Here is a 230,686-nt window from a genome sequence, read left to right on the forward strand (position 1 = left end):
TCCGTCTCGCGAATTCACCGTCGTCCACATGCTGTGACTCTTCCTGGATTTTCTCGCAATCCTGCAGCTCTGCCGGAACGACACTCCACTCGGATTCCCTGGTATGGCCGGCCTCATTGCCGCACCAGCGGACGTCCGGACCGCATACGGAGATCACCGCGCCCGGCTGCAGCTCCCGGATCACCTCATAATATCCGTCCCAGTCATAGACCTGCTTCAAGCCATTCGGACCTTCACCGCATGCACCGTCGAACCAGACGCAGAAGATGTCCCCGTACCCGGTTAACAGCTCACGTAATTGATCCTTGAGATATTCGTTATACTCCGAAGTCCCGTACCGGCTGTCATGGCGGTCCCACGGAGACAAGTACACCCCGAATTTCAGTCCTCCCTCACGGCAGGCATCCGCTACCTCCTGTACCATATCGCCTTGGCCATCACGCCATGGACTGTGCTTCACGGAATGCCCGGAATGGCTGCTGGGCCAGAGACAGAACCCGTCATGATGCTTGCAGGTCAGGATCAGGCCTCTCATTCCCGCCGATTTACACACCTCCACCCACTGTTTGGCATCAAATTCTTCGGGATTGAAGATTGCCGGTGCTTCGTCGCCGAGCCCCCATTCCTTATCGGTGAACGTATTGATTCCAAAATGTATAAATGAATAGAATTCCAGCTCCTGCCAGGCCAGCTGCCGTGGAGAAGGTACTACTTGCGCTGCGTTCCTGATATTATCATTCATCCCTATGCTCCCCTTTGATAGTAGTTTAGTACGTTACCAGCTCTACCTCATAAGCGCCCAAAGTCAGCGAATCCGCGAAGCGGCTGCCGGACAGCAGCCCGGATGCCTCCCTCTCCAGCTGTATGGTCTGCTCTATACCGGTGGTGTTCACACAGAGTAAAGAGCCGTCTTCCAGGCGGCGTGCGACAACGCCAGAAGGGGTAACCGGGCCTTTCTCAATACCGAGTGCCGGGTACAGCATATCCAGCAGTGGACCAAGAAAATCAGCATCCGCCGGTATCGCGACATAGATCGCCTCTCCCTTGCCATAACGGTTCCGCGTGACTGCGGGCGACTTCTCGAGTGTATTCGTGAACGAAGCCACAGTCTCGGCCGTGCGGGCTTCCAGTATTTCGTAATAGTCAATAGCAGGCTGATTTTCCTGCTCCCCAAGCAGAATAGCCGGTTTTTCCCGTTCCAGATGAAGCTCTGTCTTCTCAAGACCTCCGGCATTCTCCGCAGGCGTATGGCTTCTGGTTCTCATGAAGGCTCCGCTGCGGATGCCGAAGACATCGCTTAGCCCGCCGGGCATCGGGGTGTCGAACACGCGGTTATGCTCATTGACCTTCGCAGAATACGCCGTCATCACAGCGGTGCCACCTGCCTCAACGAAGGTGCGAATGGCGGCCGCTGAGGCTGCATCCATGACGGCATGTCCCGGCACGATCAGGATGCTGTAATCCTTCTGCATATTGCGCAGATTCACAATATTGCAGTCCAGATTGGCCCGCTCAATAGCCTCATAGGCCTCCAGGACTTGCCGGGTATAATCGGTCTTGTAGAAACTCCGGTTGCCGTCCATCACCTTCAAGCTTTCGTAGGAGTAAGCGATGGCGATCTGCGGAGAGGTCTGTCTGGGAAGCCCGCGTTCCTGCAGCAGCTTGAATTCCTCCGCGATTTGTTTGAACTCCTCATACTTCCAGCCCGGCGTCCCGTCATGATCCACCAGACCGAATACATACTGCTCCTCGCCGCCCAGCATCGTCCGCCAGGTCCATGCACAGACAGCCTGAGCCCTGTGAACAAGCGAGAGATAGGCATACATTCTCATGGCCAGGCGCGGGGATGCGTAGCCTCCGAAGTCGCCAGTCTGGAATTCAAGGCACCAGATGGGCTGGTCAAGCTCGCCAATGCGGTGATCCATGAAGAAGCAGGCGGCGGTCAAGGCCCGTCTGTCCTCAGGATTGGTGCCGGGGTAGAACCCGATACCGGGGAGATCAATGATCTCCTCATATTGCTTCAGATAATCGAACCCGTAGCCGGGATTCTCTGACCAGTGATTCGTAGATTCTCTGGCTTCAGGCGCGAACTGCCTGACAATCCGGCTCAGACCCTGCATATAGGCCAGAACTTCATCGGAATAAAAACGCCACATATCCAGCACCCGTTCCGGCGCACCTTGAATCTGGCCGGAGACCGGAAGCACGACATCGTGGAAGCTGCTCAATTTACGGGACCAGCGCTGGGTAGTCCACGCCTGGTTCAGCTGTTCTACCGTCTCATACTTGCCTTTCAGCCAAGCTTCAAAGCGGTCCCTGGCTTCTCTGGAATAAGAAGGCGCTCCTGAGCCCAGCTCGTTGCACAGCCCGAAGGCATACAGGGCCGGATGGTCCCGGTACTTGCATACCAGTACCTCGGCGAACTTATACGCGTATTCCTGAAAAGCCGGATGGCCGATATCCTCCATATAGCGTGTTTGCGCTTCCATGCGGATGCCGTTCGTATCGGTCCGGTCAATCGCCGGATACTTCTTGTGGAGCCATGTCGGAGCCGGGCGGGTTGCGATATCCAGCACGACCTGTATACCCGCCTCGTGAAACAGATCCATGACTTCATCGAACCATTCAAACGTAAAGTTTCCTTCAGAGGGCTCAAAGCTGTCCCAGCACAAATGCCCCAGCCGGACAACGTTAAAGGATGCTGCCCGCATCCATTCAATATCTTGTGCCCATCTCTCCCGGGGCCAGTCATGCGGATGGTAATTCGCTCCTGCATACAACAATCCAATCACCGCCATATAAAAATAGTAAAATACACAAACTATATTAAATGCTTCATTGATAATATGAAATATAATAAATTAATCAATACATATAATAAAATGAAAGTAAATTCGAACGGCCAATATATTTGCATGAATCTCGCAATATTGTTATTTATGCCTCGGTCCCCTGAGCGATATACTAAACAGCATCACATACAGGGAGGTCAATACATGAAGAGAAGGTTTGCGAAGCAGGCGTCTATCGCCCTTGTGGCCGGAGTCATGCTGACAGCTGTTGCCGGCTGCAGTGCGGTCTCTGATCCGGGTCAGGCTGCACAGGGGGATCAGGGAAATACCGGGCAACAAGAGGCTACGATTACCTTAGGCCGTGTGGTCGGCTCCGACAACAAATTCAAGAACGGGGAAACCATCGAGAACAATGTCCACACCAAATGGGCTAAGGAGAAATTCGGCATTGACTTCAAGGTGGATTGGACCGTGGGAACAGGAGATGCCTACACCACCAAGCTCCGTCTACTCCTCAATTCAAACGAGAAGCTGCCGGATGTCTTCACCCTGAACGATCCGACGCTTGAGAATCAGGTCGTTGATTCCGGCAAGGTGATGGATATCGACGAGGCCTTTGACAAGTACGCTTCGCAGCGGCTTAAGGATCTGTATGCCCAGTACCCTGAAATATGGAATACGGTTACTTATGACGGCAAGCATTACGGCCTGCCCACCTTCAATGCCAACAGCTCTTTCAGCGTGCTCTGGATTCGCCAGGATTGGCTGGATACGTTAGGTCTGCAAGCGCCCAAGACTATCGCGGATATGGAAGCTGTAATGGATGCGTTCGTCAACCGCGACCCTGACGGCAATGGCATCAAGGACACCCTCGGATTATCCCTGTCGCTCAAAAAAGGCGTTACCGCCGTGAAGGACACCTTCATGGTATCCAGCGATTTCCTGTTCGGACAAGCCGCTATCCCTACGTATTGGACAGAGGGTGCGGACGGCAAGCTTCAGTACGGATCTGTTCAGCCTACAGTCAAGGAAGGACTGATTAAGCTTAGCGAATGGATGAATAAAGGCTATCTGGATAAAGACGCCGGGATTATGGATGAAGCCAAGGCGGCGGAGAGCTTTGTTCAGGGCAAATCCGGCATGGTCTTCGGCCCGACCTGGATGGCTTCCTATCCGTTCAGTGCGGATATGACCTTTGATTATGTTCCGGTTCCCATTCCTGCAGGCATTGACGGCAAAATGGGCTTTGGCAGTGAACCGCAATCCTCCGTCCGCTTCTATTTCAACAAGGATTTCAAATATATGGAGGCCTTCTTCAACTATCTGGACGCCATCATGGGACCCGGCTTCTACGATCCTTCCTCTGAGCTAGCCAACGGCTGGGCTGAGGGCTACGACTATGTCATCGTGGACGGCAAACCGGTCTATGACCAGGACAAAATCCCGGGCGGATGGATTGATGTGAAGAAATACACCATCTACGGCAACGACATTCAGACTCCCAAAAAGGAGCTGGAGGTCATGGCCAAGCTCGGCCAGGGAAAAACACCTGAGACCCCTTACGAAATGTATTTCTCAGCCAGACCGAAGAAATGGGCAGAGGCTGCCGCCGTACTGCAGACTTACATTGACGAAGCCTCCGTTTTCGATAAATACACCGGACCTCCAACAGCAACCATGGCCCAAAAGGGGGAGCTGCTCCGCAAAATGGAAAGCGAAGCCTTCCTGAAAATTATTTACGGGCAAGAATCGCCGGATTCGTTCGACAGCTTCGTGGAGAAATGGAAGTCCTCCGGCGGAGATGATATTACCAAAGAGGTGAACGAGTGGTATCAGGCGCTTAACCAATAGAAGACTTTTGCCAAATGAACCTATAGAGGAGTTGTCCGGATGATGGAATGGAAGAAGAGCAAGACGCGATTTACTCGCCAGCTACCTCTTCATTTGCTCATACTGCCATCTGTAATCTGTTTGCTGATCTTCAATTATGCGCCTATGGCGGGGCTGTTGATGGCTTTTCAGGACTTCAAGCCCCGGCTTGGGTTCCTGCATTCACCATGGGTTGGCTTCGAGCATTTTCAATATATGTTTACTTATCCTGACAGTGTACAGGTCATTTATAACACCCTGCTCATCGCTTCGCTTAAGATTACGGCCAACATTATAGTCCCGATCCTCTTTGCCTTGCTGCTGAATGAGGTTCGCGCCCTGCTATTCAAACGGTTCGTGCAGACCCTCGTGTATCTCCCGCATTTCCTGTCCTGGGTGATTCTGGGCGGGATTCTGACGGATATCCTCGGCAATAAAGGCATCGTCAATCACCTGCTGACGCTCCTTGGCGCCGATACTGTATTTTTCCTTGGAGACGGAACCTGGTTTCGGATCACCGTAGTGGTCAGTGATGTCTGGAAGGAGTTCGGCTTCGCCGCAATTATCTATCTCGCCGCCATGAGCGGCATCAATATGTCGCTGTATGAAGCCGCCGAGATCGACGGCGCAACCCGGTTCAAGCAGACGCTCCATGTCACCTTGCCGGCGCTGGTTCCCGTTATCCTGGTTGTGGGCACGCTCGCGCTGGGCAATATCCTGAATGCGGGCTTCGACCAGATCTTCAACCTGTACAACCCGCTGGTCTACCGTGAAGGGGATATTATAGATACCTTTGTATATAGGGTAGGTCTCATGAACGGCTCCTTCAGCTTCGCGACCGCCGTCGGCTTATTCAAATCGGTCATCAGCTTCATCCTGATCGTTACGGCTTACCGGCTGGCCTACCGGTTCGGAAATTATCGCATCTTTTGAGTAAAGGCAGGCGGAATCTATGTATCGGAAAACAATCTCTTACCGCTGGTTTACAGTGCTCAACACTGTGCTTCTTGCAGTCCTGGCTATATTATGTATTCTTCCCCTTGTGCACGTAGCGGCCGTATCCTTCAGTTCCAGCGCGGCGGCTACGGCTAATCAGGTGTTTTTCTGGCCGGTCGGCTTCACGGCTGAAGCCTACTCCAGAACGCTTACGAATCCCTTGTTTCTGCGTTCCCTAATTCTATCTGTGGAAAGAACGCTCGCCGGAACCCTGCTGTCTATGGCATTGACCGTTACCGCCGCTTATACCCTTTCGCGCTCATTTTACGGCAGAAGCTTCTACTCCTGGTTTTTTGTCTTTACCATGCTGTTCAACGGCGGCCTGATTCCAACCTATCTGCTGATCACGCAGCTTCATTTAACCAACACGCTGTGGGTCCTGATTCTGCCGTCTGCGGTGAACGTGTTCAATACCATTCTGATGATGCAATTCTTCCGCGCCATTCCCAAAGAGCTGGAGGAGGCGGCAAGCATTGACGGGGCAGGCTATCTGAGGTCTCTGATCACGATCTATCTTCCCTTGTCGCTTCCCTCCCTGGCCACCTTATCCTTGTTCTCGATGGTCTGGCATTGGAACTCATGGTTTGACGGGCTGATCTATATGACTGATTACCGGCAGTATCCGCTGGCGACATTTCTGCAGACGATCATTCAGAGCGGCGACATGCGCAACACGAACATTGACCCCAGTCAGCTGAAAATTCTGTCGGAACGCACGGTGCGTTCTGCGCAAATCCTGATAGGAGCATTGCCGATCCTGCTCGTCTATCCGTTCCTGCAGAGGTTCTTCGTACAAGGGTTGACGATGGGCGCGGTTAAAGAATAAGATAAGCACAAAACTTAGGAGTCAGAAGCAGATGGGCAACAAGGAACGCAGTCTCTTCTCCAAGCTGGTCGGCTCGCTGGTTATATTGTTACTGCCGGTTCTGATCTTGTCGGTCTATTCGAACAGAGTCAATGAGAACGTGATTACCAGCCAAATCAAACAATCAGGCATCAGCCGGTTATCTACCTTAGCCACACAGATGGACAATATTATTACTCAGCTGGAGACCTTCACCTACCTCCTGATCCGTGATCCGAACGTCATTGAATTTCAGGACCTGTCCTTGCTGAATTCCAGCTACTACGAACAAATTAGCCGCAAAAAGCTCATTCAGGATAAGCTGTATCTGCAAAGCGCCTCGACGGAATGGATCAATGAAATCACGGTCTATTCGCCGCGTTCAGGGCAGACCATATCTACGGTCAACGGAACCTCCTATGATCTGGAACGTCTTCAGCGGCTGAGCAAGGACAACTGGACTTTCATTATGGATGACGATCATGGAAATAAACAGGGCACGGTCATCCACTTGACCTTTGAGCCCTACCAGTCCAGCAGCGGCATCGCCAGAGCCAATTCGATCATTGAAATCAGCTTTCACATGAACAACGTAATCCGGATGCTGGAGCAGTTTCAATCGCAGGGAATTGGGGAAGCGCTTTTTTATAAACCTGATGACATCTTCTTATCCACGCCCTCTTGCCCGCCTGAGCTTCTCCAGGAGGCTGTATCCGTCTTGAAGCGGACGCAGCTGGCGCATGAGGGCAATATTACTCTGGATGTCAGCGGAACTTCCTATCTTCTGTCTTATTCCGATGTGCAGGTGCTGGACGGGTATGTGGTTAACCTTGTGCCTTTATCCGAGATTCTGACGCCACTTAGGGTGACCAACCGGTTCGCCTATCTGGTCCTCGGACTGATCCTCATCGTAGGCATTGCCTTATCGTGGCTGCTGTACCGCAATGTTCAGGTCCCGCTGCGCGCTCTGGTCAGAGGGGTGCAGCTCATCAAGATGGGACAATACAAGACCAGAATTCCGCTTCAGGCGAACAACGAGTTCCGGCTCATTGTATCGAGATTCAATGACATGTCGGCGCAAATCCAGCAGCTGATCGAGAATGTGCTGGAGCAGCAGCTGCTCACGCATGAAGCTGAGCTGAAGCAGCTGCAATCACAGATTAATCCCCATTTTCTGTATAACAGCCTGTCCTACGTGATCAGCATGACCAAGCTGGAACGTAAGGATGCCGTGCTGCAAATGGCTTATCACCTGTCCGATTATTACCGTTATACGACCCGGGTGGAGAATCAGGCGGTGAGGCTGGCGGATGAACTGAAGAATGCTGCCGATTACCTCAGCATCCACCGGATGCGGATGAGCCGCATCCGCTACAGCATCGAGGTGGCGGACCTCATGCGGGACCTTGAAGTTCCCCGGCTGATTCTCCAGCCGATTGTCGAGAACGCGCTGATTCACGGGATTGAAGCCCTGGAGGGCGTTGGAGTAGTAACGATTACCGGGAGCCTGGACAGCAACGGGTATTCATTGATTGTAGACGACAACGGTGGCTCCATGACCACCGTCCGGCTTCAGGAGCTACAGAAGCTGCTCACGAACCGGTATGGCGAACGGTCGGAAGCCTGCGGCCTGCTGAATGTGCACCGGCGGCTCCAGCTCCGGTACGGAGCGGATTCAGGGGTGAGGCTGTCGGTCAATGCGGCATCTGGACTGCGGGTAGAGCTGTACTGGACAGAGAAGGCGGTGGAGGATGAAGCTGTTAATCGTGGATGATGAAGAGCACTTAGTGGAGAGCATGACCGCAAGCATTGCCTGGGAGACGGCTGGCATTACCAGCGTATTCTCAGCCTATTCCGGCAAGCAGGCTTTGGAGCTGATGGGGAAGCATGCCGCGGACATCGTGGTGACCGATGTCCGTATGCCCGGCATGAACGGCATTGAGCTGATCCGGGCGGTCAAGCAGAATTGGCCTCAGACGGTCTGTATTCTGCTTACCGGCCATGCAGAATTTGAATATGCGCAGCAGGGGCTGAAAGCTAGGGCGGCTCATTATTTCCTCAAGCCTGTGAAGGATGAGGAGCTGCTCGCTGCCGTCTTTGAAGCGGCCTGTGGGCTGCAGGCCGAGCGGGAGCAGATGAACGCCTATGTGCAGTCCCAGGCGATGGTTCACCGCAATCTGCCTATCCTGCGCTCCAACCTGCTGAACCATCTGATCCAGGGACGCATGTGGACTGAACGCAAATTGACAGAGCAGCTCCAGTTATACGGCCTTCCAATCGGATTAGGTGATACGATCTCCCTGATTCTGATCCGCATCGAGGACCCGCAGAAGCGCTACGATCCGTCCGATATGTCACTCCCGGGCTTCGCCGTTACCAATATTGTGGAGGAGCTGGTGTCCCAGCACTTCAAAAGCTGGAGCTGCGAGGATGTATACGGCCATCTTCTGTTCATTGTGAATGGCGGCGGGGATGCAAGGGGACGTCAACTGGAGCAGACCGCGGATGAGATGAGGCAGATTGTCAGCCGGTTGCTGCATCTGACGATCTCGGTCATTCTCTCCCCTTCCGGGACCTTTCCTGCCAGTGTGGAGGAGCTGTATCAGCGCTGCGTCGCCACGGTCCGCTCGCAGATCGGCTACGACAACGACTTCGTCGTCCAGCTCGGCGGTCATCATGTCAAACCGGCCTCCCTGGTGGTCGCTTCCCTCTACTCGCCTCCCTTGTTCCCGCATCTGCTTGAGGCCGGGAACTGGGAGGCGGCAAGAGAGAAGCTGCATGTGGTGTTGCAGGAATGGGGCACGAAGTATAGCGGCTCGTATGAGCATTTATCGGAGATTGTTTACGCCTTGAAGTCCGCGTTCTCCTACTTTGTGCATAAGAACGGCGGTCTGCTGACAGACTACCGCCTGCATACGCCGCTTGATATCAGGAGCATCGGAGAACTGGAATATTGGGCAACGGGCTTGCTGGACAGGCTGCAGCATGAGATGAACACCGAGCTGTCCGCCTCCCGTCACTCCGTTGTCGCGCAGATTCATCAATTCGTGCAGGAGCATCTGTCGGAGGATGTCTCCCTTCAGGCTATCGCCGAATATGTGTATATGCATCCAACCCATGTATCCAAGGTCTTCAAGCGGGAGACGGGAGAGAACCTGTCCGATTACCTGCTGCGGCTGCGGATGGAGAAGGCTGTATTCTTGCTGAAGGACAGTAAATACAGAGTTTATGAAGTAGCGAACCGCCTGGGATACAAGAACCCCACGTATTTCATCAAAGTCTTCAAGGAGCATTTTGGCGTCACCCCCCAGGAATTCAGGGAGAGCACGCTTCTCTAATTACGCTCCTGGTAATTCCGGGCCAAAAAGCCCACCAAAGAGGCAATCGCCTTGACGGTGAGCTTTTTGTCGTTCTATATATGCGAAAAACCCCCTACCGGCAAGCACGCGGTCCGCAGCAGTCTGTCCGCTGCTGTCTTCTGGTGTCTGCCAATAGAGGGTAATGCAAGGGTATAACTAACGGAACAGCACGCATTTCCCCGATTCCCTGAAATACTTGATCAGCCGCTCTATCGGCTCGCGCCCGCATTTGAGCTGCTCGCCAAGACAGTCAATACACAGGAAATCCTGGGCATTGCGCGTGACCAGCTTCAGGTAAATCGCCACATCATCCGTCATCAGAGGGACCCCGCATTGTCTGCAGGTTCTGTTCATGCTCATACGCTTCTCTTCTTTCTTATCTCTAGACCAATCAGACCAATTTCGCCCGCACGATCAGACAGTCATGGGCTGGAACGACCGGAGCGAACCGTTCTCTGAACACCCCAAGCTCCTTGTGCTCCCAGCAGTCATACAGGGACAGCGATTTGCCGGAGGCATACGGAAGCCCGAAATCCCAGAATTGCAGCGACATCTCTCTTTGACCATCACTCAGATTGAAGAATCCGATCGCGAGGTCACCGTCTGCTAATACTTTTACCAGCATGAATACTTCATTGGTATGGAACCACTGCGGCTCAGGCTTAATGCGGTAAGCTCCGCGGCCCTCGATATCCTGGTTGATGGCAATCAGATCCGGGTTCAGCAGAATGTTCTTGGTCGCTTCGTTGGCCTTGCGGATGTCACTGCCGACCATCAGCGGAGAGCCCAGCAGGCTCCACAGCGAGAAGTGCGTCTTGTACTCCACATCCGTGCAGCCGCCGATCTGGCTGCCGATGAAGTCGCTGTTGCTGCCCCCGTACATGCCGACTACCAGCATATCCAGATCGTTATGGCAGTAGGCCCCGGTGTAGGCGGCTTTATCAAGCTGTGACAGCGACAGCGTCTTGATCGATTCCCAGCTGTCCTGGATATCGCCGGTGGAACGGTACATATGCGCGCCGGATTCACGAATCCACTGGTAGACGTTATCTTCACCCCAGTTACATGCGGAGAAAAGAATGTCTCTTCCGCAGTTCTTAAGTGCGAGACTCATCCGCTTGTACAGCAGCTCCCCCGACATATGTCTGGGTTTGAAGCAGTAGTCATACTTCAGGAAATCTACACCCCATTCCGCCAGCGATGCGGCATCCTGGAATTCATGCTCGAAGCTGCCCGGATACCCGGCGCAGGTATGCGTTCCCACACAAGAGTACATGCCGAACTTCAGTCCCTTGGAGTGAATATAATCTGCAACCGCCTTCATTCCGTTCGGGAATTTGTCCGGGTCAGCCACCAGCTTGCCATCCTTGTCCCGTTCCTTCAGGCTCCAGCAGTCGTCAATGACAATGTATTCGTACCCTGCATCCTTATAACCGTCCGCCACCAGCGTATCGGCCGCTTCCCGGATCAATTGCTCGTTGATATCCCAAGTAAACGTGTTCCATGAATTCCATCCCATCGGCGGCGTTAAGCCAAGCTGTTGCTGTTTGTCCATGATTCGTATTCATCCTTTCGCATTATGACAGGAATTGATCCCTGGGCAAATGCTGTATTATTTATGTATTTAATCACACCTAATCCTTGTAATCTATAGCTTGACGTTGCTTTCATATGGATGGATGTTGCTTTTCTTATATAAGGAGTGAGAGAGTCGAAGGTGTAAAGAGCTTGGTTTGTTTTATGCGGATTGTGATGCTTGTGGGCGCATATGCATCAACTTCGACGGGAGTGGGCGGGTAGGCTGGTTGAAAAATCACACCTTCTCTGGCCCTGCCGCAAGCAAAACTACTTGTGTCATCTTCTCTCTCGGAAATAGGTGGACAAAGGTATCTTAATTTGCTGGATTCTCAGGATTAGGCGGGAGCAAGTGGATAAAGAGCATCTAATGGGTTTGATTTCGTCACTTTAGTGGAAATGCGCAAAATTAAGTGTTGTTTATCCAACCATTGCCGTAGGAGGGATGGCGTAAAGTAAGTTGTGTACCAAGATTTGGAGCCTAGTCAGGCACCAAAAAAGTAGGGTATCCTCGGGATTGCGAAACCACCAAGGAGGAACCCTACCAATGAATATTTTACCCGAAAGTTCTCTGAATAATCTATTTGAAAAACTTGTTAAAGATTTTGTGAAAGACAACATGGAACGCCTGTTGCGCGCCGAAATCCAGGGGTTTATGGAGAGTGAAGAAGCCGGCGCCAGCAATAGTCGCAATGGCTACTATACGCGAGACTTACACACGAAATATGGCCATATCGAGGATCTTCAGGTGCCCCGGGACCGCCAAAGCCTTTTCCAGACGCAGATGTTTGAGCCGTACCAGCGGCGGGACGGATGGTTAGAAGAGGCCGTCATCCAAATGTATAAATCGGGCATGGGTACGCGGGATGTGGCCCGGTTCATTGAAAGTATGTTTGGCAGCCACTACTCCCCCACCACGGTCAGCAATATTACGGCTACAGTGCTGGACGATATCCACCAGTGGCAAAAGCGGCCACTGAGCAAACGGTACTCTGTGATCTATTTAGATGGGCTGTACGTGAAGCTGAAACGGGGCACGGTTCGTGGTGAAGTGGTCTACTTTGCGATGGGAATTGACGAGGAGGGACAGCGTCAAATTCTCGGGTTCTACGTGGGTGGCCAAGAGAGTTCGAATGGCTGGCGGGAGGTACTCAAAGACCTGTACGACCGCGGAGCGCAGGAAGTCCTGCTGGGTGTGTTTGACGGACTGCCGGGGCTGGATGCGGCGTTTAAAGAGACCTATCCTCAGGCGGATGTACAGCATTGCGTAGTGCACAAAGTGCGGGCCACGTTCCATAAAATCCGGTTGGAGCACAAAACCGATGTCATGGAGGCGTTGAAAACCATATATACGGCACCGGATGAAGTGGTAGCCCGGGCTAACTTTGATACGGTCAAAGCGAAGTGGAACAAGCTGTATCCGAAGGAAATGAGGTCCTGGGAGGAACAGTTATCCACACTCCTGACGTTCTACAACTATCCGCTGTCGATCCGTAAAGCGATCTACACGTCGAACCCCATCGAGCGGATGAACAAGGAAATCCGCAAGCGTCTGAAACCGATGAACAGTCTGACAAACATGGATGCCGCAGAGAAAATCGTGTACCTGGAGATGCTGGAATACAATGAACGTCATGCAGGGCGGGTCGCCCAAGGCTTTGGAGTGGATGCCGTTAAAAAGAAGCTAAAAGTGCTATTCGAAACACGCTACCCCTCTTTGCCCACACCGGAAGAGGCGTAACAGAGAAATCCAGTTTCTGGGGGTCGGGGTTCCCCCTTCCCCCAGAAACACTACATCCCAACCCGTAACCCGGGGGAGGCACTTCTACTCTTTTACACAAACTTCTTGACGCTACCGTAGGAGGAGCCTTTTGTTCACCAGTAAGTGTATAAAAGGCAACTGTTTCCCTCCACACCTTTGCGCCCGAACCTCCAGCCTTCGCACCCGTCCTCCACACCTCCTCGCCCGCCCCCTTTCCCCTGCTTCATCACGCAAAAAGCCCCCTTCCCCCCGCGCGGCAATCCGGTACTGTCCCGGACCGCCCTGCAGATGGAGAAGGGGGCTCTTACCATAAAGCTCTAGTTCACCTGGACCAGCTTCCACTGCTGATGCAGATCGCCGCGGTAGAGGTTCTGCTGGAGCTTCGCGCCGTCTGCGGTGGAGGCTCCTGTGACTTCCACTGCCTTGTTACTGTTCACATTTAGAATGCTCCAGTAGCCGTTGCTCAGCTTGATGAGCCGGAACTGCTGGGCGGTGTTGTTCAAATCCTGCATCAGCTGGATGGCTTCGCCGTTATTCTTCGTGCCGTTACGCACATCCATCACCTTATTGTCGGAAGAATTCACGCTGCGCAGCCGGTAAATATTATTGTACGTGCCCATATCCGTAACCGTCCATTGCTGAGCCAGCGCGGTGTTCTCCGGCCACTGCTGGAGCTGAAGAGAGTTCGTATTCTGCCCGTTCGGAACGTCAATCGCTTTGCCTGACGCCCGGTTGATCAGCTTATATTTCGCATTGTTGGTGACCCCGTTCCACACCCCGTTCCAGGGGTTGAACTGTGCCCGCTCGTAGTACCATTCGAAGATAAAGCGCGCCATGCCGTCCCGGGTGGCGTTGCCGTCATAGAGCAGCCCGCCGTCCGGATCGGCGAAGGAGCTTTTGGGACCGGGATCGAGCAGGAAGCCGTTCATATGGACGGCAATGCTGACATTGCCGGCGGCGGTGAAAATCGCTTTGGTATTCTTGCCGAAGCCTGCATTCGTACCGTTGAACAGATCCCAATATGCGGAGTCGCCCGGCTGGTTCTTGAACCAGGTCGTTTCAGTAATATTGATCGGGTAAGCATCGGCAGCAGGCTTGATGCTGCTATCCCAGATCTGCTGAAGCGAGTTGAAATTGTCATAAGCGCCGTAGCCCGGATACCAGTGAACGGCATAGCCGTAATTATTCAGCGGGTCGGTCAGCGGACTCGATGCCGTCAGCTGATAATGCTGATCCCAGCCGAGTCCAGAAGCCCAGATTACATTGTCCGCGCCCTTGCTGCGGATCGTGGAGATCATGGAGTTCTGGAAGTTCTTCAGCGAATTCCAGAACGCTGCGAAGTTAGGCTGGGAGGGATTGCCGCCCCATTGTCCGTTCACATCGCTCAGCACCGGCTCGTTGACCAGCTCGAACATGACATTATCCGCGCTCTTGAGTCCCGGCTGGGAGGCCAGGTAACCCCAGATCTGATTGAACTTGTCCAGATTGGCCTGGGTGGTCGCCTTATTGTCCAGCAGGGTGAAGTCCAGCCCCAGCGTGACATACAGCCCCTTGGTCTTCGCATACTCCACATAGGGAATGATCAGATTCTGGGTAGCTGCCTGAAGGCCCGCGAAGTTATACGTTCCTGCCGCGACATCACCCATATCCTCCCGGTCGATGAACAGGCGGACCTGATTCGAGTACCAGCCGTGGTTGTTGCCGTATTTGCCGGAGGTGCTGGTGAAGGTATCCGTGATCTCCTTCAGGTACTCCAGAGTGGCCTTATGCCGGTTCCCGCCGTTGCGGTTCAGATAATAATTGCTGTTCTGATACGTCCAGTAAGCCCCGGTAGGCTGATGCCAGCCGCTTAGCAGCACAGGCTGCCCGCTGCTGTTCACCAGCTGATTGCCGCTTACATGCAGCTTGGGAACAGGCGAACCCTCCCAAGCGTTTGCAGTGCCGCCGCCGGACTGCATCGGCGTCAGCAGCAGGGCCAGCATCACCAGCAGCTTCATGGATAAGCTTAACTTCCTTTTTCTCACAGATACCCATCTCCTTCTCATTTCGTAAAATCGGCTGATGCCGTCTTAATGAAAGCGAATACATCTGAATTGTACTCTGCGGGGAGACGGGCTGAAACCTGTGTGATTATAGTTGATAGACTTACAAATTATAGTTGATAGACTCAGATTATAAATTTACATGCAGAGACTCCCTGTATTCCTGGGGGGTCATTCCCGTCATTTTTTTGAAGAACCGGGTGAAGGAATGGTGGGCCTCATAACCGACATACAGCGCCACATCGCGGATTTTGAGCGTTTCATTTCCCAGCAGCTCCTTCGCCTTGACAGCCCGGCATTGATCAATGTACTCAGACAGGTTAATACCCTGCTCCTGCTTGAAGAAGCGGGACAGGTACGACGGATTGAAATAATGCAGCTCGGCCAGCCGCACCAGAGACAGGTCTTCGCCCAAATGGCTGTGGATATAATCGCAGATCCGTTCAATAACCTCCGAGGAGCGTTCCTTCTCGGCTGTGCTTCTCTGCTCGAAGAGATCGGAGGCCAGCCTCTCCAGATAATAGATGCCCTCCCCCAGGGAAGAATGCTCGTCCAGCCGCATCAGCTTGCCATATTCATTGACAAGGCTGTAGAGCTCCGAGCGGTTCAGATGGGACAGCAGCACAAGGGCAACTGTATAATACAGCTCGGCGGCTTCTTCCACGGAGACGCCCGAATGAATGCCTTCCCGGATCTCCTCCAGCGTCTCAGCGAACCGCTCCCGCCGTCCGGCATCCAGATGGGCCGCAAGATTCTCCACCCGCTGTTGGAGCCGGACCCCGGTCTCACGGACTGCGTCAGACTCCGGCGGACCGCTGCGGTCAATCTGCACCATGGAGATGCCGTCCCCGATCTTCATCTGCTGCAGCCGGTGAAGCCGCTCGTAATGGCGGCCGGTCTCTGTCCAGGCACAGGCCGAGCCACTGACCGTAAAAGCAACCGGCAGGCCCAGCGTCTGCCGGCAGGACTCCTGGATCATCTCCAGCGTCCCCTCCAGATACCGCGCGAAATTCACGCCGAAGGCAGCCCCGGCATTGTGCAGAGGCTGCAGCAGCCACAGGAGATCCCCGTGCCTGTCAAGCACCCAGGCATGCCGGGTCATCTCCGCCAGATGGGAATTCCAGATCAGCCGGGAAGAGGTCAGAAGCTCACGCCGGTCCATGTAAGAGATGCCCTCCGGGTATGTAAGCCGTCCAAGAACGAGCATGACCGGGGTATCAGCATTAAGGCTGATACCCAGCTTGCTGAAGTCTGAACGTAACGCATCCGTATCCTTACACAAGGCCTGGCTGTCCTGAAGCAGATGGCGGAGATAATCGCCCTGCGCCGCCGTCTCCATGGAATCGCGCTGCTCCCTGGACTGCTCCAGCAGCTCGCTTAGCATATTGCCCTGCTCAATCTCTTGCAGCACCTCCTGGACCGTCTCAATAATCTTGTCGAAGCCCTCGGTCTTCAGCAGATAACGGGCCCCGGGAAGCTGCAGCGCACTATAGGCATAATCGAATTCACTGTAGCCGGTCAGAAAAACAATCCGCGACCGCGGCCAAAACTCCCGGATTTGCTCAGACATCTCCAGCCCGCTCATGCCGGGCATGCGGATATCGGTCAGCACAATATCGATCCGGGTGCGCGAGAGCCACTCCAGGGCCGCTTTGGCCGAATAGACCTTGTAGACATCAAGCTTGTCCGGAAGCAGCTGGTTGAACGCCTCGTATAAGCCGTCTGTTATTATCTCTTCATCATCAACGATCAATAGTCTGTACAAGACCTTCACCTCCCGTCAGCCTAATCCGGATCTCGACCCGGAGGCCGCTTAACATACTTCTGTCCAGGAACAGGCCGCTGCCTTCCCCGTAGATTAATTGGATACGCCGGTGGATATTGCTCATGCCGGTGACTTCATGCGTTCCGCCGTTCTGATTCAGCCGCCTTCTCAGGGTCTCGATCCGTTCATCGGTCAGCCCGCTTCCGTTATCCTCAACAATAATGCGAATCTCCCGTTCCTCCTGTTCAAAAGAAACCCGCAGCTCCCCATCCTCCGCCTGCTTCTCCAGACAATGCTCATAGGCATTCTCGATAATCGGCTGGAGAATCAGACGCGGAACCCGCAGCTCCTCCATGTCTTCCGGCAGCTCATCGAATTGAACCTGAATGCGCCTGGAGAAGCGCATCTTCTGGATCTCCGTATACATCCGGGAATGGCGCGTCTCCTCCGCAAGCCGGACATTATCCTCTCCGTTACGGGTGATGAACCGGAAATATTCGCCCAGCATGCCGGAGAATTCCTCAATCCGGGAGCTGTCCCCCTGCTTCGCCAGGGCGCTGAGAATGAAGAAGCTGTTATAGAGGAAATGCGGATTGATCTGTGACTGGAGCTGCTTCAGCTCCGCCCGCTGCATCATCAGCTTCTGGGTGTAATCCTGGTCAATCAGCATCCGCAGCCGGCTGAGCATCTGGTTGAACCGGAGATACAGATAGCCGAATTCATCCTTGCGGCCATGGTCAATCTGAATATCCAGCGAGCCGCTCTCCATCCGTTTGAAGCTGCGGATCAGCACAAGCAGCGGCTTCTGGACGAACTTATAGGTCGCGTAGGAATAGATCAGCACCGCCAGGAAGGACGCCGCCGCGAACAGCCAGGCCCAGACCACGAACTTGGTCAGCGGCCGCTTGACCGCCTTCTCCGGCAAATAGGTGGCCACAGCCATCCCCAGCTTGTCCGAGGTGAAGCTGTCAATATGATACCGTATTCCGTCCAGCTCCCAGTTGTACAGATTCCCCTCATCGATCGCCTGGTGATAGCTCTCAATCAGCTCCGGCGAGCTGTTCTCCGTACCGAGCGCATAATCCGTCAGCCGCGAGACCAGCAGCGAGCCGCTCTCTTCGTACGCGTTAATCGCCCGGAGCGAATCCTTCAGCTTCTCGTTGTCCAGCTCAATCTGCACGATGAAGAGCGGAGGCTCATTCCTCCTGCCGCTGGATTGGGTAACGCTTAGCTCCAGGAAGTTGTTCCAGTTGATCAGCCGGCCTTCTTTTCTGAGATCGACGGACCGGAAGAAATTGAACTTGCTGCTGTCAAAATCATCGATGCCGTTCATCGCGGACAGCGTTTTATTAATGGTACGGATATGAACGAACACATCGCCGATGTAGGCGCTGCTGTTCTTCAGGGAGGTGAGCCGCTGCGTGATGTAGTTCAGGCTCTCCCGCTTTTGAACATCGTCCATGTAATTCCAGGTCACGGCAATCTTGTTCAGCTCGGTATCCTGGGCAAGATCATACTGCTGGATCTCCATCCACTCCACCTCGCGGTTCAGGTCCTCCAGATAATAGGTTAACTGCGACAGGGTCGCTCTGGACAGGTCCTGACTTGCATTCCTGTAGCTCCAGTTGTAGAGGTAGAGTCCAAGCAGCAGAATCGGCAGAATAATAGCGAGATAAGTGACAACCATCCGGATAAAAATAGTGTGGCGCATCGACACCGCAGGAAACTTAAGCACGTGCACCGCCTCCACTCGTCTGCTCAGGTCCGATCATTTTCCGCTCCCGCCCTTCTCATCATACCAGTCGTTGACCTCAGCTGTAATCTGCTCGCCGCCCAGCTTGTTCCACTGTGCCACGAAATCATCGAACTGGCTGATCGGTCTGCCCTGAATGATATCAAGAAAGGCATCAATCTGAAGATTATTTAGAATATTCTGCTTCTCGATCATTGTCTCCGTAGGTGCACCGACGAAGCTCTCATAGAGCAGTTGAGATTTGCGCTCATACCCGTCCAGGATGGAAAAAGCACCCGAAGGCCCGTACGTCCGCTCCCAGCCCCAGCCTGTCTCGCTGTCTGCACCCCCGGCCTCGTAAGCGGCAATCCGCTTCTGGATCGTCTTCGCTTCATCACGAAGCACGGAGGCATCGCCGGTGCGCCGGAAGGTCTCCAGCTCCCGGAAGGCCTCCAGGTTCTTCTGCACCGGAAACGGCGTCACCGGCGACAGCTTCCACACCGCCTGCGGAGCGTTATAGTACCGCTCCACCTCACTCGTAGCCCCCCAATTCTTCTCCAGATGCAGGTTAATCAGCTTAATCAGCGCCTCCGGATGCTCGACGCCTTGCTTGACCGCCAGGAACTGGTTGGTGCTGAACGGAAGCGGCACCTTCGGCGCGGCACCCGACTCCGAGACCAGCGGGAAGGCTTGCCACTCAGCCTGCGGATTATGCTCACGGCTGGACTGCACGAGGAAGGAGCCCCACTGCTCCCCATACATCATTCCAACCTGCTCATGCTCAATCCAGTCGCTGGCCTTGACCCCGTCCTTGAAGGCGAATTCCCTGTCAATCTGTCCTGTCCGGTACAATTCCTGAAGCACCTGCAGGGCATGCTTGACCTCCGGCTGGATCCCTCCATAGACCAGCTTGCCGGTCTTGTCCTTAATCCAGATTCCGGGATACGCACCATAACCGGCCATGAACCCGGTAAGTCCCATGACCGGGTCCCACAGATATTTGGTGGCCGCAAGGCCATAGGTATCATGCTTGCCGTTACCGTCAGGATCTTGCTGCGTAAACGCTTTCGAAATAGCCAGCACCTCTGCCATCGTCTGCGGGGGCTGCAGGCCGAGACGCTCCAGCCAGTCCGTGCGAATCCACAGGAACATCGCACCCTCAATGGACGAATTGGTCTCCGGGATCGCCATAAGCTTGCCGTCAAGGGTAACCGTCTCGAACGGGCCCGTTCCTTCCTCGCTCAGCACCTTGCGGGTTAACGGGGTTGCATACTGGTCATAGACTTCGCTCAGGTCCTGGATCAGCCCTGCATTGCTCAGCACCCTGAGCTGCGAAGCATTCACCCGCACAATATCAGGGATATCCCCGGAGGCCAGAGATACCCCCAGCTTGCGGGAGTAGATGGAGCTCCACTCCGTCCAATCATAGGTGACCCTAATGCCGAGCACCTCTTCATACAGCTCGGTCCAGCGGTTATGCTCCAGCGACTCTCCCGGCAATTCCTTCAGTATTTCTTCCAGCGCATCGTTGTTCTCACGTACGAACGACAGCTGGATGGGCGGATCATATTTGCTTAGACCCGGCTCTTCATATAACGAAGCGCTCCCCGGCTGTCCCTCAGGAACCGGAGAACGCTCCGCAAGGCTATTGCTTCTCTCACAAGCGGTTAACAGTTGTACGGCCATGCATGCAGCGACAGTCCAGGCCATTGTATTCTTGATTGTTTTGGGCACCAGTTGCAACCTCACTTTGCAAGATTATTTATTACCGGAATATTATATTATCCCGGCAAAAATAATGAAATTGTAAGGTGCATTTCTTGTTTGGCTTACCCGTTCTTTACCATTTAAAAATCTGTGACCGCCTGGAAGGCCGGTTTGGGCTGATGCTGCCTGTCGAACAGCATCGGGGCCTCGGTCCGCTCGGCCGGGAACGTGCTCAGCCAGGTATGATCATCCGCAATGCCCCAGAACATGACCCCGCTTAGCAGCTCCTTCCGGTCTCTTAACGCAGCGAATAGCTCGCCGTACCGCGCGGCCTGCCGCTGCAGGATGTCTTCGGGAACCACAGGTCCGACATCACTGAGATCGTTATAGACATACAGGCTCATATCCAGCTCGGTGATCTGATTATCAAGGCCGAGGGAATGGAACTTCTCCATGGACTCGATAATGCTCTCCACCGAAGGATAGTCCAGATTAATATGGGTCTGGTGGCCAACCCCGTCAATCGGCACCCCCTTCGCCAGCATGTCCTTCACCAGCTCGTAGAGCCGGTCCCGCTTCTCGGGATTATCTGTGCCGTAATCATTAATATACAGCTTAAGCTCCGGCCCTCCAGCCTTGCGGGCCGCCCGGAAGGCTGTCTCGATGAATTCGGTGCCGGTAATCTTATACCAGTCGCTGGCCCGCATGCCATCCGGGTCTCCAGGCTCAATCACCTCATTCACTACATCCCAGGAGGAGATGTCGTCCTTGTAACGGCTGACAACAGCGGTGATGTAGCTGTCGAGCCGCTTCAGCAGCAGCTTCTTGTTCGCTTCCCGTCTTGCTGCATCGGTCTCATCCGCCATCGCCTGACCGGCTTCATCCTGGAAGAACCACTCCGGTGTCTGGCTGTGCCACACCAGGGTGTGGAAGCGCAGCCCCATGCCGTTCGCCTTCGCGAAGGCGACGATCCGGTCGGCCCGTTCCCAGGTGAAGGTGCCCTCAGCCGGTGCAATTGCATCCGGCTTCATGGCATTCTCGGCCACGAGCCAGTTCACATGCCGCTTCAGCAGCTCGGCTGCGGGACCCTCCAATTGGTCCGGTTCCACCGCAGCTCCTATAGGAAAGTAATCCGCATAGGCTGCCGCCAGCGGCGGAGCCTCCTGCTGCACCGGAGCTTCTGCCGCAGCTTCAGGCGAAGCTGCAAGGGCAGCGGCCGGAGTCCCGGCGGGCGAGGCCGCCGGGGATGACGCTACATTCCCTGGCGGGGATGCAGCAGGAGCCGCATCTCCGCCAGGAGCGGAGCAGCCGGATAACCATAGAAGCGCGGCTGCGAAGACTATACTCCGGGCCAGTCTGGCCGGAGTGCTTGTTCTGTTATTTTGGCGCACAGTCATCCTCCTTCTACGGTTATCCCACAATCCCGGTACGCTCAATACTCTCCACGAAATACCGCTGCACGAACAGGTAGATAATGATCAGCGGCAGAATCGCCAGCAGAATCCCTGTATCCTGGACCATGCTGAGGTAGAACGGATCAGCCTTGGAATTGGCGCCGTCCTCCAGCAGAATCGCCAGATTATACGGCAACGAGCCGAGCTGGGTCGCCATCACCTTGCTGGATGTCAGATAAGTCGTGGTGAAGAAGCTGTCGTTCCATTGCCACACAAACGAGAAGAGCAGTACCGTAACAATGGACGGTATCGCGTTAGGCAGCATAATCCGGTAGAAGGTCTTGCCTACCCCGGCCCCGTCGATATAAGCCGCTTCCTCCACCTCTTTGGGAATCCCCCGGAAGAACTGCCGGAAGATGAAAATGTACAGCCCCGCCTTCAGCGAATTCGCCGTAGCAGAGGTTAGAATAAACGGCCAGTAGGTGTTGAGCAGATTCACCGATTTGCCGGTCAACAGTGGAATCAGCCCCATCAGGCTGAAATCCTTCAAATTCAGGTAGACCGGAATCAGAATCGTGATCGGCGGAACCAGGATCGTCAATATGACCCCGGCGAACAGTAGCTGGCTCCCTTTGAACTTCAGCCGGGCGAAGCCATACCCTGCAAGCGCGCAGGAGATGGCGGTTAAGATTGTAGTCAGCGCCGACAGGGTGAAGGTATTCAGCAAGGCCTGCCAGTAATCCATAATTCCAATCGCTTTGACGAAATTGTCGAGCGTGTAATTCTCGGGAAGCCAGACGACAATCGGTGAATACAGATCGCTCTTGGCCTTGAAGGCCGTGGATATCTTCTGGAGTACCGGATAGAGGATCACGAACGACAGGCCTGCAATGAGCGTCAGCCGCACGAAGGACCATATCCATTTCTTCCAGCGTTCGAGCGACAGTAAGCGGGTCGCATGCATTAGTCCCATCCTCCCTTTAATCATAGTAGAAGACCTTCTTCGAGATCAGATAGCTGCTGACGGCCAGAATTAAGGCCACTGCGGCGAAATACAGCCAGGCCATCGCAGAGCTTAGACCGAAGTTGAACTGGGTGAAGCCGGTCTCCCGGATCAGGTCCGTCATGGCGTTATTCGAGAAGGAATCGATAATCGTATAGATGGAATTCACCAGAATGAGCGGGCTGACCATGGGAAAAGTGATTTTCCAGAAGGCCTCATAGCCGGTTGCCCCTTCCATCTTGGACGCCTCATACAGCTGCGGCGAGATGGTCTGGATACCTGCCAGGAAAATCAGAATCTGTACGCCGGACTGGCTTACAATACTATAGATGCGGCTCACGGCGCTGGTCAGATAGTTCACTACCCATTCGCTTAAGCCCGCATCCAGCATCAGCCCCTCCAGCTCGAAGGTGCCCAGTCCCTGAATCGCTCCCGCTCCGGCATTCTGATCGTTGACCGCCTGAATCAGGCTGGTGCTCTCCAGGCTCAGAATGACCCCGGAGGCCAGAATAACGGGCAGGAAGAAAATCGAACGGGCCAGCGATCTGCCGATGAACTTCTGATTCAGCAGCACCGCCAGGAACAGGCTGAAGATGACGATCAGCGGCACATTGATGACCATATTCATAATGGCATCGGCCAGCGAGCGGTTGAATTCGGTATTCACCGTCAGCGCTTCGACATAATTCTGGAAGCCGCTGAAATGAACAATCAGTCCGTCGGAATTAGCCTGCACCGAGCTTAAGCTGTAGCGCAGCGAAGACAACAACGGAATCAGGAAGAAGAAGATGAACCCCAGCAGCCAGGGCAGCACATAGAAGAAGCCCATTAATGCCTTTTGCTCTTTGTAGGATCTGCGGTCCAGTCTAAGTATGGATTTCAAGATTGCTCACCACCCGTAATATAGCTTTCGGCTTCAACCGTCCGGCCTTCGGCAAGGACTGCTGTCTTATTGTAGTTGACGATGACAGACATCCCGTTACCGTAAGTGCTTTTATAGACACCGTCTGCCAGCTTCTCATGACCCGTCAGCCGCTGATTCTGAACGTTCTTCATCACTCCGTTCACTTCAGTGTACATATCGGCTGCCTGGTTGATCCACTGCTCGTAATTGACCGCATACAGGTTATCGAAGTCGGTATCCTTCACCTTGTAATTAGGCGCATACATCCATTCATAATAGATACCGGAGCCGTACTCCAGACTCTTCAGGATATACTGCCTTGGATTCGTGAACGTGGACAGGTTAAAAGGCTTGCCGGTGTAATTCACATATCCCCGCACCACCATCGGATAGAACGGAATCTCCTCATCCTCCAGCTTGAACCGGCTGCTGGACACCGGAGCATCCGTAATGTCAGAGAGATACGGGAGGGCGTAGGCATTCCCGCCGTCCGCGAGAATGCGCAGGGACTGTCCGGTGATCTTCTCCAGTGATTGGACCGATATCTGCTCGGACGCAGACCGGTCAATTTCTTGATTTTTACGGAAATCGCTGTTCAATTGATCGGCCATATCCCTGAGTGAGATGCCCCCGGTCTGAAACGGCGCAATCTCCTTCAGCGTGGCATCGACATATCCGCCGACCCTGCTTGGCGAAATAATGTAGGCAGGCGTGAAGGAACGGTCCCGCCGGTTCAAGGCCATATTGTACGGATAGACAGCTGCCGGAATCTCACTGAGCATCCGGGAAGCCTTCTGATTAATACGGAAGCCGGAGGTCTGGTTCGCCCGAAGCAGAGCCACGTCAGGGAAGAGCTGAATATCTTGCTCCTTAGCGTATGCTGCCAGCCGGTTCAGTCCCTTGCTGCCGCCGATCGCCTGATCCACAGACAGCCGGTCCGGCACCTTGTGATCGAGGCCCCGGTTGAACCAGCCGGCATATTTCAGCTTGATATGATCAATGCCGCGCTGCTTCATCTGCTCCAAAATGCTCTGGGCCTCTTCGAAGGTGGTCAATGCCTCCAGCGATTGATACGGAATGCCGAGGACATGCTTGGTCTTCGTGATTCCGCCCACCAGCTCCAGATAGAACGGCGTATTCACAGGAGCTTCTGCGGAAGCGGCCGGCTGTGCCTCAGGCAGTCCGCCATGCTCCGCCAGATAGCTCTGGTAATAACGCGCCATGCCCGGATAGGAAGCTTCCTCTCCGCTCAGGAACGCATAACGGACAACGTAATCTGTCTTGGGCGGCTCCTGCTGGAATTTCGGCAGGGTGCGGTTCTGATCGCTTGACGTCAGGGTAAGATCTCCCTTGGCAATCAGGGTGAAGCTCGGATACACATAGTTGTATCCATTCAATCTGCCGCTGGTATCCGCGTTGATGGTAGCCAAGGACGCGCCTTGTTCAATAATGCCCAGCATGGCGCCTTCCTCCCGGATCAAGCCGAACACCGGCAGCTTGACCTCCTGCTGCTGTGCATAGGCATCTGTGGTCTCCATCGTCCCATCCACACCATATACCGCCTGCTTATATGCGGGATAACGGATCTTGCCGTTATTGAAATGAATCAGCGCTCCTGAGCCGTCCGGCACCAGGATGGAACCCGAATCCTTGCTCCCTCCGGCACCCAGGAAGCTCAGCAGGGAGATGTCATTCACCGGATAATCCGCAGGATAGCGGATATCCGCTGCCGGAACCTTGACGACCAGCTGATCCCCGTCCAGGGCGTATTCAATGGCGAGCTGAAAAATACGCGGAGCAGGCTTGGTCTGGCTGAGTTTGTTCTCGGCGATGTCCTGCTGCAGATCTTCCTCTGTGTACCCCGCCTTCTCGAAGCCCTTCAGGGTCCGCTCCAGCTGAAGCCCCTTCAGCGCTTCATCGTTTCGCGTATATACACCATTCTCCTCATCGAAGGTGTAGGCAATTTTCATCGTCCGCTGTCCGGTCTTATCCATCTTGCTCATGATCTTCTCCTCGAACCGCTCCTTGCCCATCTTCATCGGCAGATCCTCCGCTGTTGCAGCGGTCGTTCCGAACTGGTAGAAGACCTTGACGCCTTCCGGCGTCAGTTCCATCTTCATTTGCTTATGGGCCACGCTGTCCGTATATGAATTGACAGAGCTGACTTGACCCAGGTTGTTATAGAAATCCAGCTTGAGCTGCGCGGACAGCAGGTCTTTATTATCCCCGCTGGCCTTGGCATCCGCTTCACGGTCCAGCGGGTTGCTGTACCAGACCGTCCCGTCCGACAGATTCTTGACGGCAATCCCTCCGGTAGCTTCATCCATGAACAGCCGGAGCTGCGCGTTCTCGAGCACCCCTGTCATGCCGCTCACCCCACTATCGGTGAAGGCAGATTTCAGCGCGCTCCCTTCCGTAAAGGACACTTCAAGATTCGGTTCATGCCCGCTGGCCTGGCTGCCTGAGCTTGACGCCGAACAGCCGGCCAGCACACTCATACTGAAGAGAATCGAGAGCAGCATGATTAACGGCTTCCTCATTCCCGGTCCTCCTCCTATCTCCTCAAGACAATTTCTTGGTATATGGTCGAGACGAATGCAATCATCTGCTGAACCAGACTGAAGAACAGCAGGGTCAGGAAAGCCATGAAGGCCATAGCGAGCAGCGTCAGCAGAATCGTCCCGATCGTTTTGGACGGAGAGAACTGATGAACGGTCATAATGCCCACATACAGCAGCAGTCCCGACCAGAGAATGGCAAAGTTTTTGAAAAAGTAATAAAAAGAGCTCTCCTGGGCCGAGATGAAATTGCTGATCCAGATCCATGGGAAATTAATCAGGACAATCGGAACTAGGGCGAAGCAGGTGGTAATAAAAATCTCCGTGAACTTCCCCTCCCCGTCCATCAGCGTAGTCAGCGACCAGTTTGCCACACACCAGAACAGAACAGGAACCAGCACATAGACCGCTTCCAGCAGGCTGTTCAGATACCGGGGATTATTCATATTGACCAGGAACCCGCTGTATTGATTGCCCAGAACATTCGTCAGAATCAGCATAAACAGAATACCGAAGGAGATGATCAGACTGGTTTTTTGACTGCGTTCATATTTGAGGTCCCAGTATCCGTTGAACGGATGAACCATCACATACAGCGGATGTTGCAGCGCTTCTCTGTTCAATGGAGCTCCACCTTCTTTCTGGCCTTCATTTTCCGGTACATTCTCAGGCCCAGCCATAGGGCCACCAGCGCGATCAGAGCCGTCATAATGGTGGAGAAATGTCCGCGAAGCACTTCCTTACGGTAGAGCAGGAACGCTTTGGAATAGTTGGTCCGGTCCATGCTGCGCTCGAAATACTCCGCCGACTCCTTGTACTCGCCCTGCCGCAGATAAGCCTTGCCTATGCCCGCATAGGCATACTCCATATTCGCATTCAGGTTGACGACCTTGCTGAACTCCTGGGAAGCCATCTCCTCATCACCGTTATAGTAGCTGCGCACAGCACTGTTCAGCGTTCTTCCATACTCTGTGGTCTGGAATACCGTGATTTCACCCAGCGCCTGATCCAGCACCAGAATATCGTCACCGCTGTGCTCAATGGCAACCGGGGTGTTGAATTCGCCCAGACGGTTACCAATTCCGCCGAAAATGTACAGCAGATAGCCGTCCCCGTTGTACGTGAACACCCGGCCCCGGCTGGCATCCAGCACCGCATATATTTCACTGTCGCTCACATCAATATCCACGAGCCGCGGGGCACCCCCTGAGCGCGTGGAGTAGAGCAGATCACCGCTGGGCTTGTAATAGCCCTCTCTCCGCAGAATATCTGCCCCCTGCGCGTTCAGCTTTTTGATCGGGTCCCCATAATCGTCACCGTTGGTAGCGTACAGAAAGCCTTCATCATTAATATCCAGATTGGTGAATTCGGTAGGCGTATACATCACCATCTGCTCACGCTGCGCCTTGGTGGAGATCGATTTCCAGAAATACTCCACCGCATCGACATGCACCCGGTTCGCACCAATGAACGATTTGAACACACCATCCGCCCCGAATTCCATGAATCCGTCGAAGACGCCGGCCGACATCACATAGATGCGGTCCGCCTTGTCTACAGCAACACGGACAGGCTGAAATTCAAAGTTCGCCTGCAATAGCTCGGACTTCGGGGCTTCAATGATCCCCACAGCCTTGAAGTCGCTGTCGAGATGGACGATACGCTTATTGCCCGTATCCGCGACATACACTTCCTTCTGCTGCGTCACATAGATGCCCTGCGGATTGTTGAACTTCTCCGCCTTCCCCTTGAACTGGAACGCGTCTACCGTCTTGACGGATTTGTAATCCTGATCCAGAATCACAAACCGGTTATTGCCGCTATCCAGAACATAGATCTGCTTATCCTCTGTAACCTGAATATCCTGCGGATTGTTGAATGGGCCCGCACCGGAGCTGGCACCCGTGATGAGCGTAGTAGCCTCGTAGGCGGATGGAGCCGCCACCGCATTCCCCCAGTATGAATAATTGTAGGAAGGGGCTGCGCTCTCTGCCAGGGCCAGCTCTCCGCCAAGCCCCAGACTGACCAGGCAGCACAAGGCCAGCAGACCGGTTCTCAGTTTCTTTATCCTTGCGACCATTGTCACCGTTCCTCCTCTCTACTCTTTCATACCGGATGTGGCCATCGTCTGGATGACACTGCTCTGTGAAATAATGAACAACAGAATCGGCACGGTCATCAGCAGCAGAGCGACGGCCGCTCCGACCCCGGCACGCGCAATCCCGCCCTGGATGACCTGGCTGAGCGCGTAGTGAAGCGTCTTCAGGTTCTCACTGTAGATGAAGCTTCCTCCATCTGTGCCCCACAGCGCCGGAAATTGCAGGATCATCAGCGTTAGCCATGCCGGCTTCACATTCGGCATTACGATTTGCCAGAACACGCGGTACTCGTTCGCACCGTCGATTTTGGCCGCCTCAATCAGCGCATCCGGGATTTGCTCCATGAACTGCTTCATCAGGAACAAACCTAGTGAAAAGGCCAGTGACGGCACGATAATCGCCGCCTGGGTATTGATCCACCCCAGCTGCGACATGACCAGATAGTTGGGGATCGCCGTAACATGCGGCGAGAACATCAGGGACAGCACTACAATCTTGAACAGAATGCTGGAGCCCGGGAATTTGAACTTGGCCAGCGGATACGCCGCTGCCGACGCCAGCAGGATATGTCCTGCGGTCCCTACCAGTGTGATCAGCAGAGTATTCGCAATGTATCTGGTGAACGGCACCCAGGAATTGCCCATGATCACCATCAGATCGGTGAAGTTCTCCAGCGTCGGGTTCCGTACCAGGAATCTCGGCGGGAAGATGAACAGCTCATCCAGCGGCTTGAAGGCATTGTTCACCGTATAGATCAGCGGAAGAACCATGAACGCGCCGAAGCCCAGCAGCAGGCCGAAGAGCATAAAGCTGACAGCAAAGGAACGGTTCAGTCTTTTTTGAGGGCGAAGGGCCCCTATCACTCTTGAATACAGGGTCATTCACCCACCTTTCGAAGCAGCTTCTGGGTCATCATGTTGGTTCCGAGCATAATTGCGAAGAGAATGGTAGCAATGGCAGAGGCATAGCCCATCTCAAAGCGCAGTGTCCCGTAATCCATCAGATGCGTGACCACCGTATGTCCCGCATAGTTGACACTCGGGAAGCCCGCCAGCGCAATAGAGACTTCGGCAACCGCGAAGGAGGCGGTAATCTGCATGACCGCGCCGAACATCAGCTGCGGACGCATGGACGGCAGGGTAATGAACCACAGCTCCTGCCAGCGGTTCCTGATTCCGTCCATCGCTCCGGCCTCGAACAGCGTCTGGTCCACGGTCTGAAGTCCGGCGATGAAGGCCAGGAAGCTTGTGCCGAGACTCAGCCAGAGCTGCACAATAATGATAATGGGAAGAATGTACTTCTCATTCTGCAGCCAGATAATCGGCTCCAGCAGCACCCCGATTTTCATCAGGAAGCCGTTAAGATAACCATAGCTGTCCCCCGAGAAGACAATCAGCCAGATGAAGAACACATTGCCCGAGATCGAAGGCGCATAGAAGACCAGCGTCATCAGCGACCGGACAAAGGGCGACAGCTCATTAATCAGCCAGGCGAACAGGAAGCATGCGATATAGCTTAACGGGCCTGTGATCACAGCGAACAGAAAGGTGTTCTTCAGCGCGATCATGAACACATCATCGCCCAGCAGCAGCCTTGAATAGTTCTCCCAGCCTATGAATCTCGGCGTCTCCAGCATATTGAAGTAGAAGAAGCTCAGCCCGAAGGAGACGACCACCGGGATTACTGTGAACAGGAAGAAGATGATCATATAGGGACTCATCATGAAATAATAATGCTTGCTCTTCTTGATATCTCTCCATAATTGCGCCAGGCGGGATTCCTTGACCGGACCGCCAGCCAGCCCTGGCAAGGCTGGTTCAGTGGTATTCTGTATTTGTACCATCAGCTTACAGCCTCCAACCTAATACGGAAGTTTGAATTCCTTCCGTTTGATCTGAATTTCATCGTTAATGTAGATCAGATAATCCGACAGGGCTTCACGCGGATTTACATTCCCGTTGACCACCTTGCGGAACGCATTGTCCAGATGCCGGCCTGTGAAGTACCCGCCGGGAACCTGAGGGTTACCCTTCACCCATTGCCACTGGCTCTCCAGCTCCTTGTAATCCTTCACCGGCCACGGCAGCTCCTCCAGCGCTTCAATGTTCGCGGTCGGATAACGTGCCGCCGCTCCCATCAGCCCTTCCATTTCCCGGCCGTACTGGACCTGGGTGTCCTTGTCTGTCCACCACTTCATGAATTCCCAGGACGAATCCTTGTCCTTGGCATTCTCCAGCAGCATGACACCGGTTGTATGGCTGGCTACGCTATGGTCCACCGTGCCGTCCGCCTGCTTCGTTCCCGGCACCACCGTGAATTCCCACAAATTGCGGATTTCCGGCGCCATTACCGTCAGGCTGTTATAGATGGTATAATCGGCAATCCCGATCGGGATCTCGCCTGTACGGAAACGGTTCGGAAAGTCCACCTTCACCGGGAACTTGTAATTGGTATAGAACTGGGTCCACTTGTTAAATTCACTCATGGAGGTCTCCGAGTTCAGCGCGCTTCGCTTCTGATCGTCCGTGTAGAGCTGCCCGCCGTTCTGGTAGAGCAGCATGGTGAAGGCCGCATTGGGCACCAGCGTCGCGTTGTTCAGTGTATCCTCCAGGGGAAGATAGAACTCCAGATTATGTCTCTGCAGCACAGAGACGACATTGTAGACTTCCTCCCACGTAGTAGGGGGCTCCAGGCCAAGCTCCTGCAGAATATCCTTCCGGTAAAAGAGCATCGGGAAGATCTGCTGCTCAGGCAGCCCGTAGACGCTTCCATTGTATTTATAAGGCGTAAGGGCGCTGTCGCGGAAGCGGTCAGCCACTTCTTTGAAATCGGCGAACTGGGACAGATCGGCCGATGCTTTGCGCATCGCATAGTTCACTGGAAGATCCTCGCCGATCTGCATGGCTACGTCCGGCCCTTCGCCCGCCAGGGTTGCCGGCAGCAGAATGTTCGGAGGCACCAGCCGCAGTGCCACGGAGATGCCCGAATCCGGCGTGAAGGTATCGTCAATCATGCTCTTCATCACTTGAGCCTGATCCCGGCCGGTCGAAATCCAGACCGTAATCGCCTTCTGGTTCTTCGTCACGTTACCGATACTGTCATAGTCTTCGGTATACGAGGCGCCATACGCTCTCAGCTCATGCTTCAGCTTCTGGAAGAAGGTCGCCTGCGCAGACGGAAGCGGCTTATCCGGCGCCGAGACCACCAGTGAATCCAGTGTCAGCGGCTGTTCCCGCACGCTAAGAATCCAGGTCCCCAGTCCGCCGACATTCGTCTTGAAGGAGACCAGCCGTTTGGCTACCGTGTCCGGATGCTTAGCCATATCCTCCAGCTGGGTAACCATCGAGTACAGCACGGATACCTTGTCGCTGCGTTCCCCGGTGGCCTGCTCCAGGTATTCGCCGACACCGCGGATAATCTCCGCCTGCTCCCGGAATACCTTGGTCATCTCCGGTATCCGCTTCTCCAGCTGATAGTCGCGGAACTTATCCGGGTTGTTGGAGGTAATCGCCAGAATATTGCGGTACATTTCATTCAAGGTCAGGACACTGGACTGGACGGTACGGACCAGCGGCGCGATATCGCCCAGGGTCACGGTCAGTCTCAGCTTGTGCGTCCCTTGTGTAAGATGGAACAGATAAGGCTCTTCCCCGCCGAGCACATTCATCTGCCAGCCGGGAGAGTAATTGAAGCGGATCTGCTTCATCTCGGTGAACGGATATTCACCATCAATGGTCAGGCTGCGGTTGGCATAGACGCCCCGGAGCTGATTCTGCTTCTCCTTGAGCGCTATCCGGTACAGACCTTCTTCAGGGACATCAATCTCCCATTCGATCCATTGCCCCGGAAGCTTCCAGTTCACCCCGCCGATGGTGTTGATCCTTAAATTGGAGACGGCATAAGGAACCACTGCCGGGCTGGAGCGGTCGGATAACGGGTATAAGGTAGGCGAGGATTTGGCGGATGCCGCTTCGGCCTGGACCTCGATATAAGGCTCTTGTACCGGCTGAAGGCCCTTAGTCTCATACTCCTGCTTAGCCTCTGCATAGGTGCGCACTGTCCGGTCCTGGAACAGCTCAATATAATCAATGGCCATCGGCTCACGGAGTGCGGTCAGCGACAGGGTCTGGTTCCCCTGCTCCAGATAGAAGGCATACGGCTCCTCATAGAAGCCTTCACTGTCCGCAATGACCGTGGACTGCCACACCGGCTGCTCCACCTGTCTGGGACGCAGATCGTTGCCGCGGTCATCCTGCTTAATGACCTCCTCACGGTTCCCCCAGACCCGGTCGAAGAGCAAGGTATCCGCTCCCTTGAACGGCACCTCCCGGTTGATGGATAAGGAACGTTCAATGGACGAGCTTTTGCCTTCCACCGGATAATAATGAACCCGGATGTTATACAGCCCGGATTCCGGAACCGGCACCTCCCAGGAGATGGTTCCCGATTCCTGGGTAATGACTGCTGCTCCGTCAAGCCCCTCGAATTGCTGCTTCACCTCAAAGACATCTCCGCTGCCGGGGGAATAGCTCTCCCCTTCGATGCGGATCTCCCGGTCAGGGCGCGGGGCATCCCCGTGTTGCTTCAGATAGGCTTCATAGCTGCCTTCTTCAGCATCCTGCGCGGCTGCCGTGAACTTGCCTACTGCGGGAGAGTCGGAATGCACAGGCTGCCCTGAGGAATTAAATATCCAGATCGTCCCGGCCAGCAGGACAACAACCAATATAATCGCTATGTTCCTGATTCGAATATTCAACGTACTCCTCCCCTTAAGCGATGGATCATAAAATTTCAGCAAGAATGGGAACAACAGTCCGCGGGGGACTGTTGTTCCATGCGGATATCCGTTTATTTTTTGTAGACTGCGTCTACAGAAGCCTGAACCTTCGCCTTGTACTTCTGAATAACAGTAGATGCCGAGGTTCCCTTCTTCAGTTCGTCAATCATCTCGTAGTAAGGCATGGTTGAGAAGGTATTATGGTTCGTGAGCAGCATGCCGCCTTCGACCAGCTTGGCGTTGTTGATATCATCCTCGTTGTCATACGTGCTCTCCAGGGAAGCCTGCTTCGGATAATCGTAGATGGACTCGATATCGTTGATCTTCTCCCAGATATACAGCAGCTGATCCGGATTCTCGGCCTTCTTCGGGATGGTCAGGAACTGGACATTGGATTCCACACTGTGGTATTCGGTAGCATTAGGTCCTTTTGGAAAAGGAACAAAGCCGATATCATAATCCTTCATATCCGTCTTGAAGCCGTTCGCCTCATAATCTGCTCCTGCATACATCAGCGTGTTCCCCTGACGGAAGAACTGCGCCGGTTCCTGCCAGTCCCCGCCTTCTGTCGGCCGCGCTACCTTCTCGGCACCCAGCTTGGCGATGAACTTGAAGACCTCCAGCAGCTTGGGATCATCGAGATTCTGTTTATCGTCAACGGTCAGATCGGTCTCGTTGGAGGCCAGCGCCATTTCCAGGAACCCGCCGGAGGCCAAGCCCCAAACATCAAGTTTCCCGTTGTTATCTGTATCCTTGTTCGCTTCTTTGGCGACTTGTGTGAAGGTCTCCCAGTTCCAGTTATCCTCGTTCACATATTCCTGGAGCGGCTTCATGCCCAGCTTCTTCATCAGGGTGCGGTTATAGAATACTCCGCTGATCAGGTTGCCCGCATTCTCCGAGAAGCCATAGCCCCGGCCCTCATATTGCGAGAATTCTGTAGTCATACGCTGATTGAAGGCATTCTCATTCTTGGTGTAATCGTCAACCGGCCAGAACATATCCTGCTTCGTCAGCACCGGAATCATATAGCCCTTGCCCATTCTGACAATATCGCCAAGCGGTTCACCGGCGACCAGTGAAGCCACAACCTTCTTCTGGTATTCACCGAAGTCCAGCGCGACATATTCAACCTTGAAATTATGCTTGGCCATCAATTCCTTCAGATTCTTCGAGCGCTGGATATTATCAGGATTGTCCTCGGGAATCGTCATATCCCACCAGGACACGATCTTGATCGTTCTGCCGCCCATATCGAAATCCTTGTCCGGTGTAGCATTGCTCGGCTCTGCAGTCGGTGTAGCTTCTGCAGTGGCTTCAGCTGCCGGAGCCTCCGTAGCCGCCGCCGGCTGGGCTGACGCTCCCCCGCCGGCGTTTCCGCCGTTCCCTGCTCCGCCACCGCAAGCCGTCGTTGCAGCTAATAACAACATACTAATGAATACTGACATTACTTTTTTTGCCCGCATGATCTGTCCCCCCAAGTATGAATGACTTACCTCGAAAGTTTAGCGCTTACATTTTCAGGCAGCAACCCGTCTAATTTCAGGTGTTCACCTGTCAAATTATAGGTCCGGCCCGCAAGTCCTTATCCACCGGGCAACCGGATTTCGATCAGGTAAACAAATGGAGCCTGGTGCAAGAATTGCACATTGTAGCGCCCGGCTCTGTTGCACATAATGAATGAAGGAAGCTTAACTTCTCTCTGAAAGCGGGGTCTTCATGTTGTACAGAATCTTATGTGTAGAGCGAAACGCCCAAGTGCGGGAGATCGCTTCTTATATGGCAGGGAGCAGACTTAAGAATTTCATCATTCATGCGCATGCTGATTATTCATCCGATATTCTGCGGCTGATCCGCAGCGAGGGGATATCACTGGTTCTTCTAAATATCAGGGATGCCCATACGCCGGGCATGAGAGTCTGTGAGCAGATCAGGCAGGGAAGCTCCGTTCCGATTATTCTGCTCGGGGGCAGCGGAGATTTCGGGCTGGCGCGCCAAGCCTTACTCTATAATGTAAGCGATTACTTAACAGACCCGGTGGACCCGGCTGAGCTGGGCGGAAGTCTGGAGGCGGTTAGTCGGGTGCTGGCTCAGGCTGGCAGACCCGCTGCTGTAGAGCGGGATTATGCTCAGTTCACCATTCAAAATGAGCCGTCCTCCCCGTGTCCGATCGTCAGTACGATCAAGCAATGCGTGGATGAGCAGCTCCATCATAATATTACACTCAAGCAGATCTCCGACACCCTGAACTTCAATTGCGCCTATCTCGGACAGAAATTCAAGCAGCAGGAGAAGATGTCCTTCAACGAATACCTTCTGCGTCAGCGGATGGAGAAGGCCAAGCTGCTGCTGGAAACGACCGACATGAAGATCTATGAGATTGCAGATGCTGTCGGATATTCGGAAATCGACTGGTTCTACAAGAAATTCAGAGAATACACGGGAACCAGCGCCAATGAATACCGCAAGCAATGCTTCGTCATTGCCTGAGACAGAGGGGGGTGGAGGGAGCGGCCTGTGCGTTATGTATAATGTTGCGTTCCAGTTCGCACCTGCCCGCTCATCTGCCCACTTCTTCCGAAATCAGGTGCACTAATGCCCCTCATTCAGCTCATCTGCCCACATTTGATGAATTCAGGTGCACTAATGCCCCTGATTCAGCTCATCTGCCCACTTTTGATAAATTCAGGTGCACTAATGCCCCTCATTCGGCTCATCTGCCCACGTTTGAAGAAATCAGGTGCACTAATGCCCCTCATTCAGCTCATCTGCCCACATTTGAAGAATTCAGGTGCACTAATGCCCCTCATTCGGCTCATCCGCCCGCTTTTTCCGAATTATGGTGCACTAATACCCCTCATCACTCTCTGGGTTTCCGTTTAGCCTCCCGTATTCCTTTCTTCCCGCTCCTATAAACTCCCGTTTCATCCGTGTCCCTTGCTTCTCTCGCTCCCCCTCCCATGCACTTTCCCTTCTCGTCCGCGTTTCCTTCACCTGACAATAGATCAATAATTGGTGAGGATCGGTCATTGTAAGGAAGATAGACGATAACTTATTATAGTTTCATACATGAAAGCGTTATCAATTGCTCCGAAATTGCTTTTCACTGCTTTTATTATGAAGGGGGATGACAGCCAGACAAGTTACTCGGGATTGCTTGCCCCGGCTTAGCTTCAGGAAGCAATCATACAAAGAGAATATGATGAGGAGTGAAACAATGCGCAGCCAGAGCATGAGAAGCAATTCGTTCCGGAAATTCCTGTACATCTCTCCCTTTATGCTTTTACTCGCTGTCTTTGCCTACTATCCGCTCTATGGATGGGTATATGCATTTTTTGACTACACCCCGCCTATCCCGTTATCCCAATCTGAGTTCGTCGGCTTCAAATGGTTCCATTCCCTGGTCGAGAATCAGGTCAAGATTGACCAGTTAATGCAGGTCATCTGGAATACCTTCGGCATCAGCGGACTGGGCATCCTCTTCTCCTGGCTCCCGATGATCTTCGCCATCTTCCTGACCGAGATCAAGGCGGTACGTTTCCGCAAATTCATCCAGACGGTCACCACGCTGCCGAACTTTATCAGTTGGGTGCTTGTGTACTCCCTCGCCTTCTCCATGTTCTCCAGTGAGGGGATGGTCAACGGCTTCCTGCATATGACCGGGCTGACCGATTCACCTACAATGTTCCTGCAGAGTTCAGAGCATGTCTGGTGGACAATGTGGGCCTGGGCTACCTGGAAGACACTCGGCTGGTCCGCCATTCTGTACATCGCAGCCATCATGGGCATCGACGAATCGCTGTATGAAGCGGCTTATGTGGACGGGGCTACCCGGATGCAGGTGATCCGCCATGTCGTACTGCCAAGCATGATGCCAACCTACTTCGTCCTGCTGATGCTCCAGATTGCCAGCTTCCTGAACAACGGATTGGAGCAATATTTCGTCTTCCAGAATGCGTTTAACAAGGACACTATTCAGGTTCTTGATCTATATGTGTATAACCTCGCCATGGGCGGCGGCAGCTATTCCGTCTCCGTTGCAATCAGTATGCTGAAGAGTGTGATCAGCGTGGTGCTTCTCTTTTCGGTGAACGGGCTGTCCAAAATGCTGAGAGGAGAGGGCATTGTATGAGTGACAACCAGACCAGTCTTACGCCAAACACCCGGGAGATCGACATCACCAAAAAAACGGTCAAAATGCAGGTCAGCGCTACCGATAAAATCATCTCTACTATTATTTATATCCTGTTCTCACTGTTCGCCTTCATCTGCGTTTATCCGTTCTACTCGATCATTATCAATACGATCAGCGCGAACGACCTAAGCGCCAAGGGCGAAATTATTTTCTGGCCCAAGGGGATTCATTTCCAGAACTATGTCGATGTATTCAAAATCCCGGGTCTGGGCAATGCGTTCATGATCTCCCTCGGCAGAACTGTGATCGGTACACTGCTAACAGTCGGCGCTTCGGCCTTCCTCGGATTCATGTTTGCCCAGGAGGACATGTGGGGCAAGAAATTCTGGTACCGCTTCACCATCATCACAATGTTCTTCAACGCCGGGATCATCCCTTGGTATCTGACTATGAGATCGCTGCATCTGACGGACAACTTCCTGGCTTATATTCTTCCGTCCGTTGTTGCTCCTTTCTTCATTATCCTGGTCAAAACCTTCGTGGAGGCAACACCGAAGGAGCTTCAGCAGGCGGCCAGCATTGACGGTGCAGGAATCTTCACGATTTTCTACAAAATCATTCTGCCGATCAGCAAGCCGATTCTTGCAACCGTTGCCATTTTCTCGGCGGTCAACCAGTGGAACTCCTTCCAGGATACGCTCCTGCTGGTGACGGACAGCAAGCTCTACAGCCTGCAGTTCATTCTGTATAACTACATCAATCAGGCGAGCTCCTTGTCCACCATGGTCAACCTGCAGAATGCCGGATCCACGGCGATGGCTACTCTGGCCACCAAGCAGACCTCTACCTCCATCCGCATGACTGTAACCATTATCGTTGTCGCACCGATTCTGCTGGTATATCCGATCTTCCAGAGATTTTTTGTCAAAGGAATTATAATTGGCGCCGTGAAAGGCTAACGGACCTGCGCCATTATGATACATTAATCATTCGGGGGGCTACACATGAAAACACACATTAAGCTGGGCAGAAAGTCCGCGCTGTTACTAGGAACGACCATCCTGCTGGTAACAACGGCGTTAAGTGGTTGCAGCGGTAATTCCAACAATGGAGGAACTGCTGCGGGGACGGCCGAACCCGGAACACCTACTGAGTCATCCGATCCGGGCACAAGCACAGGCATCGATCACAGCAAACCTCTAACCATTACGGTATTCGACAACGCAGCTAACTATCAAGGCGAGCAGACGGGATGGTACGGCAAGCTGCTGAAAGACAAATTCAATATCACACTGAACATTCTGGCTCCGCAGGTAGCGGGCGACCAGCTGTACAAGACCCGCTCGGCATCCGGCGACCTCGGCGACCTCCTGATTATTGAGAACAGCCAGCTCGAGGAACTGATTCCGGCAGGCATGATTATGGATCTAACCGACATGATTAAGAACACGGAGCATCTGTCCCAATATGTAGACAATCACTTTAAGCCGTTCAATGTGGCCTTCGAGAAGCAGAATCCGGACGGTAAAATCTATGCTCTCCCGGCCTTCACCGCCGATACTTCGCCAACGACTTTCTCAGAAGAGCTGCCTTACTCCAGCCCGATTATGCCTTGGGATTATTACAAGGGAATCGGCGCGCCGAAGCTGAATAATCTGAACGACCTGATGACCGCCCTGAAGGACATGCAGGCTAAATATCCGAAGACTCCGGACGGCAAGCCGATTGTTCCGATCACCCTCTGGAAGGACTGGGATGGCGGAAGCATGGAGAATGTCCGCTGGCTCAGCAACTGGTATGGCTATGAGCAGCCAAACGGCACTACAACGATTCAATTGAATGCCAAAGGTGACATCGTGCCAATCGTGGACGACAACAGCATGTACAAGAAGATTCTGCAGTTCTATTATGACGCTAACAAAATGGGTCTCGTTGACCCCGACTCTCCTTCCCAGGACTGGAACAAGGTATCTGAGAAGCTGACCAACAAGCAAGTTCTGCTTCTGTGGTACTCCTGGCAGAGAGGGTTCTACAATACGATTGAACGCGGCAACCAGGGCGACGGCAACGTAGCCGTTCCGATTGCAGATACCCACCTGATCCAGAACAGTGATGCTTACTTCGGGAACGGCAGAGTGTTCGCCATCGGCTCCAAAGCGAAAGAGCCGGAAAGAATTATGGAACTGATGGACTGGATGTCTTCACCGGAAGGTCTTCGTTACTACACCAACGGCTTCGAAGGCTTCAACTATGAGAAGACACCGGACGGCAAATTCAAGCTGACCGAAGTCGGCCAGACGGCATTCCAGGAAAACACCCCGGTCCCTGCTGAATACGGCGGCGGCGGTTACCAGGACGGCCAGAGCAAGGTCAACTCGATGATTATGAGTGATTTCGTGACCGACCCGGAAACCAAAGAATTCTACAATAGCACCTACTGGGCATCCACCATTGAAGCCAACAAGACTGCGCTGACTACAGATTGGCAGAAAACCTATGACGCCACAACTCCAACCGAGTACTATACGAAGAACAACATGATCGACATCGTGCCGAACATCAACACCAGTCTTGGCTCCGATTCTTCTGACGTCAAGAACAAACGCAGCCAGATTTCGGATTATGTCAAGAACACCTCCTGGAAAATGATCTTCGCCAAGGACCAGGCCGAATTCGACCAGCTCTGGACCAAGCTGAAGAGCGATGTCGAAGGACTCGGCTGGAATGATGTCTTCGCGGTAGACAAAGAACGAGCAGACAAAATCGTTAAAATGCGTGCCGATGCGATTGCTAATAAGTAAGCAAATGAGCGTTACTGCGTAAGCTGTAAAAGTAAAAGAAAAGGCAGCCTCGAAGCCATGGAGATGGCTTGGGGCTGCCTTTTTTGTTACCGGTAACTGTTCTTCCTGCTCCCTTAAAAAATAAGCTGAGCGAACTGGTACAAGCCGTTCTTCCAGACCGGCCAGTCATGGTCGCCCTGCTCTTCTACCCAGATGTGCGGCACGTTATGCGCTGAGAAATAAGCATGGGTGCGGTCGCTGACATACTTAAGGCTGTCAAGATCTCCGCAGGATAACCAGAGCAGGTTAAGCGCGTCCGCTACCTTCTGCGGGTCAGGTACCAGCAGATCAGGCTCCTTCGTGTTAGGTGCCGCAGAGAAGGCTCCCACCCAGGCGAACCGATCCAGGTTATTCAAGCCGATGTTGAGCGATTGCCCTCCGCCCATGGATAATCCGGCCAGCGCACGATGCTCCCGGTCCGTCATAACGGAATAATTCGCTTCAATATAAGGGATCAGATCGTTCAGCAGATCAGACTCAAAGGTTGCAAAGGCTTCCAACTTGTCAGGCGCGAAGATGTCGCCCTCCGCCCGGTCATTCAGCATCGCCCGCCCGTTCGGCAGAACTACAATCATTGGCTTCAGCAATTGATCAGCATACAGGTTGTCCAGAATAACCTGCGGTGTGCCGTGAGTGTACCATTCGTCCTCATCTCCACCGATACCGTGCAGCAGATACAGCACACTATATTTCTGTGCGCTGGAGTAGCCAGGCGGTGTGTATACTCTAGCCTTCCGGGTGTTGCCAACTGTTGCAGAGGGATATTCGATCATCGTGATCTTACCACGCTCGATCCCTGCTCTCTCCTGATCATATCCCGCTGCTTGTGTTGTATACTTCTGATGGTTCATGTCCAATGCTGCTCATTCCTCTCTTAGATTATATGTATATCCCCACACTTAGTTTATTCAATAAACTAAGTGTGGAATCCTGCTGAGGAACCTGTTGCAGAAAAATATATATTAAGGATAGACGTCTTCTACATTGGACAGTCCCGCTTGTATTTAATCTTCGTATACATACGAATGCATCGGAGTAATCTCCACCGGCTGCAGGGATTGATATAGAGCATTAGCCTCAGCAGAGAACCCTGTAATATATGCCGTTGTCACACCTTGCTCCTTCAGCCGCAAGAAGCAGGCTGTAACAACCGCCTTGCCGAAGCCGCGTTGCCGGTAATCCGGGTGGGTCCCAATCGTCTCTATAACCGCGATCCCGTTATCCTGATCCACGAACCCGAAACAGAAGGCAATATGCCGGCCCTTATCATCAACTACAGAGAAATCAAGCTCCGCAAGATAGGACGGCAGAGTTTTTCTCCAATACTCTACCTTGACTGGGCCGGAATCAGACGGAGAGAAGATCTGTTCAATCAACTCGCCCTTCGATTCCTCGTCTGCCCCTTCCGCCATGCACCGGATGTAGAAGCCTTCTTCCAGGTTAAAAGTGTACTCAGTATGCGCAAGATCGTATCTTCGGGTATTCCCAATATGGGAATCTTTCACAAAACCTTGATCCAATAATGCCTGAACCTCCTGACCATAGGGATAGCAATCCGTGTTAAGCTTCTTTTTCCCCTTGCCCCATACATTCCGGGTCCATGCGACCATCTCGTCCGCCAGATGCGGGTAATCCGGATGAACGATTAAACTGAAGAAGCCGCCCCCGGATTCGGAAATGAACAGGCCTGTGATCTCACCGGCTTCATTCTTCCATAGGTGTGCATTATGCTCCATGAAATTAGGGTCTGCACTTTTGGGCGCTTCGTACCGGTTCCAGAACTCGAATCTGACATATTCCCAGGTTTGAAGCTGCCCTGTCAAGGTTACCATTTTTTTTAAAAAGGTACGGACATTGTTGAAATTTTCCACGTTGCCAATATACTTTTCATTCATTCCTTCTTCTCCGTTCAACACTCATAATTTTACTACTCTTCTATTATATGTGATAGCGTTTCCTTTTTATAGGTATAGATTTGTTATAATAATTTGTTCTCTTGCACTCTGCATAGGACACAGTAGGGTAAGACGAGGTATTACTCCCTCGGACTCCGGGTAGAAGGGCCACCCAACTGGTGACCCGAACCCCCACAGAACCCGGCGTGCGAATTTCCCGCACCGGGCTCTTCAGAACTGGTTTTACAGCATCGCGTATGTCTTCAACCGTTGATACGGGATGAAGATTTTCGGTCGCATCAGTGGAAACAATGATCGTAATCGCTGGTATTCCTCCCAGGTAACATAGCTCTTTCGGCTTCGTCTGCTGAGTACTTTCCGCCAATAGGTGACGGTGGTAGCATAGACTTTGCTCAGACACTTCAGGTTGCCTGCCATTCCATAATAGGCATAATGCCCTTGCAACATTTGGTTAATCTTCTTTGCTTGTACCTCCAGCGGTTCATGCTGCATTCTTCCCATGGTTTCCTGCACGTTTCCCATACTTCGCTTCAGCCGCTTCTTCTCCGTCTTTCTCCCCACCATGAAATTCCCTTGCCGGTTCCGCGTACAATAATGCGTAAACCCTAGAAAATAGAGCGTATCCAGCTTATTCATCCCTTTTCTTTGGCTATGTTTGCTTGCAAATCTCCCAAACTCGATTAATCTGGTTTTACTCGATTCCAGCTCCAGTTTGAACTTATGAAGCCGATTTACCAGTCCTTCCTGAAATCGGATGGCATCGCTTCGGTATTGAAAACAAACGATGAAGTCGTCGATACACCGGATGAGATAGGCTTCGCCTCTAAGCCGTGGTTTACGGCCTTCTAAAACCATAAGTCCAGCACATAATGCAGGTACACATTACTTAAGAGCACACTAATGGAGCCGCCCTGCGGCGTACCTTCTTCACTGAGATGGACGCTCCCATCTTCCAATACGCCAACGTTGAGCCAGCGCTGGATCATTCGGAGAATTCGCGGATCACCAATCCGATGTTCCACAAATTTCATCATCCACTCATGATCCAGGCTGCCAAAGAAATTCTTCAGGTCGGCTTCGAATACCCAACCCACCTTTTATCCGGCTATGATCTCATTTTAAATTCATGAGAAAGCTGAGGCCGTGAAAGCTTCACTCGAAAAGAGTGTAGCTAAAAAAGGGGGGCCGCTCTCCTGAAAAAGGTTCTTCTTTTGCTTGCTCCTGCAACGGTCATGGAGGACCAACGTAGTGAAACGGTACGTTTTAGGATGCAATGTTTGTTGTCCTGGATGCAAAAAACGTATACCCGAAAAGAAGATGTCGTATTCGTATCCAACTTCCAAAGCTATACCAGTGGCTTTTGGAAAGGACTCTTTACCTGCTACGATTCGCCGTGGGCACCACGTACAAATACTTTGTTAGTGAATTAGTCAACCGTAGAAAAAAAACTCCCGTGTGGGGGAGGGTCTCCCCAGTTCACTGCACTATCTTTCATGCCGTTCCCTATACGCCGGAGGATTCTTCACTGCTGCTCCAAGTTCTGTGCAGTTTCCTTGGCCTTCGTCCATTATGGCGGGACTCGGCTCCCTCTGTTCCCCTTCGCAGGGCCTTTTTGACGACGCGGCAGGATTCACTTGATGTTGCGGCCTGGATTGTTGCTCGCCCGATCTCTGACCGGTACTTTTCTCGATGCGCTTTTACACACAGATTTCGCCATGTGCAAGCATCCTAGCTACAAAGGTGGCTTGGTCCCTCCTTTGGTTGGACTTTCACCAACTAGATAATGCGTGCCTCTGGGCACGCCCATTAAAAAAGGGACTGTCAAATGACAGGCCCGATACTTTCCGTAAGCTTCATATCCATGATCAAGTCTGGGAGGAACACCTTCTCCAATTCTCTTATATCCTCAGTCAGCTGAATAATCGAAGCCAGCAGTTCCGGTTTGCAGTTAACGCAATATTTAAGAAAATTGTTCTTCAATATCAATGCCTGTCCTTCCAGAAACACGGCTTGCTCTACCAGGTGCGGCTTTCGGATAATCTCCCTGTCAAACATATACTCAGTACGGAGCTTCATGCAATGCTTGTGCTCCCACAGAATATGAACATGCCTCACATCGGCAGCAGCCTCCCCTTCAGAAAGATTGTTGAAATACTTCAGGAGAACATCATAAATCTCCATACCATATGCACGTTCCCATGGACTTTCCACCATGCTGAAGCGCTCAGAGGTATTGCGGGAATATAAATAATCCTCGAGAGATTCACAGACCAGTTTTTGATTGAAATCATATTTCCCGTCCTCTTTATATTGATAAAGAACGATCTGATTACATTCGTTACCCATCTGATCAAGATAACGGAATGAAGCTTCGAACGCTTGAAATGTTATCTGTGATGAAACATACATGCCCTTGCCGTTAAAACCAAGGATATGGAAGGATCTGGTAGACGAATCGTATCCATATACCAGTGAATCATGCGAAAAATGCTCTTTGCCGTAAGTAAATCTCTCTGGAACAAAGTATTCATCTAAATTCAGATAGACATAATACTCCTTGTCCAGGGCCGCCTTAACAAAATCGACAATGGGCTTGTCAGTCAAGGCATATACTTCCCTGGACAAACGGTATGTAGTCAGCCAGGGAACAATGGCATAGTCATACATATAGAAGCAGAAAGGCACAGGAGCATTCATATCTCTATTAAAGGCTAACTGTATATAGTTGCTGTAAAACCATGGATAGCTCGACTCATAATTCAGGATAATTGCCAAGGGATACGAGTAGAAGTGATAGCCGAAAACTGGCGGCTTTTGGACTGGTAAAACTTTGGTCACTATTGATCACCTCTTTAGGTTGAGTGGTTCGCCGTTAGAATCAGTTTCAGCCACACTGCCGTCCGGCATTCTCTCATCAATATAGGCTATAAGAGAGTCGGTCAACTGGGCAAAATGCGCCGAAGGTAACGCTGCCGAGATCCGAAACCAGAAGGGGTGTTCAAGATCGGACACGATGTTATTGTTAAAACAAGATTCCGGCATTAAAATAATCCTGGTCTTGTGCAAAAGGTCGTGGCAGATGTCCAGTTGATCCTTCGCGGCCCACCCGCGGATTCTTACGCAAAAGTTAAACCCGCCTCCCAGCTCCGTCCGGCTCTCCAGCCTGACTCCCATTGCTTCCGAGAAATAAATAGAATTGAGCTGAACCTGATCATGGTTCTCCCTGATTTCTTGAGCAAACCGCATAACATCCTGTATAACGTCCCTGTTTTTCAGAATAGGTTTTAGGTGGCGTATATACATCTCTCTTCCTCCGCAGTACAGCAGCTGTTCTCTGAATTTCCTTAGAATTTGCTGTATTTCGTTTTCGCATCCGGTTTTTTTCCAGTGCAGAAAAAGCACACGGTACACCATATCTATAATGAACGGCGTGACATAGAAGGTTGGTGGGGAAAATAAAAACAGCTCATTCCAATAGGACACACATTCCCTGAATTCCTCATTGCAAAGAATATATCCTATCCGTGCTCCCGGGATACTTCTTGTTTTGGACAAGCTATTGATCACATAAGTATGTTCGCTATAGTTGGTGCGTTCAATGACTCTATTAATATTAATGAACTCAAATTGATCAGCTAACTCATTCAATTGGCACTTGTCAATCAGCAGTGTGATCCCTTTACGCTGTAACAGCCCGATGATCTCCTCCAGTTCCGTTTCACTGTAAATCTCACCGGAAGGATTGAACGGGAGTGTCAGTATCAGCAGCTCTGGATTGTATGTATCCAGTGCTGCTTCGATTTCTGCGAGAACAGGCGCAATGCGGCCCGCCTCTTGAGACATGATAGTTACAGCCTGAAGCTGCTGGCGCTCACAGCATTCATAAAACAAATAATAACTTAAACCCAGCAGCATCACGGTAGACCCGGGATGTTGACAGGAGTAATACTCCATAAATAAAGCGATAGCCTGAGTAGCCCCGACGGTTATACATACATGTTGCGGAAACTCAGGCTGCCGCTCTACATCTCCTGAAGTCAAGTAACGCTCGTAGAATAAAATCGCTTCCCGGATATCCGCATTGCCTTCGATTTCTGAATATTTCTTGACAAAGTCACCTGATAGGGAATCTTTAAGCAAATATTCCCGGTAAAGCTCCGGTGGAGGAAATTGATTGATCCCCGCAGAGAGATTCATCTGCAAGGAATTCGCTGACAATAAGCCGCCAATGGACTGGTTGACATTGGCTTTTCTATCTCTTTTCCTTCTTACCTGATCCAATATATTATTCAATGGTCCTCCCCCTGCCGCCAAATCGCATTTCCCATAACCCCCATATTAGTTCCCAACAATGACCACCTCCCTGTTAATACTATAGGGATGGGTGTCTACCTTTCCCATGGTGAGCTTATAAACTTTGTCAGCTGCATCATAATAATGATCGTCATGAGTAATGGCGATAACACATTTATTCCTGGCCCGTAACTCAGGAAGCAAGGTCCGGTAAAAGTATTGTTTGAATTCAGGGTCCTGGTCAGCAGCCCATTCATCGAACAAAAAGATATCTTTGTCTTCAAGATAGCTGATCATTAGTGCCACACGCTTCTTCTGACCCGTTGATAAATTGAGATGGTCGAATTTCCCTTGGTCCACCCGGATTTTCTCGGAAAGTCTTAACTGCTGCAGATATTTCTGAATATCTTCTTCGCAATGGTCGTAATTAATGCCGTACATTGTCCTGAACAGATGAAAATCACTAAAAACAGTTGAATAAAGCTCCTTTAACTCCGAAGGGGATACCTTTCTTCCATTCAAAGTGATGTTCCCTCCAAGTGGCTCATATAAGCCTGTAAGCAGCTTAGCCAATGTCGTCTTCCCGCTGCCGTTCCCGCCAGTGATAAACGTGATCTCCCCCGAACGGAACGATAAGGACAGCGGCCCCACGCGGAAGACACGCATTCCGTTGTTCCCCTCATAGGCGTAGGTCACTTCCTCCAGGCTGATTTCAAACTCCCCATGCGAATTATGCCCGGCATGAGGCGGTTCTTCGTCTACGGGTATCGCAGCAGTTTCTCCTGACGGTATCTCTTCAATTAAAGACTGAATCCGTCTCCAGCTGACCCGAATACGGAACAGCTCTGGTATATTATCCAGCACGGAATGGAGTGGATTGGTCATGTACAAAAAGACAAAGATATAAGCGCGCAGCTCTCCGACCTCAACATTGTTGAAGATAACCGGAAATACAAATGCCACAGTACCGATGACGAAAGTGAATAGCAGCTCTCCGACTACAAAGGCGTTTGTAAACTTGATGGATGCCAGAATGCTTTTGGACCGGTATTCATCGCAACATTCATCCATATCCCGCTGAAAATCTGCTCTCCGCTGCTTCTTCATGCTAAGTTCCTTAAAGCCCAGAATTAAATGATCGATCATCGAGAAGAACGTATTCTGAATATCACGCGTCCGCTCCCAGATCCTGTTTGCCGATTTGCCTACGGCCACATATAGTCCTGCTGCCAGCACAATAATGGCTATGGAAACCAGCAATCCATAAAAGTTGATGGTTCCGAGGTAAACAAGGCAGCATAAAAGCGTCGCTGTTCCGGTAAACGCGCTGATGATGACTCCGGGAAGCCGGCCGATCGTTTCCGAGTCATTATTTAGCCCGACATGAATATTCCCTTCCTCCATCTGTTCAAATTTGGCGTAAGGCGCATTCAGCACCTTCTGAATCAACTCAGTCCGCTTGGCATAGACTAAACCGCCGGTCAGCTTAACCATCTCCGTCTGAATCAGCTTTTGCCCAAGCACATAAAGCGCAAGGCCGAGCAGGAAATAGACAATTAGACCGCTGAACAAGGCGTCCTTACGGTCAAGTGCAGCATTGATGGTGAAGATGACAAAAGCATTACCAAAGCCGCTTACGAAACTGAGTACAATGAGCGGAAACATCAGTTTGTCATTCTCTCTAGGAAACCAGCGGATTAGCTGAAAATATAGCAGAAAGAGTGCCAATGCTCCAAACAGCGTAACCATGGCTGGTACAAGACTATACGGCGCCCAAACATGTACAAAGCTCCATGGCACACGATCAAAGAGTACGTCGGGCAGCAGATACAGACAATAGCCAAGCCCACCCAAAAAAACAAGTGTGACCCCTAGCCGTGCCAAGTTGCCATTGCTCCAGTCGGCAGCCTTTCTCTTATGTTGTATACACTCGTACACGAACATAATCAGATACCCCAGGGACAGCACAGACAGAATTCCTGAAAGGACAATTAGTGCCGAGGAAATCCGGTCCAGCGACAGCATCATGTCTCCGGAAGAGTCCTTCAGATTCTTGTCTTCCAGTATCGACATGATGTCATTAACTATAGCCCCGGTATAATCCGAATTACTGTTGGCTAGAACCGCCAGGCCCAGATGTTCTCCGGGCTTGATTACAATATTGGAAGAGAAGTTGGGATTGGAACCGGCATGAGACAGTTGACCGCTGCCTTTCTGAAAGACCTGCCATCCGGCAGCATATGAGGAACCGTCTCCGCCGGGGGCAACGGTGCGATCTGCTTCATGCGACTTTTCTATGAGCTTCCGGTACGGTGATTCCAGCTTGACAGCTCCGCTTTGAATTTTCAGCCAATTTGCCATATCCTCAGCGTTCATCACGATATACCCGGCCGGTGTATTGCCTTGATATGCCGGAGCATCATAAGTACGCTGTGACAGGAAAGAGAGCTTATGCCCCTCCGACATCGCAGGCAGAGCGTAGGCCTCATCCCGGGAACTATAGGTAGACTTCAGACCCAAAGGAAATAAAATCCGGGCTGTTATAAAGTCTTCATATGATTGTCCGCTGACTTGTTCAATGACATACCCCAGTACATCATAGTTCACCGTGGCATACTGGAAGCGCTCTCCAGGTTTGTAATCCAGCTCTCCACCCGACAACCGGCGTACGGTTCGTTCAAGCGCATCCGGGCCTGAATAGGCCTCGATATCGCCAATGGTACGGTACGGAATTCCTGATGTCTGGTGAAGAAGCTGAGCAATGGTTATTTGGACCGGCAGTTTCTTATAGTTCATGTGGAACCAAGGGATATACTTGTCCACCGGATCAGTCAGGCTCAGCAGGCCCTCCTCTTCCAGATAAAGAACACCTAAACCTGTAAAGGCCTTACTGGTAGACCCAAGCTCAAACAAGGTTTGACTGGTGACCGGCAAGCCCGTCTCTTTGCTGGCAACACCAAAGCTTTTTTGATAAACGGTACGATCTCCTTCCACCAGGACGACAGATAGACCGGGAATTTTCCCCGCCTTCATCTGCTTCACAATCCGCTGTTCAATGGCCTGCATCTTCTCCCCGCTTATCCTGTCCAGTGCTTCCTCCGCACTTGAATATCCCGGATAACCAAACATCAGCGGGATCAGCAGCAGAAGTAAGATCCTGTATACAAATTTCAAGTCTGTCAGCTCCTTAGATAAAAAGGGAATTCAGCTCATCTGCACTCAAACTGATAGTATCGAAGTCAGCCGGCGAGAACTTCGCGGCTTTCTGTTCGGCGCAATGCCGGATTATGCCTGTCAGAGACGCCACAAAGCTCTGCATGAAAGCCGACAGAGTGCTGCCCTCAACCTCCAGTTCATTGTAGGAGACCCGAATTCTCAATCTTCCGCCAGCCACCCAGATATTTGCATCCCACAAGCAGCCTTGAAGCGCAAGCTCTTCGTCTGATTCTTCTCCTGCAGTGTCTGCTGATAAGGTGAACCAGGGATTCGGAGCCATATCAAATCCGCCCATGTAATTAAAACGGATCAGACGTTTCTGCGGCACGATACTGTCTGATTGCCCGCAGCAGAGGCCGTAACCGATACCTCCTCTCGGTATTGTCCGAAACTGTTCTTTTACCGAAATGACAGTCTCCTCAATCGCTGCATTGCGGTCAAGCATAAATCGGGCCGGATAATGGCAGGTGAACCAACCTACTGTACGTGAGACATTAGGAGCCTCTGCCCCGCCTTCCCGCCCATGAGATTCCAGCTCCACCAACAGATGCTCCTGGCCGGAGCTCTCGCATAAGCCTTTCAAAAACGAAGTCAACACCAGTTCCTGGGTTTCAGTGCGATAAGCCTCATTCGCCCGGGTCATCAACAAGCAGGTCTCCTCCTCGGACAACGCTGCTTCTATCGTCTCCATACAGACTGCCGCAGTCTGCTCTTCTCCCCGCTGCTTCAAGGGCCAGGCATAATCCGGCTCCAATATCTTATTCCAATAAACCGCTTCCTTCTGTGCCTTCAACCTTACAGCTTCATCGTGCATAAATTCGGTCCATTCTTTAAAAGAAGTCGTTGTTCCCGGGAGGTTCTGTGTATTGTTTGCCCGCTGAAAATCGAGCAGCAAGCGCAAATCATCCAGCAGCAGACGCCACGACACCCCGTCAACCACGAGATGATGCGCTGTGATCAGCAATTGCCTGCCACGCCCGCCAAGCTCGAAGATGCACGCACTCAGCAACAAATCGCTTCCGATATCAAAACCGGATTTAAGCCGCTGTGCCAGAAGGTTGCGCTGTCTTCCCTGTTCATCTACAGGAAGCGAACGCAAGTCATAAGTCTCCACCTTGATGTCCGCCATAAGATGCTCCGGATTATAAAACAGCATATCTGCCACATCATCATAGTTAAGACGTAGCGAATCATGATGCCGGACCAGCCCCTCAAGCCCTGCCACAATCCGGGATACCGGTAATTCCTCATTAATATCCAGCAAGATAGACTGGTTATAATAATTACTCTGTTCATATCTCCCGCTTAACAACTTCCTCATAACAGGTGTGAGAGGCAAGCTGCCTTCTGCCGGAAAAGGCCGGCTGACCCCGCGGATTTGCGTCCGGGTGATGCGGGTGTACATTTCCCCGAGTACAGGATACTTTAAAATATCCATTACCTGCAGCTCAAGCCCGCAATCATGCAGCTTGGAAGAAATCAGTATTGCCTTGATGGAATCGCCGCCCATAAAAAAGAAATTGTGCTCCGGACGAAGCTCTTCTGCCTTTAATCCAAGCACTTGACTAATTATCTCGTGAACAGTTCCCAGCATCGTGTCATGCAGCTGCCATTCTGTAACCCCGCCTTCTTCAGCCGCCGGGGCGGGTAATGCTGCAGTATCAATCTTCCCGTTGATCGTCAGAGGCAGGTGATCCAGCATTTCATAAATGGGCGGGACCATATAATGTGGCAGCCTGGAGGCAAGATAACTCCTTACCTCGCCCAGACTTCCCCTCTGGTTCATAACCAGATATGCACATAGATGCTTCACGGAGAAGCTATCCTCATATACCGTAACTGCCGCCATCTTCACAGCCGGATGATCAGCCAGCACCTGCTCAATCTCGTTGAGTTCAATCCGGTAGCCCTTGAGATTGATCTGCCTGTCAGTTCTTCCAATGTATTCAATGCATGAATCTGTGATGAATCTGGCCTTGTCCCCGGTTCTGTACAGTCTTTCGCCTTCAGTGAACGGGTTGAGCGGAAACCGTTCTGCAGTCAGCTGTCCCCTTCTGTGATACCCCCGCCCTACACCGTCACCGCCTATGTACAATTCTCCTGTAGCGCCAACAGGTACCGGGCGCATCAGCTCATCCAGGATGTAAATGGATGTATTGGCGATCGGCCCGCCGATAGGCACTGTTTTGGCTGTATCTCTAGCCGGATTATAGCGATAGAACATGCAGCCGACGACAGTTTCCGTAGGTCCATATTCATTGTAAATCTCAATTTCACCGCCGAATTCGGCCACAATGCGGGATGCTAAGGCCCCTTTGAGTTCTTCGCCTCCGACGATCATCCGCTTAATACTTGAATCCCGGTATTCCCCATCCTGCAGCAATGCCAGATGCGCGGGTGTTAGCTTTAGCACGGTGGTCAAATTGTCGTTCACAATATCGTGAAGCACACTGCGATTTGGATTCTTGGGATAAATTACAATTTGCCCGCCTGAGATCAGCGGCACGAATATAGCGGTTACCGTTAAATCAAAAGCAAGCGATGAATATAGGGCGAATGTTTCTGTTTCGCCTTGTGTGTAAATGCTTCTGGCCCAGCAGCAGTAATTGACCAGACCTTTATGAGTGATCATTGTTCCTTTGGGTGTGCCGGTCGTTCCGGAAGTATAAATGATATAAGCAAGATCATTGGGCTCCGGAGATGGGGCGGGCACATACAACGAATGCAGCCCCGGTTCTTCCTGCTGCTGGCTGACAACAGGTCCCTGCCACATAATTTCAGGATCTATTACCGTATTGACGATCAACAGATCCGGTTCAGCATCATGAAGCAGATAGGAAATCCGTTCTGCCGGATAGTCCGGGTCTATAGGCAGATAGGTTGCTCCAGCTTTGAGTACTCCTAATAGAGCGATGACACTTTCAGGAGAAGGTTCGGCTATAATGGCTGCAAGCTTCCGCACACCCAATCCGTGATTGCTAAGACGCATAGCCAAGTGATCAGATCTTCGGTCCAGTTCCCGGTATGTCATGGTGTCCTGCCCATGAAGCAGCGCTGGCTGTTCTGGCGTTCGTTTGGCCTGTTCGCGGAACAACTCGATAATTGTCCGGTCAGCAGGATAGGACATCCGCGTATTATTGAATTCAATAATCTGGTGGTGATATTCAGCCTCGCTCAGCATTTTCAATCCGGCCAGCCTGGACTGCGGGGATCTAACAGCTTGTCGGATCAGTCCTGTAAGCTGTCTATACATTCGTTGCACCTGTTCTTCGGAGTAATCTGCTATCCTGTAATCGAAATCCAGACCGATCCGCTGTTCCTCTGTCCATTCCTTAATAACCAGCTGCAGCGCATATGCCTGATAGCCGTTGTAGAACTCGGTATTCTCAACCGCTGCGCCATTCAGCCTGGAAGGCAACCGGGTGTTGTAATAGTTCACACAGATGTTAAATAGATCAGCATATCCTTTTTTCCGCAGTTCCAGTTCCTGAGCAAGAAGATTGTAGGGATACCGTTGGTTGTAATAGCAGGCCTGTAATTCACGGTCCACTCTTTGCAGCAGCCCGGCTGTATTATCTTCTTCATCAATACGTATTCTGAGCACCATCGGGCTGGTGAACATTCCGAAGGTTTGGCGTTGCTCCCGGCTCGACCTGTTATAGGTAGGTGTTCCGAGAACAAGGTCAACCATATGCTCGCTGCGCTTCAGCCAAAGGAGGAAAACGGTAACAAAAAACGTGTTGATGGAGCAATTGCACGCCTGAACAAATGCCTTAATTTCTCCGGACAGCTCCTTGTCCAGCAGAAAGGACAGACGGCGTCCCTCAAACTGGTTTGACCCGGCTTTTAGACAGTATTCGGGCAGCTCGCGAAACTTTTCCATCCAAAACCTCTTGTTCTTCTCTGCCCGGGCGGAGACCAGGTAACGCTCCTCTGAAGCGATATACTCAAGATAGGATGGCGCCTTACTCCCCTTTTCCCGCTCCACAGTCCCTTTCAACATTTGCTCATAACTGTCTGTTATCTGTTCAGTCATAATATGGGTAGACCAGCCGTCAGCGATAATATGATGTAATTTCACAAAATATCCGCAGTCCTGATCGCCAAGAGAGAATAGTGCAAAATAAAATAGAGGTTCGCCAGTCAATTGAAACGGCTTACGCGCCTCTGCCTCCACCCACCGCCTGAAGGCATATTCGGGATGTTCCTCAGATGAGAAGTCCATCCGGTCCAGCAGAGTGGCCGGGGCATCCGATATATACTGGGCCGGCTCGGTACCATGAACAGTAATCCGCAGCCGGATTCCGTCATTCATGGAGATAAACCGGTGTATCGCAGCTTCCAGCAGGTTGAAATCCACAGCACCCCGGACCCTGATGGTTCCTCCGATCGAAAACAGCGGGGTCCCTGAATGCATTTGCTCCAGGTACCAGATTCGTTTCTGGGCATGGGTTAACGGCCATTTCGAGGGTTGATCTTCATCCAATTCATTCACCTCCATAATTCAAGCTTTCAGCATATGTACCATTCTCCCAAAAACGCTTATAGTACACCAACTCCAGTTCATAGACCCGTTCTAAAGAAGAAACTGCGCCAAGAATGGAAGCCTGGCGATAGCGGCCTGAGAACTGGTATCTTGCGATTATTGCACGGATAGTTTTCCACAAGTCCAAAATATCCTGTTGCAGCCTCTGCACGCTATCTTCCGGCTCAAACAGCACTCCGTGCAAATAGCTCTGAGCCCGCTTAGCTTCTATAATGTCATTCAAGCCCGGGAGCATGATCCCGGATGTATCATAAAGCCTCTTCTCGTCCCGGCAATTCGCCGTATAGCTGTCAATGAACCCGCGCAGACCGGAGAGACCTTCTGAAATCTCTGGCCTTGCAACCTGAAGACTTCGCACATATTGCACTCTGGCTGCTGCGATATCCTTAAGCGGCCGGGACGAAGCCGTCGCCCCAAAACTATGGAACGACAGCTTGTCCGGCTTATGGAGATGCTGAAGATACCCCTCATACATACAGCTCAAATCCTCCAGAGCGATTGATGTTTCCCGGTAATCCAATACATCGGATCTGCTTTGCTCAAGAATCTGTACCATTCCGGTCTCAGAATTCAAGCCGTAGGCCAGCAGCGAATGATGCCAATGCATCGTTTGGTAGCAATCCTGCCGGATAGGCTCGTAGAAGCAATCGACATTTACAATAACTGCCCTGCCGCGGCATAGCGCTTTTGTCAGATCATATGTGAATCGGTTAGTTATCCCATACGCTTCCACATCGATCCCTTCATTCAGCAGAACTGCCTCTAATTCCTGCACATGGCAGCAGTCGGCAGACAGGAAGCGATGCTCTGTGCATCCTTCCCAGCTATAGATCAGCGGACTATTGACCAGAAGGTTAATCACATTACTTCCCCGCGCAATCATTACCGGAAATAATGCACTGTAGAAGCAGTTCAAAAAATAAAACTCATTAAATGGCTTAATACCAGAAATGGTCTGGTCGCCGTTTCCAGGTATATACTGCATAGCTCCTCCTGTCCGCTCTATGCCGGCACTGTTCACTTGGATGTTACAGATTCAGGTCTAGTCTCATTGTCCTCATGCGGCAGTCCACTTGGGTAATAGCAAAGATAGCTGCAGCGGTACCCTAATTCTTGCCGTATCTCGGCTTCCTGGCGCTCAGGCTGCTCTGTGTTCATTTGGAGCGCAGATTTAGCTATACGGATATCCTCTGCCAGATTCTCCAGCGCTCCGCCGCGGCCCACAACCTTCAGATGAGTGACCCCAATGGATTCCAGCTCCTTGATCCGGCACATACCGCAGCCCCAGTTTCCCACCTCATGCCCGGCTGAAGCGGGCTTGCTTTGCTCTGCCTCCCTGCTGTGAAGCTTGTTTTGAATCCCCGTCATTTTATGCAGATAGCTTTCTGCACGTTTGAACCGGCCATTGTCTTCAAACCGGCCCGGCACCATCGGTATTTCACATACCGGCGACATTTCATCACAATGTGTTCCGTTGCAAAAAGCTCCGGAATAAAGACAAAATGCATTTAGGAAGAAAGCCTCGTACTCCATGTCTGCAATCCCGCTGCCTTCAATGACACTGCGGATATTGCCCAAATTAATTTTCCGCGGGAATACAATCCGGGACACCTTAGCTTGATTTACGAACTGCACAGTCTCCCTGTTATAAGTTTCAACTTCTCCACTGATATGAATCTGGCAGTCAACTCCCTGTTCCCGCAAATAGAGCACAAAACTAAGATCGGCCAGAATGAAGGTATTGAACCCGATATCCATCAGCCGCCGGATGTGTTCAACCACCTCATCATACTGTCTGGCTAAATAATAATGGGAATTCATCGTAATCTTGACTGGAATTCCGTAATACTCAACTTTTCTTCCGAGAATCTTCATGGAGCTGAGGTTAGTAATATTATGATTGCCGAGCAGATATTCTCTGCGGTTAAAGGGAAGCAGGCTTGAGTACTTTTTAAGCCATTCCCCTGGTACATACCCGCAGTAAAATTCATCTGCTCCCGCTTCCGCAAGTGTCTCATATGACTCAGCATTCGTTAATGGCGTTACAATGTTCATCTTATTTCCCCCGCATTCATAGATTGTTGTGAAACCGTCAAACTGCAGAATAGACAAGGCGGTCAACCTTGTCCTTAAGCGCAGGAGCCCAGCTCTCTGCATCGCTGATCAGCGAAAGATCGAGGCCAAATACTGTATTGCCATTGCCGATCATATTCAAATGTTTGGGGAACTGGAATAATAGTTCGGAACAATATTGGGGACATGCTCCCACATAATCGAGTTTGCCCAGCTTGCAGTAAGCATTTAAGTGGCAAAAGGTTGCAGTATTGATCTGGAAGAACGGAAAATGCAGGCTGTGCCCTCCTTCTGGAATGCTTACATCCGTCTGGTTGCATTCGTATTCATATCTGGACATTCCCCATTGGGCCAAATACTCACGAAAAAAGTCGCTGTTCAGTGCATTCTCTCCCAGTTCCTTACGGAATTCTTCGAATCCCCACCACCATTTAGTTCTCGTATCCTTCTTCCGCTTGTTCAAAAGCCGCCCAAGCACAGGGACAAGTAACGGATATTCGCGGAGAATCATCAATTCCCCCCAGTCATTGATGATCACCTCAAGCTGAGTCTTATTCTGTTCGCACCAGCCGGACAAGGCATCGAACATCCTTATCATGCGCTCCCTCTGATCGTCGTACATATAAGAGATTACCACCGTAACCTTGAATCCTTCTTCACTGGCACGGTCCATCAAGGCTATCATTTTATCCAATTCAGGAATACGATTCGGACAGAATTCGTTGCCGATATACACCCTCTTAAAGTCCATGTGCGAGATGCCGGCAGTGCTCAGTTCAAACTTGTCCATGTTCTCTTGTATCACTTCAAGAATGGAAGTCTCGAGGCATTTACCAAAAATTTTATCGTCGTTAATATTAAAAGCGAGCTCGGCTGAAGAAAGCAGGCTCCTCCATGAAGCTGAATTCTCTCCAGTCTGCAGATTCTGCACCTTCTCTTTCCAGTCTGCAGCTTGATCCACATAGGAAGCCCAGAATTCTCTGTCTTGCTCCAAGGGATAGAGCGGGAGGTTCTCTTCTTCAAAGAAACCGGAGCTTCTGATTTTGGCGATGTCGCCATGTACTTCCCTCAGCTGCAGGAAATGATTAAGCCGTTCTACCCGCGAAACAAAGATAGCTTGGTTCCCGGAGATTAACGGAGGTAGCTCAATCCGGCATACATACGAAAAAGTAAGCTCCTCTATGACGGTAACTGGACAGTCTGAAAACTCGAATGTCGTATACTTCCGGGTAGAAAAATCAATAATGTCGATTACACAGCTTGCCGGCCCGTCGATAGGTTCTGCACATTCCAATGTGACGGATTCTTCCGTAAGTTCAAGTATTCGGACTTCCTGGCCTCCGGCAGTAGCGAATGCCAGTGAAGTTGAAATCATTCCATTCATTTTCTGTTCCCCTTTAGATGGATTCATAATTCCTTTATGATCGGTCCAATTGCACTACGACATAAATCCGCTCTCTCAATTCCCGTAAGGTTGAATATTTCTGGTAGCTCAGATCTTCATCCTCAAACTCGATATCAAAGGCTTTTTCCAGACTGACCAGAAGCTTGATATAAGTTAATGAATTAAAAAGGCTATCGGTTTGCCAATCAAAATTGATTTCGTTATAATCACCGCTCAGCGTTCCATCAGAAATAAGGTCATTTATGATTTGGGTTAATTCCACATCTATGTCCTGCTTTGTCATTATCATTTGATCTTCTCCTTTTTCAAACAATGGATAGTATGATCACACTTCCTTGCGGATTAATGAAACAATGTCCTTCACACTGCCGAACAGTTCATAATTCATCTGATTATCTTCAAACACAACATCAAACTCTTCTTCAATAGCTACCACTACTCTGATGAAGTTCAGTGAATTGATCCCTAATTCCCTGAAATTTTTATGCAGCACTTCAGCGTCATCCATGGCTTGATTTCCGGTATTTTCTTTGAGAATGCGTACGACTTTGATTTCTGTTTCATTCATGCTCTCTTCCTCCTTGGGGCGGGTATACCAGTTGTTTAACAATATCTGCATAACGGCTCAGCCACTGTTCAGCCTGCGGCTTCTTAAAGTAATAGCCATCATATCTTAAAATCAGTTTGTGATTATTAATCGGATGCACGTACATTCTAAATGGGGCACTTACATATCCTGCTTCTGAAAGCGGTATGAACGATAGATCCTCCCCCATACTCTCTGTAATATCCATCGGAAAGTTAAGATAGACGAATGCCCCGGTGTATACAGCCTGCTGCAGACTCTCAACGGGCAGTTTGCACCACTCGGCAATTTGCTGGAGCGTCTGATACTCATAAGGCTTTTGCCGGGTCACTTTTTCCTGAATCATGCTCAGCCAGGACAGTCTTTCGTCAATATCCCCCAGCGTGCCATTTGCAACACGTAGCAGCACTGTATTTGAAAAAAGACCCACAATGCTATCCGCATCATCCAATGATTCTGGTCGTCCAGAAACGATCATCGATATCAGAACATCACTGTTCTCCGCCATCTCAGCCTGCAGCATAGCCCAGGCTCCAAGAAGGATGGTATGGGCGGTAATGCGGTTCCTTTCTTTAAAAGATTGAATATGCTGCAGCACTTCGGCACTTAAATCCGCTATTATTTCTTCCGGTTCATAATGGCTGCGCATTTGAACGGGAGGCCGGGATATAGGCGGGACCCAGCTGCTTAACTCCTTGACCCAATAAGATCTGGCTGCTTCGACATCCTGAGCCTCGAGCCACTTCGCATAACAGATGAATGGCTCCGCCGGATTCAGCCTGGTTTCCTCCCCATGCACAAATGCCGAATAAATACGGATAACATCGTTAAAAATCAGGTTGGAGCTCCAGCCATCAAACAACGAGCTTTGACATACCAGCGCAAATATCCATTCCTGCGGAGCAGATGCAAACAATAGTGCACGAAGAAGCGGAGGTTCAGCAATGTTGAACCCCGTTGTCCGTACTTCTGCCAGTCTGCTCCGGTATCGTTCCTCCCGGAACTCCGGGGCGAGCTCCAGCAAATTCTCCTGCTCCAGCTTAAATTCGGGATCTTGATATACAACTTGGAGGGGATGGCTCAGCCGCCTCCACAAAAATCCCGAGCGCAAGACGGGATGTCTCCTTATCGTTTCCTTTAGAGCGGCTTCAAAAAATACCGGTTGTAAGCGTCCGTTCAGCCGATATTCCATAATAACAACATCAAGCCCCGTATTCCGGTAGTTCAGGTTCTGAGCGAGAATCACCTGCTGCATCGGTGTTAGCGGATAAATCGCTTCAATTCCGGGACCGGAATCCAGCATATCTTTGCCATATTTGCGGTCTTTCTCGCTTCGAATTAATGCGAGACTCTCTTCCACGTATCTTTCCTTGAGGACAACATGTTTGTCCTCAAAAATCTCATCCAGTCCTTTCCGGCTAAGTGCCAGTGACAATGACCTGACCGTAGGTGCAGTGAAAATGCATCTGATGTCCGCCTGAAATCCTTCCTTGCGCAGCCGTACAGCCAGCCGCATCGCCGAAATTGAATCAAGTCCCATATCAAAAAAATTATCATCAAAGTCCAAATTCGTTCTATTAAGCACCTCCATGACCGACCTGCCAATGGCTTCATAGCGCATGGAACTGTCCGCCTTATCCGTAGGCAGCCACCATTTTTCAGCAAGCGCATGTCCCATCTGTGCCTCTCCGGTATTCCGGCCGGCATTTGCCCCATCGCCGGGGGCGATAAGATTAATCGTCCCGGGCTGCAGCTGTAACGGCAGCTCATCCTTGATTTTTTTTCTTACAGTTGTTTCATCGCAACCAGCCGAAGGTTCGGCAATCGCCAGACAAACCAGCGTTCCTCCGCCAATCTCCATACGCACCTCCCGCAGTTCCGGCAGAAAGCTGAGTATTTCTTCAAGTAAGCCCGGGTCTGCTTTTTGAAGATCAGCCGAAGCGCTGCGAATATACAGGCTCCCCTCAGGATCGTAGAAACCTTGACAATCTGTTATGGAATAGGAATGATTCCAGTGAGTATACAGTGTTCCCACGGCACCGGCCCAAGGGCGGTGTTGCCTTTCATTCAAGAGGATGCAGTTCCCGGGGGGCAGCGGTTTACCTGCCGGTACAAGCTCATATTGCCCGTCAAAGGGCAAAACTTCCTCATAGCTATTTTGGTAAGCCAAAATAAACGGTTCGCCCCGGGCAGATAGAAAAAATCCGCAGAGACCATTCACAAAATTTTCTCTATACAGGTCCAGGGTTCGATTGAGCATGGAATGCGCTCCTATAGCAAACACACGTAAATTACTTTTATCCTGCTCCACCCCGGTTCTCAGCATAGTCCGCCAGATCCGCTCATGAGCCACTATCGTCGTATTTGCGCTGATTCCTTCAAGGTCAAGAGTGGGCTGAATAGAGAGAGCCGCCTGTCTCCCCGCTCGGATGAAAGCGATAACTAGGTCGCATACCGTTTCAGGGTTGAGCCCTTTGACCGCCACAACCATATTCTCGCCCACCCGCAATTGCAATGCTGCCGATAATGCACTGTAATAAAGCTCCTGCTCCCGCCCGTTCATCCGCCATTCCGTGCCTTTGCCGGTTAAGCGGACAGCCGCTCCAGGAATTGCACTTTGCTGAGACTGGTAACCCGCTTGCGCATCTCTCCCGTCTTTCTCAGGATTGAAACAACGCACTCCTTCAAGATCGTTACGGTCCGTAAACATAATGGAGATCGAATAACTAGTTACTATTGCCTTTACATCCTCAGAGGACAAGCAAGGGCGGCAATAAACATAACTCCACCCCGACTTAACCGCAGCTTCCATGCAACAGGCGGCAAACAGGGGAGAAGCGGTACAAATTCCTAGAACTGCCCTTTCAGGGAGGTCCTCCTGCAGCAGGAACGTCCGTAGCCTGGATACTTCTTGCTCAAGGCAGTTTAGCTGAAACTCATGGACTGTACTCTCATCCCGGCTAACCAATGGATGCAGCATAACTATTCTCACCCCGCTCATCAATGAAATCAGCAACATTCCGTTCCATGGCACCAGGCAGTTCTTGCAGTAGTTCCATATAGTACTCCAACCAACGCTGCGCAAAAATATGCGGTATCCGTGAGGCATTATAAGATAATGCCAGCATGATATTCTCCCCTCTGTCCGAAGCGTCCAGGAACAATTCATATTTCCCTGAAGGCCCTGAAAAAGCAATCGGCCGCTCTGTTTCTTCCGTATCCGGCCCTGCGGCTGTGCTGCTGCGCTCCAGGTTGAACGCTGCTGTTATTCCAGGCAGCAAATATTCGGACTGCGTAGCGCTCACTTCTTCCATCAGCCGGTGATGGGAGAAGACCTGATGGCGCGAGACAAGCATGATCTGCTTCTTAATCCCGTTCAAGAATTCACCTATTGTCGAACCTGGATTCACCTGGACTACTACAGGTAAAGTTGAGACACAATGACCGACAAGTTGCTCTACTTCCATGTTCAACTGCCCGGAAAAGGGGACTCCAATAACGAAACAGGACTGCCCCGTCACACCGTACAAAAGCAGTGCGTAGGCCTCGAAAAGTATTGTAAACAGCGTTGTATTGCATTGTTTGGATAGCTGTCCCAGTCTTTCTTTCAGTGCCCCGTCCACCAGGCAGCAGACCTCTCCGAACACAGTGAGGGAAGTTCTCGATTCCCCAAAAGGATTAACCGACAAGTCTAGCGCTTCAGCCGGTCTCCGGGCTTCTGCACTCCAGAATTCAATGGCTTCGTCTGCCTCCTTGCTTTCGTTGTATGCCGCAAGAAGCTGAACATAATCGCTGAATCTGCCAGCTACGGGGAGCGACAGTGGAATGCCCTGTGATAAATGGGCATAGATGGCCGAAAAATCATTTATAAAGATATCCATAGACCATCCGTCCATGATCAGAGGGGAGGCCATGACCGCCAGTATGTGCCGTTCCTCCGATTCACGGATCAGCAGGGCACGAATCAGCGGTCCTCCTGCGTCATAATCAAAATCCTTTTCCATCGCCTCTATTAATATGGACTCTGACTTGGCGGCATGTTGTCCAGCCTCGCCGGAGATATCCCTGAACTCAAGAACAGTGTCCACATGTTCTGAGATGAACATCGTTTCGTTCTCAATTCGTACAGTCCGCAGAATTTCATGGCGGTTAACAGCCTGCCGAAACGCCGATTCCACCCATCGCTGATTAAAATCACCGTGTAAAGGCACGATTGTTCTTTCCATAAAAGCTTGCGCTCTCCGTTTATTACCTATATAGGTCAGCCAAAAACGAATCTGGTTCTCTGTCATCGCTACCTTGGCTGGCTGGGAATGAAAAAATGCTTCTGAAATTCCCCCGACGGTTAAATTCTGCTCCGGCAGAGTGAAATTAAAGCAACCCCGTTCGCTCAATTCGCGGCAGCTTTCCATAACGGCATGGGCGAAGCCAGCGACCTCTTCACTCGTATGCGCAGTAGACAGAAAACAAGTTCCTCCCTCCCATAAATAGAACCCTTTCTCGATCAGCATGTAGTAAAGAAATCGCAGCACTGAGGTTTCCTGCTCCACCTGAAATATAAAAAGGGAGCCAAATTGCGCGATCCGCAGCGGAATCCCGCCTGCTGTGAAGAAGGCGTTCAACCCTTCGGCCAGTTGTCGCGTCCTGCGGTTAAGCTCCGGATAGATGCGGTCTGCATCGGACTTGATTATCGTCAGAACTTCCTTTGCCGCTGCCATTGAGACCGGATGATGACAGAATGTCCCCCCGGTATGTGCCAGAAAGTTGCTGGGAGCAGAATCGTCGCCATATTGCCATTTTCCGCCGTCTACCCGATCCATATAAGCAGCTTTACCCGCGAATACTCCGATCGGCATTCCGCCGCCGATAATTTTACCGTACGTGACCAGATCTGCCTCAACATCGAAGTATGCCTGTGCTCCGCCAGGATGAATACGGAATCCTGTAATAATCTCATCAAAAATCAGGGCGATTCCCAGTTCTGATGTCAGAGCACGCAGCTGCTGTAAGAAGACCCCCGGGTCTACGCCAGGATTGCGGCTTTGTACAGGTTCAACCAGGACTGCTGCCAGCTCCGAAGCGTGTTCTCTGATTGCGTTCAAAGCTGAATTATCCAGATACTCCAGAACCAGTACATCCTGAACCATAGCTTCAGGCGTTCCTAAGCTGAGTGGAGCTGCCTGTCCTGCTTCACCGGATATGTCTCGCCTGACATAAATACCGTCAAATGTCCCATGAAAGGAATCTGCAAAAAGCGCAACTTTGTTCTTACCGGTCGTTGCCCTAGCTACCCGCAGCGCATTCATAACAGCTTCAGTGCCAGAATTGCAGAAAGCGACCCTTTCCACACCGGTAATTTCATGCAGCAGCTCAGCAACCTCTCCGGGAGAAGAGACCAGAGAACCGAGAACAACCCCGTCCTCCAAACAAGCGCCTAGCGCCCGGGAGATACGCGGGTCATTATACCCAAATAGATTGGCACCGAAGCCCATGGCAAAATCAATGTATTCGTTATGATCCACATCCGTCATCCGTGATCCCTTCGCTGCAGAAGCAAAAATCGGATAGATCAGTTCCTTCCATGGTTTGCTAAAGCCCTGTATCATTCTTCCATTGGCCCATACTCCGCGATACTGCTGTACCAGCCGTTTTGAACCCGCTGTCCGCTTTTCATACCGGCCAATAAGCTCAGCGAGCTCAGTTTCCTGCCGGGGCTGCAGCGGTGTACTGAATTTGACCATAAACTTCTGCTGCAGCCGATCCGGTGCCGGTGCCGGTGATGCATAATTGGTTCGGACTACTGGCTCAGAGGCTGCAGTCGTCTTATCCAAGAGCGCTACCGGGGACACAGGAAGGACGGCTCCAGTTGTGCGCGCTCCCATAAGCCAGAGCTGCTGTGTCATAACCTCCAGCTGTCCTTGTATAAGTCTTTCAAGAACACTTCCAGACTGGTCTTGCATTGGCACCTTGTTCGAATCAGGCCTTTCCCCAGACTGTGGCTTTACCTGCGAAGGAGTGTCCACGGTCTGGGCCGGGTGGCTGTCCTCCGCTGCGGCAGCAGCAGGTAGCTGAAATTCCGGAACGGACTGCTGAATATGCCTACTAATCTTGGCTAAGGTGTCCAGTTCTCCAAACAAAATTTCAGGTGCGATATCCAAGCTGTAGCTGTTTTTAATTTTCTGTTTAAGCTGGACAATGGAAATAGAATCAATGCCAAGTTCGAACAATCCCGCATTCTCGTTGATATCCGCAGGATCAGCATCGAATAGCGAAGCAATAAAGTGCTGTAAATCTTTCAATACCACTGAATGTAAGTTACTGGCAGCCGGAGCTGCTTGTTCCACCATAACCTTCACCTCTATGGAAGAAGACTCCGTATCTTCTCCTAAGTCTGACCGCAGCCAACAGCGTTTCCGGTCAAATGGATAAGCCGGCAGACTGGCCGTAACGCCTGACCATGTATTACCAGCTGCCGTCCAATCGACTTCCACACCCGTCATATACGCTTTCGCGGTATGCAACGGCTGTGCATAATCCGCAATAAGGGAGAGCGGAGAGTGTTCCCTTATTGCACTTCCCTCCAGCAATATAACATCTAACTTTCGCACCATTTCTGCTGCCGTTTTCCCGCATACGGCCACTCGTTTGGCGTAGTGTGCCCTGTGTTTTTGAGCTGTGCAGCAGATTTGGGCCAATGGCAGATCAGGACCTTCTCTCAGAAACGCCGCATATCGCGCAACCAGCGCTTCCAGTGCCGGTTGTGTTTTTGCGGACAGGGGCAGGATTTCTACTTTCTCTGCTCCAATCCATGCGCCCTCTGATCCGGCATACTCTTCAAGAATGACATGACAGTTCGTACCGCTCAGGCCAAATGCACTTACCCCGCAGCGTCTGGGCCTCCCTGTATCAATGTCCCAATTCTGTTCTTCACCCACGACAAAGACCGGGCTGCCCACAAAATCAATTTGTGAATTCGCTTCATGAAAATGCAAATTCGGATACAGCTTCCGGTTCTTTAGAGAGACAATCGCCTTGGCCAGCCCAAGTAAACCCGCCGCCGAATCTAAATGGCCATAATTCGTTTTAATTGAACCAATCCCACAAAATTGTTTGCGCTTGGTGTGCCTGCCGAATGCCTCTGTGACCGCCTGGACCTCAATTGGATCTCCAAGCTTCGTACCCGTACCGTGCGCTTCTATATAGGAAATTGAATCAGCATTCACTCCTGCATCCTTCAACGCACTGACAATCACCTCTTCCTGCGCTTTCGGGCTGGGAGCAGTGATTCCGATGGAAGAACCATCATTGTTACAAGCACTTCCTTTAATCAAGGCATGGATATGGTCCTTGTCCCGCAGTGCGTCGCGAAGCGGCTTAATGATGGTAATAATGCAGCCTTCTCCTTGTCCTGTCCCATCTGCAGTATCGCTGAAGGTCTTGGCTCTGTAATCGCCGGATGCGATATCCGGAAGCGCCTCCTGTTTCAGCCGGACTGGCTGGGTCAGCAGATTAATTCCGCCAACCAGCGCCATCGTACATTCCCCGCTGCGCAGGGAGCGGCATGCTTCGTGCAGAGCAACCAGGGACGATGAGCAGGCCGTATCAATACTCAGGCAAGGTCCCGACAGATCGTAAAAATAAGATACACGGCTCGCAAGCACCGATGCGATGTTGCCTGGGCCTGCGAGTACACTCATCTCAGGCTCCAGCTTGCGTACCCTCTCGTAGTAGCCTGTGGAAGCAGGGTAACCGACAAATACGCCAGTATGGCTATTTTTGAGCATTTTTTGTGTATAGCCAGCTTCTTCGAACGCATGGCAGGCTGCTTGAAGAAACAACCGCTGGGCCGGGTCCATCAGTTCGGCTTCCTTCGCCGTAATTCTAAAGAACGGATAATCGAAGGCAGCAATGTCCTCCAGATATGCTGCCTCATTTATAGTGTAGTCTTCGGGCTTCACCCCATTAATTCCGAGGAATTCTACGGTATCCAGCATTCGCTGCCCGCTCAATGTTCCAATGCAGTCCCTTCGTTCATGGAGAACTTTGGCCAGCTCCTGCAGACTGGAAGCGAAAGGCAGTTGGACTGATATACCAATAATGGCCAAATCACGGTCAGTCTTAACTGTTTTATGGTCCATGGCCAGAGGTGTTGTCTCTCTTCCCGATTTCAACGATTTTAACAGGTCATGCACTCCTTCTCCCACTGGATCTCCACCTTTTGTCGAGTCAATCTTAAGTCTGTGAGATGGCGCTTAACATCCCCGAATACAAATGAAATATTTCATCCGCTGCCTGCGAATCAAGTATTGCCTGGTTATAGCGGCAGCGGAACAAACAGCCTTCCCCTATGCTCCGTTCCATTTCCACCAGAACATCATAGCTATCTGCAGGACAGTCGCAGATGTCAATATCGTCCTTCCAGTAAATAAGCGGAACAATTAGTAATTCCTTCTCCGGGCCCTCCACTTCAACTCCCAGCGCTTCAGAGCTTATTTCCTGTAATCTGCACGCCTGCTCCAGCATGGCCGGCAGAGCCGGATTGCCGGAGAAGTCAAATTTCATTCGCACTACCCCGGAATATTCATCTGGAATGAGCGTGTCAGCGCTAACCATTGCTCTACCCGCGGCATCCCCCCAGAGGCATGCAAAAACTGCAGCTGCGGCCTCACGCAAGGTTGCACGGGAAGCTTGGCATAACGCCTCCAGCGTTGAAGTTACAGCTTCCGGCAGCCGGAAGCATGATTCCGTAAATTGTACCAAATCTATTGATTTACAATGATCCTGATTCACATTATCCTCAACGTCCTCCTCTTGCTGCGCTTCCTTGTCCATTAAGGCGATATAACTGCATAATGAACTAATGGTTGGATATTTGAAGAAATCCGTCACTTTCAGACCCGGGTAGATCTTGACCAGTTCACTGTGTACAGCTAGAACCGTAAGGGAATTCCCGCCGATATCAAAGAAATTATCTTCTGTACCAAATTCTGTGACTGCCAGCTGTTTCGCCCATAAATCATAAACAAGCTTTTCCCCATCAGACTTCGTTCTCTCCTTGCTTCCTGCTGCTTCCCATACCGGCAGGGGAAGCAGCGACCGGTTGACTTTCCCGTTCTCCATCATGGGCAGGTCTTTAAGTGTAACGTAGTAATCGGGTACCATATAATCAGGCAGTTGTGCAGCCAGGTTTTTTTTCCATGCACTGTGGTTTTTTATTGTCTCTGTCACGAGATAAGCGCATAAATGCAAGTATCCGGCGGGGCTCTGTACCGCGGTCACTATAGCATTCTCCACCTCCGGCTGCTGCAATAACCAGTGCTCGACCTCTTCCGTCTCAACCCGGTAACCTCTGATCTTCACTTGAGTATCCCGTCTTCCACGGTATTCGATCCAGCCCTCCTCGGCATACAATGCAATATCTCCCGTCTTGTACATCCGGCCATATGGCCCCCGCCAAGGATGGGCAATGAATTTCTCTTCCCTTAAGTCAGTCCTGTTCAGATATCCCGGTGAAACTCCTACACCGGAGACGTGTAGTTCTCCTGGTACACCCACCGGGCACATATTCCCGGATTCATCCAGAATGCACACCTCCATATTCTGAATGGGTTTGCCGATGGGAACTGAATGCTTAACATTTGTATGCGGATCAAATTCGTAAACCATGCAGCCAACCACAGTCTCGGTAGGTCCATATTCATTTATAATCCGTACATTACCTTTGAAGTTCTTTCGGGTTCTAGAAGCAAGCTCCGTAGTAAGTGCTTCCCCTCCGACTATGAACGTATGCAGTGGCGATTCAGAGCAATCCAGCTGATTCAAAAGCCGTAAGTGGGATGGTGTGAGCTTTATCAGATTCACCTTTTTGTCAGTTACTATGGATTGTAGAACCTCAATTCCGCGTGGATAGATTTCCAGCGCATGACCGGATAGCAAAGGTCCAAAAATTGAAGTAACAGTCAAATCGCAGGCTGGAGATGTATATAAAGGAACCACAATCCCAGGATGGTTAAAATAAGTACGAATTGCCCAATCCAGATAATTTATGACCCCTTCCTGCCGGATAAGGCAACCCTTCGGTGTTCCCGTTGAGCCGGAAGTATAAATAATATAAATCAAATCCTCTGCGCTTCCTGCAGCACACAGCAGCTCGCCTTGAGTTTCTCGGAGCTCCAGCTCACCGGCTATCCACAAGCTTTCCACTTGCCATGTCCTTCCTGCCAAATCTTGCTCTGTCAGCAGAAGACGGCTACCACTGTCAGCCAATAGGCCATTAATCCGCTCCGTTGGAAACTCGGGATCAAGAGGTACATATACACCCCCGGCTTTCAGCACACCGAGCATACCTGCAACAAGCCAGACCGAATTGTGCAGTAACAAAGCGACTTTATCGCCTTTGCGGATTCCACACCGGATTAATCTGTCGGCCACCAAATCCGTTAAGAGACGCAGCTCCCGGTAAGTCCAGTGTTGTCCGGCATCGGATACGGCAATATTGTCCGGATAACTATATGCACACTCATCAAATCGTTCCTGCACAGTAACCGATCCTGAAAGGGCAACCCGCTCACCACAATAGGCATCAAGCAGTTGTTCCTCTGATTCCTTCCCTGTTAGAGAAATCCTAGCTATAGGTTCCTCAGGATACTCCGCTGCTAATTTCGCCAGATGAATAAACCAGCGGATATAATTGTCAATCGTGCTGCGCTTAAACAACCGGCTGCAATATTCAAGTTCAAAATGAAGGTTGCCTGTTACCGCATCCTCTTCAGCAAACAAAGTTAAATCGAATTTTGAAGTCTGTTTTTTAATGGGATAAATCTGCACACTCATATCCGGTATACCTGGGACAGGAGCCGGTTTGGGTGACATTGTGAACATGACATCGAATAGGGGATTATGTGCAGGGTTCCTGTGAACCTGCAGTTCATCTATCATATCCTCGAATTGATATTCATCATGTTCAAGGGCACCAATAACTTTCAATTTCAGCTGCGAGAGCAAGTTCAAGAAATTGTTCTCCGGCTGCACACCAAGCCGGATAGGCAACGTATTAGCGAACATGCCAACCATTTCCTCCAGATCCGGATGAGACCGGCCGGCGGTTACAGTGCCGACAACTAAATCCTTCTGATGAGTAAGCTTGTGCAGCAACAGGAACCATATCCCGAACAGAATAACAAATAACGTCGTATCGGCGGTTGCCGACAGAGCGCTAAGCTGTCTTACTGTTGTGTTCGGTAAAGTGAACGCTACAGCGTTACCCTCATGGCTGAGAAGATCCGGTCTGGTAAAGTCTGTGGCCAGATCCAGAACCGGTATACCACCGGCAAATTCTCTCATCCAGTACTTGCGTTGTGATTCAAGCGCCGTTGATCGGCTTCTTCCGGTTTGCCATATCACAAAGTCCTTATAGGTTTTGTCCGGGTCCGGGAGCACTCCTCCTGACCAAAATACGGCCAGATCATTCATCAGCAGCTGGCAGGACAGTCCATCAGCAGCGATATGATGCAAATCAACCACTAAAAGGGCCTGATTATCCCCGTGTTCAATAAGCCGCGCCCTTATCAAGGGAGCCTGTTCCAGATCAAAAGGACAAATTGCCGCTTTGATTGCATCTTCTATTTCAGCTTCATTGCACCTCATTTGCACCAGCGCAAAGGGTGACTCCGGCATGATATAGGAGCGGATCTCATCTCCTTTTCGGATGAAACAGGTCCGAAGAATAGCGTGCCTGTTCACCAATGCTTTAAAACCCGCTTCGAGCACGTCACGATCAATCCGGCCTTCCAGTTTGTAGACTGCAGTCATATGATATGCTGTTTCCAACGGATGAAGCGCCTGCAGGAAGTACAGCCTTTTTTGTGCCGATGAAAGCACATTACCCTCCTCTAAAGGAACGGCAGCCGGAATAGGATCATGTATGGCAGTCTTTTGCTCTCTAATGAAATCCGCCAGCGTCCGGATGGTCGGATTCTGCAGAATTTCCGCCAGTGGCAGTTGTATGTGAAAGTGTCTGGAAAGCAACGATACAAGTGAAATCGCTCTCAAGGAATGCCCGCCCGCATCGAAAAACCGGGTATCAATCCCGATCAGGCCTGTCTGATTCGGCAGTATGTGTTCCCAGATTTCAATAAGCTTACGATCTATGTCATCTCTCGGCTGACCGATGGCCACTATTTCTTTGCTGCGAATTTCGCGTAAAGCCTTATAATCGGCCTTTCCGTTAGGTGTCAGCGGAACAGCTTCAATTTCGATAAACTGCGAGGGAACCATAAACGCTGGAAGCTCAGCAGCAGCCCATGTCCGCAACGCTTCCCGGCGCACTGAAGAATCCGCCACGTAGTAGGCAGCCAATTCCTTATCCGATATGGGATCTGAATGCTCCTCTCTTACCTGAACCACAACCTCCAATATGCCTGGAAAGTGGGCCAGCCTGCTCTCCACCTCTGTGAGTTCCACACGCGCTCCCCTAATCTTGACCTGCTGGTCGTTTCGGCCCAGAAACTGCGCAGTCCCGTCCGTCATCCAGCGTCCCAGGTCACCGGTCCGGTATAAACGTTCGCCTCCGGTAAAAGGATTCGGCACAAAACGTTCGCGTGTCAACTCCGGTTGATTAAGGTATCCTCTGGCTATACCGGCCCCCCCCACATAAATCTCTCCTGGAGTACCTATGGGACATAATTGTCCTGCTTCATCCAGGATATACATCACAGAGTTACTCACTGGTCTACCAACGGGAATTGGGCCATCATACTCCTGATGAACGGGCATCCAAGAGGAGAATGTGGTATTCTCAGTAGGGCCGTACATATGGCAGATATTTAACTTGGGGTATTTCCGTCTGATCCGGTTCAATAGATAAGGACGCACCGTATCTCCACCAATCAGAAAATAGCGCAGATTCTTAAAAATCGAATCATGGTCGAGTGCGAAACGATTAAACAGCTGGGGCACCAGATGGAGAACAGAAATTCTGTTGTGGCGTATATTCTCTACCAGGGCATCAGGATCGAGCAGCGTGTCTCCGTCAATCACATGTAATGTAATTCCGTTAAGCAAGGAAGCCCAAATCTCAAACGTAGTAATATCAAATACAGCTGAACCCGTCATTGCCAGCCGGTCCTCACCCGGTCGCAGGGAAATAAAATTCATATCAGTTACCAGACCAGTTACATTGCGGTGTTCAATCATTACCCCTTTGGGCCTGCCTGTGGAGCCTGAGGTATACAGCACGTAGGCCAAATCGCTGGGCTTTATTTCCTGGTACTGTGGCTGCTGTTCCGGAAGTTCCTCTGACTCCAGGAGGCTGTACGAAATAACCTTTCCCTTAAAACCGAGCCCGGCCGCCCTCTCTTCATATCCATTGACCAGGAGTACCTCCGCTGATGAATCTTCAAGCATGTAGCGTGTCCGACTCTCCGGATACTTGGGATCAAGCGGAACATAAGCACAGCCTGTCTTCAAAATACCAAGCAAAGCAACAATAAGCTCCAGAGAAGGGGAGGCCATTACCGCAACTAGCGCCCCATGTGAAACACCGTTTGCCCGCAGATTGATTGCTACCTGGTCTGAACGCTCCTCCAGCTCCCGGTAAGTCAGCATTTTCTCCTTGAACACGACTGCCTGACAGTCTGGAGTTCTCTTAGCAGTGAGCTGGAAAAGCCCCGTCACCGTTTGCTCAGGGGATGTGGTGCCGGCATTGCCGCTTAGCTGTGTCAGCAGCCGTGACTCCTCATCCTCACTTAGAACGCTGAAGCCGCCTATTTCAAATTGCGGATGCACAAGCGTCTGCTCCAGTACGAGCAGAAATCTCTCAGCCAACAGCTGCATCGAATCGTGCAGAAAAAGGGCTTCGTCATAACTGATTTTCAGTGTAAAGCTGTCATTGATTTTCTGAAAAGATAACGATATTTCATTCCCCGGGAGAATGTCTTCTTCCGCTGCTCCATGAATTGCGTCATAACGGCACTGGTAGCGGAAGGGCCAGTTCTCTCCGGTATTGAGGAGCTGTTTAACTTTTTTCTGGGCTTCAATGGTGTGAGAGTAGCTGTTACGCAGAACCTCCTGTTTCATCTGAATCAAGTAGTCCCGGAATACCATGCCACCATCTACAATGCTATTTATCAGAACACCACTGTGGCCATGCGTTCTCTCACCCTGCATAAGGGGGGCGAAAATAAGCATACGCCCCATTCCCGATGATCCTCGCATAACAATACCCAATACGGATATTATCCATATATAAACAGATAAATCGTTGTTTTTGCATATCCGAAGTAGCGCTTGTCCTTGTTCACTGCCAATCTGCTTTTGATAAGACTGCCAATTTTGAGCTCTCCCGTACGGATAATCATGAAGCATAAAAGCATACTGGCTCCGTTCGCTTTCAAGGTCATTCCATTCCCCATTCAGATCCGCCGTTTCACTGTTCGTTTGAAGTTGCACTATTCCACCGCCCTTTTAACAATTGAAGCTTTAATCAGAAATCAAAATCCGCTACCGGCGCACAAGCCTCGGCTGGGGCACCATATAACAGATGCTCAACGGGAGCATGAATCATGGAAGCTGCGGCATACAATATACAGCAGAATTCCTGGTCCAGAACCTTCACCTGATTGTTGGAATAATACTTGCCGTCATAGACAAAGCGAATCTCGAATCCGTTAATCATCAGAATTTCGACCGTCAAAGGGAACCGGGTACCATTAAGACGGTGACGGTACGATTCAAGCCTCAGCTTGTCCGTGCCGGTAAGTCCGCTCCAATTCACCGGGTAATTTTCAACGGCCAGAAATGTATCGAACAGCGGCTCATTGGTCTTATCAACCGCCTGTTTAATGGCATGGAGTGGAAGGTGATGTGACGGGACGCATTCTCTGTTACTCTGATCCAACCGCTCCCAAGCCGATGCAAGCCTCTCACCGGGATGTGTTCTGACCCTTATCGGAATTGTATTCATAAACAATCCGACCATCTCCCCGATCCCCTGCACAGGAACATTTCGCCCCGAGACAACGGTACCGAATACCACATCATCAGAACCGCAGAACTTCTGGAGAGTTAACCCCCAGGCCAGCTGAAAAAGCGAAGACATCGTGGTTCCCCGCTCGGCACATAGCCTTGCTGCCTCCTCAAGCCTGCTGTCCAGTACGCTTGCATATACTTCAAGTGAAGAATCTTGGGTGGTTCCTGCTGACTGTGAGACTTTACATGGAGGTTGGACAAATCCCTTTAAATAGGACTTCCATACCTCCTCCTGTTCAACCGTTTGGACAGACTGCAAGTAATTAATAAATTGCTTGTAAGGTGTTTTGACTGGCCGGGCTTGTGTCCGGTCCCCCAGCGCCTCTGTATATGCCGCCACAAATTCGGAAGCCAGCAGCGCATTACTCCAGCCGTCAAACAGTATATGATGGTGCGTAATTACCAGACGGAAGCGGCCGGCTTCAGGGATAAAGGTTAGCCTGATTGGACAGAGCCCAAGGTCCAGCTTGCCTGCTGCTTCCTCCATGAGCTTCTTACTGCGCCTTTCCCGATCTTCTGCAGGCAGACTAGTCATGCTGTAATACTCTGCTGGCACTGTCCGCTCTTTGAAGACGATTTGTACCGGTTCGCTCAAACCTTCCCAGCGAAAGACTGTCCGAAGGGAGTCATTGACGGCTGAGAGATGTTTCCAGGACCTCTCCGCAGCCTGCTGTGACCATGGCCCCTGAAAGATCAGCTCTGTCTGTTCGATATAAAGACCCTCCATCGGATTAAGCAGGCATTCCAACAAAATTGACTGTTGCATAGGAGACAATGCTACTATATCTTGAACATCCCGCGGATCTATCCTCATATACGGTTCCTGATAAAAGCACCCAGCCGTTCGGCTCCGGTCTCTATTGTCTCCGGGTCGAGGTTGCTGAACGCAAGGCGGAATCCGTGCGATCTGCCCGTTTCATTAAGCCGGAACATATACATAGGACAAATTATTACACCGTAGTCTCGAACACATTCCATGAGCAGCGGACGAGTCCATTCAAAGGAGCACTCGGCCGCCATAAAAAACCCTCCCGCTGGCTTGGATACAGTACATCGCCCCTCCAAATGCCTGTCGAGAGCGGAAAGCAGCAGGTTCCTGCTATGTAGACAACTGCTCACTTTAGGTTTAACAAATGACTTTAGAGAGAAATCCTCACGTTCAAGCAGTTCCCCCGCCATGGCTTGAAGCAATGCCGATGTATTGACAGTCAGGAAACTTTTCACCTTCTTACACAGCTCCGATAATCGCACCTTTCTGGAGTCAATGGAAAGATCCAGGTCAGCAACCAGATATCCCAGCCGCAATGAGGGGAATATGGTTTTGGAAAAACTGCCTATATAGATCACTCTTCGGTGGATATCCAGTGCTTTTAACGTGGGAATCTTCTCTCCTTCGTATAGATAGTAGCCGTATGGGTTGTCCTCCACTATATAAAAATCGTACTTTTCTGCCAGATCAAGCAGACGCCTGCGGCTGTTCAAGGGCATATATTCCGCTGTAGGATTGTGGAAATCAGGAACTTCGTAAACGGCTCTGAGGCGCTTTCCCTGGTTGTGCAAGGCAAGCACCTTCTCTTCCAGTTCATCAAGATCCATTCCTCCTTCTTTTCGGCCAATGGGACAAAGGGGGATGCCGCAAATTTTCGCGTAACCGACGAAGCCCACGTAGGAAGGCTCGCTAATCATCAGCACATCCTCAGGCGAACCGAAGAGAGCATGGATTACGATCGCCATTCCTTCCTGTGCTCCGTCGGTAAGCAGAATATCCTCAGGATCCGCTGTGATTCCCTCATCGTTAAGCAGCAGTCTGGAAATGGACTCATTAATGATTCCTTTGGTCATATTGTATTGACCAAGCCTGTTCAGATTATCACTACCAACCAATGCGGGCTTATGACGGGCTGCGTAATCCTTTATGCCTGAGACCACAGATTCTACTTCAAACAACTCCTCCTTCGGTCTTCCCGAGCCAAAGGAGACTGCTCCGGGATACAAAAGGCTTAATTCGTTCAGCAGGTTCATTGAATCCAGATAAGGGTCAGTCAACCGACTATTCACTGGATCACCTCCAACTATTCAAAGTCAAAAATCTTCACACTCTATTTTGAGTAGCCGCAGCAGCGCTTTGATTTGCTCCGCATTACTCCCTATGCATGGCATGATTTCACCATATATCTGGATCTCGTCAATTATCGCTTCCATCCTGTCAATATGTTCAGTGATTTTCTCCAGAACCGGCAGTTCCGCAGCTGGGTTCATGGACCAATCCCCCTTTCTGCCGCAAGTCTGTGAATCTGTTCGCCTTCAGCTCACTTTTCGGCAGTGATCCGTATGGCTGGATGGAGACTTCAAAATCCAGACAGGTGCGGTTGCGAATATGCTTGCGGATTCTGGCGGCAATTTCCGCAATCTCTTCCGAGGCTGTTTCGGGCACACATTCGGCAATCAGCTCCGGCCGCTTATCCCCAGGATGTATAAGGACCTTATATTCATGAGCAAGACTCTCGGAACTATTTACAATCTCCTCTACAACAGCAGGGGTTACAAACGTGCCTTTGACCTTCAGCAAATGATCTATTCTTCCCTCCACGCCGCCTTTCAGCATCCGGTAAGTTCGTCCGCAGGAACAGGGCGTCTCCTGCCAGCAAGCCCAATCGTTTGTATTAAATCGGATGCACGGCTGCCCTTTCCGGTGAAAAGCCGTGATGACCAGTTTTCCGTACCGGTCCGGCTCCTCTATGACTTCATGGGTGTGAATATCAACTATTTCTACCAGAAACATCGATTCATTGACATGCAGCCCTCCGCCTTTATGCGCACACTCAAACCCCCAGGCCCCTACTTCCGTCGCGCCTACATGATTATATACATCGCAATTCCAGGCCTTTTCTATAGCCTTTTTGGTAGACGGAATCTGTGCTCCGGGCTCCCCAGCGCATATGATGTGTTTAACCGGGCTTTGGGATAGGTCTATCCCCAGCCCGGCTGCCGTCTTGGCAAGGCGGAGGATATAAGTCGGCGTCGAAATCAATGTTGAAATGCCCGCATCGAAGATATGATGCAGCTTTTGCTCAGACGAAAGTCCTCCGGCAGAAATAATTTCAGCACCGATTTTCTCACAACCATAATGCGCACCCCAAAAGCCTATAAAAAGGTTATAGTTAAAGGCAATCATGACTTTATCCGTTTTCCTGACATTTTGTGCCCATAGCACTGCTGCCCAGCATTCTGCCCACCAATACCAGTCTTCCAGCGTATCCGGCTGTCTCATAGGACGGCTTGTTGTACCGCTGGTCTGATGGTAGAAGACGACATCTGACGCCGGAACGGCAAGCCCGTTGCCATAAAAAGAACCGGTAGCAGACTCCTGAAAAAAGTGCTTATCAACGATAGGCACCAGTCTGATATCCTGTATAGTGTTAATATCCTCAGGCTGAATGCCTGCGGAGGCATATAAGCTCTGGTATGCGGGAGAATGCTGCCCTGCAAACTGCATGGCCTCCCGGAACCTGCGCAGCTGAAGCTTCTGCAAACGCTGAAGTTCTGCTGTCTCTGTAACCGGATTCCAATAGGGCGATACTAATCTGGTACTCTTCATATTTCCAGCCCGCCTGCGTTATAAATAATTGCCTCATGCAGGGGCAAGGGCTTGTCTTCAACGATGGAACCTGCCCGATACAGAAGATGCCCGCTGCTAATCAATCTTACATGTTTGCTACGGTCAGCGAGAATCTGCGATCCTGAGGCACAGCGACGGGGATCGCAGGTCGCGGAGCGCCCGTCTTTTTGAATTAGGCACTGTCTCGACAAGGAGAACATTCTTTTCTCCCCTTCTCTGATCCATAGCGGGAAATGGGTACTCACCGAAAGGTCCTCCAATAAGGAGGTATCTTCCGCAAAACACTCTACTGCTGTTATATTGCAATTCTTAAGAAGATCAAATAAATAAGCATTGGTCCGCTTTCGCTTTCGGATACTGAAGCGGCCCAGCACAAACTCCAGATGGTCCGTCCCCTGAAAAGCATTCAGGATCCCAGGGCCGTTCACCACAATCCCGTCAATTAATTTATACCTGCCCATTTTCCCGACAAATTCTATGAACTGAGACTCTTGTCCAAACAGATAATACGGCTGCTGAACATATATTTTAGCCGTAGGCGAAGCCTCTTTGATCTTTTGGCATGACTTTATCAGCCGCTCTTCGTTCAAATCTGCCCGTTCCTTATCGCACAATACACTTCCCAAAATCCAAATTTTAGGCTGTCTTTCAAAATCCATAGAGCAGTCACACAAAGAGTGGCAGTGGACTCCGTTTACAACTATTTGTTCTGTCATGGAAGCATTCCCCCATATGGTATATCGGCAAGCGATCTTAGTGTCCTTGTGCCCTGAGCGATATGGCTGTAACCCCTTGCCCTACCTTCAATCTTCCAGTGGTTCACGCCGATATCCCGTAAATGCTGCGCTTCTTCCCCTCTGGAGAATTGGTTTCCAAAAGGTAAATACATAACCTCATCATCCATACAGCCACCGCTAAAACCCAATGGATGGCTGCATATAAATTGAGTGCTTTTCTCCCCGACAGGCAATCCGCACTGGCAATGTCCGGCTTCATTTATGCATTTCATCCCGTAAGTGATAGCTTCCCATTCAAAATGATAGCGGGATGTAATTGCATTCATCTCTTTCAATGTCATGGCCGGCGGTAAGACAATCCGTTGTACCCCCAGCTCCTCGGCCAATTTAAAGTCCCAATCATGCATACATCCCGCATTTGCGCTTAGATGAATCGGAAAACTCCCGGACCGCTGGCGGATAGCGTGGATACAGCCCCAATCTGAGAGAATGAGTCCGTCAAGCATTCCATTTTCCAGGACGGGCAACCGCTCCAGGAGTTCATCCACCTCTTCAGTGGTCAAATCACGATTGATGGCGACATACAGTTTCTTTTCCTGGCCGTGGATGATTTTACTGGCTGCGTATATCTCATCCCAGCTTAATTCAATGCTGGTATTATGCCACGAGCTGCGAACCAGACCACAGTAAAGGGCATCTGCTCCAGCTTCCAGGATCGGCTCGACTTGGCTGACCCCGGCAAAGCAGGATACCACTTCAACCTTACGCCGCCTACTCCCCTGAGCCTTAGTCCTTGTCCTCATGTTGGACCCGCTCCTTCATGAACTCGGAGGAAACTTTGCTGAATCTCTTTTGCAGGCTGAAATAAGCCTCCGCTGAAGCATGTTTTATCTTGCTCCGACTGACAGTTTTCTCTCCGTGTTCTATTTCGTAAAGCTCCCACATCCCACTTTCAACCGCCTTTCGTGCCACTTCGACTGTTAAGCGGGACTCAAACCCCCAGCCGGTAGGACAAGGGGTATGGATATGAATATAGCTGGGCCCCATTACCTTTTTCGCCTTGGAGATTTTCCGCTTGAGATCAGGCATATATCCGACAGATGCAGAAGCTATATAAGGAATGCCGTGTGCCCTAGCAATGCTAAGCATATCTTTTTTCATTACCGCTTTGCCTCCCGGCGTTGTGCTGGTCCAGGCACCTTGGGGACTGGAGCTGCTCCGCTGCATACCGGTATTCATGTATGCTTCGTTGTCATAACAGACATAAATAATTCGCTCCTGCCGTTCAAAGACACCGGAAAGAGACTGCAATCCTATATCTGCTGTCGCACCATCTCCCGCAAAAGCCAGTACATGCACTTCGCTGCGGTTCTGGCGGTCAAGCCCAGCCCTTATTCCAGCCGCATATGCCGCTGTGTTCTCCAGATTCCCCTGAAATCCGGGAATCCGCAACGCGGTTACGTTTCCGTCTCCTGAGAATAAGGCAGCGCAACCAGGAGGAATGACAATCATTGTATCAGGACCCAATACATCCAGAATATTTCTCAGAACTATTTCCATGCCGCAGCCTGTGCAGGTGCTGACACCATTGGCAACCAAAGGTATTTTCATCGTCTCCCGTTCCTTTATCAAAAGATCAAAATGTAATAATGCTGGATTCATAGCCTTTTCGCATTAAGTATTGATACAGCTTCAAACGCAGCCGTTCAAAGTCTGCAAGTGTGTCGGCAAATAACTGCGGTGTAATCCTGCTGAGAGTCCAATCCCTCATCCCATTCAGCCTGACCTCATCCTGTGCAAGCTTAAGCAGCATACTTGTCCATTGATAAAACGACTGGTTAAAAAGTTGCTTAACAGCGCCGTACTCCTCAATATACTGTGCAAAAAAATCCAATCCGGCTGCATCCTGACGAATTTCAAACAGGCGCCGGTAGTACCCCAGGATCAGGTGGAAATAATCCAGGTAAAAATCCAGGTTACTCATAATTCTGCCATTGATCCGATTCACTTCTCCGGCGAAATACTGCATAAATTCCGAGAATCGGCCGACCGATGGGTCTACAAAACGGTATTGGTTATTAGACTTATCTCCAGGTGTTAGCAGCCCCTCGGCGCTCAGCTGATTATAAATAACCGTGCCGCTGAAAATGGCCAGTTTAGAGAAGAATTTAATGTCATAGCCATACTGGTGAAGGAATTCCAGGTTATTGTGCAAGCCTTCAATGGTGGTTTTTGGATTGAAATTGATAAATCCCGGAGAAATCCAAATTCCGTAGCCATTAAATAAATCCATAATTTTCCTATTGTCATCCGCTCTGGCGATTTTATTGTAGAAGACAAGATCTTGATCGTTGGCCGATTCAATACCAATGCAAGCGCCAGTCAATCCTGATTCCTTCAGCAAATCCATTACCTCAGGAGAAGTCTTTCGTTGGAATTCGGCCCGGAAGTCTGCGAAATAAGCAATCGACAATTTCCTTCTGACGATCTCTTCTGCCAGCGCTGTCAGCCGTTTCAGGCTGTTATAGGGATCTTCAAAGCTGCTGTCGATAAAGTTGAAGGCTCTTACCTGATACCGGTTAACAATCATTTCAAGCTCGTCGACGACATTACCTACAGAACGTCCTCTCCATTTCGACCAAAAGAGCTGGGTAGCACAATAATTACATCTGGCCAGACAACCTCTTGAACCGGATATTGTAGCAATTTTCATTTTTTTCTCAACGAGAATGTCACGGGCTGCGAAAGGGATCTGGTCCAGATCCTGAATTAGCGGTCTGGGTTCATTCTCCACAACGATGTCACCGTCTCTGTAGATGACACCTTGTATGCCGGCAGCTGATTCGCCCCGCTCTAAGCGCTGAACCAGCTCCTTCAGAGTCTCTTCTCCTTCACCAGAGATAGCATAGCAAATCGCGTCATTCTCCTTCAGCATCTGCTTTCCGTCTGAGGTCGCAAGCACCCCTCCGACACAAATGACTGCCGAAGGCCAGATTTCCCGTGCCTTGGCAATACTACGGTACACCGAATCCTTGGAAACTTCATATACCGTAAAACCAATCAAGTCAGGTGTTTCTTGAATTTTACCCATATCCAGTTCCCGCTCATGATTCATCATCAGTCTGACCTCATGGCCATCTTGTCTTAAGACAGCGGCCAACAGGGATAACCCGATCTCCTCCATCGTCCCGCTCATTTCATCGTTGTATATGAACATCATTAATACCTTCATTGCCTGTCCCCTTTGCTTCTGATTTCCATTGCATGCTCCTTTACATCAATCCATACTTTGCGTGACTGGCTGCCGTTTTTTTTCATTTCATCCAATATGTTCAGAACTGTTCCGGTTGTAATATCACGCCCGCCTAACCCGCAGACAAAGTTTGTAACCGGTATTGCATTACGCTTGACCGTAGCCTTCACCTCGAGGCATAAGGGCCCAACAGCCGCACCAAGACCAGCGCTCCTGTCTATAACAGCGATACCAGCCAAATTCGGCGAGTCCAGCAGCTCAGATAATTGTTCATGGGGGAAAGGTCGGAAGGAAATGACCTTCACTACCCCGATCCGTTCGCCCGCTGCTGTCTTTTCATTAACCACATGCTTGATAGTTCCGGCCATGGAACCCAGACATACGATGATATATTCTGCGTTTTCACATTTATAGGCTTCCAGCAATCCATAGCTTCGTCCGAATTTGTGAAGATACAAGTCTGCTACCTGACCAATGACCTGCTCAGCCCGGGCAAACCCCTGCTCCTGCTGAAAACGCATTTCAGTAAATTCTTCAGGAGGTGTCAAATTGTTGATAAAATACGGACGATTGAAATTCAAATGCATATTATGAGGGATGTATTCTCCTATAAATTCATCGATCTGGGTCTGATCAGGAACAACGACCGGCTGGAGTGAATGGGACACAAAAAATCCGTCCATACATACCATGACCGGTAGAAGCACTTCATTATGCTCGGCAATCCTGTAGGCCAAAATCATTAAATCCAGCACTTCTTGAGCATTTTCCGCATATAATTGAATCCAGCCTGTATCCCTCTCAGCCATGGTATCCTGATGGTCGCACCAAAGGCTCCATGGAGAGACCAGTGCCCTGTTAACAACAGGCATTACTATCGGCACTCTGCAGCCTGCGGCCACACCAAGCACTTCATGCATTAATGCCAGACCAACAGAGGAGGTTGCAGTGCCCGCTCTGACACCGGTCAATTGCGAGCCGATGCAATAGGAGATGGCAGAATGCTCGGACTCCATACAAACATATGTGCAGTCTGCTTCACCTGTATCAGCCATTTGCGACAATCTTTCCACCAGCGGGCTTTGCGGCGTTATAGGGTATGATGCAACAACCTCCACCCGTGCCAGCTTGATAGCTTCCGCTGCTGCGGCATTGCCGTCCAGCATCCTTATATCAATTCTCTTCATCACAGTTTACCATTGCGATACATTTGCGCTGACACACCTCAGAGCAAATGCTGCAGCCTTTACAGTATTCATAATTAAAAGTAATTAAATCAGTTGCACTGTTCCTGTTCATAAGTACAACGCCGGTCGGGCAGTACATTTCACATTGCCCACATCCCGTACACCCGACAGCATTGTACACGGGCTTCGTGCTTTTCCAGCTCCCCACGGGCTGGCTTCTCCAACTTGTTGCTACAGGTCCCAGCAAAAACTCAGTTAACTTCTGCGTAGTCATATGAACGCCTCACCAACTCCCTGTATTTTATTGAAGATTCCGTATGAAAATAATCCTCGATACAGCTGCACACATGGTCAATGCCATAAAGTCCAGTTCTGGCCAGCACCCCCAGCATCGACAGGTTTGGAATGTCACTGCCGATCATTTCTTTGGACAAACGGTAGGCATCCGCATGATAGATCCTCTCAAAGCCGTATTCCGAAAACCTGGCGCAGTCGGAAGTGTTTACGGCTAGCAGACAGTCCGGTCCAATTCCCTTATTAATCATCCTCCCCCTCTGCTCCAGACTAGGGTCCAGCAGAAGTACTATATCCGGTTGGGCAACAAAGCAATTTAAGAGCACCGGCTGACTATCCACAAAGACATCAGCGTAAATCGGCGCTCCTCTTCGTTCATGCCCATAAGCCGGAAACATTTTAGCGAATCCACCTTCATATTGACAGATTGTACTGCACAGCAGTTTGGCAGCCGTTACGACACCTTGGCCGCCTACGCCGTATATTTTAATCTGCTTCATAATTTCCTCCCGCCCTATTCCTCGCAAGTTATTAATCAATTCTAATTCACAAAAAAAGATCCCCTTTATAAGGAGGACCTGGAATCTATCATAATATTTTTTCAGCGCGGGCCACCCGCTTCCGCTCATCCTCCAAATTGGAGGAGTCAGAGACAGGGATACCGCCTTCAGAATACAGCTTCGCCACTTGCATGCACCAAATTTGATGTAAGCCGATTATAAGTATGTAACATTCAGCCTAATTAATGTGCCTAAGCTTCATCAAAGGGCATCAATGTGTTGTGAGTAACAACCGCCTTAGAGCATACCGTCGAGTTTAAAGCCCAAATCAATCATTTTAGTTTCTCCAAGCAACTCCAGCCGAATCTTTGCGCGGCGAGTATGCTTGTTTATTTTGCAAATTAAATGTTCGCGTCCCTTTAAGGGGCCGGAGATGAACTCCGTTGTGGCTGCGTTCATTTTAGCCGCAGAATCACCAATGATTCCGTTTGTATCCAGCAAATCCAGTATCGGATTCATTTCATCTGCATCGACATGGATGAAATCAAGGCCATTGCAAAGAATTTTGCGGACCTTAGGCAAGTCGTTGATTAAATGATAAGAATAATTATCCATATTGAACTGTATAAATACATATCCAGGGAACATTTTCCTAATAACGCTTACATACTTTCCGTCTCTTTTCTCAAAAAGCATTCTTTTGGGAGTCAATGTTGTATATTCACCTTGGTACTTATATTTTATATACCGCTGAACTATTTCTTCATAACCAGTTTGCACATATATTACATACCAATTCATGGTATACATCCTCCTATATACCAATTTTATATCCTATAAAATATTATTGATGTTAATTTTTTCACAATAAGCATTTTTCTAATTCTCATTTGAAGGATTAAGTTTTCCGCTTAGAATATAAATAAATGTCTCTATTAAATCTATATCCATTCCTCTAGCCGTTAATAATTTCTCTTTAATGTACTGCTCAGGAATATCGTTTTTCATAATAAAATGTTTCAACAAAAGGTTTCGGATCGATAAAACGACTTTTTCCAGCTGTTTAGCCTTTTCCAGTAAGCCGTCATCTTCAATATAAGCGTTATCAATCATATATTTGATTCGCTCAACCATGATTCTTTTATGCTCCCATAATATATGAAAAGGCCTGATGTCAAGCGAAGATTGCCCTCTTTTGACAGATTCAAGGTATTCCATCAGGGAAGCATATACGGATATACCATAACATAGATCTCCAGTCTCACTATTCAGACCATAGGAGTATATTAACGGCTTATATCTAAGAGATGAATCAAAGGACCGCAAATAATCATTAAGCCAAATGTTAAGCAATGATAGATCTACACTGGAGTCGTCAAATTGATCATTTCTTTCAATTACGAATATCTTTATATCCCAATAATCTAAAGTGTCCTCTAAACTATGCAGTTGTTCAAATGGAATGAGATGTGAAGAAAACTGCATATCCGTTCCAAAACCTAATGTATAAAAGCAATTATTCTCAAGATCATATCCGTAAATGAAGACATCATGAAATACATGGTTTTTCTGGTATGAAATTTTACTGGAAATATCATACTCATCAGCCCAAGTGTAGATATATCTTCCCAAATCAATACAATCTATGATAAATTGCTTAACTCCGCCAGTATAATTTTTGGATAATAATCCCCGCTTAATCATTTGGTTTTTAAGCGGCTGTATGCCCTGTGGGTATCCAAAGAAAAAGTACTTATTATAAAAATCAAATTGGGAATTGCGGTTGGTGGCTATATCTTTGGGGCTGATGAGTTGAACAAAATTCGAGTAAAACCAGGGAACATACGCTTCAGTTACAGACAAAATAGATAAAGGGTATGCATGATGGAGATAACCAATAATTGGCGGATTTTCATTAACAGGCAAAATAGTTTTTCGCATTTGCTAGCATCCTTCCATAGATAATTTTTTTATATATATGATAAATTTTGGATTCCTTCAACCTAGTAGATCTTCCTATAGTTATTGTTTTTTTTCAATACAAATAGAAACATTATATCTAAATTATGTATTTTATTCCGCTTTGGAAACAAAAAAGCAACTTCCTGTTGGCAAGCTGCTTCTTAAAATTCTCTATTATCATAGTTATACCATCCAGATTATTGCGCTTTCTTAAATTACTGCTTAGAAGATTAAATGTGGAACGGATCTAAATAGTCCTTGAACATACCTCCGGTGCCCGTCGATTTCAAAATAATCGCAATACGTCTTTTTTGTTCCTCTAACGGTACTTTCTTAGTCGTAAATACCCGGATCAGCATGTCCAGGGAGTCTCTCATCTGCTCCACGTCGGGCTGCTTTCCTGACTGTTTCAGCTTATTATGAAGTTTACGGATTTTTTCATAGGGTTCTATTACGCCCTGTTGATATTCTTCCTGAGCCCAGTTCTGATTTTTTGTAGAAACTGCCGCAGCCAGACACTTGGTTACAACAGTCGGCAACAGTTGCAATTGTCTAAAAATCGAAGCCTGATCCTCCTCCTTATTGAAGGAGAAGGCATGTATCTCCGGGTAAAACGGACGCACTAAGTTTCGTAGAACAGCCTTTGGACCAATTTCTACTGCCATTACGACACCTTGCTGTTGTAGATAATCCATATTTTCGGTCCAACGTACAGGGCTCGTCATTTGTGCGGTCAGAAGCTGCGGGATCTTTGACTTACTCTCATATGGACGAACAGTGACGTTAGAGAGAACTGGCCATGCAGGTTCTTCATAACGAAATCCTTTAAGAACCTGGAACAGCCGTTCACCAGCCTCTCTCATCAGCGGAGTATGAAATGCCGTGCTGACCTCCAGCCGGATCACATCGGCATTCTTTTGCTTAGCCGCCTCCTCGACTGAGATCACCGAGTTCCGGTGTCCTGCGACAACCAATTGACCGGGCGAATTGTAATTGGAAACCACAACCCACTCCCGTGGTGTGGATACCGACGCACATAAATCCTCTACTTCTTCCGGCTTCATTCCCCGTACCGCGGACATCAGAGTCGGAACTTCCCGTCCTGCTTCTGCCATTAACTCACCACGAATACGTACAATTTGCAGTGCATCCCGGAATGAAATAGCGCCCGCGCAGGTAAGCGCAGTGATCTCTCCAAGACTGTGTCCAGCTGAATAATGAGGCTCAATTCCGCCTTGCTGCCGGTAATACAGATAATCCGCATAACATGCTGTCAGTATTGCAGGCTGTGTATTCTCCGTCTGCTTCAGTGCCTCTAAACTTCCTTCAAAGCAAAGCCTGCGGATGTCCATCCCAAGGGTGTCATTCGCCTCTTCAAATGCTTCTTTGGCAGCTTCAGAAGACTCATAAGAACGCTTCCCCATCCCCACATACTGGGAGCCTTGACCTGGAAATAACAATGCCAGCTTATTCAAAGCTACTCCTCCTTTTCAGTGTCTATTTGCCTGATAAAGAATTTATCCGGAATAAGTTTGGTCATTGTAACAGGTTTCTAACAATAAAAATAGTAAATACATCATTCTTCATTTTCGGACCATAAGGTCTATTATAAAACTTGATACACCCTCGCCTTATCTACTCTATATATTTCACACTAGTTCACCATTCACCCTATATTGCTAAAAATATATTAAATTCATATTTTTCATTGACTGAATCGAATAACAATATTACATTTTCTAACACAATTAAAAAACATACATAAAGGAAAAGGATATTGCCCATATGACTAAGTTAAAACATCTACGTAAAACTAAAAAGCAAGTACTGGCTACTTCCATTGCGTTATCTGTTATTGCTTCGGGAGTGATTCCGTTTCAAACCGATGTTGTAAATAAATCCATTGCACAGATGCAGCAGGATATGATCAGCGGCACAACGACTTCTGTCCAAATTACGCAAGCGTATCTGGATCGAATCAAGGCGTACGATTGGGGGCAACTTGGCTTCCATGCCTACCTCCATGTATCCGAAACTGCGCTGGCCCAGGCCTAAGCGGCTGACAATGCCCGTGCACAAGGCGCCAAGGGTGACAGGTGCCAGCTTAAAGAGCTTCCGCGGAACAGACGGCATGGCGAGTACGACAGGTGTGCTGCCGCTCACTTGGGGACAGGATTATGCCGGGCCTATTGCCAAAACCGTAACGGACCGGCCATTTCCTTTATGTCACCCTCTGGGTGCAGTTCGTAGGTTCAAATCCGGTATTATTGACAAGAGATTTACCAATCTGTACTTGGAGTAAAGGATGCATTCCGGCAGTCTTTTCCACCCGCATTGCGCCAGCGCTTGAATCGGTGACTCCATATCCGCCTTATAATCCAGCATTGAAGTCGGTTGAACAGCTTTCTGACGTGGGATTTGCGGAAATAATTTCCCCAACCTCGGATGACGGGGTTTATGGAGTCGATGAGCTCAAAAACGGTTAGCGGGATGCGTCTGTGGGTTCGGGCTCGAATAGTGTCCATGAATGATTGAATGGACTTGTCTTTGGGATAGGCATGAATATTCATCTTCGAAGGCTTCTTCACCTTTTCCCGTGGCAACGCTAGACCCTTTCCCTGTTTGAGCTTATAGCCCAGAAACTCGAATCCCCATTTGATGTGGGTGATCTTGGTTTTGTCCGAGTGAAGCGTCAGTCCAAAAGACTCCAAAATCGTTCTAGAATCCCGAAGCGCCCGTGCGGCTTGCAGAGGACGACCCAATCGTCAGCGAAACGCGTCAGTCGGTACCCTCTACCCGTCATTTCGTGGTCGAACCGATTCAGGTAGACATTGCTGAACAACGGACTCACAACGCTTCCTTGCGGTGTTCCGCTTGGAGTAGCGTATTTCGTACCGCTCTCCCTATACCCGGCTTCGAGCATTTGCCTGACCAGTTTGAGGATTCTGCCGTCGCTGACTTGCTCCGCAATCCTGTCGATTAGGGGTTCGTGATGGACCGTTCCGAAGAAGTCCCGCAGGTCTGCATCCACGATCCATTCGCATCCGTCCATAAGTTCGCGATAAATCTTCCGCATCGCTTGATGCGTTGATTTGCCCGGTCGGTATCCGAAGCTGCACTCGCTGAATAGGGGCTCGAAGATAAGTTCCAGCCTGTTTTTCAATGCTTGCTGACAAACTCTGTCCCGTATCGCCGGAATGCCCAACGGACGCTTCTCGTTTGGCTTTTCTTTCTTGGGAATGTGAATTCGTCTGACCGGCATCGGTTGGTATATGCCCTGCCTCCGTTTGTTCTCACAGCTTCCCATGCCATTTCCAAATTAGTTCGGTGATACACCTTGTCGATTAATGAATGAACCTTTCGTCCTGTGCCTTCTGCTTTCATGCGTATCCGGACGTTTCTGTTGTTCGTCCGTTCGTAAGTAATGCGCAGCTCTCCGACTTCTCGCCATGCATCCGGTATGCATTTCGGGGTTTCCTTATAGCATCCGTTACTGAAACTGCCGCGCATTCTGGGAAGCGGCGGGTGCGGCGCGACCGCTTCGACTTTGTTTAATCACTCGCCCTGCAAGTGCATCTGTTTCAGACATGACGAGATCTCCGTGGGTCACATCGTCATCTTCCGTACCATGCCGCCCGCACACACCTTGGTGCGATGGGTGGACTAGAACGCCTTCGTCTCCATAGTGCAGACTCGACCTTGCCCCATCTTTGGCCGACCGGTTTGCGAGTTCGGGTAGCCCCGTTTCACTACATTACCCCCGGGTTTGGATATGAGCCCCCTAGTCCGGGGCTCAGCGGGACTTTAACCCGCCCGATGATCGTGCTGCCACGCACGCACTATGAGCCCCTCGGACTCCCTCCCACAGACGATTCATTTCGTCTTTTGGACTTATAGAGCGCCTCTTTACGGGTTCCTAATAAAAATTCCGTGTGGGGGAGGGTCTCCCCAGTTACCAACTAGATAATGCGTGCCTCTGGGCACGCCCACAATAAAAAGCTGTCCCAAGCAGCCATTTCATGGCTTTTGGGACAGCCCCTTTCAAGCATTCTGCGTTACAGCACTATTTTTACCGCAACATTATCCGTCAATTCAAACGGTCCAGGCGTCACATTCGAGTCCGGGCGCTGCTTACCGAAGAAATCGCGGTCGAACCGGTACGCCGAGCCGTCCGGCTCCTCGTAACGCATCTCGGCGTGATAGCTTCGGCCCAGCAGATTCGTGGTGACCACGGTCGGCGCGGCAGCACGCAGCAGCTCAGGGTTCACAATATGCACCTGCACCTTACCGGAAGCCGGATCAACCTCGATCTCAAGACCCTTATCGGCATAGACCTTCGCGTTCGGCTCATGTGTACCCGGCACCGCATCTTTCAGATACAGATTACCTTGAATGGCTACAGGAAGGGCCATCTGTTCAGGATGGAACGGCTTGCCGGAATCGATCATCGCCTTGATCTCTTCCTTGGTCAATTCCCACCACTGCTTATGCAGCGCATTCGGGTGCTCGTCATAGCCGCCCAGTCCAACTGGATGCAGATAACAGCGGGAATTATCCGGGATACCGTCCATTACCCGTTCACCGTTATCATTAAGCTGCTCTCTCGGGGTAAGCGGCAGATGCTCGAAGAACGTCATCGGAACTACCTCATTGTCCGTATCTTCATCACGCAAGAAGATATTGTTATAATAGCGGTCGTCCCCGCCTGCGATATTGCTGTAGCCCGCAACCGCTGTCTCATGCGGCATATGGTACGGTGTATATCGGGTAAGCTCGGGACGCACAACGAATCTTCCGGCGAACAGGTTATGGACGAACGCGCCGCCCTGGGCCATATTGCGGAAGTTCATCGGCGACAGGAACAGGTTGTGATCCACCATATAAGGACCGTGGCACACCTCCATGAAGAAATCCTCGGACAGGTTGTCGTAGAATACATTCCGGCTGATCCGGGTGCCCTGTGCCTGCCAGTCCAGCCATAACGCCCGGTAGGAGCTGTAAATGACATTTTCGCAAATCTGGGTATCCAGTGAAGCATGGAGCTTGATTCCGCCTACCTCTGCCCCGTGGAAAATCCGTTTATGATGAATATTATAAATGCGGTTCTGGACAATCTGGCTGAAGGCCCCGCCCAAATGGCCGACAACCCCGGCCTGCTCACAATCATGAATTACATTATTGCGGACGATATGACTTCCGATGTTATCCTTATGCCAATCCTGGCGGAGTGCACGGAAAATAACCTCCTGCTCCCGCTGCGTCCCGCCCTTCATCCGGCCATTTGACCACTCGTTATGCCCGGTTGAGATTTCTTTGCCCAGGCTCACCCCTGTGCATTTGGACTCGCAGATGTGGTTGTCCTCAATGATCCAGCCCTTGCTCCAGTGAGGTCCGATCAATCCTTCCTGCAATGCCGTTGGCGGAGCCCACTGCGGAGATGCCTGCCGGAGAGTGAAGCCTCTGACCGTAATGTAGCCCCGTCCGGTCTGCTCCGGCCAGAAGCAATAAGGTCGAACGCTGATCTCCACATTCTCCCGGCGCGGGTCCTTGCCCCCGAAGCTCGCCCAGATCTTAGTGGCGGCCGAGCCTGCTTCCGCATACCACTGCTGCAGAGAGTCCGCTGCGTACTTGGCCTGCGGCCATACCTGAGGATCGCGCAGCTTGGTAACGCTATCACATTCATACAGCGATTTGCCGTCCAGATAGACCTCCCCCAGATGCGGCTCGAACGCCCCTTCGAACAGCCAGTCGCCATACAATTTCTCCGCAAAAGGATTGCGCACAGCAAACAGGCTGTTCGGCACCACTGTACTCCAGACACCATCTCCTTCGTCCTGCCAATCCGCAACAGGTTCAGCCCCTGTGATGACGACTTCCCCGTCCCCGGCAGCCTGATAGACAATCCGCTGTTCCTCTGTTCCTCCGTTAGCCGGGCTCACCCATTCCCTGTATGTACCCGCATGAACAGTAACTGTATCCCCGGGCTCCGCCAGCGCCGCAGCGCGGGAGATGGAGCGGAAAGGCTGTTCCTCCGTGCCGGGGGCCTGATCGCTCCCTTGCATTGCTACATGATATTCCATATGATAAATCCTCCTCTTTCTTGTATGTCATATGGACATTTTAAATGAATATTCTGTATATTGCTATAACCATGTATACAATTAGACAACCTAACCTTTTACCCCGCCGACCATCATGCCTTTGACAAAATACTTCTGCAGGAACGGATACACCATAATAATCGGCACGGACGCTACTATCGTCATCGTTGCCCGCACGGACATCGGAGTGACCGCATTCTGCTGGCCTCCCGTTGCCCCCTGGATCATCCCGTCCAGCGACGAGGTGCCTGTGGTGGTGTTGGAGTTCTGCAGAATCTTCTGCAGCTCATATTGCAGGGTACTCAGCTTCTCATCCGAAGAGTTGTAGAGGAACACATCGAACCACGAATTCCACTGGAACACTCCCGAGAACAGCGCCACCGTAGCCAGCACGGGCACCGTAAGCGGCAGGATGAGGCTGAAGAAGGTCCGGTAATCCCCCGCCCCGTCAATCTTCGCCGATTCAATAATGCTCTCCGGCAGATTTTCAATGAAGGAACGGATAATAATCAGGTTGAACACCCCGATGATTCCCGGAAGAATGTAGACCCAAAAGCTGCCGACCAATCCCATATCCCGTATCAGCAGGTAATTGGGAATCAGGCCGCCGTTGAAGTACATCGTCATGATAAAAGCTACGGTGATGAATTTGCGCAGCACATAATCCTGTCTGCTAAGCGTGTAGGCCAGCATGGCCGAGCAGAAGACAGTGACTACCGTTCCGATCACGGTGCGCAGCACCGAGATGAAGGTCGCATGAAAAATCGTGGCCTCTCTCAGAATATAATTGTAATTCGCCAGCGTCCATTCTCTGGGAAGAAGGTAGATCCCGCCTTTAATAGAATCTTGCGCATTGTTAAGCGACACGGCAAGGACATTCACGAACGGATACAGGGTAACAATCATTAGTGCGATCATGAAGCAGTAGTTGCAAATGACAAACAAGCGGTCGCCGGTGGAAGAGCTTATCGGGGGCTTGCGTTTTTTCTTATGGACAGCTGCGGTTTCCATGCCTGCGCCTCCTTTATTAATACAGCCTGGCTTCGCCCATGCGCTTCGCGGCATTATTCGCCATGAACAGCAGGATGAAGCTGACGACCGTCTTGAACATTCCCGCTGCGATGGACAGGGAGAAATTACTCTGGGCAATTCCGTATTTCAGTACGAATATATCAATGTTCTCGGAATAGTCCACATTCATGCCGTTGCCCAGCAGGTACTGCGGCTCGAATCCCGATTCCAGCAGATAGCCGATATTCATAATGAGCAGGACAATCACAACAGACTTGATGCCCGGAAGCGTGACATAGATCATTTTCTTGAACCGGTTCGCGCCGTCGATCTCCGCTGCTTCATACTGTGTGGGATCAATCGTCGTCATAGCGGCCAGGTAGACGATGGTGTTCCAGCCGATATCCTTCCAGACGGAGCTGGCTCCGAAGATGGTCCAGAAGTATTCCGGGATTCCCAGGAACAGGATTTCATTGCCGCGGTCCAGGAAGCCCAGACCCACCAGCAGCTGGTTAATCGTACCATCCGGGGACAGCGTCGTCTGAATGATGCTCGCCGCCACGACCCAGGAGATAAAATGCGGCAAATAACTGACAGTCTGCACTACACGCTTGAAGGCAATATTGCGTATTTCATTAAGCAGCAACGCAAGGGTGATCGCGGTGACGAAGCCGAAGAACAGGTTAATCGAGCTCATCGCCAGCGTATTGCGGAGCACCCGGAGGAAGCGGTCATCCCCGAACAGAAATTTGAAATGCTCGAAGCCAATCCAGGTCTGCTCCATGAACTTCCTGGCCGGCTTATAATCCTGGAAGGCAATGCTCCAGCCCCACAGCGGCAAGTATTTGAATACAAATAGCCAGATTAGAAAAGGGACTGACATCACTGCCAAGGCCCGCTGCTGGCCCAGCTTTTTGAAGAACAGCCTCATCCGGCCCGGCTCCTTATCCGCCGCTGGCCGGGATAACGCGGGTACCGTATTTTTATCCATCCGTATCTCTCTCCTTCAGCGCACCGGGGTGTCTAAGCGGCAAGCAGGAAAGACCAGCATCTCGGTACAGCCCTGGTCTTTCCCGCCGATTCCGGCGGCTATTGGTTCGCCAGTTCGACCTTCGCTTTGACTTGCTCAGTGGTCCATTTCTCATAACCCGCAGTATCGAGCTTGCCGAATTCCTTCATGTATTCCTCCCAGACTGCTTCGAACTTATCCGGAGTCGTCAGCACCAGCTTAGGGAAATATTTCTTCGTCATTTCATCCTTGCTGGCTTCCCAGAGCTGTTCCGGGGAATTCTGTTCCTTCGCGAAGCCCCACGCCGGGAAGTATGGACGCGGAACCGGTTCAGCGAACAGCTGGCTATAGGTCTGTACGCCGTATTTCTCTAAGATCGCCTTATCCTCGTCGGTCAGCGTCATCTGGAAGACCTCCGGCTGGCTGGCAACATTCTTGGCATTCCCGTCAGCCAGGGTAGAGGTGGTGTTGTACATCGGCCAGTTCCAGCTGAAGTACTTGAAGCCGAAGCTCTCTCTGAACGGCTCGTCAATCTTGTCGATCTGCTCCTGCGTACGGTAGTAGCGGCCCTTCTCATTCACTTCATACGTCTCGCCTTTGATGCCCCAGGACATCAGGGTCTGGTTCTCTTCGGTCAGCATGTTGTCGAAGAACTGGATGATGCGGACCGGGTCTTTGGCACTGACGGTAATCCCGATTCCGCGATTCGTTACCAGGCCCCCAGGCGGATCAAGATAGGCATCAGGGGTGCCCTCCTCGAAGGTTACCGGCAGCGGGAAGTACTTGAAACCATCCAGGGAAGGATCTTTACGGGCGGCATCCTTCAACACATTCAGCGCATTATCCACCTGCCAGCGGTAGTCGAAAAAGCCGAGCACCTTGTGGGAGGTTAATTTGGCGATATACTGGTCATAGTTATCGACGAAGGAGGCTTTATCGAACAGACCGGCAGCATTGAGGTCATTCAGCGCCTTCAGCCACTTTTTGGTGGACTCTGCACCGGCATAGGTCTTGGCTTCCCAGGTATTGGTATCCACTGTAACGTTACCGTCATTCGGATAGCCCATCAGATGCATCGGCGGGTTGGAGGTGGCGAAGAATCTCCAGTCATGCGTAAGGGAGACCATCCCCGTCAGATTCTCATCCTTATGCTTGTCGCGGTAATTCTTAATCAGCTCTATATATTGATCCAGCGTCTTGATCTTCGGATAACCCGCTTCCTCCAGCACACGGCGCTGAACCCAGAACCCCGCACCCGCTTCCGGCTCAGGAATGAAATCGTTCACCTGGGCGGCAATCGGCAGGAAATAGATTTTACCATCCTTGGAGCGCATCTGATTCAGCGACTTGCCATACACACGCTGGATGTTCGGCCCGTACTTCTCAATCAGCTCGTCAAGCGGGATGAATGCGCCGGCATTGAGCACTTCCTCTATAGCGGCATCGGGAATCAGCACATCCGGGTAATCGTTGGCCGCAATCATGGTTCCAATCTTGGTATTAAGGTCGCCCACGACGAATTCCAGCTTGAAATTGACACCGGTCTGATCCTCCAGCAGCTTGCCGATGGTCGTCTCATTGGTATTTCCGTCCTTCGAGCCGGCTACCCCGTTGAAGATTTTGAACGTTACCTTATCCTGCTTGGGTTCGTTCTCTGTGGTAGCGGCAGCGCTTGTCGGCTCCGTCGTCCCCGTATTCTTCTTGGCATTATTAGGCCCCGAGCAAGCCGTCACCACGGATAATGAGACGACTGCCGTCAGAGCGAGAAGCCATATTCTCTTGCTTTTACCCATTGCCTGTACTCCCCCTTGTATATTCATGGTTTAGTGCTTCTTTAGTATAAAAGCGTTTTCATTCCTCCGTTACCCGTGAAATTATGGCTTCTCCTTTGAAAACTATGGATGAACTGGAATTCTCAGCTCAATCCGTGTCCCTTCACCCGGTCTGCTGTCCACCTGGAAGATTGCGCGCCTGCCATATAGCATGGTTACTCTGTAGATAACATTCTGTATTCCGATCCGCTCGCCGATAATCCCTTCCATGTCGAGGTATCCGTACAGAGTGTCAACCTGCTCACTGCTCATGCCAATCCCGTTGTCCGCCACTTGGAAGACCACCTCATCCCCCTCCACGCTGATGCGGATCTTAATGCTTCCGCCTTTTTTGAGCGGCTCGATGCCATGAATACTGGCGTTCTCCACGAAGGGCAGGAACACCATTTTGGGGACAACGCAGGCGTAGGCCTCAGGCTGCACCTCGATATGATAGCTCAGCTTATCCTCGAACCGGTATTTCTGGATATCCAGAAAACAGAGAATGAAGCCCAGCTCCTCCTCCACGCTCACCCACTCCTTATTCCAGGTCAGCGAGCTGCGCAGGATCATCGCCATACTCTGGATGATTTTGGCCGTCTCGTTCTCCTGCTTCAGCAGGCTCCGCATCCGAATCGTCTCCAGCGCATTGAACAGGAAGTGCGGGTTAATCTGGCTCTGCAGAGCATTAAGCTGCGCCTTCCGCCGCTCCAGCTCCAGCGACTTCTTCTGAATCTCTGTAAGATACACATCGTTAATCAGAGCCTTAATCTGCATAATCATACTGTTGAACTCCAGGGTCAGCTGACCGATCTCATCGCGCGATTCCCCGTGCATGATCATCTGGAACTGCTGCGTCTTCACCTTTTTCATATGCTTCAGGATCTCAATAATCCGGAGGTTGATCGAACGGGTAATGATCAGAATAATAACGGTGGGGACAATCATCATCAGGCAGGCCGACCAGAGGATGAAATAACGGGATTTCAGCACCTCCTTGATAATCTCCTTCTCATTCACTGTGCCGACAATCCGCCAGCCGGACAGATAGCTGATACTGCCGTACTCCTTCTCGAAATCAATGAGTTGCTCCTGCTTCAGGGAGGTATACAGCTGCCGGTCCTTCCCCTGCCAGTCTATGGCCCGGTTCGTCGTATATTCAATCCGGCCCTCCGGCCCCAGCAGATACACATCCCCCTGCACGTTCAGATTGGCGAAGACCTCCATCAGATCAATCGTCTTAAAATCAATCTTCACCAGCTTCTCCTTGACCATCCTGTCCGCGAAATAATCCATCCGCCGCAGCAGCGAGAACGACTGGAACCGGCCGCCTGCATCCTGGGTGCGGACGAACATCGGCTGGGAAGAGGCCTCCTGCATCCACTCTTTATACCAGACACTCTCCCGGACCTCCCCGGACAGAATCCCGATATTCCCAGAATTCAGCAGCGTGGGGTTATCCACATAGATGGTCTTGTTTTGCAGCGAGGAAGAGAACGGGGAATAGTTGTTCAGGGTGGATCGCAGATAGAGGTCGTACGCCTCAACATAGTCTTCAGTCTGTGTGAAGTTACGGTCCAGTACCTCATTGGTCTTGTAATCCGCATAGAAAAAAGAGGATAAGCCCACAGCCTGATCCACCATCAGCCGGAACTCATTCTTAATCTGTTCCACCGCCAGATCGATGTCCTTGATCCGCTGCGCCTTCACATTTCCGGTAATCGTGTTGTAGAAGATCACATTCGTAAGAATGATCGGAGCGATGACCCCGAGGAAATAGACGAGGAACATTTTATTCCTGAGCCGGATATTATTCAGCAGCTTCATGCAGCGCCCCCTCCTGGCATTAACGGTTGCCCGTCCGGTTTCTATATTCTGTAGGCGTTCTCTGCTCCAGCTTCTCGAACTGGGTGACGAAATAATCGGCATTCTTGAATCCGACCTGCTCGGCAATTTCATAGATCCGCAGATCGGTCTGCCGCAGCAGCTTCTTGGCCTCGGTGATACGCAGCTGGAGCAGATAGTCATTGAAGTACATGCCGTAATTCTTCTTGAACACCTGGCCAAGATAGGCCGAGTTCATATAGAACTGGCCTGCGATCTGCTTGAGGTTCAGGTTCTCATGGAAGTTCCGGTCCACATAGCACTTGATCCGGTACAGCCCGCTGCTGCCGTAGCTCTGGTACAGCTCTTGAATCCGCTCCGCCGCTTCCAGCGCAAAGGCTTCGAACAAGGACCTCAGCTCCGCAAGGGTGATGTTATGATCCGGCCAGTTCATCATCGGGACAAGGCTCGCCAGCTGCTTCTCATCCCCCTCCATGCTCCGTATAGTATGCAGCACACTATGGACGCATTGAATGGCTACGGCCTTCATCGCTTCCCGGGAGACCAGCTTCTCCTGAAATTCTGCGAACAGCTTACCGATCCCGCCCATGATCTCCGTGTGCTTACCCTCCTCAATCGCTTCAATCAGCGCCTGAAACACCCTACTACTGGCATGGATGTAGTTCAGGGACAGACCGGCAATATCAGAGGACAGCAGAATCGGCTGGGCAGGCCGGACATATTTGTACTCCACCGTCTCCTTGGCCGAGGTATACGAATGCTTCAGCTCCTGAAGTGTGCTTACCGGCCTGCCCGCATACGCCTGAACCTGCAGGGGATAACGCTCGTAGAGCTTGCTTAGACAATCCGCCACGAAGCTGCGCAGCTCCCCTTCATGGTTCGCCAGATAATGTTCCGGCACAATGAAGCCGAAGAACCTCCGGTGCTCATAGATAATAGGCGTCTCTGCTGTGAACTGCTGCACCGCCTGCCGGATCGCATCCTTCAGCTCCGCCTTCCCGGGCATGGACTGCCCGCTCCAGGGGAACACATTGTTCACCTCCAGCAACACATAGGTGAACTGGCGGGACCCCGCCTCTATCCACTGCTGCTCCCAGGCGTCAAGCACTTCATCCGCCGCTTCCCCCCGGATCAGCGCCTCCACCCGCTTCACTCCCTCATGAATGCTCAGCCGGTCCTGGAGCTGCTTGCGCGCAGTGAATAAATCGCGGAACTTATGAAGCGCTTTCACAATTTCGTGCTCATTAATCGGCTTCAGCACATAGTCCAGCACGCCATACCGGACAGCCTGCTGGGCATACCGGAAATCGTTATATCCGCTGATAATGATAAATTCCATTCCAAGCTGCTCCTCGGTCACCGCCTCAATCAGCCCGATGCCATCCAGGACCGGCATGCGGATATCGGTGATTACGAGCTGTGGCCGCTTGGCCCGGATCAGCTCCAGCGCATCTTCCCCGTTGTCCGCCTCATCCACTATCCGGAATCCGCTACCCTCCCAGTCAATCATTCCGATCAGGCCCTTGCGGACAAACAGCTCATCATCGACAATAATGATCCCGTACACTTCAGCATCCACTCCTCCGGTAAGATCGTGAAACAAAGGGAATCCCCGGCCTAAGTAAACGGTCAAGGATTCCCCGATGATAAGGAATATTATAGAGTTAGGCGGGCCCGTAGTCTAGCCTACGATGACTTCCATGGATATCTGCTTCAGGCCCGGATTCAGGTCCTTCTCCTCGGTAAGATCCAGAACTGGAGCACCATCAATGTCAAAATGCACACGGCGCAGGCCGGAGCTGCGCGGTCCCTCGATTCCCGGTCTGGCGTGGTAGGCGTTCCAGATGACCCCGTCCTCGTCCGTCACATAGGAATTATGACCCGGGCCGTATTCCCCCGGCACGCTTCTGGAGGTCAGCAGCGGATAATTGCCCTTGGTCCAGCTCTTGATATCCAGCAAATCTGCCCCCTTGTCTGCGGTCAGCAGACCGACCACATAAGTAGCATCCACCGCTGCACTGGCAAAAGTCACGTACAGCTTCTCATCGGTGTACAGAGCGAACGGACCTTCATCCACGAACGTATGGTTATTGGCCCAGCCGTAATCCGGCCGGGTCAGCAGCACCGGATCACTCGTCAGCCTCCACGGCTCCTGCGGGTCAATCGTGGCGATATAGACCCAGGCTCCAAGATCCACAGGGAGGAATTGGCGCTCCGACCATGCCGCATAGAGCTTACCATTCCAGCGGATGACCGTCATATCCAGCGAGATCGTCTTACCTGCTTCGCACAGATAGCTGCCGTCCTTCTTCACTACCCGGCGGGGCCTGGACCAGTCCGCAGCATTCATGGGATTCCCGCCCGGATTCAGCTTCATCACATGTGATTCCTCATGGAAGAACTCGCCGGGTGTGGCGGCATGGAAAATATACAGCTCGTCTTCAATGATATGGAGTTCCGGTGCCCACAGCAGGCCGCCAATCTCTTCATACGTGGAGGAATCGAGGATCAGGGCTTCCTCGGCTGTCACCAGCCCGGGAATAGTATCGGCTTCCCTCATATACAACGTATGTTCCTTATCCGCATCATTAGTCGCAATGAAATAATATTTCCCCCTCCACTCTGCAATGCAAGGGTCCGCACGGTTAAGTGCAACCGGGAATGGAAAGTGATCCTGATGGATCTTCCCGGAGATGCTGTAGGTTCCGGCCTTGTCCCAGTTGATGGCATCCGTGTTCCAATGGACTTTTTTGGCAGCCTGCGTTCCATCACTATATAGGGCCGTTGCCCGAACCGCCTTCACATCCTCCACCGATGCCGCATTCACACGGTCCGGTACTACGACAGCAATGTTATCCGGTACCGTAAGCTTACAGAAGAGTCTGCGGGCGATCCCGGCGGAGACAGAGATCACATTACGCGGCTGGATTCCCTCGATATCAGTCTGCACCGCTTCCAGCGTGAACGGCTCCGCCTCCACCGATGCTGAGACATTCGTAAGGCTCATGATGTCGGCAGTGAAATTCTCATAGCCCTGGCCCTGCCCGTCTATCCATTGGATCAGGTAACCGTTCCGCTCCGGGTCGTAGGTGCAGGAGACATCGCTTACATGAGTATCCGCCTTAAGCTCCAGCAGTCCAATCTCACTGTATTGCAGCAGATCGGCCGAAGAGAACAGCAGTACCTTCCCCTTGCTTTGGTCATCCGCTTCACCGTCTGCCTCGGTGCGCACGGCAAGAACGCCGAAATTTCCGTCTGCCAAGTAGAAAAGATAAGGCTTCTTCAGGCTTTTGGCCCGAAGCGTCCCATCCTCATTCTCTGTCGCCTTGGCGAACAGGACACCCGAGTTATGATTCAATGCCTGATACTGGCCCCTCTCCGTCTTGTAAGCCAGGTGCATACTATAAGCCAGCTTCGATGCATACACGATATCCTCCTGCGGCAGTCTTGTATAGCAAAGGATATCTTTCCGATCTTCGTTTTGTTGTGGTATCATGGATCCATAACCTTCCTTCCTATTGATAATTACTAATAATAATAATCACGCACTGTTCGGTTAACCTTCGAATTCACTCTTATATCCACTACAAATTATAGAGATTCACTAATATACTAACAATGATATTTACTGACCATTAATTGATCTATCCGCAGAAAGGAGAAGCCCATGCCCACAATTCATTACGTGGAATACGATGCCGCACATCCGGCCAATTTCGTCTACAGTATCCCCGAAGGACTGGACGCCTGGCTTCTTGTCCTGACCCAGACCCCGGCGGTGTTTGAAGTGGACGGTGAATTGAAGGAGTTTCCCGCTCACTCTGTCGCTTTGTATCCTCCAGGGCACAACATCTATTACCGCGCCTGCTCCCGGAGGTATGTCAACGACTGGGTGCGTTTCGATGCGGATGAATCGTATATCACCGAAAGCGTCCTGCCGCTGGGCAGCCCGTTCTCCCTGCCCGATCCCGGGTATTGCCATCAGCTGTTCCAGCTGCTGACGCTGGAGAACTCGTTCCAGAACGATTACCGGGAGTTGTCCATTGACTACCTGTTCCGCCTCTTGTTCAACAAGCTGTCCGAAGCGTCCCAGGACAAGCTGACGCCGCAGTATTATAATCTGCTGGAGCTGCGCAAGACGCTGTACAGCAATCCGGGCCACCCTTGGACTGTATCCTCGATGGCGGGATATCTGCATATCAGCACCGGCTACCTCCAGACCATCTACAAATCCGCCTTCGGCATCTCATGCATGGAGGATGTCATCCAATGCCGGATTCGGCTGGCCAAGGAGAAGCTGGGCTTCGGCCAGCACAAAATCGCCGAGATCGCCGCTCTCTGCGGCTACGCCAATGTCGAGCATTTCTGCCGCCAGTTCCGCCAGCTGACCGGCTTCTCCCCCCGCGCCTACCGGGAGCGTCTGGCTTCCAAGCAACCGCTGATTCGGAAGGGGGAATAGCGGGAGTGTAATAGGGTCGGAGTTAGACGAGGCTATGGTGGGAGTTAGTTAGGAGTATGGCAAAGGGTATGTGGAAATGTGAATACATCGTTGCTCCAACTATCGGCACTCTCTCGCCGCCGCCCAATGTAATCGGTTTTTCGACTACATTTCATCCTCGCGCCTCTGCCATGCCAAATGTAATCGGTTTTTCGATTACATTCCATCCTCGCGCCTCCGCCACGCCCAATGTAATCGGTTTTTCGACTACATTCCATCCTCGCGCCTCTGCCACGCCCAATGTAATCGGTTTTTCGACTACATTCCATCCTCGCGCCTCCGCCTAGCCCAATGTAATCGGTTTTTCGACTACATTCCATCCTCGCGCCTCTGCCATGCCAAATGTAATCGGTTTTTCGATTACATTCCATCCTCGCGCTCCCGCCTAGCCAAATGTAATCGGTTTTTCGACTACATTCCATCCTCGCGCCTCCGCCTAGCCAAATGTGATCGGTTTTTCGATTACATTTGCTCCACACGCACCCGGTACTGCCCATTGTTTCCACACGCACCCGCACTGTCCAATGTGTTCGGTTTTTCATATACATTCAGCCCACACGCACCCGCACTGCCCAATGTATTCGGTTTTTCGCATACATTTGGCCCACATAGCAGAGCAGCGACCCTCCACTATCAGGAGAATCGCTGCTCTGTTTGACTTTTCTTTTATACTTCTTCCCCGCCAAGCAACGGCAACACAGCACCGTCCCGCACAAACAGCGGAATCTGCGTAAGTGGCGCATCGACCATAATAGCCTGTCCGCCGGCATAGGCAGTCCCGGTATAGACATGGGTCCACTCTGAGCCGGACGGCAGGTATACCTTGCGCGCCCGTTCACCCTCGCCCAGCACCGGGGCGACCAATAGGTCGGGACCGAACATATACTGGTCCTCGATATCCCAGGCCGCCGGGTCCTGAGGGAAATCATAGAACAATGGACGCATAGGCGGCGTGCCCTTCTCATGTGCCGCCTGCATCAGCCCGCGGATATACGGCTTCAGCCGCTCCCGCATCTGCATGAACTCCTTGAAGATGACATACGCCTCATCCCCGTAGCTCCACACTTCATTATCCGAGCCGCTTCCGCATACGCCCCCGCCCCGCGTTCCGGTGGGCTGAACAAAAGGGGAACGGTCCCCGTGCAGCCTGAACACCGGAGAGAACGCGCCGTACTGGAACCAGCGGACCATCAGCTCCCGGAAGGAGGCATCTGCCGGATTGCCCCCGTGGAAGCCGCCGATGTCGGTGGTCCACCATGGAATCCCGGCCACGGCCATATTCAGTCCGGCCCGCACCTGAATGCTGAGCACCTTGAAGCTGGAGTGAATATCTCCGGACCATACGAGCGCCCCGTAGCGCTGGCTGCCCGCCCAGGCAGTACGGACCAGATTGATGATATTCTCCTGGCCTTCAGCCGCCATGCCGTCATAGAAGGTCTGGCTGTATTTCATGGGGTAAATATTGCCGATCTGCTTACTGGAGCCGATATGATAACGGTAGATATCATGGTCATAGACCGTCAGCTCCGGCTCCGCCTCATCGAGCCAGAAGACCTTGATCCCTTTATCATAATAATTCTGCTTAATCAGTCCCCACAGGAACTTGCGGGCCTCCGGATTCGTCGCATCGAAGATCGCATTCTGGCCTAGAAACTGGAATTGCGTCCGCACCCCGCGGTCCGAGCGCAACAGGTACCCTTTCTCCAGCATCTCCTTATAATTCTCGCTCTCCGTCTGGACAGTCGGCCAGACCGAGACCATCAGCTCAATGCCCAGCTCCTGCAGCTCCTGCACCATCGCCTCAGGATCGGGCCAATATTCCGGGTCAAACCGCCAGTCCCCCTGATTCGTCCAGTGGAAGAAATCAATCACGATGACGTCGATCGGCAGACCCCGCCGTTTATGCTCCCTCGCCACCTCCAGCAATTCCTCCTGCGTACGGTAGCGGAGCTTGCATTGCCAGAACCCCATGCCATACTCCGGCATCATCGGCACGGTTCCCGTAGCCTTGGCATATGCCTCCTCGATCTCGGCAGGCGAGTCACCGGCGGTGATCCAATAATCCAGCTGCTTGGTGGATGGGGCTGTCCATTCGGTCACATTCAGGCTGAAATGCGCCTGTCCGATCGCCGGATTATGCCACAGGAACCCGTAACCGGCGCTGGACAGCACGAACGGAATGCTGATCTGGCTGTTGCGGTGGGTCAACTCCAGCGAGCAGCCTTTCAGGTTCAGGAAAGAGTGCTGATACTGCCCCATGCCATACAGCTTCTCTTGCGGGTCCGCCTCCAGCCGGAGCTTCACGGAGAAGTCACTGCTGCCGGGGATGGCGCTTAGCTCTCTGCCCCCGTATTTTAACTGATAGGTATCCTCCGTCTCGTTAAGAAGCAGCTTGCCATGCTGGTTATAGAAGAATATCTGTCCCTTATCTGTTATTTCCGCCCGGATATTCCCGTTCACAATCGTCGCACGTTCTGGGGTAATCGATATATGACTCAGCGTCTGCACAGCAGGCAGAAGTGCCCACTGCTCATCGGTAATCTCCGCATACGAAGCCCGGATACGCAGCGAATGCTCTCCCCAAGGCTCTATCCAGACTCTCTCATGGTCATATTCTCTGATCAGTCTGCCATTCTCTTCACGAAACATAGCGCGATCCCTCCAACAGTTCTATAATAAGGTTGCAACCACATTATAAAGAGTGCAAAGCCGCTATACTATACATAAAAGTACGCATCTATCATACGATATTACGATTGTGTGGAGGGAATAAGATGAGTGGAGCGTTCGAGGACAAGCCGTATCCATGGAAAAAAGAGCACACGGAAATTCCCGAGGGCCTGTTTCCCATCAATGTATTTCATATCTGCTTTCCGGACCGCAGTATTATTCCGCCTCACTGGCATGACCATCTCGAATGGATTCTCGTGACCAAGGGCCGCTTCCGCGTCCAGGTCGGCCCCCACTCCAGAGAGCTGGTGCAGGGTGAGCTTGCCTTCGTCAGCCGTCCGCAGATTCATGCGGCCTACCCGACAGAGGATGGCAGTGAGCTGTATGCGGTTGTCTACAACGAAGCGCTGCTGAACGGTATACGGGACCTGACTGAGCTTCAGCATATCCGGCCGCTCCTCTCCGGTGAGATCCGGCTGCCTGCCTTCTATGGGGCGGACCAGCCGGTTACCCGCCAGATCAGAGGATGCATTGAACAGATTATTTACAGCTACCAGAGCAAGAGCCCCGGGTATGAATTATGTATCAAAGGCGGCCTGTTCTCTTCCCTGGGTCTAGCTTATCCCCTGGCAGAGTTCACAGCACCGCCTTCCAAAAAAGACCGGCAGGAGACGGGCATCCAGCCCCTGCTGGTTCACCTTAGCAACCATTTCCATGAACCGCTGACTGTGGAGGAGGCCGCACGGATCTGCTGTGTGACCCCCAACTACTTTTGTCATCTGTTCAAAAAGAATACCGGCAAGACCTTAATCGAATATGTGAACATGCTGCGGGTGCATGAGGCCAGCCGCCTGCTCCAGCTTCGCCGGTATTCGATTCAGGAGGTGGCCTTCAGAGTCGGGTTCACGGGCCTGACGTATTTCGGAAGAATATTCAAACAGCATACATCGATGACACCCAGCGAATATACTTCCCATTTCCAGACCCGGGCTTAATCCTCTCTGTGATAACGGAAATAACCGAAATCGGCATAGCCGCCGGTCTGCCGGGTCGCATAATTGAACAAGCCAATCCGGTAGCCCATGAAATGATCCAGTGTATATTTCATATGCAGGGTCTGACCAATGGAATGCCACACCTCACCATCCCCTGAATAGAAGAACCTGGCTTCATCCACACCATCCTTGAAGTTGAAATCAATCCTGAGGGAGATGCGCTCCCCTGTGAATGGGATACTCTCCACCACTTCAACGCCATCGTCACCCTGGATACACATCTCCACGGTGAACTGTCCCTGCTCTCCCGCTGTCACCCCAACCGTGCCGTACCCGGACTGGAGAGCAACCATGCCGGCCCGGTCCCCTTCGTTCATGCCGCCCAGATACAGCAGCGTCTCGGCACTGCAAGCCGGACCCTCCGTCCGCTGGGTCAGCGTATTGCGCGCCGTCAGGACACTGTCTGCCGTCCGGCCTGTACGCAGACGCAGACAGCCCGGCCGCTCGGTAACCGACCATAGCCCGTTATCGGGATTATGGTTCCATTGCCACTGGAGCGCCAGCCGGTTCTCCGCATACTCGAACTCATCGCTGATCACAAGCGCCTTCGGCTCCCCGGCGGGAAGCTTCGTCCCGAAGGACACCGGAGCCTTGCCGCCATCCCCGATCACCGGCCAGTCGTTCTCCCAGGTCACAGGGAACACGCAGGGAATACGCCCAACTGCCCCGTGATCCTGGAACAGTACAGCGTACCAGTCTCCTTCCTCTGTATCCACCAGCCCGCCTTGCGCCACGCCGTTATTGCGGTAGCCCAGATCATCATCCAGAACAACCCTGTGCTCATATGGACCCAGCAGCTCCCGGGAGCGGTAGCATAGCTGGCGCCTGCGCTGATTCCCCGCCGACGGCCATTCAATGAAAAAGAGGAAGTAGTAGCCGTCCCGCTTATGGGCGTGACAGCCTTCCATCCGCAGCATGATGTCCTTCCGCTCGCCTTCCAGCAGCAGCTGATCCGTTCCGCCGGGCTTCACAGCCGTCAGATCCGCTGTCAGCTCCCGGACCCGGATATCCCCGTTCCCGTAGATCACATAATTGCGGCCGTCATCATCCAGCAGCAGCGCCGGGTCATGGTACAGCCCCGGAATAACCGAACGCTCCCATGGCCCATGCTCAATATTCCGGGTCTGGTAGATATAGAACTGATCCATGTCATTGGAGGAGAAGCATACATAGAAGGTCCCGTTCTTGTGACGCAACGATGCCGCCCACGAGCCGCTGGCATAGATGCCTTTGCCGTCCTCCAGCCGGTGGGCCTCGTTGTCCTCGAAGGTGTCATAGACGTAACCCACTATCTCCCAGTCCTTCAGATTCACTGATTTCATAATCGGGCAGCCCGGCATGGAGTGCATGCTGGTACTGACCATATAGAACACCGGGCCGACCCGGATGACATCCACATCCGGGACATCTGCCCATATCACTGGATTGGTAATTCTGGCTGTATTCAAAGTGCCCGCCCCCTTGATGTTAGTTATGCTGTGGTGTGAACTGCCAGGCAGCCAGCTTGAACAAGCCCTTATCGCTCTCTCCTGTGAACACCAGATAGAGGTTGTGAACTCCCTCCGCTCCCTGGACCTCTGTCTTCAATTCCACCCATTCCTGCGAGCCGTCCGCCGCCGGAACCGTCAGTCTGCCGATAACCGGACCCGCTGGCTCCTCCAAATGCAGCTCCAGCACGCCGCCCGCTTCCAGGCTCAGGACCGAGACTTGGAACGACTCAGCTCCGCTGCCGAAGTCTACCCTGGAAAGTCCGATCCAGCCGCCCTGCTCCACATCCGTGACCGCCTGAACTCCGCCCTCGGCCAGGTATTCTGTCTTCACCCCTGCGCTCCAGCCCATCGTTGCCGCCGGAATCCGTTCATACGGGTTCAACGTTGCAAGCTGCTGCACACCTTCGTAATCCGCATGAATCTCGGGAATGGACCCGTCCTCATGATGAGTCAGGCGGTTAAGATGGGTGGAGCGGTAGCCGTTCGCAATCCCTTGGGCCTTGGATAAGGTCTGGGCGTGATAAGCAATATACCAGCTGTCATGATATTCAAATACCGCATGGTGGTTGTTCCCGGAGACCCCGAAGAAATGTCCCGGATTCTTCAGGATCGTCCCCTGATAAGTCCAGGGACCCATAGGATGATCACTGGTCATATAAGCGATCTCGCCTGCAGGAGGGCTGCCTTCCGGCCGTTCCCCGTCATAGAAGTTTGAGCAGTAGGTATAATAGTAGACTCCGTTCCACTTATGGATTCCGGCATCCTCGAACATGAACGGGGCCGGAACCACTTTGGCTGTACCCACCACACTGGTCATGTCCTCACCCAGCGGCATCACCCGTGCTGTGCCCGGATCTGCGAACTGCCCTTCCGGGACCCCGCCTCCGAAGTAGATATAGCCCTGGCCGTCGTCATCGACCAGAACTGCCGGGTCGAACAGCCAGGTTACCTCCTCGACTCCCGGCACGGAGCGCAGAATCAATGCCTCTCCGATAGGGTCAACCCAGGGACCCACCGGACTGTCACTCGAGAGAACGCCAATGCCGCTGGCATTGTTGGAGAAGTACAGGAAGAACTTGTCCTTGCCGCCGATCACCTTGTGGACCGCTGCCGGCGCCCATGACTGGGTAGCCCACTTCGCAGCCCCCTCCGGCCCGGCCACCGCAATAATGCCGTGATCCGTCCAGTTCACCAGATCGGCAGAGGAGATTACCGAAATGGTATTGATGCTGCTGAAGCTGTTCTCTTTTACGGTGCCGCTCTCATCGTACTCCAGCGAATCATTGGTCATGTACAGATAGACTCTGTCCCCGAATACCAGGGCATAAGGATCGGCTCCGTATCTGTGTGCCACCAGCGGATTGCCATTTGGCTGTACCTTGCCGGCAGCCTGCTTCAATTGAGTTGTCATTGGATTCCCTCCAGATATGATATGGTGTTCAGCTTAGGACGAATATTAGGATTGCGGCGCAGCCAGCTCAGCCAGCCGGGCGAATGAAGCCTTCGGCTGCTTCTGTTCATCGAACAGGAACGGCCAGTTCTTGCGTCCGCGGACCGGGAAGCCGTCCAGCCAGGTGTAGTCATCGGCCACGCCCCAGAAGGTCACCGAATCAATGGAGTCTTTGAATTCCAGCAGGAGGGCGAAGATCTCGGCATAACGCTCTTCCTGAAGCTTCAGCATTTCAGCTGTTGGCGCTTTCAAATCCGTGCGTTTATCGTCATGACGGAACACGGAGAGATCCAGCTCGGTAATGTGGATCTTGAGCCCAAGCGAAGCATATAGCTTAAGCGCATTACGGATCTCCTCAATGGAGGGACCATAGATATTCCAGTGTCCCTGCATCCCAATACCGTGAATCGGCGTATTCTGATCTAGCAGGCTGCGGACCAGCTTGTGGATTTTGATGCTTTTGACAGGATCGGTCTCATTATAGTCGTTGTAGAACAGCAGCGCGTCAGGATCTGCCTGATGTGCCATCTCAAAAGCCAGGCGGAGATAATCCTCGCCGATCATCTCCAGCCAGCGGGTCTCCCGCAGATATTGATCGGATTTATCCTCAATCGCTTCATTAACCACATCCCAGGCGTAGGCCCGTCCCCGGTAACGCCCCACAACCGTGTTAATATGCGTCTGCAGGCGGGTCAGTAATTCCTCTCTGCTGCAAGGGCCTCCCTCTGCATTCCGGAACATCCAGTCCCCTGTCTGATTATGCCATAGAAGCGTATGTCCCCGGACGCCGATTCCATGTGCCTCTGCGAATTCAAAGATACGGTCCGCAGCATCGAAGGTATAGCTCCCTTCCTCCGGCTGAACCTCTACCGGCTTCATTTCATTCTCGGCTGTAATGCTGTTGTAATGCTTGGCAATAAAAGAACCCTGAGCAGATATAATGCCAGTACTGACGGCAGCCCCTATCTTGAAGGCATCCCGAAACATTTCATGTAATGCAGGAATTTCGCTGTTGGCTTGCTTCATCTTTCTAACCTCCTGTGAATAACAATTTTTGGACAGCTATCTCTATCATAACGCATTTGAATGCGTTTACCATCACCATAGTAAAGACTTGGACCCTAATAAATAAATGGATACCCTAGCCTTGTTCAGATTGGGCCTGTGCCCGGAACTGAACGGGCTTCAGCGCCGTCCGTTTCTCGAACTCTCTTAAGAAATGGTGATAGTGTACGTAACCGACGCTCTCCACAATGCTTCTGACCGTATCGTGAGTTTCAATCAGCCGCTTCTTGGCTGCTTCGATCCGCAAATTATGAATGTACTCCAGAATGCTGATGCCGTGCTTTTTGATGAAGGCCTGGCCCAGATACACCGGATTGATATAGAAATGCTCTGCAATCTCTTTCACCGTCAGATGCTCCGGATAATGATCCCGCAGGAAGCATTCCACGCGGGTCAGCGGATGCTCGGAGTTACGCTCCTTGTGCTGGCGGATATAGTTCATACTGGTGGAGAGCGCCGTCTCCAGGGTGACCTGCAGAGCTTCCAGGGACCTCGGCTCGGTTCTGAAAAAATCAAGCGTGCCGATCCACTGATCGTCCGCGCCTCCAAATTCCTTCAGCAGCTCCATGCTCCGCAGCATGATATCCATGCCTGTCATCTGGACGACTCCCGGATCTGTCCGGTTCTCCTTGAACCCGCAGAACAATTCGCCCAGCTTCTCCGCAGCCTTATGCTCCTGCAGCCGCTCCACTGCGCTGATGATCTCCTCAATCAGCTCTGCGGAAGGCAGCGTGTAGTTAACCTGGCCCTCGGCTTCACTGGCCGAATCCACCGGACCGCACCCGTCCGAATAGAAATAGTGGCGGGCCGCAGCGTCTGCCGCTTCGCGGTAGGAGACCGGCAGCTCGCGGAGGGACCGCACACCTGGCCCGATGCTGACCGAACCCTTCACTCCGCTGCGGGTCAGCCCGGCGTATAGCTGCTCCGCCAGCCCTGCCGCCGCCCCCGAGCTCTCCACGACCAGCCCGGCCTGATCCCCGGGCAGATCAATGAGCATCGCACCGGCCGGTCCGGCCAGCTCCCGGCACAGCTCCGTAATCCGGCTGCTATTGCCCTCCACATGCACATACGTCCACCCAGTGGCCGCCTCATCCAGGCGGTCCATCTGCTCAGCAGCTTCTTCATCCGGCTCCGCCCAGTGCCCCTCAAGCATGCGCGCAATGGCAAGCGGCAGCAGACGGCTGGACAGCAGACTCTGCTGCATGGTCTGCTTAAGGCGCAGCTCCAGCTCATCCGTAATGTCCGTAAGCACCTTATCCCATTCCGCATCCATAACCGGCTTCAGCAGGTAATGCCTTACCCCGTAACGGATGGCTGTTCTGGCATATTCGAATTCGCCGTAGCCGCTGAGCACGATGAAGATCGGCTGCTCCATATCAAGGCTGCGTACGCGCCGGATCAGCTCAAGCCCGTCAATCTCGGGCATGCGGATATCCGTAATCACAAGATCGGGCGAGCTGCGGATAATGGCAGCCAGCGCCTCCTCCCCGTTCTCGCAGGCACCGCATACCTCGAAGCCCAGCTCCTCCCAGTCGGTCAGCGTCCGCAGCCCCTCTAAGGCAATGGTCTCATCGTCTGCGAGCACTACTTTATACATGAGCTCCCTCCCCCATCGGAACCAGACTCAAATCCTCGGGAATCTGGATCGTAATGACCGTACGTTCATATTCGGTGCTCTCAATACTGAACTCGGCTCTGCCGTTATAGTACAGCATGAGGCGTTTATACACATTGCGGAGGCCAACATTCTGTCCTGTATCCTCCTCTGTCTCCAGATGGGACTTGATCCATTCCAGCTTCTCCTTCTCGATTCCTTTGCCATTATCAGTCACCACAATCAGCAGACCTGTCTCATTGCGCGAAGCGGACACGTGAATTTCCCTGGCCCATTTGACCGATTGCAGGCCATGCTTGCAGGAATTCTCCACCAGAGCCTGTATACTCATCTTGGGAATCCGGCAGTTCAGCACCTCAGGCGCAATATCCAGCACATAAGAGAACCGGTTCTGGAAGCGGAACTTCTCAATCTGCAGATACATCTCGATGAAGGATACCTCCTCCTCCACCGTAATCAGATCATCCTTCCAGCTTAGCAGCCTGCGCATAATCAGGGCCAGATTGCGGATGACATCGGTAACCTGTTCATATTTATACTTCTTACAGATGACCAGGATCGCATTCAGCGTATTAAAAAGGAAATGAGGGTCTACCTGACTCTCCAGATATTTCAGCTCCGCCCTTACCCGCTCCAGCTCCAGATCCTTCTTCTGGATCTCCAGCTTGTAGACATCATTGATCAGATTGCGGATTTTGCCGGTCATCAGATTGAAACTGCGGATCAGACCGCCGATCTCATCCTTCCCCTCATACATATCAATGCTCTCGAATTGTTCATATTTGACCAGCTTCATATGCTTGTAGAGCAGCCGTACCCGCAGATTGTAGGAGCGTATAATCACGATCATGAGCAGAGTCGGAATGATGATCGTCAGCAGCACCAGAATCAGCGAGTTCCTGAGCGCGCGTTCCATCTCATGGTTGATCTTGCGCCCTTCCGGCGTTCCGACCAGCCGCCAGCCCTTGGTATAGGCCGCACTGCTGAGCGCCCGGACAATCTGCTTGGAAGGCTTGTCAAGACTGGTGTCCACATTCAGCAAGGCATTCGCATCCAGCGAGGAGAAGGAACGGTTCGAGTCCAGCACAACCCGGTTCTTCTCGTCCAGCAGCTTGAAATCCAGATAGTCACGTTCCTTCTGGAACAGCTCCTGTACATTGTTCAGCCGCAGATCAATCCTCAGATATTTCGTGTAGGGCTGGCCCGTGAAGTTATCCAGCTTGCGGATCAGGCTGACCAGCACCTCCTGCTGCGGCGGATTCAGCGGGTCGGTTCCCTGATAAGAAGTGAGCAGCACCTTACCTGTGCTGCTTGAGATTTTGCGGTACCATTCACTCTGCTTATCCGCGTACGAAAGAATGAAATAGCTGTTGCCGTTCTGGATCGTCGGATTAGAGGTGTATATGCCCATCCAGGAAATATAGGAGTGGAGAGTGCTGTACTGCCGCAGCTTATCCTTCAGTGAATCATTATAGGCATCATAATAAGCCTCATTATCCGGGTAGGCGTAATCCATCATTTCCATATAGGGCCGGTCCGCAGCCACCGTATTGCTGATCGCCACGCATTCGTTCACGATCTGCATCAGGTCATAGGCCACCCGGTCTACCGATATCTCCAGATTCTCCCTCTCCCGTGCCTCCACATTACGGCTGATCTGCACATAAAAGAGGGCATTGATGCTAAGTATGGGGACGAGCACACACAGTAAGTAGATAAACAAAAACTTGTATTTAAGCGGAATATCATTGATGAAGGCAGATGGCTTCCGGTTATTCTTCATGCACGCCCCCTCCTTCCTCATGAATTAACTCTTCTTGTACTCGGAAGGTGTAACTCCGTTAAGCGCCTTGAACTTGGCGGCGAACACATCAGCGTCTGAATAGCCCACTCTGCTTGAGATATCGGAAATCCCCATATCGGTCCGGCGCAGCAGCTTCTTCGCCTCTTCAATGCGGAATTCATGGAGATAATCGTTAAAGGAGCTGCCGTAATATTTCTTGAACCGTTGTCCCAGGTAGGCCGAGTTCACATGCAGGTGCCCCGCAATATCCTGTAGCTTCAGCTTCTCCTGATAATGCCCGCGGACATACTCGATCGCTGCGGCCACAATCTGATCCTCCGCCCTGCCGTCCGCAGCCGCTGCGAACCACTCGGCAGCCTCACACAGCTCCTCCTCGATCTGACGCTCAAGCAGCGGCAGACAATTGGCTGTATGCCGTGACGGGAACCATTTCTGCACCCACTGCGCATAGTCTCCCCCTCTGGCGGTAATTTCACGTAGCAGCTCAGCTTTGACATTGGCCAGAAAAGCGTCGATCCAGGAGCTGGACGCCACCTCCGCCGAGAAAATCTTGAACACCTCGCCAAGCTGATCCGTGAGATGCTGGGCCTTCCCTTCGGTGACGGATTGCAGCAGCGATCGTCTCAGCTCTGCCGGAAGCATGGCCATCTGCGACTTATCCTGCTTCTCGAAGAATCCGGCGGCCTCGCCCCCTGTGGCATCGTGCCTGCACAGCTCAGCAGCCAGCGCCTCACGGTATGCCGTATTCAAGGCCTCCTTGCCCTGATGCTGGAGACTTGCCGCGAAAAAGACCGGCGTGGTGTACAGCGGCCGCATCTCCTCCATCCACCGGGTAAGCAGTGTCCGGTCAAGCTCCGGTCCTTCCTCCGGTGACACCAGCAGATACCCATGCTTCCCACTTCCAGCCGTGAACGGATAGACTGAAATGCTGCGCAGCGGCTCCTTGCCGCTCATGGCGGCGACCTGCTTGCGCATTTGCAGGCTGTCCGGCGCGGCTCCATGGACCAGGACACAGCATAGCCGCGAGGCAGGGCCGATCCCCAGCATATTCAGGCCCTTCTCCAACTCCTCCTCCGAATTCTCCCGCATCAAGAGCCGGGATACCGTGTCCTCCTGCATCAGAGCCGAGAGCGCGTCACGCCGTGAGGAGGCCTTATGTTCTTTCAGAATCTGTTCGGTCACTGTATGCAGCGCCTCCGTCAGCTCCTTTTCATCCAGAGGCTTGGTCAAATAGTTGGAGACTCCGTATTTCAGAGCCCGCTTGGCATACTCAAAGTCAGCATAGCCGCTAAAAATAATAAACTTCGGGCGGCAATCGCCTTCTGAGGCTCTTCGAATGAGCTCAAGGCCATCGATGACCGGCATGCGCACATCGGTGATGACCAGATCAGGACGGGTGCTGTGAATTAGCTGCAGCGCATCCTCCCCGTCCAGCGCCTCGCCGCATACTTCATAGTTGAGTGCCTTCCAGTCCACCAGAAAGCGCAGCCCCTCCAGCATAATCGGCTCATCGTCGGCAAACAGTACCTTAAGCATGGAATCACCATCTTTATATAAGTAGTTGGAGCCCGGCAGGACTCCCCGTGATGGAACAGGAGAAACCGCTTCGGCTGTACCCGAAACGGTTATAGTATACATATTTTTCTTACTATAATACGTATTGACAATTACTCTTTTACGCTACCCAGGTTCAATCCTACCACGAAATACTTCTGCAAGAAAGGGTAGACGAACAGAATCGGAACTGCAGTAACGATCGTAATGGCTGAACGCATGGAGGCTGGCGTAACCAGCGACTGGACCTGATTGTTCTGGCCTCCCGCAAGCATCGATGGATCATTGTTCGCACTCATAATCGAGCCGAGCATCTTCATCATTTCGTATTGCAGCGTGCTGAGCTTGATATCCGAGGAGGCATAGAGGAATGTGTCAAACCAGGAATTCCATGAGCCTACCGCGATGAACAGTGCGACGGTTGCCAGTACAGGCGTACAGAGCGGGAAGATGATTTTCCAGAAAATCCTGAATTCTCCCGCCCCGTCAATCTTCGCTGATTCGGTAAGGCTGAACGGAAGCCCGCGGATATACGTCCGCATGATAATCAGGTTGAACGCGCTGACCAGACTCGGCAGGATATAGACCATGAAGTTATGCAGCAGGCCCATATTCTTGATCAGGAAGTAGTTCGGAATCAGCCCGGCATTGAAATACATGGTCAGGATGAACAGCAGGCCGATCTTTTTGCGGAAAATATATTGCGGCTGCGCCAGTGCATAAGCGAGCATCGTTGTAAGGAATACACCGAGCACCGTTGAGATAATCGTACGGGATACCGAGATAAATGCGGCATGATAGATCGTTCCTGATATAAAGACCGCCCGGTAATTCTCCAGCGTCCACACACGGGGCCAGAGGTAGATTCCCCCGGTAAGCGTGTCACTGCCGTCATTGAAGGATACCGCCAGCGTCTGGAGGAACGGATAGAGCGTGACAGTAACCACAAAGAGCATAAATATCGTGTTGAATGTATGAAATACAACCGGCTCAATCCGGCTTGAACCTTTGGTCACGGCTTTCATATGGGCTTCCTCCTCTATAGTAATCGCTCTTCGCCGAGGCGTTTTGCGACATTGTTTGCGATGAATACGAGAATGACACTGACAATCGTTTTGAAGATCCCTGCCGCCGTAGCTAGCGAGTAGTTACCCATAGCCAGACCATACTTCACTACAAAGATATCAATGGTTTGCGAATAGTCCACAGTAAGTCCGTTGCCCAGCAGATATTGAAGCTCGAAGCCGGCATCGAGAATATGTCCAATGTTCATAATCAGCAAAATAACGAATGTTGCCTTAATTCCCGGAAGCGTGATATAACGCATCTTTTGAAAACGTTTCGCGCCGTCAATGGAAGCTGCCTCGTAGAGGGAAGGATCGATGGAGGTAATAGCAGCCAGATAGATGATCGTGCCCCAGCCCACCTCTTTCCACACGTTCGATGCCCCGATAATGCCCCAGAAGTATTTCCCTTCACTGAGCCACATAATCGGATCTTTAATCAGGTGAAGCTTCATTAGAACGACATTGACAATCCCGCCATCGATGGAGAGTGAAGTGGACACAATCCCCGCAGCGATAACCATGGACAGAAAGTGCGGCAAATAAGAAATCGACTGAACCGCGCGCTTGAAGAACTTAAGCTTGATCTCATTCAGCAGCAGAGCCAGACCGATAGCCGTAACCGTACCCAGTACAAGGTTAATGAAACTCATCGCAATGGTATTGCGAAGCACCAACATAAAGGTATCATCAGAGAATAAAAACTTAAATTGCTGTAAGCCTACCCATTCCTGCTGGCCGAAGGACACCGCCGGGCGGTAATTCTGAAAGGCCATGAGCCAGCCCCAAATGGGAACATAGTTGAAGATAATCAGATAGAGTGCAATGGGCACGGACATAAAAATAAGCTGTTTCTGTGTTTTCAGTGTTTTCCAGCTGAGTTCCACACCGATTTCCGGATCGATTTTGCTTTTTCGGGTCTTCTGTTTTTTGACCTGTTTGTCCAGTACGGCATCAGACATGTTGTATTCCCTCCTGTAAAAATCATTCTCTCCACGTTGTCCTATTCACGCATTCCTATTTAGGAAGAGCGGGAAACAGCATTTCCCGCTCCTATTTCTGTATTGAATGGTTTATTTAACGCTCCATTTCTCGATACGCTGCTGAATGCCTTCATTCATCCGGTCCTCATAGGCCTTGATGTCCAGCTTGTGGATTCTGTCCACATAATCCTGCCACACGCCGTCGAACTCAGCAGGGCTGGCCATAATGGCTTTCGGCAAATACTTAATCATGAGGTCATTCAGTTTGGACTGTGCGAGCTGTGCAGGTGAACCATCCTTAAGCACGATGGAATACGCAGGGAAGTAGATATTGTTCTCTTTTGGTTCCTTGAAGAATTCGGACCATGATTTCTTGTTGTACGCCTTCAGAATCTTCTGGTCGTAAGGCTTCAGGCTGTCGAAGAATTCCTGAGGCTGTGTACCGGCATCTGCTGCGTTGCCGTCGCTGTACGTACCTTGAATCTTAGGCATGTAACCGAACATCCCTGAGATTTTGTTAGCAACCTGCCAGCTGGTCTGATCCGCATTGGCCCGTTGCTCAGGTGTACGGTAGAAGGAGCCGTCTGCGTTCACTTCATAGTCTTCGCCTTTCACGCCCCATTGAAGCGTCTTCTGCCAATCCTCGGTAATCATCTTATCCCAGAATTTGATAATGCGGACAGGGTCCTTGGCATTGATCGAAATTCCGAATCCGCGGTTGGTGCCGACCGCTCCGCGGTCACGATACCATTCTTCTGCGCCCGGATAGAGCAGAGGGAAGCCGATATACGTATTTTCCAGCTTGCCTTGGGAGATCAGGGATTTCTCGCCGTCCTGGAAGTTCCAGTGCTGGTCAAACATCCCGATCACCTTGCCGCTTGCGATTTTGGCCAGATACTGGTCATAGTTCTGAACGAAGGCTTCCTTGTCCATCAAGCCTTGAGCGTTGATATCATTAAGCTTCTTGTAATAGGTCTTGGAGATATCCTTGTCGGCAAAAATCTGTGCTACATTGTTGTCTACAATAACGGCCCCGTCATTCGGATGTCCCGACAGATGCTCTGGGGGATTCTGCAGCGGGAACACGCGCCAGTCGAAGTTGAGCGATTCGAACCCGATCATATCCGGGTGTTTTTCTTTATATTTGGCAATGATATCGAAGTACTCATCCAGGGTCTTGGGAGTTGGGTAGCCCATTTCCTCCAGCACGCCTTTTTGCAGCCAGAAGCCAGGTCCCTGGTAAGTTGGCTCGGTAATTTTACCTTGATAGACGCCATAGCTTGGCAGTACGTAGATGTGGCCGTCACTCTCATCCTTGATCTGGTTCCAGACCGCACCGTAATGCTTCTTCAGGTTGGGCGCGTACTTCTCAATCAGATCCTCAAGCGGAATGTAAGCCTTGGCATTGATTAATTTGTCGTCACCCGACAGGATATCCGGGTAATCGCCTCCGGCAATCATGACCCCGAGCTTCTGCTGCAGGTCGCCGACCAGGAATTCCTGGTTGAAGGTGATTCCGGTCTCGTCTTTGATCAGCTTCAGAATCTTATTGTCAGGCGTTGGCTGTTGTCCGGGACCGTTCATGAATACCGAGAACGTTACCGGAGCCGTGTCGTCTCCGGCTGCTGCCGGGCTGGCGTTTCCTCCAGTGGCGGTATCCTTGGTGCCGGTGTTGCTGGTGTTATTGCTTGATCCACAGCCTGTCAATGCCAGTGTGAGTGCTAATACACCGGCCGCAGCGGCTGCTGCTGAACGTTTTGCCGTTTTGTGCATGTTGTTATGCCTCCCCTTTTTGGCTAATCGCTTATGCTTCTAATTTCTCCTGGTGACAACTTTAATTATACGTTTTCAGAATGCGCTTACAATTCATAGAATATAGGTCTTCCCCCCTGAAAATTCATAAAAAGAAAACGCTTGCTTGCATCTCGGCAGCGGAATTGCCGTTCTTTCAGAGCTGGCTGCGCTTGGGGATGAGCCTGCTTACGGCCTGCAAGGGTTGCCGGATTTTGGCGGAATCCGGCGGATTCCGGCGAAATCAAAGGCATTAATGCTCTTCATTTGGTATACGCGCCGCCTCCAGTCCCATTGTGATCGGTTTTTCGACTACATTTGGCCTGCGCGCCGCCCCCTGGTCCGATTGTGGTCGGTTTTTCGATTACATTTGGCCCGCTCGACGTTCTAGCCAACCACGCACGCAAAAAGGACTGGCGCAAATACGCCAATCCCACATTACTATACTATCCTATTCGTCAACTAGCCAGCCTAATATTAATCTACCCGGTGAAGGTATACGAACTGCCCGCTTCTCCAGCGAACGATACCGGAGCCAGTCCCGGGCCTTCCAGGCGGCATGTGCCGGATACCGTACAAGTAACAATCACTTCAGTAACATGTCCGTCCGCCCACGAGAAGTCCAGCGTATAGCCGCCTCTTGCCCGCAGTCCCTTGACACTGCCCTCGTTCCAGCCCGCAGGCAATGCAGGCAGCAATCTGATCCTATCTGTATGACTCTGCAGCAGCATCTCCGCGATGCCCGCTGTTCCTCCGAAGTTCCCGTCAATCTGGAACGGCGGATGGTTATCGAATAGATTCGGCAAGGTGGAATGCTCCAGCAGCGCCCGTACATTCGTATAAGCCTTGCCTTCATCCTGGAGCCGCGCCCAGAAATTAATGATCCAGGCCCGGCTCCAGCCGGTATGCCCGCCGCCGCTGGCAAGTCTGCGTTCCAGCGTCGTACGGGCCGCTGCCGCCAGCTCCGGCGTATGCTCCACTGAGAAGGCATCCCCCGGATATAGTGCAAACAGATGCGAGATATGCCGGTGCCCTGGCTCTACCTCTTCGTAATCCTCCATCCATTCCTGAATCTGCCCATATTTACCGATCTGTGGCCCCGGCAAACGGTCCAGTGCTGAGCGGAGCTCTTCGCGGAATGCCTCGTCCCGTCCGATGATTTCCGCGCTCTGAATGCAGGCCTTGAACAGCGCCTCAATAATCTGGAAGTCCATGGAGGCTCCGGCACACAGCACGCCCGATTCCCCGCCGGGAAGCTGGTACGTGTTCTCCGGGGAGACAGACGGGCAGGTAATCAGCCGGCCCGATTCATCCTCTATCAAGTAATCCAGCAGGAACTGTGCAGATTCCTTCATTGTATCATAGGCATTCGCCAGATACTGGCGGTCCTGGCTGAACCGGTAATGCTCCCACATATGCAGACACAGCCAAGCGGCTCCCAGCGGCCAGAACGATGCTGGCAGGTACGTATCCTGCGGAGCAGTATCTGCCCAAATATCCGTATTGTGGTGTGCTGTGAAGCCGCCACAGCCGTACATCACCTTGGCGGTCACCCGTCCCGGTTCCCGCATCCGCTCGATCAGATCGAACAGCGGCTCATGGCATTCCGCCAGATTGCAGAGTTCAGCCGGCCAGTAATTCATTTGCGCGTTAATGTTAATCGTGAATTTGCTGTCCCAGGCCGGGGTGAAGCTGTCGTTCCAGATGCCCTGCAGATTCGCAGGCAAGGAGCCTGGGCGGCTGGAGGCGATCAGTAGATAACGGCCATATTGGAAATAAGTCGAGATCAGTCCGTCGTCTTCTCCCCCCTGCCGGAACCGATTTAACCGTTCACTGGTTGGCAGTCCGCTCAGCTCCGGGTTCTCCGGCAGTGTCAGCGTGGTCCGGCCGTATAGGCTGCGGTAGTCCCCGACATGGCGGGCAAGGAGCTTATCATAAGGAACGCTGCTTAGCTCTTCAAGCTGCCGCTTGGCATGCAGTGCCGGATCAGGATGGCGGAACGTAGTTCCTGCGGCAAGCAGCAGCGTAACCGAGCTCGCACCCTCCACCAGCACATATTCGCCGATGTTACGGCAGGTTCCGTCTTCTGTGACGGCCTTGAGTACGGCAGCGAAGGAGCTGCCCCCGCGCCCGCCGCATTCTCCGCCCATCACCAGCCCGCTGTCATTCCATTTCTCGGTCTTCTCCAGCATTCTCCAGTTCTGGCGGTTGAATCTGGCCTTCAGGGAGATTGCGTTCTTCCGGTCAGCGGTAATCCGCAACACGATGGCTTGATCCGGGAAGCTGGCGAACAGCTCACGGGTATACCGCACTCCGCCGGTGGAATAACTCACCTGGGATACACCGGATTCGAGATTAAGCTCCCGCTGATAGTCCTGAGCAGGCTGCTCATGTCCGCCGAACGACAGTAGCAGGTCACCAAGCGGCAGATAATGGCGCTGTGCTTCCGGCAGCCCCACCATCGTCATGGCCGCCAGCTCCTCCGCCTCCCTCAGCTTGCCTTCCAGAATCAGCTGGCGAAGCTTCGGCAAGTGGGGCAGCGCATCTTCATTGTTGCGGTCACGCGGACCTCCGTACCATACGGAATCCTCATTAAGCTGCAGCTTCTCCTCAGCCACCCCGCCAAAGATCATCGCCCCGAGCCGGCCGTTGCCGATCGGCAGCGCCTCATTCCAATTCTGTGCCGGTTCACTATACCATAACCGCTGGCTGTGTTCCTTGCTTTTCATTACAATTCCGCTCCTTCGTAGTTAGTCAGTTCCACCCGTTAGTCCAGCTTCATCCGTTAATTCAGTTCCACCAGCGCCTTGATCACCTTGGTTTCAGGATTCAGCCAGCTCTCGAACTGCAAGGTCATCTCCCCGAAGGAGCAGCGGTGGGAAATATAGCGGTCCACATCAATATAACCGTCCCTAATGGCGTTAATCACCCGTTCGAAGTCCTCGCGGGTCGCATTTCTGCTGCCCTGCACCGTCATCTCACGGGCATGGAAATCAGGGTCACTGAAGGTAATGTTCCCTTTGACCAAGCCGACATAAGTCAACGTACCGCCATGCCCGACCAGTCCGAAAGCCCCTTCCATAGAAGAGATGTTGCCGGTGGAATCAATGACATGCGGCAGGAAATTGCCGTCTGTAAGCGCCGATAGCTGTTCCTTCGGCTCCTTCAAGGCGCTTACCGTATGCTCTGCCTGCGCCCAGCCCTTGCAGAAGGCCAGACGTTCATCGTTGACATCCATGGCAATGACCTTTGCCCCAGCGTACCGGGCCATGGCCATCACGCCCAGTCCGATCGGTCCGGCCCCGATCACCAGCACCTGCTCCCCCGCACCGACACCCGAGCGCCGCACCGCATGGGCACCGATCGCCAGCGGCTCCAGCATGGCCGCCTGATCCAGCGTCAGCCCGTCTGTCTTCAGCAGATTGCCTACAGGCAGACTCACCCGTTCCCGCATTCCGCCATCCAGGTGAACACCGAACACTCTCATTTTCTGGCAGCAATTCGTTTTACCGTTCAGACAGGCCCGGCACTCTCCGCAATGCAGATAGGGGATGACACTGACCTGATCCCCTGCGCGAAGCCCTTGCGAATTGTCTCCAATGCGCTCAATGATCCCTGCCAGCTCATGCCCCAGCACACGCGGATAAGTAAAATAAGGCTGGTTCCCCCGGTAAGCGTGCAGGTCTGTCCCGCAGATGCCGATCCGGCGGATGCTTACAATGGCTTCTCCATCCCGCAGCTCAGGCTCCGGGAGATCCTCGCGGAATACGAACTTTCCGACTTCCTCACAAATAATTCCTTTCATTATAAGCGCTCCCCGTTCCGGCCTGGTGCTTCGTTCCATTCTGCCCGGCCGCTCGGCCAAGTAGCCCCATCAATCGGCTTCAGAATATCGCGTACTTCTGCCAGTAATTGTTCGTCCATCGGCTCTTCGGTCCACTTAATATTGTTGCGGATATTGGCTGGTGTCGCCGTGCTGACCAAGGTCGTAGGAATCTGCTTGTTCGCGGTGGAGAACTGGACCGCCAGCTTGGCGATGTCTTCTCCCTTGTCCCTGCAATACTCAGCGGCGCGCTGACATGCGGCCTGAATCTCTGCTCCTGCCGGATGCCAATCCGGCACCTTACGGTTGCTGAGCAGCCCCATCGAGATGGGCGACGCATTCATCAGCCCCGTGCCGCTCTCCTCCAGCAGCGGAAGGAGCCGCAGCAGCGTGGTATCGTTGAGCGAATAATGGCAATAGGACAGAATGACATCCAGCTTGGTCTGCGGCAGCACCTTCTCGAACACACTCAGCGGCAGGCCGCTGACGCCGAAGTAACGGATTTTGCCCGCCTGCTTCAGCTCTTCCAGCGCCGGAATTCCCTCCTCCATCACCTGCGTAAGCGAGCCGAATTCAACATCATGCAGCAGCAGAATATCCAGGTAATCTGTGCCCAGTCTGCCCATACTCTCTTCCGCACTGCGGATGATCCGCTCTCTGGAGAAATCGAATTCCCCCTCGCCGTAACGTCCGGCCTTCGTGCTCAGGATATACTTGTCGCGCGGTACCGTCTGGAGTGCCTCACCCAGCACGGTCTCCGCCTTCATCAGGCCGTAGTAAGGGGAGACATCAATGAGGTTAATCCCCAGATCAATCGCCGTATGAACCGTGAGGATAGCCTCATCCTTCGGAACCTCCCGGAATACACTGCCCAGCGAAGAGGCCCCGAAGCTTAATGCGGAGACATCCAGTCCCGTATTGCCCAGCTTTCTGTATTTCATATCGCTCAACCTCCTATAATTAGTGAATCCAGCTTATAAAATCTAACAGCATTCGCTCCAAATACCGGCTCCATCTCTTCCGTAGACAATCGTCCTTGCAGTGCTGTGCGCAGAATCCCCACAACCTCCTCATAGGTTGCCGCCATCAGGCACACAGGCCAGTCGCTGCCGAACATCACCCGCTCGGGTCCGAACAGCTCCAGCACGGCATGAACGTAAGCAGTGAAATCCTCCTGCTTCCAGCCCTGGGGATCTGCTTCAGTGACCATCCCGGACAGCTTGCAGTAAATTCCCGGATGCCCCGCAACCTCTGCCATTTGGCTTCTCCACGGCTCCAGGCTACCCGATGCAATCGGGGGCTTGGCCAGGTGATCAATGACTCCCCGCAGTCCCGGAACCTGTTCCAGCATCTCAATGAGCTGCGGAAGCTGATCGGCCAGCACCAGCAGGTCTACCGGCACATCCCGCTCCGCAAGATATGAGAGCGCTTCTATATAAGGCCGGGTCAAAAGCACACCGGGGTCCGCCATCTCCTGAATCATTACCCGCAGCCCGGTGAACTTCGGATGTCTGCTGAGGCGCTCGAATTCGGCCTGGAAGGAAGGGCTTGCCAGATCCAGCCAGCCAATCACGCCCGCGACAGACTCCGCCTGCCCGCTGAGTTCCAGAATATATTCCGTCTCCTCCACCGTAGGCGCAGCCTGTACAACAATCGTACGGCTGATCCCGTGCTTCATTAGCTCCGGCTCCAGATCAGCGGGCAGATAATCCCGGAACAGCACCGGAATCTCCGGCGTAATCCATCCATAATCATCCCTGTCTATCTTCCAATAATGCTGGTGAGCATCAATATACATGATAACGCCTCCATTCCACCTTATTGTAAACATCCGATAAAGGAATAAAAATAGCTTAAACAAACAAATCTATACCTTATTTTGATATGATGTGGGTAAGAATGCAGAGATGTAACTCAGGGGGCGACTTCATGGAACCGATCCGCAGGCATTTTGACCATCAATTGCCGGTTACGCTGCTGCTGGACTATAAGGAAACGAAAAGTCCGCAGCGCGAGCTGCCCGACCACCAGCATGACTGGTACGAATTCATTTACGTATACGGCGGCAAAGGAAGCTTTTTCATCGATCAGACCTTTTATGAGATGCATCCGGGTGACATTATTGTCGTTCCCGGAAACACGGTACACCGGGGATTTCCCGACAATGAGGAGCCGGTGACCTCCTCCGCCCTTTTTTTCAGCCCGGCTCTGATCCATAACCATACCTACAGTGAGTCTTATCCCTATCTGAAGCTGTTCGACGCTGCCAAGACAAACAAGCAGTACAAGTATACCCTGTCTCCAGAGCATGCTGAAATTCTGCAAAATGATATCGATGCGATTCACCGGGAACGCGAGCAGAATCAGCCGGACGGCGGGCAGGCGCTTACGCTGCTGCTTCATCTTACACTGCTGCATCTGAACCGCTACTGCCTCCCGCAAGCCGCCGAGCCGGTCGCTTCAAGTCCCTTGCTGCCGGAGTGGTTCCGTGAGGCGCTCAGGGATATCAACGATCATCTGGATCAGCCGCTGGAGCTAAGCTCTCTGGCTGCGCGGGCGTCGATCTCACCGGCCCACTTCAGCCGGGTCTTCAAGCAGCGTCTGGGCATGAATGTGACGGATTATATTGCGACGAAGCGGATTTTTGCCGCCAAGGACAGCCTGCTGCAATCAAGCTATACCATCGAGCAGATTGCCATGGCCTGCGGCTTCGAGAGCCTGCCCCATTTCTACCGTACATTCAAAAGAATCACCAGCATGACACCCGCCGCCTACCGCAAGAGTAACAGAGCTTACTAAAGCTTCTCTATCAAGCGTACAATGAGTCACACATCGAATGAAGTCTCAGCTCTGCAGGTCCGCTTCACGGACAATTACAGCATCCCCCTCATAAGTGACAATGCGGCTTCCCGCATAACCGGCCAGCTCTACGGCAAATTGCCTTACCGCCTGCATTCCGGTATAGTCTCCGGCCCGCTTCCCGATCGTCAGGCTGCGGTCCGCTTCACACCAGCTCAGCTCAATCATGGCATAGGCGCCGGTCTCATAATTATAATTATCGCCTTCATCTTCATACAGGGTGAAGGCTGCATCCTTGCCGCCGTATACCTTGAGTCTCGTCACCGCCTCCGGCTGTTCATCCGTATATTGAACATCGGGGCCGAGCGGAACAATGGACCCGGCACGGACATACAGGGGAAGCGTCTCCAGATCCGCCTTGGCTTCAATCGTCACGCCGCCCTCCAGCCGTTCATCGCTCCAATAGTCATACCATTCGCCTTCAGGGAGGTAGACCCGGCGCTGCTTAAGAACCCCCTCAAGCTCGCGGGAGCCGGGACCGTAATACATGGCCTCTGTCACAGGAGCCACCATGAAGGCCGGACCGAACATGAACTGGTCGCCGATGGCATGGACCTGCACATCCTCCCGGTAATCGAAGGCCAGCGCACGGAACATAGTATAGCTGCGGTGTGCCACAGCTCCGGCCAGGGAGTAGATGTATGGCATCAGCCTGTAACGGAGCTTCAGATAGTTCACCAGCGTATCATACATCAGCTCCCCCTCCTGGCCGAACTGCCATATCTCTCTCGGCGTATCCGTGCCATGGGAACGAAACATCGGCAGGAAGGCTCCGAGCTGGAACCAGCGGACATACAGCTCCCGGTAGCCCAGATCCGCAACACCTTCGTCATAATCCCCGCTCCAGAACCATTGCTCCTTGGGATTCTTCACGAAGAACGCTCCGATATCCAGCGTCCAGTATGGCGAACCGGTCATGCAAAAGTTAAGGCCGTCTGCTATCTGCTTCCTCAGCGTCTCCCAGTTGGCGGCTATATCGCCTGACCATGTAATCGTGCCATAGCGGTGCTGTCCTGCGAACGCGGAGCGTGTCAGATTGATCACCCGTTTCGCTGAGGTCGCTGCACGCTGGCCTTCATAGATCCCTTTGGAGTGCTGCATGGAATAAGCATTGATCAAGCCCGGATCGAGATACCGCTTCGATTCTGCCGTATTAATCAGCAGCCGCTGCTCCGGCTCCGGCTTCACCGCGCCCTTCCAGTCCGCTTCGAACGGCTCGGTGCAATCGCACCACCAGGCATCAATGCCGTGGGCGAACAGCCCTTCGTTGGCCTGCTTCCAGTACAGCGCACGAGCCTCCTCCGAGAAGGCATCATAAGTCGCCTGATTGCCGAGCAGGAAACCGCGGGCCTTCATCTCTTCATGATTCTCCCCGCCCGCGCCCATAATCGGCCAGATGGATACCATCAGCTTGGCGTTCATAGCGTGCAGGCTGTTCATCATCTGCGAGGGATCGGGGAAGCGCTCAGGATCGAAAGTCTTTTGCCCCCACAGATTGCCCGTCCAGGACTGCCAGTCGAGTACGATACAGTCGAGGGGAAGCGAACGCTCACGATACTCTTGCACGATGGCGATCAGTTCCGCCTGAGAGACATATCTTTCCTTGGACTGTACATACCCGAAGGACCACTTCGGCAGCATCGGCGCTTCTCCGGTCAGATAGCGGATTCCCGCCGTAATCTGATCGAATTCCGGACCATAAATGAAATAGTAATCCATCTCTTCATCCGCATCGCTCCAGAGGTACGAGCCAAAGGCATCGTCATGAAAAGTCATATAAGACCCAGAATCCACCAGAATCCCGTAGCCGCGTGTAGACACCAGTACCGGTACAACCGCCTTCATATTCTGCTGGTACAAGTATTGCTGCCGTCCCCGGAGGTTCATCATCCCCTCTTCATGGGAGCCGAGTCCGTACAGGGCCTCCCCTTCCTGCCATTCGAATTCCAGCTTTGTATGAAAAGCCTCCCGGTCCAGCCTCCGGTTGACACCCTCCGCTCTGGCACGCAGACCATCTGCACCCTGCCCAGTCTCGACCGTGTCTGCTGAGGCATCGAATACCGTATGATAGACCTCTGTCCGCTCCAGGGTTTTGCCGCCTCTGGCCGGCTCCCGTGTCAGCAGTGTGCCGTCCGCAGCTCTATAGCTGAAGGCACAGGTCTCTTTATCCACTTCAACCGTTAGCTGCGCCGTTGATATCTGCAGATGGCCGGGCAGTTCTGTGATAGTGTAAGGTACGGTCTCGGCTTCTGGCCGGCTTACCACCATCAGACTCTCTTTACCGCTCAGCTCAGCATTCAGCGTATAGCGGATTCTGGCAATCCCCGGCGTACACCAGCCGATATGCATTATTCCCTCACTAGTCTCCAGCCTTACGCCAGCCTCGCCGGATTGAACAGTTATCAGTTTCATTATGGTTCCACCCTTCCTTATGACTTCCTCTGGTTATAATGATATTATTATTGATAGCGGTTCATCTATCATATATTTGCGCGATATCATCACAATATAGCGATTCAGAGGAGAGCATCATGTACGAACACCGTTACCGGGAGAACAAGCTGCACGGCCAGCCGGAATTCCCGCTGCATATCTACCGGGTGGAGCATCAGGCCCGCGTGCATTCCATTCTTCCCGTGCACTGGCATAACGAGATGGAGATTATCTATCTGGCGGAAGGCCGCGCTACCTTCCATATTGAGAGCCGCGAGTTCTCCATTCAGGCTGGAGATGCCCTGATCGTTCATCCCGGTGAGCTTCATTCGGGCATGGACACCGCAATGGGCGGCACCTGTTATTATTCCATCGTGTTCAAAAGCTCCTGGTTGTCTTCGCCGCAGCCCGACCGCGTACAGGAGCTGTTCCTGGACCCCGTCCTGCAAGGGAAGGTCCGGCTTCCCGCTCTGTTATCTGCTGCAAATGCCGCCCACTCCCCCTTGCTTCAGCTGATCAGGGAGCTGTTAAGCCGCTATGAGCGTAAGCCCGGGGCATACGAAATGAGCCTGAAGGCGCTCTTACTGCTGTTCATCGCAGACAGCTATCAATACGGGCTGACCAGGCTGAACCCGGCGGCGGAGACCCGGCACGGCCGGGAATATAACCGGCAGATCCGGGAGGTGCTGAGCTATATGGAGGCGCACTCCCGCGACAGGCTGGAGCTGGATCAGCTTGCCGCCGTGGTAGCGCTGAGCCGCTCGCATTTCTGCAAGTTTTTCAAAGCTCAGACAGGGATGCGCCCGATGGAGTATCTGAATTATATCCGCATCAGCCAGGCGGCCAGTCTGCTCCGCAGCGGATCATACAACGTGCTGGAGGCTGCGCTGGAGTCGGGCTACCAGCATGTCAGCTATTTCACCAAATGGTTCAAGCATTATATGAACATGACCCCCTCAGAGTACAAGGCCCGGTATTCTTCCGGCGTGTAGCTATGATGCGCGGGGATGCCACATACTGAGGGTTTGAAGAAAATAAATCTCTAGGAAATGTAAAAACATTTTGACATATAAATTCAAAAGACTTATCATTTAATATGTAAATAGTTTTTGACATTATAGAAAAGGTGATCACTTTTTGAAGAATAAGATTAGGGATATTAGAAAAAAAATGAAGCTCTCTCAAGAGGATCTTGCTATTAAATGTAACGTCACAAGACAAACTATCAATGCTATAGAAAATGATAAGTATGATCCCACCTTGACCTTAGCCTTCAAATTATCAGTGCAATTAGATATAACCGTAGACCAATTATTCACTTACGAGGAGGATTCAAAATGAAACGACAGAGAGCCGATGAAATGGAGCAATTTAAAAATAATAAATCTGCTAAAAACACTTACTTATTTTTCACTATAGCTCTACTGGCTTGGTCATTAATCAATGTGTTCACGAAAGGTGAACCGGGTTGGGAGTTTGTTATTTTACTGATAGGAAATATAATTTTCTTTTGTTCAAGAGTCTTCTACAAAAGGAAACTGCAATAAAAGAGCTAATCATTGTTCAACTAACGGGAATCGTTGTTTCAATTTCATCGAACACTGACAACAGCCACTGTCCCCTATGATCCGCCGGACTATACGTTGAAATAACAAGGCAGCACAACCGGAGAATTCCCGGTGGCTGCTGCCTTGTTGCCGTGCCTATTCAGAATCCGCTTCCAGCTCTGCCTGACTACTCCAGTGTAAATGAAGCAAACTGCGCGCCGCCTCCTCCGGTATACGTGAAATACAAGGCCTGCACGCCGTCCGGAATCGCCACTTCCGCAGCATATTCTTTCCAGACATTCGTGAAGCCTACCGGAATAGAAGCAAGCGCAGGCCCGTCCCAAGCCGTCTTCACCTGGAACTCCCCATGGCAATATCCCCGCACCTTGATGGAGACCCGGCTAACCCCCTTGCAGTCAAAATACTTGAACCCGGCGGTCGCCGACTCCGTCATATTGGCAATATAGCCAACCTCTTCGTCGCCGTCTCTGCCGTCCTGGGTAATCTTCGGGAACCGGCTGTCCATCCACGCACCCACCTTGCCAAACCCTCCGGTATACATCTCCTGATCCTTGGTGAACAAATGACAGGCCAGGTAAGCGGGATATTCTCCGCGTCCCTCCAGCGGGCCGCCGTTCGGGCCGGAGGTTGTAATCTCCACCTGCGGGATGGAGCCGTCTTCACGGAACGTAATCGGCTCGATGCAGCCCTGGCGCGAGAACGCGGTCCCGTTGGTATGCCGGTGATAGAAGATATACCACGCTCCATTAACCTCCACGATGCTGCCGTGGTTATTGCCGCCGTAATACATCGTCTGGTCCGCAGGCTTATACGTATCGATATGCAGATCACAGTTGCTCACAATGACTCCCTGATACACGAAATCCCGGGTAGGATGACTGCTGGTGGCATAACACAGCTCATGCATCGAGATGGAGGAATAGATCAGGTAGTAGATATCTCCTCTTTTGCGGATGGAAGGGGCCTCGAAGAACTCATAGCCCTCGAAGCCGGTTCCCTGGCTGTAAGGCTGGCTCGGTGCAACGAACACAGGCTCTTCAATAATCGTAAGCATATCGGGACCCAGTACGGTAGCCATCGCGCCGTGTCTGGACTTGTCGCCGTATCCGCAGAAGCCGGTATACAGGTAAGTGGTGTCTCCTTCGGTTAATACCCCCGGGTCAAACTGAGGCTCATCGCCTTCCCGTTCGCCCAGACGCGTGCCGTCCCCGTAGGTGACATACCCGTAGAATTCATATTTGCCGCCCGGCTTATCGCAGACCGCTACCGATACGACAGAAACCTTGTCCAGTACATAGTAGATATAGTAGCGCCCGTCCGGTCCCTGCGTCACATCCGGTGCATAGAGACACATGCTGCCTTCCGGGTTGAGCGGGTCATCTGTCGTCTTGTAGATCACCCCTTCATACTGCCAATCGCCCAGATTGTCCTCCGGCGCTGACCAACAGACGTAGTCGTTCAGACAGAAGGCGTGTCCGTTGAACCGGTCATGCGAGCCATAGACATATACTCTTCCTTCAAAAACATAAGGCTCCGCATCCGGCACGTACTCCCAGGAAGGCAGATAGGGGTTGAATCCTTGTTGTTGTGTCATTCTAACATCCTCCATTTGTTATATAGATTGTCGTTGTTAATTTATCATTCTGGGATGGCCGTGACTCCAGACTAAGCAAGCACTGTCACCTGTATCGTGCAGTCGGCGTAATCCGGATGTACATCTCTCTCCCCGGCCACATCGAGCAGTGGAACTCCGTTACTGTTGTAATGGACTCTGTGGATCGCCGAGCATCTCGTTCCATGCTTCACCAGTTGCTCTTCCCCGTGGTAGAGGACTAGCGTAGTACCATCTGTATCCTGGAAAAAGGAATTATGCCCCGGACCGTACACCCCGTCCAGCGAATAATAAGAAAGTGCCGGCGTGCCCGCCTTACTCCAGGCACCGGCATCCAGAACATCGCCGCCCCGTGGAATGCTTAACCAGCCCACCGCATAGGTATATCCCGTTGCCGCCCCGCCGGAATAGGCAATATACACAGTATCTTCCGTAAGGAGCGGATACGGGCCTTCGTTATTGATCGTGCCCTGAACATTCTCCCAGCCCAGCAGCGGACGCGACAGCAGCACCGGCTCACTGGTTAATACCGCCGGGTTCGCTTCATCTACAGTGGCGATGTATAGCATGGAGCCGGTATCCAGCGGCGTTCCGATCCCTTTGCGGTAAGACCAGACTACACAGGAGGTACCGTCTGCCTTGAAATAAGTCATATCCAGCGTAATGCCGTCTGCGGCCAGTGGAGTACCGTCCATCCGCTTCACCCGGACCGGCGTGCTCCAATCCCCGGCCTTCATAATATCGCCGCCGGGGTTCAGCTTCATCAGATGGCATTGCGGTCCCCATACCTTACCGCCAACAGCGAACAGGATGTACAGCTCCCCGCCGATGACATGGAATTCCGGTGCCCAGAAGGTCTGGATGAAGTTCAGCTCCTCATTCAGGTCCAGTATAACGGCTTCCTGGAAGCCCGGAGCGAATAAGTCCTGCAAGGTATCTGCCACGCGGACATAGATGCCGATATTATTGACATTGTCATTGGTAGCCAGGAAGTAATACCTGCCGTTCCAAGGGAGAATCACCGGGTCTGCATAGCCGCTTGCTAACGGGAACGGCAAGTCATAAGTGACCACTTTGCCATGTATGGTATGTGTTCCTGGCAAGGTGAAATCAATCCCTGCGGTATCCCAGGCCACCCGTTTATCGGCAGTGGAGCCGTCAGAATATAGCGCTGTGGCTCTGACCTTTGTCAATTCGTCGGCAGAGTGAACACTGACCTGCTCTGCCACGCGAATACCGGTGTTATGCACCGGGGTCCAGGCAGCCTGAACCTTACGGCCGGCGGGACCGTCCACGGTCAGCACATTCCCCGGACGGGTTCCGGGCAGCGGCTGCGCGGGCCGCTCTACTGTGTAAGCTTCCGCAGGCTCCGGCGGCGAGATCCCTTCCGGCTTCCGCAGGTCGGCCAGCCGGTTCACATAATAGCTGCCGTCATTGTCCTGCCAGCGGATCTCATATCCGCCAGTGCTGTCCAGTGCGCAGACTGCTTCTTTTACATACCGTTCATGGTCTAGCCGGACAAGCCGCTGAGCATCGAAGGTCACCAGATCCGGCGAGGTCCACAGCAGAATCTGCCCTCTGCTCTCCCCGTCATCCTCCCCCGAGGCATCAATTCTTACCGCAATCATCCCGAAAGCACCATCCTGTGTGCGGAACAGATAGGGGTTTTTGAGTCCTTTTTCATGAATCACATTCTTCTCATCCACGGTGGCCACGGCAAATAATAGGCCATAGTTCCGGTTCAGCGGCTGAAATTCGTTAGCGTCATCTGCACAGGCCATATGAACACTGTTGGCGAGAGACCCGGTGTAATCCTGGTTCGGTATGCGCGTGTAGACTGTAAGCTTCATTAGCTCTGCCACCTCATTCATAGCTCTATCACCCTTACCTTGTTATTCATCTTGCAGCATGTCCCTATCAGTATAGAGAAGCTTTTGGCGTGAAGTCCATGACATATAGACACCTAAGCTTGATCTATCCTTAGATTATGGGCCGGAGCCGGAATCCTCTATAAAATATCTGGAAAACGCTTTAATCTCTATACTGCCGCTTATGATATACTTGGGCAAAATAAAATTCACCTGGAGGATGTTATGATGAATACTACAGAGGGCTCTTTTTACACAGGGGAGTACAGAAATATGTTCCTTGAGAACGGACTGCGTCCGGAGGCGATTCAGCAGCGGCTGGAAGATACCTGGAACGAAATATTCTACGGTGCCCCTGATGTCCGGCTCTACCATACTATGGATGAGGATAAGGGTTATATCGTAGATACAGGCAATACCGATGTGCGCACAGAGGGCATGTCCTACGGGATGATGATGGCGGTTCAGATGGATAAAAAGGAGGAGTTCGACCGGCTCTGGAATTTCGCCAAAGTCTTCATGCAGCATACGGAGGGCCGATATAAGGATTATTTCGCCTGGCAATGCAAGTTGGATGGTACACGGTTGTCTCCCGGTCCCGCGCCGGATGGAGAAGAGTTCTTCGCGATGGCACTGTTCTTCGCTTCCCGCCGCTGGGGTGACGGAGCCGCGCCGTTCAATTATTCCGAGCAGGCCAGAATCATTCTCCGCGCTTGTGTGCACAAGGGAGAAGACGGGGAAGGCCATCCGATGTGGGACCCGGAGACCCGGCTGATCAAGTTCATCCCGGAGACTCCGTTCAGCGACCCCTCCTATCATTTGCCGCATTTCTATGATCTGTTCGCCCTGCAGGCGGATGAAGCTGACCGGGCGTTCTGGAAGGATGCTGCTACCCGGAGTCGGGATTACTTGCACCTGGCCTGCCACCCGGTTACCGGGCTGTCCCCGGAATACGCTAACTATGACGGAACTCCGGCGGACCCTCAACCGCATGGCGATTTCCGCCACTTCTTCAGTGATGCTTACCGGGTCGCCGCCAACATCGGGCTGGATTATGAATGGTTCCGCTGCGATCCTTGGCAGGTAGAGCAGTCTAACCGCATTCAGGCTTTCTTCCGCGATATCGATCCGGCTGATTACCGGCGGTATACCATTGACGGGCAGCCGTTCGACGAGCCTTCCCTGCATCCGGTCGGCCTGCTATCCACTCTGGCCATGGCCTCGCTTGCCGCCGATGGCCCGGATGCCGGGCATTTCGTCAAGCTATTCTGGAACACCCCGCTGCGCACCGGAGAACGGCGGTATTACGACAACTGTCTATACTTTTTCACCATGCTGGCGCTGAGCGGGAATTATCGGATTTACTTATAAAAGAAACTAACTAAAGCTGGCCTCACTGTCCTCCATTGGCCTACTTCTGGCGGGGCAGAGTGAAATCAGGGGCACTTGTGCTCCTGATTTGTTCGTTTAGCCAACTTATGCTGGAATCAGGGGCACTTGTGCTCCTCATTCACTCATTTAGCTAACTTCTGCCGATATCAGGGGCACTTGTGCTCCTCGTTACTCTAATACCATCTCTTTCATTCGCCCATCCAGCCGACTTTTGGCTGCATAAATGGGATTTATCCCTCTCATTTACTCTCCTCAACGAACAATCGCTCCCCCGGACGATGGAGGCAACGCCATCCATCCGAAGGAGCGACTTTCTTATATCCTATCCATTCAACCCCCAACCACATCCGCACGGTATTCCTGCGGCGTGGTTCCGGTCCACTTTTTGAAGACCCGCGTGAAGGATTGCGGGGTGACGTAGCCGATTAGCGAGCCGACCTCCGCCACTTTCAGCTCCCCCCTCCGCAGCAGATCCTTGGCCTGGCGGACTCGCAGCTCCTCGATATACTCGGATAGATTGATTCCCCGTTCCTGCTTGAACAGGCGGGACAGATAGGAGGGATTGAAGTGGATCACATCGGCCAGCCGCACGAGCGACAGGTCCTGGTCGAGATTCTCTTCTATATATATGCAGATCCGGTCGATAACACCCGCCGCCCGCTTCTGCTCGCCGCTCCTGCGGACAGAGAACAGATTCCCGGCGGTATCCTCCAGATAGCGGAAGGCTTCTCCCCATGTACGGTGGACCTCAAGCTGCATCAGCCCGCTTGCCCCGATCTCCTGGTCCGCTTCCCACCTGTTCGTATACGACATGAGCATCAGAGCAATGGTGTAATACAGCTCAGTCAAATAAGGGTTGCCCCGCGTACATTCCTGCCCCGCAGGTTCAGCCATCTCCCCGAACAGCCGGAGGAACTCCTCCTTGCGGCCCGCCTCCAGATGCGCAGCCAGGGTCTCCACCTTGTCACGCAGGAAGCGGTCACGCAAGGTATCCGGCAACGCCGCTTCATTCAGCTGCACCTTCTGAACCATCCGCTCCCCGTCCCCGGCCCGGTAATGCTGAACCTGCCTCGCCTTATCGTACACCACAGGAAGCCTGGACCACGCGGACTCCTCCGCACTGAGGGTGATGGCCATCCCGACCTCCAGCGATTCCCTGCAGGACTGCTGAATCAGCTCGAAGGTGCCTTCCAGAAATTTTATCATCTGCTCCAGATCCTCCGGCTGCGAAGCCTCTTCCGTACCGCCCGGCTGAATCAGCCAGATCAGGTCACCGTAACGGTCGATGACTCCAAGGCTGACCGTCCGCTCCTTCAGCAGCTTCTCCGACAGGAACTTGACCGCAAGTGCTGTCTCCCGGCGGTTCATATACGTGCGCGAGGATTCAGGATCACTGATGCTGCCCAGTGCGATCAGGACCGGCCGCGAAGCATCCAGCGGAATGTTCAGACGGATGAAGTCCCCGGCCATATCCTGATCCGCCTTGACGCTGTGAATGAGGTGGCGGAAATAATCGCCCTGCGCCAAGGTCTCCAGCGTGTTCAGCTGCTCCTTGGATTCACGGATCAGATCATTCACCTGCATGGTGTCGTTCAATTCCTGTAGCGCACGCATCACTGCTTCAATCAGCTTCGGATAACCTTCATTCTTGAGCACATACTGGACGCCCGGAGCCTGAATCGCCTGGTAGACATAATTGAAGTCGCTGTGTCCGGTCAGGAAGACGATTTTGCATTGCGGCCAGCTCCGGCGGATATGCTCCATCAGCTCCAGCCCGTCCATCTCGGGCATACAGATATCAGACAGCACGATGTCCACCCGGGTCCGGTGCAGCAGATTTAGCGCTTCACGGCCCGAGTAGGCCTTGTAGATATCCAGCTCAAGCTCCATTTTGCCGAAAATTACAGCCAGTCCATCTGTGATAATCTCTTCATCATCAACGATAAGCATCCTGTACATCAGCATTCTCACCTCCAGCTCTAAGCAGGATGGTTACCCTTAGTCCGCCCAGCTCACTCCGGTCCGCCAGCAAGCCGCTCTCTTCTCCGAAGGTTATGCGGATGCGCCGGTGAATGTTCACAAGGCCGGTGGTCTCCGCCTGCTCCTGATAGACATTAAGGGAGTCTTTCAATTGCTCAAGCGTGTCATCGCTCAGCCGGTCCCCGTTATCCTCAACGATAATGCGGATATCCGGGCCTTCCTGCACGAAGCGGACAATGATCAGGCCCTCCATGGCTTTCTTTTCCAGGCTGTGCTTGAACGCGTTCTCAATAATCGGCTGCACAATCAGCCGCGGAACGGGCACCTTCTTCAGCTCCTCCGACAAGGCATCGAACCGGACCCCAATTCTGCGGGAGAAGCGCATGGCCTGAATCTCTGTATACATCCTTGCATGGTGAATCTCCTGCTCCAATGACACCAGATCGGAAGCGTTCCGGGTGACAAACTGGAAGTATTCCCCCAGCATCGTAGTAAGCTGTTCGATCCGCTCGGTATCGCCGGTCTTCGCCATTGTGTTCAGAATGAAGAAGCTGTTATACAGAAAATGCGGGTTAATCTGTGATTGCAGCTGCTTCAGCTCTGCCCGCTGGGCCATAATCTTCTGCTTGTACACCTGGTCGATCAGGGAATGCAGATTGCTCACCATCTGGTTGAAACGGCTGTACAGATAACGGAATTCATCCTTCGACTCATGCTGGATATGAATGTCCAGATCGCCCTGCTCCATTCTCCGGAAGCTCTTCACCAGCGTCAGCATCGGCTTATGAATGAACTTGTAGGTCGATAGTGCAAAAGCTATGATGATGGCAAGCGCAGCCACACCAAACACCCAGGCCCAGGTATAGAATTTGCTCAGCGGATTCTTGATAATATCCTCCGGGATCATCCGGTAGATGGACAAGCCAAGCTCCTGTGAGCCGGTCTGGACGATATAATAAGGCGCACCGGCGATCCTCAGCCTCTCCCCGGAGGCCACCGCGCGGATATCCCGGGCATACTGGGACGGCTCCGCCTGCGCCAGCTCGCCGGTCATGCTGTAGAGCGCGAATCTCGCACTATCGGAGAGCAGCAGCGTTCCACTGCCGGGATACGTATTGAATTGGCCCAGCGCCGCCCGCAGCTCCTGGGTGTCCAGCTCAATCTCGACCGTCAGCAGCGGCTCCGCCCCCTTGATGCCCCGCTGCTTCATCGCACTAAGGTACAGGCCGCCATCCCACTCAATCACCTGGGAACGGCGGTCCCCGAAGACCGAGCGGATCTCGCGGAAGCGCTTCAGTTCAATCTCACGCACGCCGCCGACTGATGATATGGTCCGGCCTATAGTCATAATATGAACCCTGACGTCCTTGATATACGTGCTGCTGTTCTGCACGATGAACAGCCGCTTCATCAGCGAATTCAGATTCTCCGTGCGGTCAATGGTCGGCAGCGTCTCCCAGGTCAGAGCCAGCTTATTCAGATCCTCATCCTCCAGCAGACTGTATTGCAGCAGCTTCATCCGCTCGATCTCATTCTCCATATCATTTAAGTAGAAGACGGTTTGCGCGCTGGCCGAGCTTCGGATATCGCTGCTGGCCGTTTGCACAATCCACTGATACAGATAAGCGGCGAAGACAAGAATAGGCAGCATAATGAGCAGAAAGGTCACAATCAGCCGCAGAAATATCGTATTGCGCAGTGAGTAATCCTTTTTGAACAACAATCCCAGGCCCCCAGCAATCATTTTCACCATTATAGCCTGAATCCGGGGAGAGCCGCAGGCTTATGCATAACTTCCGGGAGGTTAACCTTTGACACTGCCGAGTACAATTCCCTTCACGAAATATTTCTGCAGGAACGGATAGGCCAGAATAATCGGCAGGGAGCCGAGGAAGATCTGGGAAGACTTCAGCGTCCGGTCCGAGATCAGCGCCAGATCAAGCATGGCATCACGCGACATATTCGACAGGTTCTGCTGGATCACTATCGTCTGAATATAGCTCTGCAGCGGATAGTTGGCCGGATTCCCCATGAGCAGCAGGCCGTCGAACCAGCTGTTCCAGTGCTCCACCATCGAGAACAAGGCCAGTGTAGCCAGCGCCGGCTTGGAGATCGGCACGAAGATGGACCAGACCGTCCGGAAGTGGCCCGCCCCGTCAATCAGCGCCGCCTCTTCCAGCTCCTTCGGAATCTCCCGGAAGAAGTTAAGCAGCAGCACCACGCTGAACACAGGAACTGCGCCGGGCAGCACCAGCGCCCAGATGGAATCCAGCAGGCCATACTCCTTGAGCGTGGTATACCAGGGAATCAGCCCGCCGTTGAACAGCATCGTGACGAAGAAGGCCCAGGCATAGACGCTGCGGAACCGCAGAGCGTGTGATTCCTTGGATAGCGGATAGGCCACGAGGATCGTCAGCAACAAGTTCAGCGGCGTGCCGATGCCGATCCGTGTCAGGGAGACAAGCATCGACTGCCAGAATTCTGTGCGGCTCATCGTATACATATACGAGGCGAATGTGAAATCTACCGGCCAGAGCCTGACATACCCTGCGGAAGCCGCCGCGCTGGAGCTGAAGGACACCGCTATAATATGAATAAGCGGGAGGATACAGAGCAGTGAGACCAGAATCAGAACGGTTGCGTTCAATACCGCAATCCCGTCAAAGCGTTTTTTGGGGCGAATGGGAGTCCATTCCTCCGGTTTAGGCGTTAGCTGTTGCTCCAAGGGTACTCCCTCCTCTAAAAAATCCGGTATTTGGCGAAACGGTAAGCCAGGAAATACGAGCTGGAAATTAAGGTAAGCGATATGATCGATTTAAAGAAGCCGACGGCAGTCGCTACGCCGTATTGTGCGTCGAGCAGACCGATCCGGTAGACGAAGGTATCCAGGATATCCCCGCTCTCATAGACCTGCGGACTGTACAGATTGAAGACCTGATCGAAGCCCGCGTTCAGCAGTTGACCCAGACTGAGTACCGACAGCAGGACGATGACCATGCGTATGCCCGGAATGGTAATATGCCAGGTCTTGTGCCACCGGTTCGCACCGTCAATGGTAGCTGCTTCATAGAGTCCGGGATCAATCCCCGTTATAGCCGCCAGGTATACAATCGTGCCGTAGCCGAAGTTCTTCCACACATCCGAAGCAATCAGCGTGAAGGGGAACCAGTCATTGTCGCCGAGGAAGAATATCTTGGAGACGCCGAACCATCCGAGGAATTCATTCACAATCCCGCCCGATGGAGACAGAATATCAATCAAGATGCCGCCAAGCACGACCCAGGATAAGAAATACGGCAGATAAATCGCTGTCTGCACAGACCGTTTGATCACATTACTGGCCAGCTCGTTCAGCAGAATCGCGAACACCAGCGGAATAATCAGGCCCAGAATCAGCTTGAGACTTGAAATAAACAGCGTATTCCACAGCACCTGTGTGAAGCTTGGCAGGTTCATCACATATTCGAAGTTATCAAGGCCCACCCACTTCTGATCCCCGAACAAGCCCTTGGCAGGGATGAATTTCTGAAATGCAATCATGACACCGGCCATGGGGACGTAAGAGAACAGAAGGATCATCACCAGTCCCGGCAAAAGCATCAAATGAAGCGGCAGTTCTTTTCGCAGTTTTGTTCTCATCGTTATCCTCCACATCTGCAGGCAAGAATGGAATGGAGGAAGAAAAGGTCGTTTTCTTCCTCCAGGGGCGCCTTATTTCTTAGTCGCTGCGTACCATTCGTTGACCTCTTGCGTAATTTGATCGCCGCCCAGCTTCTGCCAGTCCTTCACGAACTGGTCGAACTTATCGATAGGGTCACCCAGAATGATTTTGACAAACATTTCATTCTGCTGCTTCTCAAGCGTTGTCTTGCGCTCGACCATGGTCGGAGTCGGAGCGCCGACGAATTTCTCCTGCAGGAACTGGTCATTCTTGATATACTGGTCAGCTATGCCCATGGAGCCCTGCTCTCCATAGATCCGCTCCCAGCCCCATAGGGAGAAGCCCTCCGTTGAACCTGAAGCATAGGACTCCAGCTTCTCCTGGATCGTCTTGGCTTCACCCTTCAGTGTAGAGAAGTCACCGGCCTTGCGGGCAGCATCAATCTCACGGAACGCATCTACATTCTTCGTGACCGGATACGGCGTAACCGGAGACAGCTGCCAGACACTTTCCGCTTCCGGCGGTGCATAGTACTTATCGAATTCAGCCGTCTCACCCCAGTTCTTCTCCACATGCAGGTTGAACAATTTGATCACCGCTTCCGGATGGGCAGCGCCCTTCTTTACTGCGAAGAAGCGGGTTGTGCTGAACTTCAGCGGCACCTTCGGCGTGTCGCCCGATTCCGAGACAATCGGGAAGGCCTGCCACTGGGCTTTGGGATCATTGTCACGGTTGAGCTGCAGCGGCCAGATGGAATTCCACTGCTCGCCGTACTCCATCCCAATCTTGCCGGCCGAGATCAGCTCAGAGACCTTGCCTCCATCCTTGACACCGAACTCCTGATCCAGCTGCCCCTTCTTGGCCATATCCTGCAACACCTGAAGCGCTTTCTTCACTTCCGGCTGAATGCTGCCGTAGACCAGCTTGCCGGTTCCGTCATCCAGCCAGATGTTCGGATAGGCATTATACCCGGCCATGAAGCCTTCCAGTCCCATCGCCCCGCCCCACAGATCCTTGGTAATGCCAAGGCCGTAGGTATCCTTCTTCCCGTTTCCGTCGGGGTCCTTATCAGCGAACGCTTCAGAGATCGCCAGGACATCCGCCATCGTCTTCGGCGGCTGCATACCGAGCTTCTCCAGCCAGTCTGTCCGAATCCAGATATACATCGAGCGTTCAATGGAGGATTCCAGGCTCGGGATAGCCATCAGCTTGCCGTCGAAGGTCGCGGCATCGAATACACTCGTGCCTTCTCCCGACAGCACCTTCTTGGTGAACGGGGAAGCATACTTTTCATATAAAGCTGTCATATCCTCAAGCTGGTCTGAATCGGCCAACTGCTTGAGCTGGGTGGCGTTGACCGGCGTTACATCCGGCAGATCCCCGGAGGCCAGGGTGACATTGATTTTCTGCAAGTATTGATCCGAGGTCTGGCTGCCCTTCACAATCCAGTTATATTTGATCTTGATGCCGAGCTGATCCTCATACAGCTTGGTCCAGCGGTTGTTATCAATCGTCTCATCCTTCAATACGCCAAGCACGTTATTCTCTACCACATCGCTCAGATCTCTGACGAACGATAGCTCAATCGGAGGATCGTATTTGCCGAGCGGACTCTCATCAACAGCTGCGCTTGGCTTCGGATCATTACCGGCTGCCGCGTCCTTGCCGCCGTTACCGGATTCCAGCTTGCCCGAGCAAGCGGACAACAGCAGTGCAGACAACAGCAGGATGGATGTACTCTTCAGTCGGCCCAGACCATTTCTTGTACCTGTGTTCATAGTCAACCCCCAGTTCATTTAGTGTAGATTTAATTTGGTTACGCTTTCATTATGGGGGAGGCACCTATTTATTGACAACGCTCACATTTTTACTTCACTTATCCGGCATTGACAAAAACATAAAAAAAACCATGCTATAATTAAGCATGGTTGCCGGGAGGAGTATGGAAATGGCCCTTATTCACTATGTCGAGTGCAATACGATACACGGTTCTAATTTCGTTGTAGATGTTCCCGCTGGCGCGCACTGGCTCCTGGTCATTACCAAGACTCCGGCTCTATTCTGGGTGCATGGCGGACTCAAGCAATACCCTGCCCACAGCGTAGTTCTTTACCAGCCGCAGCAGAAAGTATATTATCAGGCCTGCGCCGGCCAATTCATCAATGACTGGATTCGTTTTGAATCCAATGAGCCTTATGTTACCGAATCTCCGCTTCCCTTAGGTATCCCCTTTGCGCTTAGCGACCCTGACTATTGCCAAAAGCTGCTTGAGCTGCTCGCCAGCGAGCATCATATGGGCGGGGACTGCAAAGCCTCCTCCATCGATCTGCTCCTGCGTGCACTGTTCAACAAGCTGTGGGAATCCTATTTCCAGGACAATATTACCCCGCAATATTACAAGCTGCTGAAGCTGCGCACGTCTATTCAGACCAATCCCGGGGAGTACTGGACCGTAGCCAGAATGGCCGGTGTGCTGGAGATCAGTTCAGGCTATCTTCAGAATATCTACAAAAAAACCTTCGGACTCTCCTGTATGGAGGATGTCATTAACAGCCGCATCCGCATGGCCAAGGAATACCTCATCCACAGCACAGAGAGCATCGCTGATATCGCAGCACGGTGCGGCTATCCGAATGTGGAGCATTTCTGCCGGCAATTCAAGCAGGTGACCGGGTATACACCGCGAAATTACCAGCGACAGGCCAAGGCCGGGGCTTCGCCGCCGTAACTCCAGAGCCTATCGGGGCTTCCAGCCGTTGCCCCCGGTTTGATAACCAGTAAGGGCAACGTTCAGAATTTCAGTTCTGCCGGTCCTCCATGGGAGTTACGCCGAAGAATGATTTATAGGCTTGCGTGAAATGTGAAAAGTTGGCATAGCCTACTTTGGCGGCAACCATGCTGATGGGCAAGGCTGTGTTCCGTAGCAGCGTTCGCGCCGTGTTCATTTTCTCGGTGATGATGAAGCTCTTCAGGGAGACATTCATTACACTCTTAAACAGCCGCGAGACGTAATTGGGTGTCAGATGGACCGCATCGGCAATATCCGTCCTCCGGATATCAATCTCTATGTTGCTGCGGATATACTGGATGATCGTATCTACCAGCCGCTGCGCATCCTGCTTGGATACGGCCACACTCTGGAAATATTCCATCACATATTGAATCAGCTTCTCCATGTCCGCTACACTGGAATAGGAATGAAGCGACTTGCCCAGCCATTCGCTGCCCTCAAAGATATCATTGACGGAGATGTCCATATACCCTGTCATATGAGAGAGCAGCTGCATGAAGTTCTGGTAGAACCGCTTCAGGCGTTCCGCATTCAGTCCTCCTTCCTCTGACCTTTGTCTTAAGAAGGACAACACCTGCTTCAGAATCTGGTCAGGCGATCCCTTGCCGAGGAACTGGTTCCACAGGTGCATATCCTCAGCATGGCTTGCATTCTGCGGGAGCATCTGATCCTGATTCCATATGAATACGTCATCCAGGAACGTAACATTGTCTTCCTTCATTTTGTGGAGCTCAGCGAACCGCTTGCCCAGCATATCGATAGACAGGGAGGAGCCGGAATAACAAGCAATCCTGCATTTGAAATACTTTTGCATGAACTCTCTCAAGCTGTCCAGCTGCTGCTTAAGAATCCAGGTACTGACCAGTTCGTTCTCGCGGGAGAAAATGATACATAAGAAGCATTGCCCCTCCACGGGAATCAGCAGAATCTGCTGTCTGTAAGCGTCAAAGTGCTCCGTAATAATATTCGACAAGGCATAGGATAAGGTAGGGGTATCCCATACACTATAGGAATCACGGTCGCTGATCATATCGATTAACGTCAAGTACACCTTACTGCTCTCGTTAATCGGAATATTGAAGCTTCTCATATCTGCCAGGAAATGCTCCACATGGGTAGAATTCTCTGTGAACCATTCTTTCAGCAGAACCTGCAGAATACGCTCACTGTTATTGAACAGCAGCTTCCCGTAGGAGGAGTATTTCTCGGTCTCGCGTTTGCCCTTAATTTTGCGGACCGCCTGGATGATGGACTGCTCAATATCCTCATATTTGGCCGGCTGAAGAATGTAGTCATGCCCGCCCAGCTGAACCGCTTCCTTCGCATACTCGAAATCCGCATGAGAGGTCAGGAACAGGCAGATGAGCTCATATTGCTTCTCCTGCACCCATCTTAGGAGGTCAAGACCGCTTTCCCCGGGCATCTCAATATCGCTGAGCAGAATATCGACAATCTGACTTTTAAGAATCTCCTTCGCTTCCAGGGCATTGAATGCCTTCAGCACCTGTTCCACCCCGATGGATTTCCAGTTAATCCCTGAATAGATACCCTCCACAATATTGATCTGATCATCCACAATCAGCACAATCATCTAGACCACCCCATTGTTCGTCTCAGGCTCCGCCTGGGATTCGGGCTCGGAATACGGAATGAATATATCCACACATGCGCCGTTGGAGTTGGAGAAAGACAGAATCGCCTTGCCCTTATATTGAATATAAAAGCGGCGCTTCACATTGCTGATTCCCACATGCTGCGAATCTTCCCCGGTCTGCTCCGAATTCAGGCGGCTCAGCTCCTCCTCCGGGAAGCCCTTCCCGTTGTCCAGAATGGTGATGTTGACATAGTTCATTGCGTCATTCTTCAGCAGTCTGACCTTCACATGGATAATCAAGGACTTGTTCTGGTACATCCCGAATTTCATGGAATTCTCAACAAACGTCAGGATCGTGATCGGGGGGATGAGGAAATCCCGGAGCTCGTCCACCACATCCGCCGAGAAATAAATCGGTATGGACTGCGTCATCCGTTGCAGCTCCACATACGTCTCTGTATTACGCATTTCATCCGCCAGGGAGACAAAATAGGGAGATTCCTGAAACATATGCCGCAGATACCCTGACAGCAGAAGGATCATCTCCTGGATCTGCTTATAGTCTCCGTTCTGGGCCAGGGCATACAGGTTGTTCAGGCAATTCAGATAAAAATGCGGGCGGATCTGGATTCTCAGATACTGCATGGTGGCAAGCTGGGCTTCCAGCATCTGTTCATAGGTCTTGATGTTCAGCGACTTGATCTCCTGGAGCATCTCATTAAAGGTCTCGCTCATCTGCTCAAATTCCAGAATCGGGGACTGATTGCTCATGGTTACGTCAAAATTACCGTCTTTGATACTGTTCATCGTATGGACCATGCCCTTAAACGGAGAGAAAAAGGAACGGTTGAGCAGATAATAACCTAGAGGTACAAGGAGCAGACACAGGATCGAGGAGAACAGCAGCGATAACTGCTTGGAGTCCATATTGGCCCAGATGCTCCGCAGCGCCACCAGATACACCATCTTCACCCCGCTCACCCCGAAGTCGCTCTGAATGAACAGGTACTTCTTCTCTCCTACCTTCGTTGTATCATAAGGCTTGCCGCTGCTATTCGTTGTCAATACGTGCGCTGAAGGATCTAAATCGGGATCGGCCGTCAACAAACGCATGTCCCCGGAAGCAAACAGCAACGTATTTGCATTCGCCGAACCGTCCATATTCAATAATTGGGCTGCCCTGTTGAGGTGGATGATGCATACGAAGTAAGCCTGCTTGTATTCAAATACCCGGACCAGATAGGATTCAGCATTCAGCTCGCGCACAAACCACCCGGCAGGCGTGAAATCCCCTTGCTGCATCATCCCCTGCACTTCTTCTGTCAGCTTTGGGCGGTTCTTCGTTTCGGTTTTAAGTTGAAATTCATTCCACATCAGTCCGTTAGGGGCGGAATATAGAAAAAAACCGGTAACGATATCATACATGGACATGACATTTTTGCTTTTCTCCAGGATCTCATTGGCGGACAGGAAGGCGTCTAATTTCCCCACTTTATAGCCCAGGACCTTGAAATTCGTATCGTTCGCTACCGTTGTTGACATGAAGGCATGGATATTGGACAGATTCTTCTCGAAGGACGAGGAGTAGACACGGAGCTTGCTCTTGTTCTCCTGCAATATATTGGCGTTCACCACCGTATTTGCCGTATACAGATTGTACAGTAGCAGGCAAATCAGAAAGGGAACGATCAGCAGCAGCAGGATCAGCAGGGTCTGTTTTTTGTATGAAATTCGTGCTCTCGCTCTCATAAGCATCCGGCTCTCCTCGGGGGGAATCTATACCAGCTTGAACACTCTGTACAGGAGCGGCTGCACCTCAACCTCAAATACAGATTCACTCGCTCTCTCATAAAAGACCGGCAGTACGTCTCCGGTTCTTACATCCACCAATTTGCGTCCATTGCCGGATACGTGCACCTTAACCTTCTCCTCGGAGTCCGCAAATGACTCCACAATAAACGTATCATTATCATACAGAAAGACGGAAATCTTCCCTCTGCACTCTAGATAAATCTTCAAATCACCCATCAAATGCTGGCGCATGATCGTCAGTACTTCTGCCGGATACTGATACAGCTCGACATAGTCATCCGGTACGGTCAGAACATAGACGGTTCCGTTGCCGTATTTATTTCTTAACAGCACGGGAGCCCAGTGGTTTTCTTTCTTAAGCGCGACCAGACAATCCCCGGCGTTGCTCATATACTCAATGACCGGCAACAGCACGCTGCTTCCGCTCCAGTAAGAGCCGCTGAAGGCTGAGCCTTCGGAGACAAATTCATTGGAGCAGGCTTTTCTGCCGGTATATCTTGCCGAGGTAAGCTCTTCGATGCCCTTGCCCTGCATCTCCCGCAGGAACCCCGAGGTGATACAGACATCCGATCCGTTCAGGAGATGAGTACTCAGCTTATTCATGATGTCAGGATCTTGGGCACCGCTTGCCGAGATGAAGACGAGGCCGGAGCTGTCCGGGAATTGGGGTGCAGGCTCCAGAGCGAATCCGGCCATGCCCAGATGATCGTACAGGTGATCCTCGCCCCGGGCATGAAACGGCTCATACGCCGATAAGCCCACAGGATTGCCGGCTGCACCCAGCACCTGATCCAGGCGGCCCAGCTCATGACCGAGTGCAGGAATCTGAACGGTGTCGATCAGCCAGCTGTAGCAGAACAAGGTCAGCTCTCTCCCCTTGGCGAACAGCGTGAGATAGGCTTGTTCGAGGAAATAGGAAATATGCGGCGTGCTCCCCAGCGAATCGATCCACCCTCCTGCATTATGCCCGGGCTTCAGCTTCTCCAGCCAGCGCATGAGCGAATAGCTGCCATATCGCGGAAGACTCTGCGCGGAATGGTTGGAATCCCTCGTCTCCGTGCCTGTATAAATCTCATCGAATATCCCGGCCTGCGTCTCAGGGTTATACCCTGTCTCCTGATAGGCTTCATACCAGTCCGGGAATTTGATGATCATGTTCGCCTTAGGATTGACCGCTTTGGCGGCGCGCATAACTACATTCTCCGATACATCCGTCATCAATTGCAAGCGGAAATCCGCCCAGCTAAGGTCCCCCTTGGCCTTGATGCAGGACGGACAGGTGCAGTTCGTGAAGAAGAAATCATCAATAATCACCTCATCGAACACGCTCGCCGAGAATCTGACCATGTCCTCCAGCTTAAGCAGCTCTTCCTCATTGGTGTAGCACAGCGTTGTGCAAGACCGCTTATAGCCTTCTTCAACCGGCTCGGCCTGGCTTCCAAAAATCGTGCCCCCGCTGCCGAAAACCCCGGTTTCATTCCGTAGCGGCTTGCTCAGTGTCGTCTTCATCAGCGTGGTTGTAATCGCGCCGGAGACGGCAATTCCTTTGGCAAGGAAGAACTCCTTCATAACTTCAAGCTGCTCTCTGGACATGTCCATATCATCCCTGTGGGTCTCCAGATAGACCTTGGAGCAGTTCAAATGCTTCTCAAAAAAATCAAAACCGCGTCTAAGGCTCTCTACAGAATCAAAATTGGAAATACATCTCGTCGTAAAATATAAGGCTACCTTAAAATTTGAATAGTCCGGCATTGAAATTCTTCCCCCTTATCCTTTAACTGCACCGACAACGATCCCTTTTACAAAATACCTCTGGAAAAACGGGTAGACCACCAGTACAGGAAGCAGGCCTATTACCGCAATGGCCATTTTGATCGCAGTTGTCGGAAAATTCATCGCCATGTTAACCTGCAGCTTATTGCCGAGTCCGCTCATCATGAAGAGTGTGTCGAGCAGCATTTTGTTGAGCAGCACCTGTAAGCTGTACAAGCTTGTGTCGCTGATAAAATAAAGTCCGTTCAGCCAGTCATTCCAGTACCCGAGTCCGATAAACAGGACCAGTGTTGTAATAATCGGCAGGGACATGGGCAGTACAATTCTCCACAGAATCCGGATCTCCCCGGCTCCGTCAATCTTGGCCGCTTCCGTCACGGCATCCGGAATGTTCGTCGTGAAATAGCTGCGCATCATAATGACGTTGAACGCGTTCATCAGCAAATTGGGAAAGATCAGCGCATACATGGTATTTTTCACATGGAAGACCTGTGTCCACATAATATAGCTCGGAATTAATCCGCCGGAGAACAGCAGGGTGAAGAAAATGAAAAAGGAAAATAGATTCTTCCCCGGAAGATCCCTGCGCGACAGCGGATAAGCGAACATGGTGGTAATGAGCAGACTTAGCGCTGTCCCGGCTACCGTGACGATAATGGAGATCATATACGCCCGGGCCACATCGCTGGAATTAGTGAATATATACTTATATGCGGTGAAATCAAGATGGCTGGTGAAGAATGAATACCCGTCCTGAATCAGGCTGGTCTCATTGGTAATGGACGATACGATCAGCAGCAGGAAGGGAATGATACATAATATGGATATTGCAGCCAGGCATAAGTGTACAAACACCCGGAAGCCCTTGTTGGTTTGAACCATCTGCATTCCCTGCTTTCTATGAAGATTCTAGAATAATGCACTGTCGGGATCTCTTTTCTTGACAATATAATTAGCCAGCAGAATCAGGACAAACCCGACCATTGATTGGTACGCACCGGCAGCTGAGGACATTCCGATATTCTGGGTCTGCATAAGTCCGCGATAGACATAAGTATCAATGGTATTGGTTACATTCATGAGCGCCCCGCTGTTCATGGGCACCTGGTAGAAGAGACCGAAGTCCGAGTAAAAGATCCGTCCAATCGCCATCAGCGTGAGAATGATAATTGTCGGTTTCAGCGTGGGCAGGGTAATATGGCGGATGCTCTTCCACTTGCCTGCACCGTCGATTGCCGCAGATTCATAAAAACCGCTGTCGATCCCGACTAAGGTGGCATAATAGATAATCGTATTGAAGCCGAAATACTTCCAGACATTCACTATTACCAGAATAGTTGGCCAATACTCGGGTCTGGTATACCATGAGACAGCATCTATCCCCAGCGGCTTCAGGAGTGAATTGTTGATAAATCCGGTTTCGGCACTTAAGAAGCCATAGACCAGATAACCCACAATAACAATCGAGATCAGATAAGGCAGCAGAATGGTGGTCTGGTATATATTTTTGGCTACCTTTGACGTCACCTCATTCAGCAGAATCGCTACCCCTACGGACATTAGGGTTCCAATGACAATGAACAACAGATTATAACCGAGCGTATTGCGTGTAATCAGCCAGGCATCCTGGGTCTTAAATAAGAACTCGAAATTCTTAAGCCCGATGAAATCGCTGCCCCAGATCCCCTTCTGGTAATTGAACTGCTTGAAGGCAACAATGATTCCGCTCATGGGAATATAGTTGTTGATGATGATATAAATCGTGCCGGGAAGCAACAGCAGGTACAGGGGCAGATACTGTTTAAATTTCCAGCGGCTCATTTTTTTCACGCGACTCATTGGCTTCCTCCCCTCTCCCTGCCCCGGCGGCCGGAACTCGCTCTTGCTGTCCTGACCGCCGGACCGGAGGAGCATTCTTATGGCTAACTAGCTGTTATTTCTTCTGGGCGAGCCAGGCATCAAGCTGGGCCTGCTTCTCCGCGATAATCGTGTCGATGCCGGCGCTCTTCAGCTCCTTCTCGAAACGGGGGAGCACTTCTTCAGGGTTCAAATCTCCGCAATCCAGTGCATTAACAAACTTTGAGAGCACATTATTGACCGCAGCAATCTCCGGCAATACCTTCGTATTGTTCCAGACAAACCCTTTGGCCACGGACTTGATGGCTTCTTCGTTGAACTTCAGTGTATCCTCCCACACGGTAGGGGAATCGGATGCCCACACATGAGAGATCAGCTCATTCGGCCAAGCCCACGGATCAACGTTGTAGGTCTTGTTACCGGCATCCATGCCCTCTGGGTAATCGATAAGCCCTTTGGCCTCATCTTTTACTACATAATTCTTGCCTTCCACGCCATAGATCAGGATATTAGCCAGCTCAGGGTTAGTGTACATTTCATTTAACACCTGTACCGCTCTTTCCGGCTTTTCGCTGTTATGGGGAACGTACCACAGGTTGTTAATATTATTGGTTGTAGAATACGGGGAGACCAGTTCAATAACCGTCATTGGCTTGCCTGTGCTTCTCTCAATCTCGGACTCTACACCGGGCTTGGTGTTGGTGATGGATGAGAAGGCCTTCCCGGCCTTAATCAGACTAACCGCGCTCTCCGAGTTGGTTGAACCGTTCGGAAGCAGCAGCCCTTCCTGCTGCCATTGATAGCGGCGCGCTACAATATCCTTGTAGGTATCCGAGGTATACCAGTTCACCACTGTCGTGCTGTCTTTGGTGGAATCCTCCAGTACGCCGGGATCTCCTCCCAGATCATCCTTGTAGGAAATATAATATCCCATGGTTCCGGCATCCGAGACGAGCGGGTACATATTCGGGAATTTTGCCTTGGCTGCCTTAAGGAGACCCTCATAATCTTCTTCGGTCTTGATCGAAGCAGGATCGGTGCCCAGCGCCTCCAGATACTCTGTCGGGATGGCATAGCCATAACCGGAGGCCAACTCCTTATTATTGCGGACCGCATAGATCTGCCCGTCCACGGAAGTCGAATCCCAATCGGACTGCGGTATTTGCTCCAGCATATCCTTGCCGTATTCCTTGAGCAGATCATTCAGCGCCACCACCTGACCGCTGTTGGAGGCGTTCGGAACGGTCAGCCCCAGGCTTGGCATCAGGTCAAATTTCTCCCCGGAGGACAGCATCAGATTTCTTTGCTGGTTGAACGAGCTGAAGCCGTACCGGACCAGCTCAATGGTGGTGTTAAACTTCGCTTCTGTAATTTTGCTTGCTTCTGCGGCAACCGCCTTCACCGCTTCATCATCCGCATCGTCCACCATAATTATTTTGACTACATAAGGCTCCTGGGAGGATTCCGATGCCGCCGGGGCAGCAGGCGTGGCTTCCGGGCTTGCCGCCTCTTTACTGCAGCCGCTCATTAGGGCAGACAGTACAACTACCGAGCTTGCCAGTAACATTGTCTTTTTTTTGATTTTCATGGTTCTTGCCCCCTCTTGATTATTACTACAAATTTATTGTATCCGCTTTCATTGCGGTAAGATATCAGTTTTGATGCTTATCATTATCAATTTTGTTTCATGATTTTATACCAAATACAAAACAGCGATCCTCCAATAACGGGAGAACCGCTGCTCTTTTTGTCTTTTATGTTGTTGGAAGAATAGCTACTGATTAGAAGACGAGGCTTCATCACTCTTCACACAATCAATGGCGACTACAATCGCGATGATGATCGCCTCCAGCTCCTCATTCCATACTTGCACGCTGTAGCTGTCGCCCCAGGTGAACCACTTCTTGCTCACTTCCCCGACAACCGCCCCGCGCTGCAAGACCTGGAAATCCATATCCCACCAGTTCCCGTGCACCTCAATATCCGCCGAATCTATCGAATAGCGCGCCTTGAAGAACGACAGCTCCTTCTTAATGGTGAGCACCTCACGGCCATCCGCTTCCACGAAGAACTTGGGCAGGAAGCTGAACACCTTCTTCGTAATCTGTGCAACTTCCCTTCCGCCTGCATTCATAATCAAGAAGGTCTTTGGAATCCGCATGAAGCTGCCCTCCACGTAATACACATCCTGTTCCCGCTCATCCTTCACCGTGAACTTCTCGCCAATGCTGAATACCTTTTGCTTGATGTAGAGCTGTTTCATGGTGTGTCCTCCGCTATCGTAGTTTGGTAATGTCATTCATCAGTTTCATTTTATCCATGTTTCCCAAACATGTTCCACATTCCCCAGACCGATACTCTATTCATTTTGGAGATCGCCTCCACAATCGGAATGTCCATGGGGCAAACTTCCTGGCAGGCAAGAGATTTGGAACAGCCATCATATACTCTTTGGGTATATTGTTTTTTATAGGCTTTGTCCTCACTTAATAAGGTCAGATTAGTCATCGACATCGCGGAGGACATTCCAGTAAATAATTCACCCAGGCTATAATTGGGGCAGACCTCCAGACAACTGCCGCACATCAGGCATTGGGACACTTCATATTGCAGCGTTAAATTGGCGGTTCTAACCTTTGCCGGCTCTTCCAGCCATAGCTTCATGTCCTTCATCACTTCGAACATTTGACTCCGGTCCACTGCCAAATCGCTTATGACCGGGAATTTACTTAGGGGATGAATCGTAATTTCATTGTTTTCTTGTACCAGATCATCGCAAAATAATTGGCAGGACAGTACCGGCTTCTCATTAACCACCATTGCACATGCTCCGCACAGTCCCTGTTCACAGCTGCAGTCCCAGCGGATCGGCCGCTCTCCCCCGTCCCTTTCCAGCATTTCACTATTCAGATTATTAATTAGAGTCCCTATGGATACATGTAATTCACCTGAGTACTCAAAATTCTGCCAGTACGCTTCCTTCGTTGCATCTTCCTGCCGCTTGATATTAATCCTGATACTCATAGTACTGCCTCTTTTCTTAATTAAACTCAATGCAGATACTATTATTCAGAAATACTGCATTCGTAGATTTCTTGAATTGTGTATCATTTTTTTCACTATAATCGATTCTCTGATGTGCCCCCCGGCTCTCTTTTCTGGCCAATGCCGACTCGACCATTCCCCTTGCCAATACAATATTGGCTGATAATGTTTTGTATTCATAAAAATGATGATGATACCATGACTCTGCGCTGTCGCTGTTCATTTCCTCCAGCCTTTTTTTGGCTTCAAGCAGCTGTCTCTCTTTTCTATATATACCCATGGCGCCGTACATAAGCTCTGATAATTCTTGTTTGATCTGAACATAGCCTTTTATAGAAGTGTTCGCTCTCTTCTCCCAATGCTGCAGCTCCTGATTTGCTGTCTCCAGCTGCTGTTTACCTATTTTGTCTGCGGCAGCAGCATCGATTGGGCCGACCCTTAGAGAGCTTTCGGCTGCAACCCACCCTCCACAAATCGCGCCTAATAACGAATTTCCGCCCAGTCTGTTGGCCCCATGATATTGAGCGGAGCATTCTCCTGCGGCAAAAAGTCTCGCTAGATTCGTGGTGTGATTCTTATCCGTCTTGATTCCCCCCATAAAGTAATGAATCCCTGGAGCCACTGGAATGGGTTCCTTATACGGGTTAACGTTTAAGAATTTCGAACAGATGCTGACAACTTCGTCTAACTGTACATCAATAATTTCCGGGGACAGATGAGAGACATCCAAATAAACCTCCTGGCTCCCGTTAATACCCAGCTTCATCTCATTACATACTTTATAGATACTCTGGCTCACCACATCACGCGGCATTAATGCCCCATATCCCGGAAACCACTCCTCCATGAAGTACCAGGGCTGACCCTCTCTAATGACGTACAATCTTCCTCCGACGCCACGTGCAGCCTCCGTAATCAGCATACGTTTGGAAGGGGTATGTACTGTTGTAGGATGATATTGAATCATCTCCAGATTGGAAAATTCGACCCCTTGTTCAAGCAGCATTCCCGCGGCATAGCCATCATTTAATCTGGAGCCGGTAGTTTTTCCGAAAACGCCATTCGGCCCTCCGACGGCCATAATCACAGCATCGGCAACCAGGCTTTGCAGTTCGTTCGTGTTCTCGTGCAGCAGAACAGCACCCGCACATTCCTGGCCTTCTATTAATAGGGAGTGGAATCTCCAGCCCGTCAGCCGCTTGATTTGGCCAGCAGCTTCATATTTCCGGCATTTTGCTATGATAGCTGTGGCAATTTGTTTACCGGTACGCGCACCCGCGTAGGCAGTACGTTTCTTTTTTTGTCCGCCGAAATTCCGTAAATCCACTCTGCCCTTCTCATCCCGGGTGAAATTCACACCGATTTCTTCAAGCCAGCGGATGATCTCCGGAGCCCTCCGTACCAGATTAGCCACGGCTTCAGGGTCATTAAGCTCACTGCCTCCCCGCATGGTATCCTCAAAATGCTCATCTATCGAATCATCTTCTTGTTTGGTATTCAGGGCAGCATTAATTCCGCCCATGGCCATTACAGACTGCGCTCTCTCTGAATACGCCGGTGACACCAAGGTAACAGCTGCTCCTTCTTCCACAAGCTTCAGCGCTGCCGTCATTCCGGCCAGGCCGCTGCCCATTACAAGTATATTCTTCATCCGAATGCTGACACTCCTCTCTCTCCCTCAGACAACAGCTTCACCCGGCTGTCTATGCTGCCCAAAACATAATTTGGGACCCCATATACATCACCAGCACTAAGGCCAAGAAGACATAGGTCCCTCTGATGAAGAGCGGGTAATTCTCCCGTTTTTTAATGACTCCCATGGATATAAAGAGCTTGGGCACACTGATGGCCATATGCAGACCTACAGTTAAGAGAAACAAAAACTCTGCTGAAACATAAATAATATTAAATATAGTCCCGTCTATCCTTTTGCTTAATTCAATCACCAGGATATGCACCAATAAAAATATCCCTGTGAAAATACCTGTTGCGGACTGGATTACAGTGCCCATATTGAGCTGCGGATATTGCTTGGCTTGTTTATCCCTTTGGCGATTTTTCACCATCAGGAAGATCGCGGAAAGCATATGGACGGACATGACAATGGACAGAATTCCGCCGATGGTCATATGAATATATCCATACGGCATGATTCCTGCGTAATAGATACAGGCCACTATAAGATGTATCAAAAAAAACAAAGTGCTTAATGCTCCGGAAATCGCTACTATTTTCTTCATGCCAGGGACTCCTTACCAGATTTTATCCATTAACTTTCACTCTTAATATAGGCTACAAGGTCATGAAGTGATGTTTTTTCCATATGGATCTGATCAGGTGTGCTTACACAAACGGCAAGCCTGTAATTATCCTGCAGCAAGTAACGGTAAAAATAAACTGTATGGTCTTCTTGGGAGCAGAGCTGTACGGATTCTCCGTTAATCATGAAATAAAATGAGTTCAGCGGCTTACTCAGCCCGACGCCCAAAAACTTGATATAACTTTCTTTTAACGTCCAGTAATCATACAGCGAATGAACCTGCTCTCCTATTTCCCGAGAAATGATATCCTCATATTCTTTGACATGGAAGAAGCGTTTAGCAATATCCAAATCAATGTCCCGGATTTCTTCAATATCTATGCCAATATCCTCAGTATCCAGTCCGCAGACTACATACTTTCCAGAATGAGATATATTGTAAAATACCTCATTCTGATCCTTTACATAAGGTTTTCCGTATGAATTTTTGTCAAATTCAATGTCTTTCATCGTAACTCCGGTTTTCTTGGCGATCATGAATCTGGCCAGCACTTCCCCGTACAAGGTTCTTTTTCGGTCTGCCTCAAATCTGAATTTGTGTAAGGCTTCCCTTTTGTCTGAAGCACATGTGCCCAGTAACGTCTGATAATCATCAGCACTTATGGGGTCTTCGATATTAATATAATAGAGTTCTGCCATAGTTATATACCTATCCTTGTCTAGTTGAATTCGTTGCCACTTTAGGAGAGACTTCTGAATTTCTTTTCCCGCTTGCTGGTTATGATAACCGACACGGCTAGAATCACCGCTGCCATTCCGCCAAGTAAAGACGCCTTGCCAGCTATATCCCCCAAGGTTAAACCTTGCTGTAAATCCAGAATACTTCCCATAGCCCATCTTGCCGGTGAAATATAGGAAATGGCATTGATTAATTTAGGAAACAGTTCCACCTGAATAAAGCAGCCGCCCAGGATAACAATCAGCAGGTTCGCAAAATTGGAAATCATGGAAGCCGCATCCGCCTCTTCCGTAATGGAAACATAGAATGTCCCCAAGGAGACCGCCACCAACGCCGTCAGGAAGAGAATCAGAAACAGAACACCGGGCTCCACGCCAATGGAGGTATTCGTGAAATATTCCATGCTCAGGACTGCGGCCAGGATTTGAAAGGCGGTGATGACCAGATTGCAGAGTACATTGGACAGATAATACATCCATACTTTGGCCGGAGAGAGGAAGATCCTGGCGTAAATATTGCGCTCCCTATCCGTATTGATTACATTCGCTATAGCTGATGAATTGAAGAAAATGAAAAGGATCAAAAAACCGACAAAGATATTGGAGTTGTTGTATTCCGTATACAAATCGTTAAGAGAGGTTTTCTCCACAAACTCAGAGCTGGCGATATAATTGCCTACCGCATTCTCGAATACAGCAGCATCCCCCCCTGAAATCTTGCCCAAGTTGCGTAAATTCAACAAATGATTTTTGAGGATAGCCTGAAGCAACGTATATACGTTTTGCTCTTCGTTTCCTTTCACTACAAGATGCTCGATAGAATTATTTAACAACCCATCCTGGAATCCGCTGTGGATGACCAAAGCTGTATTTATTTTATTACTTTGAAAATTGGCCTCCACTTCATTCTCATTCATCTTGAAGACCTTGATGCCCTCCAGACCGTCAACAATTTGGGTGATGGCTTCCGAGGCCCGGGTTTTATCTCCATCCACAATACCCACGTTTACAAAGGTTGTCGAGTAACTGACCATTTTACTGGCAATGATTAAGACAATAATCGGAGTGATGGTCATTAACAGAAAAGAAATCGGTTTATGCATTATCGTAATTCTTAAGTTATTTTTTATTAATGCATAAAATGTTCTCATGCTCTTAATTCCTCCTTCTTTTCTTTGGCAACAACGATAAATAGACTGACGAATATTAAAAGGAGAAATATGGCAGAGCTTACCCATATCATTTGGTTGTCATGCGCGTAGGTACTTTTTAAAATACCAATATTCACCCATCGTAACGGGGAGACCAGCAAGACTTTGCCGAATACGCCGTCCATATCGTAAGGAAATGGTGTATACGATCCCCCGAGAAAGGAGAAAATCGGCAGGATAATCACAGAAAGAATCACATCCACTTTGCCGCGCGCTTTTAATAATTGGGCCACTAACATGCCTAGAGCTACATTGAAGATGGCAAATAAAACAATATACAGGTACATGAATAAAGAATAATTGCCCCAGTTCACATCCAAGTAGGTTATTGAGAAAATAAAGGCTGGAATAAATACCACAAAGGCAAAAATAGAGTACGCGGCCAAGGAGGCAAGATAATACTTCACCCGGCTAAGTCCTGTAAGTAAAATTCTCTCTTTGATTTTGGTTCTTTTGTCCGTAAATAAATCCCCAATGGGAATCAGCATCATATACATCACCATAAGCGTTAATTCCACCACCCCATAGTAATCATAGGAGCTCATGGCACTTTTGGAGGGAATCAGTTCTACAGGCACTTCATACGTGGCATTATCCGCACCAATCAGTTCAATCGCTTTTTCCCCGTCAATTTTATAGGCTTCCTTAACCGTCTGGATGCTGCTGGCCACGCTTCGGAATAAGGCTACCACTCTCGCTGTATTTAACGGCTCCGATTCATTTCCGTAGACCAGGATCTTCTCCTTATCCAGGTGCACGAATACTTTTTTGTTCACCCGTGCCTCTTTTTTGCCTTCTTTCTCTGAGTCGGTGTAGCCCATTTTGATCCCGTAATCTTTTTCGATGGATACAGAGGCTGTGGTTAAGGCATCAATAACCTCGGCTGCCATTCCTTCCGATTGATTGAGCAATGCAACATCCACCATGGTCAGGTTTGATTTGTCTGAGAAGGCTCCGGTCAGAATCGAACCGATCAGAATCATTAAAAAGATAGGGAATATCATCAAGAATAATAACCACTTTGGATTTCTGATTTGATTTTTAATGATTTTCTTTATGATCTGAAACATATGATCTTCCTTTCCTCTAGACTCTATGGTCAGTCGCGTAATTTGCGCCCTGTCAATGTCAGGAATACGGTTTCCAACGTAACATCAGTAGTGCCGATACTTCTGATTTTCACATTTTTGCTGTTTACGTATGCAATAATTGCATTCAAATTATCATTTTCTTTTAACGACTCCACCTGGATCAGGTTGTCATTGATTTCCACATTAACCACGCCATCAATTTGGGAGATTGCTTCCTTATCCAGTTCAAGGGCATCATCCACAGTTAACTGCAGAGATTTCTTATCACTGATCAGATCTGTTAATTCTTTCTTTGTCCCCGAAGCAATGACCTGGCCTTTGTCAATAATGGCTATGCGATTACAGATCGCTTCAACTTCCTCCATATAATGTGTTGTGTAGACAATCGTCACGCCTTTCTCATTTAACCGCTGGACTGACTTCAGGATGTGGTTTCTGGACTGCGGATCAATCCCGACCGTTGGCTCATCCATAATAAGAATCTGTGGTTGATGGACCAAGGCAGTGGCAATATTCAATCGTCTTAACATCCCGCCGGAGAAGGTCTTCGCTTTTTTACGTTTGACATCGGACAGGCCGGTGAATTCCAAGGCTTCATCGATTCCATTCTCCAATTCTTTCCCTTTCAGTCCATACAGCTCACCAAAGAACTTAACGTTCTCATACGCAGTGAAATTATCATACAGGGCAATGTTTTGCGGGACAAAGCCAAGCTTTCTTTTCTCATCCTCCACCTTATTTCCGAATAGCCTGATGTTCCCCGATGTCGCATGAAGCAGGCCGCATACCAGATTAATCGTAGTACTCTTGCCGGCTCCATTCGGGCCTAACAGACCAAACACCTCACCTTTTTCAATGGACAGATTGAGTCCGTTTACTGCGGTATAGTCACCAAACTTTTTGACCAGGTTATCGATTTGAATCACATTCATCTTTCATCCTCCACTCTTTTTAAATGGCAAGCCGGTGTTATAGTGCTTCTCTTTGAGCTTGATCCGTAAGCCTATTCTCTATATCCATTAATTTATTGCGCAGATGGAACAGAAGCATATTGGGATTATCCATAAAATAAAAATGGTTCCCCTGAAAGAGGGTGAGTGCGTATTTTTGGGTGGTGTATTTCTTCCATCCCTCTAGTTCTTTCTTAGTAGCAATGCTATCGCGGTTCCCGCCATAGATATCAAATGACACCGGGACGGCTTGCGCACTCTCAGGATTATACGTTTCACACATTTTCATATCTTTTCTAAAGGTAGGCAGGATTAATTCCAGAAACTCTCTGTTTGCACTGAAAGCGTCCGGGATTCCGCCAAGACCGATGATTGTATCCATAAATTCAGCGTTGCTTTTCAGATATAATTTGTCATTTCCGTCTTCGGTCAGACTCTCCGTGAACTTGTTCATATAGTTGGGTGCTTTCATGCTTGAGATAATTACATATTCCGGTAAAGGAAGTCCGTGTTTATATATTTTTTGCGTCAGCTCATAGGAGACCAGCCCTCCCATGCTATGCCCGAACAACACGTAGGGTACATCAGTGTACTCTTTCATTTCCTGGAGCAATAGATCTGTAAGTATATCCACATTATCAATGGCCGGCTCCGTTATTCTGGCCCCTCTGCCCGGCAGCCTGACCAAGCAGGTCTCCACATCCCGCGGCATCTGCTCTTCCCAGTGCAAAAAGGTTGAAACATCTCCACCGGCAGGAGGGAACAAAAACAAACGTAATCTGATCTCAGACTTTTCGGCGTTTCTTTTGAAAAAAAACCATGGTTTAACCTCTTGTTTCATGTTATCCTCCACCATTCTCATTAAGCTGCAAAATTCAGATAGGTGTTAAGGGTGTGAAATACCCCAAAGGTAATGGCGACCCCTACTCCCAAATGATCCCCCAGCCATTTCTCTGCTAAAGCGAAATACACGGACGGGAAGATGGACATCCCCATGAATACGAAAAAAGTCCCACTGATCAAGGTATAGTCCATCCCGCCCGCAAAATAACGAAGCCATAAAGCGTAATAGAGCAGTAAAAATACGGCCATTCCAAACACATATTTGCTTTGCAATGACGGAGAGCTTTTGTTTACGCGAAATATTAATACAAGCATTAATAATATTTGGCTCGAACGTTCAATATAACTAAGGATTTCAACCCTGTTGCCGAAGGCCGCCCCGGTTCCGGCAGTTCCGTTTACCGCAAATGCGTAAAATAACAGATTAGGAAGCAATACCAGCAAAAGAATAATCAGGCCCTTGAGAGAAAAGCCGAGCCTGTTTTTAGTTAAGGTTGGTTTCATCGTTTATGCCGCGCTCTTTTTTTGCTCCAGCAGGGTGGTAATGCTTTTTTCGAACATCGCTTTATTCTTTCTCATATCAAAGAACATCCAGATGTGATACACAGCCCCCATAATACCGCCGAGGAGAGCCGTAATCTGCATAACGGTCATCTGACCGCCATCGAAATAAATGATCGTATCCGTCATTGCAAAAACCATGGTGATGATCAAATCCAGTCCTACGATAATGCCCAAAATGTTGAGCTTGGAGGAGAACACCTGATTTCTTTTGCCCAACAGCGAAGTCACCAGATACCATAATCCAAAGCCGCCAAACATCCAGATAAAGTCAGGGTCGAGCGGGAAAGCTGCTACTTCCAAGGCTACCCGGTACATTTCATTGCCTGTGGAATACAAAGTCATAACCTTCATAATAAATATTTCTCTCATCCACTCCAGGGACAGCAAGCCCGCGCCGCCATAACCAACAATGGTTACCCATTTGTAAAAGCCTTCCCATTCATAGCTTTTGGATCTCACTGTTGACACTGCCGTCGATATCCAGTAGATGGACAAGAAGCCGATCGCTACGAAGATATATCTCCATAAATGCGGAATAAACGGATGGGCGGCAATTTGCTCATAGAATTCCGTTCCTCTGTATTTCTCCGCCGGATCAATAGGCATCAGAATGCCTATTCCCATATAGAGCAAGCCTATGAGCAGAGAGACCCACATCCCGCTAGTGTACAGGCTCATTTTTTTTGCTGTAATTACATCCAATCTTTCCTTCATCATTGTTCCTCCTCGTATAAAATCATATAATGTATACTTTTCTGATCCTTCACTTGCCCTCAACGGGTGAATTGAAAATACTTTGTCTTCACAAAGTAATCCAAATACCGGTTGAACACCTCCTCTCCTACCTCAGGGCATGTGATTGTAGTTTCACTCAAGCCTTTGGTAACATTGGTAATGTCATACGTTATTTCCACATCCCATTCCCCCATATCTTCCGGAATGAACGGCAGCATAGCCTTGGTGGTATTCAGATTAGGATTCTCGGCAACTCTGTCCACCAATTCATCCTTCCACTGCTCATACGGCATTTTTTCAACTTTGAACCCGTACGAATTCATCCAGGTATACACTTGGTTTAGGGTGTTCATTTTATTGGCGACAATATGGAAATTTTTGTTACTTGATCCCGCTTGGGTGGACAATGCTACAATAGACTTGCTGACATAATCCACTGGAATAAATTCTATATTCACATTCTCTTCGAACAATACTCCTGCCTCTACACAGCTTTTGATCATAAGCCACATGATATCTCTGGTTTGACATGCCCCTGTGGTACTGGAGCCGGATATTCTGCCGACGCGGTAGATACTTACCGGAATGCCTCTCTCTTTGGCCAGAGCTATAATTCTCTCGCCAACCCACTTGCTCTGCTGATATCCCAGTACAAGCACCTCATGATCGGACGGAATGGTATCCTCGTATGCGATATAGCCGTTTTCGTGTGAGAGCGTAGAGAATACATAATGAGTTGACACATAATGTACCTGCTTCAACTTATGAGTGGACGCCAGACGTAAAATCTCCTGAACTCCCTGTACGTTTACATCTTTAATCTTGTTATACGGCTCCAGGAAATTAGTGATAGCGCCCGCATGATAGATGGAATCGATTCGGACTGCCAGCTCGTTGAAATCCTGCAGCTCTTGGCCGAGCAACGGTCTGGCAAGATCGCCCGTGCAGACTTCTATTCTGCTTCTGTAAGCTTCGTCCCATAAATGGTACATTTCCATATTAGCCACAACCCTGGCGTAGCCGCTCTGCACACTGTCCGCACGGACCAGCAGCACCAGATGATAATCTGTCATAGCGATAAGCTCCTGCAGCAGAAATGCCCCAAGGAATCCCGTCACACCGGTCAAAAGGACGTTATGGACCCGGGTATGATCCCACGCTTGAAGTACCTTTGCTCCGGTAATTTCCTCGTCCAGCCACACCTCATTTTTCAAGAATTCCCGGGTCTTATAGCGGAAATTACTTACGGCGGATTCATTGATATCCTGTTTATTTTGCTCGCTTTTGACCGCTTCAATATACATCGCCATTTGCTCAATGGACGAGTTGTCGAAGAAAATCCGCACCGGCAGCATCATATCAAAGGCATTCTTGAACTTTACAATGAGCTGGGCCGCCATGATGGAGGTTCCGCCAAGTTCGAAAAAATTATCCAAAACTCCCACTTTGTCAACATTAAGAATATCTGCCCACAGGCCGGCAATTTTTTGCTCCGTTTCCGTTCTCGGCTGCAGATATTCAACCTTAACGCCTGTTCTTGTTTTCATTTTCGAATCCGCAATCGCCCTCATTATTTCTTCAATAGACTGCGTATGACTAACCAGATCGTTCATTTGATCTTTTTCGACTTCATCCAGCTTATTCCATCTATTAAAAATGAACTGGTAGGGGTCGAAGCTGCGGTCTGCCTTGTGCGGTTTGTCTGAAATATCCGGTTCTTTGTCTGCTTTGTTAGGATGGAGTGCTTCATTCGCATAATCCGCGAGCTTTTCACAAGAAATTGTCAGGGCTTCACCTGAGTGAACACGCTTCAAGTCCGTGCGGGTAATCCTGGCCAGAAACTGAGCCGCACTCTCATTCCTGCCGCTGGATTGATAGTGGAACACTATAGAGTCACACTGGTGTTCTCTAATTCTATGGGCTAATTCCTTCATTAAATGATATTCAACATTTTTACCGAGCACCCGGCAATTTAAGAGCAGAGCGTCAACCTTGAAGCTCTTCTTATCAACTGTTCCAATGATGGTACCGGCCGTACCATAATCTCCAAATCTGTCTTGTACCTTTACGGAATAAATCAATTGATTATCCCCGTTAAGCGCTCCGATGATTTCTTCCTGTGTCCATAGTAACCCTGTCAGGTTGAAGTCTTTGGTATTATGGAGGATATGCTCGATCTTCTCGGCCTGCAGCTCATTGATTTCCCGCAGAGTGACTTCCAGCTGGATGGATTGAAGGAATTCCTCCAGACTGTATTCCTCTGTGCTGTCTGCGAAGACATCTTCGCCATGGCTGTAATGAGAAGCTTCAGCGGATATATAATCCAGAATTCCCGAGGCCTCTACGCTCTGCATCCAAAGTGTAGAATCCTCCGGCAGCAGCAGCTGGCGTATTCCGCTTAAGTACAGCTCCTTCGTATCCAGTACAATGAATTGATCCAGTGAAACGCCATGTTCTCTATGTATTTGCAGGATTGCTTCTGTTATCGATTCACACTCACAGCTCATATACTTACATTCTTGCTTGGTGAGGATGAGATCTTCCCTGTCCAATATGGCATTCAATTGTCCTAGAGCGGATCTTGAACACAGCATGATTTCATTTCCCCAGCTTACAAGTTCCTGCAGATAGCTCTGAAATAAAAGGTAGGAATCATCGGTAACCACTCTTTGCTCATCCAATTCATGAAGAACTGCGTGTCCTTCTTGTTCCTCTTGCTCACACAATAGGACATCCGCATCAAATACAAGGATATTGCGCTTATTCCTCAGATCCAGCTTGATGAGCCGGCTAATCTGTCTTGCAGCCTCTTTGTAGATGCTATTCACATAAGGTGCTTTGGCAAAAGCATACATGCCCATGTGATAGCTCTGATCTGCGCCGTATCTGCGGATCAGCTCTTCCCCGTCTGCCAGGTATATGCCTTCAACGAATCTAAGCTTATCTATCATCAACTTTCGCAGCATCATGGAAGTTTCCATTGCACCGTACATAATTTGCAGGTCACCGGCTCCCAGAGGCCTGTTCTCATAGACAGGGGGGAGCATAAAAATCAGCTTGCAGCGGAGTGCCGCCTTGGCATGCAGAACGGCCTCGATCAACATCGACAGATCAGCCTTGCATGAATTAAAGCTCTCTTTCCGATAGAAATCTTTCCGGCCTATAATATCTTCCAACCGGGTCCAGATGACTAAATAATCCGGTTTCTTCTGAAATAATAAGCTGTCCGGGTCCATGCACTGGGATATAATCTGATTATAAGGTCCGGTTTCAATTGTGGACTGAAGCCCGAGTTCCTTAATATCTTCTTCAAGATAGCCTTCCAGTAAATCAGCAGTGAAGCTGGACAATACATAAATATTGCGCGGCATGTCACTCACTATATCCTCCTCCTTCACTCCCCATGCTGGTCTCACACCTTACACATTGATCTCAAAATGTTCAATCTTGCTCTTCAGCCGCGCCAAAAATTCGACCGCATACAATCCGTTCACTACACGATGATCGTACGCCAGGCCAAGATTGATATAGCTTCTTTCTGCCACGGTCCCTTCTATCAGGACCAATTCCTTCATTACCGCACCCACGGATATCATCCCGGTCTGTCCCGGCAGAATGATGGGAATGACGCTGACAACATCGGCGCTTGTATTCAGGCTAATCGTTATCGTTCCGTCCATCAGATCCGTTTCAGCAAAACTGCTTCTTAATGCTTTATATTTATATTCCATCATTATTTCTGCAGTATGCTCAATCCTTCCAGCGTGTTCAGCTTTAATTACCGGAATGTAGAGACCTGTCCCCACATCGATGGTCACACCGACGTTGACTTCTGCAGCAGGAATAAATGTATCTTCATCCTTCAGCTTTCCGTACATCAATGGGAATTCGTCCTTGATCGATACCAGCAGCACCGGTAATACTTCTCCAAACCCCACAATGACCTCAAGCTGCTCAGCGATTTCCCGCATTCCGGTTAGAGCTTCATCACAATATACTTTCATTAATAAAAATGCATTTGGAATATTCGTATGCGATTGGATTACTGTTTTAGAGACCTGTTTTTGATTCTTACTCAAGAGAATCCGGGCCTCATCCCCGTCGTTTCTTTGCTTCAGCAGCTCTTCCAAGTCACTTAATTTAATCAATTTCTTATTTAAGGATGACAGCTCCTGCTGCGAAAATTGGTGCAATGCGGCAAACGCTTCTGCCTGATTGGAAAGTTTGTAATTGGCCGTGCTTTCTGCTGTGGCACTGCCCGCGGATAATTCCTTGTATGTATTCATTTCTTGGAGGGACTCAAAAACAAAGGCAATAACCTCGCCGGTCCTCACATCGGTGTGTTCTTTAGCCGCAGGATAAAAATAGCCGTCTGCTTCACATTCGACATCAATAGCTGCCTTGGAGGTCTCCAAGGTGGTAATTAGATCACCGGAATGAATGAATTCGCCCTCAGCGCAATAATAGTTCTGGATCAAGCAGCTGTTATCATTCGCATTTAACTGTGGAACAACAATTGGTCTCATACCCGCCTCCGTTACCCTTCTTTAGCGATTTTCATCAGCTTCAGTACACTTTCATAAATGTCCTGTTCCCCTACCAGCACCTGGCTTTCATAATACATGGATGCGGGAATAATGCTGTCAGAAGAACTTAAGAGCTCAATGGCTCCATCCTTCTGCTTATTGAGATATGGATATAGTTTGACCGCTATTCCTTCGCCCCAGGTATGCCCGCTGGTCCCCTCTTCCACAATGAGAATCTTGCCTGCTGCAACCGCATCTTCAACAATGGCCTCGATTCCGCAGGGATACAGCTTGGAAGGTACCGCTACCTTAACTTCAATTTCATCCGCCATAATCAGCTTTTCAGCCACTTTCATGCACATGGAAGCCAAGCCTCCGGGGCAAAGGATAAGAACATCCGGTACACTGTTTTCTTCTATACTGGCGACTGCCCAGTTCTCATGGTCACCTTTAAAGGAATAGTTAAAAAGTTCATCGATCACGCCATTTTCATACCTGTACTGGGAATATATTATTTTTTCTTCAAAAAAAATACAAGGATTTTTCTCACTCAGCATCCGGTTAAACACATCATAATTATCATGAAAAGGAGACAGCTCATACACGCTTAGATTAGGGATGCCCATGAAGTATTTTTGCATGCTTTGGCTGTGTGTGGGTCCGTACCCCCTGTAACCGCCATTCGCACATCTGACAATCATGCTGAGATCCAGCTTATCCCCGTACATGGTTACAGACTTGGATGCAAAATTGAGCAGAGGATCAAATGACAATGTAGTGAAATCCGAAAACATCATATCCACGATCGGTTTGTGGCCCATGATTGCCATTCCGCTTGCCATGTTGACAAATCCCTCTTCACTTATCGGCGTGCCAATCACTCTGTCCGGATAATCATCAGATAATCCCTTGTTGATTTTGAAGGCACCCCCATAAGGCTCACGTACATCTTCCCCGATTACAACGACTGCCTCGTCCTCACACATCAGCTGATGAATGGCATGTCTCAAATTTTCATTTATTTTTTCTTTTTTCATAATCGGCCCATTCTGCTCCCTCTCTGTGTATGACAAGTTCCTGCAGCGTTTGCATTTGATTCCGGACAGCTTCTTCAAGCTTATCTACCCTTGCCTTATCGCTGGCTTTCATTTGGTTGTACCAGTATTTCTCCCGGACTCTTGCAAGCTCATCAGCACTTCTAGTGTCATCGCCTTTACTGTGGGACGCGACCCGATCTGTTATGAATTCAATGACCAGGGGTTTGGATTCCTTGCGGACACGGTGTATAGCGTCACCAGTCTGTTCTCTTATTTCATTAACAGCTTTGCTCTGGATGCACAGATAATCAAGACCGAACCCCCGTACCCGGCCTTCTATGCTTCCCGACATGCTGTAGCTTTGATGGGTTGATATTGCTATTCCATTGTTCTCTACAACGATGACCATCGGGAGATTCCAGATGCCGGCAAAGTTCAAGCTTTCGTACACGCAGCCCCTGCCAAAGGTTCCGTCGCCAATATAGACAAATACCAGATTATCTTGTTGCTTGTATTTATAACTCCAGGCGATGCCTGTGCCTACCGCTATGCCTTCGGCCTGAACCCCTGTAGATATAAAGCGGTCTCTGCGAATGTGCTGGCTTCCTCCGATTCCATTACATACGGCGCCTTGTTTGCCCATGACCTCTGCCAGCAAGCCCTCTGCATCCCCATATCTGGCAATATAATGCCCATGCCCCCGGTGATTGCTGATCACAAAGTCTTCTTCTTCAATGAACGGATTCAAAGCTACCGGAATATATTCTTGTCCCATGCAGGTATGAGTGGTCCCTGTGACATGTCCGCTTGAAAAAAGCCCGAGGATCGATAGCTCATATTGACGGATCAACAGCATTCTTTCCAGATCATGATCACTAGTGCTTCCCGCCAGAACCGCCTGCCCGGCAATGGCATTATTCAAAGATTTCATTGCTTACTCCTTTGCTCTTTAAGACCGTTATAAAGGCGGCAAGATTTTTCAAGCTTTTCACTTCCTTGAAGGTGAACTTGACCTTATAGGTATCTTCAATGGTTGTGATTAACTTGATATGCTTCAGGCTTGTCCATTCCGGAGCATTCTGCGGTGACAAGTCTTCGTGAATCGTTTCTTTGTCCGGGATGGCCAGAATATCCGCAACAATCTCTTTTAATGTCATAACTTCAGCATCCTCTCATCATTCAGCCCGTTGACTGCAGTGCTGTATTGTAAATACTCATGACCAGTTCTGTGCCCATCGCCGTGTAATACTCTCTTAAATAAGGAACATGACCTTCTTCATCACCAAGACCGTCGTTATACTCACTAAGCTTATATTTCACAGCGATTTCGTCTCCATGAAGTACAGAAATATTCCCGTTTTTTGCACATTCCGCAGCTATTTTTTGCTCCGACTGTTGAATGAGCCGCTTTGTTTCATTCATCTGATTGACTTTATCCGATGCCGGACACAGATATAGGATGACCTTGGACTGATGCTTGTTCACAAAGCTGGAGGCACATTGGATGAACCGGTTCGCATTGTCCGTCAGCACGGCTGCAAGCCTGGCATCCTTAGCATCCATGCCTTGAATCCAGTCTTCCAAACGGAGTAACAGGATTCCTATGCCCTGACTGCTTCTGCTTAACATTCCCGTATCATCAATCAATTGCTGAAACATCTGGCTATACGGTGCGAATTGCAGCTTATAGTCGATCCGGAGCTTATCCAGCCAGAATTCCATCGGCTCTCCTACTGGTCCGGATTCGAAGGAGGAGACTACCGTCATCACTACTTTCTTACGCGATAGAGAGGAGACGAATTCCCCGATGGTCCGGTCAGGATTTTCGGTAATCAATTGGATTAATAGCTTGAAATCCTCAATCATCTGCAGAATGGTATCCTGCGCGAACAGATCCGTATTGTACTCGAACCCTGCAGATATTCCATTCTTCAGAATGGTTGCGTACAACGACAAATCGAATTGTGCCGTCTCTACCGATACTGGGAGTACTTCAACCTCAATTCCCGGAATACTAACACTCAGCATCGACTCCTCGGTCTGAACATACAGCACCTGGAACACTGGTGAATGCTGCATCTGACGTTCAATATCAAGGCCTGTGACCACTTGCTCAAACGGAATCTCCGCATGATTAAAGGCTTCCATGCAATGGCCTCTAACCTGGGTGAATAACTCTGCAAAGGTCATGCTGCCGGCTATTTCACTTTGGATAACTACCGTATTAATGAACAGGCCGATTAATTTCTCCAATTCAAGCTGGTTTCTGTTGGCAACCGGTGTTCCAATACAGAGCTTATTATCCAGACTGTAGCCATGCATCAGAAGGGTTAGCGCGGACATCATCATATGGTACATCGAGCCATTCATTTGCACACATCTGTCGCTCATTGCCTTCACTGCTTCTTTTTCAATGAAAAAGTATTCCGTCCTTCCCCGATAAGTCTGTGTGCTGCCCCTTCTATAATCGTAGGGTAAATGAATGGCCTTTGGTGCATCTTTAAGCTTGCCAATCCAATACTCCAGCTGATCATCCAGCTGGCCGCCTTCAATTCTTTTACGCTGCCATTCCGAATAATCAACATATTGTACCTGCAGCAATGAACGGGTAGCTTGTCCGTGAAGCCTGTCCCGATAGGCACTGGCAATTTCATTCATGATTACACCAAAGGACCAGCCGTCACAGATAATATGATGAAGGGAAAGGGTCAATACGATTTCTTCTTCAGACAATCTCAACACATAGAACCGCCACAAAGGGCCTACAGTCAAATCAAAGGGCCGTCTTGCAATTTCGCTGTTAACCTCCCGGATCTTTGCATCCCTCATCGCACCGTCGTATTCTTCCAAATGAATAATATCCAGCCGGAATCTTTCATACGGTTTGATAATCTGTGACGGTATATAATCTATGGTGTTGAACACTGTTCTAAGACTTTCATGCTTCTCAACGACTGCATTCAATACATCTTCCAGAATATCAAGCTTTATATCGCCTTTGAGCCGATAGGACTGCGGGACATTAAATACGCCTCCGTTCATGAACTGCTCCATAAACCATTGTCTTTGCTGTGAAAAGGACTGGCTGAACGCATTCGTGGTTCTGGCGACCCTCTCAATATCCCTTTTTTTGCTGTCTTTGGACTTCGTAATCAGTCCTGCGAGCTGTTCCCTTGATAAGGATTTGATTTTATCCTTCTTAGTCTCCATATAAGTACTCCTTACTTATCTTTTCAAAAGCTCCTTAAGGCGCTTCCTCTTTACCTTCATAGCTTCCTTCTCCGTCTCCATCACTTCACTTGCAGAAGCGACTTCGGCAAAGCTGTTCGTTGTCTCCTCCAGATATTCACAAAGACTGCGGATGGTTGGGTATTTGAACATATCCACCACCGTAATATTCGTATCAAAGCTCTCCTTGATCTTGTAATAGACCTGAACCACAAGCAGCGAATGACCGCCAATATCAAAGAAATTATCATTGACGCCAATGTTCCGGGCATTCAGGACGGCTTCCCATATTCGCTTGACCTTGGCTTCGTTGTCATTGGCTGCTTCTACAAATTCATTCCTTACGCTTCTTCTTAACCTTCCAGGCTCCGGAAGCATCTTCTTATTCAGCTTGCCATTTGGCAATAACGGCATCTCCGGCAAGACCATAAAGAATGATGGAATCATATAATCCTGCAACTGACTTCTGATATGTTCTCTGATGACAGGAATATACTGGTGGTTATCTTTCCACTCCAAAGGATTGGTGAAGTATACACTTGGGTCCTCATTGTAGCGGATGAAATTCGGCACTTCATAATCATAGGCACGGGTGTCCGCTCCATATTTATTCTTATGGAACAAGATCAGCTGATAATCTCCGCTCTCGCCATGGCCATTCCACAAAGCACGAAGCCGGTAATTCCCGCCATCCTGCACGAGCAAATCATATAAGCTTGGAGCATACAGTTGAAGCTCTCTAACGTCTTCACTCAGCTCACGGACAGTTGCAGCTTGCACCGCAGGGTCGTTCAGCAGCGACTCAAGCTTGTTCTCATGAACCAGCTTATCCATCAGGACATCTTGGATGACAATAACCTCATCCTGCCGCCCGGTGAGTATATCCTGGAGCCCCTGCTCTGATTGTATATTCCGCCAGCTGAGCTGAACGATATTCTCCAGTTGCTCCGCTTCTTTCGTCCGGATCACTACCTGATAGCGGAATTTACTCATCTCATTCTCGAACTTTGTTACTTTAGGCAGAATGGAGACATGATGAACCTGCTCCAGGGAATCCTTAAGGCTCAAGAAATATTTGGAGTCTACCAGCAGCTCATTCTCCGTTGTAATGGAATTCTTAATCCGGTCGTTTAATTCTTGCACGGTGGTTTCCGCAGGAGCCTTATACCATTCCACCGAAGTATGATAGCTTCTTAGCAGCGGCAGGGAGCGTACATCACCGATAAAGAGGGTTCCCTCTTTGTCCAGCATGCCTAAAAGAGTAGTAATCACCTCATTCAGATACTCTCCGCTCGGGAAGTACTGAATGACAGAGTTGATAATAATGGTGTCGAACGTCTCATTCTGCAGCTCGCCAAGCTCATCAGCCGATTTCTGATATAGTCTGACATTCATGGAGCTGTCCAAATTCCGTTCGATATAATCAAGGCCTATCCTCGATAGATCAATACCCACGTACTCTTCGCATAACGGGGCGATCTTGAACAGAATCATACCTGTACCGCAACCGACCTCCAGTACTCTCCGCGGCTTAAAGCTCTTAATCAGATCGACGGAATCGGCAAGCCACTCTGCCATTTCCGGGATCCCAAGCTTCTCCCCGGTGTAGCTGCTGTTCCAGCTGATTGTATTTAGACTGAAATCTTGAATCGTTTCCTCTTTGTTGTAGGCATTATCGAATATCGATTCCCACTGGGTGACCTGCTCCTTGCTCTCCTCCATGACGTCCTGTTCCCTATAATTCACATCACGGACAATGTAGGACACGATTCTTACATCATTTCCATCCTCTAAGTTGATGACTACGTTATCCTTAACGGAAGGATGCGACTGAATCACCTTTTCGATTTCCCCTAATTCAATGCGCAGTCCTCTTACTTTGACCTGATTGTCAGCGCGTCCTATAAAGTTGATGTTGCCGTCCGGCAGCAATTTGACAATGTCACCGGTCCGGTACATCCGTGCAGCCACATATTTACTGAACGGATTCGGAATGAATTTCTCGGCTGTCAGATCGTCACGTTTGTAGTACCCTCTGGCCAGATTCGCACCGGCAATGAATAGCTCTCCGCTCACATTGTAAGGAACGGGATTCATGTACTCGTCCAGTACATACAGCTGCACATTGGAAATGGGCTTGCCGATCGGCACAATCTCTTTATCCAGCTTCTCGCTGCAATCGTAGTAAGATACTTCAACGGAGGCCTCGGTAGGGCCATACAGGTTGTATAGACCTGCATCGAAGGTCTGGAAGAACTGTTCCTTTAACCGGTACGGCAATGCCTCCCCGCTGCAGAACACTTTTCTCAGACTGCTTCCTGCCTGCTTGGCTTCGGGATGCTCCAGGAACAGCTTCAGGATCGAAGGAACAAAATGAGAGATGGTAATCTGTTCATCCCTGATCAGCTGAGCGAGATACTCCACGTCTTTATGCCCTTCCGGCTTCGCTATAACCAGACAGGCACCTACCGTTAGCGCCCAAAAAATCTCGCTGCAGGATACATCGAAGCTGAAGGGCGTCTTCTGCACCTGCCGATCTCCCGGCTGCATCCCAAATTCTTTTTGGCCCCATACAATACGGTTTCGGATGCCGCTGTGAATATTAATCGTTCCCTTAGGCTTTCCTGTCGAACCTGAGGTATAAATCATGTACGCCGCGTGGGTACCTTCAACCTTTACTCCCGGATTACCGGTACTCATCGGCAGGAACAGTTCCTTGTCCCGCAAATCCACCTTCCGGATTCCCGCAAGCGCATCGGTCTCGTCCATGCAGGTCAGCACCAGCTTAACCTCAGAATCCTGAAGCATATAATCTACCCGGTCCCGGGGATAGGTTGGATCAATAGGGATATAGGCCGCGCCTGCTTTTAGAATCCCATAGACGGCTACCATCATTTCAATGGACCGGTCTGCGTACACACCAACGAAATCTTCATAGCCTATTCCCTGCGCAATCAGATAATGGGCGACTTGATTCACCCGCATATTAAATTCCAGATACGTAAGCGTGTCTCCCTGGAATTTCAGCGCCGGTGCATCCGGTCTTAAGAGCGCCTGTTCTTCAAATAATTCATGGATAAATAATTCTTTCTCCAATGGAACATCCGTTTTATTGTGCTCATAGAGGATTTCATTGATTTCTTCTTTATCCATGAAATTGAACTGCCTGATTTTTTGATAAGGATCTGCGCATAGGCTGTTGATGATGTTCTCCAGATGCCGCATCATCTTCCGTATGGTGCCTGTTTTATAGATATCCGTATTGTATTCACATAAGGTGTGCACTCCGTCTTCCAGCTCTCTCATAGAAATCCAGAAATCGAACATTGCTGATTTATTGTCTGTTTCCACTCGGGTAATCGCAAGATTCGGCAATTTGAAATCTGGCAGTGCTTCATTTTGAAGGGAGAACATCACTTGGAACAACGGGTTTCTGCTTAAATCGCGTTCCAGCTCCAATTCATCCACCAGCATCTCGAACGGCATATCCTGCGCATCATAGGACTCCAGCGCACTTGTCTTTACCCGTTCAATCAATTCCATGAAGGAAATATCGCCTGACAAATCATTGCGGAGCACCAGGGTGTTCACAAAGAATCCGATCGTATTCTCTGTTTCCATCCGCGTCCGGTTGGCAATCGGAGTTCCAATGGCGATATCCTCCTGTCCGGTATATCTCGCGAACAGGACATCGACCGCCGCCAGATAAATCATAAAGGGTGTAGCACCCGTAGCTTCTGCCAGTTCATTCACCCGGTCCATCATGCTCTTGCTATATACAAAGAAGTCCTTTTTCCCGTTAAAGGTTTGTACTTTCGGTCTGTCGTAATCCGACGGGATATCCAGGGTAGCAACATCCTTGAGCTTGTTCTTCCAATACAGGAACTGGTCTTCTTTAACCTTTCCGGTGAACCAGTCTCTCTGCCACTGGGTATAATCCGCATACTGCCATTCAATTTCGGGTAATTCGGCCGGCCTTTGATTCACTAAGGCATCATATAGCTCGACGAATTCATGTACAAAGACTCCCATAGACCAGCCGTCGGAAATAATATGATGCATGGTGAGGAAAATAACATGCTCATCCGCAGCAAATTTAAGCAGCTTACATCTGATCAACGGTCCGTTTTTGAAATCAAATTCCTGATGGACTTCTTCATCTGCCAGTTTGGTAATTACCTGCTCTCTTGCCTCTTCTTCCACATGCATTAGATTCTGCAAAGGAATCTCGATGGCATCCACATCATGCAGAACCTGCATAATTTGCCCTTCAATGTTGTCGAAGGTCGTTCTGAGTCCTTCATGGCGCTTGACGATTTCTGTAACTGCCTGCTGCAGGCAGGAGACATTTAACTCGCCTTTAAGCCTGATGCTCTCCAGAATATTGTAAAACGCGCTTTCTTCATCATATTGTTTTAAGAACCAAAGTCTTTGCTGGGCATAAGAAACCGGTATGCCCTGTTTCTTCTCTTCATCAGATAATTTGGGAAGGGGACCTTCTCCCTTGGAATCCGTAGCCGGGCGAACTCTCTCTTCTACAAGCTTAGCCAGCGCTCCAACGGTCGGATGATAGAATAGGTCATTGATGGAAAATTCGATCCCGTATTCCTTTTTAATTCTGGAGACGACCTGGGTTGCCTTTAAGGAATGTCCTCCAAGCTCAAAGAAGTTATCATTCATCCCTATTTTCCCGGCGGCTAATACTTCGGACCAAATGTTGCTTATGATTCTCTCAGCATCTGTAGACGCTTCTACATATTGCTCTGCTTGTTCCTCTTCGATCACTTCGCCATCCCTATTGACCGTGAGCATCTTCAGCGTGCTTACCGCGCCATAATCATCCAGGACCCTGGCGTTCTCAAGCTGGAGAAGCGCCTCTTGATCTTCCTGCCTGTAGACAGCAAGATATTCTTTGGCATACACCTTCTCATCGATTCTGTGGCTGATATGCACATTATTCTCGTCAATTCCTACATAGACCATGTCGTCACCAAGGTTCAGCAGGGCTTCAAAAAATAACAGGCCATCCTGCTCACTGATCACATGCTGCCCGATGGATTCACTGAGACTGTTAATGGATTGCAGGCTTCCCGCAGTCATTCCGATCTTATCCCACATCGTCCAAGAGATACATTTCACTGCATACCCTAACTGGCCAGCTGCATACTTACAGAACATTTCCAGGAAGCTGTTCCCTGCCGCATAGGCACTGAAGGTCGCACTTCCGAGCAGCGAGGTCACCGAAGAGAAAGTGATCAGCAGCGCATCTTTTCTGCTTTTCAAGAGTTCAAACAGATTTAGCACGCCATAGACCTTGGCATTGAATTCTTCGGCAAAAGTCTGCTGTCCGATTTCCGTAATCAGGTATGAATCCCGGTTGTCAAAATGCCGCTGGTAGCTTGAATTCCCGGCAAGATGTATAATTCCATCAATCTGAATTCCCTTCGATTGCTCATAATCTTCAACCGCCTGAATGATGGAATCCAGATCACACACATCCGCCTGCCGGTAACTGATGGAAGTTCCTAGTGCAACTAATTGGTTGTAATGCTGAACTCTGCTATCCTTATCCTCAAGAGTCCCCAGATCGCTTCTTCCCAGGATCAGAAGATTAGCCTGATAGTTTTCAATGAGCTGACTGCAAATTTTTGTGCCGATGCCCCCAAGTCCCCCGGTTACCACATAATGTCCGCCTTGTTTGAACTTTGTCTTGGGTTCTGCTTTCCGTAAAGGCACATTCCGGAGCTTCCATGTTAATCTCCTGCCGTCACGGTAACTGATTTCCTTCACTGCAGTCTCTCCGTGCATAATCTCAGCGCGTAATAAGCGGGCATCCTGCTTGATATCCCTTCCTTCCAATTCGATCAGCAGCGATCGTACACCCGTATTCTCCGTATCCAGAGTAGCCATGAAGCCGATTAATGCGGCATTATCATAACGGGTTTCCAGGCCGCCTGCATCCGGGAACACATTGCTGCTACCCACATACAGGCTTGTAGATGCGCACAGGTCATTGTTCGCCAATACCTGCAGTAAGTGGATTAGACTAGAGACACCCAGTTGGTTACTGCTTGAGATATCTGTATGTCCGCTAGTGTTTATTTGATAAGTGGGAAGATAGATCATATGATCGGCCGTCCACCCGATTTGCTTAAAATAGTCAAATAGCTCTTTGCAGCCCTCATAACGGGTATAATCACAGCCATAATGATTCCGGTCATATACCTGGAAGCGGTCCTCTTGCTTGACTGATATGACCCTGGTTTCATCCAGGCCCATACATTCTATGAATTCAGCCGCCAATCCGTGGCGGTCCTCAAACACCAGGATATTGACGCAGGGTAAGGTTCCCTCTTCAACCTTAAAGCTCAGCGGCTTCCATACTTTCTTGAATATCCATGGCTTTACGGTGTTCTTATTTCTGACGATTTCGAGTTTTTTCAGGACAGCATCGTATTTGCCGGCAAGCAGGGAATCTCTTAACAGAATCCGCTGAATTTTACCAATTCCTGTCTTTGGAATCTCTTTTTTAGCCAGAGGGATGATGTATTCAATAACAAGCCCGATTTTTGAAGTGATTACCTTTTGCATCTCTTTGATGATCCCTTTGAGCTTCACGGCATCCATGGATACCGGATGGAAGAAGATCGCTAATTCTTCCTCTTGTGAACCGCTTGCTTTGACTGATACCGCAGCTGTATAAGATACTTCAACCCCGTCAATCTCCTCAAGGATGGCCTCAATTTCCGAATTATTATAGTTGACACCATTGATGATAATGATGTCTTTGGCCCTGCCTGTAATGGTAAGTCCCCGGTCGGTTATAATCCCCAGATCCCCCGTATCGAACCAGCCGTCTGGCGTAAATGCTTCGGCGTTTGCTTTGGGGTTATTGTAATATCCAGGTGTAATGCACACCCCGGCCATCTGAAAGCGTCCCTCTGTATAGAGAGGCACTAATTCATTCTGAGCATCGACAATACGGATGCTGTTCCCTGGAAGAGGTCTGCCTACGCTTACACTGCTGTCCTCCTGCTTCACAACATCCTGACCGAAATCAGTGGAGTATATGGAACCCGCACAAGTCTCGGACATCCCGAAGCACGGCATCATTGCCGACTTATCCAGATGATACGGCTTAAGGATCTCATTAAACTTCAGGGCGGTCCGCGCCACTACCACTTCTCCGCCGTTGGTTATAAACCGCAGGGCAGACAGGTCAATATTCAGTGCTTTGATTCCACTCTCAAGGCTGTTAATCAAATTAAAGGCAAAGTTGGGTGCCCAGGTATTCGTAGCTCTGAAATCACTCATCAGCGTAAGCCACCGGAGCGGAGCTTCCAGAATATAATTAACAGGTGCCAGAATCTCCTGGCAATGCAGATAGATGTCTCTTACATTACACATAACAATTCCGCCTACATGGTCCATAGGCATCCAGTTAAAGGTTACTTCTTCTGGACCAAACCCGTTATTTTGGCAGGCGGCAATGGTGCGTCTCAGAATATTTCTGTGGGTCTGCATAACTCCTTTCGGCATTCCTGTGCTTCCCGAGGTAAGCAGCAGCAGCGCTACATCATCCGGCTTCACCTCGTAGGTGATTTTTATATCCCGGCTGTTCATCAATTGTTCAGCGGAATACACGGTGAACTCTTCTTCGCCGCCAAGAACTGCGGGAACACTGCGAATACTTGCAGCCAGCGCTTCATCCGTCACAATCACAGGCTGTTCAAGCATTTTCCAAGCATTCAACAGCTTGCGGATCACTGCATTATCTTCTTTATAAGAAGCAGCTACCGTGGCCGGAATCCCGATAAAGCCGCCTAACATACAAGCCCAGAACGTATTTACATAATTCCGGTTGTTATCCATCTGATAGATGACCTTATCCCCAGGCTGCAAGCCTCTTTCGATAAGACCGCAGCAGATAGCCTTGGCTTCACTGTAGACCTGCTTATAGTTAGCAAAGTCAATGCTGCCATCATAATTAACGAACCGGATTCCATAATCATCAGGAGCTTGATCGGCAGCCCGTTTGATGTAATACCCCAGATCAAAGACCGTATTCTCAGGAATGATCACGTCTTCTCCAACAATGAGGGATAGCTGTGTTTCAGCGCTGCTCTCTTCCTTGCGGGTCTCAGCCCCTTCAGCCTTGTCCATTTTGCCGGAGCTCTTCTTCTTAATAAAAGAATAATAATCGGCCAAATCGGAGATATGCACGTTATCCCGGCTGATTCTTGCGGCCTTGCGCACGAACTTCACAGGAGATTCACTCATAGCGCTCTGCTCATCCGGGATAACTAAATTACTCCAGCGCTGAATGAGGTTGTCATTAATAATTTCCAGTTCGAGCAGATCATTGATTTTGACAACGCCATCTCTGTAATAAGGAATGTGTGACACAGGAACGAGCTCTGCTGCTGCCAGACAATCCTTCTTATTGAAGTCAAGCAAGGTGCACAACCTGTCGGCGATTGCACTTCTTATGGCTCCAGTTCGTTCTTCATCGAATGCCGCTTGTTCCACTACAGCATCCGTCACCGGTTCTACATAATAGACAACAAGCTTGGATTCACCCTCCCTGTTATAACGGTGAAGCAGCTTCACATCATCTACTAATGATTCCGCTCTTAGGGCACGCTCCAGCGTAGGCAAATCACGCTTGATTCCGCCAATCACCATGCTGGTACTTAAGGTCTCATTAATCATTAACGTTCCATCTGCATAATAACGGCCCCTATACCCGGAAGCGGTCTGATCCGGCGTACATACACTGCCCTCGAATCCGTCCGGAAGCGGGTGCCCATAGGGATCAACAATCAGAACGCGCGGTATAGCGGAAGCCGAACTCTGAGGGATAGGCTGGTTATGCAGGTTCACAACGGCGGATACTGCCTTCCCTGCTTTGAAATCTGTATTCTGCTCCGAGGGAAGCAGTTGAATTGTGCGGATAGCTTCATTTATTTTAAGGACCATTTCATCCAAAATCGTTATGAAGCTCCTTTGAAATTCTTCAATGATCCTGTCGCTGAAATAAGCAGAATTATAAATCGTCTCCACAAGGATTCCGTGATCCGGCTTAACCACCCAGGCCAGCGGATAATTGATTTCTTCTCTTAATTGCAGCTCTGTGATTGAGAACTCTGTGATATCCTTATAAGCCTGCGCATTGGCATAATTCTCATATACAAAAATACTCTGGAATAATTCAGGCAGATTAAGGGCGCTGCTGATCTCAGCCAAAGATATATATTCATGGGGACTGCGGCTGATTTGATCCTGTGTGAGGTTCTCCAGGCACTCCAGCAAGGTAAGATTACCGTCTAACTGAACTCGGACCGGAATGGTATTGATAAAGATGCCTACGGTTTTATCGATACCTTTTAATTCCGCAGGTCTCCCCGATACAGTCGTCCCATAGACGACATCTTCTTTTCCACTGTATTTACTCAACAGGATGGCAAAGGCAAGATTATACAGTTGATAGGCGCTGAACCCGTTATTTTTAGTGATCTGCTCGATAGAATGATGTATTTCCTCCGAAAGCCGTAAGGAGAGCTTACGGGTCTCACCCTTCTGCTCTTCCACTGCAGGTTCAGTATACAGAGGCAAAGCTTCCTCAAAGCCCTTCAGCTTTTCTTTCCAGTACTGTCTGGAGACCCCGGCATCCTGTTTATGCAGCCAATGGATATAGTCCTTAAATGATGCGGATTTGTGCTTCGCCGGTGCTTCCCCTGTCTTGAACGCTGTATAATTCTCGAACATTTCCTCCAGCACCAGAGGCAGTGACCAGCCATCCATTATAATGTGGTGAAAGCTCCAGACAAAATAATAGCTGTCTTCTGTAATTTGAATTAGAGCAAACCTCATCAGCGGAGCCTTATCCAGTTCAAAGCCCATCATTCGGTCATTTTCAAGAAACATGCTATAATCATGCTCGATTTCTTCCCTCGGCAGATTGCTCCAGTCATACTGAATGTAGCTGCATTCGCATTGCTTCAGAACTACCTGAACAGGTTTTTTCACACCTTCCCAGACAAAGGCGGTTCTTAGCGCGGAATGATCGTTAATGACCTTCTGCCAGGCATCCCAAAAATATCCGAAATTAATCTGCCCGTGTAATTTGCACGAGAATTGCTCCAAATACATGCTGCTGCTTTCACTTTTCAAGCTGTGGAACAGCATGCCTTCCTGCATGGTGGATAATCCATAGATATCTGCAACATTCCTCTTGTTCATTTAATCTCCTCTTTCTTGTCCCTGAGTGACCTTAATTGAACTTTGCCAGGATGAAATCTAAATCTTCCATATCCACACCGTCAAAATCTGCAGCGGAAACTCCATCATCCTCAGATTCAATACAGTAGCTGATCATCCCCCTAAGCGTATCCGTGAAAGCATTTGCCTGCTGCACGATGTGCTCCCCGGAATGGATATTCGGGTTATATCCCCACTCGAAGGTTAAGCGGTCCTGCCGGATATACGCGTTGACTTCAAGCAGACTAACTCTTGTATTCTTCAATCCCCTAGGGTACAGCGGTTCGCCGGTAATCAGCCGGAAAGGTGCATGCTCCGAGGTTTTGTTATCCAAATGCCCCATGTAATTAAAAACAATATCAATAGCTTCACGGGGGCCATCACTAAGCAAGAACTCGAACTTACGCTTCTGCACGGCAGCTAATCTGTCTTTCACTTTTCTTAACGTAGCTCCAGTAGTTGAAATATCATCTGCGGAGAAGTACAAAGGATACAGGTTGGTAAACCAGCCTACCGTTCTTGACAGATCCACCTGACCGGCAAGCATATCTCTTCCGTGACTTTCCAGATATAAGGTATGGTCTGCGCCATCCCATTCATGCAGCATCGTTTCCAGGGCGGCAATCATGACCTCAATAGGCTGAATGCTGTAATGCTTAGGCACTTCAATCATTAGCTTGGCGGTATCTTCTTCCGATAAGGAGAACAGGCATTGCTCTGCTTCTCCTTCAAGATTGTCTATGCTGGAGCGGCCTCTTTTGGTTTTTCTTGAATGAGCCGCAATTTCTTTTGTCCACTCCTTTTTTTTGCTCACGGCTTCATGGCTGCCGGCGTATGCTTCTGCCGCGTTGCTCCAGCTTATGAAGGATGAGGTTTTCTGCGGAAGTCTAACTTCCCGCTTATCTGCTAAGGCCTGATAGCCATTCAATAGATCCTCGACGATGAACCTGAAGGACACCGCGTCGCATACCAGATGATGTGCTGTCAATACCAGTCTGCTGCTTGACAACGTATGGGATACAATAAGCAGCCCTTTAAATACTTCTCCCGCTTGCAAATTAAGAGATTTCTGAAAAGCCTCCAATTCCTGCTGCATCCGCTGTTCATAGTCATCATGAGCTGGAATCTCTACTGTCTTCAAGCGTTCACTGTAGGCAAAAGGCAGAATATCCGCATACCTTGGAGCCGTTCCGGGAAGTACACGGGTTCTTAACAAATCATGCTGCCGGCACACTTCATTGAGCGCTTCATTCAATCGCCCGGCATCTACAGTCTCCTTCAATTCAAAGCTTACAGACTGATTCCAATGGTTATTTTCCGGGAAATTATTGGTGAAGAACCACTGCTGGATAGGTGTCAACAGGTAAGTACCTGTAACCTCTCCCTGATCACAGCAGATTTGTTCAACTGCCTCAGCCTTTAAGGCAATTTGTTCAATACATTTATCATCGTAAAAAGACTTTAATTCGAGCTTAATTCCTGCCTCTGCCGCCTTAGCGATAACCTGCATGCTGATAATGGAGTCTCCGCCAATTTCGAAGAAATGATCGCGGATACTAACCCGCTGGACCCCTAAGAGCTCACACCAGATTCGTTCCAGCGTTCTTTCAATCTCTGTGGACGGTTCAACGAAATCGTTCTCCGCTTCCATAGGCTGGCCTAAGGACGCTAATCTGCTGATATCCGGCTTACCGTTCATATTAAGCGGAATGGCCTCAAGCGTATAAAATGCTGATGGAATCATATACGAAGGTAATCCATCGTTCAAAAAGCTTCTGATCTCTGTCAGAGTCACTGCTGCATCCACAACTAAATAAGCTGCCAGACAAAGATTGCTCTGGTGGTCACTCTCCGGGATAACAACCGCTTCAATCACCTTGTTATGAGAAGAAAGCTTACTCTCAATCTCTCCGATTTCGATCCGGTGTCCCCTGATCTTGACCTGATTATCTATTCTTCCGGTAAAAGCAATATTTCCGTCGTTCAGCCAGCTAGCATAATCCCCCGTCCGGTACAATTTACCGGGACCATAGGGATTATCAATAAATTTCTCCGCTGTCAGTTCCGGCCTGTTCAGATACCCCCGGGCAATACCTGCTCCTGCTATACATAATTCTCCGATAATTCCTTTTCCACATAAGGAAGTATAATTCATAATATAGATTTGCATATTGGCAATTGGCTTGCCAATCGGAATTCGATTCGGGATTTGAACAGTTCTTTCGTATTGCCAGTCTGATGCACAGACCGTAGTCTCGGTAGGTCCATACGCATTGAAATATTCAATCGGCTCTGCCAATTTTTCGACCAGATTGACGCTTGTTGCAGATCCCGCTGTGATCAACAGACGGATTCCGATAGGTCTATCCGCTATTACATTCCAGTATGGCGGAGGCAAGGTGGCAACGGTTACGTTATGCCTTTTTAGCTCCAGCTCCAGCAGATTCACATCCAGCGCTACTTCTTTGGTAATGATGCATAGTCTTGCACCCGTGAGAATTCCCATAATTATTTCCCAGACAGAGGCATCAAAAACAAGATTGGCAAATTGCAGGATCGTATCATCTGTGGTCACTTTGTATTTATTCCAAAAATAATCTCTCAGGTTAACAATGCCGCTGTGCTCTACCATCACGCCTTTGGGCTGACCTGTAGTTCCCGAGGTATAGATTACATAAGCAAGATTATCCGGATTACTGTGGTCCGCAAGATTGTCCGTGGACTCGGTCTCAATGCGCTTATCACCCATTGAAATCTGCTCAATACCTGCATAATCCTGATGGATGCCGGAAGTTATCATATACCGGACTTTGCTGTCTTCCAGAATGTACTCCATCCGTTCCCGGGGATAAGTCAAATCCACCGGCAAATAAGCTCCGCCAGCCTTGGTTACCCCCAGTATGGCAATGATGGCCTCAATGGATTTATCCAGCATAATGGCAACCAGACTCTCGCAGCCCACACCGGTTTTCCGCAGATGATGTGCCAGTTGATTGCTGCGGTTATTCAGTTCCTTATAGGTAATCCTCTCATTACCGCATACTACTGCTACTGCTTCTTCGCGGATTGCCGCCTGGGTCTCGAATAACTGCTTGATAGTCTGTGGCTTATAGTCCGTAACCTTTTCGTTAAAAGAGTAGAGGATCTCATCCTTTTCTTCTTCCGAGATCATTTCAATATTTGCAATGGCCTGATTGTCATATTCAGCAATGAATTGCAGAATATTCAGATAATAATCCTTAATCTTTTCAATCCGCTCCCGGGAGAATTTATCCGATTTATACTCAAACCAGGCGCTTAACCCATTCTTATCATCATTGACTTCCAGCGCCAGATCAACCTTGGCCGTTTTTAAATCCAGTTCTTCGAATTCTATGTAGAAATCCTTTGTTGTAATATCCTTTAACGCATGGGTCTCATAACTAAACACCACCTGATAGATCGGGGTAGACAGCAAATCTCTTTCTACCTTCAAGTCCTCTACTATGAAATCAAACGGCAAATCCTGATGCTTCAAGGCCTGCATCACCTGGGCATTCTCCGCCTGGATATAATCGAATAATTGTTGCTCCTCACCAATAGTACTGCGGATCGGCAGCATGTTCAGGAAGCACCCGATGATGCTCTGGCATTCCTCTTCATTTCTGCCGGTAACCGGGACCCCGACAATAATATCGTTTTGGTGTACGTACTTATGCAGCATGATTTTGAGTGCGCTCATTAACAATACAAACAGTGTAACCCCGTGTTTTTTCGCAGCAGCCTCCAGTTTTATTCTCAGCTCCTTGCGGATTGAAAAAGCTACCCGTTCGCCATGATAGGTAAGCCCATGACCGGCCGTGTAATCCGTTGGAAGCATACAGCTCATGCTGCTGCCCGACAATTGTTCCCTCCAGAACTTAAGCTGATGGTCGAACTCGCCTTTGGCAATCCGGTCATTCATGTGGATAACATAATCATAATATTGCACAGCGGGTTCCTCTACAGGTGCCATGCTTGCTCCTGCATAGACTTCATACAGTTGAAGCAATTCTCTAATAAAAATGCCGCTTGAATAGCCGTCCGATACAATATGATGCCAAACAATTTGTCCAATCCATTCGGTCTCACTAAGCTTGTAACAGATCAGGCGAATAAGCTTGCCCTCAGCTAGCCGGAACGGCTGTATTCCTTCCGTGTACATCCTTTGCCTGATATCGTCAGGCGATATTTCCATCCCTGCCTGCGAGCAATCATAACTTTTGAAGACCGGCTCTTCGGTATCTTCGCTGAGCTCAACCTCAAGCTGTCCTTGTCCTCCCTTGAATTTGGAACGCAGCACCTCCTGCTGCTTAACCACCGTTCTGAAGGCCTTGTGCAAAAGCTCCACTTGAAGCATGCCATGGAATGTCACATAACCCGAAACATTATACGTAACCGAATCATTGAAGAGTTGTTCGACATACCATATTTTCTTTTGCATATGGTTGGAAGGCAACACGGTCAACTCCGGTGCTCTCCTAATGACCCTATGCAGCCCTTTGTCTTGCAGGATGATCTGTCTTTTCTTTTTTCTTTGTTCCTCCAAGAGACTCTCCAGCAGCAGCCTCTTGGCGTCCGATAAGGCATTCACTCTGTTTTTCACACTTCCGCTTTCGTTGTTATGCATCTCTCCACACCTCTATCTGTCCATTTTTAGACTGCATCCAAATCGAGGCTTTCTGACAACTCTTCCAATACAAGGTCAGCTACATTCTTGACAGTCGGTGCTTCGATAAACAGTTTCAGCTGCAATTCAATCCCATAGAGTTCCTTTATTCTCAGGACGACTTGTGTGATCATCAGAGAATGTCCGCCAAGCTCAAAGAAGTTATCGTTGATTCCAATCGGCGTGATCCCCATAATATCCTGGAGGATTTCCACTATACTCTCTTCAATCGCATTGTCAGGCTGTTCATATTCCACCGATATATCCGGCCGGTTATACTCTATCGTGTCCGCTTCTTCAGCACTGTCTGCTGAAAGCTCCCTATCCCAGCCGTTGCTCCCAGCCGCTTCATAAGCCTTCTGCTTGCCAGCTTCAATCCAATGTCTCTTCCGTTCAAAAGGATACGTCGGCAAAGGGGTTCTGAATAAGATTTCATCTTCGTAATATTTTGCAAAATCAATGGTTAGTCCGCTGATCCAGGCCTTCTTTACGAACTCCGCCAGAAATTTATTATCATTCATCGTATTCTTAACGCCGCGGACCGTTTGGAACAATAGGCACTCCGCGTAGTCTTTCAAATTATCCTGCATAAAGACAGAGAGCGTTTTTCCCGGACCCACTTCGATGAAGTATTTATAATTTTTCTGTGCCAAATGAAGTGCAGCATCTTTAAATCTGACGGTGCCCAGCATATGCTGTATCCAATAGTCGGCACTCATCGCCTCTTCCGGCTTCAGCCACTCTCCCGTGACATTGGACATGATCGGAATCATCGGCTTGTTGAACGTCAGCGTCTGGAGCACCTTCAGCATGTCCTCAACTGCACCCTGCATCATATAGGAATGAAAAGCATGGGAGGTGTGAAGAATTCTGTACTCCCGCTGCTCTGTAATCTGTTCGACCACTTCCTGCAGCGCTGCGCTATCCCCGGCCAATACCACCCGGTTCTCGGAATTAATCAAGGCCAGTGAGACCTTCCCGTTAATATAGGCATGCGCTTCCTGCTCGTTCATATTCACATACAGCATTTCGCCCGCCGGCAGACTTTGGATGATCCGGCCCCGCATGACCATTAATCTAAGACCATCCTCGAGTGAGAATACCCCGGCCAGACAAGCGGCTACGTACTCCCCAACACTATGCCCCAGCAGAGCTTTGGGAGTAATTCCCCAATGCATCAAAGTCTTGGCCAAGCAGTACTCAACGGCAAATAGAGCAACCTGTGTATTCCGGGTTTCTGTGAGCGTCTCTTCACCCTTAGCATCCGCTTGATCTGCAAAGATAAGCTGTCTTAAATCATAGTTCAACTGCTTCTGAAGAATCTCGAAACACTTATCCAGCTCATGCCGGAATATAGGCTTCGTATCGTACAGTTGTTTTGTCATATTCACATACTGCACGCCTTGTCCCGGGAACAGGAACACAATTTCCTTTTCGTTCCCATTTGGTGATTTCACCGCAGGGAGGCTGCCGCCCAATTTATGAATCAGATCTTCTCTGCTGTTACAGACCAGACCGCCTCGATAGGGCAGTCTCTTTCTTCCGATATTCATCGTATACAGGATATTCCGGTAATCAATGTCTTCATTATTTTGCACAAAATCCAGCAATTGTCCGGCCACCTCTTCATAGGCGGTCTTTGTCTTTGCGGATAGCAGCAACAATTGGAATTCCTCATTACTCTCGACTTTACGGGTGTCGATCGCTTCTTCCAGGACTACATGAACATTGGTCCCGCCAATACCAAACGAGCTTACGCCTGCTCTTCTTACCCCGCAATCCGGGTTCCAGTCTCTGAGGCGGGTATTGACATAGAAAGGGGAGTTCTGCAAATCAATGTTGGGATTCGTTTCTTTATAGTTGATGCAGGGTACAAGCTTCTGCTTCTGGAGCATCAGACTGGTTTTGATTAACCCGGCCGTACCTGCTGCAGAATCCAAATGTCCAATATTGGCTTTCACTGCACCCAGGGCGCAGAAATTAAGCTTGTCCGTGGCTTCCGAGAAGGCTTCTGTAAGTGCTTGTACCTCTATGGGGTCCCCCATGGGAGTCGCTGTTCCATGAGTCTCAATATAAGTAATCGTGTCTTCATCAATCTCGCTTAGAATCTGGGCGCTCTTAATGGCATTGCGTTCACCTTCAACGCTTGGTGCCGAATAACCCACCTTTGCCGAGCCGTCATTGTTAAAGGCTGCTCCCTTAATGACTGCGATGATATGATCCCGGTCGTTCACAGCATCTTCCAATCTTTTCAGCAGCACGGTTCCTACTCCGCTGCCGCTTAATGAACCGCTGCAATCTTTATCAAACGGCCGGCAATGTCCGTCCTCCGCAAGAACCTCTCCTTTGATGTAGAGATAACCGCTATCCTGCGGAAGCGACAGGGAGCTCCCTCCGGCAATCGCCATATCGCATTGATAATTCAGCAGAGCCTGACAGCCCAGAACTACGGCGGTCAGGGAAGTGGAACATGCAGTCTGCACGTTCACGCTCGGTCCCTTCAGATTCAGCTTGTAGGAAATCATGGTCGAAGCATAATGAACATCGTTCCCAATCCATATCTGTCTGATCTCGGGAGTGGAATCCAGATCCATACTGGACATAATATTCTTCAATAAATATTTGCTGGTTCCCGTCCCGACGAATACGCCAACCTTCCCTGCATACTGGTCCGATTGGTATCCGGCACTTTCCATCAGCCGCCATGAGCTCTCAAGCAGAATTCTTTGCTGCGGGTCCATCAGTGCCGCTTCCCTGGGCGTGAAACCAAAGAACGCCGCATCAAATTGCTCAATATCATTGATTTTGAAGCCGCACTTTCTGTACTCCGGATTGGTGAGCAGTTCTTCCGGTATCCCTGCTGCCCGAAGCTCCTCATCGGTGAAGAAGGTAAGCGACTCCGTCCCGTTGCACAGATTCTCCCAATACTGCATTACGTTATCTGCTCCCGGAACCTGGCAGTCCATCCCGATAATAGCAATATCGAGGTCTCTAAGATCATCATTCTGAGCGGATATTTCCATGCTTCTGTATCCTCCTTTCTGTTTTTATTTAGATAGTAGAAGCGCCGCTTCTTCTTCCGTCAGATTCTCTAACTGGTTCAATAAAGCCTCCAGATCCGCTTCGGATTCGTCTTCAATAATCAGGTCGTTGATGTCATTGAAGTGTTTTCCGGCCAAGTCAGCAATGCTGATTCCACCCAGAAGGTCAACAATGGAAATGTTAATACTGCATTTTTTATTTATTTTATTTCTGATCTCTGCAGCTATAATAGAGTCCACTCCAACCGAACTGATCGGCTCATCAAGCACAAGTGCCTCCTTCTTGGCATGAATGGTCTCAGCGATGATCTCAGCGAAGAAATCCATGATAACTGCACTTTTTTCTTCCATGCCGGAGACTTTGGCCAGAATGCTGAACAAGTCAGTCTCCTGCATGTCCCCGGCAGTATCTTCGTTTTGCACGGCGAGGTGATTGTACAATGCAGGCTTGCCCGGATAATTATTCAGCGCAAGCGGCCAGTCCGCTTCACCGATTACCGCATGGCATAGCTGTTGTCCGAACACTCTTTCCAGGGCCTGCATACCATTCACTGCGTAGATCGGGTTCATGCCTCTTTGATATTTATAATGATCAATCAAATTCTTTTCTTTAACCATCCCCACACCCCATGGTCCCCAGCCCAGACTCAAGGCAGTTTTGCCTTTACTGCGGCGGTAGCAGGCCAGTGAATCCATAAAGGAATTCGCTGCGGCATAATTCACTTGTCCAACCGCCGTGACAACCGATCCGGTGGATGAATACATGATGAAAAAGTCCAGTTCAACCTCTTCAAGATATTTATTCAATAACCAGGCGCCTTTAACTTTGGTGTCATAGACTTCATCGAACTCATGTTGCTCCATCTGCATCATTAATTTGTCTTTGACTACACCGGCAATATGGATCACACCGCCGACCGGCATGGTTTCTTCATGAATCAATCGATGCGTAAGCTCCTGAACGGCTGCTTCATCGGCGATGTCCAGCGCGGCTACTTCAACGGTACAGCCTTTCCGTTCAAGCTCATTGATAAATTGCATCTGGCTGTACAGCTTATGGGATGAAGCCATCACTTTTCTTTCTTTTTTACCAGGGAACGGAGTACGGCCCACCAATACAAAATGTCTGGCTCCCTTCTCGTACATCCAATTCACAGTGATTTGCCCGAGTGAGCCCATTGCACCTGTGACCAGATAAATCTTATTGTCCGCCATAGTTACCGGGATGTTCCCGTCCAGATCGTAGATATGCTCCAGTCTGGCAACATAACGGACACCGTTTCTATACGCCAGTTGATCTTCACGTGTATAGTTCTCCAGATCATTGATCAGAAGTTCGACTGAGGCGGGGTGATGATCGATATCCATACTGGCTCCCCAGCTTCCAATGCACTCGGAGTGGCTGATTACTCTGCACATACCGATCGCTGCTCCCTGCAGGACATCAACTGGCTCCTTGCCGTCAACACTGACAGCCCCTTGGGTAACTGCCCAAGTACGATATTTCATAGAGTGCTCATTCAAAGTATTCATAACATGGCGGATACTGTTGACCGCCTTCTGCTTGGAAGCCTCAATAGCCTCCGTATCCATCTGATCATGACTTGTAATGTCCAGACCCCACAGGTGGATAATGCCGTATTCCTGCTCTGGATCCATGTGCTGAATTAGCTTGATATAATCCTCTTGATTATTGCTGACGATAACACTGCCTGCATCCCGGTTGCCGGGATTCTGATAATCCGCGTAGAACCGTTTGCAGTTATAGCCTCTGCCGCTTAAGTTGTCGGCAATCCTGTCACCCACGCCGGAAGCATCGCACAGCACAACCCAGTTCGTATACGAATTACGGGCCGCGAGCAGCTGCTCATCGTTCTCTGCCTCCTGAGCCTTCCATTCAATAGCATAGAACCATTCTTTCAGATTCTTCTCGCTAAGCACGGCATCTTCCGGACTTTTCTCTACAGATCTTGCCACAAAGTTGTCTACAGTGACAACAATGTTGCCTTGCTCATCATAGATTTCAATATCCCCGGCAATGAACTCCTTATTGGATTCCTTCACTATAGAACGGACCCGCAATGGACCGGATGTCTTACCATATACGACGACTGAGTCCACCGTATCCGGCAGCTTAATATCAACTTGTCCGTGATCTCTCAGCTCATCAAATTGATTAGCGAGCAGCGACTGAAAGGCAGCATCAAGAATAACCGGATGCAGGATATTATCCATGTCCTGGACGCCTAACTCCTCCAGCATGCAGATCTCAGCCAGGACTTCATTATGATTAATCCATACCTTCTTAAGCCCCTGGAACATAGGGCCGTAGGTGAAATTCATTTTCTCCAGCAGCCCGTAGCATTCCGCCTGATTCAGAATTTCCCTGGCACTGTGCTTAAGAGCCTCCAGATCGGCTGTCCGGTTGACCCGGAAGGTCTGTTTTCTGACAAATTCCCCGCGGAAATTCTCGGTAGTTCTGGATACATCGCCATCTGCCAGGCTTCCGATCTTCACCACACCATGCTGCGGATCATAGTTAATAGACATGTGGCCGGCATTATTCTCATCAAGGAACAGTGCTCTTTTAAAGTGGATATGATATAAACCATACACCTCATCCATGCTTAATTTGCTATAATCACGGAGCATTTGGAACGCGGCTTCAATGAAATGGGCCCCGGCCAGCAGTACACTGCCATTTACACAATGGTCTGAGACGAACGGCATAATATAATCATTGATTTCCGCTTCCCATGCCGGAACCACGCTGTTCTTGCGGTATCCGATAAAAGGATGCTCTTTCTGTCCAAGGCGTCTCTTCATATGCTCTTTGGATTCCTTCCAGAACCTCTCATGCTCCCATTGATAATGCGGCAGCTTCACATACTTAAAGGTTCCTCTGTACATCCGGGACCAGTCAATTTCATAGCCTGCACAGAATAGCTCAGACAAGGTTCTAACCATTCTTGGGATTTCCGGATCATTTCTGCGGAGGGAGGGCGAGATCAGAACTTCTATATCCATCTCACTCGCAAGCTCACTGACAGAATTCGCCAGTACCGGATGAGGGCCAATCTCAACAAAACAGGAATAGCCTTCCTCCAAAATCTGTTCCATGGCCTTGGCAAAGTACACGGAACCGGATACATTCAGCCACCAGTATTCATTATCCAGCTCCGGCCCTTCCGCCAGCTGGCCATTTCCGGTGGTATACGTTCTGATTTTGGTTGGTTGCGGATGAATATCACGCAGGGCTTCCAGCAGCTCCAATTTAATCTCATTCATAAACACACTATGATAAGGTACCGTTACTCTTAAGAACTTGTTAAAGACGCCGTCAACTTCAAGCTTGCTGCTGATCTCTGTAAGACAGGCCATATCTCCGGACAGGGTTACGCTTGTGTTGCTGTTGATTGCCGCAATGGATACTTTGTCGTTATTGTCAGCAATCAGCTCCTTGGCCTGTTCTTCATTCAAGCCAACCGCAAGCATACCGCCTTTACCCGTCAGCCGCTGCTGGAGCATACTGCGGTAATACGAAATCCGGACCGCATCTTTAAAACTGTAGACACCGGCAGCATACAATCCTGCCACTTCACCCACACTGTGTCCGATAATCAGATCCGGGACGACCCCCATGCTCTTCCACATCTCAACCAAGGCCACCTGCACCGTAAAATTCAACGGCTGGGAGACTTCGGTGAACTGCATGCTGGAATGTTCCTCATGAATCAGGAATTCATCCATCAATGACCAGGACAAGTATCGGGAGAACTCAGCGTGGCACTTCTCGACCGTATAGCGGAATACCGTATTCGCATGATAGAGCTCGCGTCCCATCGCGTACCATTGAGGACCCATGCCGGTGAAAATAAACACCAGTCTCTTGTCTTTGCCCTCATTCCCCACAACCACATTCTGCGGCAAAGTATCCTGCTGATAATCTGTCAGACCCTGAATGATCTCCTGTATATTCCCTCCGAATAACACAAGGGATTTCGGGAATTTCTCACGTTTGGTAAGGGCGGAATAACAAATATCCGGTAAGCTTTCGGCGGTTTGATTCAAAAATTCAGTGTATTCTGCGGCAAGAGCCTTTAAGGATTGCTCTGTTTTTGCGGAGATGGTTAATACTTGAGGCAGTTCTTCGTTGAATGTTCCATCGTACTTTCTGTCACCCGTTATTCCCTGTAAAATCACGTGCGCATTGGTTCCGCCAAATCCGAACGAATTGACACCGACGATGGCATCTTTACCATCCTGCGGCCAGCTTTCATTAGTTAAGGGAATTCTTAGCCTCAGCTTGTCCAGATCAAGCTCAGGGTTAAGCTCTTTCATCCCGATATGCGGCACAATCTGTCTATGATCAAGAATGCACGCCGCCTTGATTACCGATGCTACGCCGGAGGCTGCCTCCAAATGTCCGATGTTCGGTTTGACCGAGGCCATGATACATCTGTTATCTTCAGTTCTGTGCTCACCAAAGAACTCACCGACCGCATTGACTTCAATGGGATCACCCAGTGCTGTTCCGGTTCCATGCAATTCGACATACTGAACTTCATCGGAGGCAATTCCTGCTCTCGCATATACATCCTGCAGCAGCATCTTTTGGGATTCGCCGTTAGGAACCGTAATACCATTCGTTTTTCCATCCTGGTTCACAAGGCTCTCTCTGATCACGGCATACACATAGTCGCCGTCTTCGAGCGCTTTTTCCAGACTTTTAAGGACAAGGATTCCGCCCCCTTCTCCCCTGACATAACCGTTCGCAGCAGCGTCGAAGGTCTTGCAGCTTCCGTCCACCGATAAGAATCCGCCTTTGGATTCGGCTATGAAATATTCCGGGGCATAGATCAGTTCCATGCCGCCTGCCAAGGCCAGATCGCATTCACCGTTGTTCAGACTTTTGCAGGCCTCATGAACAGAAACCACAGAGGATGAGCAGGCTGTATCTATGGATAGAGAGGGACCCATTAAATTGTATATGTACGAGATTCTATTCGATAACATCGTCATCATGCTTCCGACTGCAGCATGGGTTCCAATTTGTGCAGCGTCAGCAAATTGCAGAATTTTATAATCGAGCGTAAATCCGCCGATAAACACACCGGTGTGGGAACCGCTCAGACTGCCGGGCTTAATTCCTGCGTCTTCTAACGCCTCCCAGACAATTTCCAGCATTTGTCTCTGTTGCGGATCGATCTGATCGGCCTCTCTGGCATTAATCCCAAAGAACTTTGCATCAAATTGATCAAACTTATCGATAAATCCTCCGCGCCTGGCGTGGCTTTTTCCTTTTACCTGTTTGTTAGGATGATAATATTCTTCAATACTCCATCTATCCTCGGGAATATCCGTAATCGTATCCTTGCCTGACTTCAAGATGTCCCAGAACTGTTCTACATTATTTGCGCTCCCCGGGAACCTGCAGCCCATCCCCACAATCGCCACTAGCTTGTCCGTCTGCTTATTCATACCTCTCGCTCCTTTTACTATGCTTATCATTCACAACTGCAAATCACAAAAAAATCCCATTGACTAACTATGTATTATTTTGCATAAATATGCATTTTACAACGGATTGGTAGACTTCAGAGTAGTGATAAATAACTATTACCATTAAAGGGGATGAATAGGTATAAAGTAGGGAGAATTAGTATAGGAGGTAATATTTACATTTAACAAGATAAAAATAGCATATATCCCAAAATTAAAATGTGACTTTCTTCACCAAAAAAAGGCTCACCTTAAGGTGAGCAGCATAATCATATCGATGGTCGCATTGTTAATCAATTCATGAATAATCGCCTCGCGATAGAGACCTTCTGCCTATAGCTCTCCAATCATTTGCAGCTCTATTTGCTTCATCCGGTACAAGTAGCCCTGTTGCTCCATTAGCTCCGCATATGAACCTGTTTCGATGACCCTGCCTTGCTCCATGACGATAATCCTGTCCATACCTTCCAGGCCGGTAAGCCGATGGCAAATGAGCAGTAAAGTATCTCCGGCGGACTGTTCGTAGAGATGGGTTAACACGCGCTCTTCCGTTACATAATCCAGCGAAGAGGTCGGTTCATCCAGCAGCCACAACCGCCCTTTGCGGAGCATGACCCGGGCCAGCGCCAGACGCTGCTTCTCGCCGTCGGACAGGTTCTCTCCTTTTTCGAATACTACATCGCTTAAGGCCACATCAGGCAGTTGGGCCTTAGCTAGAGCTTCTAACAATACTTCGTCAGACTGTTCTTCTCCATTCAGCAGCAGGTTGTCACGGACTGTTCCACGGAAAAAATGACCTTGCTGTAAGACGACATTCGAGGCTTCCCAAATGCCTGACTCATCCAGCTCTTGTACCGGAATGCCGCCCAAACGTATCTCCCCGGATACAGGTGTGCGCAGCTTGAGCAGCAAATCGATCAGCGTGGATTTGCCGGACCCGCTCGGTCCGACCACGGCCGTTCTGGAGCCTGCCGGGAGCTGCAGCGACACTTCCTTCAGCGCGGGCCGCCACTCATCGATATATTGGAACGTAACGCCGGACAGCTCCACCGAAACAGCATCGCCTGCTGGTAGAGTGCGGCCCGGCTGCACAGGTAAGTCACCGGCAGTGCCTACAGTTTCAGTCAGCCTTTTGGCCGCGTGCTCGCTGTCTTGCTTATAAGCAGGCAAATTAGCCATAGCCGCAGCTTCTTCAAACACCGTCTGTGAGGCCATGACCAGCATCGCCAGAAATACGCCGGCCAGCGCACCTTCCATAATTAGATAGGCTCCTAACGTCAGTACACCCCAGGAAATAAAAAAGGTTACAAAGGTGTGCATCGCCTGTCCGCGCAGCAAATGTCCTGCCGCACGCTGCTGCTCTGCTGTCAGTGCTGCCGAAGCCGCCTGGAGCTGCTGCTCCCGCTGCGGCAATTGCCCGTACACCTTCAGATCGCGGAAGCCGTACAAGACCTCGGTCACTTCCGTTGACAGCAGCGCCCGCTGCTTGCGGACACGGCCATTAATCGCCCGCTGGCCCAGCAATACGATTCCCGGTACAACCAATGCGGTCAGCAGCATACCTATTACGAACAAGCAGGCCATCCAGAATGAATAAGAGGCACTGAACACCATGGTTGCCAGAAAGACCGTGATGACGATCACCGGCGGATAAGCGACACGCAAGTAATAATTCTGCAGACTCTCTACATCGCCGACAATCCGCGCAAGCAGATCTCCGCTGCGGTTCTTGTTCAATATACCGGGCGTTAATGGAATCAGCCGGGCAAAAAAGCCTGTGCGCAAACGGCTAAGCATGGAAAAGGTTGCTCTATGCGAATACAGGCGTTCCCCGTAACGGCTTGCCGCCCGGAGCAGACCCAGCAGCTTGACCAGCGCGGTAAGTACGATCAAGGTATAGAGCGGCGGCATAAAGACCGTCTGTGAAATCAGATACCCGCTTGCGGAGAAGAGGGCCACACCGGCTGCGCCGGCAATAAACCCTCCCAGAATCGACAGGAGAATATCCTTACGCTCTGCTATCATGGCCTTGGACAAAATCTCCAGCTCGTTCATGCTGAACCTCCTTTTCGCTGAATATCAACCATCTCGGCATATTGAGGCACACGTTCAAGGAGCTCGTCGTGAGGTCCTGCCGCCGCTAATACGCCATGGTCCATAAACAAAATGTGATCCGCTTGCCGGATCGTATATAACCGGTGCGCGACTGTGATCATCGTTGCCTTTTGGGCCAGCTTGGTTATGGAGCTTTGCAGGATTTGTTCGGTCTGCAAGTCGAGGCCCACCGTAGGCTCATCGAACAAAATCAGAGCCGGACGTTTCAGAAATGCCCTCGCTAAAGCAAGCCGCTGCTTTTCTCCTCCCGACAGTCCCCTGCCGCCTTCCCCGACATAGGTGTCCAGTCCCTGCTCCAGCCCGGCAACCAGCGTTGCAAGTCCCGCTTCCTCTGCGGCCTGCCTGATTTCATCCCTGGAGACCGTACGTCCGGCGCCGATGGCGATATTCTCAGCAAATGTGCCGGCAAAAATATAGGGGTGCTGCGTAATATAGCTGACCTGCTCAAACCATGAGTCTTCCTCCCACTCTGTCAGCGGGCTTCCGTTCACCAGCACCGTCCCTGATACCGGCTTCAGAAGTCCGGCAATGAGATGGAGCAAGGTTGTTTTGCCCGAGCCGCTGTGGCCGACGATGGCAACATGCTGTCCCGCTCCTATGGAGACAGGCCCGGCTTTAAGCTCGAATGAACCGGGGGCATAATGGAAATGCACCTCATTCAGCGCAATGGATGGCGGCATCTTGAGAAGCTTGGCTGAGGACAGCCCGCCCCCTTCCGGCTGTGCACCGGTGCCGCCGCCTATTTCCGCAAGCATCTGCTCCACCTTACGGACCGCCCCCATACTGGTCCGCCCGCTGTGAAAAGCGGTGCCTGTATTCTTGAGCAGGTTAAAAAACTCGGGAACAAGCAGCAGTACAAGAAAGGCCGTGTGGAACGGCATCGATTGGAATACGAGCAGTTGAATAGCCAATTCAAGGGCAACAATCCCGATGCTCAGCATGACGATGGATTCCAGCATAAACGTATTCGTAAAGGCAACCTTCAAAATATCCATGGTCGCGTCACGGTAACCCAGGCTGCTGCGCTCAATCTGCTGCTGCTGGCGGCGGGATTGTCCGAATATTTTCAGGGTCACGAGCCCTTGAAGCGAATCCAGGAACGTACCGGAGAACTCTGCAAGCTGCGCATATTTCTCTTCGGATTTGTTCTTCGTTTGCAGTCCCACCAGAATCATAAACAGCGGGATGAACGGTGCCGTAAACAGCAGAATGAAGCCGGTATTCGCATGTAAAACAAACGTAACCGCCAGAATCAGAACCGGGATGATCGCTGCTTCCACCATCCGCGGCATGTAGTGACTGAAATAGCTGTCAGCCTCGTCCACTGCATCCAGAGCCACACTGACCTTCCCCCCTGTCTGCCCCCGCAGCGTTGAAGGCATGGAAGCATGGGTAAGCTTCTGCAGCACGGCTGAACGCATATTTGCCTTTGCTTCGGCAGCCATAGACAAGCCTATTCTTCCGTTTCCGTATAACAGCAAAGTGCGGATAGCCATCACTGACAGCAGAAGAGCGAGCAGCAGAGCAACCGAGGATAAGGAAGCCTTCTCCACGAACACCCGCTGGACCGCTTCCGCCAGCAGCCCGGCCTGACTTACAATCGCAATGCCGAGCATGAGCGACAGGAGGGTCAGCATAACCAGCCGTTTTCGTTGCCCCGACATTTGCTCAGCGATCAGACTTGTTTTGCTCTTCATTTATTTCTTTCCTTTCACATAGTCTGCGTCAAAGAGGAACAGCTTGAACACCAGAATCAGGGAAGGAATGAGCAAGCACATGCCCCCGATGAACACAATGACCAGCGCCAGGCCCATAGCCGGTGAAGTGATGCTGTTCTCAAGCGTAATGAACGGGTCCAGAATATAAGGATATTGCCCGATTCCGTAAGCGAAGAAGGCGCATAGGAATTGCAGCATGATGCTTATGAACGCCAACCCGTAACGGCGTCCGCTGTACAGCAGCCACATGGCAAGCATGAAGAAAGCAACGGACAGTGCAAGCAGCCACCATAAATCCATCATATTTTGAAAATGTCGCTCATTGTGCTGTCCTAGATAAATAAAAGCCGTCAGCGCGATAACAATGGTCGGGGTGCTCCAGAACAGCGCATAAGTCCGCATAAGCTTCAGCGCGGGTTGATCCTCTGCCCGGGAAGCATAAAAGGCCAAAAAGGAGGCGCTGATGAACAGCACCGATACAATCGCCAAGCCTACAATACTCCAGGATAACGGGTTGGTGAACAAGGCCCAGTAATCCAGCGACACGGTCTCTCCCTGCTTAAAGATAAAGCCGCCTTCCGACAGGGTAAGTGCCACCGACAAGGACGCGGGAATCAGCAGGCCCGAAGCGCCGTACAGGAACAGATAGACGATGTTATTTTTGGAGCCGTAATTCTCGAACGCATAGAACGAACCACGGATCGCGATGAGGATCACAGCTATGCTTCCCGGAACAAGCAGCGCCGAGCCGTAATAATAAGCGGTGTCCGGGAAGAAGCCGACAAGTCCAATGTAAAAAAAGACGAAAAAGACATTCGTAATCTCCCAGACCGGCGATAAGTAGCGGGAGATCAGACGGTTAATCAGATGATCCTGCTTCGTCAGCCGGGCATAAAAGGCAAAGAACCCGGCTCCAAAATCAATGGAGGCCACAATTAAATAGCCGTATAAAAACAGCCAGAGCACTGAAATCCCAATTAGCTCGTAACTCATTTTGCGTGCTCACCCTTTCCTGTTGATTTGTCGCCGGGAGGCTGATTCCACTTCTCCATCTCGGTTTCCGCCGGATTGTCCTTGAACATGCGCCGCAGCACAAGCACACAGACAGTACCTAACAGGATGTACAGCAACAGGAACACAAAAAATAGGATTCTCACGCTTGGTGATGTCGTAGCCCCCTCTTCTACACGCATGTATCCCCTTAAAATCCAGGGCTGCCGACCGATTTCAGCGTAAAACCAGCCTAGCTCGACTCCCAAAAAAGCAAGAGGTGCGCCTAACGCGATCGCGCGAAGCAGCCATTTGTTATGCTCATTGCGTTTTTTCCAGAAGACAAACAGGAAATACAGGAACGAAATGCCTAGTAGTGCGAACCCTACACCGACCATCAGATCAAACAAATAATGAACCAGGAGCGGCGGCCGCTCATCCGCAGGGAATTCATTCAGACCTGTCACTTCTGCATTAAAATCTCCAAAGGCGAGGAAGCTGAGAAATTTGGGAATGTGCAGTGCGCCCAGAACCTCATGCTCTGCGTTAAGCCACCCTAACAGAATCAGATCTGCCCCGCTTTCCGTTTCAAAATGCCACTCTGCCGCAGCCAGCTTCTCCGGCTGATGCTCCGCCAAAAATTTTGCAGACGTATCTCCAGCAAGTGCATTCAGCAGTCCAAACACCATCACCACGGCCATCATCAGCTTCAGCGCTTTTTTATGGTATTCGGAGGCACCCTTCTTCAGGAGTGCGAACGCGGCAATGCCTGCCAGCAGTGCAGCTCCGGTCAGATAGGCTGAGCTTAAGACATGGAACACCTTGGAGAACGTCGCTGTATTCAACATCGCCTCCACCGGATTCACTGCGATGAATTGCCCTCCCGCCATAGCAAAGCCCTCGGGCTGATTCATGAACCCGTTTACGGTCGTGATAAACACAGCGGACATTCCTGCACCGGCAACAATCGGAATCGTAAGGAGCCAGTGGATATACGGTTTTTTGAACCGATCCCAGGTATAGAGGTAAATGCCCAGGAAGATGGCCTCAAAAAAGAAAGCAAACACTTCCATAAATAACGGGAGCGCAATCACGTTACCGGCCAGCTTCATGAAATTCGGCCAGACCAAGGCCAGCTGCAATGAAATCGCTGTACCTGTCACCACACCCACCGCTACAGAAATGACAAACCCGCGGGCCCATCTCTTCGCCATCAGCGTGTAGTGAGCGTCTTTTTTGCGTATGCCCATGAATTCAGCAATGGCGATCATCAGCGGAACCCCAACGCCAATTGTTGCGAAAATAACGTGGAACCCCAGTGTCAAGCCAGTCACCAGTCTGCTCCACAGCACGGTATCGATGCCCATTACGTTAGTGCCTCCTTATAAAAGCTGATAGTTATTTTAAATTATTATATCTTTAATTTTAAATAAATCGGCTCCGGTCACCTTTTTGCCTTTAAACGTTCATGAAAGCATCAACTCTTTCTTACATCTTGGTGAATACAGCCAAAACTACTCTATCGGGCTATTGTTTGATAGAGAATAACATGGTACGGGACTGTCCAGTAATAAAAAAACAGCGGCAATCTAAGACTCAATAAATAAAGTCTTAAACTGCCGCTGATCCTATCGGGAGAAGAATCCCCTCAGACCGGACTGCCAGTCTTCTTGAAGTACTGCTGCACCAGAAAATTCATGATCTCGCCGGGTTGTTCTCTGGAGAACTCCGCCTTGTCTGCGAACAGCATCCCGTAAGGTGCTTCCGGGGTGTACGGCTCCCAGTGCGGCAATGCTTCGCCTGTCGAATCTTGTCCGTTCGGGTCGCCGGTACGGATGAAGTGGGCGGTATAATTGCACATCTGGCGGGCCAGATCATAATGCTTACCGACAAACGGCCGCCAGCACTTAGCCAACGTCTCGAAGAAGAACCACAGATCCACCGAGTGGAAAGTGCCCGGGTTATCCCATCCCGGAATCTCCGCATCGAAATTATAGTAATAGAGCGGGGTTTCGCTTCCGGTATCCGCATTCGCCTGCCCGGCGATCCGGATGGCGTATTCGATTCCGCTTACCGCTGCCCGCTCCGCCGCTTCCTGAACAGCATCCGGCCTTGCGCCGCTAAGCTTCAGGAAGGTCTCCGCATCCTCCCCGAACATGTCCGCCGCAAGCTGCTTGAGCTCCCCGTAGGACTGCACCTTCGGGGTGCTGAAGAACTCGGAGGAGGTATGGCCGAGCATAACCGGCACCTTCAAGCGTCTATTCTGCACGAACAGATCGAACGGATTCCCCACCTGGAACCTCTGGTCCGCAACGGTGCCCCAGAAGCCGCCAAGCGCTACTGCCTTGTCCCGCAGATAGAGCGCATCCAGCTTCCGCGCTTCCTCAAGTGTGGATACACCCAGGTACTTGAAGAACTCGATGCCATCCTGCTCTGCCTCCTGCAGTATCCCCCGGAGCGGCGGCAGCAGGGTTCCCGGATACAGGTCCGTGAAGATACCGCTTTCAACAATCGCCCGCTGAAACAATCCTTCGTTCTGCGGAGAGGTAAGCTGGCTCATGACACTGCCGCCGCCCGCTGACTGCCCGCCGATGGTGATGTTGTCCGGGTCACCGCCGAACGCAGCAATATTGCGCTTCACCCAGCGGGTAGCGGCCTGCTGGTCAAGGTTGCCGAAGTTGGCAGGCGCCTCCGGTGATTCCGCGGTAATCTCGGGATGGCAGAGGAAGCCGAAGATATTCAGCCGGTAGTTAATCGTCACCACCACAATCCCTCTGCGGGCAATCCGTTCTCCGTCGAATTCCATCTCTGCCGGATGGCCCACCTGCAGCCCGCCGCCGAAATACCATACATAGACGGGTAGCTTCTCGTCCGCCTGCTTGGCCGGGGTCCATACGTTCAGGTACAGGCAATCCTCGCTCATCGCGATATCCGGCTCTACCGCCCATTCACGGGTATAGATATTGTTATCATCCAGCTCCTGTCTGACCTGCATGGAGACCGGTGCGAACTCGTGGGCCTGAAGTACACCCTCCCAGTCTTCGGCAGGCTGCGGTGCCCGCCAGCGGTTCTCCCCTACAGGCGGTGCTGCAAACGGTATTCCCTTGAAGCTCGTAATCCGGGGATCGGCTGCGGGCAAGCCTTTTACCGTGCCATTCTCCACATTGACCATTCTAAGCATATTACCGTCTCCTTTACATCCACATCGTTGCTTACCCCCAAATTCTAATAGACCCCTTGCCCCAAAACAATGATCTAAACAGGGCCGTAATTGATCTATTCTAACATGCTGGCGATTCTACAGTATAAGGAAAGACACCCTGTTTGGTATCCGGCTGATCTCCACGCGTTCCATTCACTTCAAACTATTATTTTACCGACGTTTCCTTGCTTTCTTCCCCCAGCACCTTCAGGTCATCCTGAACGCTTCCCTTCCATAAGGGCACTCCGGAACGGTAGGCAGCCCGGCCATTTAAGTGACCTGCTACCGGTGAAGTGATGAATACAAATACAATCGCCAGCAGAAGCTTGACATTAACCGTTCCGTCTTTGAACCAAAAGTACAGGAAACCTCCTGTCAGCAAACACAATACCCCGAAGGTTGCACTTTTGGTAGCCGCATGTGAACGCAGATAGACATCGGGCAGCCGGACTAAGCCGAAGGCACTTAAGCCGCAGAAGACTGCACCCATTACCACAAGAATAGAGCTAATCAGTTCACCTGTCATTGGGGTTCCCTCCATCCTCTATAACGGCTCCCCGTTCAATATATCTGGCCAGTGCCGTAGTACCAATAAACGTCAGAATTCCGATAACCAGAATGACTTCTATAAAATCCTGGGTATCCAGCAGCATACTGAAGACGGTTATCATAGCGAGTACATGAATGCCGATCGTATCGAGTGCGGCAACCCTGTCGGAGCGGGTTGGCCCTTTCAGGAGACGGAACAGGCAGGCCAGCATCGCCAGAGCCAGAATGATCATGGCCACGGTTAGCATAACTGGGATCATTAACGGGTCACCTCCCTGATCGCTCGTTCGAAGGTGCCTCTAATCTGCGTGACCAGCAGCTGTGCATCTTTAATATCAATAGCATGAATGTACAGCGTCTTGCCATCCTTCGACACATCAAGAGTCAGGGTTCCCGGTGTCAGACAAATCAGGCACGAGAGCAGTGTGACCTCCCAGGGCGTGGCCAAGGCAGTCTCATAAGCAAAGATACCGGGACGTATAGCCAGTTTTGGACGGATGATATGGCCAATGACCACGAAATTCGAGACCGTAAGTTCACGGGCAAAGATCAACAGAAGCTTCATTACAGCCCATATACGTATGAGATAGAAGGTCCGGGGCTGGGACCTGGATTTCCTAAATAACAGTAAAAGTCCGATGCCAAGCAGATAACCTACTATAAAGCTTGAGCCAGAGCCATTGTTATTTATCACCATCCACAGAAAGGCAATCAACAGATTAAACAGGAATTGTAAGGCCATATTCACTACTCCTTCATTATGGCTTCGATATATAGGGCAGGTGAAGCCAGAACCTCGCCAGCCTGCGATACATAAGTATACACAGACTCCGCACCGATCCCCATAGCAATTACAAGCAGCAGCAGTCCGGCAGCCACAGCCGAAGCGGCCTTCATGCTCACCTTAGGCTGCTCTTCCTTGGGTTCATTTCCCCAGAATGCCAGCCTGAATACCTTGATCAGGGAGAACAGCACCATAAAGCTTGACCCCAGACCTATGAGAGACAGCGTCAGCATCCCCTCGGACAACGCTCCACGCAGGATCATAATTTTGCCGGCAAAACCGCTAAGCGGCGGAATCCCCACCAGGGCGAGCGCCAGAATAAAAAACATCCAGCCGAGGAGCGGATACTTTCGGATCATCCCGCCCATACTGCCTAGCCGGTCAGTTCCGGCTGCGGATATAATCATTCCGCCCAGAATAAACATAAGTCCCTTGGCCAGCATATCGTGCAGCAGATAGAAGACTGCCCCATTCATTGAATCGGCAGTCCCTGCAGCGAGTCCAAAGGCTACAAATCCAACGCTGATAATGACGTTATAATTCAGAATCCGCGGGATATCCCTATAAGCCACTGCCCCCAGGCTGCCCAGGATCATGGTAGCAGCAGCCATCCAGGCGATCCAGTCATGAGTGAATCCGGGATCGTTCACGAACAGCAATGTGAAGGTGCGGATGATTGCATAGAGTCCTACTTTGGTCAGCAGGGCACCGAACAACGCTCTGACAGCCGCCGGAGGTGCACTGTAGGACCCTGGAAGCCAGAAGAACAGGAACAGTCCTGCCTTCAGGGAGAATACAATCAAGAACAAAACAGCAATCACATTAAGCACGCCGCCTTGTCCCGCTTCAGCGATACGCTGGGACAGGTGCGCCATGTTGAGTGTTCCTACCGCTGCATAGAGATAAGCTACCGCTGCTACGAACAGTGTCGAGGATACGATATTGATAAGCAGGTATTTCGACGTTTCTCTTAGCTGAAGCTTGGTCCCTCCGAGTGAGATAAGCGCATAAGAAGATATCAGCATGACCTCAAAAAAGACAAACAGGTTGAAAATATCTCCGGTAAGAAACGAACCGTATACCCCGACCAGCAAAAACTGAAAGAATGTATAGTAATAGAACCGCTCCCGCTGCTCTCCGATACTGCTGAAGGAATAGCACAGAATCGCAAAACTGACTACCGAAGCCATCGTTACCAGCAATACAGCAAACATATCACCTACAAATACAATGCCATACGGAGGAGCCCAGCCCCCCATTTGCAAGGTCTGTATGCCCTCAGAATGGACACGTGTAACCAGCAGCACCGCAATCAGAATGTTAAGCAGTCCGCTGAGCGCACTAATCACGCGCTGAAGCCGGATCTTCTCTTTGAGAAAAATCAGGATGACCGCCGTAGCCAGCGGAATGAGAATCGGGAGCACCAATAGATTGCTCATTCGTTGTCCTCCTTAATGCTATCCATTTCATCAGTACCCCGCGTCTGATAAGACCGGTATGCGAGTACGAAAAAGAAGGCTGTGACCCCAAAGCTGATGACAATGGAGGTTAGAATCAGCGCCTGCGGCAGCGGATCAACATAGGTATCCGCCTTGCCTAGTACAGGGGCTGCCCCCCTTTTGAGCCCGGCCATCGTGAGCAGCAGCAGATGGACTCCATGTGTCAGCAAGGAGGTTCCCAGCACAATGCGCAGCAGGCTTTTGGAGAGAATCAGGTAAACACCGATCATGAAAAGAATTCCGACCGCTACCGCCATTACGAGTTCCATTTCTTCTCCCCTCCGATCGATAAAATGATGGTCATCGTCACGCCGACTACGGCCAGGAATACACCAAGGTCAAACAGGACAGCAGTCGCCAGCTCCGTATCCCCAAGTACAGGCAGATGGAAGTGGCCGAACGTGTGACTTAGGAAAGGAGCGTCAAACAGGAATGAACCTGACGCTGTCAGAATAGCCAGCATGAGCCCGGAAGCTGTAAGCAGCCGGTAATTCACAGGGAGCACCTTACGTACCTGATCCATTCCAAATGCGATTGCAATGAGCATAAGCGCAGCAGAAGCCATCAAAGCCCCGATAAAACCTCCCCCGGGATGATTATGCCCAGCAAAGAACAGATACAGGGAGAATATCAGAATGACAAGGACAATCCCCTTGGAGATCGTCTGTAGAATCACATCATTGCTGCGCAGCGGCAATAGTTCTGTTTTGGCGGGCTCCAGCGGCGGCAATTCCGTCTCCATTCTCAGATGAATCAGACCATAAATAGCCAGTGAGGCGATGCCAAGCACCATGATTTCAAACAAAGTATCAAACCCGCGGAAATCTACCAGGATGACGTTGACCACATTCTTGCCGCCAGCCCGGTTGTAGCTTTCCTTCAAGAAAAACTCGGAGATCGGTTCAAAAGGACTGGTACCCATAGCCGCCAGAGCAATCAACGTCATCGTGATACCAGCACCAGCCGCAATAATCAGATTGGGCAGCTTAAAGCGCAGAGGCTCCTTCTGCTTCTTCAGCTTCGGTAAATACCGGAAACAAAGAAGGAACAGAATGACCGATACGGTCTCTATAATCATCTGTGTGAGTGCAAGATCCGGTGCCCGGAAAAGAACGAAGAGTAGCGTCACCATATACCCCACACCACCGGTGAAAAGAATCGCGTTGACACGTGACTTGGCAAATGGAACTGCAAAGGCAGCCAGCAGCATAGCTGCTACAACAGCCAATTCATAAAAAGACAATGAGGCATACTGATCCATACCAAAGCTAATGCCCTGCTGCCGTAGCAGAACTGTGAGTAAGGAAATGATGAAAAAGCTGAAAATATAGAGCAGGTAATGGCGACCCGAACCAGTCATATAAGCATCGGTTAAGCGTCTTGAACCATTCTCGAGCAGTCTTAACGAGAAGTCATACATACGGCTCAGTGCATTGGTTCCGCCGGCTTCACGGTCTAGAACACGTAACCGGGTATAGATTCTAAACAACAGCGTACCTGCTGCTATAACACAGAGGGTCATGAAGATTTCTGGTGTCCATCCATGCCAGAAATGAATAGAAACCTCAAAGGCTTCTTCCGGTGCGAGCAGCCCCGGATGAATGGAAGACATGGCCGGTTCAATCAGCGTAGCAGAGACCAGGTCAGGGAAGAAAGCAAACACTACAGCCAGTGAAATTAGAATCACCGGTGACAGCAAGAGACCCAGTGGAGCTTCATGAGGCACTTTATCCAGTTTGTCTTCCCTCAGCTTGCCGCGGAAGGTCTTGAAGACAAAGATCATGCTGTATACAAAGGTAAATACACTGGCAATCCAGGCAATCACCGGAAAGAGCTGGGTCCAGTATCCTGAGCTCAGGATGTCAAACTCCCGGATATTGAGTACAGAAGTGAAGAACATTTCTTTACTAAGGAATCCGCTGAATGGCGGCAATCCGGCCATAGAGAATGTCCCGATCAATGCGATAGAGAAGGTGACCGGCATGAGAGACATAAGCCCTCCAAGCTTGCGCAGATCACGGGTACCCGTCTCATGGTCAATGATGCCCACAACCATAAACAGACTGCCTTTAAATACAGCATGGTTAATGAGATGAAAGAGCGCAGCTGTAGTAGCCATCGTATAGAAAACCGCATCCCCCGTACCGGTAAAGAAGGCTGCCGCCGACCCGAGTCCAAGCAAAGACATGATCAAGCCGAGTTGACTGATCGTGGAGTATGCAAGTAAGGCCTTGAGATCGGTTTGCCGGATGGCTTTGAACGACCCATAGATCAGAGTTACCAGTCCTGTGACAGAAACCAGCCAGAACCACTCGGATTGTCCGGCATACAGCGGGGTGAGCCGCGCTACCAGATAGATCCCCGCCTTAACCATGGTCGCCGAGTGAAGATACGCACTGACCGGAGTCGGCGCTTCCATGGCATCAGGCAGCCAGATATGGAACGGAAATTGGGCGGATTTCGTAAAGGCTCCCAGGAGAATAAGCAGCATGGACGGGATAAACATTCCACTTTCTGTTAAGGTCCCTGCCTGTGCAATAATCTCGCGGATACTATAGGTGCCGGTCATTACATATAGCAGATTGAATCCGGCAAGCATCGCCAGACCGCCGAACACCGTGATCAGCATGGACTTCATTGCTCCATAGGAGGATCTTTCCCGGCGGTGCCAGAAGGCAATGAGCAGGAACGAAGATATGCTCGTCAGTTCCCAGAACCCATACAGCACCATCAGATTATCTGACAGCACCACTCCTAACATGGCTCCCATGAACATGAGCAGGTATATATAAAACTGGCGGATCCCCTCCATGAGCTTATCGAGATAATAAATCGAATAAAGCACAACCAGGGCACCCATTCCGGTAATCAGCAGGACAAAGAGCAAGCTGAGCCCATCCAGTACCAGCGAGATATTCACCCCAAAGGATGGCATCCAGGTGATACTGTTCACAATAGGCTCTCCCGCCCGGATGGCTGGAATTCTCGTCAGGAAATAAATAAAGAGAGCTACGGGAAGGGGCAGAGCGATCCAGCCCAAGTGAAACCGTTTATTTTGCTTCAGCAGCAGCATTAGCGCAGCCAGCAAAAACGGAAGCAGGATAATCATATGCAGCAAGGCTTAAGCCCCCCTTCTAGTTTTGTATAATCCTCTTAACGGGGCTTCACCCATTCGTTCTGTACAATTCTCAAATATTGCGCTTCACCGTTGCTGACGATTTTGAACAGGCCGGTATTGAAATCTGTATCGAGCTCACGAAAGAAAACCCCCTTCATGGCTTCATCCCTATCCGGTTCATCCATAAGGATATGGCGGTCGCCCTCTTTGACCAGATAAGCAGAGAACCCTTGCTCATGGGACTGCTCGAGCAGCTCCGGATACCGCTGGACCGCAACGATATGAAGATCAATCGGACCCATCCGCTCCAACAGCTCATTAATGAAGCTTCCCCGTGTAATCTCCTGCCACAGCGTTTGGCTTGACTGTCCGAGTACAATTTGTGTAATTTTGTTATCTTTTGCAGTCTCCACAATCACATCAACCGTTTTTTTGCCGTTACATTTGCGGATCACAAATTGTCCGCCAGCCTCCTTGGTCTGATGCTCCCAGCCAGACAAGTACTGCTGCTTCTCCCTGTTGTATTCATTCTCCCCGGATGCATCTACAGTGAGTACCATCAACGGGGCATTGAGCAACCTGGCCAATTGTCCTCCCCGCTGTATCAACCGCTGCCCGTGCGGCCCATAATGCACACACACCATGATGCTCTCATTGTTCATTTCCATTTCCATTTCAAACCCTCCACAGCAGTAAATTTATTCCAGGTAAAAAACACAAAAAGAGCCCGCTGTTGGCAGGCTCCTCCGGTTAACTCCGTATACAATTATTGCAATTATATAGTCATCGAAGGCGAAAGTAAAGGCAATTTGCGGTGAATACTCATGGAAGCCTCAGGGGAGCCTGTGTAAAAAGGAGGATTTCCCCATTAGCTACTGCTTCATTTTTATTTCTTCCCTTTGATTATCCCCGGTATAAATTCGCAATATGCACCCTCCTAGCACGAATGGGTGTAGCACATAAGGAAATAACTATGAAAAGGGGATCTTTTCGGTACAAGAATTTGATCGAGGGGGACTTATGATTATAAATATTTACTTTTATATTTTGATTGCATTCATATTACCTTAAGCGCATTTGTTTAAACGATGTTCCGAGCTGATAACGAAAACTCATAAAAATAAAAACAGTCCCGATGAAAATAAAAGTCTCATCGGGACTGAACATTAATTACTCAGAACTTAAATAAGTTGTATAAATATACATTTTAAATTAATCATGGAATTCAAGTCCGCTCTCACCCGCATCGGCTATACCCACAATTCCCACAAGTCTTACAGCCCTCAATATTAATCAGCGAGGCGCTGCCGCAGGAAGGGCAAAGATCCCGCGAAGCAGTAGCGTGGCTATGTGCGTCATGACCGCCGTGGCTATCGTTGGTAGCCGCCGCAGGAACCGTGGATTTCAGCTCGGCGTTCAGCGCCTCGTTGAAATCAAGCTCCAGCGTGGCTGCGATTGGCGCAGGAATATGATCGTCATGGGCGTTGTTCAGCACATGGGTCTCCAGGGCTTTGGCTACGGCGTCGGCGATGGACTCGACGCGGTTAGCGCCGAAGCCGATGGCGCCGGAGCCGCCGATGCCCTTGAGGTGCTTGATCAACAGGCCGACCTTCTCGCCGTGATCGCCGTAGCGCAGGAACAGCGAGCAGACGCGGCCCAGGGCTTCCGCCATGGCGAAGACGTCAGAGCCAGCCTTGCCGACATTCAGGAAAATTTCGGCCGGGATACCGTCAAGATCGTTAATTGTGATATAAGCCATGCCGAACGGCGTGTTGATCTTATAGGTCGCTCCGCGCAGAACCTGCGGGCGTTTCTTGTATTGCTTGTCTACTCCGCTGGACGCTGCCTGCGGAGCGGGCGCTGCTGCTACAGTTGCCGGAGCTGACGGAGCGGCTTCCGTTTCCTTAATCACCTCAGGCTTGGCAGCCGTTGCCGGTTCGTCCTTCTTGTCTTCCTTCTTCTTGGTCTCCAGCACCTGTACATCACGGCTGCCGTCACGATAGATGGTCACGCCTTTGCAGCCCAGATCGAAGGCCATTTCATACAGCTCGGCGGTCTCTTCCACGGTGAAGTCAGACGGGCAGTTCGCGGTCTTGGAGATGGAGCTGTCCACCCAGCGCTGAATGGCTGCCTGTGCACGGATATGATCCTTGGCGGACAGGTCCATCGAAGTGACGAAGTATTCCGGCAGCTCTTCTCCCGGATGGGCCTCCAGCCATTCCTGGGCGATAGGCACGAACTGCTCATCGTAGCCAAGACGGCTCTGACGGAAATATTTGAAGGCGAAATACGGTTCGATCCCGGTGGAGGTGCCGACCATGGTTCCCGTGCTGCCGGTAGGCGCCTGGGTGATCACAGTTACGTTACGCATACCATGCTTGCGGATCGACTCGCCCACTTCAGGATAGACCTCGGTGATATTGCGCATGAAGCCGCTCTGCAGGTATTTATCGGTGTCGAACGCCTGGAATGATCCCTTCTCGCCCGCAATCTCTGCGGAAGCCAGATAAGCCTCGCGGGCCATGAAGCCATAGAGCTTGTCCAGGAACTCCAGCGATTCCGGGCTGCCATAGCGGATATTCAGCTTGATCATCAGCTCAGCCAGACCCATGGTGCCGAGACCTACGCGGCGTTCGAGCTTCTGGTTGGCTTCATTTTCAGGGAAATGATACGGTGTCTTGTCGATAACATTATCCAGAAAACGCACGGAATAACGGGTCGTTGTCGCCAGATCTGCCCAGTCCACATCGTGGTTCTCCGCATCGTAGAACTTGGAAAGATTGACGGCGGACAGGTTGCACACGCCCCAGCCGGGCAGGCCTTGTTCACCGCACGGATTAGTACATATAATCCGATTGAAATAGTGGCTATTTGACATCTGATTATAATACTCCATGAAAACAACGCCCGGCTCTGCGGACTTCCAAGCCGATTCGATAATCGTATGCCAGATATCCCGTGCTCTGACCGTACGGTAAGGAATGACGCGGCGGTTATCTGCCTTCCATTTATCCAGATCGCCGTCCCAGAGGGTGTCGTAATCCGGGTCGGTGGTATCCGGGAAGACCAGCTCCCAGTCCAGGTCCTCTTTGACGGCCTTCATGAAGCTATTACTTACGCATACCGACAGGTTGGCGTTCGTGACCTGGCCCATCGTCTGCTTCACGGTAATGAAGTCCAGCACATCCGGGTGCCAGTCGTTGATCATCAGCATCAGCGCGCCGCGGCGGCTGCCGCCTTGTTCAATCAGTCCGGTGGTATAGCTGAACAGGCCGCCCCAGGATACGGAGCCGCTGGATGAACCATTCACCCCTCTGACAATAGCACGGCGCGGGCGCAGCGAGGACAGATTGATGCCTACCCCGCCGCCGCGGGCCATAATCTCGGTCATCTCGGAGAGTGTCTCCATGATGCCGCCCCGGCTGTCTTTGGGAGATGGAATCACATAGCAGTTGAACAGTGTAAGCTCCTCGCTCGCTCCGGCACCCGCCGCAATCCGGCCGCCCGGCACCAGCTTCCAGTCATCCAGAATCGAGCGGAATTTGCCTGTCCACTCCTCCTGAAGCTCAGGAGTCTTCTCTACAGAGGCCATCGCTCCCGCGAGACGGTCCCACATCTCCTCCGGCGTCTTCTCGATGTTCAGCGTCAGCTTCTCCACATCCGACTGCACCAGCTCGCCGCTGCGGGTTTTTACCGTTACCATCCGGCCTGTACGCTCTACAATCTCGCCAACCTCCTTGGTTGGGAACTTCGGATCATCCTTCGTCAGGACAAGTACTACATCGCCGACCTTGGCATTATTGCTGTCCGCGTCCTTCCAGGCATAACGGTCCAGGAATATTTTCTCGCTCAGACCCTCTAGACGCTTGTTGTGTTCCACTGTACTCAATAGCAAAACCTCCCAGGATATAATAGGTCATGCTTCCGGCGGCCGGGCAGCCGCAGCCTGCTTGTCCGGCGGAAGCTCCTCTTGTCAATAACAAACAGCCGAAAAAATCCGCATACCAGCTAAATTTCATGCTTTTGTAACAATATATGGTGTGCGTTAACTTTTAAACTATACCACATGTTGTGGATAGAGGTCTTTTTTGAAAAAGCAGCCCCAGGCAGGAATAACGGAAAAACAGGAAAAGAAAGGCTCATTTCCTCCCTCTTTCTCGTTTTTTTGCAGACACTGGAACTGAAAGCTTTCAAGGCGGATTACAGCGTTCCTCTGTGAATTCCATACCCCTCTGGTTATGAAATCTCTCTCAAACGAGCATACTACTGCTACGCATTTCGATATGAAACTGCGACGGAGGAGGCTGCAACATGACGCAATTATTCCGCAATTCCCCGCCCCAAGAGAAGGTAACTTCTGCGCCGCTGCTGCCTGTTCCTTTATCTTTTGAGCGTAACTGGCTGCATGATCTGGAATCGAGACTGGATAAAGGTGGACCGTGGGGCGACTGGCGGTTATCCCGCCTTGCCGTGCAGGGAGAGCAGTCGGGCCTCGTTACCAGCTTCGATGAGCTGCAGTGTATGAAGCATCTGTCCGGGCTGTCTCCGCTTCCCCATCAGCTGGATACGGCACACAAGGTGCTGTTCGAGATGTCGGGACGGGCGATTCTGGCCGATGAAGTCGGACTTGGCAAGACCATCGAAGCCGGGCTGGTGCTGAAGGAGTATCTGGTGCGCGGGCTGGTGGGCAAGGTTCTGATTCTGGTGCCGGCCTCGCTTGTCCTGCAATGGGTGCGGGAGCTGAATACGAAGTTCGGAATCTCTGCCGTAGCGCAAAAGAAAGCCTATTCCTGGGGCAATGACATTGTCGTCGCCTCGATGGATACGGCCAAGCGTGACCCGCATAAGGAAATGCTGCTGAGCCAGGAGTACGACATGCTGATTATCGACGAAGCCCATAAGCTGAAGAATAAGAAATCGACGAATTATCTGTTCGTCCAGCAGCTCCGCAAAAAGTACTGTCTGCTGCTCACCGCCACCCCCGTGCAGAATGATCTCGGCGAGCTGTTCAATCTGATCACGCTGCTGAAGCCGGGCCAGCTGGGGAATCAGGGCGATTTTGCTACCAATTTCGTGGTGGATAAGCGCCAGCCCAAGAACGAAGTCCAGCTTCGGGGCGAGCTGTCCAAGGTCATGATCCGCAACCGCAGGGGCGAAGGCCCGGTGAATTTCACCAAGCGCAAGGTGCGCAATATCCCCCTCACCCTCTCCGCTGAGGAGAAGGCGCTGTATGACGGCGTGACCGCTTTTGTCAAAGAACAGTATCAGGAAGCGGGCGGTAATCTCAGCAGTATGCTCTCCCTGGTCACCCTTCAGCGTGAGGTGTGCAGCAGCCGGGATGCGGTGTTCGTTACACTGGTGAATCTGATTAAGAAGCTGCCGGCCGATTCGCCGAAGCGTGAGCGGATGATGGGGCTGCTCCAGACGATCCGTACGGTCAAGACGAATACCAAGGCGGAGAAGACGATGGAGTTAATTCAGCAAATGAACGAGAAGGTGATCGTCTTCACCGAATACCGGGCCACGCAGGAGTATCTGCTTCAGTATTTCCGTGAGCATGGACTGCAATGTGTGACGTACTCCGGCGGGATGAACCGCGGCAAAAAGGACTGGATGATGGACCTCTTCCGCGGACGCGCCCAGGTGATGATTGCCACCGAAGCCGGCGGCGAAGGGATTAACCTGCAGTTCTGCCACCATATGATCAATTTCGATCTGCCCTGGAATCCAATGCGGGTCGAGCAGCGGATCGGCCGGGTCCACCGGCTCGGTCAGGAGAATGATGTGGTCATCTATAACCTCTCCACCGAAGGGACGATTGAAGAGCATATCCTCCACCTGCTGCATGAGAAAATCAACATGTTCGAGATGGTCATCGGCGGGCTGGATGTCATTCTGGAGCGCTTTGAGCAGAGGGGCTCGCTTGAGAAAAGCCTGTACAAAATCGTTCTTGAAGCGGGCAGCGACGAGGAGCTGCGCAGCGGGCTGGATACTATCGGCGATTCGCTCAGTGAATTGACCCACGCCAAGCTGGATGATAGCGGGGTGCCTAAGTGATGCTGACGCCTACAGAAGTGCGCAAGCAGGTCATGGATTATCTGGAAGCGACTGAATGCACCATATTGGAATCCTCACCGCTGCATGTGACGGTGAAGCTCTCCCCGCGCGCGGACCGGATGCTGACGGACCGCCCTTATTATTGGGGCTTCGTGGAGCGCACCGGCGTAGATCCCGAGACCCTCTCCTTCAGCTTCGTCTTCGACCCGCAGAAGTACGATGAACTGGCCGCGCAGGCCGCTGCGCCTGCGGCCCGCCCGCGTGGCGGGGCCAGCCGCCCGGCAGGGGCGGGGGCGCCGCCGGGGCTGGCCGGGGCGGCGGATGCCGAAGCTGCTGCGGAGCCGCTCGGCGCAGCGCAGGCGCCGGGAGCTGCGCTGCCGCCCGGGGTATCTGCTGCGCCGGAGGACAGCATCCTCGCGCGGTACTTCGGCATCGTTCCGGCGCTGCCGCGCCTCGGACCGGGCATGATCCGCCGCGAGGATGTGACCTACGGCAGCAAGCGCCTGCGGCAGATCTGGTCGGCGGCACGGGACGAAGGCCGGTGCCTCCAGCTGTTCGAGGACCCTGGCCTCAGGCAGCGGACCACGCTGTTCTCGGCCGCCTACGAGCCATGGCTGGCGGTCTGCTACAAGGTCGAGATGACCTGTGACCTGAAGCGGGAGGAGCTACATTTCATCGCGGTGTCGTTAACCTCCGGGCTGATCGTCCCGGACTTCGAGGCCCGGCTGGCCGGCAAGGAGCTGACGCCCCGGCTGCCGGAGAACATTCATGTCCAGCCGTTCGAGCTGGGGATTACGGACGGGGCCGACCGGCTGGAGGGATATCTGACCTCGAAGCTGGCGCTGCTGGATTACACCTGGGCGGAAGAAGCGCGCGAACGATTGGAGCTGGAGCTTAGCATCGTGGACATCTACTACGCGGAGCTGCTGAAGGAACCGGAAGAAGAGAAGCGCCTCGCCATCCTGGAGCAGTACAACCGCCGCCGCCAGGAGACCTCGTGGCAATATGAGCCGCAGATTGCAGTTTCTGCCGTAACATACGGATTGTTTCATCTGCGCAGCACATAGAATGCGACCTGGTCCGCTAAAAGCAGGCAAAAAAACAGCGAAACTCCCGCCGCCGGCCGCGACAGCAAGCAACAGCCTTTTCAAGGCTTGTCCCCTACAATGAACAGTAAGAAGCGTACATTCCCTCTAAACAGGAAAGGTGACTGAACCTATGAATATCACTGCGAGGCAGAAGAGCTTCCGGCGGCATGGCCGCCTGCTCCTCTGTCTGATTCTTGGACTGACTCTGTTGGCTGCCAGCGCCTCCTCTCCCCAGGCGCTAGCGTCACAATCCAGCCGACTGAGCGTGACGCAGGCCGTCACGCAGGAGGTGCTTCCGGGACTTGAGATGAAGCCGATTCCAGCGCCGGAAACGCTGCAGGCCTTCACCCGCCAGACGATTAGCCAGCTCTCGGCGGATGCTCCGTTTAAGGAATGGAAGGATGCCGGCACGGAGGTCTACCCTCTTGGTCCGGGAACGCGCAGCTGGCTGGTCAATGTGATGCACAGCGGTCAACGGATCGGCTATCTCATTATCTCCGCTGCGGATCAGGGCGGCTATCTGCTTAGCGAATACGGAGCCGGAACCGATGGTCTCCCTTACAGTATGACTGAACTGCGCCAGTATCTGGTGCAGCAAGGACTGATACCCTCTAATTCTTCAGGTGCCATCGGGGTTACGGCGCTCTATGCTCCAATGCTGCCTGTCTGGAAAATCACTACGGAGAACAGAACGTTGTATCTGAATGCTACCGTTCTGGAGACGCTGCCCTGGAGTCAGAGCCAGGCTGAGCATATTCTTAATGCTGCACCGGAAGCCTCAGCCATGCTGTCCTCCGGCCCGGGCCAGGCGCGCACTCCCCAGCCCGCCTTGCGGAGCGGCGGAGAGGATGACCCGTATGCCGATCTGCTGTGGCTGACCGCACCCGGGCTGAAGACGTTGAACGGAGCAAGCCTGAGCGCTCTGCTTCAGGAGCGGGGCAGTCTCGCCTTCCAGTCCCCGGGGCACAACGATACCCTGGGCGCGCCATTCATGATTACAGGCAGTCAGAGCTGGCTGAAGCCAGGCGCTTCCCGGGACCAAGGCAGCACTGAAGCCGCCGTAGTCTATGCCGCCGCCGGTCCCGGTGGCATCCGCTATCTCCCGCTTAGCGCCCTTCAGAAGGCAGGCATCTTCCACAAGCTGCCGGTGCAGCTGCCCGGGGGAGCCACGCTGGGCTCGGCTGTTCTGCCCGGCTCAAGCCGGTAGACTGGCACTGGCCAGAATTCCTGCTCCATACTGAAACAGCCTTCCCGGGTGCCGCCTGCACGACGCCACTTGGGAAGGCTGTTTGCTTATACACCTAAATTCTACTCAGCGTCCGCTTTCTCCGAATTCAGGTGCATTTATACACCTGATTTCCTCTCAACGCCCGCTCACTGCTGAAGCGCTACTCCTTACGCTCCCCTCCCCGGCTCCATTTGCTGCGCCACACGGACCAGGCGAGCGGCAGCGTGCCGAACCATTTTTCCGCCCACGGCTGCTTCTCTGCCTTCCGCCGGGCATGGACAGCGCGAGGGTTCTCAATGTAGACGACTACCTTTTCCGTAATATACTTCACCAGATCATCTCCGCCGGATGCCATCTCATACACCTCCCAGGTGAGTACCGGGGCGGGCTCCCGCCCCTTGACCTTATGCCTATAGTGTGCTCCAATCCTCCGATCTCTAAACCGGAATCCGAAGCTTCGTATAGGTTAGGCCGTTAAGGCACAATCTAACAAGACTACACCTGTATAAACCGTCATTAAGTACAAGTAGCTGTTGATTATTCCGGCAGGGAGGTTATTCACTTGAGACAGTCAGAAGCATTAGAGCCCCATACGGCTACACATTCCCATCATTCAAAAGAGCAGCCTGAGCTGAGATCCGGGCGGCGGCTTAAGCGGATCATAGCCGCAGCAAGCGTTCTGCTCATGTTAACGGCAGGAGACACCGCAGTGATTCACGCGGCTGCCCCCCGCACTAATCCGCAGGCAGAGCAGCCCGGACAGCGCCAGCATATGCTCGGCCATGACCAGCGGATCATTCTGATTGATGCCGGCCATGGGGGGATTGACGGCGGAACCTCCTACGGCAGCATTCTGGAGAAGGACATCACCCTCGCCATCTCACGCCGCCTCTTTCTCCTGCTGCGTGCAGATGGCTTCGATACGATTCTGAACCGGACTGGCGATTATGCGCCCAGCGATGAGAATCTGTGGCTGAGGAACAGATCCCGGCATTTACGCGATCTGGCCCAGCGCAAGGAGCTGGCAGAGACGCTTCCGGCCAATGTCGTAGTCAGCATCCACATTAACTGGGCAAAATCCCCGTCCAAGCATGGTCCGCTCGTTCTGTACCGCCAGGAAGGGCGCAGCTTTCTGCTGGCCCGGACCATTCAGGATCAGCTCAACCAGCTCTACGGGATGAAGAATGATCCTGTCCGGGGCAAGCCCTTTTACCTGCTCAACAAAATAACCGCCACAACGGTGATCGTTGAGGCGGGATTTGTCAGCAGTCCGGCTGACCGGGAGAAGCTCTGTACACCGAAGGGCCAGGAAGAGATCGCCGAAGCCATTGCGAACGGGATCGCTGCCTACCTTATGGAAGTGTAAGCCGGGAATTCCACTTCCATTCCTCACGGACCAGATCGGAGATGCCGACGAATTGCACCTTGTCCTTCAATCCGGCAATGCCGCTGCGGATGCCCGCGGCGGTCTCTTTGCCCTGGATGCCGACATGACCGATGGTGACGCAGAACTTCTGACTCAAGGCCCGCTCCTGCACAAGCTTCATCTGCTTCGCCACATGGCTTGCCGAATGTACATCATCAAGGAAAATATGATTCTCCACCGGCGGCATTCCCAGCTCCCGGGCCATCCGTCCCGCGACTGAACGGTAATTGGTATGGCTGTCTACGAAGAAAAGACCGCGCTCCTTGCAGACCTCCAGCACAATACCCATGACCCGTTCATCTCCGGTCACCTTGGAGCCCATGTGATTGTTGATTCCAATCGCATAAGGGACATTATCCAGCGCTGCCTCCACCCGCTGGCGGACCTCGACGTCATTCATGCTGGTCAGCACAGCCCCCGGTCCCAGCCATTCCGGCTTGCCCTGGCGCGGCTCCATCGGCAGATGGACCAGCACATCGAAGCCCAGCTCATGGGCGCGCCGGGCATCCTGCTCGCTGGAGCGCAGGAACGGCATGACTGCGACGGTGATTTTGACGGGCAGCTTGAACATTTCCTCTGTCCCGCGCATGCTGTTGCCGAAATCATCGATAATGACCGCCACACGGCTGAGCGATGGTTGCTGCTGATTCCCAGCTGTCCGGTTGCCCGATACGCTGCTCCCTCTGCTATCCGCAGGTGCGGGTGCTGAAAGTGCCGTGTCTGCCTGTGCAGCAGACACGGCAAGCGGGGCTGACGGGATTAGCGCCGCTGACATAATCACAGCTGCGGCCAAGGGATATAGAAGGACACGCTTTGCTCTGTGGTTGCTTGTATTCATACTGGAACACCTCCTTCGTGATTGAACAATTGTACTCATTGTTTGGCTCACGAAGGGTAAATATGTACGGAGCGCTTACGCAATTATTAACAATGGGATGCGGATACGGCACGGGCGGCCTGTCAGCATTTAATCCCTCCGCTTCGCATTAACCCTCACTCTTTAGCTTTGGCTTTACGTCCTCTTGGCATCTGCTTGCGGTCTCCGGTCAGCTCGCAGGTCTGCGGGCCCAGATTTCCCTGCTCTATTTTGACATCAATGAAATCAACAATCTGCTGCAGCGATGCGATCTGCTCGATAATCTTCTGCCGGTGATTCAGAATCATCACGTGGAGCTCAGGATACTGAGACAGGTCTGCATCCAGAGACAAATCCAGATAGGGCCGCATGTCGTCCAGCGACATTCCTGTTTTTTTGAGGCATGTCACCAGCAACATCCGGTTCAGGTCCAAATCGCTATAGATGCGGTGGCTGTTCCCTTTTCGCTTCGCCCGGGGCAGCAGCCCGATCTTCTCGTAATACCTTATCGTATCCTCAGACATACCCGTCCGCTCCGCCGTTTCCTTAATCGAATATCCCTGCTGGAGATCTGCTTCCGCCAGACTCATAGAATCACTCCGTTTCACTGGTCTAATGGTGCCTTCGTTCTATTATATTACTTGGAGCTGACTCCAAGTCAATGACACATTTTATCGCTTGACTTGGACTTGGCTCCAAGTTATACAATGAGCACCATTCACCACTTTCCATGTAAAGGAGTAACCAATATGAGACGATCACATCCCCCGCGCACCGCGCTGATTACCGGAGCCAATCACGGCATCGGGCTGGCCCTGACCCATAGACTTCTGAACGAAGGCTGGGAGGTTATTTCGCTGATCCGCTCTGCTTTTGCTGAAGATGATCCGCTTATCGGGCAGGCGCTCAGCAGCAGACAGCTGCGAATTTATAAGGCGGATTTAAGCGATTTTGGCCAATTGCGGAGTGCATTGCAGGACATTAACCGCCACGAAGCGTATATTGACGTCCTGTTCAACAATGCCGGGGGCAGCTTTCCCGAATTATTCTTGTCCAAGCAAGGACGCGAGCTGCATTATGAGCTGCAGACGGTGGTCCCGTATATCATTACGATGGAGCTGAAGCTGCTCCTGCTGAAAGGTACACTTCACACAGTCGTGAATACGTCCTCCAACGCTTTTATGATGAAGCGCAGCTTCGACCCGGCTTCGCTGGAGCGCCCGGCGAAATTTCAGATGCTGACTGGCCCGTATGCCGACACCAAGCGGGCCATGTCCTTGTGGACGGAGGCGGTGGCCTCTGAGCTTGCAGCAGAAGGCATCCTTATCCGCAGCGCGGATCCCGGAGGCAATAACACCCTTCGCAGCGGCAAAAAATCAGGCATCCCCTTCTGGCTGCGGCCGATTACGCGCATGTTTTTCCCGGCGCCAGCCCACGGCGCAGGCTTGCTGTATCAGGCGGCCCTCTGCGAACACAGCGACAGGTCCGGGGTGTTCCTGCACAAGAACCGGGTCACCCCGCTCAAATTCTCTGAGCACGGCAGCACCATTCTGAAGAACGTGCACTCCATATATGAGCGGGAATTCGTTCAGACGGACAGCGCACAGTAACGGCCTCTGCCTGCAGCCATTGCGGGTATCCGGCACGAAATCAAGCCACAGCCCCTCCATCCGGAGAGCTGTGGCTTACATGCGCTGCATTATTTTGTAACTGTAAACTATTGTTCCTGTGGCAGCTCCGCCATCCGCCCGAAAGCCCGCAGCAACCGCAGGTTCTCAATGACAATATGCGCCTTCCACCAGTTCTCACTGACGGCAAATTCCCGTTCATACCCCGCCCAGCCCCAGGTCAGGTCCCAGATTCCTTCGGAGTTCCGGGTCTCCAGCAGATAATCCAGCTCCTGATGCAGCAGCCCGCCAAGCTCTGCATATTCAGGGCTATGCGGCGAATGGATGAACACAGACGGCCTGCAGCTATACCCGTTCCATCCACCCGCATCCCGGCTGATTAACTGCACACTCTGCACCTTGAGCGCTTCTCTTAGTGCAGCGTAAGGGAACTCCTCCTGCAATTCTGCCCAAGCGATACATTCCAGCAGGGTGGCCACGCATTTCAACGGATGCATCTCAATCACAGGGTCATGCAGGAAAAGCTCCGTCAGCTCACGGGCAATCCCCAGTCCGGTGGCATACAGCCCGCTATCCTTGGGAGTAGCCTTCAGAATGAATCCGGCCAGAATAGCTGTCGGGTTATACATACTGTGGGAAGTACTGTCCGAGCTTGTATGCCACCAGGGGGCATGAGGATAATCGTTATTGGAAGCTACGACATTCTTCCATGTGCGGCCATCCATATCCACACCGCTGTCCAGGTATTTCAGAATTCCCTGCACCAGCGGATGCCCGTTATCTGCAAATTCCAGCTCCAGCAGCCTCTCTACCGCCGTAGCGGTCTGGATGGGCGTGGAATTCGGATTCCACGCGTCCGCTTCCAGGGCATGGCCGAAGCCCCCATCCTCATTCTGATAGGCGGACAGCGCTTCCAGTACCGGCGCAGACCCGCCGCCCTCAAAGTGAAATCTCCATCGCGCCAGGTCCAGCGGACGGGCATTGCGGTACATCCAGCGCCTGATTCCCTCATACTCCTCCAGCAGCAGCTTCATATACACTCTCCTTATATTCTTATATTGTTATCTTTCCTACTATTCTAAGAGTTTTCCAGTATAATACAAGGGAAATTCCTGCTTGAATTTTCCCTGCCTCAGATCCAACTAATCCCGGTATGTTACAATAAAAAATACCCCGGCGGACTAAAGGATATTATAACGGGTATACATATATATGGAACGATTTGGCTACCACGTCAGTCTATCCGGGAATTCATGAAGGAGGGTCTTATGAACAGCACTTCCGGCAGTACAAGAGGCACTTTCAAGTTCATCAAGCAGCTATGGGTGAAAATCAACGACGATGATGTCCAGGGCATCGCTGCGCAGCTGACCTATTATTTAATCCTGTCTTTGTTTCCTTTTCTGATCTTCATTATGACCTTGATCGGGTATGCCAATATCTCCCTGGAGAAAAATATAGGGCAGCTGGAGCAGATCATGCCCGCCGAAGCCATCTCTATCATAGAAGAGATTCTGCAGGATGTATCCGCCGGACGCAGCCAGACGCTGTTATCCTTCGGGATGCTGGCTACCCTGTGGGCCGCCTCCAAAGGGATCAATGCCATCATCAAGGGGCTCAACCGTGCCTACGAGATTGACGAGAGCAGAGTGTTCTGGAAAATCCGGGGGATCGCCCTGCTCGCTACCTTGACGATCGGGTTCGTCGTACTGCTCAGCATTCTGCTATTGGTCCTTGGCAGCTGGCTCAAGACGCAAGTCTTCCTGCTGGTTGATCTTCCCTATGGATTCCAAAAGCTCTGGGATCTGCTCCAATACGCGATTCCGCTGCTCGTGATGTTCATCGTTTTCACCCTGCTGTACTGGATCGCTCCCAGCCGGAGATTGGCGCTGCGAGAGGTGATGCCTGGGGCGTTGTTCACCACCATCGGCTGGATTACGACCTCGATTCTATTCTCGGTATACGTCAATCAATTCAGTGATTTTTCCAAAACCTACGGCAGTCTCGGGGGTGTAACCGTGCTGCTAATCTGGCTATATATCAGCTCTTTTATCATCCTGGCCGGAGGAGAGATCAATGCGGTCCTGCTGAACCGCAAGGTGAAAAGTATGCCCTTCAGCTCCTTCAAAGGACAAAAGCTCCCATGAACCCCTCACTGATTGACGCCATTACCAAAAGCCCGCTCCGCACCTCCTTCTATCATTTCACCCGGGCAGTGAATCTGCCCGCCATGGCTGCCTTTGACACCATCTATTCCTCTGCCGTGCTGAGTCCCGCCCATGCAGCCGGAGAGCGGCGGGCTGTCGCGCACCGGGTAAGCTACGCCGGGCAAGCCGCGATTCTGAATGCCCATCTGCGCATTACCCCCGAAGCCATGGACCCAGGCACAACGGCGGAGGAATTCCGCCGCTGCCTGGACCGCCATGTGTTCCTGTGGCCGACCTGGCGCGATTGCCTCGCAATGGCTGCAATGTATTCGCGCAGAGAGCCGGGCGAGGTCTTCGCTGTGCTGAAGCTTGATGCCCGCAGAGTTCTGGCTGATCACTACGCCCGCATCAGACTGTCCAAATACGATTCCGGCAGCTCCCCAAGGTTCCCGCACCGCATGTCATACCGCAAGAGCTGCGCCATGCTGCTCCCTCTCACCGAATTCATGTCCTCCACCGGACAAGCTATCCCCGTCAAGCCGTCCGAGATTAAGGAGGTGCTGGCCCAGGACAAGCTGGCCCCGCTCAGCCAATATCTGCAGACGGTCTACTGTTCACAGCCCCTGCTTGTGCCTGAGATTTGGCAGCCCAAGTGTCAGCCTCTGCTTCTTTCGCCAATGTAGATCTGCTACCTCATCTCGCTCACCTAAGGTTGAATTATATGTCGCATCGTGATATAGTCACACTATGACATAGTCACAGCATGACATATTTTCTTAGCCATGACTTGGCACAACGAATTGACGAAGCAGGTGAACGCGATGTCCGCAGCACAAAAGGTTCTAAAAAAGTACGTCCCCATGACCGAAACGGCCTTCTATATTCTGTTATCCTTAACCAAGCCGCGCCACGGATACGGAATCATCAAGCATGTGGATGATCTGTCGGAAGGACGGCTGCGGCTGGGCTCCGGTACGGTGTATGGAACCTTGACCAAGATGAATAAGGATGGGCTAATTACCGTATTTGCCGATGAAGAGAGAAAGACGGTGTACGAGGTGTCTGAGCTGGGGAAGGAAGTCATGCGCGCAGAAATCGGCAGATTAAAGGAACTTCACCGCAACGCCGTCACCAGTGAGGAGGAATTTCAATGAGAACTGTATTTCGGCCCTTTTGGAGCTACGATCTGCCGGGGACAGAAGCCTGGTTGGCCGATATGGCCGGCAAGGGATGGCTAATCGAGGAGTGGAACTTGCTGCTGAGGCGCTTTACCTTCAGGAAGGGTGAGCCTATCCGCTTGACGTATCAGATTGCTTACGGGCCGTCCTCCCGCTCCCCGATCGCTTCCTCCCTCGCCGCTGAGGGATGGGGCAAGCGGCTCCAGCAAGGAAAGTGGTGCCTCTTCGAGAACACTCAGCCGTCGGGACAGATTAAGGTCTATCCTTCCCGCAAGGATATCCTGCGGCAGAACCGCATCATCTCCTATGTTTTCACGGGAATTCTAGTGTATTTGCTGCTCATAGCACTTATTCCACTGCTTGTACTAGGGCTCACCTTCAATCAGGACACTCCAGTCCGCATTCAGCCAAGTCCGATGTGGGCTGTTACCTGGACCGCAGCAGCGGGAGCCCTGGCCCTGCTGGTACTTGCCATTTATTCGCTTATCAAGCTCCGGGCAGCCAACAGGGAACTTCTTCAAGGGCACACGAACATGAAGAAGCCTCCCGCAACGCCTAAGCCCGCCGGCACTACGATGGCGCGGATGAAGTTAGGCTGGATGTATGCCCCTGACCGGCTGGAGCAATGGCTGGAGGAGCAGGAGCTGGATGGCTGGAAACTCTATAAAGTAGGCTTCGGAGGAACATTGTTCCATTTCAGCAAGGGCCGTCCGCGCCGTATGAAATATCACGCTGACTATCAGGTCGTTGCGGGTGAAGGGTATTTCGAGCTGCATCAGGAGGCAGGCTGGACCAGACTCTACAGTTCTCCCTTCTCTCTGCAGAAATGGACCCTGTGGAGCCGGGAGAACCCGGAGCATGCCGAATACCCGGAGCTCTACAGCGATCCGTTACACCGCCTGAAGCACGCACGTAAAATCGCCATCAGCTATACCCTGCTGTTCCTGCCCATGATCCTGCTCTACAGCCTGAATGTGTCGGCCTTCATAGATAGCATCCTGCGGGATGAATTTACCACTTCCCAGGCGTGGAACACTTCAATTATGTTCCTTTCCATTCTGCTCTTCGGCTCGTTCGCGGGCAGAACCTGGCTATATTACCGGCGGCTCAAGCAGCAATAGGATTTCTTATATTTTAACAAAAAGGCGTATCCCGGAAGTCCTCTCCATAGAGCGGAACTTTCGGATACGCCTCTTTAATCTTGTGTACATTTAGAAGAATTGCGGGTATTGCTTCGACATGCTCTGGACCCGGTCCAGCAGCGTATTGGAATGCTCCATCACGACCTTGCGCATCCCTTCCACATCCCGCTTGCGGGTAGCCGCCACCATCTTCACATGCTTATCGATATCGGATGCCTGGACCCCCTCCATCTTCCCGTAGAGCAGACGGATACGGTTATAATGGGACGCTACCTCTTCGATGGTGAACCAGGACAATTCTTCTCCGGCCGTCTGGAAGATCAGCTGATGGAACCGGTTATCCTTAATATAGAACTCTCTGAAATATTTCTTGTCCATATATTTCTTCTGCTTATTAATCAGTTCTTGCATCGTATCTGCTACCAGCTCGCTGCACTTGCGGATGAATTCATCGATCACCGCAGATTCAAGCGAGGTCCGGATGAACCACTCCTCACGGACCCGTTGCAGATCGATCTTCGAGACTACCGTTTTGCGCTGAGGATATATTTCTACCAGTCCTGACTGTTGAAGGCGGACGACAGCTTCCCGCACCGGCGTCCGGCTGACGCCATAGCGTTCGGACAGCTTCTGCACACTGACATCCATTCCTGGCTCGAGCGTCATATTCATGATGTCTTCTTTTATTCTATTATAAGTTACATCATTCAGTGAATTACTGTTATTCATAATCTTCAACGGCTTCCCTACACCTTCCCTGAACTCACTCCTAGTACATCACGGGTTATTGTCTCCGCACTGGCCGGGTCGTAGGCATAATACAACAGAACATCCAGAATAAACGGCGAGTACCGCAGTCTGTTCAGCTCCTGTGTAAAAGCCATGGCTCCAACTTCACTTAAGGTGCGTATTGTAGAATAATTCTTCAGGCCCAGCAGCTTCCATAGCAGAATGCGCTCGGTCCGGGTGTATATTTCCTGTGCAAACCGGTCTTCTACAAAATGATAAATTTCGTGGCCAAGGATAGTATTCATTATACCAGCTTGCGGAAAAAGTTCAACTAGACCAGGACCCGCCTCCCGCACCTGCTCCGCCGCTCTGCGCAAGGGTTCTTCCATGATTTCGATCCGGTCCGGAGGGGTATAGGAGGCGAACAGCACACGCTTGCCGGTCATGAGCGCATCCTTGAATTCCAGCTTCAGGTTCATCCGCCCGGCAAGTACCCGGATATCACGGGTTCCATATTCCAGTATCATCCGCTGTGCATATTCTATGCCGCAGGCTCTGGCCTGCTTCAGCATCTCCCGCTTCGTCTCCGGCGGAATACGCCGGTTCAGGATGTCTCTCCTGAAGGCATACATTCCCCAAGCCTCATCGTCAACCTCGAGTAATGGATACAGCAGCTCTCCCAGCTTCGTCTGTACTTGCATACGTCCTCCTGTCTATACGCTCTTCCGCGCGGCAATTAGCTCTGCTTGATATTGGCCGCCACGACAATAACCTCCGTGTCCGGCTCGAACGTGGATACCTCGATGTCCATCAGCAACTCTAGCTGTTCGAAGTCAGAGGCTGTAAAGTCCATCACCCGCGCGCCGATACACAGGTAAAAGTCAGGTCTTGCAATCAGCTCCGTCTGATACACAGCCATTGCCTCCCACAACTGCTTCACTGCACTCAGATAGTCCCCGGCTGTTGTCTTCAACGCCATAGCCCGGCCTCTCTGCACTTTGATGAAGCCTTTGGTATCCAGGATGCGGACTGCCCCGGCTTCACCGGCTTTATCCATCTTTTCGCCGAAAATACTGACATATCTAGTCTTCTGCAGCAGCTCCGTCCGCTCTACAGGGATGCGCATATCCTGGGCAGCCAGCTCCCGCAGCTCCGCCTCATCACATTCCTTCAGCAGCTCAGTCGTCTTCACCTCGGTGGAACCGGTAGCAATCGCTGTCACCTTGGAGGTCTGCGGATCAATATCGATATGAATCTCGATGCTCTCCGGTGTCGCTCCGCTCTGAATGGCCTTGTTCAAGGCTTCCATCTTCAGGGCGGCAATCACTTCCTTGGACGGCGACGGAATAATCCGCTCGACCACGTCCCGGACCATCGACAAGGCGACACCTATCGAAGAGATAACCTCGGCATTCTCGGGAATGCTGTATTTCAGGCCCATTTTCTCCGAAAAATAGACAATCAGCGAAGCCGCTCCGCCGCCCACGCCGACGAGGGAGATCTGATCCTTCTCCAGCTTGTATTTCTCAGCCAGTGCCAGAATGATCGGCTCGATCTTGGCATAGGCCTTCTCCATAATCTGCTTGGCGATATCCTCTACCGTCGTTCCGCAGTATTCCGCCAGTGCCTGTATCGCCCTTCTGGCCGCTTCCACATTCCCGTAGGAAAAGTGCTCCGGCTTCACCAGTCCCAGCACATTCGCCGCGCAGGAGTTCGTGATCGTCACCCGCTCCCCGTTCTCCAGCCGGATGGCCACATAATCAGCAGGATCACCCGGCTTCGGAGAAAAGAATTCGACCTGCGCTCCCTTGATCTGATCCGGATCGGTGAATACCGAATAATCCAGACCGCCGATATGCGCCGATCTGGGTCCGACATCGACCACTCCGCTCTTGTTCGCCCGGATCATGGACCCGCCGGCCACGCCGAGCACCCGTACATCCAGGGAATTGACATAGGTCGGATGACCGCCGACGATGGAATAGTCGATGGCCGGGCGGCCGTTTTTGATCACACCGATATTGGTAGTCGTGCCGCCGACCTCGAAGTACACCCCGTTCGACGCTCTCAGATACATCAGTGAGCCCATGACTGAAGCCGCCGGTCCCGACAGCATCGTCAACACAGGCCGTTTCTTCATCTCACTGATCTCCATGACGCCGCCGTCGCCTCTCATAATCATCAGCGGAACATGGACCCCGGCCTCCCGCACAGACTTCTCTGTGGAATTGGCGGTATCCAGCATCTTCGGCAGAATACTTGCATTAATCGCCGCCGTCCGGGTTCTGCGGGTCAGCCCGTATAATTTGGTGATGTCGGAGGCCATGGTGGTCGGCATGCCTTTTTTCTCTGCTTCTATATAGACCAGTTCCTCGGGCCGCCCGTTATCTACGCCAAAAGCCATCGAAGGCACAATCACCTGTGCCCCCTGCTGCTTTAATTCGTCAATCACCGTCAGCACGGAGGCTTCGGACATTTTTTTAATATTAAGAAAGCTATTGTAGATCTTGATCTCCTTGCCGTTGCCCAGGTCGATATTCTGAAGCCGCGTCTGACGCTTGGCGAGCCAGCCTTCCAGACCGCCCTTCGCCAGGCCGATGATGCCCACCTGGGCAATATCGCCCTCGATCAGCGCATTCGTTGCCTGCGTGGTACTGTGGGCCACGAACACTACATCCTCCGGACGGATATTGTTCTCCTCCAGGCAATTCATGAAGCATTTCACCACACCTGCGGCTACGCCTGTGGCATGATCATGCGTCGTCTTCACGGACGATTTGCCGATAATCTCATGTGTCGCGTTGTCAATCGCAACTGCTTTGGTATGGGTTCCCCCTACATCGATCCCCATTCTAACCATTGTACTCATATGATTTCTCCGTTTCTCTTCATTAATATTGTGCTACACCAGATTGCCGTACATGAAGAACACAACCGCACACAGAATAATCCCGATGATCCAGCCGGTAGGAATCGACATCTTCATATATTCCTTGGCCGGAACCTTCGTATAGCCGAAGCCCCAGGCCACCCAGGACTGTGTAACGTCCAAATGCTGCGGTGCTACTGTAGTAATGGCGAACAGCGGATAGAGGAATTGTACCGGCCAGGCAGCGGTTGCCACCACGACAGCCAGGATGGCAGAACCCGAACCGACAAGATTCATCGGGCCGCGGAAGAAGCCGAGCGGTGTCAGAATGGCGAAGACAATACACAAGAGCAGCGCGGTCTGGGGCATTGCGCCGTCCAGCAGGGTTTTGAAATAAGGGGATGCATAGGTAGCAGCATTATTGAACATCGACAGCGTAAGCAGGAACCCGATCATCGGCGCTACATCTATGGCTCCGTCCGCGAACTGCTTCGACAGCATTCTGCAAACGCTTGCAAAACCGCCCTTCAGCTTACCGCAGGTCAACAGGGCGAACAAGGCGGCGAAGATAAATCCAAAAATGATCGGAACCTTGAGCACCACCACACCTACTACTGGCAGAATGATCGAGATCCAGGAGATAGCAGGTGCATCTACAGTAGCTCCGCTATCCGGTGTTGCCGCCCAGGCCCGGGAGAGCTTCCGGTTCATCATCACATTAGATACCACCAGAACCACGATCAAGGATACAGCCATTGCAATCATGCCGAATTTGAAATATGTATTGTAGTCGTAGCTGGCATAACTCTCATTGGCTGTTGCAAAAATCGCCTGATATTGCTTAAAGTTCACAATGTTCCCGAAGATCCCCGCCATGATTGAGCCCATGAAGGAGAACAGGGCAATCGGTGAAGGAATCCCGAGCGACAGCATGATCGGCAGCACGATGACCGCAATGGAGATTACCGGGCCGATACCGGTCATGGATGTGAAGATTACAGCGGTAACGATACACAGCAGAGACATGGTGATTCTGGGTTTGTCTCCCCCAAGCTCTACAACCTTACGAATCAGAGTAGCGGCAATCCCGGTGTCGATCAGGACTCTTCCGAAGAAGGCGCCGAAGAAAATATTAACCAGGATCGCCTTCCCGTAATTCTCCGGCCCTGTCTGGAATACGTTGGTAAGGACATCAATGAAAGTCTTGCCCTCCATCACGGAGGTAGGATGAATGCTATTTCCGATCAGGGCAATCGAGGTCCACAGCACCGACATGACGAAGAAGCCAACCATGAGGTTATACCCCTTGACGCAATACCACACCAATCCAAAAAACGATAAGACCATAATGAAACCGATTACAACATTAGCCACATCCACAAAATAACCTCCTGAAGTAGGATAAATGAGTTAACATGCTAACATGCTATTCATGTATACTGACATGTTAGTTTGCCACGTGAAAATATTAACATGATCAATCTTCAGGCGTCAATACCCTTCTGCACGTTATTTCAGGGGATTTTGAGAGGGCTGTACACAGCAAAAAAAACAGAGGCTGCAGGTGATTACCATCCTGTGCCTCTGTTGATTCCCATATACCTCTTTAGTTATCATTCTTCAACACCTGGTCACGATACCGCTGAAATTGCTCCCAGGATTGCTCCGCTTGCTCAGGCTGCTCAAAATCGATATAGCCGGAATCCGATGTATCCAGCGCATAAGCCTCCAGTGTCTCACAGACCAGCCGGATCGTCTCCATCACCGTTCCCCCGCCCCGGACATGCAGCATGATGGAATTCACAAGCTCCTCATCACCTGTGTTGAACTCGATCGAATACCCCTCGCCCTCAAGGAAGCCCCAAGCCTTATCCCGGTAATCCAGGTTCGGTATACGGCGGGTCAGCTTCTCAATGATTTCATCACGTTGTCCCAGGGGAGGCACTGGGGGCTGCTCCTCCTCCGGCGCTTCAAAATCGTACTTCTCTTTCATGATAAATACATCCCAGCTCATCATTGCTCACTCCTTGGTTAAGATTGAGGCAGAATTAGTAGTACAGACTGCAGCGATGTAATACATTTAACCCTTTTTTGCAGGTTTTAATTGCTCAGATTACAATGATCCGGTATCAGCTGTTCTGCATAGATAAAAATTTCGTCAGATCCTGCTCCAGCTGCACAACCTCCTGGTTCGCAGCATTCGCATAATCCGGCAGCAGCATATCTTTAACCATTTTCGTGCGTAGCCAAGCAATGAAGAGAACATCCAGTATGAAGCTTGGGAGCTTTGGGACTATTGTAAAAAGTGGCGGATCAACGGCAACACCCGCTTGTTTTATTTTCCTGAGGTACGCTTTGAGAGTAACTGTTATTTGACGTGCCGTCTTTCGGGTTCGGGCCGGATCTGCGTTTCCGCCGTACAAACTGCCCAGCAGAGCAATGTCGGATACGGAATGGGTGATTAGAAACGCCTGCATATCCTTTTTGATAACGTAAGGAAGCTTGGCGGCTTGAAATACTTGTGCGAGCTTTAAGACGCGCTGCGTCACTGCGCCGTTCACTTCGCCAAATGAGGTGGCCACTAGAAACTTGGGCATGAACCGGGCGTACAGGACCCCATCTTTAATCTGTCCGCCGAAGCCGGGAAAAGCCGGCAGGAGCCGATCCCCGACAATCCTCCGCCACGAAGAAAATCCAATGGAGCTATTGGTCATCGTAACAATATTCGGGCTTTGATTATCCTTAAGCGCCAACAACGCTGACTCGGCGCGGTCATAACGGACGGTAACGAAAATAAAATCGTATATATCGTCATTTTCGAGCGTATCCATGACCTTCACCGGAATCGTTCTGACTGACCCTTTGTCATGATATTGCAGACCTTTTTCTTGTAAAGATCTGAATCTGTCCGAACGTGCAAACAGGCTAACGTCAAACCCGGCTTCCATAAGCTTCATTGCATAGATGCTTCCGATCACACCTGCACCGAAAATTAAAATTCTTTCTTGCTTTGCTGACATCTTACCACCCCGCCGATTCATATTTCCGTATGGTCATCCAACAACATGTTGTATGATGTGATCATAAAACTTTAGGATTCCTTGATCAATCATCAATTTTTTAATATCTGTAGGATGATATCTTATACACCAGCAGGAGGGACACATGAAAAAACAACCTGACGACGGCCCTTTCTTTATTTCGTCTTTGGCTCCAAAGAGATAAGGATCTACCCCCAGAAGAATTCACCAAGTTAGCGGAGAATTTATATTCAAGAGGAATTACGACTTATACTAAAGAATGAGGATGCCGCACCAGCGAAGAAGGGAAGGAAAATAAACACAACAAAGGCCCGTCCACTCCCACAAGGGTAAATGAACGGGCCTTTATAATCTGCGATGCGGTCAAGAGGACTCGAACCTCCACGATATTGCTACCACTGGCACCTGAAGCCAGCGCGTCTGCCAATTCCGCCATGACCGCATATTCAGTTGACTTGCTTTCGCAGTCACAAGATAGATCTTACCATGCCGGAATTATGGAGTCAAGTTTATTTTATTGTAAATTGCTATCCATAAATTGCAAGTAAAATATTGCTTTTATTTGCGGAATCGGTGTATAATGAGAACAAAGGTTCGCATACTATAAATGAGGTGATTTATAATGGCGATTACCAAGAGACACCCCCTAACTACACCAACCATCCCTGAGAATATAACCAAAGATGAATTGTCCCTGGTCAGAAGCTATCTGCTGCTAACGTTTATTCATAAAGTATTTGAACGGGACTGCCGTGCCATCGGCAAGAGCGGTCTGTTCAAGACTCCCCAGCTCTACATGGAGCTGGTATCCAGCGCTACCAAGAAGACATCCCTGATGCTGCAGGAGGTTACCCGCGAGCTTACCTCCCATCAGCTGAAGATCAATACCGTCCGCCAGGACCAGCGCGGAGTTACCGCCGAGTATAACTGCCGGGGCTATGTCGGCGAGATCCATATTCTATGGCCCGGCTTCCGTAATGAAATGATGCAGCGCATGCGTG

General features: G+C 51.0%; 158 protein-coding genes, 1 tRNA gene and 1 pseudogene (2 of these 160 cut by a window edge). 29 read left to right on the plus strand and 131 right to left on the minus strand.

Annotation, left to right across the window (positions count from 1 at the left end; all coding sequences use genetic code 11):
• Both MHH78_RS23960 and MHH78_RS23965 read right to left on the minus strand, forming a co-directional pair.
• Window positions 1-742, minus strand: the 5' portion of a protein-coding gene (locus MHH78_RS23960) for an alpha-L-fucosidase (protein ID WP_341169044.1). It extends 683 nt beyond the left edge of the window; 742 of the gene's 1,425 nt are visible here — the first part of the coding sequence; it begins with the start codon at window positions 740-742; the stop codon falls past the left edge of the window.
• Between the two features lie 25 nt (window positions 743-767).
• Complete coding sequence (locus tag MHH78_RS23965; RefSeq protein ID WP_341169045.1) at window positions 768-2,783, minus strand: beta-galactosidase; 2,016 nt, start codon at window positions 2,781-2,783, stop codon at window positions 768-770.
• Between the two features lie 213 nt (window positions 2,784-2,996).
• Here MHH78_RS23965 and MHH78_RS23970 point away from each other — a divergent pair, with 213 nt between their 5' ends.
• Genes MHH78_RS23970 through MHH78_RS23990 form a run of 5 tightly spaced genes read left to right on the plus strand, consistent with a single transcriptional unit; the run spans window position 2,997 to window position 9,839 of the window.
• Window positions 2,997-4,643 (plus strand): extracellular solute-binding protein, encoded by a 1,647-nt coding sequence (locus tag MHH78_RS23970; protein ID WP_341169046.1) that lies wholly within the window; start codon window positions 2,997-2,999, stop codon window positions 4,641-4,643.
• Window positions 4,644-4,682: 39 nt separating this feature from the next.
• Entirely contained in the window at window positions 4,683-5,594 is a 912-nt protein-coding gene (locus MHH78_RS23975; RefSeq protein ID WP_340941714.1) for an ABC transporter permease, read from the plus strand.
• A gap of 19 nt (window positions 5,595-5,613) precedes the next feature.
• On the plus strand, window positions 5,614-6,483 hold the full coding sequence (locus tag MHH78_RS23980; RefSeq protein WP_076073683.1) for a carbohydrate ABC transporter permease: 870 nt from the start codon (window positions 5,614-5,616) through the stop codon (window positions 6,481-6,483).
• Window positions 6,484-6,514: 31 nt separating this feature from the next.
• On the plus strand, window positions 6,515-8,275 hold the full coding sequence (locus MHH78_RS23985) for a sensor histidine kinase (protein WP_341169047.1): 1,761 nt from the start codon (window positions 6,515-6,517) through the stop codon (window positions 8,273-8,275).
• Window positions 8,253-9,839, plus strand: coding sequence for a response regulator (locus tag MHH78_RS23990; RefSeq protein ID WP_341169048.1), 1,587 nt, complete (start codon window positions 8,253-8,255; stop codon window positions 9,837-9,839). The genes MHH78_RS23985 and MHH78_RS23990 overlap by 23 nt, the downstream gene beginning before the upstream one ends.
• Window positions 9,840-10,016: 177 nt before the next feature.
• On the opposite strand, the gene MHH78_RS23995 is transcribed toward MHH78_RS23990, so the two are convergent.
• Together MHH78_RS23995 and MHH78_RS24000 are read right to left on the minus strand one after the other, a co-directional pair.
• Complete coding sequence (locus tag MHH78_RS23995; RefSeq protein ID WP_036724896.1) at window positions 10,017-10,220, minus strand: hypothetical protein; 204 nt, start codon at window positions 10,218-10,220, stop codon at window positions 10,017-10,019.
• Between the two features lie 31 nt (window positions 10,221-10,251).
• The gene (locus MHH78_RS24000; RefSeq protein WP_341169049.1) at window positions 10,252-11,415 is read right to left on the minus strand and encodes a glycoside hydrolase family 27 protein; all 1,164 of its coding nucleotides are present in this window, start codon (window positions 11,413-11,415) and stop codon (window positions 10,252-10,254) included.
• Window positions 11,416-11,982: 567 nt separating this feature from the next.
• On the opposite strand from MHH78_RS24000, the gene MHH78_RS24005 reads away from it, so the two are divergent.
• Window positions 11,983-13,176 carry an IS256 family transposase gene (locus tag MHH78_RS24005; RefSeq protein ID WP_341166367.1) on the plus strand — a complete coding sequence of 398 codons (1,194 nt, stop codon included), beginning with the start codon at window positions 11,983-11,985 and terminating at the stop codon, window positions 13,174-13,176.
• A 338-nt stretch (window positions 13,177-13,514) separates the two neighbouring features.
• Here the strand turns inward: MHH78_RS24005 and MHH78_RS24010 are convergent, their stop codons facing one another.
• From MHH78_RS24010 to MHH78_RS24075, 14 genes are all read right to left on the minus strand, one after another.
• Window positions 13,515-15,221 carry an RICIN domain-containing protein gene (locus MHH78_RS24010; RefSeq protein ID WP_341169050.1) on the minus strand — a complete coding sequence of 569 codons (1,707 nt, stop codon included), beginning with the start codon at window positions 15,219-15,221 and terminating at the stop codon, window positions 13,515-13,517.
• Between the two features lie 148 nt (window positions 15,222-15,369).
• Window positions 15,370-17,004 carry a response regulator gene (locus tag MHH78_RS24015; RefSeq protein WP_341169051.1) on the minus strand — a complete coding sequence of 545 codons (1,635 nt, stop codon included), beginning with the start codon at window positions 17,002-17,004 and terminating at the stop codon, window positions 15,370-15,372.
• Entirely contained in the window at window positions 16,982-18,739 is a 1,758-nt protein-coding gene (locus tag MHH78_RS24020; protein WP_076073670.1) for a sensor histidine kinase, read from the minus strand. The genes MHH78_RS24015 and MHH78_RS24020 overlap by 23 nt, the downstream gene beginning before the upstream one ends.
• Before the next feature lie 33 nt (window positions 18,740-18,772).
• Entirely contained in the window at window positions 18,773-20,446 is a 1,674-nt protein-coding gene (locus MHH78_RS24025) for an extracellular solute-binding protein (protein ID WP_341170368.1), read from the minus strand.
• Between the two features lie 137 nt (window positions 20,447-20,583).
• A complete protein-coding gene (locus MHH78_RS24030; RefSeq protein ID WP_341169052.1) occupies window positions 20,584-21,834 on the minus strand; it encodes an endo-1,4-beta-xylanase in 1,251 nt (416 codons plus the stop codon).
• Window positions 21,835-21,853: 19 nt separating this feature from the next.
• A complete protein-coding gene (locus tag MHH78_RS24035) occupies window positions 21,854-22,801 on the minus strand; it encodes a carbohydrate ABC transporter permease (RefSeq protein WP_076073664.1) in 948 nt (315 codons plus the stop codon).
• A 16-nt stretch (window positions 22,802-22,817) separates the two neighbouring features.
• Window positions 22,818-23,723, minus strand: coding sequence for a carbohydrate ABC transporter permease (locus MHH78_RS24040; RefSeq protein WP_036724913.1), 906 nt, complete (start codon window positions 23,721-23,723; stop codon window positions 22,818-22,820).
• Window positions 23,720-26,284 (minus strand): DUF5696 domain-containing protein, encoded by a 2,565-nt coding sequence (locus MHH78_RS24045; protein WP_076073660.1) that lies wholly within the window; start codon window positions 26,282-26,284, stop codon window positions 23,720-23,722. Before MHH78_RS24045 ends, MHH78_RS24040 begins: the two co-directional genes overlap by 4 nt.
• Before the next feature lie 14 nt (window positions 26,285-26,298).
• On the minus strand, window positions 26,299-26,925 hold the full coding sequence (locus MHH78_RS24050) for a YIP1 family protein (RefSeq protein ID WP_036724916.1): 627 nt from the start codon (window positions 26,923-26,925) through the stop codon (window positions 26,299-26,301).
• Entirely contained in the window at window positions 26,922-28,382 is a 1,461-nt protein-coding gene (locus tag MHH78_RS24055) for a hypothetical protein (RefSeq protein WP_341169053.1), read from the minus strand. Before MHH78_RS24055 ends, MHH78_RS24050 begins: the two co-directional genes overlap by 4 nt.
• An 18-nt stretch (window positions 28,383-28,400) precedes the next feature.
• Window positions 28,401-29,282, minus strand: coding sequence for a carbohydrate ABC transporter permease (locus tag MHH78_RS24060; RefSeq protein ID WP_036724919.1), 882 nt, complete (start codon window positions 29,280-29,282; stop codon window positions 28,401-28,403).
• Window positions 29,279-30,244 carry a carbohydrate ABC transporter permease gene (locus MHH78_RS24065; RefSeq protein WP_076073655.1) on the minus strand — a complete coding sequence of 322 codons (966 nt, stop codon included), beginning with the start codon at window positions 30,242-30,244 and terminating at the stop codon, window positions 29,279-29,281. Before MHH78_RS24065 ends, MHH78_RS24060 begins: the two co-directional genes overlap by 4 nt.
• Before the next feature lie 18 nt (window positions 30,245-30,262).
• A complete protein-coding gene (locus tag MHH78_RS24070; protein ID WP_076073652.1) occupies window positions 30,263-33,157 on the minus strand; it encodes an extracellular solute-binding protein in 2,895 nt (964 codons plus the stop codon).
• 92 nt (window positions 33,158-33,249) lie between these two features.
• The gene (locus MHH78_RS24075; RefSeq protein WP_341169054.1) at window positions 33,250-34,641 is read right to left on the minus strand and encodes an ABC transporter substrate-binding protein; all 1,392 of its coding nucleotides are present in this window, start codon (window positions 34,639-34,641) and stop codon (window positions 33,250-33,252) included.
• A gap of 313 nt (window positions 34,642-34,954) precedes the next feature.
• Here MHH78_RS24075 and MHH78_RS24080 point away from each other — a divergent pair, with 313 nt between their 5' ends.
• The 4 genes from MHH78_RS24080 to MHH78_RS24095 all read left to right on the plus strand — a co-directional run bounded on the left by MHH78_RS24080 (window position 34,955) and on the right by MHH78_RS24095 (window position 40,111).
• Window positions 34,955-35,665, plus strand: coding sequence for a helix-turn-helix domain-containing protein (locus tag MHH78_RS24080; RefSeq protein ID WP_445668065.1), 711 nt, complete (start codon window positions 34,955-34,957; stop codon window positions 35,663-35,665).
• Between the two features lie 727 nt (window positions 35,666-36,392).
• Window positions 36,393-37,307: an ABC transporter permease subunit gene (locus MHH78_RS24085; protein ID WP_036724924.1), complete on the plus strand. Its 915-nt coding sequence runs from the start codon at window positions 36,393-36,395 to the stop codon at window positions 37,305-37,307.
• Window positions 37,304-38,269, plus strand: a complete 966-nt coding sequence (locus tag MHH78_RS24090) for a carbohydrate ABC transporter permease (protein ID WP_341169056.1) — start codon at window positions 37,304-37,306, stop codon at window positions 38,267-38,269. Before MHH78_RS24085 ends, MHH78_RS24090 begins: the two co-directional genes overlap by 4 nt.
• Window positions 38,270-38,314: 45 nt before the next feature.
• Window positions 38,315-40,111: a hypothetical protein gene (locus MHH78_RS24095; protein ID WP_341169057.1), complete on the plus strand. Its 1,797-nt coding sequence runs from the start codon at window positions 38,315-38,317 to the stop codon at window positions 40,109-40,111.
• Window positions 40,112-40,224: 113 nt separating this feature from the next.
• Here MHH78_RS24095 and MHH78_RS24100 read toward each other — a convergent pair whose 3' ends face one another.
• The 31 genes and pseudogenes from MHH78_RS24100 to fabD all read right to left on the minus strand — a co-directional run bounded on the left by MHH78_RS24100 (window position 40,225) and on the right by fabD (window position 86,239).
• Window positions 40,225-41,001, minus strand: coding sequence for an alpha/beta hydrolase (locus MHH78_RS24100; RefSeq protein WP_341169058.1), 777 nt, complete (start codon window positions 40,999-41,001; stop codon window positions 40,225-40,227).
• Window positions 41,002-41,154: 153 nt separating this feature from the next.
• On the minus strand, window positions 41,155-42,045 hold the full coding sequence (locus tag MHH78_RS24105) for a GNAT family N-acetyltransferase (RefSeq protein WP_341169059.1): 891 nt from the start codon (window positions 42,043-42,045) through the stop codon (window positions 41,155-41,157).
• A gap of 243 nt (window positions 42,046-42,288) precedes the next feature.
• Window positions 42,289-42,921 carry a hypothetical protein gene (locus MHH78_RS24110; RefSeq protein WP_341169060.1) on the minus strand — a complete coding sequence of 211 codons (633 nt, stop codon included), beginning with the start codon at window positions 42,919-42,921 and terminating at the stop codon, window positions 42,289-42,291.
• Window positions 42,912-43,160 (minus strand): reverse transcriptase domain-containing protein, encoded by a 249-nt coding sequence (locus MHH78_RS24115; protein WP_341169061.1) that lies wholly within the window; start codon window positions 43,158-43,160, stop codon window positions 42,912-42,914. The genes MHH78_RS24110 and MHH78_RS24115 overlap by 10 nt, the downstream gene beginning before the upstream one ends.
• A 727-nt stretch (window positions 43,161-43,887) precedes the next feature.
• Complete coding sequence (locus MHH78_RS24120) at window positions 43,888-44,904, minus strand: hypothetical protein (protein ID WP_341169062.1); 1,017 nt, start codon at window positions 44,902-44,904, stop codon at window positions 43,888-43,890.
• A gap of 6 nt (window positions 44,905-44,910) precedes the next feature.
• Entirely contained in the window at window positions 44,911-46,359 is a 1,449-nt protein-coding gene (locus MHH78_RS24125; protein ID WP_341169063.1) for a pyridoxal phosphate-dependent aminotransferase, read from the minus strand.
• 45 nt (window positions 46,360-46,404) lie between these two features.
• A complete protein-coding gene (locus MHH78_RS24130; protein WP_341169064.1) occupies window positions 46,405-49,533 on the minus strand; it encodes a cyclic peptide export ABC transporter in 3,129 nt (1,042 codons plus the stop codon).
• A 13-nt stretch (window positions 49,534-49,546) separates the two neighbouring features.
• Window positions 49,547-54,061: an amino acid adenylation domain-containing protein gene (locus tag MHH78_RS24135; protein ID WP_341169065.1), complete on the minus strand. Its 4,515-nt coding sequence runs from the start codon at window positions 54,059-54,061 to the stop codon at window positions 49,547-49,549.
• 1 nt (window position 54,062) lies between these two features.
• Window positions 54,063-55,106, minus strand: a complete 1,044-nt coding sequence (locus MHH78_RS24140) for a hypothetical protein (RefSeq protein WP_341169066.1) — start codon at window positions 55,104-55,106, stop codon at window positions 54,063-54,065.
• A 32-nt stretch (window positions 55,107-55,138) separates the two neighbouring features.
• Window positions 55,139-56,176 carry a U32 family peptidase gene (locus MHH78_RS24145; protein ID WP_341169067.1) on the minus strand — a complete coding sequence of 346 codons (1,038 nt, stop codon included), beginning with the start codon at window positions 56,174-56,176 and terminating at the stop codon, window positions 55,139-55,141.
• A gap of 37 nt (window positions 56,177-56,213) precedes the next feature.
• Window positions 56,214-57,578, minus strand: coding sequence for a hypothetical protein (locus tag MHH78_RS24150; RefSeq protein ID WP_341169068.1), 1,365 nt, complete (start codon window positions 57,576-57,578; stop codon window positions 56,214-56,216).
• 34 nt (window positions 57,579-57,612) lie between these two features.
• Complete coding sequence (locus MHH78_RS24155; RefSeq protein WP_341169069.1) at window positions 57,613-57,888, minus strand: phosphopantetheine-binding protein; 276 nt, start codon at window positions 57,886-57,888, stop codon at window positions 57,613-57,615.
• Between the two features lie 36 nt (window positions 57,889-57,924).
• Window positions 57,925-58,167: an acyl carrier protein gene (locus tag MHH78_RS24160; RefSeq protein ID WP_341169070.1), complete on the minus strand. Its 243-nt coding sequence runs from the start codon at window positions 58,165-58,167 to the stop codon at window positions 57,925-57,927.
• Window positions 58,160-61,165, minus strand: coding sequence for a condensation domain-containing protein (locus tag MHH78_RS24165; protein WP_341169071.1), 3,006 nt, complete (start codon window positions 61,163-61,165; stop codon window positions 58,160-58,162). Before MHH78_RS24165 ends, MHH78_RS24160 begins: the two co-directional genes overlap by 8 nt.
• A complete protein-coding gene (locus MHH78_RS24170; protein ID WP_341169072.1) occupies window positions 61,146-65,516 on the minus strand; it encodes an aminotransferase class III-fold pyridoxal phosphate-dependent enzyme in 4,371 nt (1,456 codons plus the stop codon). Before MHH78_RS24170 ends, MHH78_RS24165 begins: the two co-directional genes overlap by 20 nt.
• An 87-nt stretch (window positions 65,517-65,603) precedes the next feature.
• A pseudogene (locus tag MHH78_RS33975) lies at window positions 65,604-66,323 on the minus strand (beta-ketoacyl [acyl carrier protein] synthase domain-containing protein); the annotation flags it as partial.
• 94 nt (window positions 66,324-66,417) lie between these two features.
• A complete protein-coding gene (locus MHH78_RS24180; protein WP_341169074.1) occupies window positions 66,418-72,633 on the minus strand; it encodes an amino acid adenylation domain-containing protein in 6,216 nt (2,071 codons plus the stop codon).
• Window positions 72,634-72,667: 34 nt separating this feature from the next.
• Window positions 72,668-74,026 carry a condensation domain-containing protein gene (locus tag MHH78_RS24185; RefSeq protein WP_341169075.1) on the minus strand — a complete coding sequence of 453 codons (1,359 nt, stop codon included), beginning with the start codon at window positions 74,024-74,026 and terminating at the stop codon, window positions 72,668-72,670.
• A complete protein-coding gene (locus tag MHH78_RS24190; RefSeq protein WP_341169076.1) occupies window positions 74,023-75,270 on the minus strand; it encodes an aminotransferase-like domain-containing protein in 1,248 nt (415 codons plus the stop codon). Before MHH78_RS24190 ends, MHH78_RS24185 begins: the two co-directional genes overlap by 4 nt.
• 24 nt (window positions 75,271-75,294) lie before the next feature.
• A complete protein-coding gene (locus tag MHH78_RS24195) occupies window positions 75,295-75,471 on the minus strand; it encodes a hypothetical protein (RefSeq protein WP_341169077.1) in 177 nt (58 codons plus the stop codon).
• Window positions 75,428-76,810 (minus strand): phenylacetate--CoA ligase family protein, encoded by a 1,383-nt coding sequence (locus MHH78_RS24200; RefSeq protein ID WP_341169078.1) that lies wholly within the window; start codon window positions 76,808-76,810, stop codon window positions 75,428-75,430. The genes MHH78_RS24195 and MHH78_RS24200 overlap by 44 nt, the downstream gene beginning before the upstream one ends.
• Window positions 76,807-77,547 carry a hypothetical protein gene (locus MHH78_RS24205; protein WP_341169079.1) on the minus strand — a complete coding sequence of 247 codons (741 nt, stop codon included), beginning with the start codon at window positions 77,545-77,547 and terminating at the stop codon, window positions 76,807-76,809. The genes MHH78_RS24200 and MHH78_RS24205 overlap by 4 nt, the downstream gene beginning before the upstream one ends.
• Window positions 77,544-78,371 carry a peptidase U32 family protein gene (locus MHH78_RS24210; RefSeq protein ID WP_341169080.1) on the minus strand — a complete coding sequence of 276 codons (828 nt, stop codon included), beginning with the start codon at window positions 78,369-78,371 and terminating at the stop codon, window positions 77,544-77,546. Before MHH78_RS24210 ends, MHH78_RS24205 begins: the two co-directional genes overlap by 4 nt.
• A complete protein-coding gene (locus tag MHH78_RS24215) occupies window positions 78,355-79,230 on the minus strand; it encodes a thiamine pyrophosphate-dependent enzyme (RefSeq protein WP_341169081.1) in 876 nt (291 codons plus the stop codon). Before MHH78_RS24215 ends, MHH78_RS24210 begins: the two co-directional genes overlap by 17 nt.
• Window positions 79,205-80,800: a B12-binding domain-containing radical SAM protein gene (locus MHH78_RS24220; RefSeq protein ID WP_341169082.1), complete on the minus strand. Its 1,596-nt coding sequence runs from the start codon at window positions 80,798-80,800 to the stop codon at window positions 79,205-79,207. Before MHH78_RS24220 ends, MHH78_RS24215 begins: the two co-directional genes overlap by 26 nt.
• Window positions 80,797-82,008: a phenylglyoxylate dehydrogenase gene (locus MHH78_RS24225; protein WP_341169083.1), complete on the minus strand. Its 1,212-nt coding sequence runs from the start codon at window positions 82,006-82,008 to the stop codon at window positions 80,797-80,799. Before MHH78_RS24225 ends, MHH78_RS24220 begins: the two co-directional genes overlap by 4 nt.
• Window positions 81,995-82,282 carry a 4Fe-4S dicluster domain-containing protein gene (locus MHH78_RS33980; RefSeq protein ID WP_445667942.1) on the minus strand — a complete coding sequence of 96 codons (288 nt, stop codon included), beginning with the start codon at window positions 82,280-82,282 and terminating at the stop codon, window positions 81,995-81,997. Before MHH78_RS33980 ends, MHH78_RS24225 begins: the two co-directional genes overlap by 14 nt.
• Window positions 82,260-82,802: a 2-oxoacid:acceptor oxidoreductase family protein gene (locus tag MHH78_RS24230; protein WP_341169084.1), complete on the minus strand. Its 543-nt coding sequence runs from the start codon at window positions 82,800-82,802 to the stop codon at window positions 82,260-82,262. The genes MHH78_RS33980 and MHH78_RS24230 overlap by 23 nt, the downstream gene beginning before the upstream one ends.
• A 297-nt stretch (window positions 82,803-83,099) precedes the next feature.
• Window positions 83,100-83,603: an antiterminator LoaP gene (gene loaP / locus MHH78_RS24235; protein ID WP_341169085.1), complete on the minus strand. Its 504-nt coding sequence runs from the start codon at window positions 83,601-83,603 to the stop codon at window positions 83,100-83,102.
• A gap of 78 nt (window positions 83,604-83,681) precedes the next feature.
• Window positions 83,682-84,743: a hypothetical protein gene (locus MHH78_RS24240; protein ID WP_341169086.1), complete on the minus strand. Its 1,062-nt coding sequence runs from the start codon at window positions 84,741-84,743 to the stop codon at window positions 83,682-83,684.
• 251 nt (window positions 84,744-84,994) lie between these two features.
• Window positions 84,995-86,239 (minus strand): ACP S-malonyltransferase, encoded by a 1,245-nt coding sequence (gene fabD, locus MHH78_RS24245; RefSeq protein ID WP_341169087.1) that lies wholly within the window; start codon window positions 86,237-86,239, stop codon window positions 84,995-84,997.
• A 310-nt stretch (window positions 86,240-86,549) separates the two neighbouring features.
• Here fabD and MHH78_RS24250 point away from each other — a divergent pair, with 310 nt between their 5' ends.
• Window positions 86,550-86,819, plus strand: coding sequence for a hypothetical protein (locus MHH78_RS24250; protein ID WP_341169088.1), 270 nt, complete (start codon window positions 86,550-86,552; stop codon window positions 86,817-86,819).
• Between the two features lie 224 nt (window positions 86,820-87,043).
• Here MHH78_RS24250 and MHH78_RS24255 read toward each other — a convergent pair whose 3' ends face one another.
• From MHH78_RS24255 to MHH78_RS24295, 9 genes are all read right to left on the minus strand, one after another.
• On the minus strand, window positions 87,044-87,334 hold the full coding sequence (locus MHH78_RS24255; RefSeq protein WP_341170369.1) for a group II intron maturase-specific domain-containing protein: 291 nt from the start codon (window positions 87,332-87,334) through the stop codon (window positions 87,044-87,046).
• A 122-nt stretch (window positions 87,335-87,456) separates the two neighbouring features.
• Window positions 87,457-88,071 (minus strand): reverse transcriptase domain-containing protein, encoded by a 615-nt coding sequence (locus MHH78_RS24260; protein ID WP_341169089.1) that lies wholly within the window; start codon window positions 88,069-88,071, stop codon window positions 87,457-87,459.
• A 748-nt stretch (window positions 88,072-88,819) separates the two neighbouring features.
• Window positions 88,820-90,844: a right-handed parallel beta-helix repeat-containing protein gene (locus MHH78_RS24265; protein ID WP_341169090.1), complete on the minus strand. Its 2,025-nt coding sequence runs from the start codon at window positions 90,842-90,844 to the stop codon at window positions 88,820-88,822.
• 90 nt (window positions 90,845-90,934) lie between these two features.
• The gene (locus tag MHH78_RS24270) at window positions 90,935-91,876 is read right to left on the minus strand and encodes a carbohydrate ABC transporter permease (protein WP_340979174.1); all 942 of its coding nucleotides are present in this window, start codon (window positions 91,874-91,876) and stop codon (window positions 90,935-90,937) included.
• 16 nt (window positions 91,877-91,892) lie between these two features.
• Window positions 91,893-92,867, minus strand: a complete 975-nt coding sequence (locus MHH78_RS24275) for an ABC transporter permease (protein ID WP_036693425.1) — start codon at window positions 92,865-92,867, stop codon at window positions 91,893-91,895.
• A gap of 98 nt (window positions 92,868-92,965) precedes the next feature.
• Complete coding sequence (locus tag MHH78_RS24280; RefSeq protein ID WP_341169091.1) at window positions 92,966-94,678, minus strand: ABC transporter substrate-binding protein; 1,713 nt, start codon at window positions 94,676-94,678, stop codon at window positions 92,966-92,968.
• A gap of 102 nt (window positions 94,679-94,780) precedes the next feature.
• On the minus strand, window positions 94,781-96,523 hold the full coding sequence (locus tag MHH78_RS24285) for a sensor histidine kinase (RefSeq protein ID WP_341169092.1): 1,743 nt from the start codon (window positions 96,521-96,523) through the stop codon (window positions 94,781-94,783).
• A 19-nt stretch (window positions 96,524-96,542) separates the two neighbouring features.
• Entirely contained in the window at window positions 96,543-98,144 is a 1,602-nt protein-coding gene (locus MHH78_RS24290; RefSeq protein ID WP_341169093.1) for a response regulator, read from the minus strand.
• Window positions 98,145-98,222: 78 nt separating this feature from the next.
• The gene (locus MHH78_RS24295) at window positions 98,223-99,968 is read right to left on the minus strand and encodes a family 43 glycosylhydrolase (RefSeq protein WP_341169094.1); all 1,746 of its coding nucleotides are present in this window, start codon (window positions 99,966-99,968) and stop codon (window positions 98,223-98,225) included.
• 240 nt (window positions 99,969-100,208) lie between these two features.
• On the opposite strand from MHH78_RS24295, the gene MHH78_RS24300 reads away from it, so the two are divergent.
• Entirely contained in the window at window positions 100,209-101,000 is a 792-nt protein-coding gene (locus MHH78_RS24300) for a helix-turn-helix transcriptional regulator (RefSeq protein ID WP_076073631.1), read from the plus strand.
• 705 nt (window positions 101,001-101,705) lie between these two features.
• On the opposite strand, the gene MHH78_RS24305 is transcribed toward MHH78_RS24300, so the two are convergent.
• Complete coding sequence (locus MHH78_RS24305) at window positions 101,706-103,688, minus strand: glycoside hydrolase family 31 protein (RefSeq protein WP_341169095.1); 1,983 nt, start codon at window positions 103,686-103,688, stop codon at window positions 101,706-101,708.
• 125 nt (window positions 103,689-103,813) lie between these two features.
• On the opposite strand from MHH78_RS24305, the gene MHH78_RS24310 reads away from it, so the two are divergent.
• Window positions 103,814-104,704, plus strand: a complete 891-nt coding sequence (locus tag MHH78_RS24310; RefSeq protein ID WP_341169096.1) for a helix-turn-helix transcriptional regulator — start codon at window positions 103,814-103,816, stop codon at window positions 104,702-104,704.
• Here the strand turns inward: MHH78_RS24310 and MHH78_RS24315 are convergent.
• From MHH78_RS24315 to MHH78_RS24375, 13 genes are all read right to left on the minus strand, one after another.
• On the minus strand, window positions 104,701-106,212 hold the full coding sequence (locus MHH78_RS24315; protein ID WP_341169097.1) for a glycoside hydrolase family 43 protein: 1,512 nt from the start codon (window positions 106,210-106,212) through the stop codon (window positions 104,701-104,703). The genes MHH78_RS24310 and MHH78_RS24315 overlap by 4 nt on opposite strands.
• Window positions 106,213-106,231: 19 nt before the next feature.
• Window positions 106,232-107,665: a glycoside hydrolase family 43 protein gene (locus tag MHH78_RS24320; protein WP_341169098.1), complete on the minus strand. Its 1,434-nt coding sequence runs from the start codon at window positions 107,663-107,665 to the stop codon at window positions 106,232-106,234.
• Window positions 107,666-107,710: 45 nt separating this feature from the next.
• Window positions 107,711-108,730, minus strand: a complete 1,020-nt coding sequence (locus MHH78_RS24325; RefSeq protein WP_341169099.1) for an endo-1,4-beta-xylanase — start codon at window positions 108,728-108,730, stop codon at window positions 107,711-107,713.
• A gap of 115 nt (window positions 108,731-108,845) precedes the next feature.
• Window positions 108,846-110,366, minus strand: a complete 1,521-nt coding sequence (locus tag MHH78_RS24330) for a response regulator (RefSeq protein WP_341169100.1) — start codon at window positions 110,364-110,366, stop codon at window positions 108,846-108,848.
• Complete coding sequence (locus MHH78_RS24335) at window positions 110,359-112,167, minus strand: sensor histidine kinase (RefSeq protein WP_076073613.1); 1,809 nt, start codon at window positions 112,165-112,167, stop codon at window positions 110,359-110,361. The genes MHH78_RS24330 and MHH78_RS24335 overlap by 8 nt, the downstream gene beginning before the upstream one ends.
• Before the next feature lie 24 nt (window positions 112,168-112,191).
• Window positions 112,192-113,724, minus strand: coding sequence for a response regulator transcription factor (locus MHH78_RS24340; protein ID WP_341169101.1), 1,533 nt, complete (start codon window positions 113,722-113,724; stop codon window positions 112,192-112,194).
• A gap of 131 nt (window positions 113,725-113,855) precedes the next feature.
• The gene (locus tag MHH78_RS24345) at window positions 113,856-114,767 is read right to left on the minus strand and encodes a carbohydrate ABC transporter permease (RefSeq protein WP_076073609.1); all 912 of its coding nucleotides are present in this window, start codon (window positions 114,765-114,767) and stop codon (window positions 113,856-113,858) included.
• Window positions 114,768-114,781: 14 nt separating this feature from the next.
• A complete protein-coding gene (locus tag MHH78_RS24350) occupies window positions 114,782-115,768 on the minus strand; it encodes an ABC transporter permease (protein WP_036693453.1) in 987 nt (328 codons plus the stop codon).
• 111 nt (window positions 115,769-115,879) lie between these two features.
• The gene (locus MHH78_RS24355; protein ID WP_076073607.1) at window positions 115,880-117,562 is read right to left on the minus strand and encodes an extracellular solute-binding protein; all 1,683 of its coding nucleotides are present in this window, start codon (window positions 117,560-117,562) and stop codon (window positions 115,880-115,882) included.
• A 500-nt stretch (window positions 117,563-118,062) separates the two neighbouring features.
• Window positions 118,063-120,309 carry a glycoside hydrolase family 95 protein gene (locus MHH78_RS24360; protein ID WP_341169102.1) on the minus strand — a complete coding sequence of 749 codons (2,247 nt, stop codon included), beginning with the start codon at window positions 120,307-120,309 and terminating at the stop codon, window positions 118,063-118,065.
• A 56-nt stretch (window positions 120,310-120,365) separates the two neighbouring features.
• Window positions 120,366-121,385 carry a zinc-binding alcohol dehydrogenase family protein gene (locus MHH78_RS24365; RefSeq protein WP_341169103.1) on the minus strand — a complete coding sequence of 340 codons (1,020 nt, stop codon included), beginning with the start codon at window positions 121,383-121,385 and terminating at the stop codon, window positions 120,366-120,368.
• Window positions 121,385-122,344: an aldo/keto reductase gene (locus MHH78_RS24370; protein ID WP_341169104.1), complete on the minus strand. Its 960-nt coding sequence runs from the start codon at window positions 122,342-122,344 to the stop codon at window positions 121,385-121,387. Before MHH78_RS24370 ends, MHH78_RS24365 begins: the two co-directional genes overlap by 1 nt.
• 5 nt (window positions 122,345-122,349) lie before the next feature.
• Complete coding sequence (locus MHH78_RS24375; RefSeq protein WP_341169105.1) at window positions 122,350-123,201, minus strand: amidohydrolase family protein; 852 nt, start codon at window positions 123,199-123,201, stop codon at window positions 122,350-122,352.
• 131 nt (window positions 123,202-123,332) lie between these two features.
• Here MHH78_RS24375 and MHH78_RS24380 point away from each other — a divergent pair, with 131 nt between their 5' ends.
• Window positions 123,333-124,202, plus strand: a complete 870-nt coding sequence (locus tag MHH78_RS24380; protein WP_341169106.1) for an AraC family transcriptional regulator — start codon at window positions 123,333-123,335, stop codon at window positions 124,200-124,202.
• Window positions 124,203-124,247: 45 nt separating this feature from the next.
• Here MHH78_RS24380 and MHH78_RS24385 read toward each other — a convergent pair whose 3' ends face one another.
• On the minus strand, window positions 124,248-126,674 hold the full coding sequence (locus MHH78_RS24385; RefSeq protein WP_341169107.1) for a glycoside hydrolase family 31 protein: 2,427 nt from the start codon (window positions 126,672-126,674) through the stop codon (window positions 124,248-124,250).
• Window positions 126,675-126,793: 119 nt separating this feature from the next.
• Here MHH78_RS24385 and MHH78_RS24390 point away from each other — a divergent pair, with 119 nt between their 5' ends.
• The 3 genes from MHH78_RS24390 (at window position 126,794) to MHH78_RS24400 (ending at window position 128,242) form a co-directional block, all read left to right on the plus strand.
• A complete protein-coding gene (locus MHH78_RS24390; RefSeq protein ID WP_341169108.1) occupies window positions 126,794-127,687 on the plus strand; it encodes a helix-turn-helix transcriptional regulator in 894 nt (297 codons plus the stop codon).
• Between the two features lie 145 nt (window positions 127,688-127,832).
• Complete coding sequence (locus MHH78_RS24395; protein ID WP_341169109.1) at window positions 127,833-128,036, plus strand: helix-turn-helix transcriptional regulator; 204 nt, start codon at window positions 127,833-127,835, stop codon at window positions 128,034-128,036.
• Entirely contained in the window at window positions 128,033-128,242 is a 210-nt protein-coding gene (locus MHH78_RS24400; RefSeq protein ID WP_341169110.1) for a hypothetical protein, read from the plus strand. The genes MHH78_RS24395 and MHH78_RS24400 overlap by 4 nt, the downstream gene beginning before the upstream one ends.
• Window positions 128,243-128,429: 187 nt before the next feature.
• On the opposite strand, the gene MHH78_RS24405 is transcribed toward MHH78_RS24400, so the two are convergent.
• Window positions 128,430-129,857, minus strand: coding sequence for a family 43 glycosylhydrolase (locus MHH78_RS24405; RefSeq protein ID WP_341169111.1), 1,428 nt, complete (start codon window positions 129,855-129,857; stop codon window positions 128,430-128,432).
• Between the two features lie 71 nt (window positions 129,858-129,928).
• On the minus strand, window positions 129,929-131,725 hold the full coding sequence (locus tag MHH78_RS24410; RefSeq protein ID WP_341169112.1) for a family 43 glycosylhydrolase: 1,797 nt from the start codon (window positions 131,723-131,725) through the stop codon (window positions 129,929-129,931).
• A gap of 246 nt (window positions 131,726-131,971) precedes the next feature.
• Between MHH78_RS24410 and MHH78_RS24415 the strand changes: the two genes are divergently transcribed.
• Window positions 131,972-133,114: a glycosyl hydrolase family 8 gene (locus MHH78_RS24415; RefSeq protein ID WP_341170370.1), complete on the plus strand. Its 1,143-nt coding sequence runs from the start codon at window positions 131,972-131,974 to the stop codon at window positions 133,112-133,114.
• 351 nt (window positions 133,115-133,465) lie between these two features.
• Here MHH78_RS24415 and MHH78_RS24420 read toward each other — a convergent pair whose 3' ends face one another.
• The 5 genes from MHH78_RS24420 to MHH78_RS24440 all read right to left on the minus strand — a co-directional run bounded on the left by MHH78_RS24420 (window position 133,466) and on the right by MHH78_RS24440 (window position 140,554).
• Complete coding sequence (locus MHH78_RS24420; protein WP_341169113.1) at window positions 133,466-135,094, minus strand: response regulator transcription factor; 1,629 nt, start codon at window positions 135,092-135,094, stop codon at window positions 133,466-133,468.
• Window positions 135,072-136,838: a sensor histidine kinase gene (locus tag MHH78_RS24425; RefSeq protein WP_076073580.1), complete on the minus strand. Its 1,767-nt coding sequence runs from the start codon at window positions 136,836-136,838 to the stop codon at window positions 135,072-135,074. Before MHH78_RS24425 ends, MHH78_RS24420 begins: the two co-directional genes overlap by 23 nt.
• Window positions 136,839-136,919: 81 nt before the next feature.
• Complete coding sequence (locus tag MHH78_RS24430; protein ID WP_076074807.1) at window positions 136,920-137,798, minus strand: carbohydrate ABC transporter permease; 879 nt, start codon at window positions 137,796-137,798, stop codon at window positions 136,920-136,922.
• A gap of 56 nt (window positions 137,799-137,854) precedes the next feature.
• Window positions 137,855-138,754 (minus strand): ABC transporter permease, encoded by a 900-nt coding sequence (locus MHH78_RS24435; protein ID WP_076073578.1) that lies wholly within the window; start codon window positions 138,752-138,754, stop codon window positions 137,855-137,857.
• Window positions 138,755-138,826: 72 nt separating this feature from the next.
• A complete protein-coding gene (locus tag MHH78_RS24440; protein WP_341169114.1) occupies window positions 138,827-140,554 on the minus strand; it encodes an extracellular solute-binding protein in 1,728 nt (575 codons plus the stop codon).
• A gap of 170 nt (window positions 140,555-140,724) precedes the next feature.
• On the opposite strand from MHH78_RS24440, the gene MHH78_RS24445 reads away from it, so the two are divergent.
• Window positions 140,725-141,504, plus strand: coding sequence for a helix-turn-helix transcriptional regulator (locus MHH78_RS24445; RefSeq protein ID WP_076073573.1), 780 nt, complete (start codon window positions 140,725-140,727; stop codon window positions 141,502-141,504).
• A 70-nt stretch (window positions 141,505-141,574) separates the two neighbouring features.
• Here MHH78_RS24445 and MHH78_RS24450 read toward each other — a convergent pair whose 3' ends face one another.
• From MHH78_RS24450 to MHH78_RS24645, 40 genes are all read right to left on the minus strand, one after another.
• A complete protein-coding gene (locus tag MHH78_RS24450) occupies window positions 141,575-143,158 on the minus strand; it encodes a response regulator transcription factor (RefSeq protein WP_341169115.1) in 1,584 nt (527 codons plus the stop codon).
• The gene (locus tag MHH78_RS24455; RefSeq protein ID WP_341169116.1) at window positions 143,159-144,910 is read right to left on the minus strand and encodes a sensor histidine kinase; all 1,752 of its coding nucleotides are present in this window, start codon (window positions 144,908-144,910) and stop codon (window positions 143,159-143,161) included.
• Window positions 144,911-144,937: 27 nt separating this feature from the next.
• On the minus strand, window positions 144,938-146,725 hold the full coding sequence (locus tag MHH78_RS24460) for a permease (protein WP_341169117.1): 1,788 nt from the start codon (window positions 146,723-146,725) through the stop codon (window positions 144,938-144,940).
• 15 nt (window positions 146,726-146,740) lie between these two features.
• Window positions 146,741-147,628 carry a carbohydrate ABC transporter permease gene (locus tag MHH78_RS24465; RefSeq protein ID WP_076073565.1) on the minus strand — a complete coding sequence of 296 codons (888 nt, stop codon included), beginning with the start codon at window positions 147,626-147,628 and terminating at the stop codon, window positions 146,741-146,743.
• A 27-nt stretch (window positions 147,629-147,655) separates the two neighbouring features.
• Complete coding sequence (locus MHH78_RS24470) at window positions 147,656-148,585, minus strand: ABC transporter permease (RefSeq protein WP_036724983.1); 930 nt, start codon at window positions 148,583-148,585, stop codon at window positions 147,656-147,658.
• Window positions 148,586-148,679: 94 nt separating this feature from the next.
• A complete protein-coding gene (locus MHH78_RS24475) occupies window positions 148,680-150,191 on the minus strand; it encodes an ABC transporter substrate-binding protein (RefSeq protein ID WP_341169118.1) in 1,512 nt (503 codons plus the stop codon).
• Window positions 150,192-150,377: 186 nt separating this feature from the next.
• Complete coding sequence (locus MHH78_RS24480; protein WP_341169119.1) at window positions 150,378-150,866, minus strand: LURP-one-related/scramblase family protein; 489 nt, start codon at window positions 150,864-150,866, stop codon at window positions 150,378-150,380.
• 50 nt (window positions 150,867-150,916) lie between these two features.
• Entirely contained in the window at window positions 150,917-151,627 is a 711-nt protein-coding gene (locus tag MHH78_RS24485; RefSeq protein WP_341169120.1) for a 2Fe-2S iron-sulfur cluster-binding protein, read from the minus strand.
• A 16-nt stretch (window positions 151,628-151,643) separates the two neighbouring features.
• The gene (locus tag MHH78_RS24490; RefSeq protein WP_076073555.1) at window positions 151,644-153,299 is read right to left on the minus strand and encodes an FAD-dependent oxidoreductase; all 1,656 of its coding nucleotides are present in this window, start codon (window positions 153,297-153,299) and stop codon (window positions 151,644-151,646) included.
• A gap of 52 nt (window positions 153,300-153,351) precedes the next feature.
• Window positions 153,352-153,888 (minus strand): hypothetical protein, encoded by a 537-nt coding sequence (locus MHH78_RS24495; RefSeq protein WP_076073553.1) that lies wholly within the window; start codon window positions 153,886-153,888, stop codon window positions 153,352-153,354.
• 29 nt (window positions 153,889-153,917) lie between these two features.
• Window positions 153,918-154,607, minus strand: a complete 690-nt coding sequence (locus MHH78_RS24500) for a 4'-phosphopantetheinyl transferase family protein (RefSeq protein ID WP_341169121.1) — start codon at window positions 154,605-154,607, stop codon at window positions 153,918-153,920.
• Between the two features lie 41 nt (window positions 154,608-154,648).
• Window positions 154,649-155,797 carry an ABC transporter permease gene (locus MHH78_RS24505; protein ID WP_341169122.1) on the minus strand — a complete coding sequence of 383 codons (1,149 nt, stop codon included), beginning with the start codon at window positions 155,795-155,797 and terminating at the stop codon, window positions 154,649-154,651.
• Window positions 155,794-156,927 (minus strand): ABC transporter permease, encoded by a 1,134-nt coding sequence (locus MHH78_RS24510; protein ID WP_341169123.1) that lies wholly within the window; start codon window positions 156,925-156,927, stop codon window positions 155,794-155,796. The genes MHH78_RS24505 and MHH78_RS24510 overlap by 4 nt, the downstream gene beginning before the upstream one ends.
• Window positions 156,928-156,956: 29 nt before the next feature.
• Window positions 156,957-157,880, minus strand: coding sequence for an ABC transporter ATP-binding protein (locus MHH78_RS24515; protein WP_076073545.1), 924 nt, complete (start codon window positions 157,878-157,880; stop codon window positions 156,957-156,959).
• A gap of 37 nt (window positions 157,881-157,917) precedes the next feature.
• A complete protein-coding gene (locus MHH78_RS24520; RefSeq protein ID WP_341169124.1) occupies window positions 157,918-158,739 on the minus strand; it encodes a thioesterase II family protein in 822 nt (273 codons plus the stop codon).
• 20 nt (window positions 158,740-158,759) lie between these two features.
• Window positions 158,760-159,245, minus strand: coding sequence for a hypothetical protein (locus tag MHH78_RS24525; RefSeq protein WP_341169125.1), 486 nt, complete (start codon window positions 159,243-159,245; stop codon window positions 158,760-158,762).
• Between the two features lie 3 nt (window positions 159,246-159,248).
• Complete coding sequence (locus MHH78_RS24530) at window positions 159,249-160,019, minus strand: hypothetical protein (RefSeq protein WP_076073539.1); 771 nt, start codon at window positions 160,017-160,019, stop codon at window positions 159,249-159,251.
• Window positions 160,020-160,078: 59 nt separating this feature from the next.
• Entirely contained in the window at window positions 160,079-163,411 is a 3,333-nt protein-coding gene (locus MHH78_RS24535; RefSeq protein ID WP_341170371.1) for a thioester reductase domain-containing protein, read from the minus strand.
• 48 nt (window positions 163,412-163,459) lie between these two features.
• Window positions 163,460-164,566: a 2-oxo acid dehydrogenase subunit E2 gene (locus tag MHH78_RS24540; protein WP_341169126.1), complete on the minus strand. Its 1,107-nt coding sequence runs from the start codon at window positions 164,564-164,566 to the stop codon at window positions 163,460-163,462.
• An 11-nt stretch (window positions 164,567-164,577) separates the two neighbouring features.
• Entirely contained in the window at window positions 164,578-165,603 is a 1,026-nt protein-coding gene (locus MHH78_RS24545; RefSeq protein WP_340941813.1) for an alpha-ketoacid dehydrogenase subunit beta, read from the minus strand.
• Window positions 165,581-166,534 (minus strand): thiamine pyrophosphate-dependent dehydrogenase E1 component subunit alpha, encoded by a 954-nt coding sequence (locus MHH78_RS24550; protein ID WP_341169127.1) that lies wholly within the window; start codon window positions 166,532-166,534, stop codon window positions 165,581-165,583. Before MHH78_RS24550 ends, MHH78_RS24545 begins: the two co-directional genes overlap by 23 nt.
• Window positions 166,518-166,760, minus strand: a complete 243-nt coding sequence (locus MHH78_RS24555) for an acyl carrier protein (RefSeq protein ID WP_341169128.1) — start codon at window positions 166,758-166,760, stop codon at window positions 166,518-166,520. Before MHH78_RS24555 ends, MHH78_RS24550 begins: the two co-directional genes overlap by 17 nt.
• 22 nt (window positions 166,761-166,782) lie before the next feature.
• On the minus strand, window positions 166,783-168,813 hold the full coding sequence (locus MHH78_RS24560; RefSeq protein ID WP_341169129.1) for a condensation domain-containing protein: 2,031 nt from the start codon (window positions 168,811-168,813) through the stop codon (window positions 166,783-166,785).
• A 15-nt stretch (window positions 168,814-168,828) separates the two neighbouring features.
• The gene (locus MHH78_RS24565; RefSeq protein WP_341169130.1) at window positions 168,829-179,073 is read right to left on the minus strand and encodes an amino acid adenylation domain-containing protein; all 10,245 of its coding nucleotides are present in this window, start codon (window positions 179,071-179,073) and stop codon (window positions 168,829-168,831) included.
• 31 nt (window positions 179,074-179,104) lie between these two features.
• Window positions 179,105-183,739: an amino acid adenylation domain-containing protein gene (locus tag MHH78_RS24570; RefSeq protein ID WP_341169131.1), complete on the minus strand. Its 4,635-nt coding sequence runs from the start codon at window positions 183,737-183,739 to the stop codon at window positions 179,105-179,107.
• Between the two features lie 26 nt (window positions 183,740-183,765).
• Window positions 183,766-186,801: a type I polyketide synthase gene (locus MHH78_RS24575; RefSeq protein ID WP_341169132.1), complete on the minus strand. Its 3,036-nt coding sequence runs from the start codon at window positions 186,799-186,801 to the stop codon at window positions 183,766-183,768.
• Window positions 186,802-186,825: 24 nt separating this feature from the next.
• Window positions 186,826-192,300 (minus strand): type I polyketide synthase, encoded by a 5,475-nt coding sequence (locus MHH78_RS24580; RefSeq protein WP_341169133.1) that lies wholly within the window; start codon window positions 192,298-192,300, stop codon window positions 186,826-186,828.
• 354 nt (window positions 192,301-192,654) lie between these two features.
• Window positions 192,655-194,376, minus strand: a complete 1,722-nt coding sequence (cydC, locus tag MHH78_RS24585; RefSeq protein ID WP_341169134.1) for a thiol reductant ABC exporter subunit CydC — start codon at window positions 194,374-194,376, stop codon at window positions 192,655-192,657.
• Window positions 194,373-196,133, minus strand: a complete 1,761-nt coding sequence (gene cydD / locus MHH78_RS24590) for a thiol reductant ABC exporter subunit CydD (RefSeq protein WP_341169135.1) — start codon at window positions 196,131-196,133, stop codon at window positions 194,373-194,375. Before cydD ends, cydC begins: the two co-directional genes overlap by 4 nt.
• The gene (locus MHH78_RS24595; protein ID WP_076073513.1) at window positions 196,134-197,147 is read right to left on the minus strand and encodes a cytochrome d ubiquinol oxidase subunit II; all 1,014 of its coding nucleotides are present in this window, start codon (window positions 197,145-197,147) and stop codon (window positions 196,134-196,136) included.
• The gene (locus MHH78_RS24600) at window positions 197,144-198,511 is read right to left on the minus strand and encodes a cytochrome ubiquinol oxidase subunit I (RefSeq protein WP_341169136.1); all 1,368 of its coding nucleotides are present in this window, start codon (window positions 198,509-198,511) and stop codon (window positions 197,144-197,146) included. The genes MHH78_RS24595 and MHH78_RS24600 overlap by 4 nt, the downstream gene beginning before the upstream one ends.
• Window positions 198,512-198,792: 281 nt before the next feature.
• The gene (locus tag MHH78_RS24605) at window positions 198,793-200,325 is read right to left on the minus strand and encodes a carboxylesterase/lipase family protein (RefSeq protein WP_341169137.1); all 1,533 of its coding nucleotides are present in this window, start codon (window positions 200,323-200,325) and stop codon (window positions 198,793-198,795) included.
• A gap of 187 nt (window positions 200,326-200,512) precedes the next feature.
• On the minus strand, window positions 200,513-200,872 hold the full coding sequence (mnhG, locus tag MHH78_RS24610; RefSeq protein WP_081751132.1) for a monovalent cation/H(+) antiporter subunit G: 360 nt from the start codon (window positions 200,870-200,872) through the stop codon (window positions 200,513-200,515).
• Window positions 200,862-201,155, minus strand: a complete 294-nt coding sequence (locus tag MHH78_RS24615) for a Na(+)/H(+) antiporter subunit F1 (RefSeq protein ID WP_036725027.1) — start codon at window positions 201,153-201,155, stop codon at window positions 200,862-200,864. Before MHH78_RS24615 ends, mnhG begins: the two co-directional genes overlap by 11 nt.
• Window positions 201,155-201,637 carry a Na+/H+ antiporter subunit E gene (locus MHH78_RS24620; RefSeq protein ID WP_341169138.1) on the minus strand — a complete coding sequence of 161 codons (483 nt, stop codon included), beginning with the start codon at window positions 201,635-201,637 and terminating at the stop codon, window positions 201,155-201,157. Before MHH78_RS24620 ends, MHH78_RS24615 begins: the two co-directional genes overlap by 1 nt.
• A gap of 5 nt (window positions 201,638-201,642) precedes the next feature.
• Window positions 201,643-203,118: a Na+/H+ antiporter subunit D gene (locus tag MHH78_RS24625; RefSeq protein ID WP_341169139.1), complete on the minus strand. Its 1,476-nt coding sequence runs from the start codon at window positions 203,116-203,118 to the stop codon at window positions 201,643-201,645.
• Window positions 203,115-203,447: a Na(+)/H(+) antiporter subunit C gene (locus MHH78_RS24630; RefSeq protein ID WP_036725033.1), complete on the minus strand. Its 333-nt coding sequence runs from the start codon at window positions 203,445-203,447 to the stop codon at window positions 203,115-203,117. Before MHH78_RS24630 ends, MHH78_RS24625 begins: the two co-directional genes overlap by 4 nt.
• Window positions 203,435-206,287 carry a Na+/H+ antiporter subunit A gene (locus MHH78_RS24635; protein WP_341170372.1) on the minus strand — a complete coding sequence of 951 codons (2,853 nt, stop codon included), beginning with the start codon at window positions 206,285-206,287 and terminating at the stop codon, window positions 203,435-203,437. The genes MHH78_RS24630 and MHH78_RS24635 overlap by 13 nt, the downstream gene beginning before the upstream one ends.
• Before the next feature lie 44 nt (window positions 206,288-206,331).
• On the minus strand, window positions 206,332-206,970 hold the full coding sequence (locus MHH78_RS24640; RefSeq protein ID WP_341169140.1) for a universal stress protein: 639 nt from the start codon (window positions 206,968-206,970) through the stop codon (window positions 206,332-206,334).
• A 563-nt stretch (window positions 206,971-207,533) separates the two neighbouring features.
• On the minus strand, window positions 207,534-210,185 hold the full coding sequence (locus tag MHH78_RS24645; RefSeq protein ID WP_341169141.1) for an adenosylcobalamin-dependent ribonucleoside-diphosphate reductase: 2,652 nt from the start codon (window positions 210,183-210,185) through the stop codon (window positions 207,534-207,536).
• Window positions 210,186-210,607: 422 nt separating this feature from the next.
• Between MHH78_RS24645 and MHH78_RS24650 the strand changes: the two genes are divergently transcribed.
• The 3 genes from MHH78_RS24650 to MHH78_RS24660 all read left to right on the plus strand — a co-directional run bounded on the left by MHH78_RS24650 (window position 210,608) and on the right by MHH78_RS24660 (window position 214,648).
• On the plus strand, window positions 210,608-212,353 hold the full coding sequence (locus MHH78_RS24650; RefSeq protein ID WP_341169142.1) for a DEAD/DEAH box helicase: 1,746 nt from the start codon (window positions 210,608-210,610) through the stop codon (window positions 212,351-212,353).
• A complete protein-coding gene (locus tag MHH78_RS24655; protein ID WP_036725052.1) occupies window positions 212,353-213,420 on the plus strand; it encodes a YqhG family protein in 1,068 nt (355 codons plus the stop codon). Before MHH78_RS24650 ends, MHH78_RS24655 begins: the two co-directional genes overlap by 1 nt.
• A 151-nt stretch (window positions 213,421-213,571) precedes the next feature.
• Window positions 213,572-214,648: a hypothetical protein gene (locus MHH78_RS24660; protein ID WP_341169143.1), complete on the plus strand. Its 1,077-nt coding sequence runs from the start codon at window positions 213,572-213,574 to the stop codon at window positions 214,646-214,648.
• Between the two features lie 181 nt (window positions 214,649-214,829).
• Here MHH78_RS24660 and MHH78_RS24665 read toward each other — a convergent pair whose 3' ends face one another.
• A complete protein-coding gene (locus tag MHH78_RS24665; protein ID WP_076078497.1) occupies window positions 214,830-215,024 on the minus strand; it encodes a YqzE family protein in 195 nt (64 codons plus the stop codon).
• Between the two features lie 207 nt (window positions 215,025-215,231).
• Between MHH78_RS24665 and MHH78_RS24670 the strand changes: the two genes are divergently transcribed.
• The gene (locus MHH78_RS24670) at window positions 215,232-216,035 is read left to right on the plus strand and encodes an N-acetylmuramoyl-L-alanine amidase family protein (protein WP_340754663.1); all 804 of its coding nucleotides are present in this window, start codon (window positions 215,232-215,234) and stop codon (window positions 216,033-216,035) included.
• Here MHH78_RS24670 and MHH78_RS24675 read toward each other — a convergent pair.
• Both MHH78_RS24675 and MHH78_RS24680 read right to left on the minus strand, forming a co-directional pair.
• Window positions 216,022-216,933: a divergent polysaccharide deacetylase family protein gene (locus MHH78_RS24675; RefSeq protein WP_341169144.1), complete on the minus strand. Its 912-nt coding sequence runs from the start codon at window positions 216,931-216,933 to the stop codon at window positions 216,022-216,024. The two genes, MHH78_RS24670 and MHH78_RS24675, sit on opposite strands and share 14 nt — an antisense overlap.
• 155 nt (window positions 216,934-217,088) lie before the next feature.
• Window positions 217,089-217,541: a MerR family transcriptional regulator gene (locus tag MHH78_RS24680; protein ID WP_341169145.1), complete on the minus strand. Its 453-nt coding sequence runs from the start codon at window positions 217,539-217,541 to the stop codon at window positions 217,089-217,091.
• 159 nt (window positions 217,542-217,700) lie between these two features.
• Here MHH78_RS24680 and MHH78_RS24685 point away from each other — a divergent pair, with 159 nt between their 5' ends.
• Complete coding sequence (locus tag MHH78_RS24685) at window positions 217,701-218,561, plus strand: SDR family NAD(P)-dependent oxidoreductase (RefSeq protein ID WP_341169146.1); 861 nt, start codon at window positions 217,701-217,703, stop codon at window positions 218,559-218,561.
• Window positions 218,562-218,668: 107 nt separating this feature from the next.
• On the opposite strand, the gene MHH78_RS24690 is transcribed toward MHH78_RS24685, so the two are convergent.
• A complete protein-coding gene (locus tag MHH78_RS24690; RefSeq protein ID WP_341169147.1) occupies window positions 218,669-219,613 on the minus strand; it encodes a hypothetical protein in 945 nt (314 codons plus the stop codon).
• A gap of 234 nt (window positions 219,614-219,847) precedes the next feature.
• Here MHH78_RS24690 and MHH78_RS24695 point away from each other — a divergent pair, with 234 nt between their 5' ends.
• From MHH78_RS24695 to MHH78_RS24710, 4 genes are all read left to right on the plus strand, one after another.
• Window positions 219,848-220,726 (plus strand): YihY/virulence factor BrkB family protein, encoded by an 879-nt coding sequence (locus MHH78_RS24695; protein WP_341169148.1) that lies wholly within the window; start codon window positions 219,848-219,850, stop codon window positions 220,724-220,726.
• Window positions 220,723-221,409 (plus strand): DUF7002 family protein, encoded by a 687-nt coding sequence (locus MHH78_RS24700; RefSeq protein WP_341169149.1) that lies wholly within the window; start codon window positions 220,723-220,725, stop codon window positions 221,407-221,409. The genes MHH78_RS24695 and MHH78_RS24700 overlap by 4 nt, the downstream gene beginning before the upstream one ends.
• Window positions 221,410-221,547: 138 nt before the next feature.
• Window positions 221,548-221,880: a PadR family transcriptional regulator gene (locus tag MHH78_RS24705; RefSeq protein WP_036725065.1), complete on the plus strand. Its 333-nt coding sequence runs from the start codon at window positions 221,548-221,550 to the stop codon at window positions 221,878-221,880.
• Window positions 221,877-223,025, plus strand: a complete 1,149-nt coding sequence (locus MHH78_RS24710) for a DUF2812 domain-containing protein (protein WP_341169150.1) — start codon at window positions 221,877-221,879, stop codon at window positions 223,023-223,025. The genes MHH78_RS24705 and MHH78_RS24710 overlap by 4 nt, the downstream gene beginning before the upstream one ends.
• Window positions 223,026-223,115: 90 nt before the next feature.
• Here MHH78_RS24710 and MHH78_RS24715 read toward each other — a convergent pair whose 3' ends face one another.
• From MHH78_RS24715 to MHH78_RS24745, 7 genes are all read right to left on the minus strand, one after another.
• Window positions 223,116-223,775: a GntR family transcriptional regulator gene (locus tag MHH78_RS24715; protein WP_341169151.1), complete on the minus strand. Its 660-nt coding sequence runs from the start codon at window positions 223,773-223,775 to the stop codon at window positions 223,116-223,118.
• Between the two features lie 17 nt (window positions 223,776-223,792).
• On the minus strand, window positions 223,793-224,476 hold the full coding sequence (locus tag MHH78_RS24720; protein WP_341169152.1) for a hypothetical protein: 684 nt from the start codon (window positions 224,474-224,476) through the stop codon (window positions 223,793-223,795).
• 35 nt (window positions 224,477-224,511) lie between these two features.
• Window positions 224,512-226,644 carry a hydantoinase/oxoprolinase family protein gene (locus MHH78_RS24725; protein ID WP_341169153.1) on the minus strand — a complete coding sequence of 711 codons (2,133 nt, stop codon included), beginning with the start codon at window positions 226,642-226,644 and terminating at the stop codon, window positions 224,512-224,514.
• A gap of 33 nt (window positions 226,645-226,677) precedes the next feature.
• Entirely contained in the window at window positions 226,678-228,024 is a 1,347-nt protein-coding gene (locus tag MHH78_RS24730) for a citrate transporter (protein WP_083684870.1), read from the minus strand.
• A 226-nt stretch (window positions 228,025-228,250) separates the two neighbouring features.
• Window positions 228,251-228,661 (minus strand): hypothetical protein, encoded by a 411-nt coding sequence (locus MHH78_RS24735; protein ID WP_341169154.1) that lies wholly within the window; start codon window positions 228,659-228,661, stop codon window positions 228,251-228,253.
• 112 nt (window positions 228,662-228,773) lie between these two features.
• Window positions 228,774-229,664: a ketopantoate reductase family protein gene (locus MHH78_RS24740; protein ID WP_341169155.1), complete on the minus strand. Its 891-nt coding sequence runs from the start codon at window positions 229,662-229,664 to the stop codon at window positions 228,774-228,776.
• Window positions 229,665-230,043: 379 nt separating this feature from the next.
• Window positions 230,044-230,127, minus strand: a tRNA-Leu gene (locus MHH78_RS24745).
• A gap of 180 nt (window positions 230,128-230,307) precedes the next feature.
• On the opposite strand from MHH78_RS24745, the gene MHH78_RS24750 reads away from it, so the two are divergent.
• On the plus strand, window positions 230,308-230,686 hold the 5' portion of the coding sequence (locus MHH78_RS24750; protein WP_340992245.1) for a hypothetical protein. 80 nt of this gene lie beyond the right edge of the window; 379 of the gene's 459 nt are visible here — the first part of the coding sequence; the start codon lies at window positions 230,308-230,310; its stop codon lies off the right edge, out of view.

This window comes from Paenibacillus sp. FSL H3-0333, from assembly GCF_038002805.1.
In the GTDB taxonomy this organism is placed as follows: Bacteria; Bacillota; Bacilli; order Paenibacillales; family Paenibacillaceae; genus Paenibacillus_AQ; species Paenibacillus_AQ silagei.

Excerpts from the sequence above, each read along its gene's own strand:
- MHH78_RS24355 (WP_076073607.1), bottom strand. The coding sequence starts at position 117,562 with ATGCACAAAACGGCAAAACGTTCAGCAGCAGCCGCTGCGGCCGGTGTA.
- MHH78_RS24035 (WP_076073664.1), bottom strand. The coding sequence starts at position 22,801 with ATGCATGCGACCCGCTTACTGTCGCTCGAACGCTGGAAGAAATGGATA.
- MHH78_RS24195 (WP_341169077.1), bottom strand. The coding sequence starts at position 75,471 with ATGAACCCAGCTGCGGAACTGCCGGTTCTGGAGAAAATCACTGAACAT.
- MHH78_RS24375 (WP_341169105.1), bottom strand. The coding sequence starts at position 123,201 with ATGTATATTGATGCTCACCAGCATTATTGGAAGATAGACAGGGATGAT.
- MHH78_RS24465 (WP_076073565.1), bottom strand. The coding sequence starts at position 147,628 with ATGGTTCAAACCAACAAGGGCTTCCGGGTGTTTGTACACTTATGCCTG.
- MHH78_RS24155 (WP_341169069.1), bottom strand. The coding sequence starts at position 57,888 with ATGATAATGACAAAGCAGGACATAGATGTGGAATTAACCCAAATCATA.
- MHH78_RS24495 (WP_076073553.1), bottom strand. The coding sequence starts at position 153,888 with ATGAAGAAAATAGTAGCGATTTCCGGAGCATTAAGCACTTTGTTTTTT.
- MHH78_RS24200 (WP_341169078.1), bottom strand. The coding sequence starts at position 76,810 with ATGAAGAGTACCAGATTAGTATCGCCCTATTGGAATCCGGTTACAGAG.
- MHH78_RS24390 (WP_341169108.1), top strand. The coding sequence starts at position 126,794 with ATGTACGAACACCGTTACCGGGAGAACAAGCTGCACGGCCAGCCGGAA.
- cydC (WP_341169134.1), bottom strand. The coding sequence starts at position 194,376 with ATGAACGAGCTGGAGATTTTGTCCAAGGCCATGATAGCAGAGCGTAAG.
- MHH78_RS33980 (WP_445667942.1), bottom strand. The coding sequence starts at position 82,282 with ATGACTACGCAGAAGTTAACTGAGTTTTTGCTGGGACCTGTAGCAACA.
- MHH78_RS24435 (WP_076073578.1), bottom strand. The coding sequence starts at position 138,754 with ATGAGAACAAAACTGCGAAAAGAACTGCCGCTTCATTTGATGCTTTTG.
- MHH78_RS24095 (WP_341169057.1), top strand. The coding sequence starts at position 38,315 with ATGAAAACACACATTAAGCTGGGCAGAAAGTCCGCGCTGTTACTAGGA.
- MHH78_RS24695 (WP_341169148.1), top strand. The coding sequence starts at position 219,848 with ATGAACAGCACTTCCGGCAGTACAAGAGGCACTTTCAAGTTCATCAAG.
- MHH78_RS24665 (WP_076078497.1), bottom strand. The coding sequence starts at position 215,024 with ATGGCATCCGGCGGAGATGATCTGGTGAAGTATATTACGGAAAAGGTA.
- MHH78_RS24440 (WP_341169114.1), bottom strand. The coding sequence starts at position 140,554 with ATGAACACAGGTACAAGAAATGGTCTGGGCCGACTGAAGAGTACATCC.
- MHH78_RS24650 (WP_341169142.1), top strand. The coding sequence starts at position 210,608 with ATGACGCAATTATTCCGCAATTCCCCGCCCCAAGAGAAGGTAACTTCT.
- MHH78_RS24455 (WP_341169116.1), bottom strand. The coding sequence starts at position 144,910 with ATGAGAGCGAGAGCACGAATTTCATACAAAAAACAGACCCTGCTGATC.
- MHH78_RS24265 (WP_341169090.1), bottom strand. The coding sequence starts at position 90,844 with ATGGAATATCATGTAGCAATGCAAGGGAGCGATCAGGCCCCCGGCACG.
- MHH78_RS24470 (WP_036724983.1), bottom strand. The coding sequence starts at position 148,585 with ATGAGTCGCGTGAAAAAAATGAGCCGCTGGAAATTTAAACAGTATCTG.
- MHH78_RS24475 (WP_341169118.1), bottom strand. The coding sequence starts at position 150,191 with ATGAAAATCAAAAAAAAGACAATGTTACTGGCAAGCTCGGTAGTTGTA.
- MHH78_RS24555 (WP_341169128.1), bottom strand. The coding sequence starts at position 166,760 with ATGACATTAAAAGAGATTGTTGCGGATATTCTGGCCATCCCGGACAAA.
- MHH78_RS24260 (WP_341169089.1), bottom strand. The coding sequence starts at position 88,071 with ATGGGAAGCTGTGAGAACAAACGGAGGCAGGGCATATACCAACCGATG.
- MHH78_RS24300 (WP_076073631.1), top strand. The coding sequence starts at position 100,209 with ATGCCCACAATTCATTACGTGGAATACGATGCCGCACATCCGGCCAAT.
- MHH78_RS24560 (WP_341169129.1), bottom strand. The coding sequence starts at position 168,813 with ATGGAGACTAAGAAGGATAAAATCAAATCCTTATCAAGGGAACAGCTC.
- MHH78_RS24735 (WP_341169154.1), bottom strand. The coding sequence starts at position 228,661 with ATGATGAGCTGGGATGTATTTATCATGAAAGAGAAGTACGATTTTGAA.
- MHH78_RS24165 (WP_341169071.1), bottom strand. The coding sequence starts at position 61,165 with ATGCTGCATCCATTGGTTAGCCGGGATGAGAGTACAGTCCATGAGTTT.
- MHH78_RS24240 (WP_341169086.1), bottom strand. The coding sequence starts at position 84,743 with ATGCGAAAAACTATTTTGCCTGTTAATGAAAATCCGCCAATTATTGGT.
- MHH78_RS24720 (WP_341169152.1), bottom strand. The coding sequence starts at position 224,476 with ATGCAAGTACAGACGAAGCTGGGAGAGCTGCTGTATCCATTACTCGAG.
- MHH78_RS24625 (WP_341169139.1), bottom strand. The coding sequence starts at position 203,118 with ATGAGCAATCTATTGGTGCTCCCGATTCTCATTCCGCTGGCTACGGCG.
- MHH78_RS24275 (WP_036693425.1), bottom strand. The coding sequence starts at position 92,867 with ATGGATAAAAATACGGTACCCGCGTTATCCCGGCCAGCGGCGGATAAG.
- MHH78_RS24600 (WP_341169136.1), bottom strand. The coding sequence starts at position 198,511 with ATGGGCATCGATACCGTGCTGTGGAGCAGACTGGTGACTGGCTTGACA.
- MHH78_RS24220 (WP_341169082.1), bottom strand. The coding sequence starts at position 80,800 with ATGAAGGTATTAATGATGTTCATATACAACGATGAAATGAGCGGGACG.
- MHH78_RS24365 (WP_341169103.1), bottom strand. The coding sequence starts at position 121,385 with ATGAAAGGAATTATTTGTGAGGAAGTCGGAAAGTTCGTATTCCGCGAG.
- MHH78_RS24685 (WP_341169146.1), top strand. The coding sequence starts at position 217,701 with ATGAGACGATCACATCCCCCGCGCACCGCGCTGATTACCGGAGCCAAT.
- MHH78_RS24675 (WP_341169144.1), bottom strand. The coding sequence starts at position 216,933 with ATGAATACAAGCAACCACAGAGCAAAGCGTGTCCTTCTATATCCCTTG.
- MHH78_RS24285 (WP_341169092.1), bottom strand. The coding sequence starts at position 96,523 with ATGAAGCTGCTGAATAATATCCGGCTCAGGAATAAAATGTTCCTCGTC.
- MHH78_RS24565 (WP_341169130.1), bottom strand. The coding sequence starts at position 179,073 with ATGAACAAGAGGAATGTTGCAGATATCTATGGATTATCCACCATGCAG.
- MHH78_RS24140 (WP_341169066.1), bottom strand. The coding sequence starts at position 55,106 with ATGCAGTATATACCTGGAAACGGCGACCAGACCATTTCTGGTATTAAG.
- MHH78_RS24045 (WP_076073660.1), bottom strand. The coding sequence starts at position 26,284 with ATGAGGAAGCCGTTAATCATGCTGCTCTCGATTCTCTTCAGTATGAGT.
- MHH78_RS24270 (WP_340979174.1), bottom strand. The coding sequence starts at position 91,876 with ATGGAAACCGCAGCTGTCCATAAGAAAAAACGCAAGCCCCCGATAAGC.
- MHH78_RS24500 (WP_341169121.1), bottom strand. The coding sequence starts at position 154,607 with ATGGCAGAACTCTATTATATTAATATCGAAGACCCCATAAGTGCTGAT.
- MHH78_RS23995 (WP_036724896.1), bottom strand. The coding sequence starts at position 10,220 with ATGAGCATGAACAGAACCTGCAGACAATGCGGGGTCCCTCTGATGACG.
- MHH78_RS23980 (WP_076073683.1), top strand. The coding sequence starts at position 5,614 with ATGTATCGGAAAACAATCTCTTACCGCTGGTTTACAGTGCTCAACACT.
- MHH78_RS24250 (WP_341169088.1), top strand. The coding sequence starts at position 86,550 with ATGACTAAGTTAAAACATCTACGTAAAACTAAAAAGCAAGTACTGGCT.
- MHH78_RS24325 (WP_341169099.1), bottom strand. The coding sequence starts at position 108,730 with ATGAAGCAAGCCAACAGCGAAATTCCTGCATTACATGAAATGTTTCGG.
- MHH78_RS24450 (WP_341169115.1), bottom strand. The coding sequence starts at position 143,158 with ATGATTGTGCTGATTGTGGATGATCAGATCAATATTGTGGAGGGTATC.
- loaP (WP_341169085.1), bottom strand. The coding sequence starts at position 83,603 with ATGAATTGGTATGTAATATATGTGCAAACTGGTTATGAAGAAATAGTT.
- MHH78_RS24150 (WP_341169068.1), bottom strand. The coding sequence starts at position 57,578 with ATGAATGGAATGATTTCAACTTCACTGGCATTCGCTACTGCCGGAGGC.
- MHH78_RS24025 (WP_341170368.1), bottom strand. The coding sequence starts at position 20,446 with ATGGCCTGGACTGTCGCTGCATGCATGGCCGTACAACTGTTAACCGCT.
- MHH78_RS24185 (WP_341169075.1), bottom strand. The coding sequence starts at position 74,026 with ATGAGGATAGATCCGCGGGATGTTCAAGATATAGTAGCATTGTCTCCT.
- MHH78_RS24445 (WP_076073573.1), top strand. The coding sequence starts at position 140,725 with ATGGCCCTTATTCACTATGTCGAGTGCAATACGATACACGGTTCTAAT.
- MHH78_RS24075 (WP_341169054.1), bottom strand. The coding sequence starts at position 34,641 with ATGCGGGCAAAAAAAGTAATGTCAGTATTCATTAGTATGTTGTTATTA.
- MHH78_RS24485 (WP_341169120.1), bottom strand. The coding sequence starts at position 151,627 with ATGAGTATCAGGATTAATATCAAGCGGCAGGAAGATGCAACGAAGGAA.
- MHH78_RS24705 (WP_036725065.1), top strand. The coding sequence starts at position 221,548 with ATGTCCGCAGCACAAAAGGTTCTAAAAAAGTACGTCCCCATGACCGAA.
- MHH78_RS23970 (WP_341169046.1), top strand. The coding sequence starts at position 2,997 with ATGAAGAGAAGGTTTGCGAAGCAGGCGTCTATCGCCCTTGTGGCCGGA.
- MHH78_RS24360 (WP_341169102.1), bottom strand. The coding sequence starts at position 120,309 with ATGAAAAGCAAGGAACACAGCCAGCGGTTATGGTATAGTGAACCGGCA.
- MHH78_RS24550 (WP_341169127.1), bottom strand. The coding sequence starts at position 166,534 with ATGAAATCTTTGAATAATGCCATTGCCGGGCAGGCGGTTCTGGCGGGA.
- mnhG (WP_081751132.1), bottom strand. The coding sequence starts at position 200,872 with ATGACAGGTGAACTGATTAGCTCTATTCTTGTGGTAATGGGTGCAGTC.
- MHH78_RS24605 (WP_341169137.1), bottom strand. The coding sequence starts at position 200,325 with ATGCTTAGAATGGTCAATGTGGAGAATGGCACGGTAAAAGGCTTGCCC.
- MHH78_RS24345 (WP_076073609.1), bottom strand. The coding sequence starts at position 114,767 with ATGAAAGCCGTGACCAAAGGTTCAAGCCGGATTGAGCCGGTTGTATTT.
- MHH78_RS24715 (WP_341169151.1), bottom strand. The coding sequence starts at position 223,775 with ATGAATAACAGTAATTCACTGAATGATGTAACTTATAATAGAATAAAA.
- MHH78_RS24535 (WP_341170371.1), bottom strand. The coding sequence starts at position 163,411 with ATGCCGCGCAATATTTATGTATTGTCCAGCTTCACTGCTGATTTACTG.
- MHH78_RS24520 (WP_341169124.1), bottom strand. The coding sequence starts at position 158,739 with ATGAAACAAGAGGTTAAACCATGGTTTTTTTTCAAAAGAAACGCCGAA.
- MHH78_RS24340 (WP_341169101.1), bottom strand. The coding sequence starts at position 113,724 with ATGCTTAAGGTACTGTTTGCCGACGATGAGCCGATTATGCTGGAGGGG.
- MHH78_RS24145 (WP_341169067.1), bottom strand. The coding sequence starts at position 56,176 with ATGAACATTGTAACGCCATTAACGAATGCTGAGTCATATGAGACACTT.
- MHH78_RS24620 (WP_341169138.1), bottom strand. The coding sequence starts at position 201,637 with ATGGCCTTACAATTCCTGTTTAATCTGTTGATTGCCTTTCTGTGGATG.
- MHH78_RS23975 (WP_340941714.1), top strand. The coding sequence starts at position 4,683 with ATGATGGAATGGAAGAAGAGCAAGACGCGATTTACTCGCCAGCTACCT.
- MHH78_RS24690 (WP_341169147.1), bottom strand. The coding sequence starts at position 219,613 with ATGAAGCTGCTGCTGGAGGAGTATGAGGGAATCAGGCGCTGGATGTAC.
- MHH78_RS24280 (WP_341169091.1), bottom strand. The coding sequence starts at position 94,678 with ATGGGTAAAAGCAAGAGAATATGGCTTCTCGCTCTGACGGCAGTCGTC.
- MHH78_RS24005 (WP_341166367.1), top strand. The coding sequence starts at position 11,983 with ATGAATATTTTACCCGAAAGTTCTCTGAATAATCTATTTGAAAAACTT.
- MHH78_RS24110 (WP_341169060.1), bottom strand. The coding sequence starts at position 42,921 with ATGGTTTTAGAAGGCCGTAAACCACGGCTTAGAGGCGAAGCCTATCTC.
- MHH78_RS24740 (WP_341169155.1), bottom strand. The coding sequence starts at position 229,664 with ATGTCAGCAAAGCAAGAAAGAATTTTAATTTTCGGTGCAGGTGTGATC.
- MHH78_RS24230 (WP_341169084.1), bottom strand. The coding sequence starts at position 82,802 with ATGAAGCAGATTAAAATATACGGCGTAGGCGGCCAAGGTGTCGTAACG.
- MHH78_RS24725 (WP_341169153.1), bottom strand. The coding sequence starts at position 226,644 with ATGAGTACAATGGTTAGAATGGGGATCGATGTAGGGGGAACCCATACC.
- MHH78_RS24055 (WP_341169053.1), bottom strand. The coding sequence starts at position 28,382 with ATGGTCGCAAGGATAAAGAAACTGAGAACCGGTCTGCTGGCCTTGTGC.
- MHH78_RS24655 (WP_036725052.1), top strand. The coding sequence starts at position 212,353 with ATGCTGACGCCTACAGAAGTGCGCAAGCAGGTCATGGATTATCTGGAA.
- MHH78_RS24640 (WP_341169140.1), bottom strand. The coding sequence starts at position 206,970 with ATGGAAATGGAAATGAACAATGAGAGCATCATGGTGTGTGTGCATTAT.
- MHH78_RS24085 (WP_036724924.1), top strand. The coding sequence starts at position 36,393 with ATGCGCAGCCAGAGCATGAGAAGCAATTCGTTCCGGAAATTCCTGTAC.
- MHH78_RS24415 (WP_341170370.1), top strand. The coding sequence starts at position 131,972 with ATGAATACTACAGAGGGCTCTTTTTACACAGGGGAGTACAGAAATATG.
- MHH78_RS24380 (WP_341169106.1), top strand. The coding sequence starts at position 123,333 with ATGGAACCGATCCGCAGGCATTTTGACCATCAATTGCCGGTTACGCTG.
- MHH78_RS24210 (WP_341169080.1), bottom strand. The coding sequence starts at position 78,371 with ATGAGGACAAGGACTAAGGCTCAGGGGAGTAGGCGGCGTAAGGTTGAA.
- MHH78_RS24490 (WP_076073555.1), bottom strand. The coding sequence starts at position 153,299 with ATGAAGAATATACTTGTAATGGGCAGCGGCCTGGCCGGAATGACGGCA.
- MHH78_RS24710 (WP_341169150.1), top strand. The coding sequence starts at position 221,877 with ATGAGAACTGTATTTCGGCCCTTTTGGAGCTACGATCTGCCGGGGACA.
- MHH78_RS24570 (WP_341169131.1), bottom strand. The coding sequence starts at position 183,739 with ATGCATAACAACGAAAGCGGAAGTGTGAAAAACAGAGTGAATGCCTTA.
- MHH78_RS24575 (WP_341169132.1), bottom strand. The coding sequence starts at position 186,801 with ATGGAAATATCCGCTCAGAATGATGATCTTAGAGACCTCGATATTGCT.
- MHH78_RS24530 (WP_076073539.1), bottom strand. The coding sequence starts at position 160,019 with ATGAAGGAAAGATTGGATGTAATTACAGCAAAAAAAATGAGCCTGTAC.
- MHH78_RS24525 (WP_341169125.1), bottom strand. The coding sequence starts at position 159,245 with ATGAAACCAACCTTAACTAAAAACAGGCTCGGCTTTTCTCTCAAGGGC.
- MHH78_RS24635 (WP_341170372.1), bottom strand. The coding sequence starts at position 206,287 with ATGATTATCCTGCTTCCGTTTTTGCTGGCTGCGCTAATGCTGCTGCTG.
- MHH78_RS24630 (WP_036725033.1), bottom strand. The coding sequence starts at position 203,447 with ATGGAACTCGTAATGGCGGTAGCGGTCGGAATTCTTTTCATGATCGGT.
- MHH78_RS24615 (WP_036725027.1), bottom strand. The coding sequence starts at position 201,155 with ATGATCCCAGTTATGCTAACCGTGGCCATGATCATTCTGGCTCTGGCG.
- MHH78_RS24320 (WP_341169098.1), bottom strand. The coding sequence starts at position 107,665 with ATGACAACTCAATTGAAGCAGGCTGCCGGCAAGGTACAGCCAAATGGC.
- cydD (WP_341169135.1), bottom strand. The coding sequence starts at position 196,133 with ATGAAGAGCAAAACAAGTCTGATCGCTGAGCAAATGTCGGGGCAACGA.
- MHH78_RS24460 (WP_341169117.1), bottom strand. The coding sequence starts at position 146,725 with ATGCCGGACTATTCAAATTTTAAGGTAGCCTTATATTTTACGACGAGA.
- MHH78_RS24510 (WP_341169123.1), bottom strand. The coding sequence starts at position 156,927 with ATGTTTCAGATCATAAAGAAAATCATTAAAAATCAAATCAGAAATCCA.
- MHH78_RS24080 (WP_445668065.1), top strand. The coding sequence starts at position 34,955 with ATGGCAGGGAGCAGACTTAAGAATTTCATCATTCATGCGCATGCTGAT.
- MHH78_RS24420 (WP_341169113.1), bottom strand. The coding sequence starts at position 135,094 with ATGTACAGGATGCTTATCGTTGATGATGAAGAGATTATCACAGATGGA.
- MHH78_RS24540 (WP_341169126.1), bottom strand. The coding sequence starts at position 164,566 with ATGAGACCAATTGTTGTTCCACAGTTAAATGCGAATGATAACAGCTGC.
- MHH78_RS24335 (WP_076073613.1), bottom strand. The coding sequence starts at position 112,167 with ATGAAGAATAACCGGAAGCCATCTGCCTTCATCAATGATATTCCGCTT.
- MHH78_RS24225 (WP_341169083.1), bottom strand. The coding sequence starts at position 82,008 with ATGAAGAGAATTGATATAAGGATGCTGGACGGCAATGCCGCAGCAGCG.
- MHH78_RS23985 (WP_341169047.1), top strand. The coding sequence starts at position 6,515 with ATGGGCAACAAGGAACGCAGTCTCTTCTCCAAGCTGGTCGGCTCGCTG.
- MHH78_RS24090 (WP_341169056.1), top strand. The coding sequence starts at position 37,304 with ATGAGTGACAACCAGACCAGTCTTACGCCAAACACCCGGGAGATCGAC.
- MHH78_RS24385 (WP_341169107.1), bottom strand. The coding sequence starts at position 126,674 with ATGAAACTGATAACTGTTCAATCCGGCGAGGCTGGCGTAAGGCTGGAG.
- MHH78_RS24400 (WP_341169110.1), top strand. The coding sequence starts at position 128,033 with ATGAAACGACAGAGAGCCGATGAAATGGAGCAATTTAAAAATAATAAA.
- MHH78_RS24515 (WP_076073545.1), bottom strand. The coding sequence starts at position 157,880 with ATGAATGTGATTCAAATCGATAACCTGGTCAAAAAGTTTGGTGACTAT.
- MHH78_RS24330 (WP_341169100.1), bottom strand. The coding sequence starts at position 110,366 with ATGTATAAAGTAGTGCTCGCAGACGATGAGACCATTGCCTTAGAGGGG.
- MHH78_RS24105 (WP_341169059.1), bottom strand. The coding sequence starts at position 42,045 with ATGAATGAAAAGTATATTGGCAACGTGGAAAATTTCAACAATGTCCGT.
- MHH78_RS24545 (WP_340941813.1), bottom strand. The coding sequence starts at position 165,603 with ATGAAAAAAGAAAAAATAAATGAAAATTTGAGACATGCCATTCATCAG.
- MHH78_RS24370 (WP_341169104.1), bottom strand. The coding sequence starts at position 122,344 with ATGAAATACAGAAAGCTGGGCAATACGGGACTGGATGTCTCCGCATTA.
- MHH78_RS24255 (WP_341170369.1), bottom strand. The coding sequence starts at position 87,334 with ATGAATATTCATGCCTATCCCAAAGACAAGTCCATTCAATCATTCATG.
- MHH78_RS24215 (WP_341169081.1), bottom strand. The coding sequence starts at position 79,230 with ATGAATCCAGCATTATTACATTTTGATCTTTTGATAAAGGAACGGGAG.
- MHH78_RS24160 (WP_341169070.1), bottom strand. The coding sequence starts at position 58,167 with ATGAATGAAACAGAAATCAAAGTCGTACGCATTCTCAAAGAAAATACC.
- MHH78_RS24310 (WP_341169096.1), top strand. The coding sequence starts at position 103,814 with ATGAGTGGAGCGTTCGAGGACAAGCCGTATCCATGGAAAAAAGAGCAC.
- MHH78_RS24205 (WP_341169079.1), bottom strand. The coding sequence starts at position 77,547 with ATGACAGAACAAATAGTTGTAAACGGAGTCCACTGCCACTCTTTGTGT.
- MHH78_RS24680 (WP_341169145.1), bottom strand. The coding sequence starts at position 217,541 with ATGAGTCTGGCGGAAGCAGATCTCCAGCAGGGATATTCGATTAAGGAA.
- MHH78_RS24480 (WP_341169119.1), bottom strand. The coding sequence starts at position 150,866 with ATGAAACAGCTCTACATCAAGCAAAAGGTATTCAGCATTGGCGAGAAG.
- MHH78_RS24405 (WP_341169111.1), bottom strand. The coding sequence starts at position 129,857 with ATGACACAACAACAAGGATTCAACCCCTATCTGCCTTCCTGGGAGTAC.
- MHH78_RS24060 (WP_036724919.1), bottom strand. The coding sequence starts at position 29,282 with ATGACCCTGTATTCAAGAGTGATAGGGGCCCTTCGCCCTCAAAAAAGA.
- MHH78_RS24000 (WP_341169049.1), bottom strand. The coding sequence starts at position 11,415 with ATGGACAAACAGCAACAGCTTGGCTTAACGCCGCCGATGGGATGGAAT.
- MHH78_RS24505 (WP_341169122.1), bottom strand. The coding sequence starts at position 155,797 with ATGAGAACATTTTATGCATTAATAAAAAATAACTTAAGAATTACGATA.
- MHH78_RS24595 (WP_076073513.1), bottom strand. The coding sequence starts at position 197,147 with ATGAGTTACGAGCTAATTGGGATTTCAGTGCTCTGGCTGTTTTTATAC.
- MHH78_RS24700 (WP_341169149.1), top strand. The coding sequence starts at position 220,723 with ATGAACCCCTCACTGATTGACGCCATTACCAAAAGCCCGCTCCGCACC.
- MHH78_RS24100 (WP_341169058.1), bottom strand. The coding sequence starts at position 41,001 with ATGAACCATCAGAAGTATACAACACAAGCAGCGGGATATGATCAGGAG.
- MHH78_RS24580 (WP_341169133.1), bottom strand. The coding sequence starts at position 192,300 with ATGAATAAGCAGACGGACAAGCTAGTGGCGATTGTGGGGATGGGCTGC.
- MHH78_RS24065 (WP_076073655.1), bottom strand. The coding sequence starts at position 30,244 with ATGGTACAAATACAGAATACCACTGAACCAGCCTTGCCAGGGCTGGCT.
- MHH78_RS24660 (WP_341169143.1), top strand. The coding sequence starts at position 213,572 with ATGAATATCACTGCGAGGCAGAAGAGCTTCCGGCGGCATGGCCGCCTG.
- MHH78_RS23990 (WP_341169048.1), top strand. The coding sequence starts at position 8,253 with ATGAAGCTGTTAATCGTGGATGATGAAGAGCACTTAGTGGAGAGCATG.
- MHH78_RS24305 (WP_341169095.1), bottom strand. The coding sequence starts at position 103,688 with ATGTTTCGTGAAGAGAATGGCAGACTGATCAGAGAATATGACCATGAG.
- MHH78_RS24410 (WP_341169112.1), bottom strand. The coding sequence starts at position 131,725 with ATGAAGCTTACAGTCTACACGCGCATACCGAACCAGGATTACACCGGG.
- MHH78_RS24350 (WP_036693453.1), bottom strand. The coding sequence starts at position 115,768 with ATGTCTGATGCCGTACTGGACAAACAGGTCAAAAAACAGAAGACCCGA.